Origin of the sequence: Bailinhaonella thermotolerans (genome assembly GCF_003594875.1) — a bacterium.
GTDB classification, from domain to species: Bacteria; Actinomycetota; Actinomycetes; order Streptosporangiales; family Streptosporangiaceae; genus Bailinhaonella; species Bailinhaonella thermotolerans.
This window is the reverse complement of sequence record NZ_QZEY01000003.1, coordinates 225761-456446: the sequence shown is the minus strand read 5'-3', so window position 1 is coordinate 456446 and position 230686 is coordinate 225761. Positions and strand designations below refer to the sequence as shown.

At 73.7% G+C, this 230686-nt stretch carries 187 protein-coding genes, 4 tRNA genes and 1 pseudogene (2 of these 192 cut by a window edge); 91 read left to right on the top strand and 101 right to left on the bottom strand.

Annotated features, from left to right (window positions below; genetic code table 11):
* Both D5H75_RS11260 and D5H75_RS11255 read left to right on the top strand, forming a co-directional pair.
* A protein-coding gene (locus D5H75_RS11260; RefSeq protein WP_119926321.1) for a TetR/AcrR family transcriptional regulator crosses the window boundary here: on the top strand, positions 1-617 show its 3' portion. Its footprint begins 1 nt before the window's first position; 617 of the gene's 618 nt are visible here — the last part of the coding sequence; the start codon is cut by the window's left edge — 2 of its three bases fall inside, at positions 1-2; it ends in the stop codon at positions 615-617.
* Positions 618-638: 21 nt separating this feature from the next.
* Complete coding sequence (locus D5H75_RS11255; protein ID WP_242454142.1) at positions 639-1313, top strand: DUF4245 domain-containing protein; 675 nt, start codon at positions 639-641, stop codon at positions 1311-1313.
* Positions 1314-1331: 18 nt separating this feature from the next.
* Here the strand turns inward: D5H75_RS11255 and D5H75_RS11250 are convergent, their stop codons facing one another.
* Positions 1332-1559, bottom strand: a complete 228-nt coding sequence (locus D5H75_RS11250; RefSeq protein WP_119926319.1) for an exodeoxyribonuclease VII small subunit — start codon at positions 1557-1559, stop codon at positions 1332-1334.
* A 40-nt stretch (positions 1560-1599) separates the two neighbouring features.
* On the opposite strand from D5H75_RS11250, the gene D5H75_RS11245 reads away from it, so the two are divergent.
* Positions 1600-2061, top strand: a complete 462-nt coding sequence (locus D5H75_RS11245) for a GNAT family N-acetyltransferase (RefSeq protein WP_119926588.1) — start codon at positions 1600-1602, stop codon at positions 2059-2061.
* A gap of 427 nt (positions 2062-2488) precedes the next feature.
* Here D5H75_RS11245 and D5H75_RS11240 read toward each other — a convergent pair whose 3' ends face one another.
* Positions 2489-3130: a DUF1707 SHOCT-like domain-containing protein gene (locus D5H75_RS11240; RefSeq protein ID WP_242454141.1), complete on the bottom strand. Its 642-nt coding sequence runs from the start codon at positions 3128-3130 to the stop codon at positions 2489-2491.
* 219 nt (positions 3131-3349) lie between these two features.
* On the opposite strand from D5H75_RS11240, the gene D5H75_RS11235 reads away from it, so the two are divergent.
* Complete coding sequence (locus tag D5H75_RS11235) at positions 3350-3829, top strand: hypothetical protein (protein ID WP_202638048.1); 480 nt, start codon at positions 3350-3352, stop codon at positions 3827-3829.
* Positions 3830-3976: 147 nt separating this feature from the next.
* Here D5H75_RS11235 and D5H75_RS11230 read toward each other — a convergent pair whose 3' ends face one another.
* Complete coding sequence (locus D5H75_RS11230) at positions 3977-4375, bottom strand: cupin domain-containing protein (RefSeq protein ID WP_119926317.1); 399 nt, start codon at positions 4373-4375, stop codon at positions 3977-3979.
* Positions 4376-4427: 52 nt separating this feature from the next.
* On the opposite strand from D5H75_RS11230, the gene D5H75_RS11225 reads away from it, so the two are divergent.
* The gene (locus tag D5H75_RS11225) at positions 4428-5408 is read left to right on the top strand and encodes a helix-turn-helix domain-containing protein (RefSeq protein ID WP_119926316.1); all 981 of its coding nucleotides are present in this window, start codon (positions 4428-4430) and stop codon (positions 5406-5408) included.
* Positions 5409-5926: 518 nt separating this feature from the next.
* Here the strand turns inward: D5H75_RS11225 and D5H75_RS11220 are convergent.
* Entirely contained in the window at positions 5927-6517 is a 591-nt protein-coding gene (locus tag D5H75_RS11220) for a TetR/AcrR family transcriptional regulator (RefSeq protein WP_242454140.1), read from the bottom strand.
* Positions 6518-6727: 210 nt separating this feature from the next.
* Between D5H75_RS11220 and D5H75_RS11215 the strand changes: the two genes are divergently transcribed.
* Positions 6728-9112, top strand: a complete 2385-nt coding sequence (locus tag D5H75_RS11215; protein ID WP_119926314.1) for a beta-glucosidase family protein — start codon at positions 6728-6730, stop codon at positions 9110-9112.
* 208 nt (positions 9113-9320) lie between these two features.
* Positions 9321-10514: an MFS transporter gene (locus D5H75_RS11210; RefSeq protein WP_119926313.1), complete on the top strand. Its 1194-nt coding sequence runs from the start codon at positions 9321-9323 to the stop codon at positions 10512-10514.
* Positions 10515-10673: 159 nt separating this feature from the next.
* On the opposite strand, the gene D5H75_RS44040 is transcribed toward D5H75_RS11210, so the two are convergent.
* Positions 10674-14033 carry an AfsR/SARP family transcriptional regulator gene (locus tag D5H75_RS44040; protein WP_119926312.1) on the bottom strand — a complete coding sequence of 1120 codons (3360 nt, stop codon included), beginning with the start codon at positions 14031-14033 and terminating at the stop codon, positions 10674-10676.
* 170 nt (positions 14034-14203) lie between these two features.
* Between D5H75_RS44040 and D5H75_RS11200 the strand changes: the two genes are divergently transcribed.
* The gene (locus D5H75_RS11200) at positions 14204-15211 is read left to right on the top strand and encodes an NADP-dependent oxidoreductase (protein ID WP_119926311.1); all 1008 of its coding nucleotides are present in this window, start codon (positions 14204-14206) and stop codon (positions 15209-15211) included.
* 199 nt (positions 15212-15410) lie between these two features.
* Entirely contained in the window at positions 15411-16013 is a 603-nt protein-coding gene (locus D5H75_RS11195) for an NAD(P)H oxidoreductase (protein WP_119926310.1), read from the top strand.
* Positions 16014-16055: 42 nt separating this feature from the next.
* Here the strand turns inward: D5H75_RS11195 and pdxR are convergent, their stop codons facing one another.
* On the bottom strand, positions 16056-17447 hold the full coding sequence (gene pdxR / locus D5H75_RS11190) for a MocR-like pyridoxine biosynthesis transcription factor PdxR (RefSeq protein WP_119926309.1): 1392 nt from the start codon (positions 17445-17447) through the stop codon (positions 16056-16058).
* Between the two features lie 72 nt (positions 17448-17519).
* Here pdxR and D5H75_RS11185 point away from each other — a divergent pair, with 72 nt between their 5' ends.
* The 4 genes from D5H75_RS11185 to D5H75_RS11170 all read left to right on the top strand — a co-directional run bounded on the left by D5H75_RS11185 (position 17520) and on the right by D5H75_RS11170 (position 22786).
* Positions 17520-18536 carry a DMT family transporter gene (locus D5H75_RS11185; protein WP_202638047.1) on the top strand — a complete coding sequence of 339 codons (1017 nt, stop codon included), beginning with the start codon at positions 17520-17522 and terminating at the stop codon, positions 18534-18536.
* Between the two features lie 188 nt (positions 18537-18724).
* Entirely contained in the window at positions 18725-19801 is a 1077-nt protein-coding gene (locus tag D5H75_RS11180; protein WP_119926308.1) for a hypothetical protein, read from the top strand.
* Between the two features lie 46 nt (positions 19802-19847).
* The gene (locus tag D5H75_RS11175; RefSeq protein ID WP_119926307.1) at positions 19848-21491 is read left to right on the top strand and encodes a fumarate hydratase; all 1644 of its coding nucleotides are present in this window, start codon (positions 19848-19850) and stop codon (positions 21489-21491) included.
* A gap of 146 nt (positions 21492-21637) precedes the next feature.
* Positions 21638-22786 (top strand): serine/threonine-protein kinase, encoded by a 1149-nt coding sequence (locus tag D5H75_RS11170; RefSeq protein ID WP_242454139.1) that lies wholly within the window; start codon positions 21638-21640, stop codon positions 22784-22786.
* Positions 22787-23130: 344 nt separating this feature from the next.
* Here D5H75_RS11170 and D5H75_RS44590 read toward each other — a convergent pair whose 3' ends face one another.
* Together D5H75_RS44590 and D5H75_RS44585 are read right to left on the bottom strand one after the other, a co-directional pair.
* Complete coding sequence (locus tag D5H75_RS44590) at positions 23131-23238, bottom strand: DUF397 domain-containing protein (RefSeq protein WP_202638046.1); 108 nt, start codon at positions 23236-23238, stop codon at positions 23131-23133.
* On the bottom strand, positions 23207-23506 hold the full coding sequence (locus tag D5H75_RS44585; RefSeq protein WP_479688589.1) for a Scr1 family TA system antitoxin-like transcriptional regulator: 300 nt from the start codon (positions 23504-23506) through the stop codon (positions 23207-23209). Before D5H75_RS44585 ends, D5H75_RS44590 begins: the two co-directional genes overlap by 32 nt.
* Before the next feature lie 188 nt (positions 23507-23694).
* Here D5H75_RS44585 and D5H75_RS11160 point away from each other — a divergent pair, with 188 nt between their 5' ends.
* A complete protein-coding gene (locus tag D5H75_RS11160) occupies positions 23695-24570 on the top strand; it encodes a glycosyltransferase family 2 protein (RefSeq protein ID WP_119926306.1) in 876 nt (291 codons plus the stop codon).
* Between the two features lie 135 nt (positions 24571-24705).
* Here D5H75_RS11160 and D5H75_RS11155 read toward each other — a convergent pair whose 3' ends face one another.
* The 3 genes from D5H75_RS11155 to D5H75_RS11145 form a co-directional block, all read right to left on the bottom strand.
* Entirely contained in the window at positions 24706-25395 is a 690-nt protein-coding gene (locus tag D5H75_RS11155) for an aspartate/glutamate racemase family protein (protein ID WP_119926305.1), read from the bottom strand.
* Between the two features lie 35 nt (positions 25396-25430).
* Positions 25431-26060, bottom strand: coding sequence for an NAD(P)-dependent oxidoreductase (locus D5H75_RS11150; protein WP_119926304.1), 630 nt, complete (start codon positions 26058-26060; stop codon positions 25431-25433).
* Between the two features lie 130 nt (positions 26061-26190).
* Positions 26191-27138, bottom strand: coding sequence for an EamA family transporter (locus tag D5H75_RS11145; protein WP_119926303.1), 948 nt, complete (start codon positions 27136-27138; stop codon positions 26191-26193).
* A 79-nt stretch (positions 27139-27217) separates the two neighbouring features.
* Here D5H75_RS11145 and D5H75_RS11140 point away from each other — a divergent pair, with 79 nt between their 5' ends.
* The 4 genes from D5H75_RS11140 (at position 27218) to D5H75_RS11125 (ending at position 33266) form a co-directional block, all read left to right on the top strand.
* Complete coding sequence (locus tag D5H75_RS11140) at positions 27218-28084, top strand: LysR family transcriptional regulator (RefSeq protein ID WP_119926302.1); 867 nt, start codon at positions 27218-27220, stop codon at positions 28082-28084.
* 576 nt (positions 28085-28660) lie between these two features.
* On the top strand, positions 28661-30298 hold the full coding sequence (locus tag D5H75_RS11135) for a serine/threonine-protein kinase (protein WP_202638045.1): 1638 nt from the start codon (positions 28661-28663) through the stop codon (positions 30296-30298).
* A 233-nt stretch (positions 30299-30531) separates the two neighbouring features.
* Positions 30532-31809: an MFS transporter gene (locus D5H75_RS11130; RefSeq protein WP_202638044.1), complete on the top strand. Its 1278-nt coding sequence runs from the start codon at positions 30532-30534 to the stop codon at positions 31807-31809.
* Between the two features lie 59 nt (positions 31810-31868).
* Positions 31869-33266, top strand: a complete 1398-nt coding sequence (locus D5H75_RS11125) for a class II fumarate hydratase (RefSeq protein ID WP_119926299.1) — start codon at positions 31869-31871, stop codon at positions 33264-33266.
* Between the two features lie 871 nt (positions 33267-34137).
* Here D5H75_RS11125 and D5H75_RS41455 read toward each other — a convergent pair.
* From D5H75_RS41455 to D5H75_RS11070, 11 genes are all read right to left on the bottom strand, one after another.
* Positions 34138-36117: a glycosyltransferase gene (locus D5H75_RS41455; protein WP_202638043.1), complete on the bottom strand. Its 1980-nt coding sequence runs from the start codon at positions 36115-36117 to the stop codon at positions 34138-34140.
* A 295-nt stretch (positions 36118-36412) separates the two neighbouring features.
* Positions 36413-37249, bottom strand: a complete 837-nt coding sequence (locus D5H75_RS42885; RefSeq protein ID WP_242454137.1) for an aggregation-promoting factor C-terminal-like domain-containing protein — start codon at positions 37247-37249, stop codon at positions 36413-36415.
* Between the two features lie 397 nt (positions 37250-37646).
* On the bottom strand, positions 37647-38951 hold the full coding sequence (locus D5H75_RS11110) for an RNA 5'-3' helicase PhoH2 (RefSeq protein WP_119926298.1): 1305 nt from the start codon (positions 38949-38951) through the stop codon (positions 37647-37649).
* A gap of 275 nt (positions 38952-39226) precedes the next feature.
* Positions 39227-39988 (bottom strand): isoprenyl transferase, encoded by a 762-nt coding sequence (locus D5H75_RS11105; protein ID WP_119926297.1) that lies wholly within the window; start codon positions 39986-39988, stop codon positions 39227-39229.
* A gap of 83 nt (positions 39989-40071) precedes the next feature.
* Complete coding sequence (locus D5H75_RS11100; protein WP_242454136.1) at positions 40072-40611, bottom strand: hypothetical protein; 540 nt, start codon at positions 40609-40611, stop codon at positions 40072-40074.
* Between the two features lie 194 nt (positions 40612-40805).
* Positions 40806-42566, bottom strand: a complete 1761-nt coding sequence (locus D5H75_RS41450) for an MbnB/TglH/ChrH family RiPP precursor modification enzyme (protein ID WP_202638042.1) — start codon at positions 42564-42566, stop codon at positions 40806-40808.
* 128 nt (positions 42567-42694) lie between these two features.
* A complete protein-coding gene (locus D5H75_RS41445) occupies positions 42695-43696 on the bottom strand; it encodes a TIGR04222 domain-containing membrane protein (RefSeq protein ID WP_202638041.1) in 1002 nt (333 codons plus the stop codon).
* Between the two features lie 472 nt (positions 43697-44168).
* Positions 44169-45983 (bottom strand): phosphoenolpyruvate carboxykinase (GTP), encoded by a 1815-nt coding sequence (locus D5H75_RS11085; RefSeq protein WP_119926296.1) that lies wholly within the window; start codon positions 45981-45983, stop codon positions 44169-44171.
* Positions 45984-46227: 244 nt separating this feature from the next.
* Positions 46228-46752, bottom strand: a complete 525-nt coding sequence (locus D5H75_RS11080; protein ID WP_119926295.1) for a hypothetical protein — start codon at positions 46750-46752, stop codon at positions 46228-46230.
* Positions 46753-46987: 235 nt separating this feature from the next.
* A complete protein-coding gene (locus tag D5H75_RS11075) occupies positions 46988-47767 on the bottom strand; it encodes an SDR family NAD(P)-dependent oxidoreductase (RefSeq protein ID WP_119926294.1) in 780 nt (259 codons plus the stop codon).
* Positions 47768-47970: 203 nt separating this feature from the next.
* Positions 47971-49158 carry a C40 family peptidase gene (locus tag D5H75_RS11070; protein WP_242454135.1) on the bottom strand — a complete coding sequence of 396 codons (1188 nt, stop codon included), beginning with the start codon at positions 49156-49158 and terminating at the stop codon, positions 47971-47973.
* Between the two features lie 252 nt (positions 49159-49410).
* Between D5H75_RS11070 and D5H75_RS11065 the strand changes: the two genes are divergently transcribed.
* Positions 49411-49959 (top strand): hypothetical protein, encoded by a 549-nt coding sequence (locus D5H75_RS11065; protein WP_202638040.1) that lies wholly within the window; start codon positions 49411-49413, stop codon positions 49957-49959.
* A gap of 80 nt (positions 49960-50039) precedes the next feature.
* Positions 50040-50990, top strand: a complete 951-nt coding sequence (locus D5H75_RS11060) for a hypothetical protein (RefSeq protein ID WP_119926291.1) — start codon at positions 50040-50042, stop codon at positions 50988-50990.
* 237 nt (positions 50991-51227) lie between these two features.
* Here D5H75_RS11060 and greA read toward each other — a convergent pair whose 3' ends face one another.
* On the bottom strand, positions 51228-51728 hold the full coding sequence (greA, locus tag D5H75_RS11055; protein ID WP_119926290.1) for a transcription elongation factor GreA: 501 nt from the start codon (positions 51726-51728) through the stop codon (positions 51228-51230).
* A gap of 122 nt (positions 51729-51850) precedes the next feature.
* A complete protein-coding gene (locus tag D5H75_RS11050) occupies positions 51851-52246 on the bottom strand; it encodes a DUF4307 domain-containing protein (RefSeq protein ID WP_119926289.1) in 396 nt (131 codons plus the stop codon).
* Between the two features lie 344 nt (positions 52247-52590).
* Between D5H75_RS11050 and mca the strand changes: the two genes are divergently transcribed.
* Both mca and D5H75_RS11040 read left to right on the top strand, forming a co-directional pair.
* The gene (gene mca / locus D5H75_RS11045) at positions 52591-53478 is read left to right on the top strand and encodes a mycothiol conjugate amidase Mca (protein WP_119926584.1); all 888 of its coding nucleotides are present in this window, start codon (positions 52591-52593) and stop codon (positions 53476-53478) included.
* A 357-nt stretch (positions 53479-53835) separates the two neighbouring features.
* Complete coding sequence (locus D5H75_RS11040; protein WP_202638039.1) at positions 53836-54039, top strand: hypothetical protein; 204 nt, start codon at positions 53836-53838, stop codon at positions 54037-54039.
* 18 nt (positions 54040-54057) lie between these two features.
* Here the strand turns inward: D5H75_RS11040 and D5H75_RS11035 are convergent, their stop codons facing one another.
* Complete coding sequence (locus D5H75_RS11035; RefSeq protein WP_119926287.1) at positions 54058-55152, bottom strand: winged helix DNA-binding domain-containing protein; 1095 nt, start codon at positions 55150-55152, stop codon at positions 54058-54060.
* Between the two features lie 604 nt (positions 55153-55756).
* Between D5H75_RS11035 and D5H75_RS11025 the strand changes: the two are divergent.
* Positions 55757-57774, top strand: a pseudogene (locus D5H75_RS11025) (thioredoxin domain-containing protein).
* Between the two features lie 256 nt (positions 57775-58030).
* Here the strand turns inward: D5H75_RS11025 and D5H75_RS11020 are convergent.
* Both D5H75_RS11020 and D5H75_RS11015 read right to left on the bottom strand, forming a co-directional pair.
* Positions 58031-60118: a transglycosylase domain-containing protein gene (locus tag D5H75_RS11020; protein WP_119926285.1), complete on the bottom strand. Its 2088-nt coding sequence runs from the start codon at positions 60116-60118 to the stop codon at positions 58031-58033.
* A gap of 105 nt (positions 60119-60223) precedes the next feature.
* Positions 60224-60709, bottom strand: a complete 486-nt coding sequence (locus tag D5H75_RS11015) for an Lrp/AsnC family transcriptional regulator (RefSeq protein WP_119926583.1) — start codon at positions 60707-60709, stop codon at positions 60224-60226.
* Between the two features lie 188 nt (positions 60710-60897).
* On the opposite strand from D5H75_RS11015, the gene hppD reads away from it, so the two are divergent.
* Complete coding sequence (gene hppD, locus D5H75_RS11010) at positions 60898-61971, top strand: 4-hydroxyphenylpyruvate dioxygenase (protein ID WP_119926582.1); 1074 nt, start codon at positions 60898-60900, stop codon at positions 61969-61971.
* A gap of 299 nt (positions 61972-62270) precedes the next feature.
* On the top strand, positions 62271-63710 hold the full coding sequence (locus tag D5H75_RS11005; protein WP_119926284.1) for a M1 family metallopeptidase: 1440 nt from the start codon (positions 62271-62273) through the stop codon (positions 63708-63710).
* Between the two features lie 43 nt (positions 63711-63753).
* On the opposite strand, the gene ilvA is transcribed toward D5H75_RS11005, so the two are convergent.
* From ilvA to D5H75_RS10980, 5 genes are all read right to left on the bottom strand, one after another.
* Complete coding sequence (gene ilvA, locus D5H75_RS11000) at positions 63754-64959, bottom strand: threonine ammonia-lyase (protein WP_119926283.1); 1206 nt, start codon at positions 64957-64959, stop codon at positions 63754-63756.
* Positions 64960-64996: 37 nt separating this feature from the next.
* On the bottom strand, positions 64997-66529 hold the full coding sequence (locus tag D5H75_RS10995) for a hypothetical protein (RefSeq protein WP_119926282.1): 1533 nt from the start codon (positions 66527-66529) through the stop codon (positions 64997-64999).
* Positions 66530-66752: 223 nt separating this feature from the next.
* Positions 66753-67679, bottom strand: a complete 927-nt coding sequence (locus D5H75_RS10990; RefSeq protein ID WP_119926281.1) for an ROK family protein — start codon at positions 67677-67679, stop codon at positions 66753-66755.
* Between the two features lie 122 nt (positions 67680-67801).
* On the bottom strand, positions 67802-69763 hold the full coding sequence (locus D5H75_RS10985) for a vWA domain-containing protein (protein ID WP_119926280.1): 1962 nt from the start codon (positions 69761-69763) through the stop codon (positions 67802-67804).
* A 15-nt stretch (positions 69764-69778) separates the two neighbouring features.
* Entirely contained in the window at positions 69779-71191 is a 1413-nt protein-coding gene (locus D5H75_RS10980; RefSeq protein ID WP_242454187.1) for a sigma 54-interacting transcriptional regulator, read from the bottom strand.
* A 176-nt stretch (positions 71192-71367) separates the two neighbouring features.
* Between D5H75_RS10980 and D5H75_RS10975 the strand changes: the two genes are divergently transcribed.
* A complete protein-coding gene (locus D5H75_RS10975; protein ID WP_119926278.1) occupies positions 71368-72588 on the top strand; it encodes an FIST signal transduction protein in 1221 nt (406 codons plus the stop codon).
* Positions 72589-72685: 97 nt separating this feature from the next.
* Here D5H75_RS10975 and D5H75_RS10970 read toward each other — a convergent pair whose 3' ends face one another.
* Positions 72686-73315, bottom strand: a complete 630-nt coding sequence (locus tag D5H75_RS10970; RefSeq protein WP_119926277.1) for a signal protein — start codon at positions 73313-73315, stop codon at positions 72686-72688.
* 484 nt (positions 73316-73799) lie between these two features.
* On the opposite strand from D5H75_RS10970, the gene fusA reads away from it, so the two are divergent.
* On the top strand, positions 73800-75860 hold the full coding sequence (fusA, locus tag D5H75_RS10965; protein ID WP_242454134.1) for an elongation factor G: 2061 nt from the start codon (positions 73800-73802) through the stop codon (positions 75858-75860).
* 331 nt (positions 75861-76191) lie between these two features.
* Positions 76192-76623, top strand: coding sequence for a hypothetical protein (locus tag D5H75_RS10960; RefSeq protein ID WP_119926276.1), 432 nt, complete (start codon positions 76192-76194; stop codon positions 76621-76623).
* 168 nt (positions 76624-76791) lie between these two features.
* On the opposite strand, the gene D5H75_RS10955 is transcribed toward D5H75_RS10960, so the two are convergent.
* Entirely contained in the window at positions 76792-77949 is a 1158-nt protein-coding gene (locus tag D5H75_RS10955) for a cystathionine gamma-synthase (RefSeq protein WP_119926275.1), read from the bottom strand.
* Positions 77950-78056: 107 nt separating this feature from the next.
* Between D5H75_RS10955 and D5H75_RS10950 the strand changes: the two genes are divergently transcribed.
* Both D5H75_RS10950 and D5H75_RS10945 read left to right on the top strand, forming a co-directional pair.
* Complete coding sequence (locus tag D5H75_RS10950; RefSeq protein WP_119926274.1) at positions 78057-78512, top strand: hypothetical protein; 456 nt, start codon at positions 78057-78059, stop codon at positions 78510-78512.
* A 120-nt stretch (positions 78513-78632) separates the two neighbouring features.
* Positions 78633-79802 (top strand): sensor histidine kinase, encoded by a 1170-nt coding sequence (locus D5H75_RS10945; protein WP_119926273.1) that lies wholly within the window; start codon positions 78633-78635, stop codon positions 79800-79802.
* A gap of 387 nt (positions 79803-80189) precedes the next feature.
* On the opposite strand, the gene D5H75_RS10940 is transcribed toward D5H75_RS10945, so the two are convergent.
* The gene (locus tag D5H75_RS10940) at positions 80190-80423 is read right to left on the bottom strand and encodes a DUF397 domain-containing protein (RefSeq protein ID WP_422673561.1); all 234 of its coding nucleotides are present in this window, start codon (positions 80421-80423) and stop codon (positions 80190-80192) included.
* A 30-nt stretch (positions 80424-80453) separates the two neighbouring features.
* Positions 80454-81317 carry a helix-turn-helix domain-containing protein gene (locus tag D5H75_RS10935; RefSeq protein WP_119926272.1) on the bottom strand — a complete coding sequence of 288 codons (864 nt, stop codon included), beginning with the start codon at positions 81315-81317 and terminating at the stop codon, positions 80454-80456.
* Between the two features lie 145 nt (positions 81318-81462).
* Between D5H75_RS10935 and D5H75_RS10930 the strand changes: the two genes are divergently transcribed.
* The 3 genes from D5H75_RS10930 (at position 81463) to D5H75_RS10920 (ending at position 82617) form a co-directional block, all read left to right on the top strand.
* Positions 81463-81852: an ATP-binding protein gene (locus D5H75_RS10930; protein ID WP_119926271.1), complete on the top strand. Its 390-nt coding sequence runs from the start codon at positions 81463-81465 to the stop codon at positions 81850-81852.
* Positions 81853-82125: 273 nt separating this feature from the next.
* A complete protein-coding gene (locus D5H75_RS10925; RefSeq protein WP_119926270.1) occupies positions 82126-82341 on the top strand; it encodes a DUF397 domain-containing protein in 216 nt (71 codons plus the stop codon).
* Positions 82342-82377: 36 nt separating this feature from the next.
* A complete protein-coding gene (locus D5H75_RS10920; RefSeq protein WP_340137761.1) occupies positions 82378-82617 on the top strand; it encodes a DUF397 domain-containing protein in 240 nt (79 codons plus the stop codon).
* Between the two features lie 394 nt (positions 82618-83011).
* On the opposite strand, the gene D5H75_RS10915 is transcribed toward D5H75_RS10920, so the two are convergent.
* Positions 83012-84385: a cystathionine beta-synthase gene (locus tag D5H75_RS10915; RefSeq protein WP_119926269.1), complete on the bottom strand. Its 1374-nt coding sequence runs from the start codon at positions 84383-84385 to the stop codon at positions 83012-83014.
* A 140-nt stretch (positions 84386-84525) separates the two neighbouring features.
* On the opposite strand from D5H75_RS10915, the gene D5H75_RS10910 reads away from it, so the two are divergent.
* The 4 genes from D5H75_RS10910 to D5H75_RS10895 all read left to right on the top strand — a co-directional run bounded on the left by D5H75_RS10910 (position 84526) and on the right by D5H75_RS10895 (position 88942).
* The gene (locus D5H75_RS10910; protein ID WP_119926268.1) at positions 84526-85578 is read left to right on the top strand and encodes an SGNH/GDSL hydrolase family protein; all 1053 of its coding nucleotides are present in this window, start codon (positions 84526-84528) and stop codon (positions 85576-85578) included.
* A gap of 58 nt (positions 85579-85636) precedes the next feature.
* On the top strand, positions 85637-87001 hold the full coding sequence (locus tag D5H75_RS10905) for an outer membrane protein assembly factor BamB family protein (RefSeq protein ID WP_242454132.1): 1365 nt from the start codon (positions 85637-85639) through the stop codon (positions 86999-87001).
* Positions 87002-87239: 238 nt separating this feature from the next.
* Positions 87240-88460: an acetyl-CoA C-acetyltransferase gene (locus D5H75_RS10900; protein ID WP_119926267.1), complete on the top strand. Its 1221-nt coding sequence runs from the start codon at positions 87240-87242 to the stop codon at positions 88458-88460.
* 248 nt (positions 88461-88708) lie between these two features.
* Positions 88709-88942, top strand: coding sequence for a DUF4287 domain-containing protein (locus D5H75_RS10895; RefSeq protein ID WP_119926266.1), 234 nt, complete (start codon positions 88709-88711; stop codon positions 88940-88942).
* Positions 88943-89326: 384 nt separating this feature from the next.
* On the opposite strand, the gene D5H75_RS10890 is transcribed toward D5H75_RS10895, so the two are convergent.
* The 14 genes from D5H75_RS10890 to mfd form a co-directional block, all read right to left on the bottom strand.
* A complete protein-coding gene (locus D5H75_RS10890; RefSeq protein WP_119926265.1) occupies positions 89327-89728 on the bottom strand; it encodes a PPOX class F420-dependent oxidoreductase in 402 nt (133 codons plus the stop codon).
* A gap of 239 nt (positions 89729-89967) precedes the next feature.
* On the bottom strand, positions 89968-90765 hold the full coding sequence (locus D5H75_RS10885) for a Bax inhibitor-1/YccA family protein (RefSeq protein ID WP_119926264.1): 798 nt from the start codon (positions 90763-90765) through the stop codon (positions 89968-89970).
* Positions 90766-90846: 81 nt separating this feature from the next.
* A tRNA-Leu gene (locus D5H75_RS10880) sits at positions 90847-90919 on the bottom strand.
* 239 nt (positions 90920-91158) lie between these two features.
* Entirely contained in the window at positions 91159-92481 is a 1323-nt protein-coding gene (locus D5H75_RS10875) for an NAD(P)/FAD-dependent oxidoreductase (protein WP_119926263.1), read from the bottom strand.
* Between the two features lie 167 nt (positions 92482-92648).
* On the bottom strand, positions 92649-93461 hold the full coding sequence (locus D5H75_RS10870) for a uracil-DNA glycosylase (RefSeq protein ID WP_119926262.1): 813 nt from the start codon (positions 93459-93461) through the stop codon (positions 92649-92651).
* A gap of 166 nt (positions 93462-93627) precedes the next feature.
* Positions 93628-94752: an HAAS signaling domain-containing protein gene (locus D5H75_RS10865; RefSeq protein ID WP_119926261.1), complete on the bottom strand. Its 1125-nt coding sequence runs from the start codon at positions 94750-94752 to the stop codon at positions 93628-93630.
* Positions 94749-95123 carry a PadR family transcriptional regulator gene (locus D5H75_RS10860; RefSeq protein ID WP_119926577.1) on the bottom strand — a complete coding sequence of 125 codons (375 nt, stop codon included), beginning with the start codon at positions 95121-95123 and terminating at the stop codon, positions 94749-94751. The genes D5H75_RS10865 and D5H75_RS10860 overlap by 4 nt, the downstream gene beginning before the upstream one ends.
* An 80-nt stretch (positions 95124-95203) precedes the next feature.
* Positions 95204-96118 (bottom strand): Ppx/GppA phosphatase family protein, encoded by a 915-nt coding sequence (locus D5H75_RS10855; protein ID WP_119926260.1) that lies wholly within the window; start codon positions 96116-96118, stop codon positions 95204-95206.
* Positions 96115-96747: a DUF501 domain-containing protein gene (locus D5H75_RS10850; RefSeq protein WP_119926576.1), complete on the bottom strand. Its 633-nt coding sequence runs from the start codon at positions 96745-96747 to the stop codon at positions 96115-96117. The genes D5H75_RS10855 and D5H75_RS10850 overlap by 4 nt, the downstream gene beginning before the upstream one ends.
* 104 nt (positions 96748-96851) lie before the next feature.
* The gene (locus D5H75_RS10845) at positions 96852-97289 is read right to left on the bottom strand and encodes an FtsB family cell division protein (protein WP_119926259.1); all 438 of its coding nucleotides are present in this window, start codon (positions 97287-97289) and stop codon (positions 96852-96854) included.
* 11 nt (positions 97290-97300) lie between these two features.
* Positions 97301-98578, bottom strand: coding sequence for a phosphopyruvate hydratase (gene eno, locus D5H75_RS10840; RefSeq protein ID WP_119926258.1), 1278 nt, complete (start codon positions 98576-98578; stop codon positions 97301-97303).
* 264 nt (positions 98579-98842) lie between these two features.
* Positions 98843-99805 carry a nucleoside triphosphate pyrophosphohydrolase gene (locus tag D5H75_RS10835; protein ID WP_119926257.1) on the bottom strand — a complete coding sequence of 321 codons (963 nt, stop codon included), beginning with the start codon at positions 99803-99805 and terminating at the stop codon, positions 98843-98845.
* Between the two features lies 1 nt (position 99806).
* On the bottom strand, positions 99807-100469 hold the full coding sequence (locus tag D5H75_RS10830; protein WP_202638037.1) for a SurA N-terminal domain-containing protein: 663 nt from the start codon (positions 100467-100469) through the stop codon (positions 99807-99809).
* A 22-nt stretch (positions 100470-100491) separates the two neighbouring features.
* The gene (gene mfd / locus D5H75_RS10825; RefSeq protein WP_119926255.1) at positions 100492-104013 is read right to left on the bottom strand and encodes a transcription-repair coupling factor; all 3522 of its coding nucleotides are present in this window, start codon (positions 104011-104013) and stop codon (positions 100492-100494) included.
* Positions 104014-104193: 180 nt separating this feature from the next.
* On the opposite strand from mfd, the gene D5H75_RS10820 reads away from it, so the two are divergent.
* Both D5H75_RS10820 and cysC read left to right on the top strand, forming a co-directional pair.
* Positions 104194-104940, top strand: a complete 747-nt coding sequence (locus D5H75_RS10820; RefSeq protein WP_242454131.1) for a class I SAM-dependent methyltransferase — start codon at positions 104194-104196, stop codon at positions 104938-104940.
* Positions 104941-105019: 79 nt separating this feature from the next.
* Complete coding sequence (gene cysC, locus D5H75_RS10815; RefSeq protein ID WP_422673558.1) at positions 105020-106231, top strand: adenylyl-sulfate kinase; 1212 nt, start codon at positions 105020-105022, stop codon at positions 106229-106231.
* Between the two features lie 70 nt (positions 106232-106301).
* Here the strand turns inward: cysC and D5H75_RS10810 are convergent, their stop codons facing one another.
* Positions 106302-107363 carry a glycoside hydrolase family 26 protein gene (locus D5H75_RS10810; RefSeq protein WP_242454130.1) on the bottom strand — a complete coding sequence of 354 codons (1062 nt, stop codon included), beginning with the start codon at positions 107361-107363 and terminating at the stop codon, positions 106302-106304.
* A 475-nt stretch (positions 107364-107838) separates the two neighbouring features.
* On the opposite strand from D5H75_RS10810, the gene D5H75_RS10800 reads away from it, so the two are divergent.
* From D5H75_RS10800 to D5H75_RS10780, 6 genes are all read left to right on the top strand, one after another.
* Positions 107839-109464, top strand: a complete 1626-nt coding sequence (locus D5H75_RS10800; protein WP_202638036.1) for a Wzz/FepE/Etk N-terminal domain-containing protein — start codon at positions 107839-107841, stop codon at positions 109462-109464.
* Between the two features lie 542 nt (positions 109465-110006).
* Positions 110007-111572 carry a hypothetical protein gene (locus tag D5H75_RS10795; protein WP_242454129.1) on the top strand — a complete coding sequence of 522 codons (1566 nt, stop codon included), beginning with the start codon at positions 110007-110009 and terminating at the stop codon, positions 111570-111572.
* Positions 111569-112552 (top strand): hypothetical protein, encoded by a 984-nt coding sequence (locus D5H75_RS42875; RefSeq protein WP_242454128.1) that lies wholly within the window; start codon positions 111569-111571, stop codon positions 112550-112552. Before D5H75_RS10795 ends, D5H75_RS42875 begins: the two co-directional genes overlap by 4 nt.
* Positions 112549-113406, top strand: a complete 858-nt coding sequence (locus D5H75_RS42870) for a sulfotransferase family protein (RefSeq protein WP_242454127.1) — start codon at positions 112549-112551, stop codon at positions 113404-113406. The genes D5H75_RS42875 and D5H75_RS42870 overlap by 4 nt, the downstream gene beginning before the upstream one ends.
* Positions 113407-113473: 67 nt before the next feature.
* On the top strand, positions 113474-115783 hold the full coding sequence (locus D5H75_RS44035; protein WP_277949929.1) for a polysaccharide biosynthesis C-terminal domain-containing protein: 2310 nt from the start codon (positions 113474-113476) through the stop codon (positions 115781-115783).
* Complete coding sequence (locus D5H75_RS10780; protein ID WP_119926249.1) at positions 115780-116718, top strand: sulfotransferase; 939 nt, start codon at positions 115780-115782, stop codon at positions 116716-116718. The genes D5H75_RS44035 and D5H75_RS10780 overlap by 4 nt, the downstream gene beginning before the upstream one ends.
* Here the strand turns inward: D5H75_RS10780 and D5H75_RS10775 are convergent.
* Positions 116698-117300 (bottom strand): TetR/AcrR family transcriptional regulator, encoded by a 603-nt coding sequence (locus D5H75_RS10775; RefSeq protein WP_119926248.1) that lies wholly within the window; start codon positions 117298-117300, stop codon positions 116698-116700. The genes D5H75_RS10780 and D5H75_RS10775 overlap by 21 nt on opposite strands.
* Before the next feature lie 100 nt (positions 117301-117400).
* Between D5H75_RS10775 and D5H75_RS41440 the strand changes: the two genes are divergently transcribed.
* Positions 117401-117556, top strand: a complete 156-nt coding sequence (locus tag D5H75_RS41440; protein WP_202638035.1) for a hypothetical protein — start codon at positions 117401-117403, stop codon at positions 117554-117556.
* A gap of 56 nt (positions 117557-117612) precedes the next feature.
* Entirely contained in the window at positions 117613-118188 is a 576-nt protein-coding gene (locus tag D5H75_RS10770; protein WP_119926247.1) for a dihydrofolate reductase family protein, read from the top strand.
* A 25-nt stretch (positions 118189-118213) separates the two neighbouring features.
* Here the strand turns inward: D5H75_RS10770 and D5H75_RS10765 are convergent, their stop codons facing one another.
* The 7 genes from D5H75_RS10765 to D5H75_RS10735 all read right to left on the bottom strand — a co-directional run bounded on the left by D5H75_RS10765 (position 118214) and on the right by D5H75_RS10735 (position 126196).
* Positions 118214-119158 (bottom strand): WecB/TagA/CpsF family glycosyltransferase, encoded by a 945-nt coding sequence (locus tag D5H75_RS10765; RefSeq protein ID WP_119926246.1) that lies wholly within the window; start codon positions 119156-119158, stop codon positions 118214-118216.
* Positions 119155-120300 (bottom strand): glycosyltransferase family 2 protein, encoded by a 1146-nt coding sequence (locus D5H75_RS42860; protein WP_242454126.1) that lies wholly within the window; start codon positions 120298-120300, stop codon positions 119155-119157. The genes D5H75_RS10765 and D5H75_RS42860 overlap by 4 nt, the downstream gene beginning before the upstream one ends.
* Positions 120297-121196 carry a sulfotransferase gene (locus tag D5H75_RS10755; RefSeq protein WP_422673555.1) on the bottom strand — a complete coding sequence of 300 codons (900 nt, stop codon included), beginning with the start codon at positions 121194-121196 and terminating at the stop codon, positions 120297-120299. Before D5H75_RS10755 ends, D5H75_RS42860 begins: the two co-directional genes overlap by 4 nt.
* 325 nt (positions 121197-121521) lie before the next feature.
* The gene (gene cysN / locus D5H75_RS10750; protein ID WP_119926243.1) at positions 121522-122775 is read right to left on the bottom strand and encodes a sulfate adenylyltransferase subunit CysN; all 1254 of its coding nucleotides are present in this window, start codon (positions 122773-122775) and stop codon (positions 121522-121524) included.
* A gap of 9 nt (positions 122776-122784) precedes the next feature.
* Positions 122785-123699 carry a sulfate adenylyltransferase subunit CysD gene (gene cysD, locus D5H75_RS10745; protein ID WP_119926572.1) on the bottom strand — a complete coding sequence of 305 codons (915 nt, stop codon included), beginning with the start codon at positions 123697-123699 and terminating at the stop codon, positions 122785-122787.
* A 32-nt stretch (positions 123700-123731) separates the two neighbouring features.
* Complete coding sequence (locus D5H75_RS10740; protein ID WP_242454125.1) at positions 123732-124523, bottom strand: 3'(2'),5'-bisphosphate nucleotidase CysQ; 792 nt, start codon at positions 124521-124523, stop codon at positions 123732-123734.
* A gap of 203 nt (positions 124524-124726) precedes the next feature.
* Positions 124727-126196: a sugar transferase gene (locus D5H75_RS10735; RefSeq protein WP_242454124.1), complete on the bottom strand. Its 1470-nt coding sequence runs from the start codon at positions 126194-126196 to the stop codon at positions 124727-124729.
* Between the two features lie 391 nt (positions 126197-126587).
* Between D5H75_RS10735 and D5H75_RS10730 the strand changes: the two genes are divergently transcribed.
* Complete coding sequence (locus D5H75_RS10730; protein ID WP_119926242.1) at positions 126588-127169, top strand: 3'-5' exonuclease family protein; 582 nt, start codon at positions 126588-126590, stop codon at positions 127167-127169.
* 247 nt (positions 127170-127416) lie between these two features.
* On the opposite strand, the gene pth is transcribed toward D5H75_RS10730, so the two are convergent.
* The 5 genes from pth to D5H75_RS10705 form a co-directional block, all read right to left on the bottom strand.
* A complete protein-coding gene (gene pth, locus D5H75_RS10725; protein WP_119926241.1) occupies positions 127417-128022 on the bottom strand; it encodes an aminoacyl-tRNA hydrolase in 606 nt (201 codons plus the stop codon).
* A 96-nt stretch (positions 128023-128118) separates the two neighbouring features.
* Positions 128119-128793 (bottom strand): 50S ribosomal protein L25/general stress protein Ctc, encoded by a 675-nt coding sequence (locus D5H75_RS10720; RefSeq protein ID WP_119926240.1) that lies wholly within the window; start codon positions 128791-128793, stop codon positions 128119-128121.
* Between the two features lie 125 nt (positions 128794-128918).
* Positions 128919-129896 (bottom strand): ribose-phosphate diphosphokinase, encoded by a 978-nt coding sequence (locus D5H75_RS10715; RefSeq protein ID WP_119926239.1) that lies wholly within the window; start codon positions 129894-129896, stop codon positions 128919-128921.
* Positions 129897-130064: 168 nt separating this feature from the next.
* On the bottom strand, positions 130065-131528 hold the full coding sequence (glmU, locus tag D5H75_RS10710; RefSeq protein WP_119926238.1) for a bifunctional UDP-N-acetylglucosamine diphosphorylase/glucosamine-1-phosphate N-acetyltransferase GlmU: 1464 nt from the start codon (positions 131526-131528) through the stop codon (positions 130065-130067).
* Between the two features lie 180 nt (positions 131529-131708).
* Positions 131709-131779 (bottom strand) — tRNA-Gln (locus D5H75_RS10705).
* A 483-nt stretch (positions 131780-132262) separates the two neighbouring features.
* On the opposite strand from D5H75_RS10705, the gene D5H75_RS10700 reads away from it, so the two are divergent.
* Together D5H75_RS10700 and D5H75_RS44030 are read left to right on the top strand one after the other, a co-directional pair.
* Positions 132263-133201, top strand: a complete 939-nt coding sequence (locus D5H75_RS10700) for an acyl-CoA desaturase (RefSeq protein ID WP_119926237.1) — start codon at positions 132263-132265, stop codon at positions 133199-133201.
* 61 nt (positions 133202-133262) lie between these two features.
* Complete coding sequence (locus tag D5H75_RS44030; RefSeq protein ID WP_119926569.1) at positions 133263-134189, top strand: TetR/AcrR family transcriptional regulator; 927 nt, start codon at positions 133263-133265, stop codon at positions 134187-134189.
* Positions 134190-134219: 30 nt separating this feature from the next.
* On the opposite strand, the gene D5H75_RS10690 is transcribed toward D5H75_RS44030, so the two are convergent.
* Together D5H75_RS10690 and D5H75_RS10685 are read right to left on the bottom strand one after the other, a co-directional pair.
* Positions 134220-134594: a VOC family protein gene (locus D5H75_RS10690; protein ID WP_119926236.1), complete on the bottom strand. Its 375-nt coding sequence runs from the start codon at positions 134592-134594 to the stop codon at positions 134220-134222.
* Between the two features lie 65 nt (positions 134595-134659).
* A complete protein-coding gene (locus D5H75_RS10685; RefSeq protein WP_206781954.1) occupies positions 134660-135433 on the bottom strand; it encodes a trans-aconitate 2-methyltransferase in 774 nt (257 codons plus the stop codon).
* 56 nt (positions 135434-135489) lie between these two features.
* Here D5H75_RS10685 and D5H75_RS10680 point away from each other — a divergent pair, with 56 nt between their 5' ends.
* Complete coding sequence (locus tag D5H75_RS10680; protein WP_119926235.1) at positions 135490-136002, top strand: MarR family winged helix-turn-helix transcriptional regulator; 513 nt, start codon at positions 135490-135492, stop codon at positions 136000-136002.
* A gap of 7 nt (positions 136003-136009) precedes the next feature.
* Here the strand turns inward: D5H75_RS10680 and D5H75_RS10675 are convergent, their stop codons facing one another.
* The 3 genes from D5H75_RS10675 to rsmA form a co-directional block, all read right to left on the bottom strand.
* The gene (locus tag D5H75_RS10675) at positions 136010-137800 is read right to left on the bottom strand and encodes an ABC-F family ATP-binding cassette domain-containing protein (RefSeq protein ID WP_119926234.1); all 1791 of its coding nucleotides are present in this window, start codon (positions 137798-137800) and stop codon (positions 136010-136012) included.
* The gene (locus D5H75_RS10670) at positions 137797-138684 is read right to left on the bottom strand and encodes a 4-(cytidine 5'-diphospho)-2-C-methyl-D-erythritol kinase (RefSeq protein ID WP_202638084.1); all 888 of its coding nucleotides are present in this window, start codon (positions 138682-138684) and stop codon (positions 137797-137799) included. The genes D5H75_RS10675 and D5H75_RS10670 overlap by 4 nt, the downstream gene beginning before the upstream one ends.
* Positions 138685-139475: 791 nt before the next feature.
* Complete coding sequence (gene rsmA, locus D5H75_RS10665) at positions 139476-140330, bottom strand: 16S rRNA (adenine(1518)-N(6)/adenine(1519)-N(6))-dimethyltransferase RsmA (RefSeq protein WP_119926232.1); 855 nt, start codon at positions 140328-140330, stop codon at positions 139476-139478.
* Positions 140331-140458: 128 nt separating this feature from the next.
* On the opposite strand from rsmA, the gene D5H75_RS10660 reads away from it, so the two are divergent.
* Positions 140459-141616 (top strand): serine/threonine-protein kinase, encoded by a 1158-nt coding sequence (locus D5H75_RS10660; protein ID WP_119926231.1) that lies wholly within the window; start codon positions 140459-140461, stop codon positions 141614-141616.
* Between the two features lie 83 nt (positions 141617-141699).
* On the opposite strand, the gene D5H75_RS10655 is transcribed toward D5H75_RS10660, so the two are convergent.
* From D5H75_RS10655 to D5H75_RS10645, 3 genes are all read right to left on the bottom strand, one after another.
* Positions 141700-142590: a resuscitation-promoting factor gene (locus tag D5H75_RS10655; RefSeq protein WP_147425112.1), complete on the bottom strand. Its 891-nt coding sequence runs from the start codon at positions 142588-142590 to the stop codon at positions 141700-141702.
* Positions 142591-142877: 287 nt separating this feature from the next.
* On the bottom strand, positions 142878-144101 hold the full coding sequence (locus D5H75_RS10650) for a type III PLP-dependent enzyme domain-containing protein (protein WP_119926229.1): 1224 nt from the start codon (positions 144099-144101) through the stop codon (positions 142878-142880).
* Complete coding sequence (locus D5H75_RS10645) at positions 144098-145717, bottom strand: class I adenylate-forming enzyme family protein (protein WP_119926228.1); 1620 nt, start codon at positions 145715-145717, stop codon at positions 144098-144100. The genes D5H75_RS10650 and D5H75_RS10645 overlap by 4 nt, the downstream gene beginning before the upstream one ends.
* Positions 145718-145850: 133 nt before the next feature.
* Here D5H75_RS10645 and D5H75_RS10640 point away from each other — a divergent pair, with 133 nt between their 5' ends.
* Genes D5H75_RS10640 through D5H75_RS10620 form a run of 5 tightly spaced genes read left to right on the top strand, consistent with a single transcriptional unit; the run spans position 145851 to position 151229 of the window.
* A complete protein-coding gene (locus D5H75_RS10640; protein WP_202638033.1) occupies positions 145851-147002 on the top strand; it encodes an S-adenosylmethionine:tRNA ribosyltransferase-isomerase in 1152 nt (383 codons plus the stop codon).
* Positions 147003-147016: 14 nt separating this feature from the next.
* Positions 147017-147265, top strand: coding sequence for an acyl carrier protein (locus tag D5H75_RS10635; RefSeq protein WP_202638032.1), 249 nt, complete (start codon positions 147017-147019; stop codon positions 147263-147265).
* Entirely contained in the window at positions 147258-148106 is an 849-nt protein-coding gene (locus D5H75_RS10630; protein ID WP_119926226.1) for a fructosamine kinase family protein, read from the top strand. Before D5H75_RS10635 ends, D5H75_RS10630 begins: the two co-directional genes overlap by 8 nt.
* A 37-nt stretch (positions 148107-148143) precedes the next feature.
* Positions 148144-149418 carry an MFS transporter gene (locus D5H75_RS10625; RefSeq protein WP_119926225.1) on the top strand — a complete coding sequence of 425 codons (1275 nt, stop codon included), beginning with the start codon at positions 148144-148146 and terminating at the stop codon, positions 149416-149418.
* Complete coding sequence (locus D5H75_RS10620; RefSeq protein ID WP_147425111.1) at positions 149415-151229, top strand: condensation domain-containing protein; 1815 nt, start codon at positions 149415-149417, stop codon at positions 151227-151229. The genes D5H75_RS10625 and D5H75_RS10620 overlap by 4 nt, the downstream gene beginning before the upstream one ends.
* Before the next feature lie 15 nt (positions 151230-151244).
* Here the strand turns inward: D5H75_RS10620 and D5H75_RS10615 are convergent, their stop codons facing one another.
* The 3 genes from D5H75_RS10615 to D5H75_RS10605 all read right to left on the bottom strand — a co-directional run bounded on the left by D5H75_RS10615 (position 151245) and on the right by D5H75_RS10605 (position 155251).
* Entirely contained in the window at positions 151245-152060 is an 816-nt protein-coding gene (locus tag D5H75_RS10615) for a TatD family hydrolase (RefSeq protein ID WP_242454123.1), read from the bottom strand.
* 91 nt (positions 152061-152151) lie between these two features.
* The gene (gene metG / locus D5H75_RS10610) at positions 152152-153948 is read right to left on the bottom strand and encodes a methionine--tRNA ligase (RefSeq protein WP_119926223.1); all 1797 of its coding nucleotides are present in this window, start codon (positions 153946-153948) and stop codon (positions 152152-152154) included.
* A gap of 40 nt (positions 153949-153988) precedes the next feature.
* Entirely contained in the window at positions 153989-155251 is a 1263-nt protein-coding gene (locus D5H75_RS10605; RefSeq protein WP_202638031.1) for a glycosyltransferase family 2 protein, read from the bottom strand.
* Between the two features lie 265 nt (positions 155252-155516).
* On the opposite strand from D5H75_RS10605, the gene D5H75_RS10600 reads away from it, so the two are divergent.
* Positions 155517-156986, top strand: coding sequence for a hypothetical protein (locus D5H75_RS10600; RefSeq protein ID WP_202638030.1), 1470 nt, complete (start codon positions 155517-155519; stop codon positions 156984-156986).
* Between the two features lie 90 nt (positions 156987-157076).
* On the opposite strand, the gene D5H75_RS10595 is transcribed toward D5H75_RS10600, so the two are convergent.
* Positions 157077-158528: a DUF2079 domain-containing protein gene (locus tag D5H75_RS10595; RefSeq protein WP_119926222.1), complete on the bottom strand. Its 1452-nt coding sequence runs from the start codon at positions 158526-158528 to the stop codon at positions 157077-157079.
* Positions 158529-158565: 37 nt separating this feature from the next.
* Complete coding sequence (gene rsmI, locus D5H75_RS10590; protein WP_119926221.1) at positions 158566-159408, bottom strand: 16S rRNA (cytidine(1402)-2'-O)-methyltransferase; 843 nt, start codon at positions 159406-159408, stop codon at positions 158566-158568.
* Positions 159409-159682: 274 nt separating this feature from the next.
* Here rsmI and D5H75_RS10585 point away from each other — a divergent pair, with 274 nt between their 5' ends.
* Positions 159683-161218, top strand: coding sequence for a dolichyl-phosphate-mannose--protein mannosyltransferase (locus tag D5H75_RS10585; protein ID WP_119926564.1), 1536 nt, complete (start codon positions 159683-159685; stop codon positions 161216-161218).
* Positions 161219-161439: 221 nt separating this feature from the next.
* Here the strand turns inward: D5H75_RS10585 and D5H75_RS10580 are convergent, their stop codons facing one another.
* Positions 161440-161673: a hypothetical protein gene (locus D5H75_RS10580; protein ID WP_119926220.1), complete on the bottom strand. Its 234-nt coding sequence runs from the start codon at positions 161671-161673 to the stop codon at positions 161440-161442.
* A gap of 131 nt (positions 161674-161804) precedes the next feature.
* On the opposite strand from D5H75_RS10580, the gene D5H75_RS10575 reads away from it, so the two are divergent.
* The gene (locus D5H75_RS10575; protein ID WP_119926219.1) at positions 161805-162575 is read left to right on the top strand and encodes an SDR family oxidoreductase; all 771 of its coding nucleotides are present in this window, start codon (positions 161805-161807) and stop codon (positions 162573-162575) included.
* Positions 162576-162786: 211 nt separating this feature from the next.
* On the opposite strand, the gene D5H75_RS44025 is transcribed toward D5H75_RS10575, so the two are convergent.
* On the bottom strand, positions 162787-165111 hold the full coding sequence (locus D5H75_RS44025; protein ID WP_119926218.1) for a tetratricopeptide repeat protein: 2325 nt from the start codon (positions 165109-165111) through the stop codon (positions 162787-162789).
* Positions 165112-165266: 155 nt separating this feature from the next.
* On the opposite strand from D5H75_RS44025, the gene D5H75_RS10565 reads away from it, so the two are divergent.
* From D5H75_RS10565 to D5H75_RS10555, 3 genes are all read left to right on the top strand, one after another.
* Positions 165267-165704 (top strand): hypothetical protein, encoded by a 438-nt coding sequence (locus D5H75_RS10565; protein ID WP_119926217.1) that lies wholly within the window; start codon positions 165267-165269, stop codon positions 165702-165704.
* Positions 165701-166618 (top strand): NAD-dependent epimerase/dehydratase family protein, encoded by a 918-nt coding sequence (locus D5H75_RS10560; RefSeq protein WP_119926216.1) that lies wholly within the window; start codon positions 165701-165703, stop codon positions 166616-166618. Before D5H75_RS10565 ends, D5H75_RS10560 begins: the two co-directional genes overlap by 4 nt.
* Positions 166619-167454: 836 nt before the next feature.
* Entirely contained in the window at positions 167455-168654 is a 1200-nt protein-coding gene (locus D5H75_RS10555; protein WP_202638029.1) for an MFS transporter, read from the top strand.
* A gap of 21 nt (positions 168655-168675) precedes the next feature.
* Here D5H75_RS10555 and D5H75_RS10550 read toward each other — a convergent pair whose 3' ends face one another.
* Together D5H75_RS10550 and D5H75_RS10545 are read right to left on the bottom strand one after the other, a co-directional pair.
* Positions 168676-170238 carry a potassium/proton antiporter gene (locus D5H75_RS10550; protein WP_119926215.1) on the bottom strand — a complete coding sequence of 521 codons (1563 nt, stop codon included), beginning with the start codon at positions 170236-170238 and terminating at the stop codon, positions 168676-168678.
* A gap of 214 nt (positions 170239-170452) precedes the next feature.
* The gene (locus D5H75_RS10545) at positions 170453-171019 is read right to left on the bottom strand and encodes a 5-formyltetrahydrofolate cyclo-ligase (RefSeq protein ID WP_119926214.1); all 567 of its coding nucleotides are present in this window, start codon (positions 171017-171019) and stop codon (positions 170453-170455) included.
* Between the two features lie 48 nt (positions 171020-171067).
* Between D5H75_RS10545 and galU the strand changes: the two genes are divergently transcribed.
* The 8 genes from galU (at position 171068) to D5H75_RS10505 (ending at position 177164) form a co-directional block, all read left to right on the top strand.
* Positions 171068-171979, top strand: coding sequence for a UTP--glucose-1-phosphate uridylyltransferase GalU (gene galU, locus D5H75_RS10540; protein WP_119926213.1), 912 nt, complete (start codon positions 171068-171070; stop codon positions 171977-171979).
* A gap of 20 nt (positions 171980-171999) precedes the next feature.
* A complete protein-coding gene (gene glp, locus D5H75_RS10535; RefSeq protein ID WP_119926212.1) occupies positions 172000-173220 on the top strand; it encodes a molybdotransferase-like divisome protein Glp in 1221 nt (406 codons plus the stop codon).
* A 21-nt stretch (positions 173221-173241) separates the two neighbouring features.
* A complete protein-coding gene (gene moaC, locus D5H75_RS10530; protein ID WP_119926211.1) occupies positions 173242-173727 on the top strand; it encodes a cyclic pyranopterin monophosphate synthase MoaC in 486 nt (161 codons plus the stop codon).
* 137 nt (positions 173728-173864) lie between these two features.
* Positions 173865-174350: a MogA/MoaB family molybdenum cofactor biosynthesis protein gene (locus tag D5H75_RS10525; RefSeq protein WP_119926210.1), complete on the top strand. Its 486-nt coding sequence runs from the start codon at positions 173865-173867 to the stop codon at positions 174348-174350.
* A gap of 108 nt (positions 174351-174458) precedes the next feature.
* Positions 174459-175091, top strand: coding sequence for a GNAT family N-acetyltransferase (locus D5H75_RS10520; RefSeq protein ID WP_119926209.1), 633 nt, complete (start codon positions 174459-174461; stop codon positions 175089-175091).
* Positions 175092-175266: 175 nt separating this feature from the next.
* The gene (gene sepX / locus D5H75_RS10515) at positions 175267-175992 is read left to right on the top strand and encodes a divisome protein SepX/GlpR (RefSeq protein ID WP_119926208.1); all 726 of its coding nucleotides are present in this window, start codon (positions 175267-175269) and stop codon (positions 175990-175992) included.
* Between the two features lie 48 nt (positions 175993-176040).
* Positions 176041-176114: transfer RNA gene (locus D5H75_RS10510), tRNA-Ala, on the top strand.
* A gap of 276 nt (positions 176115-176390) precedes the next feature.
* Positions 176391-177164: a hypothetical protein gene (locus D5H75_RS10505; RefSeq protein WP_119926207.1), complete on the top strand. Its 774-nt coding sequence runs from the start codon at positions 176391-176393 to the stop codon at positions 177162-177164.
* A 189-nt stretch (positions 177165-177353) separates the two neighbouring features.
* Here D5H75_RS10505 and D5H75_RS10500 read toward each other — a convergent pair whose 3' ends face one another.
* Entirely contained in the window at positions 177354-178178 is an 825-nt protein-coding gene (locus D5H75_RS10500) for a PPC domain-containing protein (protein WP_119926206.1), read from the bottom strand.
* Between the two features lie 331 nt (positions 178179-178509).
* On the opposite strand from D5H75_RS10500, the gene D5H75_RS10495 reads away from it, so the two are divergent.
* The gene (locus D5H75_RS10495) at positions 178510-178944 is read left to right on the top strand and encodes a DUF6196 family protein (protein ID WP_119926205.1); all 435 of its coding nucleotides are present in this window, start codon (positions 178510-178512) and stop codon (positions 178942-178944) included.
* A gap of 167 nt (positions 178945-179111) precedes the next feature.
* On the opposite strand, the gene D5H75_RS10490 is transcribed toward D5H75_RS10495, so the two are convergent.
* Entirely contained in the window at positions 179112-179879 is a 768-nt protein-coding gene (locus D5H75_RS10490; protein ID WP_119926562.1) for a nucleoside/nucleotide kinase family protein, read from the bottom strand.
* 107 nt (positions 179880-179986) lie between these two features.
* On the opposite strand from D5H75_RS10490, the gene D5H75_RS10485 reads away from it, so the two are divergent.
* From D5H75_RS10485 to D5H75_RS10470, 4 genes are all read left to right on the top strand, one after another.
* On the top strand, positions 179987-182437 hold the full coding sequence (locus tag D5H75_RS10485) for a glycosyltransferase (protein WP_202638028.1): 2451 nt from the start codon (positions 179987-179989) through the stop codon (positions 182435-182437).
* Positions 182438-182461: 24 nt separating this feature from the next.
* Positions 182462-182992 (top strand): SigE family RNA polymerase sigma factor, encoded by a 531-nt coding sequence (locus tag D5H75_RS10480; RefSeq protein ID WP_119926203.1) that lies wholly within the window; start codon positions 182462-182464, stop codon positions 182990-182992.
* Entirely contained in the window at positions 182979-183947 is a 969-nt protein-coding gene (locus tag D5H75_RS10475) for a hypothetical protein (RefSeq protein ID WP_119926202.1), read from the top strand. The genes D5H75_RS10480 and D5H75_RS10475 overlap by 14 nt, the downstream gene beginning before the upstream one ends.
* 135 nt (positions 183948-184082) lie before the next feature.
* A complete protein-coding gene (locus D5H75_RS10470; RefSeq protein WP_242454122.1) occupies positions 184083-184529 on the top strand; it encodes a YybH family protein in 447 nt (148 codons plus the stop codon).
* Between the two features lie 30 nt (positions 184530-184559).
* On the opposite strand, the gene D5H75_RS10465 is transcribed toward D5H75_RS10470, so the two are convergent.
* The 3 genes from D5H75_RS10465 to D5H75_RS10455 all read right to left on the bottom strand — a co-directional run bounded on the left by D5H75_RS10465 (position 184560) and on the right by D5H75_RS10455 (position 187778).
* A complete protein-coding gene (locus D5H75_RS10465; RefSeq protein ID WP_119926201.1) occupies positions 184560-185732 on the bottom strand; it encodes an NAD(P)/FAD-dependent oxidoreductase in 1173 nt (390 codons plus the stop codon).
* Between the two features lie 75 nt (positions 185733-185807).
* Complete coding sequence (gene sigJ, locus D5H75_RS10460) at positions 185808-186686, bottom strand: RNA polymerase sigma factor SigJ (protein WP_119926200.1); 879 nt, start codon at positions 186684-186686, stop codon at positions 185808-185810.
* Between the two features lie 192 nt (positions 186687-186878).
* Positions 186879-187778, bottom strand: a complete 900-nt coding sequence (locus tag D5H75_RS10455) for a LysR family transcriptional regulator (RefSeq protein WP_242454121.1) — start codon at positions 187776-187778, stop codon at positions 186879-186881.
* 103 nt (positions 187779-187881) lie between these two features.
* On the opposite strand from D5H75_RS10455, the gene D5H75_RS10450 reads away from it, so the two are divergent.
* Both D5H75_RS10450 and D5H75_RS42840 read left to right on the top strand, forming a co-directional pair.
* Positions 187882-188304, top strand: a complete 423-nt coding sequence (locus D5H75_RS10450) for a hypothetical protein (RefSeq protein ID WP_202638027.1) — start codon at positions 187882-187884, stop codon at positions 188302-188304.
* Positions 188297-190084, top strand: a complete 1788-nt coding sequence (locus D5H75_RS42840; protein WP_119926199.1) for a multicopper oxidase family protein — start codon at positions 188297-188299, stop codon at positions 190082-190084. The genes D5H75_RS10450 and D5H75_RS42840 overlap by 8 nt, the downstream gene beginning before the upstream one ends.
* Before the next feature lie 347 nt (positions 190085-190431).
* Here D5H75_RS42840 and D5H75_RS10440 read toward each other — a convergent pair whose 3' ends face one another.
* The 5 genes from D5H75_RS10440 to D5H75_RS10400 all read right to left on the bottom strand — a co-directional run bounded on the left by D5H75_RS10440 (position 190432) and on the right by D5H75_RS10400 (position 206480).
* Positions 190432-191499, bottom strand: a complete 1068-nt coding sequence (locus D5H75_RS10440) for a DUF6348 family protein (protein ID WP_119926198.1) — start codon at positions 191497-191499, stop codon at positions 190432-190434.
* A gap of 212 nt (positions 191500-191711) precedes the next feature.
* The gene (locus D5H75_RS41420) at positions 191712-203510 is read right to left on the bottom strand and encodes a non-ribosomal peptide synthetase/type I polyketide synthase (RefSeq protein WP_202638026.1); all 11799 of its coding nucleotides are present in this window, start codon (positions 203508-203510) and stop codon (positions 191712-191714) included.
* Positions 203511-203518: 8 nt separating this feature from the next.
* On the bottom strand, positions 203519-204724 hold the full coding sequence (locus D5H75_RS10410; RefSeq protein WP_119926197.1) for an MFS transporter: 1206 nt from the start codon (positions 204722-204724) through the stop codon (positions 203519-203521).
* A 393-nt stretch (positions 204725-205117) separates the two neighbouring features.
* Positions 205118-205876 (bottom strand): MHYT domain-containing protein, encoded by a 759-nt coding sequence (locus D5H75_RS10405; RefSeq protein WP_242454120.1) that lies wholly within the window; start codon positions 205874-205876, stop codon positions 205118-205120.
* A 169-nt stretch (positions 205877-206045) separates the two neighbouring features.
* Positions 206046-206480 carry a MerR family transcriptional regulator gene (locus tag D5H75_RS10400; protein ID WP_119926196.1) on the bottom strand — a complete coding sequence of 145 codons (435 nt, stop codon included), beginning with the start codon at positions 206478-206480 and terminating at the stop codon, positions 206046-206048.
* Between the two features lie 85 nt (positions 206481-206565).
* Between D5H75_RS10400 and D5H75_RS10395 the strand changes: the two genes are divergently transcribed.
* The 3 genes from D5H75_RS10395 to D5H75_RS10380 all read left to right on the top strand — a co-directional run bounded on the left by D5H75_RS10395 (position 206566) and on the right by D5H75_RS10380 (position 209434).
* Positions 206566-207222 (top strand): SDR family NAD(P)-dependent oxidoreductase, encoded by a 657-nt coding sequence (locus D5H75_RS10395; RefSeq protein ID WP_119926195.1) that lies wholly within the window; start codon positions 206566-206568, stop codon positions 207220-207222.
* Positions 207223-207538: 316 nt separating this feature from the next.
* Positions 207539-208471: a CE1 family esterase gene (locus D5H75_RS10385; RefSeq protein ID WP_202638024.1), complete on the top strand. Its 933-nt coding sequence runs from the start codon at positions 207539-207541 to the stop codon at positions 208469-208471.
* Positions 208472-208609: 138 nt separating this feature from the next.
* On the top strand, positions 208610-209434 hold the full coding sequence (locus tag D5H75_RS10380; protein WP_242454119.1) for an NAD(P)H-binding protein: 825 nt from the start codon (positions 208610-208612) through the stop codon (positions 209432-209434).
* A gap of 238 nt (positions 209435-209672) precedes the next feature.
* Here D5H75_RS10380 and D5H75_RS10375 read toward each other — a convergent pair whose 3' ends face one another.
* The 3 genes from D5H75_RS10375 to D5H75_RS10365 form a co-directional block, all read right to left on the bottom strand.
* Complete coding sequence (locus D5H75_RS10375) at positions 209673-210029, bottom strand: arsenate reductase family protein (RefSeq protein ID WP_119926192.1); 357 nt, start codon at positions 210027-210029, stop codon at positions 209673-209675.
* Positions 210030-210225: 196 nt separating this feature from the next.
* Positions 210226-210723, bottom strand: a complete 498-nt coding sequence (locus tag D5H75_RS10370) for a hypothetical protein (RefSeq protein WP_119926191.1) — start codon at positions 210721-210723, stop codon at positions 210226-210228.
* Between the two features lie 270 nt (positions 210724-210993).
* Positions 210994-212175 carry an MFS transporter gene (locus tag D5H75_RS10365; RefSeq protein ID WP_119926190.1) on the bottom strand — a complete coding sequence of 394 codons (1182 nt, stop codon included), beginning with the start codon at positions 212173-212175 and terminating at the stop codon, positions 210994-210996.
* Between the two features lie 119 nt (positions 212176-212294).
* Between D5H75_RS10365 and D5H75_RS10360 the strand changes: the two genes are divergently transcribed.
* Entirely contained in the window at positions 212295-213341 is a 1047-nt protein-coding gene (locus D5H75_RS10360) for a LacI family DNA-binding transcriptional regulator (RefSeq protein WP_242454118.1), read from the top strand.
* 170 nt (positions 213342-213511) lie between these two features.
* Entirely contained in the window at positions 213512-213820 is a 309-nt protein-coding gene (locus D5H75_RS10355) for an FmdB family zinc ribbon protein (RefSeq protein WP_119926188.1), read from the top strand.
* A 73-nt stretch (positions 213821-213893) separates the two neighbouring features.
* On the opposite strand, the gene D5H75_RS10350 is transcribed toward D5H75_RS10355, so the two are convergent.
* Positions 213894-215897 (bottom strand): MFS transporter, encoded by a 2004-nt coding sequence (locus D5H75_RS10350; protein ID WP_119926187.1) that lies wholly within the window; start codon positions 215895-215897, stop codon positions 213894-213896.
* Between the two features lie 272 nt (positions 215898-216169).
* On the opposite strand from D5H75_RS10350, the gene D5H75_RS10345 reads away from it, so the two are divergent.
* From D5H75_RS10345 to mscL, 3 genes are all read left to right on the top strand, one after another.
* Positions 216170-216970 carry an S-methyl-5'-thioadenosine phosphorylase gene (locus D5H75_RS10345; protein ID WP_119926186.1) on the top strand — a complete coding sequence of 267 codons (801 nt, stop codon included), beginning with the start codon at positions 216170-216172 and terminating at the stop codon, positions 216968-216970.
* A gap of 269 nt (positions 216971-217239) precedes the next feature.
* On the top strand, positions 217240-218430 hold the full coding sequence (locus D5H75_RS40840; protein WP_147425110.1) for a hypothetical protein: 1191 nt from the start codon (positions 217240-217242) through the stop codon (positions 218428-218430).
* Positions 218431-218531: 101 nt separating this feature from the next.
* A complete protein-coding gene (gene mscL / locus D5H75_RS10330) occupies positions 218532-218954 on the top strand; it encodes a large conductance mechanosensitive channel protein MscL (protein ID WP_119926183.1) in 423 nt (140 codons plus the stop codon).
* 19 nt (positions 218955-218973) lie between these two features.
* Here mscL and D5H75_RS10325 read toward each other — a convergent pair whose 3' ends face one another.
* On the bottom strand, positions 218974-219837 hold the full coding sequence (locus D5H75_RS10325) for a GNAT family N-acetyltransferase (RefSeq protein ID WP_119926182.1): 864 nt from the start codon (positions 219835-219837) through the stop codon (positions 218974-218976).
* 195 nt (positions 219838-220032) lie between these two features.
* On the opposite strand from D5H75_RS10325, the gene D5H75_RS10320 reads away from it, so the two are divergent.
* Positions 220033-221577, top strand: coding sequence for a N,N-dimethylformamidase beta subunit family domain-containing protein (locus tag D5H75_RS10320; protein WP_202638023.1), 1545 nt, complete (start codon positions 220033-220035; stop codon positions 221575-221577).
* A gap of 274 nt (positions 221578-221851) precedes the next feature.
* Here the strand turns inward: D5H75_RS10320 and D5H75_RS10315 are convergent, their stop codons facing one another.
* A complete protein-coding gene (locus D5H75_RS10315; protein ID WP_147425109.1) occupies positions 221852-222922 on the bottom strand; it encodes a M15 family metallopeptidase in 1071 nt (356 codons plus the stop codon).
* 683 nt (positions 222923-223605) lie between these two features.
* Here D5H75_RS10315 and D5H75_RS10310 point away from each other — a divergent pair.
* Positions 223606-223681 (top strand) — tRNA-Arg (locus D5H75_RS10310).
* A gap of 355 nt (positions 223682-224036) precedes the next feature.
* On the opposite strand, the gene D5H75_RS10305 is transcribed toward D5H75_RS10310, so the two are convergent.
* Together D5H75_RS10305 and D5H75_RS10300 are read right to left on the bottom strand one after the other, a co-directional pair.
* Positions 224037-224474: a VOC family protein gene (locus D5H75_RS10305; RefSeq protein WP_119926180.1), complete on the bottom strand. Its 438-nt coding sequence runs from the start codon at positions 224472-224474 to the stop codon at positions 224037-224039.
* Positions 224475-225198: 724 nt separating this feature from the next.
* Positions 225199-225606: a winged helix-turn-helix transcriptional regulator gene (locus D5H75_RS10300; RefSeq protein WP_119926179.1), complete on the bottom strand. Its 408-nt coding sequence runs from the start codon at positions 225604-225606 to the stop codon at positions 225199-225201.
* A 123-nt stretch (positions 225607-225729) separates the two neighbouring features.
* Here D5H75_RS10300 and D5H75_RS10295 point away from each other — a divergent pair, with 123 nt between their 5' ends.
* Positions 225730-226674, top strand: a complete 945-nt coding sequence (locus D5H75_RS10295; protein ID WP_119926178.1) for an NADP-dependent oxidoreductase — start codon at positions 225730-225732, stop codon at positions 226672-226674.
* Positions 226675-227058: 384 nt separating this feature from the next.
* Positions 227059-228240 carry a cytochrome P450 gene (locus tag D5H75_RS10290; protein WP_119926177.1) on the top strand — a complete coding sequence of 394 codons (1182 nt, stop codon included), beginning with the start codon at positions 227059-227061 and terminating at the stop codon, positions 228238-228240.
* Positions 228241-228899: 659 nt separating this feature from the next.
* Here D5H75_RS10290 and D5H75_RS41415 read toward each other — a convergent pair.
* Positions 228900-229061: a hypothetical protein gene (locus D5H75_RS41415; RefSeq protein ID WP_202638022.1), complete on the bottom strand. Its 162-nt coding sequence runs from the start codon at positions 229059-229061 to the stop codon at positions 228900-228902.
* A gap of 139 nt (positions 229062-229200) precedes the next feature.
* Here D5H75_RS41415 and D5H75_RS10285 point away from each other — a divergent pair, with 139 nt between their 5' ends.
* Positions 229201-230686, top strand: partial view of an ATP-binding protein gene (locus D5H75_RS10285; RefSeq protein ID WP_119926176.1) — the 5' end (the start) only. It continues 2150 nt past the right edge of the window; 1486 of the gene's 3636 nt are visible here — the first part of the coding sequence; its start codon is at positions 229201-229203; its stop codon lies beyond the right edge, outside the window.

The window sequence follows — 230686 nt, the reverse complement described above, 5'->3', positions numbered from 1 at the left end:
TGAGCAGCGATACCGAACAGCCGGTGGACAACGCCCCGGTGCGGACCTCCGAGCGTGGTGCGGCGACGCGTGGCGCCCTGCTGGACGCCGCGCGGGAGATCTTCATCACCAGCGGGTTCGCAGAAACGGGGGTCACCGACGTCGTGTCCAGGGCGGGCGCGAGCGTCGGCAGTCTCTACCACCACTTCTCCGGTAAGGCCGACCTCTATTTGACCCTCTTTGAGGAGTTTCAAACCAGGCAGACCCAGCGCACCAAGAAGGCGTTGCAGGCCGCGCGGGCGGAGGGCGAGACCGACCCGATGCGCCTGTTCATCGCCGGGGCTCGGGCCTACCTCGAAGGTTGCATGGAGGAGCGGGACCTGTCCGGGCTGTTCCTGCGCGGGGACGGCCCGCCCGGGTTCGAGGTCGTGATGCGGGACCGGCTGGCGCAGTGGGCCCGCAGGAACGCCGCCCTGCTGCACGACGGCGGCGCGTTCAACATCGTGGTCACGGGCGCGCTGGCGGCGGCCGTACAGGAGGTCTCGACCTCCGAGGACGAGGAGGCGTCCCGGCGGCTGGCCGAGGACGTGCTGCAGATCATCGCGACGATCAAGAACCCGGCGCAGGACCTGGGGTGATGTTCCGGCACCATAGAGGCCGTGCGTTTCGCTAAGGGTCTCTCCGCGTACGGCATGGCCATGCTGGCCTGCCTGCTGCTTGCCGGGTTGTTCCTGCTGGTCGCCCCGAGGGGGGACGACGAGCACATCCCGACGATCAACTACTCGATGGACGTGGCGAACGCCCGCCGCGCGGCGCCGTACCTCGTCTGGGTCCCGGAGGGGCTGCCCGCGACGTGGCTCCCGACGAGCTCGCGCCTGACGCAGGACAAGCACGGCGTCACCTGGCGGCTGGGCTTCGCGACGCCGAAGAGGTCCCACGGCATGGTGGCGCAGAGCAACGAGAGTCCGCCGGAGAAGTTCGCGAACCGCATGGCCAACAGCGACAAGGCCGTCGGCACGCAGCAGGTGGGCGCGGACGTGTGGGAGCGGCGCTACCGCGAGGACAAGAAGCAGCGCTCCCTGGTGCGCCGCCTGAAGGACGTCACGCTGGTGGTGACGGGCACCGCGAGCTGGGAGGAGCTCGGCTTCCTGGCCTCCACCCTGCGGCAGCAGCCCAAGCCCGACCCGCTCCCCGCGGGCAGCCCCGGCGCCCCCACGGGGAGCCCGGCGGCGACGCCGTCCCCGGTCCCCTCGGCGTCCCCGGTCCCCTCGGCGTCCCCGGTCCCCTCGGCGTCCCCGGTCCCCTCGGCGTCCCCGGTCCCCTCGGCGTCCTGACGGGACCTTTCGGCCCGGTCAGAAGGGCGTCTCGCCCTCCTCCTCGGGGTCGGCGCGCTTGGCCATGGCCTCGGCGAGCTTGGCGCGGGCGCCCTGCAGCCACTCCTCGCAGATCGCGGCCAGCTTCTCGCCTCGCTCCCAGAGGGCCAGCGACTCCTCCAGGGTCAGCCCGCCGGCCTCCAGCTTGCGGACGACGCCCGCCAGTTCCTCGCGGGCACGCTCGTAGGACGGCTTCTCTTCAGGCACGATGCCACCTTAGGGCAAGCCACCGACCACAGAGGTGACCATGGAACCCGTGCGGCAGGCGACCGATGCCGACATCCCCGAGCTGGTACGGCTCCGCGAACTCCTCGGCGAGCGCATGGGCGCCGGGACGGCCGGCGGCTGGCAGGAGGCGTACGCCGAGGTGCTCAGGGAGCGGATGGGCGGCCCCGACCTGGTGGCGTACGTCGTGGACGCGCCCGGCGCGGGCCTCGCGGCCTGCGGGATCGGGATCGTCCAGGTGCGGCTGCCCGGCCCGTTCCGCCCGGACGGCCGCGTCGGCCACCTCCTGAACATGGTCACCGACCCGGCCTGGCGGCGGCGGGGGTACGGCTCGGCGATCCTCACCGCGCTCCTGCGCTGGTTCCGGGAGCGGGACGTGAATCGCGTGGACCTCCACGCCACCCCCGAGGGCGCCGCCCTCTACCGCCGCCACGGCTTCCGCGAACCCCCCAACCCCGCCCTGACCTGGCACCCCACCCCCTGACCCACCACCCCGCCCGCACCCGTCCCTCCCCACGGCTTCCTGCGCCACCCCTCCCGACGGAACCCCTCGCGCCGCCATCCCTCACGGCGTACCTCCCGCAGCCGCATCCCGCATGGCCATATCTCTCGCGGGGCATTCCTCATGGCCGTATCCCTCGCGCCGCCTCCCCTCACGGCGCCATCCCTCACAGCGGCATCCCTCGCGCCGCCATCCCTCACGGCGACATCTCTCGCGCCGCCATCCCTCACGGCGACATCCCTCGTGACGGCATCTCTCGCGCCGCCATCCCTCGTGACGGCATCTCTCGCGGCGGCATCTCTCGCCGTGATCATGCAGTTTTAATCACACGGTGTGCGTAAAACTGCATGATCACGGCGAGGGTTGGGCGACGGGGAGCCCGGGCGGGGCGTGCGGGGGCCGTACGGCGTCAGTTGTCGCGGAGTTGGCGGCGGGCCCTGCGGGCGGCGAAGCCGCGGAGTTTGGGGCGCTTGGGGGACTTGGCCGTGACGCCGGAGCAGACGAGGGTGCCGGTGATCTCGATCACCGGGCCGTTCTCGGCGCCGGCCGGGGGAACGTTGTTGGACTTGCTGCCTAGGACGGCGTTGGCGGGCATGAGGATGCGGACGCCTTCGGGGACGATCAGGGTGATCGTGGCGAAGAGGGCGTTGACGTGCAGGCGGGCGTGGCCGGTCTGCAGCAGGGCCTCGCGCATGTCCAGGGTGACGTTGGCGAACGCGGCGGTGGCGGTGTAGCGCGGGGGGACGACCCAGCGGCCCTTGCGCTCCTCGCTGCCGAAGAACGCGACCACCGGGCGCACGTCCGTCTGGACCGGCTGCTGGTCGGGGGCGAGCAGGTCGGCGGTCAGCGCGCCCAGCTCGCCGAGGGTGCGGGCGCGGTAGCAGTGCTCGACGCGTTCCTCGTGCTCCGCCGGGGTGAGACGGCCGTCGGCGACGGCCTCGCGAAGGACCTCGATCACCCGCTCGCGATCGACGTCGGCCGCGCGCAGCTCATGCGGCCGGGGCACGGCGGGGTCGTCCCCCGGTCCCAGCAGATCCGAAATGCGGTTCACATCCCACGGCACGCTATCGACGATACCCACCGGATCCCCGTCCCCGCGCGTCTCACAGGGACGCAGGACGGCGTGGATGCGCCCGTCGCCTCATCGACTGACGCGCCGGGCCCGCGTTCCCTTCATCGGGGCGAGGACAGGGATGTCCACCACCTCGCCTGGGCCGTAATCGTCAGGATGCCTTGACGATTACGAAATCGTCAGGATAACTTGACGACCATGGCATTGAAGCTGGACGACATCCCCGGGCACGAGGGGTACGGCGCGCCGATCCTGCCCGGCGGCGAGGTGGCGCGCTCCGCCACCGCCTTCACCAGGGATTTCGTGGGCTACCTGGCGGCCTGCTCCTGCGGGTGGACCGACCGCCGGCAGCACCCCCCGACGCCCGAGGGGGCCAAGGAGGCGGAGACCCAGTGGCTGCGGCGGCACGCGACGCCGCTGCTGGCCGCCGCCCCGCCGAGCTGGCTCGTGGTCAAGTCGAACGTGCTGTGCGAGCTGATCGTGAACCTCGCCGCCGAGCGCCCCCTCGCCGCGCTGAAGCTCCTGTCCCAGGTGGAGAGCTGGCAGCGCACGCTCCTGGACCAGGCCGTCGCCGCCGCCCGCCGGAACGGCGCCTCCTGGGCCGAGGTCGGCGAGGCGATGGGCATCTCCAAGCAGGCCGCCCACGAGCGCTTCCGCTCCCAGGTCCCCTCCCCCTGACGACCCCCGCCCGGCACCGCCCCGCCGTACGGCGGGCCACGGCGCACCGGCCGGCGGGCGCGCCCTGGCGTACGGCGGGGCCGGTGCGGGACTCTCCGGCCGTACGGCGGTGCGGGGCGGGCGGGAGCCGTACGCGATCCGGGGCGGTCAGGTGGTGCGGAGGGCGTGGCCGGTGGTGGCGTCCACGGTCTCGGGGATCTCCTCGTGACGGTCGCCGACGGTGAGGGTGCCGGTGGGCTCGAAGAGGAGCATGGCGGTGCCGGGGGCCCCGACGGGGCGGTGCTCGACGCCCTTGGGGACGACGTAGACCGAGCCCGCGGGGAGGACCACCTCGCGCTCACCGCCGCCGTCGCGCAGGCCGATCGTCAGCTCACCGCTCAGGACCAGGAAGAACTCGTCGGTGCCGTCGTGGACGTGCCAGATGTGCTCGCCCTCGGCCTTGGCGATCCGCACGTCGTAGTCGTTGACCCGCGTGACGATGCGCGGGCTCCAGAACTGGTCGAAGGTGGCCAGGGCCGAGGTCAGGTCGATGGGCTGCTCGTTCATGTCTCGCATCCTGACGTTGCCGCGAGGGTGGCGGGAGTGCTAGGAATCGCATATGTCGCAAGAATCCTCGCAGGCGCACCGGGTCGCGGTCATCGTGGACGAGGGGTCCAACCCGTTCGAGATGGGGGTCGTGACCGAGCTGTTCGGCCTGCGGCGGCCTGAGCTGGGGATCCCCTGGTACGACTTCACCGTCTGCGCGGCGCGGCCCGCGGTGCGGATGCACGCGGGGATGTTCACGCTCAGTGGGGTGCCCGGACTGGCGGCCGCGGACCGCGCGGACACCGTGATCGTGCCGAACCGCCCCGACCCGCTGGCCGAGGAGCCCTCCCGCGAGGTCCTGGACGCCGTACGGCGGGCCGCCGATCGCGGCGCGCGCGTGGTGAGCCTGTGCACGGGCGCGTTCACGCTGGCGGCGGCCGGGGTGCTGGACGGGCGGCGGGCCACGACGCACTGGCGCTGGGCGGACCTGCTGGCCGAGCGGTACCCGTCGGTGCGGGTGGAGCCCGACGTGCTCTTCGTCGAGGACGGGAACGTGTTCACCGCGGCCGGCAGCGCCGCCGCGCTGGACCTGGGCCTGCACCTGATCCGGGCCGACCACGGCGCGGAGGTCGCCAACGCCGTGAGCCGCCGCCTCGTCTTCGCCACGCACCGCGACGGCGGGCAGCGCCAGTTCATCGAGCGCCCGGTCCCCGAGGTCCCCGACGCCTCCCTCGCCCCCCTCCTGGCCTGGGCGCAGGAGAACCTGGACCGCCCCCTCACCGTCGCCGACCTCGCCGCCCGCGCCGCCGTCAGCCAGGCCACCCTCCACCGCCGCTTCCGCGCCGAACTGGGCACGACCCCCCTGGCCTGGCTGACCGGCGAACGCGTGGCCCTGGCCTGCCGCCTCATCGAACGCGGCGAACTCCGCCTCGACACGATCGCCCACGCCGCCGGCCTGGGCACCGCCGCCAACCTCCGCACCCAGATGCGCCGCCACACCGGCCTGACCCCCACCGCCTACCGCCTCCGCTTCGCCCACCCCCAGGCCTCCTGACCCGCCCCCCGCCTCCAAGCAACCCCACCCCGCGCCCCTTCCCCCAGATCCGCCCTCCTCCCCACCGCCATCCACCCCACCGCCCTCCCCGGCGCCGTATTCCCCGTCTCCTCCCTTCGCCGTGATCATGCAGTTTTGAGCACAGGGTGTGATTAAAACTGCATGATCACGACGAGGAGAGGGGGCTCGGGGAGGTCCCGAGGCTTCGGGGCTCGCGCCTGGAACGGGGAGCCCGGCGGACCGGGGCTGCTTCATTCCGAGGCGGACTGCCCGCAAGGGGTCCACGCGGACACCAGAGACTCCGCCGTCGGACCCGGCGCCAGCCGTACGAGAAGGCCGACGCTACGAGAAGGGCGCGGGCCGTACGAGAGACGCGGGCGGGGCGAGGAGGGCGCGGGCCGTACGAGAGACGCGGGCCGGGCGAGGAGGACGAGGGCCGTACAAGGAGGGCGTGGGCGGGCCGAGGAGGACGCGGGCCGGGCGAGGAGGGCGCCGGTCGTGTGGTGAGGAGGGAAGGGTCAGGGGCGGAGGGCTTTGAGGAGGTCCTCTATGTGGGCGCGGAAGATCTTGGGCATGTCCACGCGGTCGGGTTCCAGGAGCCACTGGAGCTGGAGTCCGTCCATGACGGCGATCAGGCGGTCGGCCTGGGACTCGGGGTCGGTGTCGGGGCGGAAGTCGCCCGCGGCGACGGCCTCGCGGAACGCCTCGGTGAGCGCGGCGCGCAGGGCGCGGTAGCGCTCGGTCGCCCAGGTGTGGGCGGGGTGGTCGGCGGTCACCGCCTCGCCGCTCAGGACCGTGAAGAGCTGGACCAGGCCGGGGACCCGGCTGTTGCGCTCGACGAGGTCGGCCAGGGCGTGGAGCATCGCCGCGCCGGTGACGTGGCCGATCCGCTCGGCGTCCATGCGGTCGCGGAGTTCGAGCACGGCGACCAGCAGGCGTTCCTTGCTGGGGAAGTGGTGGAGCAGGCCGGGCTGGGACAGCTCGCAGCGCTCGGCGATCCGCGCCAGGGACGCGCCCCGGTATCCGTGCTCGGCGAACTCCTGCATCGCCGTGTGCAGGATGCGCTCCCGCCGCGCCTCCCCGACCGCGTACCCCTGCCGCCTGCCCACGCCGTTCACCCTAGAGCGCCCGGTGCCCCGCCGCCCGCCAACCCACCGGCGAGGCCCCGCGCCAGGGGTCCGCGACGGGTCCGCGACGACGCGGCGGGCAGGTGGACTCAGGGCCGCCACCAGCTAATATAACTGAGAGATAACAAACCTACCGATTACTCGGTTTGTCGGATACCTTCGGCGGCGGAAGCCACCACGAGGAGAGCGACGATGGTCGATGAGAAGGATCTCCGGGAGCGCCTGGCGAAGCTGTCACTGGAGCAGAAGGTCGCCCTGCTCACCGGCGCCGACTTCTGGACGCTGAACCCGGAGCCGGCGATCGGGCTGCGGAAGATCACCGTGTCCGACGGGCCGAGCGGCGTGCGCGGGACGCGATGGGACGAGCGGGACACGAGCCTGCTGTTCCCCAACCCGTCGGCGCTCTCCGCCACCTGGGACCCCGAGGCGGCGCGTGAAGCGGGCCGGCTCATGGGGGCGCAGGCGCGGAAGATGGGCGTGGACGTCCTGCTCGCGCCGACCATCAACCTCCACCGGTCCCCGCTCGGCGGCCGGCACTTCGAGTGCTACTCCGAGGACCCGCTGCTCACCGCCGAGATCACGCGCGGATTCGTCCGGGGCGTGCAGAGCGCGGGCGTGGGCGCGACGCTCAAGCACTACGTGGGCAACGAGTCCGAGACCGACCGCATGACCTACGACGCCAGGATCGGCGAGAAGGACCTGCGGGAGCTGTACCTCGCCCCGTTCGAGGCCGTCGCGGGCGAGGCGTGGCTGGTCATGGCCGCCTACAACGGCGTCAACGGCCACACGATGACCGAGAACCGCCGCCTGGTCGCGGACGTCCTCAAGGGGGAGTGGGGCTTCGACGGCGTCGTCATCTCCGACTGGTTCGCCGCCCGCTCGACCGAGGCGGCGGCCGAGGGCGGCCTCGACCTGGTGATGCCCGGCCCGGTGGGGCCGTGGGGCGACCGGCTCGTCGAGGCGGTGCGCGCGGGCGCGGTCGCCGAGGAGATCGTCGACGACAAGGTGCTGCGCGTCCTGCGCCTGGCCGCCCGGGTCGGCGCGCTGGAGGGCGTGCCCGCCCCGGCTCCCGCGCCGCTGCCCGAGGACACGCACGCGCGCATGCGCCGCCTGGCCGGGCGCGCCGCCGTACTGCTCCGCAACGAGGGCGGGCTGCTGCCGCTGACCGGGGTGACCAAGGTGGCCCTGATCGGCCCCAACGCGGTACGGCTGAGCGCCCAGGGCGGCGGCAGCGCGCACGTCAGCCCCGAGTACGAGGTGTCCCCGGAGCGGGGGCTGCGCCGGGCGCTGGGGGACGGCGTGGACATCGAGGTCCGCGAGGGCGTCTACAGCCACCGCATCCTGCCCACGTTGCCGATGGACCTCGCGCGCGACCCCGAGACCGGGGAGAACGGCGTCCGCGTGGACTTCGCCGGCGAGGACGGGCAGGTCATCGCGTCCGAGACGCGACGGTCCACCCGGCTCGTGTTCATGGGCGACCTGCCCGAGGGGACGCGGCGCGTCGTGCTCCGGACCACCTTCGCGGTGGGCGAGGGGGGCGAGCACGAGTTCTCCGTGTTCGGCGTGGGACGGTACGTCCTGCGGGTCAACGGCCAGGAGACCGAGGTCGCCCTGGCGGTCGACACCGGCGACCCGATCGAGGGCCTGGTGCGCCCGCCGGAGCGGCGGGTGCGCGCCGCGCTGGCCGCCGGGGAGACCGTGGACCTCGCGCTCACCCTGATCCACGAGCCGGGCGCGCTGCCGCTGGCCACGATCGGCCTCGGGTACTCCCCGCCCCGGCTGGACGAGGACGCCGAGCTGGCGGCGGCCGTCGCGGCGGCGAAGGAGGCGGACGTCGCGATCGTGGTCGTCGGCACCAACGACGACGTGGAGAGCGAGGGCTTCGACCGCACCGGCCTGGCCCTGCCCGGCCGCCAGGACGAGCTGGTCGAGCGGGTCGCCGCCGCCAACCCGCGGACGGTGGTCGTGCTCAACGCGGGCTCCCCGGTGCTCATGCCGTGGGCGGACCGGGTCCCGGCGCTCCTGTGGGGCTGGCTGCCGGGCCAGGAGGGCGGGAACGCCCTCGCCGACGTGCTCACCGGCGCGATCGAGCCCGGCGGGCGGCTGCCCACGACGTACCCGGCGGCGGAGGAGGACAGCCCGGTCCTCTCGACCCGCCCCGTGGACGGCGCGATCGACTACTCGGAGCGGTTCGGGTACCCGGTGTACGGCTCGCGCGGGGTGCGCCCGGCGTTCCCGTTCGGGTTCGGGCTGGGGTACACCACGTGGGAGTACGAGTCCCTCGCGGTCGAGGCGGGGCCCGGCGGCGGGGTCGTCGCCGAGGTGACGGTGCGGAACTCCGGGGAGCGGGCGGGCCGCGAGATCGTCCAGGTCTACCTGGACGGCGGGGCGCGGCTGCTGGGCTTCGCGCCGGTCGAGGCGGGGCCGGGCGAGCGCGTCACCGCCCGCGTCGAGGTGCCCGCCAGGGCGCTGTCCACGTGGGAGGAGGACGGCTGGTCCACGCCGTCCGGGACGTACACGATCAGCGCCGGCCGCTCGGTGGCCGACCTCCCGCTGACCGCCGAGGTCACCCTCTGACCATCCGGTGACCGCCCCTTCCCGCCGTACGGCCTGAGCCCGGTCCCGCGCCACCTCGCGGGGCCGGGCTCCGCCGTGCCGGAAGGAGATGGCGATCTCACCGCCGGGGCGGGTCCCCCGGCGGCGGGGTGGTCGGGGCGGGCTATTGACCGGATGTGACGCGGGCCATAGCCTCACGTGAACATTGCTCATGTTTCGGAGGCCGCCCATGAGCGTCGTCGCCCCATCCCCCCGTGACCGGCAGGCGCGGCTGGCCACGTTCGCGATCTTCTTCGTGCAGGGGCTCTGCTTCGCCGTACTGCTCACCCAGGTCGCGGCGATCCAGAAGAAGCACGCGCTCAGCGACGGCGAGCTCACGATCGTCCTGCTGGTCGTCCCGCTGATCGCCGGGGTCGGGAGCTGGCTGGCGGGGGCGCTCGCGGCCAGGCACGGCAGCCGCCCGGTGCTGCGCGCCGCCCAGGCCGGCGTCTGCCTCTCGGTGATCGCCGTCGGCCTCGCGCCCGGCCTCCCCGCGCTCTACGCCGCGACCTCCGCCTTCGGCCTCGCCGTCGGAGCGGTGGACGCCTCCATGAACATGCAGGCCGTCGGGGTCGAACGCCGCTACGGCCGCGCCGTCATCACCGGCTTCCACGCGGTCTGGAGCGTCGCCGCGATCATCGGCAGCCTGTGGAACTCGCAGGCGGCCGCCCTCGGCCTCACCCTCACCCCGACGTTCGCCATCGCCGCCGGGGCGGGCGTCGTGATCTCCCTCGCGGCGGGCCACCTGCTGCTCTCGCGCCCGGAGGAGCGGACGCCGGAGACGACGGAGAACGCCACCCCCGGAGCCCGGGTCCCCTGGCGTCCCATCCTCCCGTTGTGCCTGGTCATGGCCTTCCTGTACGTCGGGGACGCGGCGATCTCCAACTTCGGCACCGTCTACATGGACAAGATCCTCGCCGCGTCCCCGGCGGTCCTGCCCCTGGCGTACGCGGCCTACCAGGTCGCCATGCTCGCCGCGCGGGTCCCCGGCGACCTGGCCGTCCGCCGCTTCGGCCCCGCCCCGGTCGTCCGCCTCGCGGGGGCCGTCGCCACCCTGGGCCTGGCCGGCATCGTCTTCGCGCCCAGCGCGCCCGTCGCCATCGCCGCCTTCGCCCTCACCGGCCTGGGCCTCGCGGTGATCGCCCCCCAGACGTTCTCCGCCGCCGGCCGCCAGGATCCCACCGGCACCGCCGTGGCCCGGGTCAACATCTTCAACTACGTCGGCTTCATCGTCGGCGCCGCCGCGGTTGGCGTCATCGCCGACTCCTCCACCTACCGCCTGGCCTTCGCCGCCCCCCTGGCCCTGGCCGCCGCCATCATCCTCCTCGCCCCCGCCTTCACCCTCCGCCCCAGAACCCCCGCCCCCCAGCCCACCCACCCCTGACCCCTCCCCCGCGCCACCACCGGTCCCCCACGCCACGCCCCCACGGCCCCTCCCCGCCGTGACCAGGCTCCTCGGGACCCCTCCTCACCGTGATCATGCGGTTTTGATCACACGTTGTGCTCAGAACCGCATGATCACGGCGAGGGTGGGGCCCCTGGGTCAGGTGAGGAGGTGGGGGAGGTCGTGGGCTTCTGGGGGTGTTCGGGTGCCTTTGCGGAACTCCTGGGTGAAGGTGGGTTCGCCTAGTTTCTGCTGGGCTCGGGTGGTGGCCCGGGTTACGTCGGCGCGTTCGGCCGGGGGGAGGGGGGTGCCGGCGTTCGCCCGCAGGGTGGTGGCGGTGCCCAGGAGGCGGGCGGCCAGGGCGGGGTCGCCGGCCAGGGATTCGGCGCCGGCCAGCCCCTCCAGGGAGAGGGCGACGGCGCGGGGGTCGGCGGTCTTCCTGGCGTGGGCCAGGGAGCGGAGGTGCAGTTCCTTCGCGCGCTCCGCCTCGGCCCGGTCCTCGGCGATGTAGCCGAGGAGGGACAGGACCAGGGCGGCCCCCGAGTGGACCTCGTGGGCGCGGTTCCAGTCCAGCCAGGGGAGGAGGTGGGCCTCCGCCGCTGCGAGGTCGCCCCGGCGGCGGGCGACCAGGGCCAGGCCGGTCTCGGCGAACTGCTCGGCCGGCTTGTGGGACTGCTCCGCGGCGAGGTCGCGGGCCCGGGCGTGGAAGTCGGCGCTGCGGTCCAGGTCGCCGGTGAGGAGCGCGACCCGGCCCAGGCGGGACAGCGCGAAGGAGACGTTCGTCCACATCCGCAGGTCCTCGGCGGCCCGCGCGCCCTCGCGATGGAGGCGTGCGGCCTCCGCGTAGTCCCCCGCGATCTCGGCCAGGACGCCGAGCTGCTCGGTGGACTGGAGGCGGCCCCACCGGTCGCCCAGCTCGGTGAACAGCTCGCCGCTCTCCCCGGCGTACCTCCGCAGCGCCGCCAGGTCGCCCGCGTACAGCGCGTACGTCGCCCGCGTGCTCAGCGCCGCCGCCACCGCCCACCGGTCGTCCCGGACCCGCGCCTCGGCCAGCACCGCGCCCACCAGGTCGTCCGCGGGCTCGCCGAACCCGCTCCGCGCGAACCCCAGGAACCACCGCGCCCGCAGGCCCGCGCGCTCCAGCGCCTCCTCGCGGACGGGGCTCCCCTCCCCCGCGAGCACCGCGAACGCCGCCCGCCGCACCTCCGCGTCCGCCTCCGCCCGCGACAGCCGTACGGCGTCCGCCCCATCCACCGTCGGCGGTACGGCGTCCGCCCCGTCCCCCGTCGGCGGTACGGCGTCCGCCCCGTCCCCCGTCGGCGGTACGGCGTCCGCCCCGTCCCCCGCCGGCCGTACGGCCTCGGGCCCGTCCTGCGGGAGCCGTACGGCGTCGGGCCCGTCCTGGGGGCGCCGCGCCTCGTCGGCCGCGCCGTGCGGGAGCCGTACGGCTCGCGGGTCGCCCTCCGCGTCGCCGGGCGACGGCGGGATGGCGAGGGCGGTCTCCAGGCTGCGGCGGGCCTCGGCGAGGCGGCCCCGGAGGTACCAGTACCAGGTGAGGGCGTTGGTGAGGCGGAGCGCGAGGTCGCGGTCACCGCGGTCGGCGCAGCCCTGGACGGCCCACCGGAGGTTGCCGACCTCGGCGTCGAGCACGGCCAGCGTCCGGCGCTGCCCGGGGCCGTACAGCTCGCGGTCGGCGGCCTCGGCGAGGGCGGTGTAGTACTCGGCGTGCCGGCGCGCGATCTCCCGGGTCTCCCCGGCCTCGTCCATGCGCTCGGCGCCGTACGCCGCGACCGACTCCAGCAGCCGGTAACGCGGCCCGTCCTCCCCCGGCACGGCGACGACGAGGGACCTGTCCACCAGGCGCGACAGCGGTTCCAGGACATCCAGGTCACCCGACGCGCAGACCCGTTCGGCGGCGTCCAGGGTGCACCCGTTGCCGAAGACCGCCAGCCGCCGCAGCAGGGTCCGCTCGTCCTCGGCCAGCGGCTCCCAGCTCCAGTCGAGCACCGCGCGGAGCGTGCGCTGACGGGCCGGGGCGTCGCGCCGCGCCGTCGCCAGCAGCCGGAACCTGTCGTCGAGCCGTTCGGCCACCCCGCGCGCGCCGAGCGCCCGCACCCTCGCCGCCGCGAGCTCCAGCGCGAGCGGGATGCCGTCGAGCCGCCGGCAGATCGCCGCGACCGCCTCCGCGTCCTCCGCGCCCAGCGCCGCCCCCGACGCCGCCGCCAGCCCGGTGAACAGCTCCACCGCGGCCGCCTCGGGCAGCGGCGGCACCACCTCCAGCGTCTCCCCGCCGATGGCCAGCGGCTCCCGGCTGGTCGCCAGCACCCGCAGCCCCGGGGCCGCCCGCAGCAGCGCGCCGGTCAGCTCCGCGGCCTGCTCGACCAGGTGCTCGCAGTTGTCCAGCACGAGCAGGGCCCGCCGCTCCCGCAACGCCCCGGCGAGCCCCGCCACGGCGTCCCCGCCCCCCGCGTCGCGCACCCCGGCGGCGGCGGCCACGACCTCGGCGACCGCGTTCGCCGACGCGGTCCTGTCGGGGGTCTCGGCGGCCAGCTCGACCAGCCACACCCCGTCGGGGAACGCCGGCACGAGACCCGAGGCGGCCGCCAGGGCCAGGCTGGTCTTGCCGACGCCGCCGGGCCCGGTGAGGGTGACCAGGCGGTGGGCGGCCAGCAGCTCGCGCACCCGGGCCACGGCCTCTTCCCGCCCGACGAGCGGGGTCAGCGCGGCGGGGAGGTTGGCCCGGGGCCGTGCGGCCCGCGCCGGGGGCGGGACCGGGGCCAGCGCCGGGGACTGGGTGAGGATCTCCCGGTAGAGCGCGGCCAGCTCGGGCCCCGGGTCCAGGCCCAGGTCCTCGGCCAGGGCCTCGCGCAGCGCCGTGAAGCTGTCCAGGGCCTCGGCCTGCCGCCCCGCCCGGTACAGCGCCCGCATGTGCGCCGCCCGCAGCCGTTCGCGCAGGGGGTGCGCGGCGACCAGCTCGGCCAGCTCGTCGGCGAGGAGCGCGTGCTCGCCCAGCGCCAGCCGTACCTCGGCCCGGTCCTCCAGGGCGGTGAGCCGGCGCTCCTCAAGGCGGGTGATCTCGGCACGGGCGAACTCGGCGTCGGCGAAGTCCGCGAACGCCGGGCCGCGCCACAGCGCCAGGGCGTCGGAGAGCAGGCCCGCCTTCTCGGCCGGGTCCCCGGTACGGCGGGCGCGGTCGGTCAGCTCGGTGAAGCGCTCGGCGTCCACGTCGTCGGCCAGCAGGAGGTACCCGGGCGGCCGGCGTACGACCAGCGCGCGGCCCCCGGGCTCGGCGCGCTCCAGGGCGCCCCGGAGCTGGGAGATCTTGGTCTGCAGCGTGTTGGCGGGGTTGCCGGGGACGTCCGCGCCCCAGACGTCGTCGATCAGGCGGTCGGCGGAGACCACCCGGCCCCGGTTGGCGAGCAGGTCGGCGAGGACGGCGCGGACCTTCTGCTCGGGTACGGCGACCCGCCGCCCGTCCGACGCCCAGACGGTCAGCGGACCAAGCACCCCAAAACGCATGAAAGCACGCTAGCGGACCGTGCGCCGACCGTAGGAAGACCGTGCGCGGCGAGGAGCAGTGTGAATGCCGTCGGGAGGAACCCCTCCCGACGGCCGAACGGCCTTCCGATCAAACCTCCGATCGAACTCCGATCAAGCCTCCGAGCAAGCCTCTGAAAGCGGGAACCACGATGACCGTCGTCTCCACCGAGATCCGCCTCGCCGCCCGGCCCGTCGGCGAGCCCCGGCCGACCGACTTCGAGATCGTCCGGGCCGAGCTGCCCGAGCTCGCCGAGGGCCAGATCCTCGTGCGCAACACCTGGATGTCCGTGGACCCGTACATGCGGGGCCGCATGGACGACGTCCCCTCCTACATCCCGCCGTTCCGGCTCGGCGAGGCGCTGGAAGGCGGCGCGATCGGCGAGGTCGTCGCCTCGCGGGCCGATGGGGTCCCGGTCGGCGCGACCGTCTCCCACTTCCTGGGCTGGCGGGAGTACGCCGTGCTGGACGCCGCCGCCGCGACCGTGGTGGACACCGCGATCGCCCCGCCCGAGGCGTACCTCGGCCCGCTCGGCACCACCGGCCTGACCGCCTACGCCGCGCTGACCGAGACGGCCCCGGTACGGCCCGGCGACGTCGTCTTCGTGTCGGCGGCGGCGGGCGCGGTGGGCAGCGTGGCCGGGCAGCTCGCCAGGGAACTCGGGGCGTCCCGGGTGATCGGCTCCGCCGGCGGGCCGGAGAAGGTGAAGAAGCTGGTGGACGTGTTCGGCTTCGACACCGCGATCGACTACCGGGAAGGTCTGCTGTCCCAGCGCCTGGGCGAGGCGGCCCCCGACGGGATCGACGTGTACGTGGACAACGTCGGCGGCGACCACCTGGAGGCCGCGATCGACCACATCCGGCCCGGCGGGCGCATCGCGATGGTCGGCGCGGTGGCGGCGTACAACGCCACCGAGCCCGTGCCCGGCCCGCGCAACCTCTACCGGGCGGCGTACCAGGAGGCGTCCCTGCGCGGGATGCTCGTCACCAGCCACCTCCACCGCTTCCCCGAGTGGATCGCGCACGCCGCCCCCCGTCTCGCCGACGGCCGCCTCCGCACCGAGCAGACCGTGGTCGAGGGCCTGGAGCACGCCCCCGACGCCTTCCTCGGCGTCCTCACCGGCGCCAACACCGGCAAGATGCTCGTCCGCCTCACCTGATCCCGCCCTCCCCGGCCCGCCCGCACCCGCCCCCGCCCCCGCCCGCACCCGATCCCCCTCACCCGATCCCCTCTCCGCCGATCCCTCACCTGATCCCCTCCGCCGATCCCGCACTCGCCATCACCGACCCTCTGCCGCCCGCTCGCCCGCCCCGGCGCGATCCGCGCCCGGGGCGGGGCGGGGCGGAAAGGAGCACGATATGCACGCCCTCCTCGTCGTGGCCCACCCCCGTACGGACTCCCTGACCGCCCGCGTCGCCGCCCGCGCCCGCGAGTCCCTGGAGACCTCCGGCTACACCGTGGACCTGCTCGACCTGCACGCCGAGGGCTTCGACCCCCGCATGACCCCGGAGGACGAGCCCGACTGGACCGACCGCGACAAGGCGTACTCCCCCGAGGTCCGGGCCCACATGGCCCGCGTCGAGGCGGCCGACGCCATCGTGGTCGTCTTCCCCGTCTGGTGGTTCGGCCTCCCCGCCATCCTCAAGGGCTGGATCGACCGCGTCTGGAACTACGGCTTCGCGTACGGCCGCCGCCCCGCCCGCCTGGCCGCCAAGCGGATGCACTGGATCGGCCTGACCGGCTACACCGAGGAGGTCTTCGTGGAAGGCGGCTGGAACGACCTCCTGGAGCGGACCCTGAAGGTGGGCGTCTCCGCCTTCTGCGCCATCGAGGACACCGAGGTCACCCTCATCCACGGCGCCGTCCCCGACACCCCCACCCCCGCCCACCCCGAACGAATCCTCACCACCGCCGCCAACGCCCTCACGGCCTTCCTGACCCCCACCCCCACCACCCGCTGAACCCGGGTACGGCTCGCGCCCCGGTCAGGGGGCAGGGCTCGGTCATGGGGGCAGGGCTCGGGTCAGGGCTCGCGCGGCGGCGCGAAGGTGGGGGGCGGGGTGGCGGGTGAAGCCGAGCATCAGGGCCGGGGGGCCCGGGTGGGTCACGCGGGTGGGGGTCACGGGGTCCAGGGCCACGCCCCGGGCGCGGGCCCGGGTGACGATCTCGTGTTCGTCCGAGCCGGGCGGGAGCTCCACGTAGAGCTGGAGTCCCGCGGGGACGCCGTGCACCCGCCACGCGGGGAGGTGCTCGGCCAGCGCCGCGGTGAGGGCGTCCCGCCGCGACCGGTAGGTCCGGCGCATGCGGCGGAGGTGGCGGTCGTGGGCGCCGGAGGCGATGAGGCGGGCCAGGACGTGCTGGTCGAGGGCCGGGGAGCCGAGGTCGCTGTCGGCGCGGGCCCGCCGTACGGCGTCGGCCACGGCGGGCGGGCCCGCCAGCCAGCCCAGGCGCAGCGCCGGGGCGAGGGACTTGCTGACGGAACCGAGGAGGACGACGCGATCGGGGGCGAGTCCCTGGACGCAGCCGACGGGCTCGGTGTCGTAGCGGAACTCGGCGTCGTAGTCGTCCTCCAGGATCAGCCCGTCCACGTCGCGGGCCCAGGCGACCAGCGCGGCGCGGCGGGCCGGGGAGAGCACCACCCCCGTGGGGTACTGGTGCGCCGGGGTGACCAGGGCGAGCCGCGCCCCGGTACGGCGGAGCGCGGCGACGTCCACGCCGTCGGCGTCCACGGGCACCGCGACCGGGTCGGCCCCGGCGGCGCGTATGAGCGGGAGGCTGCGCACGCTGGTCGGGTCCTCCACGGCCAGCGCCGCGCCGTACCCGGCGATCAGGACGCGCAACGCGAGGTAAAGCCCCTGGGCGACGCCGCCGACGATCACGAGCCGGTCCGGGGTGACGTCGGCGGCGCGGACGCGGCGCAGGTAGGCGGCCAGTTCGGCACGCGGGGCGGGGGCCCCGCCGGGGTCGCCGTAGCCCAGCTCGGTGTGCGGCAGGGTGGCGAGCACGTGGCGCGTCGCCGCCAGCCATTCGCGCCTGGGGAACGCCGCCAGGTCGGGCGCGCCCGCGCGCAGGTCGAACCGGGGCGCGACCGGCCCGGAGAGCTCGGCGACGGCCGGTCCCGGCCGGGGCTCGGGCGGCGCCGGGACGCCCCGCGCGTCCGCCGCGAAGGTCCCCGCGCCGCGCCGCGACACCAGGAACCCCTCGGCCACGAGCTGTTCGTACGCCTCCACGACCACGCCCCGGGACACCCCCAGATCCCGGGCCAGCTCGCGTGTCGCGGGCAGCCGCACGCCCGGTGCGAGGCGGCCCTGCCGTACGGCGTCGCGCAGCGCCGACGAGACCTGGGCGGCGACGCGGCCCCGGGACCGGTCGAGCGGGAGATGGAGGTCGCTCATCGCGAATTGGTCCTCGAACGGCGGCGGGGATTGGACTGAGTTCAAGGACCAATCTATCCCTAGGTTCGCCTCATGCGCCTCAATCTCCCTATCGCCCAGGCCGCCGCGGGCATGTTCCTCGTCGGCACCCTCGCCGCCGTCTCCGCCACCATCGGCGGGTATCCGCTGTACGGCGGGCAGGCCGTCCGTTACGCGGGCGCGGCGGTGGTCCTGTTCGCCGTCGCGTACCTGAGCGGGCAGCGGCCCGTGCGGCTGACGCTCCGCGAGACCGGGTACGCCCTGGCCCTCGCGCTGGTCGGCCTGGTCCTCTTCAACGTCTTCGTGATCGAGGGCACGCGGCACGCCGGGCCCGCGACGGTGGGCACGTTCGTCGCCATGTCACCCGTGCTGATGGCGGTGCTCGGGCCGGTCGCCGCCCGTCTCACCGGCGGCGAGCGCACCCGGATCTCGCCGCGCGTGGTCGCGGGCGCGGCGGTCGTGGCCGGCGGGGCCCTGGTCGCCACCGGCTTCAGCGGCGGGAACCTCGCCGGCGTGCTGTTCTCCCTGGGCGCGCTCGTCTGCGAGGCCGGGTTCTCGCTGCTCGCACTGCCGCTCCTGCCCAAGCTGGGGGCCCTGCGCGTCTCGGCGTACGCCTCGGCGCTGGCCGTGCCCATGCTGCTCGTGATCGGGTACGCCGTGGACGGCACCGGGGTCCTGCGCCCGATGACCGGGACCGAGGCACTGAGCTTCGCGTACCTCTCCCTCATCGTCAGCGTCGGCGCCTTCCTGCTCTGGTACTCCGCCCTCCCCCGGCTCGGCGCCGACCGCGCGGGCCTGTTCGCGGGCGTGATCCCCATCGGCGCGATCGTCGCGTCGCCGCTGCTCGGCCTGGGTCTCCCGTCCGTGCCGGAGCTCGCGGGCGCGGCCCTGGTGACCGCCGGCGTGCTGCTCGGCCTGCGCCCGCCCCGCCGTACGGCCCCCGCGCCGGCCCCCGCCCCGGGACCCGCTCCGGCCCCCGCTCCTGTCCCCGCGCCGGTGCCCGCGCCGACGCCCGCACCCGCTCACGCGGCGGTCTGCGAGCCGAGATCCGAGCCGACTTCCGCGCGCTGAACGAGGCGGTTCACGTGGCGGCGTATGCGGCTTTCGCGGTGATTTCTCCGGGGCGTCGGCGGAGGTCGCGCCCGGCGGGACACGCGGTACACGGCGAGGGGGCGTGTGCGGGCGCGGCGAGTGGGGTAGCGATGGGTCGCGCACTCTCCCGGGCGCGCACACCTGGGCACCTACCTGGAGCTACACCGTTGACCACATCGATCATCCGCGACACCCCGCACGACGGCGCCCCCTCTCACCCGGACGGTGACGCCGCCCCGGAGGACGACCCCGCCCCGCCCGGCCGCCTCTTCTACACCCCCTGGCGCGACCACCCCGTCCCCCTCACCGGCCTCCTGGACGACGTCCGCGCCTGGCTGGACCGCACCGAGTCCTGGCTCGCCTCCCGGCGCGGCGGGCATCCCGCGCCCTCCCCGGAGCACGCGGCGGACCCTCCCCCACATCCCGAGCGGGCCGCGCCGCAGACGGACACTCGCGGGACACCCGCCCCCGGCTCCCCGCGCCCCGCGTCCGGGTACGGCCCGGGGCCGCGCCCGCCCGTGCCGTACGCCGAGGCGGGCGCCGCGCCGTACGGGGAACTGGAGTACGCCTGGGGGCGGCGGGAGGCGGGACGCGCGCTGGACATCGCGGCGGCCTGCGGGGAGCTGACCGGCGCGGGCGAGCGGTTCGTCGCGGAGTCGCGGGCCCGGATGCGGGCGGCGTGCGCGGCGGCGCCCCCGGTGCCGGACGAGCTGGACCGGCTCGCCGGGTACGCCGCCGAGGACCACCGGGTGCTCTGGCGGCTGCGCCACCTGCGGCCCGACCCGGCGGCCGTGGAGAGCCTCACCCGCGCCTGGATCAGCGCCACCCCGCGACCGGCCCACCGTCCCGGCGAGCCCCTCGTCGTCCCGGCCCCGCGCCCCCTCCCGCCCAACGCCCGCCTGGCCCTGCTCTCCCTGCGCGCCCGCGCGCGCGTCCCCCGGGCCCCGCTCCCGCCGTACGTCACGGACGCCGACCTGCGTTACGCCGAGGGGGAGCACGCCGAGGCCCTGGAGCTGTACCGCGCCAGGATCGAGGCCGACCCGGCGGACCTGGGCGCCTGGGCCGGGCTCACCATGTCCCGCCGCCCCCACCCCCACCAGGCCCTCGCCCGCGTGCCCGAGCTCGTCCACGCGGTCCACCGCCGGATCGACGACCTCACGGCCCGCGCCCCCGACCCGGAGGCGCTGGCCGCGTGGCTGCGACCCGCCCTCCCCTCCGGACCCGGGACCGGCGAGGACGGATAGCCTGTGGGCGCCAGTTATCGTCGCCCCCCGCGAGGACTTGAGAGCGATGCCCGAGTTCGCCTATACCGACCTGCTGCCGACCGGTCCCGACGCCACGCCGTACCGGCTGATCACGAGTGAGGGGGTGCGGACGGTCGAGGCGGCGGGGCGCACGTTCCTGGAGGTCGAGCCGGAGGCGCTGCGGCTGCTCACCGAGACGGCGATCCACGACATCTCGCACCTGCTGCGACCGGGGCACCTCGCGCAGCTCCGCAAGATCCTGGACGACCCCGAGGCGTCGCCGAACGACCGGTTCGTCGCGCTCGACCTGCTGAAGAACGCGAACATCTCCGCGGGCGGCGTGCTGCCGATGTGCCAGGACACCGGCACGGCGATCGTGATGGGCAAGCGCGGCCGGCACGTGCTGACCGACGGGCGCGACGCCGAGCACATCTCGCGGGGCGTCTACGACGCCTACACCAAGCTCAACCTGCGCTACTCCCAGATGGCGCCGCTGACCATGTGGGACGAGAAGAACACCGGGTCCAACCTCCCGGCGCAGATCGAGCTGTACGCCGAGGGCGACGACGCCTACAAGCTGCTGTTCATGGCCAAGGGCGGCGGCAGCGCGAACAAGTCGTTCCTGTACCAGGAGACCAAGGCGGTCCTCAACGAGAAGCGCATGCTGGCGTTCCTGGAGGAGAAGATCCGCTCGCTCGGCACGGCGGCCTGCCCGCCGTACCACCTGGCGATCGTCGTGGGCGGCACGTCGGCGGAGTTCGCGCTGAAGACCGCCAAGTACGCCTCGGCGCGCTACCTCGACACGCTGCCGACCGAGGGCTCGCCGCTGGGGCACGGGTTCCGGGACCTGGAGCTGGAGGCCAAGGTCTTCGAGCTGACCCAGAAGCTGGGGATCGGCGCGCAGTTCGGCGGGAAGTACTTCTGCCACGACGTCCGCGTGATCCGCCTCCCCCGGCACGGCGCGTCCTGCCCGGTCGCGATCGCGGTCTCCTGCTCGGCCGACCGGCAGGCCCTCGCCAAGATCACGGCGGAGGGCGTCTTCCTGGAGCGGCTGGAGACCGACCCGGCGCGCTACCTGCCCGAGACCACCGAGGACGACCTGGCCTCGGACGACGTGGTGAGGATCGACCTCAACCGCCCCATGGACGAGATCCGGGCGGAGCTGTCCAAGTACCCCGTGAAGACGCGCCTCTCCCTGTCCGGCCCGCTCGTCGTCGCCCGCGACATCGCGCACGCCAAGATCGCCGAACGGCTGGACGCGGGCGAGCCCATGCCGCGGTACCTCCGCGACCACGCCGTCTACTACGCCGGACCGGCCAAGACCCCCGAGGGGTACGCCTCCGGGTCGTTCGGGCCGACGACCGCGGGGCGCATGGACTCCTATGTCGAGCGATTCCAGGCGGCGGGCGGCTCTTTCGTCATGCTGGCCAAGGGAAATCGGTCGGCGCAGGTCACCAAGGCATGCCAGACTCATGGCGGGTTCTATCTCGGTTCGATCGGCGGGCCTGCGGCGCGGCTGGCGCAGGACTGCATCAAGCGGGTCGAGGTGCTGGAGTATCCCGAGCTCGGCATGGAGGCGGTCTGGAAGATCGAGGTCGAGGACTTCCCCGCGTTCATCGTGGTGGACGACAAGGGCAACGACTTCTTCGCGGACACCACGGGGCCGGTGCTCACCATCGGCCGCCGATAGAAGCGGTCCCGCGCGCGTCGCGGGAGCGTCGGGAAACGTTTACCCCTGACCTGGATTGACCTGTGGCCGAAAAGAAACGCGACACGCCGTCCAACAATGGCCGGGGGCCTACTGACCGCAATGCCCAAATCGGTATCCTCGCTGCCATGCGTGCGCCGTCCGGATACCTGCTGGCCGGACGCTATCGTTTGGCCGAGCCGGTCGGCCGCGGCGGCATGGGCACCGTGTGGCGTGCCCGCGACGAGCTTCTCGACCGCGAGGTGGCGGTCAAAGAGGTGCGTCTGCCGCTCGTCCTCGATGAGGACCTCCGTACCGAGCTCTGCACGCGCACCGAGAGGGAGGCGCGTGCGGCGGCGCGCGTCGGCCACCCCTCGGTGATCACGGTCTTCGACGTCGTGCGCGAGGACGACCGCCCCTGGATCGTCATGGAGCTGCTGGAGGCGCGCTCGCTGGAGGAGGTCACCCGCGAGGAGGGCCCGCTCCCGCCGCAGCGCGTGGCCGAGATCGGCCGCCAGGTGCTCGGCGCGCTCCGGGCCGCCCACACCAAGGGCATCCTCCACCGCGACGTGAAGCCGAGCAACGTGCTGATCGCCGGGGAGGACCGCGTCGTCCTGACCGACTTCGGGCTGGCCATGCTGGAGGGCGACCAGTCCATCACGCAGGTCGGCATGGTGCTCGGCTCGGCGGGCTACATCGCCCCCGAGCGCGCCCTGGGCGCCAAGGCGAGCCCCGCCGCCGACCTGTGGTCCCTCGGCGCGACCCTCTACACCGCCGTCGAGGGCCGGGGCCTGCACGGACGCCGTACGGCCGCCGCGGCCCTGGCCGCCCTGGCCAGCGGCGAGCCCATCCCCATGCAGAACGCCGGCCCGCTCAAGCCGGTCCTGCAGGGCCTGCTCCGCATCGCCCCGGACGAGCGCCTGGACTCCTCCCGCGCCATCTTCATGCTCACCAAGATCGCCCGTCAGGCGTACGACGGCGAGCAGACCGGCCGCTGGAAGCGCTCGGAGGAGACCTCCACCCGCCGCGCCGGCCGCCACACCCAGGACCCGGCGTCCCCCGCGCGCGGCCTGGTCCCGCCCCAGCGCGCGGTCTCCTCGCACCGCAAGCCCTCCGAGCCGCGCCACCAGCACCGCAAGCCCCCGGAGACCCGCGCCCAGCACCGCAAGCCGCCAGACCCCCGCGCCCCCCACGAGCGCCTGGCGGCCTGGCGCCCCTCCCAGATGTCCCTCCTGGTAGGCGGCGCGATAGGCGCGGCCCTCCTCCTCCTGCTCCTCTTGGTCATCCTCCTCCCCTAACCCCGCACGCCGGCACCCAGCCCCACAGCACTCCGTACGGCAGACCCAAGCCCCGGCCTGCCGTACGGCAAGCCGGCAACGCGGACCATGCAAGCGGGCGACGCCATACGCCAGGCGGGCGACGCCATACGCCAGGCGGGCGACGCCATACGCCAGGCGGGCGACGCCATACGCCAGGCGGGCAACACCGCAAGGCGAGCACGCGACGCCGACCGCCGTGAAGGGAGGAGCAGCCTCCACCGCCAGGCGATCAGGTCCGCCCCGAGCTCAGTCCCCACCTTGACCCGCACCAAGAACGCCCTCCACGACCCCGCGGAGAAGCGAAGGAGCGGCCCCGACGGTCCTTACTGTCGCGAAAGACGACATCCCCCGGTGGGCGCGACCTCGACGCAGCCGCCGTTGTTCGCGCTGTGGCTGCTCTTACGCCGCGCAAGCTCGTGGTTCAACTGCATCTGGCACCTCGTTCAGGAGAACGCGGCCGCTGCCTCTCGCAGCAGAGAACGGGACTCGTAGGGAAATCGCGTCGGGATGGCCGATCTGATTCCGCATCACCTCGCGGCCTCCCACGGCGCGGCGGACGGTGTCCTCGTTGAGCACGAACCACGTCTTCAACGATCCGTCTCCCGCCAGCCGCCCTTGACGCCTCATGCGAACCACGACAATCCGGTCGATTTCCTCAGCATAGGCCCCGCAGCTCAGCGGCGAATGGGTCCCGGTCATACCCCTCGACCGCAACGGCCCAGGTAGCGCGCCCAAGGCCGCACGCCCCCGGCCCGAGAGCCCTGGGGCGGGGCAGGGTGGGCCGGGGGCGTGGGGAGCGTGTTGGGAGGCTTCTCGCTGTTCTTCCCGGGGTGGGGTGGCGTGGTCGTTAGGGTGGGGCGGTTGGTGGGGGTGGGAGGGGTGGGGTTGTGGTGGCCAGGGTGGATGTCGTGGTGTTGACGCAGAACGATCGGGGTGAGGCGTTTCGGGAGGCCATGGGGTCGGTTCTCTCGCAGCGGGGGGTGGAGCCGCGGGTGGTGGTCGTGGGGAACGGGGTGGAGCCGGACGATGTGCCTGCCGGGGCCCGGGCGGTGGCGCTGCCGGTGAACGAGGGGATTCCCGAAGGGCGCAACGTGGGGGCGGCCGCGCTGGCGGGGGCGGAGGCCGGGGAGTTCCTGCTGTTCCTGGACAACGACGCGGTGCTGCCGTCGGACGATGTGCTGGCGCGGCTCGTGGCCGAGGCGCGGCGGCGGCCGGGGGCGGCCTACGTGCAGCCCCGGATCGCCGACCCCGGGACCGGGGTGACGCTGCGGCGGTGGGTGCCCCGGCTGCGGGCGGGGGATCCGGGGCGGGCCGGGGTGGTGACCGTGATGGCCGAGGGCGTCGTGCTCATCCGGCGGGCGGACTTCGAGCGGGCGGGCGGGTGGCCGGGGCACTTCTTCCTGTTCCACGAGGGGGTGGACCTGGCGTGGCGGCTGTGGGACCTGGGCCGGACCGGCTGGTACGCCCCGGACATCGTGATCCACCACCCGGCGACCGACCCCGCGCGGCACGCGCCGTACTTCCGCCTCGTCGCCCGCAACCGCGCCTGGCTGGCCTATCGCCGGCTGCCCGTTCCCCTGATCCCGGTCTACCTGGGCGTGTGGACGCTGGTCAGCGTCGCGCGGATCAGGTCCCGTGAGAACCTGCGGACCTGGTTCGCGGGGCTGCGCGAAGGGCTGAGGGGCGGCCACGGCGACCGGCGGCCCATGTCGTGGGCGACGGTGCTGCGCCTCACGCTGGCCGGCCGCCCGCCGATCGTCTGAACCCCGCTCATGCCGTACGGCCCGGCGCGCCCCAGGCGCCCGCCGTACGGCCCGGCGCCCCCAGGCCGCCGCGTACGGCCGGCGCGCGCCCGGCCCGTACGGCGGGCGCGGGCGGGACCACGGCCCGGGCGGGGGTCAGGAAAGGGCGAGGGTCAGGGCCTGGGTGGCGTGGATCCGGGTGGAGTCGAAGATGGGGATGGGGCTGTCGGGCTGGGCGATGAGGAGGGTGATCTCGGTGCAGCCGAGGATGACGCCCTGCGCGCCCCTGGCGGCCAGGGAGCGGATGGTCTCGCGGTAGAACTCGCGTGACGCGGGCTCGACGCGGCCCCGGGTCAGCTCGTCGTAGATGACGTCGTGGACGCGGGTCCGGGCCGGCTCGTCGGGGATCACCAGGTCGATGCCGTGGCCGCGCATGCGGTCCCGGTAGAAGTCCATCTCCATCGTGAAGCGGGTGCCCAGCAGGGCGACGGTGGTCAGGCCCGCCGCCTTGACCCGCTCGGCGGTGGCGTCCACCAGGTGGACGAACGGGACGGTGATCGCGGCCTCGATCGCGGGAGCCACCTGGTGCATCGTGTTGGTGCAGAGGAGGACCAGGTCCGCGCCCGCGCGTTCGAGGCGCGCCGCCGCGTCGGCCAGGAGCCTGCCCGCCGCCGCCCAGTCTCCGGCGCGCTGCATGGCCTCGATCTCGGCGAAGTCCACGGTGACCATGACGCTGCGCGCGCAGTGGTGGCCGCCCAGCCGCGCCCGCGTCTCCTCGTTGAGGATCCGGTAGTACTCCGCGGAGGATTCCCAGCTCATGCCGCCGATCAGGCCGATGGTTCGCATGCCGTCCATCCTGCCGCGCCGCCGTACCCGTTATGTCAGTAGGCGGCCGTGATGTGGCGGGTCCCCGACGGGGTCTCCAGTTCGTCCAGTACGGCCGCCGCCAGGTCCTCGGCGGAGATCCGGGAGCGGCCTTCCGCGTCGGTGAGCAGGACGTTCCCCCCTCGGCGGTATCGGCCGGTCCGGACGCCGGGCTCCAGGAAGGCCGCGGGGCTGAGGTAGGTCCAGTCCGCGCGGTGCGCCTCGCAGGCGCGGTACTGCGCGAGGCTGGCGGCGGCGAACGCCCGCCACTCCTCCGGGACATGCCTCGGGTCGTCGATGAGCAGCCGCTCCGGGTCGTCCGGGCCGCGCAGGACCGAGGCGCCGCCCACGACCAGGACCCGGACGTCCGCCGCGGCGGCCGCGTCGAGGACGGCCGTGGTCAGCGCGGGCACCCCGGACTCCCGCCCGGGCCGGGGCCGGGTCGCCTGGACCACCGCGTCCGCCCCCGCGAACAGCTCCCCCATCCGCTCGCGGTCACCCGCGTCGCCCTCGGCCGCGATCACCCCCTCGGGCCACCCCTCCACCGCCCTCCGGCACACCGCGACCACATCGTGCCCCCGGCGTACGGCCTCCGCCACGACCCGCGACCCGACCATCCCGGCGGCGCCCACGACGACGATCTTCATGACGACTCCTCTTCCCATTCCGAACAAGACGTTCTTCACCGAACACGGCTTCCTCACCAGGCCCGGCCTTCTCCGCCGGACGCGGCTCTCCCCACCGAGCGAGACGGCGCGGCCCGGTGCGCGCGCGGGGTCAGGCCGGGCCTGAGGCCGTTCCCACCGGGATCCGGGACTCGGGCGGGGTGGGGGCGGGGGGCTTGCGGAGGGCCGCCGGGGTGAGCTGCCCGGCGACGATCGCCGCGAGGGCCAGGGCGAAGCCGGCGAGCTGGACCGGGCCGAGGGTCTGGCCGAGGATCACGACGCCGAGGAGGGCGGCGACCATCGGGGACAGGAGGCCGAGGACCGCGACCGACGTGACCGGCAGCGAGGTGATGCCGCGGAACCACAGCACGTACGCCAGCAGCCCGCCGACCAGCCCGAGCCAGAGGTACCCCAGCGCGGCCGGACCGTCGATCGCGGGCGGCGGCCCCTCGGCGACCAGCGTGACGGGGAGCAGGAAGAGTCCCCCGGCCGCGAGCTGCCACCCGCCGAACGCCACCGGACCGACCCCCTCGGGCCTGCCCCAGCGCTTGGTCAGCGTGACGCCGAGCGCCATCGAGACCGCGCCGACCAGCCCGGCCGCGATCCCGGCCGCGTCGAACGCCGCCCGCGGCCCGAGCACCACGAGCCCGACGCCCGCGACCCCGGCCAGCCCCCAGGCGAACCGCCACAGCGAGGGCCGTTCACGCAGGATGCCGACCGCCAGGAGCGCCACGACCAGCGGCTGCGCGGCTCCGAGCGTGGCCGCGACCCCGCCCGGCAGGCGCTCGGCGGACAGGAACAGCAGCGGGAAGAACACGCCGATGTTCAGCACGCCCAGCGCCGCCGCCTTCCACCACCACGCGCCGCGCGGCAGCGTGCGGGTGACCGCGAGCGCGACCAGCCCGGCCGGCAGCGCCCGCATGAGCCCGGCGAACATCGGGTGCCCGGCCGGGAGCAACTCGGTCGTGACGACGTACGTGGTCCCCCAGACGACGGGGGCGAAAGCGGTCAGCGCGGTCCGGGCGAGCACTCCCCCGGAAGCGGTCTTTGAAGTACTCATGGGGTGATTCTGGACTGACCTGCATCGATGAGTCCAACACATACTTGTCACGCGAACGATCGTGATTCACGATAGATCCATGGAGCTCCAGCAGATGCGCTACGTCCTGGCCGTCGCCGAGACGAACAGCTTCACGCGCGCCGCCGAACGCTGCCTCGTCGTCCAGTCGGCCCTCAGCCACCAGATCGCCCGGCTCGAACGCGAGCTCGGCGCGCGCCTGTTCGACCGGACCAGCAGGCGGGTACGGCTGACGCCCGCGGGCGAGGCGTTCCTGCCCGCCGCCCGGCAGTGCCTGGACGCGGCCGAGCGCGCCGCCGCCGAGGTCGCCGCCGCCGTCGGGGAGGTGCGCGGGCGGCTGGCGGTCGGCGTGATCCCCACGGTCGCGGCCGTGGACATCCCCGCCGCCCTCGGGGACTACCGCGACCGGTACCCCCACGTCCGCGTCGCCCTCCGCGTCGGCGGCAGCGAACAGCTCACCGAGCAGGTCAAGGAGGGCGCCCTGGACGTCGGGTTCCTCGGCCTCCCCGCGACCGCCCGCCCCCAGGGCGTCCGCTCCCGCGAGCTCGCCCGCGACCGCCTCGTGGCCGTGCTGCCGCCCGGGCACCCCCTGGCCGCCGAACCCGAGGTCTCCCTGCGCACCCTGGCCGCGGAGACCTTCGTGGACTTCCCCGCGAACACCGCCGGGCGCATGCAGTCCGACCAGGCCTTCGCCGCCGCCGGCCTGCACCGCGAGGTCGCCTTCGAGGTCACCCACGCCGACCTGCTGACGCGCCTGGTCCACCAGGGCCTCGGCGTGGCCCTCCTCCCCCGCGCGTACACCCCCAACCTCACCGGCGTCACGACCGTCCCCGTCACCGACGCCCCCGCCCGCGTCGAGCACCTGATCTGGAGCCCCGCCACCATCACCCCCGCCGCCCAGGCCTTCCTCGACCTCCTCCCCGCCTGAGCCCCGCCCCCGTCCCGAACGGCCGCGCCACCTCCCCCGTCCCGAACGGCCGGCGCCACCTCCCCCGTCCCGTACGGCCGGCGCCACCTCCCCCGTCCCGTACGGCTGGCGCCACCGCCGACGGCTTGAGTCTCTGGTGTCCACGCCGGCCCCTGCGGGCAGTCCGCCTCGGCGGGAAGCGGCCCCGGCGTGCCTGGCTCCCCGTTCCCCGCGCCGACCCCGGAACCTCGGGACCGGTCCCTCCCGCGGCCTCCCCGGAAACCAGGCGAGAGCCGTACACGCCGCGCACCGGACCGCCCCGTACGTCCGAGGCGAGCGCACCGGCCCCGATCCGCACCGGGCGGGAGCCGTACCGGGCGGGAGCCGTACCCGGGCTCGGGCGAGGGGCGGGCGCGAGCCGTACCGGCTGAGCGGCGCGAGCCGGGCCCGCGGCACGCGGCGCGTAGGGGGAGGTGAGGGCCGGGTGGGCGGGGGTCGTACGGAAGCGAAGGAGCGGGGGACACGGCGCGGACCCAAACGGGTAACGCTACCCCGGCCCCTACTCCTATCGACAGATAAATGACTATCTTTTGCTTCATGCCGGAAGCGGAGAACCGAGTGCTCGCGGGGCGTTACGAGCTGCTCAACCCTGTGGGTCGGGGCAGCATGGGGACGGTGTGGAAGGCGCGCGACCAGCTCCTGCACCGCGACGTCGCCGTCAAGGAGGTGCGGTTCCCCGCCAACGTCCCCTCCGACCAGCGGGCGGAGCTGTGCGAGCGCACGGTCAGGGAGGCGCGCACGGCGGCTCAGGTCGATCACACGGCGGTCGTGACGATCTTCGACGTCGTGGTCGAGGACGACCGGCCGTGGATCATCATGGAGTTCATCGAGGCGCAGTCGCTGGAGCAGATCGTCGAGGCCGAGGGCCCGCTGCCGGCGCGGCTGGTCGCGGAGATGGGCGAGGACCTGCTGTCGGCGCTGCGCACGGCCCACGAGAAGGGCGTGCTCCACCGCGACGTGAAGCCCGGCAACGTGCTGATCACCAACGCCGGCCGCGTCGTCCTCACCGACTTCGGCATCGCCAAGCTCCAGGGCGAGCCCGGGCTGACCCGCACCGGCATGGTCATAGGCTCCCCCGGCTACACCGCGCCCGAGCGGGCGCGCGGGGAGTACACCGGCCCGGAGTCGGACCTGTGGTCGCTCGGCGCGACGCTGTACTACGCGGTGGAGGGCCGCCCGGCGTACGAACGGCCGAGCGTGATGGAGACGATCGCCGCGCTGCTGTCGGAGGAGGTGGACCCGCCGACCCAGGCCGAGTCGCTGAAGCCGGTGCTGGAGGGCCTGCTCCGCAAGGACCCCGAGCGGCGGATCACCACCGAGGTCGCGGCGATGGCGCTGCGCGTCGCCGCCCAGGGCCGCACCCTCCCCGACACGCTCCCGGAGCCGGACCCCAAGGCCAGGCCCGAGAGGCCGAAGCCCGAGCCCAAGCCCGAGCCCAGGTCCGCGGAGCCCGCGCGCAGCCTCTTCGAGCCCAAGGTCAAGCCGCAGCCCACCGACCAGGCCAAGTCCTCCTCGGACTCCGACAGCACGATGATGATCCCGTGGAACCCGGGAAGCCGCTCGGAGCCCAACGGGGCACCCGACGACCGCACGGTGGCCGTCTCGCTCCCGCAGAAGCCCGCCCCGGCCCCGCCCCGGCCCCCGCAGCCCCCGCAGCCCGGCGGGCCCGCCCAGCCCCCGGCCGGTCCCGGCGGTTCCGGCGCCCCCGGAGCCCCTGGAGTTCCCGACGCTCCCGGCGGACGCCCGGGTCCCGGTCCCGGTCCCGGTCCCGGCACGGCGACGCCGCCCGCCGACCGCCCTGCGGGCCACGGCTCCGCGGCCGGCCACGCCTCCGCGTCCCCCGCCCACCCCGGAGTCCAGGGTTTCGGCGGCCCCTACGGCCCGTCCACCGACCCGGCCGGCCACCGCGGCTCCTACCCGGGCCACGCCGCCCAGCCTCACCCGGGCGCGGGCGGCCGGGCGGGCGGGCCGCAGAGCCCTCAGAGTCCCCAGGGCTCGCCGGGCACCGGTGAGTCCCCCGAGGTCACCACGGGTTTCTTCACCTTCGGGCAGCTCTCCGGCCAGAAGCCCGCGTCCGACGAGATGAGCAAGTCCACCTTGATCATCCTCGTGGGCGTAGCGGTGATCGGCCTGGCGGTCATCTTCGGCCTCCTCGCCATCGTCGCCTTCAGCTAGCCCCCGGAGTCCCGGCCCCAGCCCCTTCGGACAGCCCTCCGGGCTCCGCCGCCCAGCCCTTCCGGGCCCCGCCGCCCAGCCTTCCGGGCCCGCCGCCGGGCGCGCTCCCCGCGAGCCGCCCGGCCGGTCACCCTGCCCGCCGGACCCCGAATGCTATGTCCGGTTTCCGCCGGTATCGCCGCATCAGCTCCGCCAGGATCCAGGTCTGCGGAAATCGGACTCGGGGGGCTCTCATGGCCATCGACACCCCCGCGCGTGCGGAACCGGCGAACGCGCCAACCGCCCGCCGGGACTTCGGACTGTTGTGGGCAGGGCAGTCGCTGTCGCTGTTCGGGGACCAGTTCCTCGTGCTGGCGCTGCCGCTGCTCGCGGTGACGGTGCTCGACGCGTCGCCGGCGCAGGCCGCGCTGCTGCCGTTCGCGTTGTTCGTGCCGTTCCTCCCGCTCGGACTGCCCGCCGGGGCGATCGTGGACCGGCTGCCCCGCCGTACGGTCATGCTCATCTGCGACGCCGTGCAGATGATCGCGTTCGGGGCGGTGTGGGCGCTGGCCGTCGCGGGCGGGCTCACCTTCCCGCTGCTGTTCGCGCTGGTGCTGGCCAGCGGGTGCGCGGTGGTGTTCTTCCAGGTGGCGTACACCGCCTACCTCCCCAGCCTGTACGGCGACCCGCACGACCTGCACCGGGGGAACACCCGGCTCGCGCTGTCGGAGTCGCTGTCGAAGGCGCTGGGCCCGATGGCGGCGGGGCCGGTGATCGCCGCGCTCGGGGCCGTCGGCGCGGTGGCGGCCAACGCCGTCAGCTTCGGCGCCTCGGTGGTCTCCCTCGCCCTGATCAGGCACCGGGAGCCGCCGCGTACGGCGACCGCCCGCGAGCGCGGCTGGCTCCGGCGGGACATCGCCGAGGGGCTGCGGTTCGCCCTCGGCCACCCGATCCTGCGCCCGGTGCTGATCTGCGGCACGACGTACGTGCTGTTCCTGTCCATGGTGGAGACCAGCCTCGTGCTGTACCTGCGCGACGTGATCGGCCTGTCCCCGCAGTGGATCGGCGTGGTGGTCGGGGCGGCCGCGGCCGGCTACCCGATCGGGAACCTCGCCTCGACCCGCCTCAGCCGCCGCCTGGGCGCCCCCCGCGCGCTCATGCTGGCCGCCTCCGTCTCGGTCCTCGGCATCGTCGCCATGCCCGTGCTGGGCTCCCTCGGGGGTACGGCGGGCGCGGTCGGGCTGGTCGCCGGGAGCGTCGTCCACTGCGTCGGGGAGGGCGCGTTCAACCCCGTGTCGGTGACGCTGCGGCAGACCTCCGCGCCGCCCGCGCTGCTCGCCAGGGTCGGGTCGGTGCAGCGGTTCCTGCTGTGGGGCGCGATCGCCCTCGGCAGCCTGCTGGCCTCGGGCGTCACCGCGCTCTCCGGGCTGTCGGCCGCCGTCTGGGCCGGGGCGCTGGGCACGGTCCTGTGCCTGCCCGCGCTCTTCACCGGAGGCGTGCGCGCCGCCGTACTGCGCAAGACCGTTTCCTGACCCGGACGCGGCCACCCTCGGCCGCGCGAGCCGCAGGGCCGCGTGCGAGGGTGGTGGGTATGGAATTCCGTATCGAGCATGACTCCATGGGAGAGGTGCGGGTGCCCGCCGACGCCAAGTGGCGGGCCCAGACCCAGCGGGCGGTCGAGAACTTCCCGATCTCCGGTCGCGGCCTGGAGCGGGCGCACATCGCGGCGCTGGGGCGGATCAAGGCCGCCGCCGCGCGGGTCAACGGCGAACTGGGCGTGCTGGACAAGGACATGGCCGAGGCGATCTCGGCGGCGGCCGAGGAGGTCGCGGCGGGCAAGTGGGACGACCACTTCCCGATCGACGTGTTCCAGACGGGCTCGGGCACGTCCAGCAACATGAACGCCAACGAGGTGATCGCCACGCTGGCGTCCGAGCGGCTGGGCCGTTCGGTGCACCCCAACGACCATGTGAACGCCTCGCAGTCCTCCAACGACGTCTTCCCCAGCTCGATCCACGTCGCGGCGGTCGCGGCGATCGTCCACGACCTGCTGCCCGCGCTGGAGCACCTGGGCCTGACGCTGGGCGAGAAGGCCATGGAGTTCGAGAACGTGGTCAAGTCGGGGCGCACCCACCTGATGGACGCCACGCCGGTCACGCTCGGGCAGGAGTTCGGCGGCTACGCGGCGCAGATCCAGCTCGGCATCGAGCGGCTGCAGTCGTCCCTGCCCCGGCTGGCCGAGCTCCCCCTCGGCGGCACGGCGGTCGGCACCGGCATCAACACGCCGTACGGCTTCGCGGCGGGCGCGATCCGGTCGTTGTCGGAGGCGACCGGGCTGCCGTTCACCGAGGCCAGAAACCACTTCGAGGCGCAGGGCGCGCGGGACTCCCTGGTCGAGACCTCGGGCCAGCTCCGCACGATCGCGGTCGGCCTCAACAAGATCGCGAACGACCTGCGCTGGATGGGGTCGGGGCCGCGGGCCGGGCTCGCGGAGATCCAGCTCCCGGACCTCCAGCCGGGTTCGTCGATCATGCCGGGCAAGGTCAACCCGGTGATCCCCGAGGCAGTGTGCATGGTCGCCGCCCAGGTCATCGGGAACGACGCCACGATCGCCTTCGCCGGCTCCGCCGGGAACTTCGAGCTCAACGTGATGCTCCCGGTCCTGGCCCGCAACATCCTGGAGTCCATCCGCCTGCTGGCGAACGTCTCCCGCCTGCTGGCCGACCGCTGCGTCAAGGGCATCACCGCCAACGCCGACCGCGCCCGGGAGTACGCCGAGTCCAGCCCCTCCATCGTCACCCCCCTGAACCGCTACCTGGGGTACGAGGAGGCCGCCAAGATCGCCAAGCAGGCCCTCGCCGAGCGCAAGACCATCAAGGACGTCGTGATCGAACGCGGCCACGTAGCCGGCGGCGCCATCACCATGGGCCAACTGGACCAAACCCTGGACGTCCTGGCCATGACCCGCCCCCCACACCCCGAAACATAACCCCAGGCCCTCCCCCTCGGCCCCCCTCAAGGAGCCCCGCCGTCCAGAGGCACACCCTCACGACGTCATCCCCGGGGGACCCCACCCCCGGGGCCCACCTTCAGGGACCTCCTCGGGGGCCTCCCCCTCGGGGCCTCCCCCTCAGAGCGCCTCGCCGTCAGAGCGCCTCGCCGTCAGAGAACCTCCCCGTCGGGGGTCAGACACTCTCGGTGTCGTCCCCCGGGGTACCCCACCCTCGGCGGCGCGCCACTCATGGCCCAACTCCGGAAGACCACACTCAGGGGGACATCGCCCGGGGCATCCCTCTCGTCGTGATCATGCAGTTTTGAGCACAGGGTGTGCGCAAAACTGCATGATCACCGCGAGGAAGGGGGCCGGCGGGCCGGGCCCGAGGGCTGAGCACCAGGTGCCGAACCCACGGGGGGACCGGCGAACCGGAGCTGCCGCACCGCGATGCGGAGTATCGATCAGCAGACTCACCAGGCCACCCGCATCTCTCGCGGGCCTCCCCTCGGGGTTCCCCCCTCAGGGTTTCACCTTCGGAGCTCCACCCTCGGAACTCCACCCTCGGAACCCCACCTTCGGAGCTCCACCCTCGGAACTCCGCCTTCGGGGCTTCACCCTCGGGGCTTCACCCTCGGAACCCCACCCTCGGAACCCCACCCTCGGAACCCCACCCTCGGAACCCCACCTTCCGGGCTTCACCTTCGCGCGCACCTCACCCGCGCGGGTCCCACGCTCGGTGACCTCACCTCGGGCCCCATGCTCGGGGAGCCCCATCCTCGTCGTGATCATGCAGTTTTGAGCACAGGGTGTGCGCAAAACTGCATGATCACGACGGAGGGAGGGGCGGCGGGCGGGGCGGGGGTGGTCAGGTGGGGGGGTCGGGTGGGGGGACGTAGCGGCGGTAGCCGGAGTGGGCGGCGCCGTAGAGGAGGCGGACGACGGGGACGCGGCGGGCGGCGCGGTGGGCGAGGGCGGCGGCCCGGGAGCGGACCGGGCGGGTGGCCGGGGCGGGGCGGATGTACGCGCGGCCCGTGAGGGTGACCTCGATGCCGCACTCCAGCGGGGTCTCCACGCCGTCCACGCGCAGCGCGCCGGTCCAGCCGCCGGGGCTCAGGCCGTACGACGACGGGAGAAGCCGGGCCGGGACCTTGGCGACGAGCTGGCCGGGCAGGCGGCCGGGGACGCCCGGCTCGATCACGGCGGGGACGGAGACCACGCGGGAGCCGCCGGCCTGGCGCAGGACGAGATCGACCGGCGGCCCGCCGCTGGGCGGGACGTACGGCACGGGCATCGCGACGAACAGGTGCCCGTCCTGCCGCGCCACCTCGGCCGACGCCGACGCGAGGGCGACCGTGCGGGCGAACGACTCCGGCTGCACGGCGACCGCGAGCCCGCCTTCGGCCGTCCAGAACGGGGCGACCAGGCGGCGCGGGTAGTCCGCCAGGGTCCCCACGCACCCGCGCTCGGCCTGCGCGGACCGATGCGCGCCCAGCTCCGTGGTCGCCGGGCGGCCGCAGCAGTCCACGGTGACGTACACGTCCCACACGCCCGCGTCGAGCCGGTGCCCCTGGGCGGCCGAGCCCACGTCCAGCCGCGCCTGCCCGGCCGTCCAGACGCGGACCGCGCCCTCGTGCTCGTGCCGGAGCACCCGGAACATGACGGGCAGGGCGAACGCCTCTCGCGTCTCCCGGTTGCGGATGAACACCTCCAGCCGGGTGTGCTCGATCGCGTCGGTCACGTCGAGGAGTTCGGGCCCGATCCCGGCGATCCGCAGCGGCGGCTCCAGCGCCACGCGCTCGCCGTACCTCCGGAACCCGAGGGGGGCGCCGTCCGCGTAGACCAGCTCGGCGGACAGGTCCAGCACGAGCACGCCCTCGTCCCAGCGCACCTCGTCGAGCTGCGCGCACACCTGCGCGTCGCGCTCGGCCTCGGCGAGGAGGGCCAGGTCGGTCAGCCGGTCGTGGCGGGCCAGCGCGGAGCGCAGGCGCAGGTGGGCGGGCAGGAACTCGTCCAGCTCGGCGCGGAAGCACTCCCGCAGCAGCGCGGCGGTCTCCGCGAGCAGCCAGCCGCGCTGGTTCGGCGGGGCGCGGTGGTAGAGGTCGCCGCCGAGGCGGGGCAGCAGCTCGGAGGCCAGCCAGTGCGCGTAGAGGCGGTCGCGTTCGAGCCCGGCCTCGGTGCAGGCGTCCACGACGTCCAGCACACGGCGGATCCCGGCGCTCAGCGCGGGCGGCTCGTACCCCGGCTCGGGCCGCTCGCCCACGTGGCAGCAGGTGTAGTCGGCCAGCACCGACACGACCTTGGACCGCAGCAGGGCGTGCAGGGCGAACATCTCGTCGGCCAGCGGCTCCCGGTACTCCACCGGCAGCCCGATGTCCTCGAGGAACTCGCGGCGGAACAGCATCCGCGCCCCGAGGGCGCTCAGCAGGCCGTGGTGCAGCACGTCGGCGCGCTCGCGGTTGCACTTGAACACCGGCGCGGGCACGTCGGCGCCCCGCCCCGCGAGCCGGCCGACCAGCACGTCCGCGTCGTTGGCGACCGCGTGGTCGTACATCCGCGCGGCGGCCTCCCCGGCGAGCCGGTCCTCGGCGTCCACGAAGTAGACGTACTGCCCGCGCGCGTGCGCCAGCCCCGTGCGCCGCAGCGCGTCCGGGGCGCAGACGACGCTGACGTGCGGCCACGTCGCGACCCGGGCGTCGAAGGCCGCCGGCACCGACGTCCCGGCGACGACGAAGACCACCTCGTGCTCGTCCACCGGCAGGGACTGGCCCAGCAGCGTGTGGACGCACTCGTCACTGACGTGGTCCGGGTCCTGGACCGAGACCACCACGCTGACCTTGACGCTCATGCCTGCCAGCGTGCTGGAGGAGGGTACGGCGAGGCGGGGACCTTGCCGCTGTCCAGACGCAGTCCTGACGCAGGTTTAGGTGCGTCTTAGGTCATACGCGCGAGGGCCGGCCGTCCCGATGACCCCCGGGCGCCCGGCGAGCCACCGAGCGCCGATGAACCACCGAGCGACGGCGGGCCCCCGGGCGACGAGCCGCCGGCGAGCCGCGGGAGGACCCGGTGCGCCGCGGGAGGACCCGGTGAGCCGGCGCGGCGCCGGCCGGGTCATCGGCCGGGCCCGGCCGGGTGCCCGCCGGTCAGTACCAGTGGCGGGCCTGCCAGTGCGCCCAGGCCTTGCACGGGGAGCCGTAGCGGCCGCCGATGTAGCCCAGGCCCCACTTGATCTGCGTGCGCGGGTTGGTGCGCCAGTCGGCGCCCGCGCTGGCCATCTTGGAGGCGGGCAGCGACTGCGGGATGCCCCCCGCGCCCGAGCTGGGGTTGTAGGCCTTGTGGTTCCAGCCGCTCTCCTTGTCCCACAGGCGCTCCAGGCAGCCCCATTCGGACGCCCAGCCCTTGGCGGCGTTCATCTCCTTGCCGATGGCCTTGTTGGAGCCCGGGGTGGGGTTGGAGCCGGTCGGGACCTCGAACGGGTTGCCCGGCTTGCCGTTCTCGCCGGCGGGCGGGGTCGGCGTGGGCCGCTCGACGGGCCGCAGCGGGTCGTCCTGCTTCCTGCGGGAGTCGCCGAGCTGCTTCTTCTTCATCTCCGCGAGCGCGGCGACCACGAAGGGGTCGTCGCTGGGGAGCGGCTGCGGCTTGCGTGGATCGCCCTGCGCGACCTCGCTGGCGTCCGGCACCCCGGCCGCGTCGCCGAACAGGACGCGCGCGGCGTCCTCCGGCGTCAGCGGCTTCCCCGCGGCCGCGGTCGCGGCGGGTTCGTCCATGTCCGCGAGCTTGATCACACCGACCGTGCCGCCGCCGACCAGGACCAGTGCGACGGCGATCGCGAAGAGCTTGCGCCCCCCGAGCCAGCGCCGGGTCTCCTCGACGCCTACGGGGACGCGTTCCTGCGCCTGTGCGGGCTGATCGGGCTGCGGGGTCGCTCCCGCGCGCCTCCTGCCCTTGCTGTGCCCCCGACCCGAATGACGTGACCTCACGGAGCCATACCTTGCTAGACGCAAGGGGTGATGTGCGACCCGAACAGGGGACTCCCCTTACCTCTTAACGAACCGGTCTAGATCATTCTTTGCCCGAACAGGCCCTGTACTTGGGGTTTCTCGCCCACGACCCCGCTGTGTGTGATTTTGCTCACACTCTACTTCGCGGGCCTTCATCCCCATTCGTCCCACCCGTCGTCCCGCCCGATTTCTCCCGCCGGTCCACCCCGCGTCCCGTCGCCGCTCCACCCCGCGTCCCGCCGCCGGGCCGCCCGCGCCGTACGGCTCGCGCCCGCTTCCGCCGTACGGCTCGCGCCCGCCGTACGCGGGCGGGGAAGGGTGGCGCCGGGGGGCGCGGATCACGCACGCGTCCCCCGGCGGCCGGTCCTCGGCGGCGTCAGACGCCGACGTCCTCTAGCATCTCCGTCACGAGGGCGGCGATGGGGGAACGTTCCGAGCGGGTCAGGGTCACGTGGGCGAACAGCGGGTGGCCCTTGAGCTTCTCGACCACCGCGACCACGCCGTCATGGCGGCCGACCCGCAGGTTGTCGCGCTGCGCCACGTCGTGGGTGAGGACCACGCGGGAGCCGGCCCCGATGCGGGACAGGACCGTGAGCAGGACGCCGCGTTCGAGGGACTGCGCCTCGTCCACGATCACGAACGCGTCGTGCAGGGAGCGGCCGCGGATGTGGGTCAGCGGCAGGACCTCCAGCATCCCGCGGTCGAGCACCTCCTCGATCACCTCGGGCGTGGTGACCGCGCCGAGCGTGTCGAAGACGGCCTGCGCCCACGGGCTCATCTTCTCGTTCTCCGAGCCCGGCAGGTAGCCGAGGTCCTGCCCGCCCACGGCGTACAGCGGGCGGAAGACGACGACCTTGCGGTGCTGGCCGCGTTCGAGCACGGCCTCCAGGCCCGCGCACAGGGCGAGCGCGGACTTGCCGGTGCCCGCGCGGCCGCCCATCGAGACGATGCCGATGTCGTTGTCCATGAGCAGGTCGAGGGCGATGCGCTGCTCGGCCGAACGCCCGTGCAGGCCGAAGACCTCGCGGTCGCCGCGCACCAGCTTGACCGACTTGTCGGGCATGACCCGGCCCAGCGCCGAGCCGCGCGTGGACAGCAGCCGCAGGCCCGTGTTGCAGGGCAGTTCCGCGGCCTCGGCCAGATCCAGCGCGCCGGACTCGAACAGCGTCTCCACGTCGCTCTCGGCGACGGTCAGCTCGGCCATGCCGGTCCAGCCTGACTCGAAGACCAGCTCCGCGCGGTACTCCTCGGCCGCCAGCCCGATCGAGGCGGCCTTGACCCGCATCGGCAGGTCCTTGGACACGAGCACCACGTCGTGGCCCTCCGCCGCGAGCGCCCGCGCCACCGTGAGGATGCGGGTGTCGTTGTCGCCCAGCCTGAAGCCCACCGGCAGGATCGAGGGGTCGCTGTGGTTGAGCTCCACCCGGACGGTCCCGCCGTCGTCCCCGACGGGAAGCGCCTCGTCCAGCCGTCCGTGCCGCAACCGCAGGTCATCGAGGTACCGCAACGCCTTCCGCGCGAAGTACCCAAGCTCGGGGTGGTGACGCTTGGCCTCCAACTCGGTGATCACGACGATCGGCAGGACCACCTCATGCTCGGCGAAGCGCGTCAGCGCCGCGGGGTCGGCGAGCAGGACCGAGGTGTCGAGGACGTAGGTACGGCGGGTCGAGGATGTGGCCACGCGTTCTCCCCCGGGCGCCCGAGATCGGCGCCCTGCACAGAGTGATGAGTGAACCGGTTCCGGGCCCGTGTGCAGGCGGGCCGGGATCCGGCCCTTCGTGCCATCACGCTCTCGCGCAAATGCGGGCCCTCTCCCGAGACAAGTGATCCGGACAGCAGCCGGACCGACTCACCTACCAAGGTACGTCCTTTATTCCCTCTGCCAAGGGTCGCACGCCAGGGTGAAACAGGGTGTTAACGTGCTTTTCCTGCGGAGTTCGCTGGATGGCAGGGGATTCAGGAGCCGTACCGGCGGTGCCGCGCGGCGTACGAGCGGAGCGCGCGCAGGAAGTCCACCTTGCGGAAGTCCGGCCAGAAGGCCTCGCAGAAGTAGAACTCCGAGTGAGCGCTCTGCCAGAGCAGGAAGCCCGAGAGCCGCTGCTCTCCCGATGTGCGGATGACCAGGTCCGGATCGGGCTGGCCGCGCGTGTAGAGATGCTCCGCGATGTGCTCGACGTCGAGGACCTCGACGATCTCCTCGATGCTCGCGCCTTTGCTCGCGTGTTCCTGTAGGAGGGAGCGCACCGCATCAGCGATCTCACGCCTACCTCCATACCCAACCGCAACGTTCACAATCATGCCCGGTTGGTGGGCTGTGCCCTCTTTCGCGTCTTTCAGCACCCGCGCGGTGTGGTCGGGGAGGAGGTCCAGCGCGCCGACCGGCTTCACGTGCCGGCCCTGCTTGGCCAGGTTGGTGACCAGGTCCTCGATGACCCTGAGCAGGGGGTCCAGCTCCTCCTTGGGGCGGGCCAGGTTGTCGGTGGAGAGCAGCCAGAGCGTGACGACCTCGACCCCGGCCTCGTCGCTCCACTGGAGCAGCTCGGAGATCTTGTCGGCGCCCTTCTGGTAGCCGCCGCGCACGCCCTTCATGCCCATCGCACGGGCCCAGCGGCGGTTGCCGTCGACGATCACGCCGATGTGCCGCGGCCTGGTCTCGGGGGACAGCGACGCCTCGATCCGGCGTTCGTACAGCCGGTATACGAGATCGCGCAGTCCCATGTGAAAACCCTCCGTTTGCCGCCCCGCCCGCTCATCCGGGGGCTTCGGGGCTTACCGCAGCTTACGGCCCACCCGGCACGCCATTATCCCGCGCCGAGCCGAATCGGCACCCCATCTGCGGAAATTGGGGGCTGTCCCAGGCGCACCGATTCTCCATAGGAAGTGCCCAGCTCCTGCTCGGCGTCCGCGACGAGTTCGGCCAGGAACTCCGCCAGCTCCGTGGAGGTGAGCACGGCGCGGACGGCGGTCCCCGTCGAGCCCCACGCCTCGACGAACGCCCTGCGGTGCAGCCGCCAGCCGGTCGCCTTCTCCCACGCCGAATCGCTCCGCACGTGGCACCGGAACTCCCCGGCCACCGGCACGTCCACCCGCTCCCGGTAGCGGAACTCGAACAGCTCGCCGTCGCGGCTGCACGGGAACCGGTCGTCGGGATCCGGCCACGAGGACTCGTCGGCCCGCGCCTCCTCCAGCAGATGCCCCACCCGGGCGAGGAACCATCCGCACCGCTCCCCCACGGCGCCGTACGGCGTGCCGTCCCGTTCCAGGTCCAGCGTCACCTCATACGGCGTCCCCTCCCGGTCCCGGCACGCCACCGGCACGACCCGCAACTCGGAGCCATCCACACACCGCAAAATCCCCACGAACCAGGCAATCTCCGCTGAGCTCCGCTTCAATCCCCCGCCCGGGTCAACATCCCCCAGATTCCCCGTCTCCTTCCCCGACGCCCCAGCTCACCGCCTCGCCCATTCCCCAGATCCCGGCCTCGGCCCCTGCCACGCACCCCGGCCCCGAAGCCCGGTCGAAGCCGGCGGAACGGTCAGGGGTGATGGTCACGGCGTCCGGCGGCGAACAGGCGCGCGGGTGAGAGGAGGCGGAGGACGCGCCCGATCGCGCCGGGAGGGCGCGGCCGGGACGCGGGCGGGGGCTCGGCGGAAACCCCGGGGGACGGGACCAGGGACGAGGAGGCCCGGCCGGAGCGGGGCGGCCCTGAAGGGGCCGGGACTGCACGGGCCGGGACTGAGGGGACCGGGACTGAGGGGGACGGCGCCGAGGGGGTCGGGGTGGGGATGGCCGGGGGTGTGGGGCGGTGGTGGCCGGCCAGCCAGGCGGCGAAGGCGGTGGCGTCGGCTCGGGAGCCGCCGGGGGGCTTGGGGCGGCCGCTGGCGTAGCCGAAGAAGAGGCGGGAGTAGTCGTCGCCCAGGGAGGCGGCCAGGGACGGCCAGGAGCGGGCCACGTCGTCGCGGCGCTTGGCGACCAGGCTGCGGGCCTGGACGCGCATGCGGTCCGGGTCGAAGCCCTCGGGGAGCGGCCCCGCCGCCACGAGGTGCGCCACCACGGCCGCCTGCGCCGCCGCCAGCCGATCCCGAGCGGACCCGCCCTCCGGCCCCGCACGGCCCGGCTCAGGACGCCACCGCGGGACGTCCCCCTCCGGTCTCTCCCCACCCGTGGCCGGCCGCCGCGAGCCGTCGCCCGCCGATCCCTCCTCACCCGGCTCAAGCCGCGGCGGAGCGCCTCCCTCCGGGACCTCCGCGGCGCGCGCCGGCCACCGCGAGCCGCCGCTGACCGGCCCCTCGCCGGTCGGCTCAGGCCCTCGGCGCGAAGCGTCCGTCTCCGGGCCGTCCCCGGCCGGCGCCTGCCGCGGCGAGCCGTCGCTGAGCGGACCCGGCGCACTCGGTCTCTCGTGGACGGATGGAGACCAGGGGGCGGTCCGGGAGCGGGAGCGGATGCGGTCCAGCTCGGCGGCGAGGGCGCTGTCGCTGGGGTAGTCGGCGTCCCATTCGAGCAGGACGCCGGCGGGCGCGTGACGTCGGCACAGCTCGGCCAGGAGGGTCAGGATCTCCGGGGTGGGCGGGCGGGTGTGGGTGTCGTGCCAGACGCCCTGGACCTCGTAGCCGCCCGCCACGTGGACGTAGGCCAGGGAGCCGAGAGGGAGCGCGTCCAGGGCGGCCAGGGGGTCCAGGCCGAGGTTGACGCGGTTGTTGTGGAGGTTGGCCACGTCCACGAGGAGGTGGACGCCGGTCCTGGCGACGAGCTCGGCGAGGAACTCGGCCTCGCCCAGCTCCTCGCCCGGCCAGGCGAAGATCGCCGAGACGTTCTCCAGCGCGAGGGGGACGGGGAGGGCGGCCTGCGCCAGCCGTACGTTCGCGGTCAGGATGTCGAGGCTCTCGCGGGTGCGCGGCACGGGGAGCAGGTGGCCGGCCTCCAGGCCGCCGCCGCGGACGAAGGCGAGGTGCTCGCTGACCAGGGGCGCGTCCACGGCCTCCGCGCAGCGGGCCAGGTGCTCCAGCCGGCGCGGGTCGGGCGGATCCGCGCCGCCGATGCCCAGCCCGACCCCGTGCGGGACCACGCGGACACCGCGGTCGCGCAGGATCCGCAGCGACTCGGGCACGGCCGGGGGCCGCAGCGTCTCCGCGATCACCTCGACGAACCCGATGCCCGGCAGCCGCTCCACCGTCAGGTCCAGCTCGGGCCGCCACCCGATGCCGACCCCGAATCCACCGTGATCCCCCGCCGCGCCCTCCGCGCTCCGAACCGCGCTCCGCTCAATGTTCCGATCAGTGCTCCGAACCGTGCTCATGGCCGCCTCCTCGCCACCGCGTCCGGCCTGTCGCTTCGGACGTTATGACATCGCGGAGGCCCGCCCCGGCCCTTCACGCCCGCCTGTGGACAACGGAACCGCCTGTGGATGACTCCGCGCCTCACGGCTCAGCCGCCACCGCCGCCGCAGCCTCCACCGCCTCCCCCGCAGCCGCCGCCGGAGCCGCCGTCAGCGCCGCCACCGCCGCCGCCCCAGCTTCCGCTCGCCCCGCAGGAGGAGCCGGAGCAGCTCGCGCCCGTCCCGCAGGTCCAGTCGCCGGTGCCGGGCTCGCCGCCGTGCGCCCCGCCGCAGGCTCCCGACGAACACGCCTGGCCGGCCCCCGAGTCGTCACGTCGCGTGCCCAGCGCGTCGGCCGTCTCCTGGTCGGGGAAGGCGGTCAGGCCGTACAGCCCGACCGGCGCCAGCGCCAGGTGGGCGCTGGTCTGCACGCCCAGGGAGGTCCGCGGGCGCGGGTGCCGCCGCCGCGCGCGCTCCAGGGCGTAGGCCCCGGCGGTCGTGAGCGACCCGGCGAGCCGCCGCCGGAACGCGCGGTGCCCCAGGAACCCGAGTCCGGCCAGGACCAGCGCGGCGAACGCCTGCCCGCCCGTGTCCGCCCCGGTGACCAGCGACACCGTGGCGACGACGGCCAGGCCCAGCAAGCCGATCGACGCCCCGAGGAGCCATCCGTTGAGCCGGACGGCCCCGTGGACGGCGTCGCGCCGGAGCAGCAGCCCGTCCCGCCGCAGGTGTTCCGCGAGCGCGTCCATCGCCGGGCCGTTCCCGACCTCGTGGCGCACCTCTCCGGCGGACCGCCCGCCCGGGCTCGCGTTGACGGCCTGGAGAACCGCGTGCTCGATCGGGTCGGCCGACGAGGCGGCGCCCGCCACGCCCGTGACCGTCCCTCCGCGCGCCACCCGGACCTCCCCCCGGGCCGCGAGCGCCGCCAGCGCCGTGTTGACCGCCCGCCGGGGCCCTCCGGCCAGGTAGGCCAGCTCGTAGTCGCCCAGCGGCCGCGCCCCGTGGACGTTGTCGACGTAGCGGGCCCTCCGGTGCTCCTTCCGCACCCCCGTCGCGAGCACCAGGAGGGCGACAGCGCCCACCACCAGCAGGATCGTTAGGACAGTTCCCATCGCCCACCTCCGGCGAAGAACCCCCGTCGCCAACCCGGCGACCGGCCCGCCCCAAGGTTCGCGACAACCGCTCGGCATGACCCGAAGCTCCGGGGCGGCCCTACCGGTGCCGCGATGGTAAGCACCCGCCGCCCCCTCCCGGAACCCCCCGCCGCCATCCCTTTCCGCCCGTGGCGGCGGAGCGCCCCCGCGAAGGCCGTACGACCACACCCACTCCGCCGAGCCGTACGGCGACACGCCCCCCGCCGAGCCGTACGGCGGCGCACGCCCGGCCCAGCCCGTACGGCGGGCGGCCCGCGCGCGAGCCGTACGGCGGGGCGCGCGGCGGCGGCCGCACGGCGGGAGGCGCACGGCGGCGGGCGGGCGGCGGGAGCCGTACCGGCGGAAGGAGCGGGCGGGAGCCCGGGGAGGAGCCCGGAACGGGCCGGAGCCCGCCATCCCAGGGGGTGACGGGCTCCGCGGCGCGACGGGGTCAGCCGAGGCGGTCCAGGAGGACGCGGTACTCCTCCCACAGCTCCTTGGGCAGGTGGTCGCCGAAGGTGCGGAAGTGGTCGGGGATCAGCGCGGCCTCCTCCTTCCAGACCTCCTGGTCCACCTCGAGGAGGGTCCGCAGGTCGTCCTCGGACAGGTCGAGGCCGTCCAGGTCCAGGGACTCGCGCGTCGGGACGTTGCCGATCGGGGTCTTGACCGCGTCGGCCTTGCCGTCGAGCCGCTCGATGATCCACTTGAGGACGCGGCTGTTCTCGCCGAAGCCCGGCCAGACGAACTCGCCCCGGTCGTTCTTGCGGAACCAGTTGACGTAGTAGATCCGCGGCAGCTTCTCCGGGTCCGCCGTCGCGCCGACCTTGATCCAGTGGGCGAAGTAGTCGCCCATGTTGTACCCGCAGAACGGCAGCATGGCGAAGGGGTCGCGGCGGAGCTCGCCGACCTTGCCCTCGGCGGCGGCGGTCTTCTCGGAGGCGACGTTGGCCCCGAGGAAGACGCCGTGCTGCCAGTCGAACGACTCGGTCACCAGCGGCACCGCCGTCGCGCGGCGCCCGCCGAACAGGATCGCGCTGATGGGCACGCCCTTCGGGTCCTCCCACTCAGGGGCGATCGTCGGGCACTGGGACGCCGGCGTGGTGAAGCGCGCGTTCGGGTGCGCGGCGGGCTCGCCGGACTCGGGGGTCCAGGGCCGGCCCTTCCAGTCGGTCAGCCCGGCCGGGGGCTCGTCGGTCAGGCCCTCCCACCACACGTCGCCGTCCTCGGTGAGGGCGACGTTGGTGAAGACGCTGTTGCCCCAGAGGGTCTTGATGGCGTTGGCGTTGGTCTTCTGGCCGGTGCCGGGCGCGACGCCGAAGAAGCCCGCCTCGGGGTTGATGGCGTACAGCCGCCCGTCCTCGCCGAAGCGCATCCAGGCGATGTCGTCGCCGATCGTCTCGACCTTCCAGCCGGGGATCGTGGGCTGGAGCATGGCGAGGTTGGTCTTGCCGCAGGCCGAGGGGAACGCGGCGGCGACGTACCGGGGCTCCCCGCCGGGCGGGGTGAGCTTGAGGATCAGCATGTGCTCGGCCAGCCAGCCCTCGTCGCGGGCCATCACGCTGGCGATGCGCAGCGCGTAGCACTTCTTGCCGAGCAGGGCGTTGCCGCCGTACCCCGAGCCGTAGGACCAGATCTCGCGGGTCTCGGGGAAGTGGGAGATGTACTTCGTGGAGTTGCACGGCCAGGGCACGTCCCGCCGGCCGGGCTCCAGCGGCGCGCCGACGGAGTGCACGCAGCGCACGAAGTCGCCGCGCTCCTCGATGAGGCGCAGCGCCGGCTCACCCATGCGGGTCATGACCCGCATCGACACCGCGACGTACGGAGAGTCGGTGATCTCCACGCCGAGCTGCGAGATGGGGCCGCCGAGGGGGCCCATGCAGAAGGGGACGACGTACATGGTGCGCCCGCGCATGCTGCCCTTGAACAGCTCGCCGAACGTGCGCCGCATCTCGTCGGGGGCGATCCAGTTGTTCGTCGGGCCCGCGTCCTCCTCGCGTTCCGAGCAGATGTAGGTGCGGTCCTCGACGCGCGCCACGTCACTGGGGTCCGACGCGGCGTAGAAGCTGTTGGGGCGTTTCGCGGGGTCGAGCCGCTTGAAGGTGCCCTGCTCAACCAGGAGGTCGGTCAGGCGCTGCCATTCGGCGTCGGACCCGTCGCACCAGACGACGTTGTCGGGCTGGGTCAGCGCCGCGATCTCGCCGACCCACTCGATCAGCTCGCGGTTGCTGGTCGGAGGCTGGTCAAGGCCGGGGACCTGTTGGGACACGATAGCTCCTCACACTCTCGCGGGGGGTGCCTGCATCATCAGCGATGAAACAACGGAAAGGCGAATTGGCCTGGACCAATTTGTTTCACCGCCATGACAGGCGGGGTTCCCGCCCTGGTTCCCGAGGGTCCTACCCACGAAGAGCCGTTCTATTTCGTGACCCATGTCTGTCGAGGTCGCGACAGGTATAGACCTCTGGCACATACCTTTATCGCGCGAATTGCATTTGCCCAGGCAGGGGCATTTACACGGTCGGCGGACCGGCCTTTCGCACCCTTTCGACGTGCTGCAGCGCGTCCCGCAGATCGGCGAGCCAGGAGTCCGCGTGCCGCCCCACCAGACGCACGCACCAGGCCAGCGCCTCGCTCCGGCTGCGGGCCACCCCGGCGGACACCAGAGTGTCGAGGACCACACGCTCGGGCTGCCGCAGCCGGGTCATCACCGGCACCGAGACGGTGGTGAACATCACCCGGCGGCCCTCGCACTCCACGCCCCAGGCGACCTTGCGCCGGAACCGGTGCTCCGCCTCCTGGGCGATCTCGATCCGCCGCTCCCGCGTCTCCTCGCGGAACCGGCTCACGTGCCCCTCGACGGCCGCCTCCCGCTCGGCGTCGGACACCCCCTCGCCGAGCTCCGGTCCCGCCAGCCGCCCCACGACCGAGATCTCCTCCCGGTCCACGACCAGCTCCGGCCGCCCCTCGAACCACTCGCCCGGCACCCGCCCCGCGAACCACCCGCGAAGCCGCTCCATCGCTTCATCGCTTTCCATGTAATCGAGATTACATCGTTTCGTCACTGACTCCTAGAGGAGAGCGCACGCGATACCGGCCATGCTCCGGCGGCCCGCCGCTCGCGACGACAATGCGCCGACCACGCGCTCCCGGGCGCACCTCGCCCATGAGCGCGGGCGACGGCGCGGAAGCGCGTGATCGGCGCGAAGAAGAGGGCGACCCCGCCCTCAGGAAAAGGGGGCGCCCCCGGGGAAGAGGGGACGGCCTCCGCCCTCAGTGGACGGAGAAGCCGCCGTCCACGAAGAGGGACTGGCCGGTGATGTACGCCGAGGAGGGGGCGGCGAGGAAGACGGCGGCCCCGGCGAAGTCGGCGGGCAGCCCGTTGCGGCCGATCATGGTGCGGGCGGCGAGGGCCTCGACCTTCTCCGGGTCCGAGGAGAGGCGGGCGTTGAGGGGGGTCATCACGAAACCGGGGACGAGCGTGTTCGCGGTCACGCCGTACGGCGACCACGCCTCGGCCTGGGAGCGCGTCAGGCCCTCCAGGCCCGCCTTGGAGGCGCCGTACGCGCCGCTCTGCACGAAGGCGCGGTGGGCCTGCTGCGAGCTGATGTGGATCAGGCGGCCGTAGCCGCGCTCGGCCATGCCGGGGGCGAAACGCCGGCTCAGGAGGAAGGGCGCCGCGAGGTTGACGGCCATCGTGGTGTCCCACACGTCGTCGCCCAGTTCGCCCAGCGGGGGGCGCAGGTTGATCCCGGCGCTGTTGACCAGGATGTCCGGCTCCCCGAACGGCTCGGCCATCCGCTCCGCCGCCGCCCGCAGGGCCTCGCGGTCGCCGAGGTCGGCGCTTACCCACGCCGCCGCGCAGCCGTACCCCTCCAGTTCCTTCGCCGTGTCGGCCAGCTCCGCCTCGCGCCGCGCCACCACCACGACCCGGGCCCCGGCCCGCCCCAGCGCCACGGCGATCGCCCGCCCGATCCCCGAGCTGCCCCCGGTCACCACCGCGACCCTGCCGTCCAGCGAGAAGAGTTCCCTCAGGTAAGCCTCGTTCGTCATGCGCCGACCCTAGACCACCCCCCGCGCACCTCCCCGCCCTCGCCGTACGGCCCGACCACGGTCCACCACGGCCCAGCGCGGTTCGGCACAGCCCAGCGCAGCCCCGTACGGCTCACGCGGGCCCCGCCGCGGCCGTACGGCTCACGCCGGGCGCCGCCGCCCAAGCTCGCCCCGGGGACACGGCTCATGCCGTACGGCGGGGCTCAGCGGACGCGGGAGGCGATGGCGGGGCTCACGCGGACGACGCCGGCCAGGCCGCGCGTGCGGATCGGGCCGATCTTGACGACGTCGCCGGTGCGCGGCGCCTGGATCATCTTGCCGTCGCCCCAGTAGATGGCCACGTGCGAGATGTAGCCGGGGTTCGTCGGGTCGCTGCGCCAGAAGAGGAGGTCGCCCGGCTGGATCTGGCTCAGCGGGACCTGGGGGCCGGTGACCCACTGCTGGTGGGTGACGCGGGGCATGCGGACGCCCGCGCGGGCGAAGGCCCACTGGACCAGGCCGGAGCAGTCGAAGGTGTCGGGGCCCTCGGCCCCCCAGACGTACGGGCGGCCGAGCTTGGTGCCGGCGGCGGTCAGCGCGGTCCTGATCTGCTCGGCGCTCATGAAGGCGCTGCTGGGCCAGGTCTGCCCGTTGAGCTTCTTGTCGCCCCCGGTGACCTTGCCGGGGACCTTCAGGACGGGGTCGATGACGACGGCCTTGGCGCCCTTGGGCAGGTGCGGCGTCAGGGCCTTGCGCAGCTTGCCGGAGTCCACCTTCGGGGCGCTGATCAGCAGCGCGTTGCCCTGGGGCAGGCCGAGCGCCCGCCCGGTGTCGCGCGAGACCACGGCGTCGATCGCGCCGATGCCCATCGTGGCGTACGCGCCGACCCGCATCGTGCGCGAGGCGTTGCGGACCATGCTGCCCAGGGTCATGCCGCCGTCGTTGCCGAGCACGAAGGAGACCGCGACGTCCCCGGCGGCGACGTTGCGCCACAGGTTGTCGGAGGCGGCGGTGGGCTTGGGGGTGTACGCCCGGAAGGTCGAGGGGTCCACGCCCAGCGTCGCCACGCGCTTCCCGCTCAGCATGACCTCGGCCGCGTCCACCACCTCGACCCGGGCCACGCCCTTCGTCCGGCGGATCCGGTCGACCAGGTCCGGGGGCAGCGTCTCCTGCCCGGCGACGAACAGATGCGGCTTGACCACGCCGCTGAAGGGGGCGACCGACCCGGCGGCGTTCGCGACGCGGTCGGAGGACGCGACGAAGCGGGCGTTGGAACCCTGGGCGACCTTGGTCTGCGGGGCGAGCCTCGCGGGCTCCTCCTCGCCCATGGCGACGAGGCTGACGGTGGCCAGGGTGACGTTCGCCAGGAGGGTTCCGGCGACGACCAGCGGCGTCCACCGGCGTACTCGCAACGACACCACTCCCAGCCCTCCGCACCCCGTGATCTGTTCGCCGCTCAACGACTTTGCCTCAACACGACGCCGGCAGTCCAGAGGTCTGCATGAATCGTGAGACTTCGCCGTCGATACCCGGCTTCGCCGGAAAGACGGGAGGCTGATGGCAATGCGATGACCTGCGTCGTGTTTCATCCCCTTTACCCAGGGGACAGCGGCGGCAGATACGGATCGGTCCCTACCTAGGAGGTAGAAATGACCACCGGGGCCGTGATCGCAATCATTATCGGTGTGCTCATCGTCGTCCTGGTCGGCGGCTACGTCGCCTGGGACATGAGCCGCCGTCGCCGCCTTCAGCAGCGCTTCGGACCGGAGTACGACCGCGCGGTCAAGACCGCGGGCGGACGCCGGGAGGCCGAGGCCGAGCTCTCCGCCCGAGAGCGCCGCTTCGAGAAGCTGGACATCCGCGATCTCTCGCCCGAGGAGACCACCCGCTACAGCGGTGAGTGGACCGCCATCCAGGAACGCTTCGTGGACGCGCCCGAACAGGCGGTCGCCGAGGCGGACCGGCTGGTCACCCAGGTGATGGCCGACCGGGGGTACCCGACGGACTCCGGTCACCGCCAGCGGATCGCCGACCTGTCCGTGGGCCACGCCAAGACGCTCGGGGACTACCGGGCGGCCCACGAGATCAGCGAGCGGTCGGCCAAGGGCGAGGCGAGCACCGAGGACCTGCGCCAGGCCATGATCCACTACCGCGAGCTGTTCGCGGACCTGCTCGGGACCGGCTCCACCGGCCGCCACGCCCCGCCCCGGTGAGGCGGGCTCCCCGGCGCCGCCCGTTCTGGCGCGCCCGGGATGGCGAGCGCAGCGAACCGAAGCACAGAAAGGAAGGAGCCGTGACCAACCCCGAGTACCGCGACCGAGGCCGCGACGACGAACACGCCTCACCCGAACACGAGCACGAGCACGGGGGCCTCGGCCGCGCCGGGCCCTCCGACCGGGACGACGACGTGGTGATCCACTCACGCGAGGACGCCACCAGCCACCCCGACGACGTCCTCGTCGCCTCCGCCCACCCCGCCGGCGAGCCGTACCGGACGGGCGACCCCGGCCAGTCCTCCCCGGACGCGGCGGACCCGTCCGCCCACCGCGAGGGCGCCGACGACCGTGACGCTGACACGCGGCCCGAGGCCGGTGACATGCACTGGGACGAGTCGCCCCGCGCACCGCACCCCGACACCGACCCGCAGCGCGAGGCGGGCGTGTACGGCGGGCCCGCGCCCGCGCCGTACCTGGACGAGACGGACGTGCGCCCCCACTCCCCCATGTCCGGCGCCGCCGACCGTTCCGACGAATCCGACGAGTCCGGTGAGTCCGGTGAGTCCGGCGTTTCCGACCGTTCCGGGGGCGCCGATGACGCCGGCCGCTCCGACGTGGGCCCCTCGGGGACCGGTACGGCGGAGCCGCCGGGCGCGACGCCGTACCCGCCGGTCATGAGCACGGGCAACACCACCGGCGACACCGGGACCCCGGCCGGCGAGGCCGCGGCGGCCGCCGGGGCGGGTGGGGCGGCCTCCTCGCTCGCGGAGACTCGGGAGGAGGCCGTGTCGGTGCGCGACTACCAGCCGCGCTGGCAGGAGATCCAGGTCGGGTTCGTGGACGACCCGCGCAAGGCCGTCGAGCAGGCGGACGCGCTGGTCGAGGAGGTGGTCCAGGACCTGGTCAGCGCCGTCGAGGAGATGCGGGACACGCTCCGCGAGCGCTGGCGCGAGGGCTCGCCGGACACCGAGAGTCTGCGGGAGACGATCCAGCACTACCGCTGGCTGCTCCGCGAGCTGACCACCTGAACCACCCGAACCACCCGAACCACTGAACCATCCCGAACCGCAGGGCCGCCCGGCCGCCTGATCGCCGGTCGGCCCGGTTAGTCCGATTTATCCGTACAAAAACCGAAAAATCGTAAAACAACGCGAGGAAGCCGCTCACCCGAAAAGAGGTGAGCGGCTTCTCGCGCACATGACGCGGTGATGGCCGGAACCGCGGCGCGGGGAGAGCCGCCGGCGCGCGGAACCGTCGCGGGAGGGCTAGTTGCCCACGTAGGGCACGGCCTCCAGGATCTCCACGGTGTTGCTGCGCCCGTTGGGCATCGTGTAGGTCGCCTTCTCGCCGATCTTCTTGCCGCTGATGGCGGCGCCCAGCGGCGACTTCGGCGAGTAGACGTCGATCGGGGCGCCGCTCTCCTCGCGGGAGGCGAGCAGGAACGTCACCTCCTCGTCGTCGCGCTCGAACCGGACGGTCACCGTCATGCCGGGACCCACCACGCCCTCGGTGCGGGGGGCCTCGCCGACGCGGGCGTTGTCGAGGATGTGGCGGAGCTGGAGGATGCGGCCCTCGATCTTGCCCTGCTCCTCCTTGGCGGCGTGGTAGCCACCGTTCTCGCGCAGGTCACCCTCTTCCCGGGCGGCTTCGATCTTCTTGGCGATTTCGATGCGTCCCGGGCCCGAGAGGTGTTCCAGCTCCGCCTTAAGGCGGTCGTACGCCTCCTGCGTCAGCCAGGTGACGTTCTCGTCGTGGGACTCGGCCACGGGTACTCCTTGCTGTATTGGGGGCTGGAGATCGGTTAAAGGCTCGAGGTTTCGAGACCACGTATGTGCGAATCTCGAAAGGCTAACAAGTGAACGGGCGGGGCGCTTCCCCGGATGTCTCACTATTTGAGATAGCAGTGGTCCACATGCCCGGTCGCCGGGGGCACCGTGGTGAGCACCCGCTCGGTCATGCGGTACGTGCTCTTGCCCGCGGGGATCTCGACCTCTCTCGTGCCGACCTCGGCATGGGTGGTGTCCTGCGCCCGCAGGCGGCACGCGGCCGCCCGGTCCGCGGGCTTGGTCACCTCGAAGACTACCGTGACCTGGTTCCCCGGGCCCAGGTCGAACGCGATGAGCTGATCGTAGACCTCGGTCTTCCCGGTGGAGGTCCACATGACGTAGCCCCACCCGAACGCGCACGCGGCCGCGAACACCGCGAGCACGGTGTAGACGACGGCGCGCCGGGAACGGCTCGCCGGTGGGCGTACGGCCCGCGCGTCCGTGCCGGTGGTCGCCATGGTGGAATCTCCCTGCGTGGTCCGACGTTGTCCAACACAATTGTCGCCTGTCGGGGCTACGGTTTCCGCATCGCGGCGTGTTCCGTACGGCACAGTCCTGTCCGGGGCGCCCGTGCGGCTTCCGTACGGCGGTGCGGCACACTGCGGCGGTGCGCGGCGAACGCGGCGCCTCGCCCTGCTACACGGCACGACGCGACAGAACGCGGCCTATGCGGCACAGTGCACAACGGCGGCACAGTGCACAACGGCATGGACCGCGCCATCCGACGCGTATGACCATGGGTGACCGATATGAGGAGACTCCAGCCTTGAACGAGAGCCTGAACCGAGACGGCCTGCGCCTCATGGCCGTCCACGCCCACCCCGACGACGAGTCCAGCAAGGGCGCGGCGACGATGGCGAAGTACGTCGCCGAAGGGGTGGAGGTCCTCGTGTGTACGCTCACCGGCGGTGAGCGGGGCTCGATCCTCAACCCCAAGATGGACCGCCCGGAGATCGCCGAGAACATCGCCGAGGTGCGCCGCCAGGAGATGGAGCGCGCGCGCGAGATCCTCGGCGTCCAGCAGCGCTTCCTCGGCTTCGTGGACTCCGGCCTGCCCGAGGGCGACCCGCTGCCGCCGCTGCCGGAGGGCTGCTTCGCGCTCCAGCCGCTGGAGGTCGCGTCCGAGCCGCTCGTGCGCGCCGTGCGCGAGTTCCGGCCGCACGTCATCCTGACGTACGACGAGGACGGCGGTTACCCGCACCCGGACCACATCATGACGCACAAGGTGTCGGTGGAGGCGTTCGAGGCGGCCGGCGACCCGGACCGCTACCCGGACTCGGGCGAGCCGTGGCAGCCGCTCAAGCTCTACTACCACCTGTCCTTCACCAAGGCCCGGTTCGAGGCCCTGCACGAGGCCATGACCGAGGCCGGGATCGGCTCGCCCTACGGCGACTGGATCGCCCGCTGGGAGGACCGCCCGCAGAAGTGGGAGCTGACCACGCGCGTCCCCTGCGCCGACTACTTCGAGGTCCGCGACCAGGCGCTGCTGGCGCACGCGACCCAGGTGGACCCGGACGGTTTCTGGTTCGTCTGCCCGCGCGAGATCCAGCAGAAGGTCTGGCCGACGGAGGACTACCACCTCGCGCGCTCCCTGGTGGACACCACGACGCCCGAGGACGACCTCTTCGCCGGCGTCCGCGAGACCCTCCCCGCCACCACCCCCGCCCCGGAGTGCGACGCCACCTCCTGACCCCCGTCTCCACCCGGGGATCTACGCTCCCCCCTTTTCGGGCCCCGATTTCCGCATCCTCGGGCCCGACCTCGTCATGCCCCCGTCCTGGAGCCCCTCCCCCCCTTTCCTCCCCCGTGATCTTGCGATTCCGCCCCCACGCCGGCACCACCTGGGGCCTCGGGTGAGGGACGGGCGGGGCGGAATCGCAAGATCACGGGCGGGATACGGGCCTTCTGGGGCTGGGTACGCGCGGGCCGGGCCGGACCGGAAGGCGCGTGGGCGAAGGCGCGTGGGCGGAGGCCGTACGGCGCGCGGGAGCCGTACGGGATGCGGGGGTCGCACAGGTCACTGCCCGGCGCATGGAAGACTTACGGTGTGACTGTTCTACAACCTGTCGAGCAAAACGCGGTGAGCCCCGGGCTGCTGGGTTTCCTGGTCGTCGCGGCGCTCGGGCTGGCGCTGTTCTTCCTGATCAAGTCCATGAACCGGCAGATCAAGAAGATCGAGGTCCCGCACGAGAACGAGCCGGGCAAGGACCGCCCCGGCGACGAGAACCCCCCGAACCCGCCGGCCAAGTGACCCGGGGCGGCCCGCCGCCTACTCGAACACCAGGTCGCGCGCGCTCCCCTCGGGCGCGGCGAACTCCAGCATCCGCTCGCCCTCCTCGGCCAGCGCCTCCCGGTCCGCGTCCGGGATGGGCTCGAACAACCGGATCGTCAGCGACGACGCGCGCCGCCCGGAGGCGATCTTCCACGTCCCCGCGACCATGCCGTCCACGAACACCGTGCCCGGAATGACCGCGTTCTTGGTGAAGACCGTCTTCGTGTACGCCTCGGGCAGGACGCGCGTCTTGTCGGCGTACGCCAGCAGCACGTTGTCGTACTCCGCGACGAGCCGCGGCGGCAGCGGCAGGTCCGGGTCGGGCAGCGGAGCGCCGGGGACGTCGAACAGCTCCCGCCCCCGCTCGTCCTGGAAGATCCGCAACCGCGGCCGGAGCCGTTCGACCACCTCGCGCAGCCGCGTCAGCCCTGACCACTTCTGCATGTCGGCCACCGTCGCGGGACCGAACGCCGCGAGGTACCGCAGCACCATCTCCTCAGCCGAGGGCCCGCCCGCGGCGGCCTCCCCCAGCCACGCCTCGGCCGTGGTCAGCACCGGCTGCCCGCTCCGCCCCCACACCCCGCGCGGCGGCACCTGCACCAGCGGCAACGCGAACCGCACGGTCCTGGCCAGCGCCCCCGCCTCCCGGCCGGGCCACCGCGCGGCCAGCGCCGCCTCCAGCTCCCGCCCGGTCATCGGCCCCTCCTCCAGCAACTCCCGGGCGGCGGCCGCCACCTCGGCGAAGTCCACCCCCTTCACCACGGGCGAATAGGCGCTGTTGGAGTGCAGAACCGCGTCGAACACCGGCTGGGTGAGCGCGCGCAGCCCGAGGCAGTCCCGTGCGCTGACCAGGTGCACGGTCCCCCGCATGACCGCGATCCGCACGACCTGCCGCTCCACGAGCAACCGCGACAGCTCGCCCGGCTCGAACCCCTCGAGCCGCGACCACAGCCCGTAGTACGGCGGGAACGGCGCCTGCGCCTGCAGCCCCACGAGGTACTCCACCGCCTCCAGCGCCCCCATGGCCACCCGCCGCGACAGAAACTGCCGCTCCATGGTCGCCCGATTCAGCGCCCGAGCCCCCACCCGCATCCCGCCCACCTTCCCAAGCCCGAAACCCCCCACCCTAGGCCAAACCCACCCCCCGAACCCCCCTCTTCGACAACCCCCCGCGGTCCCGAGTCCGACCCTGCCGAGCCGCCGCATCACCCCCTTTTTGGGCATTCACCGGTAGCTCCGACCTATCGCCACACTTCACGCCGGTCCATCAGATCCGGCCCCCATGACCGCGCCCACGGCGTACCTTCGATCGAACATGCGATCGACGACCTGTGGAAGGCGGAGTATGGGCGGGGCTCTCGCCGAACCGGCGGAACACGGTGATCCGCGCACTCGTGGACCGGGGCGACGGATCCTCCGCTCTCAGATTCCGCGGGGTGGCCGAGACACCGGGGGAACCAGGCTCTGGCGGTGTCGCCACGCCGAGTCCTCCGATGAGCCTCCGCGAGAAGCGCGCGGTGATCGCGGAGATGTTCGCCTCGCTGGTCGTACGCCCTGTGGGCAAGGGGCGGCAGAGAGGGAGGGGTGACGCGCTGGAGGTGACGTGGAACGCCGCCTTCACCGGGATCCCCGCGTCTCCGGCGGCCGGGGCCATGCCGGGGATGAGACGACGGCCGGCACGTGAGAGCCTTGACGCATGAACCGGCTGGGTAGTGAGACCTCTCCCTACCTCCTTCAGCACGCCAGCAACCCCGTTGACTGGTGGCCCTGGGGAGAGGAGGCGATGCTCGAAGCGCGTAGGCGGGACGTGCCACTGTTGATCTCAGTCGGCTACTCATCCTGCCATTGGTTACGCAGCTTCTAGCATCGCGAGATCACTGGTGTCATGTCATGGCTCACGAATCGTTCGAGGACGTGGGCACGGCGGAGATCATGAATCGGCACTTCGTGTGCGTGAAGGTGGATCGGGAGGAGAGGCCCGACGTGGACGCCGTGTACATGGCGGCCACGCAGGCGATGACGGGGCACGGCGGGTGGCCGATGACCGTGTTCGCGACTCCCGACGGGGCGCCGTTCTTCACGGGGACCTACTTCCGGCGGCCGGACTTCCAGCGGGTGATGCTGGCGGTGGCCAAGGCGTGGGCCGAGGAGCGGGAGGGGGTGCTCACGCAGGGGGCCAAGGTCGTGCAGGCGCTGAGCGGGCAGAACGCGCTGCCCGGCGGGCCGGTTCCGACGGCGGAGACGCTGGCGGCGGCCGTGCGCAATCTGGCGTCGTCGTTCGATCCGGCGCACGGGGGGTTCGGCGGGGCCCCGAAGTTCCCGCCGTCGATGGCGCTGGAGTTCCTGCTGCGGCACCACGCGCGGACCGGGTCGGCGGAGGCGCTGCGCATGGCCGGGAGCACGCTGGAGGCGATGGCCAGGGGCGGGATGTACGACCAGCTCGCGGGCGGGTTCGCGCGGTACAGCGTGGACGCCCGGTGGGTGGTGCCGCACTTCGAGAAGATGCTCTACGACAACGCGCTGCTGATGCGGGTCTACACGCACTGGTGGCGGGCCACCGGGTCGCCGTTCGCCCGGCGGATCGCGCTGGAGACCGCCGACTGGCTGATGGCCGAGATGCGCACGCCCGAGGGCGGGTTCGCGTCGGCGCTGGACGCCGACAGCGAGGGCGAGGAGGGCCGCTTCTACGTCTGGACGCCTGAGCAGCTCACGGAGGTGCTCGGTGAGGAGGACGGCGCGTGGGCGGCGCGGCTGTTCGAGGTCACCGGCACGTTCGAGCACGGGACCTCGGTGCTCCAGCTCCTTGAGGACCCCGACGACGCCGACCGGTGGCGGCGGGTGCGCTCGGCCCTGCTGCGGGCCCGCGAGCTGCGGGTACGGCCGGGCCGCGACGACAAGGTGGTCGCGTCGTGGAACGGGCTGGCGATCGCGGCCCTCGCCGAGACCGGGGCGGTGTTCGAGCGGCCGGACCTGGTGACGGCGGCGCGGGACGCGGCGCGGCTGCTGGTCAACGTGCACCTGACCGGCTCGCGGCTGCTGCGCACGTCGCGGGACGGCGTGGCCGGGCCCAACGCGGGCGTGCTGGAGGACTACGCGAACGTCGCGGAGGGCTTCCTGGCGCTCTACGGGGTCACGGGCGAGGCCGGGTGGGCGCACAACGCGCGGGTGCTGCTGGACGTGGTGCTGGACCGGTTCGGGGACGGCCGGGGCGGGTTCTACGACACCGCGGACGACGCCGAGAAGCTGTTCCAGCGCCCGCAGGACCCGACGGACAACGCGACCCCCTCGGGCCGGTTCGCCGCCGCCGGGGCGCTGCTGTCGCTGGCCGCGCTCACCGGGTCCGTACGGCACCGCGAGGCGGCGGAGGCCGCCCTGGGCGTGCTGAACACGCTCGGGGAGCGCTATGCCCGGTTCGCCGGGTGGGGGCTGGCGGTCGCGGAGGCGGCGCTGTCCGGGCCGGTGGAGATCGCGATCGTGGGCGAGCCGGGCGACTCCCGCACCCGGGCGCTGCACCGGGCCGCGCTGCTCGCCGACACCCCGGGCGCGGTGATCGCGCTGGGCGAGCCCGGCGCGGAGCCGTCGGTGCCGCTCCTCGCGGACCGGACCCTGGTGGACGGCGGCCCGGCGGCGTACGTCTGCCGCGGGTTCACGTGCCGCCTCCCGGTGACCGAGCCGGCCGCCCTGACGCGCGAGATCGCCGCGAGCACGCCGTAGGGACCCGCCAGAGGCCGTTAGGACCCGGCCAGACGCCGTAGGACCCGACCAGACGGCGCCGGACCGGCAGCACGCCGTCGGACCGGCCAGAGGCCGCAGAGGCCGCCAGCCGCCGTAGGGACCCGGCCAGAGGCCGCAGAGGCCGCCAGCCGCCGTAGGGCCGGCTCAGGCGCTCAGGACCCGCGGAACACGCCGTGCAAGCCCGCCGAACGCGCTGCGGGGGACGCGCGGGCGCGCCGCAGGGGCTCCCCGGGGCCTACGCGTCGCCGGAGGGGTTCTCCAGGATCTCGCGGCGGGCGGTCTCGCGCCTCTCGTCGTCCGGCTGGTCCGGGGAGGGCGGGCGGGGGCGCTCCGACTCCTGCGGGCCGTCGGGGCCGTCGGTCTCGGGCGGCGGGGCCGGGCTCTGCGTGGCCGGGGGCTCGCTCGTCGGCTCGGGGTCCGGCGTCGGCTCGTCCGTGATCCGGGGCCTCGGCGTGTGCTCGGGCTGGGGCCTGGGCGAGTTCACCCGGGTCCCGCCGGAGCGGTCGGCGCCCGAGGGGGACTGGAACCGCTTGACCGGCTCCCCGCGCAGCGCCTCGCCGGTGAACGCCCGGAACGTCATCGCCGGGACGGTCCCGCCGGCGGCCTCGCCGTACCCGGGGAGGGTGATCGTCTTGTTGTCCGAGTGGAACATGTCCACGGCGACCGCGAGCTGCGGCGTGTAGCCGACGAACCAGACGGACTTGGCGTCGGAGGAGGTGCCGGTCTTGCCCGCGACCGGGCGGCCGTCGGGCAGCGCGGCGGCGGTGCCGGTGCCGCCCCGGACGACCTGGGTCATGGCGTAGGTCGCGTCGGCGGCCGTGCGCTCGCTGAAGACGCGGCGGGTCTTGACCTTGATCTCGCGGGTCTCGCCCTTGGCGTCGGTCACCGACCGTACGACGTGGGCGTCGCGGTGGACGCCGCCGGCGGCGAACGTGGCGTACGCGGAGGCCTGCTGGACCGCGCTCACGTCGGCGACGCCGAGCGGGAGCGTGGCGTACTTGTGCTGCTCGACCTGGGCGGCCGGGATGCCCATGTCCTCGGCCATCTCGGCGACCTTGTTCACGCCGACCTTCTGGGCCAGCTCGACGTAGGCCGTGTTGATCGACCGCTGGGTGGCGGTGACCAGGTCGACCGGCCCGTAGTCGGCCATTCCGGAGTTGTTGATGGCGGTGCCGTTCACCATCAGCGGGGAGTCGCCCTGCACGATCGTGCCCAGGCCGTACCCCTCCTCCAGGGCGGCGGCCAGGGCGTACGGCTTGAAGGACGAGCCGGCCTGGACCTTGGCGGAGAAGGCGTTGTCGTACTGGTTCTTGAGGTAGTCGTCGCCGCCGTAGAAGGCGACGACCTCGCCGGTGGCGGGGTCCACGGCGGCCAGGCCGGTGCGGACCTTGCGGGAGGTGCCGGAGGGGCGGGTCTCCTCGACCGCGCGGCGGGCGACGTCCATCAGCTTCCTGTCGAAGGTCGTGGTGACCTTCAGCCCGCCCTGGTTGATCGTCTCGTCGTCGTAGCCGAGGCGGTTGAGCTCCCGGTGCACCTGGTCCCACATGTAGCCGCGCTGGCCGCCCAGGGTCATGACGGCGCGGGGCTTGCGGAGGGTGGGGAAGTCCAGGCTCGCGGCCTTCTCGGCGGTGAGCGCGCCGGTCTCGGTCATCGCGCCGATGACCGAGTTCCAGCGGCTCTTGGCGGCGTCCAGGTCGTCGCCCTCGGGGTCGGCGAAGCGCGAGGGCTGCTGGATGACGGCGGCGAGGTAGGCGCCCTCGGCGACGGTGAGGTCGCTGACGTCCTTGCGGAAGTACGCCTTGGAGGCCGCCTGGATGCCGTGGGCGCCGCGGCCGAAGTAGATGGTGTTGAGGTACTGCTCCAGCACCCAGTCCTTGGACTTGGACTGGTCCACCTTGACCGAGATCAGGATCTCGCGGAGCTTGCGGATGACGGAGCGCTCCTGGCTGAGGCCGCTGTAGTAGTTGCGGACCATCTGCTGGGTGATGGTGGATCCGCCCTGGACCTGCTGGCCGGTGATCGTGGACCAGACGGCGCGGATCGAGCCGCGCAGGGAGACGCCCTGGTCGCTGTAGAAGCCGCGGTTCTCGGCGGCGATGACGGCGTTCCGCACGTGCTTGGGCACCTTGCGCAGCGGGACGGGGTCGCGGTCCACGCCGCGCTGGGCCAGCACGGTCTTGCCGTCGTTGTAGTAGATGACCGAGCCCTGGGCCGTCGCGCTGGCCTGGGTGGAGTCGGGGATGGGCGTGAGCGCGTAGACGACTCCGACCAGCGCGGCGAGGCCGATCAACGTTCCGGCCACCAGGATCAGCAGCCTTCTCATGATCCGGCGTTTCCCAGCCATGCAATCCCCCGATTACCCCGTAAGCCCCCAAACCGGGCAAAAGTCCAGCCTATGTGCTGCCTCCAAATGCTCGGGCCCGGGTTCTCAGGACTCCGCGGGCCCGGATTCCGCCGGCACCGCCTGCACCAGAGGCAGGGTCCGGTAGGGCACGGGGGACGCGAGCGCGATGACGGTCGAGGTGCGCACCACGCCCTCCACTCCGACTATAAGGTCGATGACCCGCTGGAGATCGGCGTTGGTCCGGGCCACGACCCGGCACAACATATCGCCTCCGCCCGTGATCGTGTGGACCTCCAGCATCTCCGGAATGGCGGCCAGCCGCCCGATCACCGTGTCATGGCCGCCGACCTGGCGGATCTGCAGGGTGACGAACGCGGTCACGCCATACCCCAGCGCGGCTGGGTCTATGTCGGGCCCGAAGCCCCGGACGACGCCCCGGGCGACCAGCCGGTCCAGCCGCGCCTGCACGGTGCCCCGGGCGACCCCGAGGCGGCGGGAGCACTCCAGGACGCCGAGCCGGGGTTCGGCGTCCAGCAGCGAGATGAGCCGGGCGTCCAGTTTGTCGATCATCTTCTCCGCACCGTCCGAATGATGGACACGCTGCACAATTCTCCCGGCATACACCGGGATGCACTGGGCATCTTGTCCACTGATTCTGGCAACTGTTGCGCAGGAAAGCCACCCGTCCGAGAGTGTGGCCAAACACCGCATTTAGGAGGCGCACTGTGGCTCGGAACGACGTCTTCCCCGTGAACGGCATGGACGCGGTCGTGTTCGCGGTCGGCAACGCCAAGCAGGCCGCCCACTACTACTCCACCGCCTTCGGCATGAAGCGGGTGGCGTACAAGGGCCCGGAGAACGGCTCCCGCGACGAGGTCGCCCACGTGCTGGAGTCCGGCGGCGCCCGGTTCGTCTTCAAGGGCGCGCTGCGCCCCGAGGGCGAGCTCGCCCGGCACGTCGCCGCCCACAGCGACGGCGTGATCGACCTGGCGCTGGACGTGCCCGACGTCGAGGCCGCCTACCGGCAGGCGCTCTCGGCCGGCGCGACCGGCCTGCTGGAGCCGCACGTCGAGGAGGACGACCACGGCAAGGTCGTCATGGCCGCGATCGCGACGTACGGCGAGACGCGCCACACCCTCGTGGACCGGTCGAACTACAACGGGCCCTACCTGCCCGGGTACGTCGCGGCCGACCCGATCGTGGAGCCCCCGGCCAAGCGGTACTTCCAGGCCATCGACCACTGCGTGGGCAACGTCGAGCTCGGTAAGATGGACGAGTGGGTGGAGTTCTACCGCCGCGTCATGGGCTTCACCAACATGGCCGAGTTCGTCGGCGACGACATCGCCACGGAGTACTCCGCGCTCATGTCCAAGGTGGTCGCCGACGGCACCCGCAAGGTCAAGTTCCCGCTCAACGAGCCGGCGATCAGCCGCAAGAAGTCGCAGATCGACGAGTACCTGGAGTTCTACGGCGGCCCCGGCGTGCAGCACATCGCGCTGGCCACCAACGACATCCTGCGGGCCGTGGACGTGATGCGCGCCCAGGGCGTGGAGTTCCTGAACACCCCGGACTCCTACTACGACGACCCGGAGCTGCGTGAGCGCATCGGCCAGGTCCGCGTCCCGGTGGAGGAGCTGAAGAAGCGCCGCATCCTCGTGGACCGCGACGAGGACGGCTACCTGCTCCAGATCTTCACCAAGCCGGTCCAGGACCGCCCGACCGTCTTCTTCGAGCTGATCGAGCGGCACGGCTCCCTCGGCTTCGGCAAGGGCAACTTCAAGGCCCTGTTCGAGGCGATCGAGCGCGAGCAGGAGCTGCGCGGCAACCTCTGACGGCCCCGCCGACCGGCCCGCCCGGTCATCCGGTACGGCCGGCGCCCGCCCGCCGGCCGTACCCCCGGCCCCGCCGTACCCTGACCCCGGCCTTACCCCCGGCTCCGCCGCACCGCAGGCCCCGGCCGCACCCCCAGCCGCCGGCCGTACCCCGCCTGCCGGTGACGCCTCGGCCCCCCCGCCGCGCACGTGCGCCGGGCGGGTGGCCTGCCGTACCCCTCGTGCGCGAAGAGGGCGACGAGTGATCGTTTCATGACGTAGCGTGGACTGGCCGCCGTCGTGAAGGAGCACAATCGCAGATGCGCCCGCTGACTCTCCGCGCGCTCGCCCTCGTCCTTCTCGGCGTGGTGCCGCTGGCCTGCACCGGGGCGGAGCCCGAGCCGCCGGCCACCACGTCCCCCGTCCCGACCGCGCGCGACACGCTCACGCCGGGGGCCGGGACCGTGGGCGAGGCGGGCATCGGCGACCCGGACTTCCCGCGCGACGGCAACGGCGGCTACGACGTGGCCCACTACGCCCTCAAGCTCTCCTACGAGCCCTCGCGCAAGCGCCTGGAGGGCACGGCGGACGTGCGGGCGCGGGCGCTCCAGGACCTCTCCCGCTTCAACCTCGACCTGCGCGGTTTCACGGTCGCGCAGGTCCAGGTGGACGGCGCCGACGCCCGCTTCGAGCGCGACGGCACGGAACTGATCGTGACCCCGGCCGCCACCCTGCGCAAGGACGCGGCGTTCACCGTCCGCGTCCGGTACGCCGGGCGGCCCGACGCCATCGAGGACCCCGGCAACCTGGGCACGTACGGCTTCAACTTCACCCCCGACGGCGCGTTCGTGACCTCGCAGCCGTCCGGGGCGCGCACCTGGTTCCCCGGCAACGACCACCCCGCCGACAAGGCCACGTTCGACTTCGAGATCACCGTGCCCGAGGGCCTGACCGTGCTGGCCAACGGCGAGATGGCGGGCAGGCCGCGCACCGCCTCCGGCCGCACGACGTTCGTCTGGCGCGAGCGGAACCCGATGGCCACCTACCTGGCCACGATGACGCTGGGCCGGTTCCACCTCAAGGAGGGCAGGACCGCCTCGGGCATCCCCAACGTGGCGGCCGTGGACCCGCGGTTCAAGGGCTCGCTCAACCGCCTGTACGACCTGAGCGGCAAGATCACGGATTACTGGGCGGAGAAGTTCGGGCCGTATCCGTTCGGCTCGACCGGCGGCGTCGTGGACGACTTCGACGCGGGGTACGCCCTGGAGAACCAGACCAAGCCGATGTACGGCGGGTTCGACCCCTACGACAGCATCATCGCGCACGAGCTGGCGCACCAGTGGTTCGGCGACAGCCTGAGCATCCGGCGGTGGCGCGACCTGTGGCTGAACGAGGGCTTCGCGACGTACGCCGAATGGCTCTGGGGCGAGCACGCGAACGGCGAGCCGGCGGAGACGCAGTTCAAGCTGGCCTATGAGACGGCGAGCCAGGGCATGTGGCGGTATCCCCCGGGGGTCGCCCGGCCCAAGGACCTGTTCAACAACTCGGTCTACACGCGCGGCGCGATGACGCTGCACGCGCTGCGCAAGCGCGTCGGCGACGACACGTTCTTCGACACGCTGCGGACCTGGGCGAACGACCACAAGTACGGTCACGTGACCACGGAGGAGTTCATCGCGCTCGCCGAGAGGAAGGCGGGCAGGCAGCTCGACGACCTCTTCGACGCGTGGTTGTTCCAGCCCCGCAAGCCCCGCCTCTGACTCCGGGAGAAGGACGAGAAGCCGGCCGCGCGGCCCGCCCGGCTCAGGTGAAGATCAGCGTGTACCCGGCGGCGCGGAGGCGGCCCAGCACGTCGTCGCAGTGCTCAGGACCGCGCGTCTCCAGTTGCAGCAGCACCTCGGCCTCGTCCAGGTGCAGCCGCGCCGCCATCCGCTCGTGCACGATGTCCTGCACGTTCGCGCCCATGTCGGCCAGTTCGTCCAGCAGTACGGCGAGCGCGCCCGGCCGGTCCGGCAGCCGGATGCGGAACGCGAGGTACCGCCCGGCCGCGATCAGCCCGTGCCGGAGCACCTTGGACAGCAGCAGCGGGTCGATGTTCCCGCCGGACAGCACCACCACGACCGGCGGCTCGAAGGCGTGCGGGTGGTCCAGCAGCGCGGCGACGCCCGCGACCCCGGCGGGCTCGACCACGAGCTTCGACCGCTCCAGGCACAGCAGCAGCGCCCGCGACAGCGACTCCTCGGTGACCGTGACCACCTGGTCGACGTACTCGGCCACCAGCGGGTAGGTCAGGTCCCCCGGCCGCCCCACGGCGATGCCGTCCGCCATGGTGGACGACGGCTCGACCGCGATCGGGTGCCCGGCGGCCAGCGAGGCGGGGAACGCCGCCGCCCGCTCGGCCTGCACGCCGATCACCTTCACGCCCGGCCTGACGGACTTGGCCGCGAGCCCGATCCCGGCCGCCAGCCCGCCACCGCCGACCGCGACCACGATCGTGCGCACGTCCGGGCACTGCTCCACGATCTCCAGCCCGATCGTGCCCTGCCCGGCCACGATGTCGGGGTGGTCGAACGGGTGGATGAAGACCGCGCCGCTCTCCTCGGCGCGCTGCCGCGCCCCCGCGAGCGCGGCGTCCACCGTCTGCCCGGCGAACACCACGTCCGCGCCGTACCCCCGGGTCGCGGCGACCTTGGGCAGCGGCGCGCCGTTCGGCATGAAGACGACGGACTTGGCCCCGACCGCGTCGGCGGCGAGCGCCACGCCCTGCGCGTGGTTGCCCGCGCTGGCGGCGACGACCCCCCGCGCGCACTCCTCCGCCGACAGCCGCGCGAGGCGGACGTAGGCCCCGCGCAGCTTGAACGACCCGGATCGCTGGATGTTCTCGCACTTGAGCAGGACGGGCCCGCCGACGGTCTCGGACAGCACGTGGGAGCGCACCACCGGCGTCCGCACGGCGATGTCGGCGAGCAGTTCCCGGGCGGCGACGACGTCGTCGTACGTCACGGACATGCCCGCAGTCTCCCACGCCCGCCCGGGGTCTTCGCGATCATGGCCGGATGTAGGCGTACGTGTCCTTCCCGGGGAGCTGGACCAGCCGCCAGTTGGGGATCGGGGCGGGCCTCCTCGCCGCGGACCCCTTGTGCAGCAGGATCACCTGCTCCCCGGCCTGCCGCGCCGCGCGCACGTCGGGCAGCCCGGCCGCCGGGTTGTTCGGGAGCCACCGGGGGCGGCAGCCCAGTTCGTAGGAGAGCTGGATCGCGCCCGGCCCGAACATGACGCAGCGGGGCCGCACGCCGTGCCCCCGCAGCGCCTCGGCCCGCTCGGCCTGCGTCTGCACGAGCCCGACGTGGGGCCGCAGCGTGCGCTGGTAGCTGAGGATCTGCGGCACCACGTGCGCGACCGCCGCCACCGCCAGCAGCCCGGCCACCACGGCCCGCCCGCGCGCCCGCCGTACGACCAGCCAGACCAGCCCCGCCGCGACGGGCAGCGCGAGCACGCCGTAGGCCGGCTGGAGGAACCGCGAGTTCGCGTAGCTGAACAGCAGCATGTACGGCAGCGCGAACACGGCCGCGCAGACCACGCCCAGCGCGTACGGCGCGAGCGGGGCGCTGGCCCGCCGTACCGCGTGGAGGCCCAGGGCGACCAGGAGCGGCAGCAGGAGCCACCACAGCACCTCGGCGGGGTGGATGTCGGCGCAGACCTTCACCGGGCGGCACAGCAGGTAGGGGCCGTCCACGGCCTCCAGGTGGCGCGCGATGCTGAAGCCCACGCCCGGCTCGTTGACCTCCGCCCCGGCCTTGAGCCGCTGGACGGGGTCGCCGAAGCGCAGGAACGCCTCGGCGATCCACACGCCCCAGCCCACGGCGAGCCCGCCGATCACCGCCGCGACCGGGGCGACGGCCCGCCGGGTGCGCCAGGCGCGCACGGCGAGCGGGGCGAGCACGAGGGGCGCGGCGAACGCGGCGGCGTCGGTGGGCCGGAGCAGCGCGGCGGCGGCGAACGAGATCGCGGCCCCGGCGAGCGCGCCCCGCCGCACCGGGTCCCCGATCGCCCGCAGGTACCAGCCAAGCCCGCCCACCAGCGCGAACGTCAGCCACAGGTTCGGGTACGCCAGGGCGCCGTAGAGCACCGAGGTCCACAGCGAGGCGAACAGCCCGGCCGCGACAGGCGCCGCCCACAGGCGTACGGCGGGCAGCGCGCCCCCCGCGCCCGGGTCGCCGGCGCGATCCTCGCCGACCCGGAGCCAGGGGCGGAACGCCAGGTAGAGGCCGGCCCCCGCGAGCAGCATCAGATAGAGGCGCAGCGGGAGCACGGCGGAGGTGAACATCGCCACCGGCGCGAGGATCAGCGGCATCCCCCACGCGCGCGGCGCGGAGAAGTCGGCGGGCTGCGCGCCCGCGGCGACCTGGCTCGCGTAGACGACCTCGTCCCAGGTGAGCGAGGTGGCCAGGAACACGTGCGGCGCGACCGCGAGCGTGTAGACCACGGCGACCAGGACGAGCAGGCGGTGCGGGGTGAGCCTGCGGCCGGCGCCCGGCTCCCGCCGTACGGCGGCGCCCGCCTCGATCACGTGCGTCACGTGTGACTCCCCCCGAAGAACGCTCACAGGGCGGGCCGCGTCGCGACCCGCCAGGAATCTATCGAGGGGGAGGAAACGGGGCGGCGCCCGCACAGAACCTTAACGAAATATAAGCGAAAATCCGGAGTAATCCGGATTGTCAGCGCGGCAACGCCGGAGAACGGCCGGACGCCCTCCGGACCGGCCGCTCGCAAGCGCCGGAGAACGGCCGGACCGGCCGCGGTCAGTCGGCGCTCCAGTACCGGGGGCCGGCCAGGACGAGCGCGGCGGCCCCGATCAGCCCGGCCTCCTGCCCCAGCATCGCGGGCACGACCCGCAGGCCCTTGGCGTACTCCATGCACGCGTGCGCCCGGTACGCCTCCTCCAGTGGCCGGAACAGCAGCGGCCCGGCCTGCGACAGCCCGCCGCCGATGGCCACCACGTCCAGGTCGCACAGGTGCGCCGCCGAGGCGATGGCCACGCCGAGCGCGCGCCCGGCCCGGTTCATCGCGGCGAGCGCGATCGGGTGCTCGCGGGAGGCGTCGTCCACCAGCTCCCGCGCGGTCACGCCGGTGCTGCCCGTCCGCCAGCCCTGCGACTGCGCCCAGGCCACCACGGCCGGGCCCCGCGCCACGGCCTCCAGGCAGCCGCGCCCGCCGCACTTGCACGGGACCCCGTCCGGCTCCACCACGACGTGCCCGATGTGCCCGGCGTTGCCGGAGGCCCCGTCGATCAGCCGCCCGCCGAGCACCAGCCCGCCGCCCACGCCCGTGGACACGACCATGCCCAGCAGGTTCGAGCTCCCGCGCCCCGCGCCGCGCCAGTGCTCGGCCACGGCCACGCAGATCGCGTCGTTGTGCAGCCGCACCGGCACCCCGGGGAACTTCTTCACGAACCGCTCCCGCAGCGGGAACGCCCGCCAGGCCGGGATGTTCAGCGGCGAGACCTCCCCTTCCGGCCAGGTCATCGGCCCGCCGCAGCCGATGCCGACCCCGGCGACCGGCAGGCCGCCCAGCACCCGGTCCGCCAGCGCCTCCAGCGTGCGCCACAGCCCCTCGGCGTCCACCGGCTGCGGGGTGGGGATGCGCTCGGCCGCCACCAGCCGCCCGCCGTCGTCCACGACCCCGGCCGCCAGCTTGGTGCCGCCGACGTCCACAGCCAGCACCGCCATGACCCCTCCTCGCGCTGCGCCGTCCCCGGAACCGTCCCTGGAGCCGGCTCCGTACGCCTAACCGGGGCTCGTCCCGCGACACCCCGCAGGTGCGATTCTTGGCCAGGTCTTAGCGCGGCCCGTCACCGGGGTCGCCGGCGCAGGCTCAGGAAGTCCCTGACCACGTATTCGCCGAGCCGGTCGGCGTCGGGCGAGAAGACGCGCCCGCCGTTGCGCCGCGCCACCTCGGTCACGAACTCCTTGAGCCGGTCGTCGGCCGCGAGCATGAACACGTTGAGCGTGGCGCGGCGGCGGGTCATCTTGTCCACCTCGGCGAGCGTCAGCTCCAGCGTCTCGGCCGAGGGCGGCCACTCGAAGGCGTACCGGCCGTCCCGCGTCAGGTGCGCCGTCGGCTCCCCGTCGGTCACCACGAGCACGACCGGCTCGAAGTCGGGGTGCCGGTCCAGGTGCCGCCCCGCGATCAGCAGCGCGTGGTGCAGGTTCGTGCCCTGCACCATGTCCCAGTCCAGCGAGGCCAGCTCGTCGGTCCGCAGTTCCCGCGCGTAGTTGGAGAAGCCCACGATCTGCACGGCGTCCTGCGGGAACTTGGCGGCCACCAGCGCCTGGAGCGCCAGCGCCGTCTGCTTGGCCGCGGCCCACGTGCCGCGCAGCGCCATGGAGTAGGACAGGTCCACCAGCAGGCACACCGCCGCGGCCGTGCGCCGCTCGGTCTCGGCCACCTCGAAGTCGTCCACGCTCAGCCGCACCCGCCCCGGGCCCTGCCGGCGGACCGCGTTGACGACGGTACGGACGACGTCCACGGGCTGCTCGTCGCCGAACCGCCACGGCCGCGTGGACCCGGTCAGCTCCCCGGCCGCGCCCGCGTCGTGCTGGTCGTGGTCGCCGCGCCGCCCGGCCTCCAGCGAGGAGAAGACGCGGCGCAGCGCGGTCTCCCCCAGGCGGCGCACGGCCTTGGGCGTCAGCTCCAGCCGCCCGCGCTCGCGGCGGAGGTACCCCTGGCGTTCCAGCTCGCGCTCGATGCGGCGCAGCGCGGCGAGGTCGTCCACCGCCGAACGGCCGAGCGCCCGCCGTACGGCCTCCTCGTCGATGTCGTCGAGGCGCGCGCCCGGGTAGTCCTGGCGCAGCGCGGCCTCCAGGTCGGCCAGGTCGGCCAGCTCCTCCAGGGCGGTGGTGGCGTCGCCCATGCCGAGGGGCTGGTCGCCGGTCATGCGCTCGCCGCCGTCCCACATCAGGTCGGGGCGGCGGGCCGCGAGGGCCTCGCCCAGGCGGGACATCTCGGCGGCCAGGCCCGCGTCGGCGAGCGTCTGGTCGATGAGCCCGGCCAGCTCGGCGCGCTGCTCGGGGGTGAGCGAGGCGAGCATGCGGCGCGCGGCGGCGGCCCTGCGGGCGAGGGAGTCCACGAGCTCGTCGAGGTTCCGCGGCCCCTCGGGGAAGAAGTCCCCGTATTCCCGCATGAAGTTCTCGAAGTCGGCCTGGGTGTGCTCGCCGCGCGCGTCCCGGTCGAGCATCTCGTTGAGCGCGCCCATCATGTCCCGGACGCGCCGCATCCGCTCCGGGTCGGCGCCGGCGAGCGCGTCGCGCATCCCCCGGAACTGGGAGTCCAGCACCTCCCGCCGGAGCAGGTCCGTCAGCTCCTCGAAGGTCCGCCGCGCGGCCTCGGACCGCCACTGGTAGTCGGCCAGCCGCCGTACGGCCCGCGCCGTGTCCTGGGGCAGCGCGTCCAGCTCCGCCTCGCGCAATCGCGCCTCGTCGCCCGGGTCGGGGAACAGCTCGGCCCGCTCCTGCCCGACGGCCTTGTCGAGCAGCGCCCTGACCTGCTCCAGCGTCCCGTCCAGCCGCCCGCGCCCGCGCAGCTCCTCCCGCCGCCGCCGCGCCCGCCGCAGCAGGTCGTCCAGTCCCCGCCGCCGGGGCGACGTCCCCGTCTCCCGCAGCCCGCGCCGGAACAGCTCCCGCAGGGCCTCCCCCGGGTTGGCCCCGCCCAGCACCGAGTCCCCGATCTCGTCCAGCGCCGCCCGCACGTCGTACGGCGGCGCCAGCGGATCGGGCCCGTCCTCGTAGGGCCCGTAGCGGTAGGAGTTGCTCATGCCTCCACCCCCGGGTCAGGTGCGGTAGACGGTGGCGCCGTCCAGCTCGTCCTTGGACAGGCGGCGCATGAGGTAGAGGCCCTCAAGGGCGAACTCGAGGGCGGCCGCGGCGTCGGCGGGGGACTCGGTGGACATGCCCAGGCGCTCCATGATCTTGGCGAGGCCGGGGACGGGGCCGATGCGGCGCAGGAGCTCGGCGGCGGAGACGTTCTCGCCGGACTCGACGGTGGCGCCCTCCTCGAAGCGGGCGAGCAGCCCGCTCAGGTCGGCGCCGCCCAGGCGGGTGCGGAACGTCTCGGCGGTCGCGCGGCGCAGGAGGTGGGAGAGGACCTCGATCTCGCGGCCCTCCTCGCTGACCTCGAACTCCACCTTGCCGCGCAGCGTGTGGACGATGGGGGGCAGGTCGCAGACGCGCGCCACCGGCGGGGTGTCGGGGCTCTCGCCGTTGATCGCGGCGCGGCGCAGCGCGGAGGCGGCCACGGTCTCGGCCGCCGCGATCGCGAACCGCGCGGACACGCCCGAGCGGGAGTCGGCCGCCGGGGAGTCGCGCACCAGGCGGGTGAACCGGGCGATGACCTCGACCAGATGCTCGGGCAGCCCCGCGAACACCTCGGCCTCCTGGCGGATCAGCCGCAGCTCGGTCTCCAGGTCCATCGGATAGTGCGTGCGGATCTCCGCGCCGAACCGGTCCTTCAGCGGCGTGATGATGCGGCCGCGGTTCGTGTAGTCCTCGGGGTTCGCGCTGGCCACGAGCAGGATGTCCAGCGGCAGCCGCAGGGCGTAGCCGCGGACCTGGATGTCGCGCTCCTCCAGCACGTTCAGCAGCGACACCTGGATGCGCTCGGCCAGGTCGGGCAGCTCGTTGACGGAGAACACGCCCCGGTTGGCCCGGGGGACCAGGCCGAAGTGCACGGTCTCCGGGTCGCCCAGGGTGCGGCCCTCGGCCACCTTCACCGGGTCGATGTCGCCGATGAGGTCGCCGACGCTGGTGTCGGGGGTGGCCAGCTTCTCGCCGTACCGCTGGTCGCGGTGCCGCCAGGCCACCGGCAGTTCCTCGCCGAGCTCGGCGGCCAGCCGTACGCAGCGGACGCAGACGGGGGCGTAGGGGTGGTCGTTGATCTCGCAGCCGGCGACCACCGGGGTCCACTCGTCGAGCAGGCCCGCGATCGTCCTGATCAGCCGGGTCTTGCCCTGGCCGCGCTCGCCCAGGAGCACGAGGTCGTGCCCGGCGAGCAGGGCGCGTTCGAGATGGGGCAGCACGCTCTCGTCGAACCCGACGATGCCGGGGAACCTCGGCTCGCCGGCGCGGATGCGGGCCAGCAGGTTCTCCCTGATCTCGGCCTTGACCGAGCGGTACTCGCACCCGCTCTCGCGAAGCTCCGCGAGGGTCGCGGCGGCGGGCTGGGTCGAAGAGGCGGGGGGCGCGATCCGGGGGCCCCGGCCAACCGGCGAATCATGCACGGGTTCGACACTACGTCGTCGTGTGTCCCCGTGTCGCGCATCCGTCCCCTCACGCCCCCTATCTCGCATCCTCGCGTTAGCGCACCGCCAGCGGGGCAGAATCGGACGAAGAGCAACGTCTACCTAGGTAGGGAGGGAAGCCCGTGGTCCGATTCGCAGACGGCCTCTCTGTGGACCCCGACCTGATCAAGGCGGCCGAGTCCGCGGTGGCGCAGGCCGTCGCCGGCCTGTCGGCCCCGCCCGACCTGGTCTTCTTCTTCGTGTGCGGGGAGGACCCCGACGCGGTCGGCACCGCCGGGGAGCACGCCATGGCCGCCGCGGGGAACGCGGCGGTGATCGGGTGCAGCGCCACCGGCGTGATCGGCGACGGCCAGGGCGTCGAGCTGACCCCCTCGGTGAGCGCCTGGGCCGCGTCCCTGCCCGGGGTGCGGCTGACGCCGTTCGTGCTGGAGACGCTGCGCGCCGAGGACCACCTGGTGGTCGTGGGGCTGTCCGAGCGGCAGCCCGAGGACAAGGCGATGGTCCTGCTCGCCGACCCCTATACCTTCCCCGCCGACTCCTTCGTGGAGCGCTCGGCCGAGGTCATGGGCGACCTGCCGGTCGTCGGCGGCCTGGCGAACGCGATCGCCGGGCGCGGCGCGGTGCGGCTGTTCGCCCAGGGCAAGGTCTACACCGAGGGCGCGGTCGGGGTCACGATCAGCGGCGACGTGAACGTCCGCGCCGTGGTGAGCCAGGGCTGCCGCCCGATCGGCCCCACGATGGCGGTGACCAAGGCCGAGAACAACCTGCTGCTGGAGCTCGCCGGCCAGCCCGCCCTGGCCCGCCTGGAGGAGGTCGTCACCTCCCTCACCGACGAGGAACGCGAGCTCGTCGCGACCGGCCTGCAGATCGGCATCGCCATGGACGAGTACGCCGAACGGCACGAGCGGGGCGACTTCCTGGTCCGCGGCGTCCTCGGCATCGACCCCGAGCGCGAGGCCATCGCCATCGGCGACGTGGTCGAGATCGGGCAGACCGTCCGCTTCCAGGTCCGGGACGCCCTGGCCGCCGAGGAGGACCTGAAGGAACTCCTCGGCGCCCACGTCGCCGCGGAGACCTCCGGATCCTCCTCCGGCGCCCTCCTGTTCACCTGCAACGGCCGGGGGGCGGCGATGTTCGACTCGGCCGACCACGACGCCCTCGCGGTCCGCGGCGCCCTCGGCCCGATCGGGCTGGGCGGCTTCTTCGCGGCGGGCGAGATCGGGCCGGTCGGCGGCCACAACCACGTTCACGGGTTCTCCGCCAGCCTCCTGGTCTTCACCAGCCCCGCGGCCGCCGTCTCCCCCGAGCCGCCCGCCCCGAGCCGGGGCTTCCCCGAGCCGTAGCCGTGCCCGAGCCGCCTTCCCCTGGACCGCCGCTTCCCCTGGACCGTCACTTCACCCGGGCCGTCACTCCACCCGGGCCGTCACTCCACCCGGACCGTCACTTCACCGTCAGCGTGTACTCCACGTCGGCCTCGAAGTCCTCGGCGTTCCCCTTGAAGGTCAGCGTGTGCTTCCCGGGGGACGGCGGCGCCAGCCGTACCCAGATGCCGCAGGCGTAGTAGGTCTCCGTGCCCGCGGCCTCGGTCACCGGGTTGCCCGCCACCGACGTCACCTGGGCCTTCTCGGTCACGATCGGCTCGCTCTCCAGCGGCTTGCCGTCCAGGCTCGCGCTCCCCCGCGCCCCGGCCATGAACCCGTCACAGGCGTCCTTGTCCGCGATCCGGTTCACCAGCGGGAACACCAGGGGCCGCCCGGCCGGCACGGTGCACTTCCGCTTGGCCGGCCCGCCGAACGTCCCGGCCAGGAACCACACGTCCGAGGGCTGGTTCCGGGCGCAGAACTCCCCGGTCTCGTCCGCGACCGGGTTGGTCCCCTCCGCCTCCGACGCGGCCCACGTCCACCACCGGCCCTGCACGGCGTCGGCGTCCGGCAGCGGGGCGCCGCCGCCCGCGGGAGCCTCGGCGGCCGGCGACCCGGCAGCCTGCGCGGGCTTCTCCCCGGTCCCTCCGGAACAACCGGAGACCAGCGCCAGCGCGGCGAAGAACGCAACAAATGATCTACGAGGCATTGCGGCATCCTATTCACTGCGCGCCCGCCCCCATCCCCGATCCCGGGAGGCGGCCCGGGCCCGGAAAACCGTTTCCGCCGCCGCCGCGGGCCGGAATACACTCGCGGCCGGACGCTGGGCGCCCCGAGGGGCCCCGGCGGGACCGTGAACGACGAGGAGAGGAGCCGGGCCGTGCCACATCGCACCGCCGTCGTGATCCCCTCGTCGCGCCATGAGGTGATCCTGGTGTCTCCGGCGGCCCGGTGCCCGCTGCGCGGCCGGCACCGGACGTCCCCGGCGACCCTCTGACACCTCCGCGCCGCGACTGAAGCCGAAGCCGTCCAGGCCGGCGCGCGCGGAGCCACCGCCCGGGGACACCTCGCGGCGTCTCTTCCAGCGGCCTCACGGCCCCGACCGCGGGCTCCACGCCCCCGATCGAGGGCCCGGGCCGTACGCCGGGCAATCGCGCCGTCATGTCCGGAACTCGCCTGAAAGGGGCCGGCCCGTGCGCGCCGACCTGCACCGCCAACCCGTCCGACCCACCCGTCCCCGCATCGCCGGCGTGCGCAACGTGGGCATCCTCGCCCACGTCGACGCGGGCAAGACCACCGTGACCGAGCGGATCCTGTACGCCACCGGCGCGACCCACAGGCGCGGCGAGGTCCACGACGGCACCACCGTCACCGACTTCGACCCGCAGGAGCGCGACCGCGGCATCACGATCTTCGCGGCCGCCGTGAGCTGCGAGTGGGAGGGGCACCGCGTCAACCTGATCGACACCCCCGGCCACGTGGACTTCGCCGACGAGGTCGAGCGCGCGCTGCGCGTGCTCGACGGCGCCGTCGCGGTGTTCGACGGCGTCGCGGGCGTCGAGCCGCAGACCGAGTCGGTGTGGCGCCGCGCCGTCCGCCACGGCGTGCCGCGCGTCGCCTTCGTCAACAAGCTGGACCGCCCCGGCGCCGGCCTCGACGCCGTCGTCGAGTCGATCCGGGTACGGCTGGGCGCCAACGCGCTGGCCGTGCAACTGCCGATCGGCCGCGAGGACGGGTTCACGGGCGTCGTGGACCTGGTGCTGATGCGGGCCCTGAGCTGGCCGGACGGCGGCGGCCCGGTGGAGGAGCACCCGGTGCCCGGTGCGCTGCGCGAGGAGGCCCGCGAACGCCGTACCCGGCTGGAGGAGGCGGTGGCCGAACTGCACCCCGGCGCGCTGGAGGAGTACTGCGCGACGGGGACGGTGAGCGCGCCCGCGCTGACCGCCGCGCTGCGCGAGCTGACGATCTCCGGGGAGGCCGTGCCCGTCCTGTGCGGTTCGGCCTACCGGAATCGCGGGATCGAGCCGCTGCTCGACGCCGTCGTGTCCTACCTGCCGTCGCCGCGGGACGTCCCGGCGGTGCGCGGCGAGTGGGACGGCGCGGAACAGGAGCGCGGGGCCGACCCGGCGGAGCCGTTCGCCGGGCTCGTGTTCAAGGTCACGACGACCGCCACGGGCCGGCTGACGTACCTGCGGGTGTACTCGGGGACGCTGCGGAAGGGGGAGACGGTGCTGAACGGCACGGCCGGGCGCGCCGAGCGGGTGGCCAGGATCCTGCGGGTCCAGGCCGACCGCCACACCGAGACGGACCGGGCCGTGGCCGGGGACATCGTCGCGGTGGTCGGTCCCAGGTCCGCCCGCCCCGGCGTGACCCTGTGCGCCCCGGGCGCGCCGCTGCTCCTCGAACCGCCGGCCCCCGCGGAACCGGTGATCTCCGTCGCCGTCGAGCCGCGCGCGAACGCGGACTCCGGCCGGCTGGCGGCGGCGCTGGCGCGGCTGGCCGAGGAGGACCCCTCGCTGTCCGTGCGCACCGACCGGGAGACGGGCCAGACCCTGCTGTCCGGCATGGGCGAACTCCACCTGGAGGTGGCGATGGAGAAGATCCGCCGCGAGTACGGGGTGGCCGTGACGGCGGGCCGCCCGACCGTGGCCTACCGGGAGACCGTGGTCCGCGGTGTGACCGGCTTCGCCTACCGCCACGTCAAGCAGGACGGCGGCGCGGGCCAGTTCGCGCACGTGGTGCTGGACGTGGAGCCGCTGTTCCCGGGCTCGTCCGGCTTCGAGTTCCGCTGGGCCGTCACCGGCGGGCGGGTGCCCGCGGAGTACGCGCGCGCGGTGGAGGCGGGCTGCCGGGACGCGCTGGGCGAGGGCCCGCTGGGCGGCCACCCGGTGGTCGGCGTGCGGGTGACGCTGACGGACGGGGCCACGCACGTCAGGGACTCCTCGGACCTGGCGTTCCGTACGGCGGGCCACCTCGCCCTCCGGGAGGCCCTGCGCGCCTGCGCGATGGTCCTGCTGGAGCCGGTGGCCGAGGCGACGATCACGGCTCCGGCGGACGCGACGGGCGCGGTCCTGGCCGACCTCGGCGCCCGCCGGGGCCAGATCACCGGGACCGTCACCCGCCCCGGCACGGTGGTGGTCACCGCGACGGTGCCGCTGTCGGAGATGTCCGGGTACGCGACCGACCTGCGCGGCCGCACCCAGGGCCGCGCGACCTTCACCACGCGCCCGGCCGGCCTGGCCCCGGTCCCGTGACCCCGGCCCGGTGGCCTGGGTCCCGTGACCCCGGACCGGTGACCTGGGCCTCCGCGACCCCCGGCCCGACGGCCTGGGTTCCGCGACCCGGACCGGTGACCTGGGTCCCGTGGCCCCGGACCGGTGGCCCGGATCCCGTGGTCCCGGTCCGGCGACCCGGGTCGGGCGATCGGTGACCGCGCCCGGTGAGCGGGCCCGGCCCCGTCCGTCCCGCGCGGGCGGGGCCCGGGCTCCGGCGGGCCGCCGCCACCGGAGCCCGGACGGGGTCTCACCTGGTGTCCGAGGGCCCCTGGGGGAGCGTGCGGGGGGCGGGACCCACTAGGGTCGGCGCATGCGGCCGTTCTTCGACAATCTGATGCTGTGGTTGCACATCGGCTTCGCGATCATGACGTTGGGGCCCGTCACCGCGGCGACCATGGCCACGCCCAGGTACATCCGGACCAAGCAGGTGGACGTCGTCCGGTACCTCCACCGGACCACGCGCGTCTTCGGCATGCTCGCGCTGGGGATCTTCCTGTTCGGCATGGTGCTCGGGCGCGGCGGGCTGGGCAAGCCCTACCTGTCGATCTCGATGACGCTGTTCATCGTGGCGGCCGTGCTGCTCGTGATCATCATTCGTGATCAGGGCACGGCCGTCCGCGTGCTCTCCAACGAGGAGAGCGAGGACGACGCCAAGGTCCAGACCGCGCGGATCGCCAGCCTCGCGGGGATCGTCTCCCTGATCTGGCTGGTCATCCTCGTGCTGATGGTCTGGTTCAACTAGCCCGGAGCGCCCGGCCCCCACCCCGGTACGGCTCACGCCGCACCGGGGTCTCGCCGCGCCCGGACCCGTCGCGGCGCCGGGCGCCCGCCGTACGCGCGCCGGAGGCGAGGCCGGGCGGGCCGGGACCCGAGGCCAGGCCGAGGGCCGCGGTCAGGCCGAGGGCCGCGGTCAGGCCAGGGCCTGGCGGAGGTCGGCCAGCAGGTCCTCGACGGACTCGATGCCCACCGAGAGGCGCACCAGGTCGCTGGGGCACTCCAGCGGGGAGCCCGCGGCCGAGGCGTGGGTCATGCGGCCCGGGTGCTCGATGAGGGACTCGACGCCGCCCAGGGACTCGCCCAGCGTGAACACCCTGGTCCGGCCGCAGATCTCCACCGCCGCGTCCTCGCCGTCGGCCACCCGGAAGGAGACCATCCCGCCGAAGCGGCGCATCTGCTTGGCCGCGACCTCGTGACCGGGATGCGTGGAGATGCCCGGATAGAGCACGGACGACACGCGCGGGTGGTCCAGCAGCATCTCGACGACGCGCTCGGCGTTGTCGCAGTGGCGGTCCATGCGCACCGCGAGGGTCTTGACCCCGCGCAGGGTCAGCCAGGCGTCGAAGGGGCCGGCGACGGCGCCCAGGGCGTTCTGGTGGTAGGCCAGCTCCTGGCCCAGCTCCGCGTCGCGCACGACCAGCGCGCCGCCGACCACGTCCGAGTGCCCGCCGACGTACTTCGTGGTCGAGTGCACGACGACGTCCGCGCCGAGCGCGAGCGGCTGCTGGAGGTACGGCGACGCGAACGTGTTGTCCACGACCAGCAGGGCCCCCGCGGAGTGGGCGACGCTCGCGAGGACCGCGATGTCCGCGATGCCGAGGAGCGGGTTGGTCGGCGTCTCCACCCAGATCGCCCGGGTCTGCCCGGGGCGTACGGCGGCGCGCACGGCCTCGACGTCGCCCAGCGGGACGGCGTCCCACTCGACCCCCCAGCGGGCGAGGACCTTGGAGAACAGGCGGTAGGTGCCGCCATAGGCGTCGTTCGGGATGAGGACGTGGTCGCCGGGCTTGCAGATCGTCCGCAGGAGCGTGTCCTCGGCGGCCATGCCGGACGCGAAGGCCAGGCCGCGAACGCCGTCCTCCAGAGCCGCCAGGCACTCCTCCAGCGCGGCGCGGGTGGGGTTGCCGGTGCGGCTGTACTCGTAGCCGGACCGCAGGCCGCCCACGCCGTCCTGCTTATAGGTCGAGACCGCGTAGATCGGGGGGACGACCGCCCCCGTGCGCGGGTCCGCCTCCTGCCCCGCGTGAATCGCGAGGGTCTCGAAGCCTTCTTTTCCTGGGCCTTCAGTCATGCGATCGAGCGTAGCCGCAGGGAGGAGACGTCTACGTCCTGGGGAGTAGACGTGAAATCCCCGTGCAGGCTGATGAAAGCCGCCCGCCGGGGGAAGAGGATGGTGTCGTGCTGGACGGGAAGAGGGGGCGGCGCGCCGCCGCGGGTGCCGCGGCGGCCGCCGTGGCGGTGGCGGGCGTGCTGATCGCGCTGGGCTCGGACGACGGGACGGCGGGCGGGGCGGGAGCCGGGGCCTGGCGGGGGAAGGCGACCCCGGCCGCGGCCGGCGGCTGCCTGAGCCCGGTCGAGGTGAACGTCAAGAAGGTCGACGGGACACCGCTCACGAACCAGGAGATGACGGGGTTCGCGGCGCGGCTGCGGCTGACCGCGGGCGTCGCGGAGGTGCAGGAACCGCGCCGGGCGGCCTCCACGCGGGCGAGCGTCCGCGTGATGGTGGCCGACGAGACGCGCGCGGCGGCGGCGCCCATCCGGCTGGAGGCCCCGTGGGCCGCGCCCGAGGGGGCCGAGGTGAGCGTGGTCCAACTGCGCCCGCGCTGCGAGCCGCGAGGCGGATCACCCGCCTGACCTCAGGGGTGAGCGGACGCGGCCGGTTCCGGGGACCGCCCGGCCTCCCCCTTTCTGCCGAGGGGATTCGGCCATAAGGCCGACCCAGTCAGGCGGCCCGGGCGTCTACGCTGCTAGTCCATGGGGGGATGGCAGCGCGTCGCGCTCTGGGCCCGGCGGCTCGCCGAGGTGGCCCTGCTGGGCTGGCTCGGCCTGCTCACCCTGCTCGACCTGATCGGGTCGGTCAACATGGGCGCCAGCTTCGTCCTCGTCGCGGCCGGCGACGCCGTGGGCATCCTGGCCGTCGTACGCCGCAGGCGGGCCCCCGAGCGCTGGGCCTCGATCCTGATCGTGGTCTCGATCGCGATCAGCCTCGTGTCCAAGCTGAGCGGGCTGGGGTCGTTCGCGGGCGTCGCCGAGGCCGGCTCGATCATGATGCTGGTCATGGCGGTGACCCGGGTGACCTACCCGACCCCCCGGGCCATCGCGCTCGCCCTGCTCGCCCTGGTCGCGCTGATCACCGGCCCCGCCCTGCGGATCGTGGACGGCTACGGGAGCCTGGCCCTGGGCAACGCCGAGGCGTTCGGGTCCCTGTACTTCATCGGCTGGATCACCGCCTGCGCCATCGGCTTCTACCTGCGCTACCAGGAGGAACGCCGCACGGTCGCGATGGACGTGGCCCGCCGTTCCGAGCGCCTGGACCTGGCCCGCGAGCTGCACGACCTGGTCGCCCACCACATCACCGGCATCGTCGTCCAGGCGCAGGCGGCCCGCGTCGTGGCCGAGCGGCAGCCCCAGGCCGTCATCCCCGCCCTCGACGCGATCGCCGGCGCCGGGGCCGAGGCCCTGACCTCGATGCGCCGCCTGGTCGGGGTCCTGCGCGACGGCGACGAGGCCGCCCGCACCCCGGGCGTGTCGCTGGCCGACCTGCGCACGATGGTCGACAAGTTCACCGCCTCCGGCGTCCGCGCGGGCCTGGAGATCGGCCCCGGCATCACCGACGCCGACCTGCACCCCGAGGTGCTCACCACCATCCACCGCGTCGTGCAGGAGTCCCTCACCAACATCCGCCGCCACGCCCCCGGCGCCTCCTGGGTCGAGGTCGGCCTCCGCCGCGACGGCCAGACCCTGACCATCCGCGTCGCCAACTTCGGCGGCACCGCCACCGACTCCCGCCCCTTCCGCCTGGGCGGCGGCTTCGGCCTCGTGGGCATGGCCGAACGCGTCGAGGCCCTCGGCGGCCACCTCCACGCCGGCCCCTCCCCCCAAGGCGGCTGGGAAGTCCGCGCCGAACTCCCCCTCCGCCTCTAGATCCCCTCCCCGCCGTACGGCCCGAGCCCCGGCCGTGCGCACCCCGCCCCCAGGCCGTACGGCGAACGCGGCGCGAAAGGCCAAGGCAAGGCAGACACCCAAGACCGGCCCCAAGAAGAGCGGCGGACCTCAAAGGCCACAGGCAAGGGTGCTACAGAGCAGGGCGAACCCAAGCGGAGACCCCAAGGGGGGCGAGCCCAAAAGGCAAGGGCCTCACGTGAGAGCGCTCCGCGCGTTCAAGCTCGGACAGCCCCCAGTGGGGGCTACGCCCCCACACCCCCGGCGAGGGGGCCGCCGCCCCCTCGCGCTCCCCCGCAAGCCTCGACCTCGGACGGCATGAAGAACGCTGGGACCGCCGTCACGCGCGGCGACCAGGCCCGCGGGGAGCTATTCCGACGACTCAGGGTCGAGAGCGCCCGCCTTCACGACCGCGAGGAAGTCCCTCCACTCGGCTGCCGCGAAGACATGCGGGGCGAGGTGAGGGTTCTTGCTGTCACGAACGGCGATGAGGCTTGCTGAGGTCGCGTCCTCAGCCTGGGTTACGAGGGCTACTTCGACGCAGTTTCCGCCGTTGTTACCGCTGTAGGAGCTCTTGCGCCAGTAGGCGGAGGTCAGGTTCACGCTGTGCATCATTCCCTCGCTGTTCGACTGTCACGAGGTCAACTCATCGGCCACCGCGCCGAATATCTCAAGAGTCCGTTCCGGTCCGAGGGCTCGGGCGCGCAGATGGTCAAACATCAGCCTATATCGTCCGACTTCTTCTTGCTTTTGGGTGTATAGCCCACCTATTTGCTGTTCAAGGTAGACCTTGTCGAGGTCTACCGGCCCGGGGAAGCTCAACAGATAGAACGACCCGTGCATCGCTCCATGCTCGCCATATGCGAACGGGATGATCTGAAGTGTCACGTTCTTGAGACGGGCGAGCGAGATCAGATGCTCGATCTGCTCGCGCATCACGTCCGGCCCGCCCACCGTCCGCCGGATGACGGCTTCGTTCAGCACCAGCCACAGATGCAGCGGCTCTTCAGTGGTGAGCCTGGCCTGGCGGTTGGTCCGCACCTCGACGTGATCGTCGATTTCCTGGTCCGTGTACGGGTTCGGCGCAGTCGACATGATCGCTCGGGCGTACCGCTCCGTCTGCATGATCCCGGGTACCAGCTCCGACTCGTAACCGCACACCTGCGACGCCGAGGCTTCCAGCACCACATACACCTGGAACCACTCCGGGATCGCCCCGGAGTACCGGTGCCACCACTCCGGTTCCCGGGCCAGCCGCGAAAGTTCGAGTACGACATCGGCCCGCTCTCCCTCGACGCCGTACAGCCGCAGCAACCGCTTCACGTCGCGCGGAAGGATCCGGCTCTTGTCGTTCTCCATTCGGTAGAGCTTGCTCTCAGCCCAGCCCATCTCCTCGGCCACGACCTCCTGGCTCAGAGCGGCCTTGTCGCGCAGCGTCCGGAGTTCTCTTGCCAGGCGAGCGCTAGCAACCGTAGGGATGTGCTTGCCTCGGGGCACTGGTGGCCTCCAGGTTCGAGAGAAGCTTGATGAGTTTTAATAGAGGCTTGCATTAGCAAGCCTTCCCCTGAATGCTATCAGCGACGAGATGAGCGCGGAGTGTAATCGATAAAATCGGGACGCGAACCGCAGAGGAGACAGGACCATGCTCGCCACCCGCCCCGTGACGACCGTGACCTTTCCCGGACAGGAGGACCACGTCCCCGCTGTCCGCGCGTACGTCAGGGTGCTCTACGAGGACCATCCCCGGCTCGACGATCTGCTCCTCATTCTCACCGAGCTCATCACCAACGCGGTCCGTCATACGCGCAGCGGTGAGCGAGGCGGGGCCGTCACGGTCAACGTCCTCGGCCCCCCTTACGAGCCACGCTTCGAGATCCAGGACCAAGGCGGCAAAGCTCACTCGGAACCACGTCACCGCGATCCGGCCGACGCCGAGGGCGGGTACGGCCTCCGCCTAGTCGAGGCTCTCGCCTCACGCTGGGGGGCGGATTCCTGGCCAGGAGGCACCCGCACCTGGTTTGAGATTCGCTGACGGGCGATGTCGTCCCGATGCCGCCGGTGGCCCCGAGGTTGCGGGGAGCGCGAGGGGGCGGCAGCCCCCGCACCCCCGGCGAGGGGGCTGCGGGAGCGCGGCCCCCGCTGGGCGCTGCCCGAGCTCGATCGCGCGCAGCGCTCTCGCGCGAGGACCTTGCTCCTCGCCCGCGCCCCCGAGACCGTCGGTCATCATGTCCAGACAGAATTACATTCGCCCGGCCGCGGGACCCGCGAGGCGATCGCGCCTGATGGTGGAGGAGATGATCGAGAAATGGACGTGAGTCCTGAAGAGCTGCGAACGGCGGCCTTCAAGAAGTCGCCTTACAGTGGCTCCAGCGGAGGTAGCTGTGTCGAGGTCGCACAGCTCTCCGAAGGCCGACGCCTTGTCCGGGACAGCAAACAGAAGGGCGCCGGCCCTGTCCTCGCCTTCACCTCCGAGGAGTGGAACGTCTTCCTCCGGGGCATCCGTGGCGGCGAGTTCGACTAGAGATCCGTATCCCGGCCAAGGAGGCATTCGCGTCCGATGATTGAGGAGGTAGGTCAGGAAATGGACGTGACAGGCGAAGAGCTTCGCACGGCGACCTTCCGAAAGTCCTCGTTCAGCGGGTCGGACGGAGGTGCCTGCGTAGAGGTGGCTCAGCTCGCAGACGGTCGACGCCTTGTTCGGGACAGCAAGCAGAAGGGCACAGGCCCTGTCCTCGCCTTCGCTCGACAGGAATGGGACGCCTTTCTGAAGAGCGTCCGGGGTGGAGAGTTCGGCTAGAGGCAGCCTCATATCACCCGCGACTCGGCCGGAGGCTCCTCATGGCCTGGCCGGGCTCTCCTCATGACGCCGGAGGCGAGACGGTCAGCGCGGCCCGATGACGCTTTTCGCGCTGGTGTGCGCTTTGGCCGGTCTTCGCTCGGGGCGAGGCTTGCGGGGGGAGCGCGAGGGGGGCGGCGCCCCCCTCGTCTGGGGGTGCGGGGGCGGAGCCCCTGCTGGGCGCTGACCGGGCTCTCTCGCGCGGAGCGCTCTCACGCGAGGACCTTGCTCCTCGCCACGCGCTCCCTGGTGTACGGCCGGCGTCCTCCGCTTCCCTGGCGTACGGCCCCCGCCCGCCCCTCCCCGGGCGTACTTCGCGGGGAGGGGCGGGCGGGGGCCGTACCCGGGAGGAGGGTCAGGAACCGCTGGCGAGGAAGGCCAGGAGGTCCTGGCGGGTGATGACGCCGGTGGGCTTGCCGTCGTCGAGGACCACGGCGGCGTCGGCCTTCTCCAGGGCCTCGACGGCGCGGCTCACCGGCTCGCCGGCGCCGATCATGGGGAGGGGGGCGGACATGTGGCCGGCGAGCAGGTCGTCCGGGGAGACGTTGCCCCGGTAGAGGGCCTCCAGGAGGTCGCGCTCCACGATCGAGCCGACCACCTCGGCGGCCATGACCGGCGGCTCCTCCTTCATGACGGGGAGCTGCGACACGGAGTACTCCCGCATGATCGAGATCGCGGTGCCGACCGTCTCGTCCGGGTGGACGTGCACGAAGGACGGCAGGCCCGCGCTCTTGCGCGCCAGCACGTCGCCGACCAGGGCCTCCTCCGACGACTGCGTGAGGAAGCCGTAGTCGGCCATCCACTCGTCGTTGAAGATCTTCGACAGGTAGCCGCGGCCGCCGTCCGGCAGCAGCACCACGACCACGTCGTCGGGGCCGGCCTCGGCGGCCACGCGCAGCGCCGCGACGGTGGCCATGCCGCAGGAGCCACCGACGAGCAGCGCCTCCTCGCGGGCCAGGCGGCGGGTCATGACGAAGGAGTCCTTGTCGGAGACCGCGAGGACCTGGTCGCAGATGGACGTGTCGTACGTCTCGGGCCAGATGTCCTCGCCGACCCCCTCGACGAGGTACGGCCGGCCGGTGCCGCCGGAGTAGACCGAGCCCTCCGGGTCGGCGCCGATGATCTTCACGCGGCCGTCGGAGACCTCCTTGAGGTACCGGCCGACGCCGCTGATCGTGCCGCCGGTGCCGACGCCCGCCACGAAGTGCGTGATCCGGCCCTCGGTCTGCTCCCAGATCTCCGGGCCCGTGGACAGGTAGTGCGAGCGGGGGTTCTCCGGGTTGGCGTACTGGTTGGGCTTCCAGGCGTTCGGGATCTCGCGCGCCAGACGGTCCGAGACCGAGTAGTACGACTCGGGGTGGTCGGGCGCGACGGCCGTCGGGCAGACGACGACCTCGGCGCCGTAGGCCCGCAGCACCGCGATCTTGTCGGAGGCGACCTTGTCCGGCACCACGAAGACGCAGCGGTAGCCCTTCTCCTGGGCCACGATCGCCAGGCCGACGCCGGTGTTGCCCGAGGTCGGCTCGACGATCACGCCGCCCGGCCGCAGCTCGCCCGAGCGCTCGGCGGCCTCGACCATCCGCAGCGCGATCCGGTCCTTCACCGAGCCGCCGGGATTGAAGTACTCCACCTTGGCCAGAACCGAGGCGGGGAGGCCCGCGGTGACCTTACGGAGGCGGACCAGCGGGGTGTTCCCCATCAGGTCGATCAGGGAGTCGTGAACGCGCAACGGAATAACCGCCCTTTTACTGAAGCTTTGTAAGGATGTCCGGCCGAGTCTGCCGGGGCTTGGACAGACTCGATTAGGTTCGGCACATGTACCGCTGAGTAGACCGTATCTCGAATGGTGGACGGGGAGGCCGTCAGCAGGTGTCTCGGGCTGGTGCCATTCGCCGCATCGTCTCCGCCGCGGCGCTGGGCGGCGGCGGCATAACCGCGCTCGGCGTGGCGACGTACGGGTTCTTGCTCGCCGAGGCGGTCATCGCGCGCAAGACCGTGGGCCGCCCCCACGGTGACAACGCGCCAGAGGCCGACGGGCTGTACGGCAGCGCCCTCGGCCCCGGGCCCGTGGACGCCCCCGACGAGGTGGAACCGATCCGCATGGTCCTGCTCGGGGACTCGACCGCCGCCGGGCTCGGCCTGACCGACCCGCGCGAGACGCCCGGCGCGCTGATCGCCGAGGGGCTGGCGGCGGTGGCCGAGCGCCCGGTGCGGCTGACCAACGTAGCGCGGTCGGGCTCGGTCTCGGCCGACCTTCGCTGGCAGGTCAGGCGGGCCCTCATCGCCTCCCCCGACATCGCGGTGATCTTCATCGGGGCCAACGACGTGACCACCCGGGTGCCGCCGGCGCGAGCCGTACGCGATCTGCGCAACGCGGTGCGGCGGCTGCGCGAGGCCGGGGCGGAGGTCGTCGTGGGGACCTGCCCGGACCTGGGGACGGTGGAGCCGATCGCGCAGCCGCTGCGGTGGCTGGCGCGGCGCTGGAGCCGGCAGCTCGCGGCGGCGCAGACCGTGGCCGTGGTGGAGGAGGGCGGCCGGACGGTGGCCTTCGCCGACCTGCTCGGGCCGGAGTTCGAGAGCTCGCCCAAGGAGATGTTCGGACCTGATCGTTTCCACCCGTCCGCGCAAGGTTACGCACAGGCCGCGTACGCGGTGCTACCTTCTGTAGGTGCCGCGCTCGGGGTGTGGCCGGAAGCCGGGGAGCACCGGCCCGACCCGACTCGCGGCGAAGGTGTCCTCCCGATCTACGTTGCGGCGGCTGAGGCCGCGGAGGCGCCCGGCACCGAGGTGGCCGCCACCCGCATCGCCGGCCGATCGCTCGGTCCGCGGGGCAGGTGGGCGATGCTGCTGCGCAGACGGCGGGGTGTCCCGGCGGTGGAACACGAAGACGACGAGCCGGAGACCGTGCCGAACGCCACCTGAGGCCGGCTACCCCTCGCGGTCGATCCGTCACTCCTCACGCAATAGGAGTGGATTGACAGTGAAGGTGCATCCTTCTCCGCGAAAGTCCTCGGGCGGGGTCCTGCTCGCCGCCGGCGCCCTCGTCGCCGCGGCCTCCGGCTGCTCCGGCAGCGACGCCGAGGCCAAGGCCCTGAGCTGGCACAACCCCCACCTCAACGCGATCAGCCGGCCCGTCGGCGCGGGCGGCGTCAGCGCGGTCACCGGACTGAGACCCGACGGGACGCTGGAGACGGTCGCGGTCGAGACCGCGACCGGCAAACGCCTGTGGGCCTACCCCGCGACGATGGCCGGCCGGCTGCCGGGCCTCGGCGTGCAGGCCCCGGCGGTCGCCGAGGACGGCGGGCGGCCGGTGGTCGCGGCCGTCGAGCCCCTGCCCAGGAAGCGCGGCCGGTGGAACGCGCTCCTCGTCGCCCGAGAGGGCCGCACCGGGGCTCGGCTGTGGGAGCGTCCCGTCCACTCCACCTTCGGGCCGCAGCGGTGCGGGACGGCCCTGTGCGTGTCCGAGCACACCGCGCTGCGCCGCGCCCGCTTCGTCGCGCTCGACCCCGCCACCGGGCGGGAGCTGTGGCGCGTCCCGGGCGTCGCCGACGTCGCGCACGCCGACAGCGGACGGGTCGTGCTGCTGCGCCTGGTCCGGAGCCCGCTGATCGAGGCCCGCGACCTGGCCACCGGCAAGGCCGCGTGGCGGCTGCCCGTGGAGGCGGCGCTCGGGCGCGGCGTGGACCTGTCCGGCGGCTGGTCGTTCGGTACGGCCGGCGGCGACCTCGTCACCTACGTCGCGCCGTACACCGACCCGCGGACCCGCCGGGTGTCACCGTTCGGGATGTTCTCGGCGCGGCTCGCCGACGGACGGCTCAACTGGATGCGCCCCTCCGTCGTGCGCGTCTACCCCAGCGGAAGCCCCGGGGTCGCCCCGGTCGTGCGCCCGGTGGACCAGAACGGCCGGTACGGCGGGTTCGCCCACCTCGACGCCCGGAGCGGGCGCGTCATCGGGCAGATCACCGCCCAGCAGGTGCCCGGCTCTGGCTGGTGGCTGGCGTTCCCGAACGACCTGTCCGTGCTCGGCTTCCTCAAGCACAACGCCGAGGGAGCGGCGTACGACCTGCGCACCGGCGCGCGGCCCCGGCACCGGGCCCAGCGCGGCTGGTCCTTCTGCGTCACGGACCCGGCCCCGGCTCCGATCAAGGGCCAGCCGGGCTTCTACTCGATCGCCGCGCTGTGCGAGTTCGACCTGGCCACCGGCAAGCGCACCAAGGACTCCACCTCGCCCCCGCCCGCCTGGTTCACCGGCGGCGACAACGGCTGGCGCCTCTGGCGCGACCAGAAGGGCGGCCTGCACGCCCTCAAGGACGGCACCGCCACCAGCCCCGGCATGTACGGCTGACGCCCCGGGGACGGCCGCCGCGGCGCGCCGCCGGGGAACACCCGTCACGGGGCGCCGCCGGGAGGCCCGTCGGGTGCGCGGACGCCCGTCGGGCGCGCGGACGCCCGTCGGGCGCGCGGACGCCGCGCCCGGCGTGAGCCGTACGGCGCGGCGAGGGGCCGGGGGCGGCGGCGGGGATTACCGAGGAGTAACGTGCGGGGTATCGCCGTATCGGCACGCGCAGACATAGGAGAGGCACATGCCCGAGGCCGTCATCGTCGCGACAGCGCGCTCCCCCATCGGCCGCGCATTCAAGGGGTCGCTCAAGGACATCAGGCCCGACGACCTCACCGTCCAGATCGTCAGGGCGGCGCTGGACAAGGTGCCGCAGCTCGACCCGAACGACATCGACGACCTCATGCTCGGGTGCGGCCTGCCCGGCGGGGAGCAGGGCTTCAACCTGGGCCGGGTGGTCTCGGTGATGCTCGGGCTGGACAAGGTGCCGGGCACCACGATCACCCGGTACTGCTCCTCCTCGCTCCAGACCAGCCGCATGGCCTTCCACGCGATCAAGGCCGGTGAGGGCGACGTCTTCATCTCGGCGGGCGTGGAGTGCGTGAGCCGGTTCGCCAACGGCAGCTCCGACTCCCTCCCCAACACCCAGAACCCGATCTTCGACGAGGCGCGGCAGCGCACCGACGCGCGGGCGCAGGAGGGCGCGGAGCCCTGGCACGATCCGCGCGAGGACGGCGCGCTGCCCGACGTCTACATCGCGATGGGGCAGACCGCCGAGAACGTCGCCCAGCTCCGGGGCGTGAGCCGCCAGGAGCAGGACGAGTTCGGCGTGCGCTCGCAGAACCTCGCGGAGAAGGCCATCGCGGACGGCTTCTGGGAGCGCGAGATCACCCCGGTCACGCTGCCCGACGGCACCGTCGTCTCCAAGGACGACGGCCCGCGCGCCGGCACGACGTACGACAAGGTGTCCACGCTCAAGCCGGTGTTCCGGCCCGACGGCACGGTGACGGCCGGGAACTGCTGCCCGCTGAACGACGGCGCCGCCGCGGTGGTCATCATGAGCGACACGAAGGCCGCCGAGCTGGGCATCACGCCGCTGGCCCGCATCGTCTCCACCGGCGTCACCGGCCTCTCGCCGGAGATCATGGGCCTGGGCCCGGTCGAGGCGTCGCGGCAGGCGCTGCGCCGCGCGGGCATGTCCATCGGCGACGTGGACCTGGTCGAGATCAACGAGGCGTTCGCCGCCCAGGTGATCCCGTCGTACCAGGAGCTCGGCATCGACCTGGACAAGCTGAACGTCAACGGCGGCGCGATCGCGGTCGGCCACCCGTTCGGCATGACCGGAGCCCGCATCACCGCCACGATGATGAACAGCCTGGCGTTCCACGACAAGACCATCGGCCTGGAGACGATGTGCGTCGGCGGCGGCCAGGGCATGGCGATGATCTTCGAGCGCCTCTCGTAGCCGCCGAGTCCACCATCTGAGCACGGCCCGTCCACCATGCGGGCGGGTCGTGTTCACCGAACGGAAAAGTCCCGCCGGGGCGTTACAACTTCGGCGGGACTTGTTATATGGGCGTTATCTGCGGCAAGCGACGCTCCGCGACGCGGGCCCCACGCCCCGTTACACAAGGCTTGCCTCTGAGGTCTTGTGTTCCCCCTGCTGGTGATGCAGGCTCAAGCCCAAGACGAGCTCATCCCGCGGAGGTGCCCATGTCCCTGAACCACTCGCCGGAGACGCACAGCAAGCTCATCGCCCGCGTTCCGACCATCACCGGACGCGAACTCCCGGAGTGGTTCCAGGCCCTCGACAACGGCCCGGCGTTCCTACGGTGCGAAGAGAGGACGAACTGGCTCGCCGACGAGCACGGCCTCTCCCACGGCTACGCCTCCGCGATCGTGCACGAGCACGAGCGGCGGCGCCGTTCCCGCCTCTTCTCCCTCTGACCTCCGGCCCCCCGGCTCCCCCGGCCCCGGAAACGCTTCACAGGCGCCCGCCGCGCCCCGTGCCCGACGGGCGCCCCCTCACGCGCCCTCCCGAGCACCGCACGCCCCTCACGCGCCCCTCACCCCGGCGCTTCCCCGCGACGCCCGCCCCCACGGCGATTCCTCCCACGTCGCCCCCTTCGCGCCCCTCCCTGAGCAGCGCCCTCCCCTCGCGGCGCATCCCCCTCGCTGCGCTTCCCTTCGTGGCGCATCCCCCACGCGGCGCATCCCCCACGCGGCGCTTTCCTTCGCGGTGACCATGCGGTTTCAATCACACGGTGTGCTCAAAACCGCATGATCATGGCGAGGTGGGAGCCAGGAGGTGAGGGTGGGTGGCGGTACGGCTTACGCGGGGGCGGCGTGGGTGAGGGTGACGCGGATGACCACGCGGGACTCGCGCTCCATGGCGGCGCGGTAGTCGTCCCAGTCGGGGTGCTCGCCGGAGATCCCCCGGTAGTAGTCGACCAGGAGAGGCATCGCGTCCGGCAGCGAGACCACCTCGGCGGTGCCCTCGACCTGGATCCAGTCGCCGAAGAAGGCGTCGGTGAACACGCACAACGCCACGCTCGCGTCCCGCCGCGCGTTGCGGGTCTTGACCGCCGTCTCCCGCGTGCTGATGACCGCCCGTCCCGCCTCGTCCACGCCCACGAGGACCGGGGACATCTGCGGCCGGCCGTCGGCGTGCCTGGTCAGCAGGACGGCCCGATGATTGTCGCGCAGGAACGCCCGCGCCCTGTCGAGATCCATACCGCCATTCTCACCGCGCCCCCGCCGTGCGCGCCCCCACACCACCGCGCCCGGGCCGCCGCGCCCGGCCGTCCGGGACGCCACCTCGCCGCACCCGCCCCCCGCCGCGCCGCGCGCCCCCACCGGGCTGTCGCGCTACGCCGTACGGCGAGCGGGGCCGTGCACACGGCGCACGGGTCTCCGGATGACGAAACGCCCGGCCCCCAGGGCGGGAGCCGGGCGTCGCGGTGCGAGACGGGTCAGTCGCTGCTGCTGAAGTAGCTCAGCAGGCGCAGGATCTCCAGGTAGATCCAGACGAGGCTGAGCGTCAGGCCGAACGCGGCCATCCAGGCGAACTTCTGCGGCGCGCCCTCGCGGACTCCTTCCTCGATCGACGCGAAGTCGAGCAGGAGGAAGAAGCAGCCGACGAGGATCGCCACGACGCTGAACACGTAGGCCAGCGGCCCGCCGGAGCGGATGCCGATGCCGTCCTCGATGAAGAACGAGGCCAGCAGGTTGACCAGCATCAGGCCCATCAGGGCGAAGCCCGCCGCGATCACGAAGCGGGTGAACTTCGGCGTGACCCGGACGATCCGCAGGGCGTACACGACCAGGGTGCCGGCGAACGCCAGGGCCGTGCCGACCACCGCCTGGAAGACGATCCCGTGGAAGAGGTCGTCATAGCGGTGGCTGACGACGCCGACCATCACGCCGTAGGCGGCGGCGAACCCGAGCACCAGGAAGGGGTTCGCCTTGTTCCCGAAGGTGACGATCGCCCACAGGACGAGCCCGACCAGGAGCGCGCCGACGGCGACGCCCATGCTCAGGTTGAAGTACCAGGCGGCGGCCGCGGTCGCGACCAGGGTCACCAGGGTCATGGCGCTGCGGACGACGACGTCGTCCAGCGTCACGGGCCGGCCGACGGCCGGGGGCGCGTAGGCCGGCTGGTTGTACATCTCGTTGAGTTGCTGAGCGCTCGGGGGCGGCGACTGCTGCCATCCGCCCTGGTTCCGAGCGAAAGCACCACGCCGGTTGAAGACCGGGTTCCTGCTCTCCATCGCTGCCTCCATGCTGCGATCTGTGCGATCAGCTTATGCGATTGCGTCCCCGATGGCGGAACGTCCGACAGCGGTTCCAAGTGCCCCCGGTCGGATTCGAACCGACACGTCAGCTCTTTTAAGGAGCTTGCCTCTGCCATTGGGCTACGGGGGCGCCGCAATCATACGTAAAACGTCACTCCCGGCGCTTCTCTCCCTGCCGAAGATAGTTCCTCCGGAGGCGTACGCCCGGCCCGCCCCCGTCTGTTCGGATCCGGGGGGTACGGCGACGCGTGGCCCGGCCGGACCCCGCCCGGCCGCACATCGTCCCTGATCAAGGACACGGAAGGCGGGTACGGCTCGGCCCGGCCGGCCCCGGGGCGAGCCGGGGGCGCGGCCGGGCCGGGCGGGAAATCAGGTGCGCGCGGCGAGCTCGAATTCCTCGCGCGGCTTGTGCATCTCGTCCAGGGCGACGATCTCGCGGCGGAGCACCCCGGCCATCGTCCAGTCCATGAGGACGCGGATCTTGCGGTTGAACGTCGGGACCATGGCCACGTGGTAGGCGCGGTGCAGGGCCCAGGCGGCGAATCCGCGGACCTTGATCCCGAAGACGTGCGCGGCGCCCTCGTGCAGGCCGAGGCTGGCGACGGAGCCGACGTACTTGTGCTTGTACTCCTTCATCGGCATGTCGTTCATGTAGCGGACGATGTTCTCCGCGAGGAGCTTGGCCTGCCGTACGGCGTGCTGGGCGTTGGGGGCCGTGAACGCGCCGGGGTTGGTCAGGTCGGGCACGGCGGCGACGTCGCCCGCGGTGAAGGCGTCGCGCACGCCCTCGACCATCAGCTCGGGGGTGGCCTTGATCCGGCCGCGCTCGTCGGCGGGCAGGTCGCTGGCGTTCACGACCGGGCTCGCCTTGACGCCCGCGGTCCAGACGAGGGTGTCGGCGTCGAACTCGTCGCCGTCGCTGAGCACCATGTGCTTGTTCTCGGCGGACTGCAGGAAGGTGTTCAGCTTGACCTCGATGCCGCGGTCGCGCAGCTCCTTGAGGGCGTACTTGCCCATCTTGGGGCCGACCTCGGGCAGGATGCGGTCGCTGGCCTCGACCATCACCCAGCGCATGTCCTCGCGGGAGATGGTCTTGTAGAACTTCGTGGCGTACTTGGCCATGTTCTCCATCTCGCCGAGGGCCTCGGCGCCGGAGAAGCCGCCGCCGACGACCACGAAGGTCAGCGCCTTGGCGCGCTCCTCGGGGTCGGTGGTGGACTCGGCCAGATCGAACTGGGCCAGCACGTGGTTGCGCAGCGCGATGGCCTCGCCGACGGTCTTGAAGCCGATGCCGTGCTCGGCCAGGCCGGGGATGGGGAGCAGCCGGGAGATGGACCCGGCGGCCATGACCAGGATGTCGTACTCCACCTCGCGGGAGCCGCCGGCGAGCGGGGCGAAGGTGACGCGCCGCCGCGCGTGCTCGACCTTGGTGACGCGCCCGTTGAGCACGTCGACCTTGGGCAGGGCGCGCCGCAGGGGCACCACGACGTGGCGCGGGGAGATGTTGCCGGCCGCGGCCTCGGGGAGGAACGGCTGGTAGGTCATGTACGACTGGGGGTCGATGATGGTGATCTCGACCTTCTTCTTCCGCAGCTCCCAGCGCAGCTTCCGCTGAAGCCCGAGCGCGGTGTAGAGGCCGACGTAACCACCACCGACGATCAGGATGCGCTTCGGGTGGTTCTTGCCCTTCATCTCTGACTCCCCTCCACGGCGGCCCCTTGCCGCCCACCCCCCGTGCTCTTCGCCGGGAGGCTTGTGAAACTATTCACAAGGATAAGAGCACCGACGGGGTGCTCTGTATTCCCAGCGGAGGAAAAAGGGCAAAAAGTTTCCGGATCGTCACCATCTTCGCAAAGTTCTCAGGAGAACTCGCGAGGATCTTTCGCTACTGCCACGGCACGGGCGAACACCTCGTCGAGCATGGTCTCCGTCACACGTCCGGTGAACGTGTTCTGCTGGCTCGGGTGGTAGCAGCCCAGCAGCCGCACCGGGCGCCCGCCGTACTCGATCTCGACCTCGACGCCGTGCCCGAAGGCCGGGCGGCGCGGCGGCAGGGCGTATCCGGCCGCCTTGAGGCCGGGCCAGAGCGCCTGCCAGCCGAAACCGCCGAGGACCACGATCGCCCGCACCGACGGCGCGCACAGCTCGACCTCGCGCGCCAGCCAGGGCAGGCAGGTGTCCCGCTCCTGCGGCGTCGGCTTGTTGGCGGGCGGGGCGCAGCGCACGGAGGCGAGCATCCGCGCCCCGATCAGCCGCTGCCCGTCGTCGGCCCGCGTGCTCGTGGGGATCGCGGCCAGCCCGGTCCGGTGGAGCGAGGCGAACAGCCAGTCGCCGCTGCGGTCCCCCGTGAAGATCCGGCCGGTGCGGTTGCCCCCGTGCGCGGCGGGCGCCAGCCCCACGATCAGCACGCGCGGCTCCGCGTCGCCCCACCCCGGGACGGGCCGTCCCCAGTAGGTCTCGTCCGCGAACGCCCGCCGTTTCTCGTCGGCGACCAGCTCGCGCCACTCCACGAGCCGTGGGCAGGCCCGGCACACCGACTCCCTGGCCTCCAGCTCCGCGACGGTACGGCTGCCGCCCGCCAGCTCCGCGACCTGGACCACGTCATGCGCGACGGGGGTCTCGGGAGACGCGGGATCCCCCGGCCAGCCCGTCCCCGGAAGTACGAAACTCACCCGCAGATCCTGCCACCCCCCGCCCCGTCCAACCCCGGCGCCCGCACGACCCCGCGCCGACCAGGCGATTCCGGGTGCGACGGACTTCGCGTGATCGGCGCGAGGACGGGCGAGGCGGCCGGAGCCGACGGCCGCGGCGGTCAGGAGCCGCGGGCGGGTGAGGCGGTCAGGAGCCGCGGGTGGGCGTGGGGGTCGGCGTGGACTTGGGCGTGGGGGTCGGCGTGGACTTGGACGTGGGCGTGGGGGAAGGGGTGGCGCTCGCCCCGCCGGTCGGAGTGGCGCCCGGGGTGGGCGTGGCCGGCGGGCTCCCGGCCGGGGTGGGGGTCGCGACCCCGTTTGCGGGCGGGGTCGGGGCCGGCGGCACGGGGGCCGGCGGGGGGATGATGCAGCCGCTCTCCTCCTGGATCAGCCCGCCCTCGTTCACCGCGTCCCGGAGCTTGAGCGGGTAGCGGTGCTTGAGCGGCTGAGGCGTGCCGCAGTACCACTCCAGGACGTAGTCGGGCTCCGGCTCCACCTCGATCGGGCGGCCGTGCTGGTCGTAGAGGAGCACGCCCTCCAGCGGCCGGCCCTCGGCGTCGCGCGGGAAGATGTTGCCGACCTGGCCCGAGTCCAGCGAGGACATGTGCTGGATGGGCGGCTGCCCCCCTGCCGGAGCCGCCTGCCCGGTGTACGGCTCGCGCTTGTTCTCGGCGTGCACGTCGGCGGCGATGAGCACGCCCATGGCCACCCCGAGCAGCGCCACCACGTTCACCGCGCGCCCGGCCCACCGCCAGTGCCCGAGGCCCGCGCCGCGCATGCCGTACCAGACCGAGGCCCAGACCAGGGCGAACGCGAACAGCCACTCCAGGATGTTCGTGGGCGTCAGCGTCTCCCCGGCCTGGATCGACAGGATCACCACCGCGGCGGCGTATCCGCGCAGGACCCACCAGGCCGGGCGGAGCTGCGGCAGGAACTCCAGCAGGTGGCGGTAGGCCGGGAGCTCCGACAGCCGCGTGTGGGCCGCGGCGGCGGTCTCGCGGAAGCGGGCGGTGACGTCGTGGGGAAGGCGCCGGAGCCGGCCGCGCCGCGGCGTCGCGGGACGGCCCCCGTAGGCGGCCCGCAGATCGGCGGCGTACGCCTCGGGCGAGCCGAGGCGGGCGGTCAGCGGCTCCGGCGAGTCTGCGGCGACCTCGGCGAGGTGGCTGTCGAGGTCTTCGAGCAGCTCCTCGCGGTCGGACTCGGGCAGGTCGGCCAGCGCGGCGCGGACCGCCCCGGCGTACCGCGCGACCTCGTCAGGCTGCGTGTTGCTCATCGTCGCGCCTCCTCGGGCCCGTCAAGGCTCTTCACGCCGGAGCTCTCCACGTCGGCGTTCTTCAGCAGGTCGTCCATCGTCGCGGCGAAGGAATCCCAGGTCGCGGCGGAGGTCGCCAGGGTGCGGCGGCCGTTGTCGTTGAGGCCGTAGTACTTGCGGTGCGGCCCCTCCTCGGAGGGCACCACGTACGAGTTCAGCGCCCCGGCCCTGAACAGCCGCCGGAGCGTGCCGTACACCGACGCGTCCCCGATCTCGGCCAGGCCCGCCTCGCGCAGTCGCCGTACGACGTCGTAGCCGTAACTGTCCCGCTCCGCCAGCACGGCCAGGACGGCCAGGTCGAGCACGCCCTTGAGAAGCTGGCTGGTATCCACGGCATGCACAGTACTGTGCAATGCGCAGTAGCCGCAACAGAGATCCACGATCATGTGGTCGTGGGATCTCTCGCCGCCGGTTACAGGAGGGACCAGGCGATGCCGTCGAGGATGTCGTGCTCGCTGACGACGACCTCGGCGAAGCCGTACTCGGCCATGATCCGGTCGAGGATGAGGGCGCCCGCGGCGATCACGTCCACGCGCCCGGGGTGCATGACCGGGATCGCGGCGCGCTCGTCGTGGGTCTGGGTGAGCAGGCGCCGGGAGACCTCGTGGACCCGGTCCGCGCCGATCACCGAGTGGTGGATTTTGTCGGGCAGGTACCCCGGCAGGTCCAGGGCGATGCCCGCGACCGTGGTGACCGAGCCGGCCAGGCCGACGAGCGTCCTCGCGTCGCGCACCGGCACCGCATCGGCGACGCGGGCGAGGGCGGCGTCGATGTCGGCCACCGTGGCGGCGACGCTCTCGGGCGAGGGGACGTCGGCGGGCGCGAGGTGGCGCTCGGTGAGGCGGACGCAGCCGATGTCCACCGACAGGGCGCCCTCGACGTCCCGGTCCCCCACGACGAACTCCGTCGAGCCCCCGCCGATGTCCACCACGAGGTACGGCGTGGCGCGGCCGGACAGCTCGCGGGTCGCGCCGGTGAACGAGAGGCGCGCCTCCTCGTCGCCGGTGACGACCTCGGGGGGCACGCCGAAGACGGACACGACGCCGTCCACGAACTCACTTCGGTTCTCGGCGTCGCGGGTGGCGCTGGTGGCGACCACGCGGACGCGCTCGGCCCCGTGGGTCCCGATGAGCTTGGCGTACCCGCGCATCGCGGTGAACGTGCGCTCCAGCGCCTCGGGGGCGAGCCGGCCGGTCCGGTCCACGCCCTGGCCGAGACGCACGATCTCCATGCGGCGCTCGACGTCGGTGAGCGTGGTCCCGTCGAGGTCGGCGATGAGCAGGCGCACCGAGTTGGTGCCGCAGTCGATGGCCGCGACGCGGGTCATGCGCAGGGTCCTTCCGCCCACCAGTCGGGCAGCATGTCGAGGGCCTGGCGGCCCAGGGGGTTCGAGCCCGGGACGGCGAGCTCCTGGGCGACGAGCGCGTGCAGGCACTTCACCCGCGTGGGCATGCCCCCCGCGCTCTGCATGTCGCGCGGCAGCGGCTCCAGCCCGTCCTCGGCCGCCGCCCGGTCGCGCCGGGCGATGTAGTCGTCGTGCGCGGCCTGGTAGGCGGCGGCGAGCTCGGGGTCCTCGGCCAGCCGCGCGGCCATCTCCTTCATGACGCCGGTGGACTCCAGCGTGCCGATCAGCGAGTTCACGCGCGGGCACGTCAGGTAGTACAGCGTCGGGAACGGCGACCCGTCCGGCAGCCGCGGGGCCGTCTCCACGACGTCCGGGAGCGAGCAGGGGCACCGGGCGGCCACGGCCCGCACCCCGCGCGGGGTGCGGCCGAGCTGCCGCTCCACGGCCTCCAGGTCGCCCCGGTCCACGGTGTACGGCCGGCGCGGGGGCACCGCGTCGCCGTACGGCTCGGGCGGCGTCAGCGTCTCGCCGTGCCGCTCGCCCGGGCCGCCGGGGTGGGCGCCCTCGGCGGCGGTCAGCCCCGGCTCCAGGCCGGGTTCCGTGCCGCCCATGCCCTCCCCGGCCGTGCCGTACGGCCGGACGTCCGCGGCGTACGGGTCCATGCCCTCGCCCGCCGTGCCGTACTCCTCGGCGGGGATGTCCTGCGGTCTCTCACTCATCCTGGTGTGTTCCCCCCGGTCGCGCGGCGGCCCACCCCGCGGTCCGCCGCCTCCACCGACTCCCAGAGCACCTGGTACCAGGGCTGCTCGCCGGTGGCGGGCGGAGCCGGGCGGTTCTTGTCGCTCGCGCCTCTGGTGCCCTTGCGCGGCTCGTCGAGCACGACGTAGCACTTCTCGCCCTGCCCGCAGAAGTGCAGGCGCCGGCGGGCCTCGCGCGCGATGTAGTCGGGGTCCTCAAGCTGCCTTCTGCGCTTCTGCAGCTCGTCGACCTCGCGGCTGGCCTGCCGGGCCTGCTCCTCGAGCTGGGCGATCTGGTTGCGCTGGGAGACGTACTCCCGCACCGGGTAGGCCAGGCTCATCGCGATCGCGCACACGACGACGGCGAGGATCGCCGCTCGGCCCGTGAACTGCGGGCGGAACCTTCTCCCGGCCATGCGCGGCCCCGTCAGGCCGAGAAGCGCGGGAACGCCGACCGGCCGGCGTAACGCGCCGCGTCGTCCAGCAGCTCCTCGATGCGCAGGAGCTGGTTGTACTTGGCCACGCGGTCGCTGCGGGCCGGGGCGCCGGTCTTGATCTGGCCGCAGTTGGTGGCGACGGCCAGGTCGGCGATCGTGGTGTCCTCGGTCTCGCCGGAGCGGTGGCTCATCATGCAGCGGTAGCCGCTGCGGTGGGCCAGGTCCACGGCGTCCAGGGTCTCGGTGAGCGTGCCGATCTGGTTCACCTTGACCAGCAGCGCGTTCGCGGTGCCGGCCTCGATGCCCCGGCGCAGCCGCTCGGGGTTGGTGACGAACAGGTCGTCGCCGACGAGCTGGACGCGCGAGCCGAGGGCGTCGGTGACGGCCTTCCAGCCGTCCCAGTCCTCCTCGTTCAGCGGGTCCTCGATCGAGACCAGCGGGTAGGCGTCCACCAGCTCGGTGTAGTAGGCGACCATGTCCTCGGCGCTGCGGCCCTTGCCCTCAAGGACGTACGACCCGTCCTTGTAGAACTCGGACGCGGCGACGTCGAGGGCGACGGCGATGTCGGACCCGGCCTGGAAGCCGGCCTTCTCGATCGCCACCAGGATCAGGTCGAGGGCGTCGCGGTTGCTCGGCAGGTTCGGGGCGAAGCCGCCCTCGTCGCCGAGGCCCGTGGCGTACCCCTTCTCCTTGAGCACGGCCTTGAGCGCGTGGTAGGTCTCGGCGCCCATGCGCACGGCTTCGGAGAACGTGTCGGCCCCGATCGGCGCGATCATGAACTCCTGCACGTCCACGTTGGTGTCGGCGTGCGCGCCGCCGTTCAGGATGTTCATCATCGGCACCGGCAGCAGGTGCGCGTTCGGCCCGCCGACGTAGCGGAACAGCGGCAGGTCGGCGGCCTCGGCGGCGGCCTTGGCCACGGCCAGCGACACGCCGAGGATGGCGTTGGCGCCCAGCTTGGACTTGTTCGGCGTGCCGTCCAGGTCGATCATGACCTGGTCGATCACACGCTGTTCCTCGGCGTCGAACCCGATGATCTCGTTGGAGATCTCGTCGGTCACCGCGAGCACGGCCCTGGTCACGCCCTTGCCGCCGTACCGCTCGTCACCGTCCCGCAGCTCCACGGCCTCGAACTGCCCCGTCGAGGCGCCACTGGGTACGGCCGCGCGGCCGGTGCTGTAGTCGTCGAGCAGGACCTCGACCTCGACCGTGGGGTTCCCCCGCGAGTCCAGGATCTCCCGGGCGTTGACGGCCTCAATGGAAGCCACGAAGCGCTCCTATGCCAGATTGTCAGACGGTTTGCCCCCAGAGCCTATCGGCCCCGGCCCGCGGGCACGGCGACCGCCACACCCCTGGGCCGAGACCACGGGCGAGCGCGGAGCCCCCGCCGGGTCCGCAGCCCGCCGATCCCGCCGGTCCACCGATCCCAGCGGTCCACCGATCCCACCGGTCCACCGATCCCGCCGGTCCAGGGAACGGCACGGCGGGGGGACACGGGAGCGCGGCCGCCGCGTTCGCGGCGGGGTGGCGGGTCAGGACCGGGTGGACTCCCAGCGGCGGACCCGGTCCCGGAAGGTCCTCGCGGCGGCGCGGAGTTCGGTCTCGGGGTCGAGGCCCGCCTGGGCGGCCCGCCGTACGAGGTCGAAGAGCTCCTTGCCGATGCCGTTGCCGACCGCGCGGTAGAGCTCGTCGGGGACGTCGGCCCGCTCGGCCCGCTTCTGCATCTGGTAGGCCAGGGCGAGGGCCGGCTGGGACATGGGGACGCCGTCGAGGGTGCTGCCGGTCTCGCCGTGCTTGGCGGCGCGCTCGGCGGCCTTGATGGCGTCCCAGTTGGCCTTGACCTCCTCCGGGCTCGCCACCTCCACGTCGGAGAAGACGTGGGGGTGGCGGCGGATGAGCTTGTCGACGATGCCGGCGGCGACGTCGTCGATGTCGAAGGCGGTCTCGTCCTCGCGCTCGGCGGCGATGCGGGCGTGGAAGAAGACCTGGAGCAGGACGTCGCCCAGTTCCTCGCGGAGGGCCGCGTAGTCGCCGGTCTCCAGCGCCTCCAGGGCCTCGTAGGGCTCTTCGAGGAGGTGGCGGGCCAGCGACTCGTGGGTCTGCTTGGCGTCCCAGGGGCAGTCGCGGCGCAGCCGGTCCATGACCTCGACCAGGTCGAGCAGGCGCGCGCCCGGGACGTCGTAGGAGCCGTTGAGGAGCTCGACGTCCGGCGGGTCGGCGCTGTTGACCACCACCTCGCCGATCCGGCGCATGAGGTCCTCGTCGCCCTCGGGCGAGGCCAGCCAGGTCACCGCGCCCGCGCGCGCCTCGTTGACCAGCAGGTGCGGGTCCGGGTCCACGACCTGGACCTCGACGCCCGCCTCCGCGAGGTACGGCAGTTGCGGATGGTCCGGCGTCGCCGTCAGGACGCGCGCGGACTCCAGCGCGCGCCAGGCCTGCCGGGTGAGCAGGCCGGGCGCGACGCGGTGCGAGGTGGAGACGATCGTCAGCGGCATGTCACTGGCCCGGAGGCGGCATCTCCTGGCCGGGCGCGCCCTGACCCTGCGCCTGCTGCGCGTCGGTCGGCTTGGTGAAGCGCTGCACGGCGACGAAGCCCTGCTGCGGGTCGAAGTGGCCGTAACGCGGGTTGATCTTGAGGTCGATCTTGCCCGCCTCCTCCCCGAGGCGTGCGGCGGCGCGCTGGGCCGCGGCCTCGTCGGCGCCGCCGCCGAAGGCCTGGTTGAGCTTCTGGTTCAGCAGCATGCCGCGCAGGAAGGAGCGGGTCTGGGACGGCGGCACGCCGAACGCCAGCGCCTTCTGCTCGATCGCGGCCGGGCCGCCCTGCGACTGGACGTAGGCGTCCACCTCGCCCTCGGTCACCGACACCTTGTGACGGCGGGCGATCTGCTCGAAGAGGTCCACCTGCACCATGTTGAGCAGCACCGAGCGCGGATAGGAGTTGGGGTCGGCGATCTGGAGGCCCTGCGGCGGGATCTTGGCCTTCGTCACCGCGGTCTCGAACCCGCGCACCGCCTTGTCCAGCTCGGCCGAGGTGATGCGGTGATCGCCCACGATCGCCGCCGCTCCGGCCTGCACCGGCGCGCAGGCGGTCAGCACGGCGCCGGCGGCGGTCACGGCCAGCGCGATGAGGCGCGCGCGGGCCACACGATGTGACTTCACAGATCTTCCTTCCACGACCGGGTCACTTCATTCTGGCGGGTTCCAGGAACAGCGCGTCCACCAGGTCGGTGCACCATTTGAGCAGAGCGAGATCACGCAGCGGTTGCCCGCCCAGCGGTTTGGTCTTGGGCACGGGCACGAGCAGCGTATTCGTCGCGGCCTTCAGGATCGACTTCGGGTAGAGCCGCTGGAGCCTGACCTGCTGCGACTCGCGCAGGTCGACCGGGCCGAACCGGATGTGCTGGCCCTGCAGCACCACGTCCGTCAGCCCCGCCTGGCGCGCCCGCGCCCGGAACCGCGCCACCTCCAGCAGGTTGTCCACGGCCTCCGGCGGCGGGCCGTACCGGTCCTTGAGCTCGTCGCGCACGGCCAGCACCTCCTCGTCCGAGGTGATCGCGGCGATGCGTTTGTACGCCTCCAGGCGCAGCCGCTCGCCGGGCGCGTAGTCGTGCGGGATGTGCGCGTTGATCGGCAGCTCGACGCGGACCTCGGGCTGCTCGGCCGGGCCCTGGCCCTTGAGCTCGCGCACGGCCTCCCCGACCATCCGGACGTACAGGTCGAACCCGACGCCCGCGATGTGTCCGGACTGCTCGGCGCCCAGGATGTTGCCCGCGCCGCGGATCTCCAGGTCCTTCATCGCCACGAACATGCCCGCGCCCATCTCCGTGTGCTGGGCGATCGTGGCCAGGCGCTCGTGCGCGGTCTCCGTCAGCGGCTTCTCCGGCGGGTAGAGGAAGTACGCGTAACCGCGCTCGCGCCCCCGCCCGACCCGGCCGCGGAGCTGGTGGAGCTGGGACAGGCCGTAGTTGTCGGCCCGGTCCACGATCAGCGTGTTCGCGTTGGGCACGTCGAGGCCGGACTCCACGATGGTGGTGGAGACGAGCACGTCGTGCTTGTTCTCCCAGAAGTCCACCATGATCTGTTCGAGCTGGTGCTCGTTCATCTGGCCGTGCGCCACCGCGACCCGCGCCTCGGGGACCAGCTCCTTCAGCCGCGCGGCCACCTTGTCGATGGACTTCACCCGGTTGTGGACGAAGAACACCTGCCCGTCGCGCATCAGCTCGCGCCGGATCGCCGCCGCGATCTGACGTTCGTCGTACGGCCCGACGAAGGTCAGGATCGGGTGCCGCTCCTCCGGCGGGGTGAGGATCGTGGACATCTCGCGGATGCCGGTCAGGCCCATCTCCAGCGTGCGCGGGATCGGCGTCGCGGACATGGCGAGCACGTCCACCTGCGTGCGCAGGTGCTTCATCGCCTCCTTGTGCTCGACGCCGAACCGCTGCTCCTCGTCCACGATGATCAGGCCCAGGTCCTTGAACCTGACCTCGCCCGACAGCAGCCGGTGGGTGCCGATCACCACGTCGATCGAGCCGTCGCGCAGGCCCTCCATCGTCGCCTTCACCTCGGCGTCGGTCTGGAACCGCGACATCGGCCTGATCACGATCGGGAAGGAGGAGAACCGCTCGCTGAACGTCGAGAGGTGCTGCTGCACGAGCAACGTCGTCGGCACCAGCACCGCGACCTGCTTGCCGTCCTGCACCGCCTTGAACGCCGCCCGCACCGCGATCTCGGTCTTGCCGTAGCCGACGTCGCCGCAGATCAGCCGGTCCATCGGGACGGGCTTCTCCATGTCGGACTTGACCTCGTCGATCGCGGCGAGCTGGTCGCCGGTCTCGGCGTACGGGAAGGCGTCCTCCAGCTCCCGCTGCCACGGGGTGTCCGGCGAGAACGCGAACCCCGGCGAGGCCATGCGCGCGCTGTAGAGCCGGATCAGCTCCCCCGCGATCTGGCGTACGGCCTTGCGGGCGCGGGACTTGGCCTTGGCCCAGTCGGCCCCGCCCATGCGGTTCAGCGTCGGGGCCTCGCCGCCGACGTACCTCGTGACCTCGTCGAGCTGGTCGGTCGGCACGAAGAGGCGGTCGCCCTTGGCGTACTCGATGACGAGGTACTCGCGGGTCGCGCCCTGGACCGTGCGCTGCACCATCTCGATGTAGCGGCCCACGCCGTGCTGCTCGTGCACGACGTAGTCGCCGGCGCGGAGCTGGAGCGGGTCCACCATGTTGCGCCGCCGCGAGGGCAGCCGCCGCATGTCCTTGGTGGAGGACTTCTGCCCCACCAGGTCCGATTCGGTCAGCACCGCCAGGCCGGGCGCGGTGAACCCGTGCTCGATCCGCCCGGTCGAGACGTACACGACCCCGGGCTCGGGGGTCTCGTCCAGCGGGACCCGCAGCCGCGCCGCGACGTCCTCGCCCTTGAGCACCTCGACCAGCCGCTCGGCCGGGCCCGGGCCCGCGGTGACCAGCACGACGCGGCGGTTCTCGCCGATCCAGCCCTTGACGTCGCCCAGCGCGCGGGCGGTGTCGCCCCGGTAGTTCTCGGCGGCGCTCACGTCCAGCCGGGCGGCCTCCTCGCCGGAGTCCAGCGGGCTGATCGTCCACCACGGCATGCCCAGCCCGGAGGCGTACTCCCGGATCTCGGCGAGGTCGCGGAACGCCGCCCCGCCCAGGTCGATCGGGGCCTCCCCGCCGGCGGCGGCGTTGACCCAGGACGCCTCCAGGAACTCCTGGCTCGTGCGCACCAGTTCCTCGGACCGCCCCCGCACGCGCTCGGGGTCGCACAGCAGCACGCAGGCGCCCGCGGGCAGGTTGTCCAGCAGCAGCTCCATGCGGTCGGCCAGCACGGGCGCGAACGCCTCCATGCCCTCCACCGCCGAGCCGTCGGCCATCTGGTCCAGCACCTCGGCCAGGGCCGGGTGCTCGGCCGCCAGCTCCCTGGCGCGCTCGCGCACCTCCGGCGTCAGCAGCAGCTCCCGGCACGGCGGCGCGAACAGGCCCTGCTCGGCGACCTCCAGCGAGCGCTGGTCGGCCACCTTGAACCAGCGGATCTCCTCGACCGTGTCGCCCCAGAACTCCACGCGCAGCGGGTGCTCCTCGGTCGGCGGGAACACGTCCAGCAGGCCGCCGCGCACCGCGACCTCGCCGCGCTTCTCCACCATGTCCACGCGGTGGTACCCGGCCTCGACCAGCCGCCGCACCACGTCGTCGAGGTCGGCGTCGTCCTGGGCGCGCAGCCGTACGGGCGTCAGGTCGCCCAGGCCGGACACGATCGGCTGGAGCACGGCGCGCACGGGCGCCACCACGACGCTCACCGGGCCCGCCGCGGGGTCGTCCGGCTGCGGGTGGGCCAGCCGCCGGAGCACGGCGAGGCGCTGGCCGACCGTGTCCGAGCGCGGGGACAGGCGCTCGTGCGGCAGCGTCTCCCAGGCCGGGAACAGGGCCACCGACTCCGGCGGGAGCAGCGAGGTCAGCGCGGACGCCAGGTCCTCGGCCTCGCGCCCGGTCGCGGTGATCGCGAGCACCGGGCGGCCCGCGCCGCGCTCACCGTCGGCGAGCACGGCGGCGGCGAACGGCCTGAGCGCCTGCGGGGCGACGAGGTCCGCGTCGGCGTCGGGCAGGCGCTCACGCACCGGCTCGAGCGCGGCGACGAGCGCCGGATCGGCGGTGGGGCCGGAGAGGAGAAGGTCGAGCAGGCCGGTGAGACTCATAAGTGATATCGCCCGTAAGCTGTGCGTAACCGGCGCGAGGCGCCGGCACCCCGAAAAACCCCGGATCGTCCAGACCCGGGGGTACCACATCCAGGCTATACGGGCCGACCCGGCGCGGGGACCCGGACATGCGCTTTCAAATGCATGACCGCGCGATGGCATTTGATTACTCTTCGTAATGTGACCGAGGTACGACAGCCCCCGACCACCTGTACCGACGTGTTCGCCGCGCGCACTCGCGAACTGTGGAACGAGGCCCTGGGGCGCAGGCTCGACATCCTCATCGCCGGGTGCGGCCGCCCGCTCCCGGACTCACCGCTGCGCACCGGTCTCAACGCGGGCGAGACCCGGATCACCGGCGTCGACGAGGACCGCCCGGCCCTGCGCGCCCGCGCGCAGATGCGCGGCGACCTCGACGAGTGGAAGCTCGGGGACCTGCGGTCGGTGCCGCTGCCGCAGCGGTCCGTGGACGTGGTGCGCTGCGAGTTCCTGCTGGAGCGCATCCGGCACGCCGAGCTCGTCCTCGACCGCCTCGTGGCCGCGCTGCGCCCCGGCGGGCTGATCCTGCTCCGCCTGCGCGACGGCGGCACGGCCTACGGTTTCTGGGCCCGGGCCGTCCCGCGCCCGCTGCGGGCGCTGTTCTGGTCACGCCTGGCGCCCCCGGACGAGGTCGGGCCGCTGCCCGCCGTCTACGAGCCCGTCTCCTCCCGCGAGGGCATCCACGCCTACTGCCTCATGCGGGGCCTGGTCATCGCCGAGGAACACCTCGCCACCTCGGGCAACGCCCTACGGGGCCGCTTCGCCCCGCTGGCCTCCGCCGCGTGCCGCCTGGTGGCCATCCTCTCCGCCGGCCGCCTCACCGCCACCCACGACGAGGTCACCCTGGTGATCCGCAAACCCCAGAACCACTTCGCCCGCCTCCTCTGAGCCACCGGGGGTGAGGGTGCCGGGAGGAGGGGGTGGGGGCCGGTAGGGTCTCGGGGTGGCTGAAGTTCTTCCTGTTTGGGTGCCGGACGCGTTTGAGCTCGCCGATCTGGAGTTGCTGCTCAGCGGGGCGTTCGCGCCGCTGACCGGGTTCATGGGGGCGGCCGACGTGGAGTCGGTGACCGCGCGGGGTCGGCTCGCGGACGGGACGCCCTGGCCGGTTCCCGTGACGCTGACCGTGCCCGCCGAGGTCGTCGCGGGGGCTGACGCGCTCGTGCTCCAGGACCCCGAGGGCGTGCCGCTGGCGCGGCTGACGATCACCGAGCGCACGCCGCACGGCGACCATCTCACGCTGGCGGGGCCGGTCGAGGCGCTCTCCACGCCGGAGCACGGCCCGTTCCGGCGGCTCCGCCGTACGCCCGCCGAGGTTCGCGAGTCGCTGGAGGCCGAGCCCCTGGTGGTGACGGCGCGGGGGCCGATCGACTCGCCCGAGGAGATCACGGCGCTCGCGGAGGAACTCGGCGCGCCGATCGTGCTGATGCCGCTGATCTTCGGCGAGGGCGGGCCCGCCGTGGTGCGCGCCTCCCTCGCCGCGCTCGACAAGCTCCCCGCCGGGACGCGGGTGGTCGCGGTGCCGCTGGCCCCCCGCGACGACCTCACGCTGGACCTGGAGCTGCGGGAGCACGTCGCGGCGGCGTACGGCGCGGCCGAGCACTACGCCGCGCCCGAGCCCGCGGTGATCCCCGGGCCGCCGCACCGGCGCGGGCTGACGGTGTTCTTCACCGGCCTGTCGGGGTCCGGCAAGTCCACGATCGCGCGCGGCCTGCACGACGCGCTGCTCGAACGCGGCACCCGCACCGTGACCCTGCTGGACGGCGACGTCGTACGGCGGATGCTGTCCTCGGGCCTGACGTTCTCGCGGGCCGACCGCGATCTCAACATCCGCCGCATCGGGTTCGTCGCCGCCGAGGTCACCCGCCACAAGGGCCTGGCGATCTGCGCGCCCATCGCGCCGTACGCCGCGGTGCGGGAGGAGGTGCGCGAGATGGTGGAGCAGTTCGGCGACTTCGTGCTCGTGCACGTCTCGACGCCGCTGGAGGAGTGCGAGCGCCGCGACCGCAAGGGCCTGTACGCCCGGGCGCGCGCGGGCGAGATCCCGGAGTTCACCGGCATCTCGGACCCCTACGAGGAGCCCGACGACGCCGACCTCGTCATCGACACCACGAACATCTCCGTCGAGACCGCCGTCAACCGCGTCCTGGACCACCTCGTCACCCGCGGCTGGGTCCGCTGACCTCCGCCCCTTCCTCCCGCTGAGCTGAGCTGAGCTGAGCTGAGCTGAGCTGAGCGGCGGGGCGGGGGCCTCAGGGGAGCTTGGGCGCGGTGAAGTGGGGGGAGGCCGCCAGGCGGCGGAACTCCGCGAGGCCGCCGGGGGTGGTGTCGAAGCGGGTGTCGCCCCGGGGCGCGCGCGGCGACTCGAAGTAGACGAGCGCCTTGATCCTGGAGAAGGCCGGGGCCTGGCGGCGCACCGAGGCGTAGAAGCGGCGTTTGAAGCCGGGGTCGCGGGGCCGCTCGAAGACGCCCCACTCCCCCACCATGAGCGGTTTGCCGGGGTGATGGCGGGCGGCCCAGCGGTAGAAGCCCGGCCAGCCGGGGAACTCGCGGCGGCGCCGGTTGACCAGGGCGGCGAAGTCGTCGACCCGCCCGTCGGCGTACGGGTCGAGGGCGATCCAGTCCACCACGTCGTCGCCGGGGTAGAGCCGGCCGAACCAGGGCTTGGCGCCCCAGTTGACCGCGCCCATGTACGTCATGACGGTCACCGCGTTCGTCACCCCGTGCCCGCGCAGCCGCGTGACGACGTGCCGGAACATGCGCCGGTAGTCGTCGGCGCCGTTCCCGCCGCCGCGCACGTCGTTCTCGGGCTCGTGGTGGATCGTGAGGAAGAACCGCTCCCGGAACGACGCGCGCAGGTGGCGGGCGAGACGCGCGATCCGGCCGTCCAGCGCGCCCGCCGCGACCGAGGCCCAGGTGTGGCGGAGCGAGGGCTTCCAGTTGACGAACAGCAGGCGCCCCTCCCGCGCCAGCGCGATCTCCTCCGCCGTCGGGAACAGCTCGGCCCCGCGGTGGTAGACGTGCAGGATCGCGCTGCGCCGCCCCATCCGGCGCTCGGCGTCGCGCAGCGCCCTCCCGGTCGGGGTCCGGGTGAACACGCCGGGCGCGATGCCCCACCACGCCCCGCACGACGGGACCAGGAGGCGGGACGCCTCGCACCGCGTGCCGGGGGCGACCGCGCCCGCCGCCCCGCCCGCCACGGCCCCTCCCGCCGCGTCACCGTCGGCGGGGCCGGTGGCCGTACGGCCTGAGGCGTGCCCGCCGGAGCAGGAGAGTGTGCCGCCGATGAGGGCGGCGACGGCCAGACCTCTCACGAGATGCCCGGAAATACCGGAATTGACGGGAAAGCGACTCCGCTCAGGCGATTTCTGGAAATGCAGTGAAGTCCGCACCGTCCCCCCTCGTTCCGCGCCGCGCCGGTCCCGGCCGTTCCAGCGGATATTAGCCGGGCCCCGCCGCGCCACTCCCGGATTCCGCCACGGGTTCGTCAATTGTCGAGAGATCGCTCCGCCGTCAGCGAACACGGAATCTAGGTTCTTGAGCCTCCGCGACACCGCCCCGGCATCCCCGGAAATCTGCCGCCACCTGCGCTTTTCGGCCGCTCAGTCGTACGCCGGAGGCTCGGCGAGCGGCCCGGGGAGGCGCGGTCGCGGATGGGGATTTTTCGGAATTCGGGAAGGAATGCCGCCCGGTGAATCCCCCGGCCATTGCTCGATATCCGAACGGGAAAATATTGAACCGGCTTATAGTTCGAAACGTAAAGCTCCCCAGAAACCCGGGAGGGGCCGAATGACGTTCACGCCCCCGGCGGCAGAGCCCCCGGCGAACGCCTGCGCCGCGCTGCTGCGGCGGCGCTGGCCGACCGTGCTCGCGCTCGTGCTCCTCGGGACCGGCGTCGCCGGGGCCGGGCTGCTCGCCCTGCCGCCCGCCTACACCGCCGCCGCCCAGGTCCTGGTCCTGTCCACGGGCGTCCAGGAGAACAACAACCTCGTCACCGCCCGCCAGCGCGAGCCGCTCAACCTCGACACCGAGGCGCAGGTCGCCGGCTCCGCCGTGGTCGCCTCCCGCGCCGCGGAGCTGCTGCGCGCGCGCCGGCACGAGGTGTCCCCGACGGACCTGCGCGAGTCGCTGGCCGTCTCCGTGCCGCCCAACTCGGCGATCCTGCTGATCGAGCACACCGCGCGGCGGCCGGGCCTCGCGGCGGCGGGCGCGCAGGCCGTGGCCGAGGCCTACCTCGCCAACCGCGCCCACATCGCGCGCGCCTCCGTGGACGCCCAGATCCGCGCGCTGCGCCAGAGCATCGCCGAGGCCGGCGCCCGCCTCGGCCGCGTGACCGTGGCCCTCCCCCGCGCCAAGCGGGGCACCGCCCGGCACGTACGGCTGGCGCAGCAGCGCCGGCTGCTGACCCGCCAGGCCGACGCGCTGGGGGCCAAGCTCGACGGGCTCACCGCCGTCTCGATCACCCCCGGTCACGTGATCAGCCCGGCCCGCCCGCCCGTGCGCCCGTCCTTCCCGAACCCTCCGCTGTTCATCGGCAGCGGCCTGATCCTGGGCCTGCTCGCGGGCCTGGGCCTGGCCGCCCTGCGCGACCGGGGCGACACCCGCGTCCGCTCCGCCCGCGACGTCGAGCGCCTGCTCGGCGTGCCCGTGCTCCTGGCGATCGAGCGCGGCAGGCCGCTGTCCGCCGCCCCCTTCCAGGAGCTGGCGCGCGCCCTCACCGACCGCATGGACCCCGGCGACCAGGTCGTCCTCGTCACCACGGCGGCTCCCGGCCACGGCGGCGGAGTGGTCGCCGCCAGCCTCGCCGCTGCCCTCGGCGAGGCCCACGACACGGTCCTGATCTGCGCCGACCCGGCCGCGCCCACCGGCGTCAACCTGCTGCGCGTCCCCGAGGGGCCGGGCCTGGCCGAGATCCTCACCCGCCACAGCCCCGCCGCCGAGACCGAGCGCAGGCCGCCCACGCCGTCCACGCGGCTCCGCGTCATCACCGCCGGCCTGCGCACGGGCGAGCTGCCCGCCGCGATCGGCACGCCCGAGTTCCCCGGGCTCCTGGAGCGCCTGCGCGAGACCGCGCGCTACGTCGTCGTCCAGGCGCCCGCCCTCTCCCACTCCGTCCAGACGCTGGCGCGGCACGCCGACGGCGCCCTGATCGTGGTCGAGGCGGGCGCCTGCGACCGCGCCGAGGCGCCCCGGGCGCTCCCCCACCTGACCCGCTCCGGCGTGCGGGTCCACGGCGCCGCCGTGCTCCCCGTCCAGGCCGCGGTGGCCGCCGACCCGTCGGTCAGGCTCCGCCCCGACTCGCCGCCCGCCGCCGAGCCCGCCTCCCCCGGCCCCGAGTCGCGGCCCGCCGCCGAGCCGGCCTCCTCCGGCGCGTGGGAGCCCCAGCCCGCCAACGCCCGCCCCGACCCGTCATGACCCGGCCCCGCCGAGGCCGGCGCGCCGCGGACCCGCCCCGCCCCCGGCCCCTCACGCCGGAGGAGGCGGCGGCGGAGAACCCCGCGACGTCCTCGCCCGCCCCCCGGCGCGAGACCCGGCCCGCCGCGCGCGCCCACGCCGAAACCGCCGTCCTCGGTACGGCCCGGCCCATGCTCCGCGTACAACGGACACCCGGGCACGCCGCCCAGGCCGTCCGTGCCACCCTGGCGACCGTCCCGCCCGCGCCCGCCCTCGCCGCCGGCCCTGATGACTCCCGATGGGCGACCCCCTGGTCGCGGGCGTCCGCCGCCCGCGAGCCGGGCGCGACCGGCCCCCGGCGCCTCGCCGGGCCGGAGGTCACCGGGGCGCGTGAGGCGAGGGCATCCGGCGCCCCTGCGGCCGGGGCCGGACCGGGCACCGGCGGTTCCGGCGCTCACGCCGCATCCAGGCCGGAGTCTCCGGAGCCGGCTATCCGGCCCGGCGACGCCGCACAGCGGACCGGCGGAGCCGCCGCGCGAGCCGTACCGGGACGAGTGACGCCGGTGAGCGCGATCCAGCGGGCGGGCGAGGCCGGAACGCGTGGAGTGCTCACGTCGGAGCGGAGCGGGGCGGCCGTCACCGTGCCGGGGATCGGGGACGAGGGCCTCCTGCCCGCGCTCGCGCGGGAGAGGGAGGCGGGCGGCCCCCGGCGAGGGACGGAGTCCCGTGTCCTGGAGGCCGGAGAGACGGTGGGGAGCCTGGGTGAGCCCGGGCCGGTGAGGACGGCGGACCTCCCCCCGGCCGGGCCGGCCGCTCCGGGGACCGGCGGGGCGGGGCGGAGCTGGGCCGTCACCTGGCCGATCTTCGCGCTGCTCGTCGGCTATCCGGTGTGGTGGGCGCTGGGGTTCGGGGGGCTGGCCGTGGTGGTCGTGGCCGTGCCAATGGGGGTGATCCTCTGGCGGCGGCGGCCGGTCCGGGTGCCGCCCGGGTTCGGGTGGTGGCTGCTGCTGCTCGCCGTCTACCTCGTGAGCGGGGTGATGCTGGGCGAGACCCCCGCCGGGTCCTTCGGCGAGCTGGGGCCGGGGCGGGTGCTCGGCTACCTCATGCGGCTGGCGATCTACTCCTCGCTGCTGGTCGTGGTGCTCTACCTCGGCAACCTGAGCCGGTCGGAGCTGCCGCAGCTCCGGCTGGTGCGGATGCTCGGGGCGCTGTTCCTGACCACGGTCGCCGGCGGCGTGCTGGGCGTGGTCGCGCCGGGGTTCCAGTTCACCTCGCCGGTGGAGACGGTGCTGCCGGAGTGGCTGGCCGGCAACTCGTTCGTGCGGAACCTGATCCACCCGACCGCGGCGCAGACGCAGATGGTGCTGGGTTATCCCTCACCGCGCCCCGAGGCGCCCTACGAGTGGGCCAACGCCTGGGGCAGCAACGTCTCGGTCCTGCTGATCTGGTTCGTCGTCGGCTGGTGGGTGTACGGCGGGGCCGGGCGCAGGGTGGCCGCCGTCGCCGCGCTGGCGGTCGCGGCCGTGCCGATCGTCTACTCCCTGAACCGCGGCCTGTGGATCGCGCTGGCCGTCGCCGCCGGATACGCCGTCGTACGGCTGGCCGCGCGGGGACGGCCCCTGGCGCTGGTGACCGCGCTGGGCGGGCTCGCCGCGGCCGGGCTCGTGCTGGTCGCGACGCCGCTCGGCGGGATCATCGGCGAACGGCTGGACAATCCGCACAGCAACGAGGTGCGGTCCACGACGATCTCCAAGACGGTCGAGGTGGCGCTCGGGTCCCCGGTGATCGGGTACGGCTCCACGCGGCCCGCCCTGGGCAACCACCGGTCGGGGACGACCGGGAAGACGTCGTGGTGCGAGGAGTGCGGGCATCCGCCGCTCGGCGCCGACGGGCAGCTCTGGCTGCTGCTGATCTCCCAGGGCGTGACCGGGGTCGTCTGCTACGCGGCGTTCTTCGGGGGCGCCGCCTGGCGGCACCGGCGGGACCGGAGCCCGGTGGCGGCCGCGGGCGTCCTGGTGATGCTGCTCGTGCTCTTCTACATGGTCGTCTACGACGCGCTGGTGACGCCGCTCAGCCTGTACATGATCTCCTTCGCCCTGCTCTGGCGCGAACGCCTGGAGAAGCCATGAGACGCTCCCCGGACACCGAACTCCGCCTCGCCGAGCTGGACAGGGTCGGCGCGCTCCTGTGGCCGGCCGGGGAACGCCTCCGCGAGTTCGTGCTGCTCCCCAGCGCGCGACGGCCGCGGCTGCTCGTCCCCCGCGCCCGCCGGGCGGTGGCGGCCGAGGCCGTACGCCATCTGGGCAAGCCGGGGGCGCGGGCGCTGCGGGCCGGGCTCGGGTGGCCGGTCATCGGCGGCAGGCGGCGCCTGGCCACCGGCGAGGACACCATCGAGGAGTACCTCTCCGACGTGCTCGGCCGCAAGGTGCTGGTCACCCTCCAGGTGAGCCCGCCGCGCCGCGCCAACCGCAAGCCCGTGCTCCAGGCGATCACCCCGGCGGGCGCGCTCATCGCGTACGCCAAGGTCGGCTGCGACCCGCTGACCTGCGCGCTCGTGCGCAACGAGCGCGACGCCCTGCGGCTGCTCGCCGACGTGCCGCTGCGGCGCGTGGTGCCGCCCCGGCTGCTGCACTACGGGGAATGGCGCGGGCTGGACGTGCTCGTGCTCTCTCCGCTCCCGGTGGCCCAGGCCCGCCGCCGGGTGGATCCCGCCCTGCTCGCGTCCGCCGTACGCGAGATCGCCGAGCTGGGCAGGTACGCCTGGCACGGCGACTTCAGCCCGTGGAACCTCGCCCAGCACGACGAGTCCCTGCTGGTGTGGGACTGGGAGCGGTTCGACGACGGCCTGCCGTTCGGCTTCGACCTGCTGCACCACGCGTTCCAGCGCGCGCTGCGGCGCATGTCCCCCCGCGCCGCGGCGGAGGCGTGCGTCACCGGCGCGGCGCGGCTGCTCTGCCCCCTCGGTCCCTCCTCCGCCGAGGCGCGGCAGGTCGCCGTGCAGTACCTCATCACGCTCGCCGAGCGGCACCGCCGCGACGGCCACGAGCCGCTGGGCCCGCAGTCGAGCTGGCTCAATCCCGTCATCGATCACGAGGAGGCGCTGTTGTGAGCACCGGAACGCTGAAGCGGGCCGCGCACGGGGTGTCACGGACGACCGGGCGCATCACCTACCGCACGCGCGTGCTGCCCGGGTTCCTGATCGTGGGGGCGCAGCGCTGCGGCACCACGTCGCTGTACCGCGCGCTCAGCTCCCACCCGGCGATCCTCAAGCCCGTGCTGCACAAGGGCGTCCACTTCTTCGACGTCGCCTACCACCGCGGCCTGCCCTGGTACCAGGCCCACTTCCCGCTGGCGCTGAGCGCCCGCCGCGCCGGCCGGGCTCACGGGGTCTGCCCGATCGCGTTCGAGTCCAGCCCGTACTACCTGTTCCACCCCCTCGCGCCCGAGCGCATCGCGCGGGACCTGCCCGGCGTCAAGCTGATCGCCCTGGTCCGCGACCCGGTCGAGCGCGCCTACTCCGCGCACGCGCACGAGCTGGCCCGGGGCTTCGAGACCGAGCCGTTCGAGCGCGCGATCGAGCTGGAGGAGGACCGGCTGCGCGGCGAGGTCGCCCGCATGCACGAGGACCCGCGCTACGTCAGCCACGCCCACCGTCACCACGCCTACCGGGGCCGGGGCCGCTACGCCGAACAGCTCGACCGCCTGGCGGCCCTGGTCGGCCGGGACCGGATCCACGTCATCGACAGCGGCGACCTCTTCGCCGACCCCGAGCCCGTCTACGACCGCGTGCTGGAGTTCCTCGGGCTCCCCCGGCTCCACGACCCGGTGTTCGAGCGGCACAACGCCCGCCCCCGCACCGCCCCCATGCCCGCCGCCCTCCGCCGGTCGCTGGAGTCCTACTTCGCCCCGCACGACCATCACCTCATCCGCTGGCTGGGCGACACCCCCTCCTGGCACCGCTGATCATGCTGCCCGCCGGCCCCACCCCGCCCGACCCCGCGATCCCGCCCACCGGGGGCGAGGCGATGCCATGAGCCACCCGCACGACCCGGAACCCCGGCCGCACGCCGCTTCCGGCCCGTCCTCCTCCGGGCCCGCGGAGACGTCCTCCCAGGCGGAGGTCACCGCTTCCGCCCAGGCGGAGACGGACGCTCCCGGTTCGGTACGGCATGCGGCCGAGCCCGACACCGAGCCGATCCCCGTGATCGACCCGCGGAACCCGCCGCCCGCCGGCGGGGGGACGCCTGCCGCGGCGGCCGAGGACGCGCCTCTCCAGGTGCCCGCCCCGCGCGCGGCCCCGCGCCTTGGCCACCGCCCGGACCCGTCCGCGCAGGCCGTACCCGCCGCCCGGCGCTCCTGGCCGCGGAGAGAACGACGCCCCGGATCGCCGGAGGAGGCGGGCGCGGCCGGCCGCCGCTGGTTCGGCCTCGCCCGGCTCACCCGGCCGCGCACGCCGACGCCCGCCGCCACGGGACCCGAGAGCGGCGCGGCGACGAGTCCCGCCCCGGCCCCCGGCGCCCGGCTCACCGATCCGGCCGGCGGGCCGGTCAGCGGGCCGGTCAGCGGGCCGACCGGCGGGGACACCGGCCAGAGCACCGCGCCCCGGCGCGAAACCGATGCCGGCTCCGGCGACGCACCGCCGCGCGCGGCCGACGCCGCCTCCGGCCGCGTGCCCCAGAGCGAGGCCGCCTCCGGGTCCGGCACGCGACGCGCGATCGCCCCGGGCCTCCGCACGCCGCGCGAGACCGGCTCCGGCTCGCGGGAGCGGCACGAGACCACCCCGAGCATCGGCAACCGGCGAACGGCGGGCCCGGACTCCGGCGCCCGGCCCGACAGTCCCGGCTCCGGCGCACGACACGAAGCAGATCCCGACTCCGGTGCACGACACGAAGCAGATCCCGAACCCGGAACGCGGTACGGAACCGATCCCGACTCCGGAACGCGGCGCGAGGCCGATCCCGGATCCGGCGCACGACTCAAGATCGGGTCGGGCGTCCGGGGTGGAAGCGCCGCCGGGCTGGTCCGGGGGAAGGTCGCGGGGCTGTCGGGCGCCGTGGTGGGGGCCGGGGCGCAGTTCGGGCTGGTGGTGGTGGCGCTGCGGGGGTTCGGGGGCGAGACGGCCGGGGTGTTCTTCGCGGCGATGGCGTTGTTCCTGCTGGTCGCCGGGGTCGTGCGGCTGGACGCGGGCGGCGGCCTCGTGTACTTCCTCGCGCGGGGGCGGGGCCTCGGGACGTGCCTGTGGGCGGCCGCGCCGTTGCCGCTCGCGCTGTCGGCGCTGGTCGCGGCCGGGCTGTTCACGTGGTCCGGCGAGATCGGGGCGCTGCTGGCCGGCGGCCCCGGGGCCGGGGAGATGCTGCGGGTGCTCGCGCCGTTCCTGCCGGTCGTCGTGCTGACGGAGATCCTGCTCGCGGGCACGCGCGGGCTGCTGCGGATGGGGCCGACCGTCCTGGTGGGGGACGTGTTCGTGCCGGTGGCGGGCCTGTTGTCGGTCGTGTCGCTCACCCCGCTCCCGGACGCGCCGCCGTTCGCGATCGCGCTGGCCTGGGTGTGGCCGTGGGCGCCGGCCCTCGTGATGGTGTGGCTGCCGCTGCGGCTGGGCACGACCCGGCTGCGCAGGCCCCGCGCCGGGCTCGTGCGCGTGGTCATGGCGGTGCACGACGGCGATGACCCGGCGCTGCGCGGGCCGGGCACGCGGGAGTTCTGGCGTCACACCGGCCCGCGGGCGGCGGCGGCCACCGCGCAGGCGGTGTTCCAGCGGATGGACATCCTGCTGGTGGCGGCGCTGGGCGGGGCCGGGGCGGCGGCGGTCTACACGGCGGTGACGCGGTTCAAGGTGCTCGGGCAGCTCGTGAACTCCGGGCTCGCCGCCGCCGCGCAGCCCCGGCTGGTGGCCGCGCTGGACCGGGGCGACCTCGCCGGGGCGCGGGAGGTCTACCAGGCGTCCACGGCCTGGCTCGTGGCGCTGACCTGGCCGTTCTGGATCGCGTGCGCGGTGGCGGCGCCGTACCTCGTGGGCTCCGTCTTCGGGCTCGCCGGGGACGCCGTGACCATCGCGGTGATCGTGGCGGTGACGATGATGGCGGCGACGGCCTGCGGGATGGTGGACGTCGTGCTCACCTCGGCCGGGGAGACGCGGCGCGCGCTGGCGAACGTGCTGCTCTCGCTCGCGGTCACGGTGATCGTCGATCTCGCGCTCATCCCGCCGCTGGGGGCGGTCGGCGCGGCGCTGGGCTGGTCGGCGGGGGTGCTGGTGAAGAACCTGCTGCCGCTGGTGCGCGTCGTGCGCGGGATCGGGCTCACGCCGTACGGCAGGGCGTCCCTGCCGGGGTGGTCGCGATGACGCCGCTGCTGGTCACCGGGCTTCCGCGCAGCGGCACGAGCTGGGCTGGCAAGATGCTGGAGGCGAGCGGGCAGGTCGTCTACGTCAACGAGCCGCTGAACCCGCAGCATCCGCCGGGGCACTCGCCGGGCGTGCTGAACGCCACCGTCACGCACCGGTTCCAGTACATCTGCCCGGAGAACGAGGGTCCGTGGCTGCGGGCGTTCCGGGATACGATCGCGCTGCGGTACGGCTTCGCGGCCGAGCTGCGGCGCAACCGGGGACCGTACGACCTGGCGCGGATGGCGAAGTACGGCACGGCGTTCACGCTGGGCCGGCTGCGGGGGCGGCGGGCGATGCTGGACGACCCGTTCGCGGTGTTGTCGGCGCGCTGGTTCGCCGAGCGGCTGGGCTGCCGCGTGGTCGTGCTGGTGCGTGATCCGGTGGCGTTCACCGGGAGCTGGATGCGGCTGGGCTGGACCGTGCGGTTCCGGGAGCTGCTGGACCAGCCGCTGCTGATGCGCGACCTGCTGGGGCCGTACTCCGGGGAGCTGCGCGCGCTGGACGGGTCGGCGGACCGGCTCGCCGTCGCCGCGACGCTGTGGCGGGTGGTCCACGCGGTCCTGCCGGAGTCGCCGCGCGTGCGCGTGACGCCGTACGAGGAGCTGGTGCGCGATCCGGTGGGCGGGTTCCGCGAGCTGTACGCGTTCTGCGGGCTGGAGTGGACCGGGCGGGCCGCCGCCCGCGTCGCCGCCTCCTGCTCCCGGCGGCGTGCCGACCGGGGCGGGAAGGCGTTCGGCTGGTCGGGCCTGTCCCGTACGGCGTACCGCCCGATGGACCCGGCCGCGGCGCTGAACTCCTACCGCGACCGGCTCACGCCCGCCGAGATCGCCCGGGTGCGGGAGCTGACGTCGGGCTGGGATCCGGGCCGCGTCTCAGGCGGGCTCCCCGGGTGAGCGCCCGGAGTCGGGCGGCAGGACGCGCTCGACCATGGCGGTGACCAGGTCCTGGATCTGGTCCTCGGGAAAGATGTCCGGCAGCGTGAGCCGGTCCAGGATCAGCCAGTTGAAGGCCAGGTAGAACAGCACCACCGTGGTCGCGTCGCCGGGCAGGCCCGACCGCAGGTGGTAGTCGATGTTGAAGTCGATGTCGGCACGGATACGCTCGGTGAGGAGGCGGCGCAGCTCGGGCCTGCGGGTGGCCTCCAGGCGCAGTTCCAGCAGCGCGAGGTAGCCCGAGCGGAACGCGCTGACCCGGTCCACCAGCTCGTGCATCAGCTCGGTGACGCGCGCGCGGTCGCGCGGGCCCTCCAGCGCCGCGGAGATCACCTCGGGGCCGGGGTCGAGCCGCTCGTAGAACCGCTGCCCGACCTGGGTGAGCAGGTCGTCGCGGTTGCTGAAGTAGTTGGAGGCGGTGCCGTTCGGCACCTTGGCCTCCGTGTCCACGGCGCGGAAGGTCAGCCCGCGCGCGCCCTCCCTGGCCAGCACCTCGATGGCCGCGTCGAGCAGCGCCCCGCGCCGGGCCGGATTCTGCCTCATCGAAATTCTCCTCAGATCGCCGTTGACACCACTCTGAATGTAGTACTACGGTGAAACCACTTCAGACAGAGTACTATGAACGAAGCGATCAGGAGAAGAGATGCGAGTACGGATCAACCCGGAGCTCATCACCGCCGCGACCGGCTCGAACCCCCGGTCGTTCCACCAGGGCAAGCCGTCCCGCCGCCGCGAGGTCCCCGCGCCCCGCTCGGTGCCGCGCCCCCGCCCGCTCCCCAAGCCCGGCGGCGCCCGCTGACCGGCTGACGCCATGACATCCCGGACCCTCCCGAACCCCCAGAAACGGAACCCCGCATGCGAAAGCTCGTTTACTACGTCGGCATGACCATCGACGGGTTCATCGCCGCCCCCGACGGCGGGATAGACCACTTCCCCGTCGGGCAGGACGTGCTCGACTTCCTGCGCGACGACTACCCGGAGACCGTGCCGGCCCACATCCGGCAGGCGCTCGGGTTCGACGACCGGCCCAACCGCCACTTCGACACCGGCATCCAGGGCCGCCCCACCTACGAGCTCGCGCTCCGGATCGGCATCACCAGCCCGTACCCCCACCTGCGGCAGTACGTGGTCTCCGAGACGATCACCGAGAGCCCCGACCCGGCCGTCGAGATCATCTCTTCGGACCTGGTCGGCAAGGTGCGCGAGCTCAAGGCCGAGGACGGCCTGGACATCTGGCTCATGGGCGGCGGCCGGCTCGCCGGCTCCCTCCTCCCGGAGATCGACGCGATGGTGATCAAGCTGTACCCCGTGGTCCTCGGCGCCGGGATCCCGGTCTTCACCGCGGACTTCTCGCCCACCGCCTTCGAGCTGACCGGCACCCGCAGGCTCGAGAACGGCGCGCTCATCCTCGACTACGCCAGGAAGCAGTGATCCGCCGGCCGCCCCGGCGCCCCCCTCACGGACGGGTGCCGGGGCTTTCCGCCGTACGGCGGGCCGCCGGCGCTCCGCCGTACGGCTCCCGCGAGGTCAGGCGGGCCAGCGCCGCGCGGGCCAGCAGCGACACCGCGAACGGCAGGTCCCGCACCAGGTAACGCCCCGCCAGCCGCCGGGGCTCGGCGAGCAGCCGGCCCGCCCATTCCAGCCCGGCGTCCCGCATCCACCGGGGAGCCCGCCGTCGCTCCCCCGCCGCGAACGCGATCGCCGCCCCGCAGCCCGCGAACCACGTGCCGGGCAGCCTCTCCCGCAGCCCGTCGATCAGCAGGTCCTGCCGGGGGAACCCCAGCCCGGCGAAGACGATGCCCGGCCGCGCCGCCACGACCCGCGCGCACACGGCCTCCCTCTCCACCGGATCAGCGTCGAAGCCGTACGGCGGCGCGTCCGCCCCCGCGACGACGAGCCCCGGGCACCGCGCGGCGAGGTTCCGCGCCGCGCGTTCCGGCACCCCGGGAGCCCCGCCCAGCAGGTAGACCGGCAGCCCGTGCTCCGCCGCCGCCGCGCTCAGCGACCAGATCAGCGACGCGCCCGTCACCCGCTCCGGCAGCGGGTCCCCGAGCAGCCGAGACGCCCACACCAGCGGCATCCCGTCGGCCACGACCAGTTCCGCCCGCCCGGCCAGCTCCCGCAGCGGCGTCCCGCCCGGCCGCGCCCCCGCGCCGTCGCCCGGCCGCCCGCCCGGCCGCGCCTCCGCGCCGTCGTGCGGCGGGCGGTCGCGGGTGATCGCGCGGAGGATGTCCACGTTGGGGGTGAGGATGTGGCCGCCCTCGCCGCGCCGGGCCCGCTCCATGACGTACGCCACGGCCCGGTCCTCGGTCACCGCGTCGAACTCCACGCCGCCGATCCGCACCCGGCGCGGCCGGGGCTCGGGCCGTGCCTCCGGCGGCGGCCCGGGCGCGACGGTCATATGCCGCGCCCTCGGGTGTGCAGGCGGCGCAGCACGGCCTCGGCCGAGATCAGGCCGGCGGCGACCGCGAGCGCGACCGGGACGCGTTTCTCCAGGCGAGGCGTGAGGAGGGCGCGCGCGGCCCACCGTACGGCGTCGCGGCGGCGGCCGAGCGCGGCGTGGCAGAAGGCGAGCTGGCCGTACACGCGGGCGGCGCCGGCGCGGCACGCGGCCAGCTCCGGATGCCGTTCGAGCATCCACTCCAGCCCTTCGGCGCGGTCGCGCCACCGGTCGGCGAAGAACGACGTCGCCCCCCACAGGACGCGCACCAGCGGCCGGTCCACGTGGACCAGCGAGTGCCGCCGCGCGGCCCGCAGCGCCAGGTCCCAGTCCTCGTTCTGCCCGGCGGGGCTGGTCTCGTCCACGCGCAGCACGTCTCGTTTGAACAGGTACGTCGAGGAATGCACCATCACCATGCGGTCGCGCAGGAGGTCGGCGTGGGTGACGACCTCCGTCCCGGCGAGCCGGGGGATGCGGCGGCCGTCGTACTCGACCTCGATGCCGCAGCTCGCGAACTCCGCCCCGGGCACCCGCAGCAACGCGGCGACCTGCGCGGACAGCTTGCCCGGCAGCCATTCGTCATCGTCGTCGCAGAACGCCACGAGCTCGGTGTCCAGCGCCTCGATGCCGGTGTTGCGCGCCCCCGGCAGGCCCGGCGTGCGCAGGTTGCGCAGCCAGCGCAGCGTCCGGCCGGGGTCGGGCTCGTCGTCGCACCGGCGCGGCCGCTCCCCGGGCCGGGCGGCGGGTCCGGCGGGTCCGGCGGGTCCGGCGGGTCCGGCGGGTCCGGCGGGCCCGGCGGGTCCGGCGGGCCCGGCGGCTCTCGCGGCGGCGGGGGGCCGGTCCCTGAGGCCGCCCGCGCACGGCGGGGACGGATCCGGATCGTGGACGACGACGACGTGGAGGCGGCCGGGGTACGCCTGGCTGCGGATGGCCCGGATCACCCGGGTCAGCAGGGCCGACCTGGTGCCTCTGGTAGGGACGACGACGCCCACCGAGGGCCAGGCCCCCGGGTGGGCGGGGGCGGCGCCGGTCGTGCCGGACCCGGCCGCCCTGTCCGCGTGCGGCAGGCCGGCGTGGTGCTGGGGTACGAGCATTCTCGTCATGCATGCTCCGGGCGGTAGCCGTAGCGGATGAGGAGGGGGAGGGTCAGCGCGGTGACGACCTTCCGCTCCCGCGCGGGGAGCCAGAGCCGCCACTCGTCGTCTGGGGCGAGCCCGACGCGGCCGGTGACGAAGCGCATCGGGTTGCCCGAGGCGGTGTGCGCGGTGGTCAGGAAGGCGTGGTCGTCCCCGCAGAAGCCCAGGTCGGCGGGCACGCCCAGCAGCGCCGCGAGCCCGGCGAGGGTGTCGCGGGGGGCGGCGAGCAGGTCCTCGTACCGAATGAGGGTCCGCGGCACCCGGGTCCGGGCCAGGGCCTCGAAGGCGAGGTTCTGCGTGGTCCAGTTCAGCGCGCTGCGGGCGGCGGTCCAACGGGTCATGTAGTCGCCCTCGGGCCGCGCCACCCGCTTGGCCCAGGAGTGCGCCACCCCGCGCGGGTCCCGCACCATGTGCAGGACACGCAGCCCCGGCGCCCGGCGCAGGCAGTACGCCAGGGCGGCGTGCTTGCTGGAGTCCACCACGACCGGGCACCCGCTCACCTCGCGCGCCGCGTGATAGAGCCGGAGGTACGGCACCGCGTAGGCCGCGACGTCGCCCGTCCCGGGCCCCGCCGCGAGCGCCGGGATGCGCCGCGTCCGCTCGACCCGCCTCTTGAGCGCGAGGTGGCGCCGCAGGTCGAACCGGTCCCACCCGCCGAACGCCCGCTTGCCCACCTCGGACCAGAAGGGACAGTCGCGGAACGCCGTACGGCAGCCGCAGGGCTCGCCGGCGAGCAGCCCCCGCTCCCACAGGTGGGTCACCTCGCCCAGCGCGACGACTCCGGGGAGCTCTCCGAGCAGCCGCTCCAGCAACGTGGTGCCGCTACGTCCGAGCCCGCCGACGAACACCAGACGAGCGTCCACCCAGCCGCCTCCCGGCATCCTCCGCCTGCGGATTCCTCGGGCCACGCTATTGCCACCTGGCCCGCGGCAAATGCGAAAAGCCCACTTACCCAAGTACGCGAACTTCCCCCGTTTTCCGCCCCTCCTCCCCTTTGGGAATCCCCAGCCCCCGGCCCCTCTCTTCGCGGGCGCATCCTTCGCCGTGATCATGCAGTTTTAATCACACACCGTGCGCAAAACTGCATGATCACGACGAAGGTGGGGGCGGGTTTTCCACAGGGCGGGGAAAAGGGAAACGCACCCAGGGCCCCGGTTGGGGATGGGTGCGTTCCGGGCGGGGTGGTGGTTACTGGGCAGAGATGATCATGCCGGCGGCGACGGTGGCGTTGGTGGACTCGTCCACCAGGATGAAGCCGCCGGTGGTGCGGTTGCGGCCGTACTCGTCCACGAAGAGGGGCTGGGTGACCCGCAGGGAGACGCGCCCGATCTCGTTGAGGCCGAGGCTCGTCGCCGACTCGTCGCGGTGGAGGGTGTTCACGTCCAGCCGGTACTGGACGTCCTTGACCAGGGCGCGGGCCGTACGCGTGGTGTGCTTGACGGTCAGCTTCGAACGCGGCTGGAGCCGTACGGCGTCCGACATCCAGCAGACCATGGCCTCCAGGTCCTGGGCGGCGTGCGGCTGGTTGCCCGGACGGCAGATCATGTCGCCGCGCGAGATGTCGATCTCGTCGGCGAGCCGGAGCGTGACCGACATGGGGGGATACGCCTGCTCGACCGGGCCGTCGAAGGTGTCGATGCCGACGATCTTCGTGGTGAGGCCGGACGGCAGGTGCATGACCTCGTCGCCGGGCTTGAAGACGCCGCCCGCGACCTGGCCGGCGTACCCCCGGTAGTCGGGGAAGTCGCTGCGCTGGGGGCGGATGACGTACTGCACCGGGAACCGCGCGTCGATGAGGTTGCGGTCGGAGGCGATGTGGACGTTCTCCAGGTGGTGGAGCAGCGACGGGCCGTCGTACCAGGGCATGTTCTCCGAGCGGGAGACGACGTTGTCGCCGTGCAGCGCGGAGATCGGGATGAACGTCAGGTCCGACACCGAGAGCTTGGTCGCGAAGGCCGTGAACTCCTCGCGGATCTCCTCGAAGCGCGCGGCGGAGTAGTCCACCAGGTCCATCTTGTTGACCGCGAGCACCAGGTGCGGCACCCGGAGCAGCGTGGTCAGGAAGGCGTGCCTGCGCGACTGCTCCAGCAGGCCCTTGCGCGCGTCGATCAGGATGATCGCCAGGTCGGCGGTGGAGGCGCCGGTGACCATGTTCCGGGTGTACTGGATGTGGCCCGGGGTGTCGGCGATGATGAACTTGCGCTTGGGCGTGGCGAAGTAGCGGTAGGCCACGTCGATCGTGATGCCCTGCTCCCGCTCGGCCCGCAGGCCGTCGGTCAGCAGCGCGAGGTTGGTGTACTCGTCGCCGCGGTCGCGGGAGGTGCGCTCCACCGCGTCGAGCTGGTCCTCGAAGATCGCCTTGGAGTCGAAGAGCAGCCGCCCGATCAGGGTGGACTTGCCGTCGTCTACCGAGCCGGCGGTGGCGAACCGCAGGATGTCCATGCTTGCCATTTAGAAGTAGCCCTCCCGCTTGCGGTCTTCCATCGCGGCCTCGGAGGCGCGGTCGTCGGCCCGGGTCGCGCCGCGCTCGGTGATCCGGGTCGCGGCGATCTCGGTGATGATCTCCTCGACCGTGGCGGCCGTGGACTGCACGGCGCCGGTGCAGGAGGCGTCGCCGACCGTGCGGTAGCGGACGGTGGCCTTGAACAGCGGCTCGTCGTCGTCCCGCTGGACGAACGGCGAGTCCGCCAGCAGCATGCCGTCGCGCTCGAAGACCATGCGGGTGTGGGCGAAGTAGATGGAGGGGATCTCGATCTGCTCGCGCTGGATGTAGGTCCAGATGTCCAGCTCGGTCCAGTTGGAGAGCGGGAAGACCCGGATGTGCTCACCCTGCCGGATGCGCGAGTTGTACAGGTTCCACAGCTCGGGGCGCTGGTTCTTCGGGTCCCACTGGCCGAACTCGTCCCGGAAGGAGAAGACGCGCTCCTTGGCGCGGGCCTTCTCCTCGTCGCGCCGGGCGCCGCCGAAGACCGCGTCGAACCGGTGCTCCTCGATCGCGTCGAGCAGCGTGGTGGTCTGGAGCCGGTTGCGGGAGGCCCGCCTGCCCGTCTCCTCCACCACCCGGCCCTGGTCGATGGAGTCCTGCACGGAGGCCACGACCAGCTTGGCGCCCAGCTCGGCGACGCGGCGGTCGCGGAACTCGATGACCTCGGGGAAGTTGTGGCCGGTGTCCACGTGCATGAGCGGGAAGGGGATCGGGGCGGGCCAGAAGGCCTTTTCCGCGACGCGCAGCATCACGATGGAGTCCTTGCCGCCGGAGAACAGGAGACAGGGGCGCTCGAACTCGGCCGCCACCTCCCGCATGATGTGGATCGCCTCGGCTTCGAGCACGTCGAGCTGAGACACCGTGTAGTCGCAGGCCAGCATCGTCATTCCTATGCGCCATTCCTTGAGGGGGATCAGGCTCGGTGCAGGTCCCGGATTCCGGCGAGCAACATTGGCGCCAGTTCGGGTAGGGAAACCAGGATATCGGGCAACCACGGGTCGCTGCGGTTGTAGGTCAGCTCGGACCCGTCGATGCGGCTCGCGTGGGCTCCCGCGGCCCGCGCCACCGCGACCGGGGCGGCGCTGTCCCATTCGTACTGCCCGCCCGCGTGCACGTAGGCCTCGACCTGGCCCAGCAGCACGGCGGAGATCTTCGCCCCGGACGAGCCGATCGGCACGAGCTCGGCCCCGACCAGCGTGGCGAGACGCCGTACGAACTCCGGGGGGCGGCTGCGGCTGACGGCGATGCGGATGCGGCCGTCGGTGACGTGCGGCAGGCGGGGCGGGTCGGCGGTCGTGAGGGTGCGGCCCTGGGCGGGCAGCGCGACGGCGCCCGCGGTCAGCTCCCCCTCGGACCAGAGCGCCACGTGGACGGCCCAGTCGCTGCGGCCGGCCTCGGCGTACTCCCGGGTGCCGTCGAGCGGGTCCACGATCCAGACGCGGCGGGCGGCCTGGCGGCGCGGGTCGGACCGCTCCTCGCGCGTGCCCTCCTCCGACAGGACGGCGTCGCTGGGGCGGAGCCGCGCGAGCGCGCCGGTGAGGAGTTCGTGGGCGCTGCGGTCGCCCTTGCGCTTGAGCGTCGCCGGGTCGTCGAACCCGGTGCGGGCGCGCAGGTGCAGCAGCTTCTCCCCGGCCTCGGTGGCCAGGTCCGCGGCCAGGGCGTGGTCGTCGCGGACGGGGCTCTCCTCGCGGGCCGCCGCTACCACGCGGGGCCTCCTCGACGGGTGCCGACCGTGTTCACCATGCGGGCGCCTCCTCCGGCCCTGCGCGGGCCTTCCCAGATCGGTGCCGGCGTCGCGGAGCGCGAGCCGTACGTTGCGATCCTCACCGACCCCGCCGGGGCCGGTGCCGCGTCGAACCGTCTCGCCGTTGAGCCCACCCGGCCGCCGGCGGCGACGGAGCGTGACCTTCAGTACGCCCCGGCGCCGCGCACGACCGCGGACCAGGTTTTCCACAAGATCTGCAGGTCGAGCATCAGCGACCAGTTTTCGACATAACGCAGGTCCAACCGTACCGATTCCTCCCAGGAGAGGTCGGACCGGCCGCTCACCTGCCACAGACCGGTCATGCCCGGCCGTACGACGAGACGTCGCCGCACGTCGTCGCCGTACTTGGCGACCTCCTGCGGCAGCGGCGGCCGGGGGCCGACCAGCGACATGTCACCGCGGAGCACGTTGAGGAGCTGCGGCAGCTCGTCCAGGGAGTGGCGGCGCAGCCAGGCCCCGACGGGCGTGATGCGCGGATCGTGCCGCACCTTGAACAACACCCCCTGCACGTCGCTGTCCAGCGCGACCTTGAGCCGCTCGGCGTCCTCCACCATGGTGCGGAACTTGTAGAGCGTGAACAAGCGCCCGTCGCGGCCGACCCGGCGCTGCCGGAACAGCACCGGCCCCGGCCCGGTGGACCGCACGGCGATGGCCACGGCGAGCAAGAGCGGCGTGAGGGCCAGCAGCGCGAGCGCGGCCACGCACCGGTCGAACAGCGCCTTGACCACGCGCGAGGCCCCGGCCAGCTCGGGATGCTCGACGTGCAGCAGGGGCAGCCCGGCGACCGGCCGGATCGTGGTGCGCGGACCGGCGACCTCCATGAGCGCGGGGGCGACCACGAGGTCGGTGCGGGACTTCTCCAGCCGCCAGGCCAGCCGCCGCAGCGCCACCCCGTCCATCTCCGGGCAGGCCAGCACGGCGACGGTGTCGGAGCCGGTCAGCGGCACGGCCAGCGGCACGTCGCTGAAGTCGCCGAGGACGGGAACGCCGGCGATGCGGCGGTGCCGGGCGGCGTCGGCCTCGGGCAGGCAGCAGGCCACGACCTCCATGCCGTGGTAGCGCTCGCGCCGGAACTGGGTGACCAGGTCGGCGACCGCCGCCGGATGGCCGACCGCCACCACGCGGTGCATGCACTGGCCGCGCACCCGGCGGCGGTGCAGGCGGCGGCGCATCGCGTAGCGCGCCCAGAGCGTGAGCAGCGTGCAGGCGGGCAGCGCGAGCACGACGTATCCCCGGGCGACGTCGGTCTTGGTGACGTAGGCCCCGATCGCGACGGCGGCGGTGAGCGCGAAGCCCGCCCGCGCGACCCGCCGGAACTCGTCCGACCCGATCCCGAAGATGCGCGCGTCGTAGGCCCGGCTGGCGGCCAGCGCGAGCGCCCAGGCCAGCGGGAAGACCAGGCTCGTGACGGCGTACGGCGCGGCGTGCGGGGTCACGTCGCCGAACCGGATCAGCACGGCGAGCACCCCCGCCGCCAGCGCGCACACCAGGTCCGCCGCGAACGCCAGCACCTGGTGGCGCCGCGCCCACCCCGGGACCCGCTCGGCCGGGCGGCCCACCGCCACCGGCCCCGGCCGCCGCACGACCGCCGCGGTGTACTCGCCATCGAGCACGCGTCTCTCCGTTTCGACGGGGACAGGAAGACTCACAGAATTCGGCCCCGAGATACCGGGTTCCAAAATCCTAGCCTTTCCCGAAACCCCCGCCGCCCGTTTTCCACAGGCCCATTACGACCCCAATACCCCACTTCACCCATACGCTTTCCCGACGTATTCTCCTTTCCCGGCGGCACGGCGTTCACCGGCATTTCCTACGCATGCCGCGATTTCACCCGTTCACGGCACATCCCGCCATGAACCCGATTCCCGATGACGCGGGCGGCCGCCCCGGAGGGCCTTCCGGTCCCCGGCCGCGCGCCCGCCACGCTCGTCCCGGCCCTGCCCCGCGTTCCCGGCGTCGCTCGCGCGGCCGTGCGCCCGCGCGGAGGCTGGGAGACTGGGCGGGATGAGAGCGGAGATCTACGTGTCGGCGGACGTGGAGGCCGACGGGCCCATCCCCGGGCCCTACTCCATGCTGAGCTTCGGGTTCGCGGTGGCGGGACGGGCGGAGGGACGGCGGTTCACGGCGGTGGACCCGCTGGAGCGGACCTTCTACGCGGAGCTGCGGCCGATCTCGGAGGAGTTCGTGCCGGCGTCGGTGGCGGTGACCGGGCTGGACCGGGACCGGCTCGTGCGGGAGGGGCGCGATCCCGCCGAGGCGATGGCCGAGGCGGCGGCCTGGGTGGCGTCCCTCGGCGGGTCGCCGGTCCTGGTGGCCTATCCGTTGGCGTACGACTGGACCTGGCTCTACTGGTACTTCGAGCGCTACGCGCCCGGCGGGTCGCCGTTCGGGCACTCGCGGGCCCTGGACATCAAGACGTTGTACGCCGCCAAGGCCGGGGTCCCGGTGAAATGGGCCACGAAGCGGCAGATGCCGCGGCATCTCCAGTCCACCCGGCCCCACACGCACCACGCCCTCGACGACGCCGTCGAGCAGGCCGAGCTCTTCCAGAACCTCATGCTCTGGCCCGGCCCCGGCTCCCCCTGAGGACCCGCCGCCTTCTCGGCACGGCCCGGTCGTGCCCCGCCCCCGGGGAGGCACCGCGCCCTCGCCCCCCGGGGAGGCACCCCGTACGACGGCGCCCCGGCCCCACCGCTGTCTCGTACGCCGGGGGCGCGGCCCGCCGCACCTCGTGCGCGGAAGGCCCGCCCCACCTCGTGCGTAGAAGGCCCGCCCCACCTCGTGCGTAGAAGGCCCGCCGCACCGTGACTCGGGCGGGGCGGCCCGCGGTGGGTCAGCGCGGGGGCTTGGCGGGGTTGAGGTCCTGGGAGTGGTAGGTGTTCTGGGTCTGCTCCAGGCCGGACCTGATCAGGGACTCGACCATGTCGGCGGCGCGGTCCACCAGGAAGGGGAGGTCGCGGCGCTCGGCGGTGGCGAAGTCGCGCAGGACGAAGGTCGCCGGGTCCATGCGGCCGGGCGGGCGGCCGATGCCGAAGCGGATCCGCAGGTAGTCGCGGGTGCCGATGGACTTGGTGATGGACTTCAGGCCGTTGTGGCCGTTGTCGCCGCCCCCGAGCTTGGCGCGCAGCGCGCCGTAGGGGATGTCCAGCTCGTCGTGGACCACGATGATCCGCTCCGGGGCGACCTTGAAGAAGTCGCGGAGGGCCGCGACGGGGCCGCCGGAGAGGTTCATGTAGGTCATCGGCTTGCAGAGCGCGACCGGGACGCCGGCCAGGCGGCCCTCCAGGGCCTCCGCGCGGGACTTGTGCATGCGGAACCGGCCGCCGACGCGGGCGGCGAGCTCGTCGAGCACCATGAAGCCGGCGTTGTGGCGGTTCCCGGCGTACTCGGGGCCGGGGTTGCCCAGACCGGCGACCAGCCAGCGCTCATCCGTGGACACGATGCCTCATCTCACCTTCCGGCGTACCCGGTCGATCTACGTCGAAAGTCCTCCACGGGGTGCCCGTGGAGGACTTTCGCATGAAGGGTCCCGAGATTACTCGGCGGCCTTCTCCTCGGCCTCGGCGCCCTCGCCGCTCTCCTCGACGGAGGCGTCCTCCGGCGTGGCGTCCTCGTCGGCGGCCTCCTCGGCCTCCTCCTCGGACTCGCCCAGCTCGTCGGCGAGCTGCTCCTCGGTCGGGGCGGCGATCACGTGGAGCACGAGGGTGTCGGGCTCGGCGATCAGCGTGGTGCCCGCGGGGAGCTTGAGGTCGGCGGCGGTGATCTGGGTGCCGACCTCCAGGCCCTCGACGTCCACCTCGACGCCCTCGGGGATGTGGGTGGCCTCGGCCTCGACGGTGAGCTGCGGGAGCTGCACGTCGAGGATGCCGTCGGAGGCGACCTCGCCCACGGTGGTGACCGGGATCTCGACGGTGACCTTCTCGCCGCGCTTCACGAGGAGGAGATCGACGTGCTCGATGAAGCCCTTGATCGGGTCACGCTGGACGCCCTTGGGGAGCGCGATCTCGTCGATGCCCTCGCCGGCGAGGCGGATGAGCACGTTCGGCGTGCGCAGGGCGATCATGAGCTCGTGGCCCGGCAGCGTGAGGTGCTTGGGGTCGATGCCGTGGCCGTAGAGGACGGCGGGGACCTTGTCGGCCCGGCGGATGCGCCGAGCGGCGCCCTTGCCGAACTCGGTGCGAGACTCGGCTGCGATACGTACTTCGGACACGACAGGTCTCCTAGGGTCGATCAGATGATGTGAGACGCGTTCACCCGGAACCCCGCCCTAGCGGGAGGCGTTACGAACGCGATCCGGATCGGAAGTCCCGAAATCCGGAACCACGACAGTCTAGCTCAGCTGTGTCCCTCGAAGAGACTGGTCACCGACCCGTCGCTGAAGACCTCGCTGATGGCGCGGGCGATGAGCGGCGCGATGGACAGCACCGTGAGCTTGTCGAACCGCTGCTCGCCGGGGATCGGGAGCGTGTTGGTGATCACGACCTCGGAGATGCGGGAGTTCTTGAGCCGGTCCACCGCCGGGCCGGAGAGCACGCCGTGCGTCGCCGCGACGATGACCTTGGCCGCGCCCTGCTCGAACAGCGCGTCGGCGGCCTTGATGATCGTGCCGCCGGTGTCGATCATGTCGTCGATGAGCACGCAGGTGCGGCCGCGCACCTTGCCGACGACCTCGAAGACCTTCACCTCGTTGGCGACGTCCGGGTCGCGCCGCTTGTGGATGATCGCCAGCGGGGTGCCGAGCGTGTCGGTCCAGCGCTCCGCCGTACGGACCCGTCCGGCGTCGGGGGCGACCACCGTGACCTCGTCCATGTTCAGCTTGGACTTGACGTACTCGGCCAGGATCGGCAGCGCGAACAGGTGGTCCACGGGCCCGTCGAAGAAGCCCTGGATCTGCGCGGTGTGCAGGTCCACGCACATGAGGCGGTCGGCGCCGGCCGTACGGAACATGTCGGCCATCAGGCGGGCGGTGATCGGCTCGCGGCCGCGGTGCTTCTTGTCCTGCCGCGCGTAGCCGAAGAACGGGATGACCACGGTGATGCGCTTGGCGGAGGCCCGCTTGAGCGCGTCTACCATGATCAGTTGCTCCATGATCCACTTGTTCAGCGGCCTGGTGTGGCTCTGGATCACGAAGGCGTCGGAGCCGCGCACCGACTCCTCGAACCGCACGAAGATCTCGCCGTTGGCGAAGTCCTGCAGGCGCGTCGGTGTCGGCTCGATGCCGAGGCAGTCCGCGACCTCCTTCGCCAGTTCCGGAAACGCCCGTCCGGAGAAGAGCATCAGCTTCTTCTCACCGGTCGCTTTGATGCCGCTCACTGCATACCCCCACGGGCGTCGTCGTCCGCCGCCGCGCCGCTCACGCGCGCGCCGGTTCTTGCCATTTCCGTTGTTCGCCGGTATTCACCTCGGCCGCCCCGGGATCTCCGGGAAGCACGGCCTCGCCGGGTTCGTGGCCCGCCGTACCGCCGCCGAGTCAGCCGTCCGTCAGCCGTTCTCGTCGCCGCGACTCGACTCGTCGGCCCGGCGCGCGATGGCCCGCTCGGCGGCCTCGGCGGAAGGCGTGCCCGCCCTCTTGCGGGCCACCCACCCCTCGACGTTGCGCTGCCGGCCGCGCGCGACCGCCATCGCGCCGGGGGGCACGTCATTGATGATCACCGATCCGGCCGCGGTGAAGCCGCCGTCCTCCACGGTCACCGGCGCGACCAGCATGGTCCCGCTGCCCACGAAGGCGTTGTCGCCCACCGTCGTGTGGTGCTTGGCGACCCCGTCGTAGTTGACGAAGACCGTGCCGCAGCCGATGTTGGTGCCCGAGCCGACCGTGGCGTCCCCGACGTAGGTCAGGTGCGGGACCTTGGAGCCCTCGCCGACGCTGGCGTTCTTCATCTCGACGAACGCGCCGGCCTTGGCCCCCGCGGCCAGCCGCGTGCCCGGGCGCAGGTAGGTGTAGGGGCCGACCCGCACGTCGGCGCCGATCTCGGCGCTCTCGCACCACGCGTGGATCACCCGGGCGTTCTCCCCGACGGTGGTGTCGGTGAGCGTGCAGCCGGGGCCGACCTCGGCGCCCGTGGCGATGGACGTGCGGCCGTGCAGGCGCGTGTCGGGGTGGATCACGACGTCCTGGGCGATCTCCACGTCCGCGTCGATCCAGGTGGTCATGGGGTCGATCACGGTGACGCCCGCGCGCATGAGCCGGTCGAGCACGCGGTCGTTGAGCACGCGGCGGGCGGCGGCGAGCTGGACGCGGTCGTTGACGCCCTCGATCTCCACCGCGTCCGGGGTGACCAGCGCGCCGACGCGGTGACCGTCGTCGCGCAGGATCGCGAGCACGTCGGTGAGGTACTCCTCGCCCTGGGAGTTCGCGGTGGAGACCCGCTTGAGCGCCGGGCCGAGCAGGGCTCCGTCGAACGCGTAGACGCCGGAGTTGATCTCGGCGATGGCGCGCTGCTCCTCCGTGGCGTCCTTGTGCTCCACGATCTCCAGTATCGCGCCGGAGGCGTCGCGGACGATGCGGCCGTAGCCCGTGGGGTCGGGCACCTCGGCGGTGAGCACGGTGACCGCGTTGCCCTCGGCCTCGTGGCACTCCACCAGCGCGGCCAGGGTCTCCGAGCGCACCATGGGCGCGTCGCCGTACGTCACGAGGACGGTGCCGGTCAGCTCGCCGGTGGCCTCGATGACCGTGCGGACGGCGTGGCCGGTGCCGTTCTGGCTCTCCTGGACCACGATCTGGGCGTCGGGGGCCGACTCGGCGAGGTGGGCGGTGACCCGCTCCCTGCCGTGGCCGACGACGGCGATCAGCCGCTCCGGCGCGAGGCCGCGGGCGACGGCGAGGGCGTGGTCGACCAGGGCCCGGCCGTTCACCTCGTGCAGGACCTTGGGGGTGCTGGACTTCATCCGAGTGCCCTCACCGGCGGCGAGGACGATCACGGCGGCCGGGTGGGTCGCGCTCAACGGGACTCCTGGCTCTCGGCGTCGGCGGACTGCGCCATCAGGGCGATGCCGGACCGGTGATCACGTACGGCTGACACGCCGACACGCTGAGCTGTCACCCGCCCGACATGGGCAGGATACCGGTCCGTCACCCGGCGGGGTCCAGCCCCCCGCCTGAGGGCCCAGGCGGGGTGCGCCACGCTCCCGGGGAAGGATTCGAACCTCCGTAAAGGGCACCAAAAACCCTCGTCCTGCCGTTAGACGACCCGGGATCGCTCCAGGTCCGGCCGCGCCGGCCCCCGTCTCGCGACGCGGGGCCCGCCCGTCCGGCCGATTCCAGGATACCGACCGGATCACCGGCTCGGCATGCCGGCGGCCCCGGCCCCCTCTCCCGCCCCGCCCGCCTCGCGCCCCCGCCCGTACGGCTCGCGCCCGCCCGCGCCGTACGGCTCGCGCCCGTCCGGGCGTACGGCTCGCGCCCGCCCCCGGGGCACGGCGTGCGCCCGGCCCCGGGTACGGCGTGCGCCTCGCCGGGTACGGCGGCGCCGGGGCGGGTACGGCGGCGCGGGGAGCTCACGCCGTACCAGGCCACGAGGGCCTCTAGCAGACGGAGGCCGGATGGGGCAAGGGTCGGGAGCCACCACGACGAGGGCCGGGAGGTGTGAGTTTTACGTACTTGGGTACCTAGGCATTCCTAACCTACGATGGCGTAGGTTACGGTTGCGTAGCCAGACAGAATCAACGCGAGGAAGCCCATGACCGTCACTCTCGAGCGCCCCGCGCGGCAGCCCAAGCCCGACTTCGAGCCCGAGCCCAAGTCCAAAGCCGATCTGATCATCTTCGGTGTCGTCGTGGGCGCGCCCCTGGTCGCGCTGGCCGTCGCCGTGCCGTTCGCCTGGGGCTGGGGCCTCGGCTGGCTCGACATCGCGATCGCGGCGTTCTTCTACATCGTGTCCGGGCTCGGCGTGACCGTCGGCCTGCACCGCTACTTCACCCACGGCTCCTTCAAGGCCAACCGCAAGCTGAAGATCGCCCTCGGCGTCGCCGGCAGCCTCTCACTGGAGATGTCGGTGATCGACTGGGTGGCGACCCACCGCAAGCACCACAAGTTCTCCGACAAGGAGGGCGACCCGCACTCGCCGTGGCGCTTCGGCACCGGCCCCAAGGCGCTGGCCAAGGGCCTGCTCTACGCCCACATGGGCTGGCTGTTCGAGTCCGAGCGCACCAACCGGGAGAAGTACGCCCCGGACCTGGTCAAGGACCCGGACATCGTGAAGCTGCACAAGCTGTTCCCGGCCCTGGCGCTGACGTCGCTGCTGCTGCCCCCGATCCTGGGCGGCCTGCTCTCCTGGTCCTGGCAGGGCGCGCTGACCGCCTTCTTCTGGGGCACGCTGATCCGCATCGGACTGCTGCACCACGTGACCTGGTCCATCAACTCCATCTGCCACGTGTTCGGCGACGAGGCCTTCGAGGTCCGCGACAAGTCCCGCAACGTCTGGTGGCTCGCGATCCCCTCGTTCGGCGAGTCCTGGCACAACCTGCACCACTCCGACCCGACCTGCGCCCGCCACGGCGCGCTGAAGGGCCAGATCGACCCGAGCGCCTTCGTCATCAAGGTGTTCGAGAAGCTCGGCTGGGCCCACGACGTCCGCTGGCCGACGCCTGAGCGCCTGGCGGCGAAGCGCCTTGGCTGAGGGCAGTAGATCGGGGGCCGCCGCTCTGGTGGCCCCCGTCACATATCCAGAACAGGCCATGATGGAGCCTGTGACTGACCCTTCCAAGACGCCCGGCAAGACCCATTCGAGCCGCAAGCGGATGACCGGCAAGGAACGCCGCGAGCAACTCGTCGAGGTCGGGCGCGCGATGTTCGCCGAGAAGGGCTTCGACGGGACCTCCATCGAGCGCATCGCCGCCAGGGCGAAGGTCTCCAAGCCCGTCGTCTACGAGCACTTCGGCGGCAAGGAGGGGCTGTACGCGGTCGTGGTGGACCGCGAGGTCGAGCGGCTGCTGGCGATGGTGACCGCCGCGCTGGCGGCCTCGAACGCCCGCACCAAGCTGGAACGCGCCGCGATGGCGCTGCTGCAGTACGTCGAGGAGAACAGCGAGGGGTTCCGCATCCTCGTCCGCGACTCCCACGCGGCCTCCGGGACGGGCACCTTCGCCAGCCTGATCAACGACATCGCCAGCCAGGTCGAGGACGTGCTCGGGGCGGAGTTCAAGCAGCGCGGGTACGACCCCAAGAACGCCGGCATGTACGCCCAGATGCTGGTCGGCATGGTGGCGCTCACCGGCCAGTGGTGGCTGGACGAGCGCAAGCCCAAGCGCGAGGACGTCGCCGCGCACCTGGTGAACCTGGCCTGGAACGGTCTGACCGGCCTTGAGCCGTCCCCCCGGCTGTCGGCCCCCGGCCGCATCCCCGCCGAGGCCTCCGCGGAGGCCGCACGGGAGGCCGCACGGGAGGCCGTACGGGACCCCAAGGCTCGCGCCAAGGAGCTGAAGGAGCTGGAGAAGCAGCGCCAGAAGGAGCTCAAGGAGCTGGAGAAGGCGCGGGCCAAGCGCGAGAAGGAACTGCGCGAGCTGGAGAAGGCCCAGGCCAGGGAGCTGAAGGAGCTGGAGAAGCAGCGCCAGAAGGAACTCAAGGCCCAGGCCAGGTCCCGCGAGGAACCCGTCGCCGCCGAGTAGTCCCGCCCGGAGGGCTGGCGTGTGGCCTGGTCACGGGGCCGGGGGCGGCGGTTCCAGGAGTTCGAGGCGGTTTCCGGCGGGATCGTCCACGTAACAACGCCGGAAACCCGGGAGCAGGTCGTCAGGACGCACGTCCAGGCCCGCCTCGCACAGCCGTACGGCGAGCGCGTCCACGTCCTCGACCAGCAGGCCGGGGTGCGCCTTGCGGGCGGGGACGTGCGGGTCCTCGACGCCCAGGTGCAGCTCGACGGCCGGACCGCGGAACCACATGCCGCCGCGTTTGGCCAGCTCCGGGGGCTTGGGGATCTCGGTGAGGCCGAGCAGGCCGCCGTAGAAGGCGCGCAGCTCGTCGTCCACGCCGGGCGGGATCGCGAGCTGGACGTGGTGCAGGCCGATGACGCTCAAGACGCCTCCTCGCGACAGTGCGATTCCATGTGATCCACGTGAGCCGACCGGTGCGGGTCCGCGTCCTACGGCTTGCGCGCGACCACGAACACCCGCCGGAACGGGAAGACCGTCCCGTACGGCTTGCGCGGATAGGCCTCGCGCAGCCGGGCGCCCAGATCGGCCAGGAACGCGGCGCGCTCCTCCGGGTCGGGGAGCCGGTCGAGGATGGGTCGCAGCGCGGTGCCCTTCACCCATTCCAGGACGGGGTCGTCGCCGGGGAGGACGTGCAGGTAGGTGGTCTCCCAGGCCTCGACGTCCAGGCCGCAGGCGGTGAGCAGGTCGAGGTACTCCGCGGGGCTGGAGACCGGGTCGGGGCGCGGCACGTCCGCGACCACCGTCCAGCGGGGCGACGCGCAGACGCGGCGGATCGCCTCGTGGCTCGGCGCGGCGAAGTTCCCCGGGACCTGGAACGCGAGCCAGGCGCCGGCGGGGAGCCGCTCCGCCCAGTCCACGAGCAGCTCGCGGTGGCCCGGCACCCACTGGAACACGGCGCTGGAGACCACCACGTCGGTGTCGGGCTCCGGCTGCCAGTCGCGCAGGTCGGCGACCGCGAACTCGACGCCGGGGTTGGCCGCGACGGCCTTGGCGATCATGGCCTCGGACGAGTCGAGGCCGGTGACGACGGCATCGGGCCAGCGCTCGGCCAGGGTCGCGGTCAGCTCTCCGCTGCCGCACCCCAGGTCGGCCACCCGGCGGGGCTTCTCGGCCCGCACGCGCGCGATCAGATCGAAGAAGGGACGGGAACGTTCGTCCGCGTATCGACCGTACTGCGTGGGGTCCCAAATATCTCTCGACATCAAGATAAATCCAAGTCGCAAAGTATCTCGATGTCAAGAGAGATAGACTGCGCTTCATGCAGGACGAGGTGGACCGGCTGGTCGCCGCCTGGCGCGTCGAGCGCCCCGATCTCGACGTCGAGCCGCTCCAGGTGCTGAGCCGCGTGTCACGGCTCGCGCGTCACCTGGACCGCGCGCGGCGCGACGCGTTCACCGAGCACGGCCTGGAGCCGTGGGAGTTCGACGTGCTCACCGCGCTGCGCCGCGCCGGCGAGCCCTACGAGCTGAGCCCCGGGGCACTCCTCCGCGCCACCCTGGTCACCTCCGGCACGATGACCAACCGCATCGACCGGCTGGAGGAGGCGGGCCTGGTCCAGCGCCGCCCCGACCCCGAGGACAAGCGGGGCATCCTGGTACGGCTCACGCCCGCCGGCCGCCGGAAGGTGGACGCCGCGTTCGCCGCCCTCCTCGACCGCGAGCGCGACCTCCTGGCCGGCCTGGACCACGCCGCCAGGGACAACCTCTCCACCCTCCTCCGCACCCTCCTCATCCCCTTCGACACCCAGCCCCCCGCCCGCGAGGCCCCCTGACCGCCCCTCAGGCCGGGAGGCGCTCGGCGAGCTCCAGCCAGGCGGCCTCGACCTCGTCCTTCTCGGCCTGGACGGCCTTGAGGTCGGCGTCCAGGGCGATCAGGCGGTTGTAGTCGGTGGCGCTGTCGGCCAGGGCGGCGTGCAGCTCCTCCTCGCGGGCGGTGAGCTTCTCCAGCCGCCGCTCCAGCCGGGACAGCTCCTTCTGGGCCTCCCGCAGCTCCTTCGCCGACAGCCCCGGCTCCGGCGCGGCGGCCTTCGGCTCCGGCTTCTCGGGGGCCGCCGACGCCACGCGGGCGGTGACCGCGGTCCCGGCGCGCCGCCGTTCGAGGTACTCGTCCACCCCGCCCGGCAGCAGCGACAGCTTGCCGTCGCCCAGCAGCGCCACCGAGACGTCCGCGACGCGCTCCAGGAAGTACCGGTCGTGGCTGACCACGATCAGCGTGCCCGGCCAGCCGTCGAGCAGGTCCTCCAGCTCGTTCAGCGTCTCGATGTCGAGGTCGTTGGTCGGCTCGTCGAGCATGAGCACGTTCGGGTCGTCCATGAGCAGGCGCAGCAGTTGCAGCCGCCGCCGCTCGCCGCCGGACAGGTCGCCGACGACCTTCCACTGCGCCTCGCCGCGGAAGCCCAGCCGTTCCAGCAACTGCGAGGCCGTCCACTCGCGCTTGCCCACCTGGATGACCCGGCGGATCGACTCCACCGTCTCCAGCACGCGCCGCGTCGGATCCAGCTCGGCGAGCTGCTGCGACAGGTACGCCACCCGGACCGTGCGGCCGGTGACGAGGCGTCCCGAGTCCGGAGTCTCCTCGCCCGCGAGCAGGCGCAGCACCGTGGACTTGCCCGACCCGTTCACCCCGATCAGGCCCACGCGGTCGCCCGGCCCGAAGTGCCAGGTGGCCGCGTCGAGCACCAGCGGCCCGTCCTCGCCCGCCCGCAGCGTGACCTCTTCCAGGTCGTAGACCGTGCGGCCGAGCCGGGCGGAGGCGAACCGCACCAGCTCGACGCGCTCGCGCACGGGCGGCACGTCCGCGATCAGGGCCTGGGCGGCCTCGATCCGGAACTTGGGCTTGGAGGTGCGGGCGGGCGGGCCGCGCCGCAGCCACGCCAGCTCCTTGCGCATGAGGTTCTGCCGGCGCTCCTCGGCCGCGGCGGCGATGCGCGCCCGCTCGGCCTTGGCCAGCACGAACGCGGCGTACCCGCCCTCGTACCGGTGCACCTGCCCGTCCACGACCTCCCACGTGCGCGTGGAGACGGCGTCCAGGAACCACCGGTCGTGGGTCACGACCAGCAGCGACTCGCGCCGCGCGACGACGTGGCGGGCCAGCCAGTCGATGGCCTCGATGTCGAGGTGGTTGGTGGGCTCGTCCAGCACGATCAGGTCGTGCTCGTCGATGAGCAGCCGCGCGAGAGCCGTACGGCGGCGCTCGCCTCCGGACAGCGTGCCGACGGTCGCGTCGAGGCCGATGCCGCCGAGCAGCGCGTCCAGGATGTCGCGGACCCGGGCGTCCCCGGCCCACTCGTGCTCGGCGCGGCCGTCCAGCACCACCTGGCGCACGGTCAGGTCCGGGTCGAGGTCGTCCTGCTGGGTGACGTAGCCGACCCGCAGGCCCCGGGTGTGGGTGACGCGCCCGCTGTCGGGCTCGATCAGCCCCGCGATCAGCGAGATCAGCGTCGTCTTGCCGCCGCCGTTGCGGCCCACCACGCCGATGCGCTCCCCTGCGGCGACGCCCAGGGACACGCCGTCGAGCAGCACCTTGGGGCCGTAGGCGAGCCGTACCGACTCCAGGTTGACCAGGTTCATACGATGACCGCCCCCGGCACCGGGCCGGTCGCGCGCACGGCGGCGCGGCAGACGCCCGCGTCGGACAGCGCGAGGGCCAGCTCCTCGGCGTGTCGCCCGGACTCGGCCAGGAAGGCGCAGGTGGGGCCGGAGCCGGACACGATGCCGCCCAGCGCGCCGAAGTCCTCGCCCGCGCGCAGCACCTTCGCGAGCTGGGGGCGCAGGGCGAGCGAGGCGGGCTGCAGGTCGTTGGCCAGAGCCGCGCCGAGGGCCTTGGCGTCCCCGGCCGCGAGCGCCGCCATCAGCGCGTCGCTGGCGGCGGGCTCGGGGACGGCCTCGTGCCGGCGCAGCAGGTCGCACTCGGCGTAAACGGCCGCGGTGGACAGGCCGCCGGGGGCGAGCGCGAAGACCCAGTGGAAGGTGCCGCGCGCGGTGACCGGCACCAGGTCCTCCCCGCGGCCGCGGCCCACGGCCGTGCCGCCCATCAGCGCGAACGGCACGTCGCTGCCCAACTCGGCGGCGAGCGCGTGCAGCTCCCCGGCGCTCAGGTCGGTGCCCCACAGGGCGTCGCAGGCCACGAGCGCGGCGGCGGCGTCGGCGCTGCCGCCCGCCATGCCGCCCGCCACCGGGATCGCCTTGCGGATCTCCAGCGCGACCCGCGCCGGATGCCCGGTGCGGTCGGCGAGCAGCCGCGCCGCCCGGCCGGCGAGGTTGTCCTCGTCCAGCGGCACCTGGTCGGCCCCCTCGCCCGAGACGCGCACCCGCACGCGGTCCGACGGAGCCGCCGACACCTCGTCGTACAGCGACACGGCGTGGAAGACGTTGACGAGCTCGTGATAACCGTCGGCGCGGAGCGGCCCCACGGAAATTTGCAGGTTGACCTTTCCAGGCACCCGGACGGTCACAGAAGTCACGAGAGCCGAGTTTACTGTCCCCACCTCCCCACCCCACCCGATCCAACCCGCCCCCTCCACCTACCCCCTCCGCGCCGCCGCCCCCTCATCCTCCGCGCCGTCCCCCCTTCGCGTCGTCTCCCCTTCGCATCGTCTCCCCTCCACGCCGGCTCCCCCTTCGCCGGCTCCCCCCTCGCCGGCTCCTCCTTCGGCGTGATCATGCAGTTTTAATCACACCCTGTGCGCAAAACCGCATGATCACGGTGAGGAGGGGCGCCTTGGTTCTCCGGGCGCCGGCGTACGGCTGGCGCCGGGTCCGACGCATGAGTCCCTGGTGTCCGCGTGATCCCCTGACGGGCAGTCCGCGCCGACATGGAGCAGCCTCGACGTGCCTGGCTCCCGGTTCCCGGCGCGAGGATCAAAGCCTCGGGACCGGTGCGACCCAGGCCCCCACGACCCCGGCCCGTAGCCGAATGGAGGCCGGCGCGGGCCGGACCGCCACGACCCCGGCACATACCCGGCGCCCAGAACCGGTCCGGCCTGGAACCCCGGGCCCAGAAGGAGAACCACCGCCCCGGCGGGCGACGGCGGCCACCCGGAACCGGCGCGGCCCAGCGCCTCTGGACGGGTACACCCCGGACATCCCCGGGTTCAACGCGAGATGTGGCCGCCCCGGGGCCGGCGTCGAGCCCGGCCGTCACGGACCCGGCGCGGTTCCCGCACTCCTGAGCGGCCCGAACCCCGACGCTTCGGGAGCGGCGGGGCCGGGGTCGCGTGGTCGGGGCCCAGGCGGAGTGTGGGTGTCAGGGCTGGGTGGGGTGGTGTTCGGCTATTCGGGCGAAGGACTCGACGTCCAGTTGTTCGCCCCGGGCGGTGGGGTCCACGCCGGCGGCGCGGAGTGCCTGTTCGGCGGCGGCGGGGGAGCCGGCCCAGGTCGCCAGGGCCGCGCGGAGGGTCTTGCGGCGCTGGGCGAAGGCGGCGTCCACGACGGCGAAGACCTGCTCGCGGGTCGCGGAGGTGCGCGGGGGGTCGCGCCGCACCAGGGAGACCAGGCCGGAATCGACGTTGGGGACGGGCCAGAAGACCGTGCGGCCGACGGGCCCCGCGCGGCGCACGTCGGCGTACCAGGCCGCCTTGACCGACGGCACGCCGTACACCTTGGAACCGGGGGTGGCGGCGAGCCGGTCGGCCACCTCGGACTGAACCATGACCAGGCCCCGGCGCAGGGACGGCAGCGTCTCCAGGAGGTGCAGCACCACGGGGACGGCGACGTTGTACGGGAGGTTGGCCACCAGGGCGGTGGGCGGAGGGCCGGGGACGCCGGGGACGCGCATGGCGTCGGCCTCCAGGACCTCCAGGCGGTCGGCGTACTCGGGCAGGCGCTCGGACACCGTCGCGGGGAGCCGCGCCGCCAGCACCGGGTCGATCTCGACGGCGACCACGCGCTTCACGGCGGGCAGCAACGCCAGCGTCAGCGAGCCCAGGCCGGGGCCGACCTCCACCACCACGTCGTCGGGCCCCACCTCCGCGACGCGGACGATGCGACGCACGGTCCCGCCGTCCACGACGAAGTTCTGGCCCAGCTTCTTCGTCGGCCGCACGCCGAGGCGCGTCGCGAGTTCGCGCACGTCAGCCGGTCCGAGCAATCCCTCTGCCACCGCACAAGTGTGCCGTACGCCGGGGGCTCGGGCGTCGCGCGGCCTGCCCGAGCCCGGTATCGGCTCGACTGGAAGGGGCGATCCGGGAGACCGTGGAGGAGACGGGCACGGCCGAGAGGAGGGCCCGGATGAACGCCGACGCGGTCGAGCGGACCGGCCGGCTCCACCCCGGCGACCCGCGCGAGATCGCCGGGCACACGCTGCTCGGGCGGATCGGCGAGGGCGGCATGGGCACCGTCTACCTGGCGCGATCCCACGACGGGCGGCGGGTGGCGATCAAGCTGATCAAGGCGGCGCACGCGATGGACGCCGGGTTCGCGGCGCGGTTCCGGGACGAGGTGGCCAGCGCCCGGCGTGTCGCGTCGTTCTGCACCGCCCGCGTGCTCGGGGACGGCGTGGCGGACGGCCGGCCGTACATGATCACCGAGTACATCCCGGGCGTATCCCTCGCGCGGCAGGTCTCGGACTTCGGGGCGCTGGAGCCGGGAACGCTGCACGGGGTGGCGCTGGGGGTGGCGGCGGCGCTGACCGCGATCCACGCGGCGGGGCTGGTGCACCGCGACCTCAAGCCCGCGAACGTGATCCTGTCGATGTCCGGGCCGCGCGTGATCGACTTCGGGATCGCGCGGGCGCTCGACTCCTCGCACGCGCTCACCCGGGCGGGGCAGCTCGTCGGCAGCCCCGGCTGGTGGGCGCCGGAGCAGGTCCGGGGGCTGCCGGTCACCCCGGCCGTGGACGTGTTCACCTGGGGCTGCCTCGTGGCGTACGCCGGGACCGGGCGGCACCCGTACGGCGAGGGCGACGCGCTGACGATGGCCGCGCGGCTGCTGCACGCGACGCCCGACCCCGGCCGGCTGCCCGCGCCGCTGGACGGGCTGGTCGCGCGGGCGCTCGACCCCGACCCGGCCCGCCGCCCCTCCGCCGGGGAACTGCTGCTCGCGCTCGCCGCCACCGCCGAAGCCCCCGCCGCCCCGCCCTCCGAAGGTCCCGTGGCCCGGCCGGCCGGGAATCCCGATCCCGGCACCGGCTCTCCGACCGGCACCGGATCCCCGGCCGGCGCCGACGCCCGGACCGGCACCGGCACGGGGCCGCCCGCATCGCCGGCCGGCGCGGAGGCCCGGGCCGAGGCCGCGCCGACGGGTGGGTGGCGGCCCCCCGGCGACCCGGCCGTACGGCCGGAGGCGGGGGACCGCCGGTGGCGCTACGTCCTGCCGCTCGCGGTGCTGCTGATCCTGGGCGCGGCCGCGCTCGGCCTGCTCGTCATCCCGGCGCTCCTAGCCCGATGAGCGCCGCCGTACGCCGTACCGGACGGCCACGTCCGCCGGACCGGACGGCGGCGTGCGTCGTACCGGACGCCCCTCGCCAGAGGTCAGCGGGTGAACAGGAAGCGGCCGCAGTGCGGCCACTGGCTCTGCCAGCGCCCGCCGACCTTCTGGTAGAGGAGCTGGGCGCGGTAGGTCTGCTCCTCCTCCGACCAGTCGATCGGCGTCTTCGTGCCGCCCACCGACCGCCACGTGGGCAGGGAGAACTGGTACAGCCCGTAGTAGGGCCCCGAGCGGTTCACCGCCTTCGCCCGCCCGCCCGACTCGCACCGGGCGAGCCCCGCCCAGTTGAGCGCGGCCACCGAGGACGGCGCGGCCCCGGTGCGCAGCGCGGTCCGGGGCGGCGCGGGCGGCTTGGGCGGCGGCGGCTTGATCACGCGGATCACCGCGCCCTCCGCCGGGAACGCGTGCAGCCCGGGCTTGACCTTGTAGCCCTTGCCCAGCTTGACCCGCTCGGCCTTCAGCACCTCGCGCACGGTGCCCGCCGTGGTCGTGGCCTCGGTGCGCACGTCGCCGACCAGCACCGTCACCCGGCGCACCGTCCGCATCCGCAGCGCGAACCCGGCGCGCGGCAGCACCCGCAGCCGCGAGACCGGCTGGTCCATGCGCGCGGCCTTGAGGTCGAGCTGCTCCAGCGCCTCCCCCACGTTCAGCGCGGTCACCATCCGGGTCGTGCTGCGCCCGTCCACCGTGAGCCGCAGGGGCCGCGCGTGCCGTACGACGACCTCGGAGCCGTTCGCCAGCGGCGAGTCCACCGGCGGCGACACGAGGTCGTGCGGTCCTACCTTCACTCCCTCGCGGGCGAGCAGGTCACGCACGGTGCCCGAGAAGGTGTTGAGCGCCGTCTCGTTGCCGTCCACGGAGAGCCTGACGTCCTTGGCGATCCCCTCGCCCACGACCAGCCCCGCCACGAGCCCGGCCGCCGCGCCGTACGCCACCAGCGCCGGACGGGACCGCCACCGCGGCCGCCTCCCGCCCGTCCTCCGTCGTCGACCCTCCGTAACGGCGCTCACGAGTCCTCCGGCACTCAGGCAACAGAACCGCCTCGGACGCTAGCCCGCCCCCAAGATCATCCTCAACTCATTCCCCCAATCCCGGCTCCCCCCTGGGATCGAATGCCCGGCTGCCGCCCTTCACCCGATCCGGGGTGGCCGGAAGCGCACCACCTCGTCCCCATCGCCGGGTGCGTCTCGCGTCCGTCCCCTCCTCGCCGCCGGATGCGAGGTCATCCCGCGACCGGGACGCGGGTGGGCACGATCCGGGTGGCGGAGACGACCTGTCCGCCGCGTACGACCGCTTCGACGGGGGCGGGACGGCCGAGGAACAGCGTGAGGCTCGCGGTGAGGCCGTAGGCGCCGGTGTTGGGGATGGCGAGGACGTCCCCGGGGCCGAGGTCGGCGACGGGGACGTCCCGGGCGAGGATGTCGGCGGGGGTGCAGAGGGGGCCGGCCAAGGTCGCCCGGGCGTGGGCGCCGCCGGGCTCCGGCTCCACGGACACCGGCAGCAGGCGGCCCAGGCCCGACAGGCCGCCGAAGACGTTGATGCCCGCGTCCAGGATCACGTGGGTACGGCCCCGGCCCGTCTTGACCGAGGTCACCCGCGTCAGGAGGGTTCCCGCCGAACCGGTCAGATAGCGACCGGACTCTACGGCGACGCCGGGCTCGCCCCGGCGCCAGCCGGGGAAGGCCGCGTCGAGGGCGGACTCCAGAGCGGCCCGCAGGCGCGGGTAGGCGGGGCGCGGTCCCGGTCTTCCGTACGGCGAGGCGAAACCGCCGCCGATGTCGAGCGTCCGCAGGGGCGGCCCCAGGTCGTCCTGGATCCGGGCGGCCACCTCGACGGAGTGCCGCAGCTCGGCGATCAGGGAGTCCTCGCCGGGCGCGTTGCTCTGCGAGAACAGGTGCACGCCGGTGATCGACGTGCCGGGCGCCGCGCGCAGTTCCGCGGCCGACGCGGCGACGGTCTCCGCGTCGATGCCGAACTGCGTGGGTTTCCCGGTCATCCTCAGGCCGGTGCCGGAGCCCGGTTCGGCGCTGTTGACCCGCAGGAGGCAGCCGGCGACGACGCCGTGGGCCTCCGCCGCGCGCCCGATGTTCCGCAAATCCTCGGGCGACTCGGCGGAGAACGACCGGACGCCCCGGGCCACGGCGTGGGCGAGCTCTCCGGGGGTCTTGCCCGGCCCGGTGTAGACGATCTCGGCACCGGTGAAGCCCGCCTCCGCCGCGGCGGCCAGCTCGCCGACCGAGCTGACCTCGGCACCGCACCCCGGGCCGGGTCCCTCACGCAGCGCCCTGGCGACGTCCGGATGGGGGTTGGCCTTGAGGGAGTAGAGGATCCGGCATCCGTCCGGCAGGAAACCGGCCAGGTCCGCCTTCGCCGCGGCCACCTCGTCCAGGTCGTAGACGTACAGCGGCGTGCCGTACCGCTCGGCGAGATCGGCGTGGGGCGTCACCCGGCCCCCTCGGCCACGGGGTCGTCCAGCAGCGCGGCGAGGTCCCGGCGGGACGTCTTGCCGTGCGGGGTGAGCGGGAGCCGGGGCAGGACCCGGCAGATCCGGGGCACCTTCTCGGGTTCGAGCCGGTCGCGCAGGAGCCGCAGGACCTCCGCCGGTTCGAGCTCGCCCTCGACGAACAAGGAGAGATCGTGCCGATCGCCGGGCGGCAGGACGGCGGCGGCCCGCACCCCGGGGATGTCGCTGGCCGCCGCCTCGATCTCCAGCGCGCTCACGCGCACGCCGTTCCGCTTGAACAGGGTGTCGCGGCGGCCCTCGAAGTACAGATAGCCGTCGGCGTCGAGACGCCCGTAGTCGCCGGTGTGCAACCGCGTCTCCCCCGCCTCCCCCGCCTCTCCCGGTCCTCCCGCCTCCCCCGGATCTCTCGCCTCCCCCGGCTTTCGCGCCTCTCCCGCCTCACGGCGGAAGGCGCGGGCGGTCTCCTCGGGCGCGCGCCAGTAGCCGGCCATCACGTGCGGGCCCGCCACGACGATCTCCCCGACCTGCCCCGGGGGCACGGCCGCGCCGCGCTCGTCCAGGATCATGACGCGGGTCCCCGGGAGTGGCAGGCCGACCGAGTCCGGGCGTTCCCGGTCCTGTCCCGGCGGCATGACGGTGATGCGCTTGGCCTCGGTCTGGCCGTACTGCCGCACCACGCGCGCCCCCGGGAACCGCTCGCGCAGTCCGTCGATGGCCGCCCGCGGCAGCACGTCGCCGGTGTTGGTGAGGAGCCTGACCGAGGGGATCGGATCGCGGTCGCGCTCGGAGAGCCGCAGGATCATCGCCGCCATCGACGGCACGATGGGCACGACCGTGGCCCGGCTCTCCCGCAGCCGGGCGAGCAGGGTGAGGTCGGACTCGCCCTCGGACAGGACGATCTCGCAGCGGGCGGCGCACGCCATCAGCGTCTTGTAGAGCCCGTAGTCCCAGGACAGCGGGAATCGGCAGAAGACGACATCGGCGGGGCGGTACCCGAGGACCGAGGTCAGCGCCCTCGTCGCGAAGGTCATCTGGGCGTGCGGGCAGATGACGCCCTTGGGCTCCGCGGTGCTGCCCGAGGTGTAGATGAGGACGGCGGGATCCGCGGCGCCGGCGGCGGCCGGGAGGGCGTCCGCGGGCTCGGCCTCCGCCTCGGGCCAGACCTCGGCCACGTCGAGCACCGGGACGGCGGTGAGGCCGCGCAGCCGTTCCCGGCCCTCCGCGTCAGTGATCACGATCCGGGGTTCGGCACTGCGCAGGACCGAGCGCAGATGGTACGGCCGCATGCGGGGGTTGACGGGCACCAGGACGGCCCCCGCCCGGGAGACGCCGTGCGCCATGGCGACCGTAGGCCGTTCGGAGGGCAGGCGCAGGAGCACGCGGTCGCCGGGCAGGACCCCGCGGCGGCGCAGCCAGCCGGCGAAGGACAGGCTGCGCCGCGCGAGCCGCCGGTAGGTCCATGAGCCCTGAGGATCCCGTACGGCCGTGCGGTCGGGGACGGCGGCCGCGGCGGTGTCCAGCAGTTCGTGGATGAGCCCGGACGCGGGGGGCGGGTGAAGCGGGGACGGGAGAGTGCCTTCCGGCGGGAGACTGTCCATCGCGGGTCATCTGATACTGGAGCGCTTTAGCCTGTCAAGACCTGGATTTCAGCAATATCGAGGGTTGACAGCTAAAGCGGTTCAGTGTTCGCATGGCACCGCCCACCCAGCCACCCGCCGTGGAGGCCGCCCTGTGACCCTTTCCGCCGGCGCCACCGGTTCCCCGGGCCCGCTCAGCCCGCCCGCCCCGGTGAACCAGTACGACTTCGACTTCTCCCCCTCCCTCGTCGCCCAGCGCCCGCCCGAGGTGCGGGGCACGGGACGCGACGACGCGAAACTGCTGGTGCTGGACCGCCGCTCCGGGCTCGTGGAGCATCGCCGGTTCCGCGACCTTGGGTCGTACCTCTCGCCCGGCGACGCGCTCGTGCTCAACAACGCGCGGGTGGTGCCGTCCCTCCTGCGCGGCGAGGACGGGCGGGGCGGGCCCGTCGTGGTGAACCTCTTCTCCCCGATGGACGACGGGACCTGGCACTGCCTGGTCCTGCCCGCGTCCGCCGGGGCACCGGGGAAGGTCCTGCGCTTCGGCGCGGACGGCGCCGTCACCGGCACCCTGCTCGGCGAGGACGGGGCGGGCGTCTGGCGCATCCGCCTCGACCCCGGCGGCACGGACGTCCTCGACGAGATCGGGGAGATCGCCTACCCCGACTACCTGGTCGAGCGCCCGATCGATCCGGGCCACTACCAGACGGTCTTCGCCACCAGGCCGGGGGCGACGCTGTTCCCCTCGGCGGGCCGGCACTTCACCTCCGCGATGCTGGACGAGCTGCGGAACCGGGGCGTCGCCGTCGTGGAGGTCACCCACTTCATCGCCGCCCGCTGGCAGCACGGCTACCTGCGGGACTGGCTGGGCGACGAGGTGGACTGGCCCGAGGACGCCGACATCGAGCTGACCCCGGGCGCGGCCGCCCCGAGCCTGCCGTTCCCGCGCCCCGAGCGCTACGAGGTCTCGACCCGCGCCGCCGACGAGATCAACGAACGCCGGCGCGCGGGCGGGCGCGTGGTCGTCTGCGGCACGTCCGCGCTGCGCGCGCTGGAGACGGTCACCGACGAGCGCGGCGGGCGGGTCTGGCCCGGCTCCGGCTGGACCAACCTCATCATCGGCCCCGGCCACCGCCCGCGGTCCTGCGACTCCTTCCTCACCAACTTCCATCTGCCCCGCAGCTCGGAGCTGCGCCTCACCGCCGCGTTCACCGGACGTCAGCCCCTGCTCGACCTCTACCGCGAGGAAGTGATCCCCAATGGCTACCTGTTCAACGAGTTCGGCGACTCCATGCTGATCATCTGAGGCGGGGGACGACTGTGAGCTTTCCCGACGAGGACTTCGAGACCGTGCTCCGCGAGAGCCTGGGCATCCCCGCATCCTGGGCGATCGTCTTCGACGCCCCCCTCGCCGACTACGGCCTGGACTCCCTGGGCGCGGTCAACCTCGTGGTGGACCTGGAGCAGCGGTTCGGGGTGACGTTCCCCGACGGCCTGCTGGTGCGCTCCACGTTCCACTCGGCCGAGACGCTCTGGCGCGCCCTGTCGGAGCTGCGCGTCCATGGATGAGAGGCCCGACCCCTCGGCGTACGTCGGCGACGTGGCCCGCGCCGAGCCCCTCGGCGGCGGCTTCGCCCACCACGTCTGGCGGGTGACCACGACCGGCGGCCGGAGCATGGTGCTGAAGGCCTCCGACCGGGTGCCGCCCGACCTGTTCGAGATCGAGGCCGAGGGATTGCGGGAGCTGCGCGCGCGGGCGGGCGTGCGCACCCCCGACGTGATCGAGGTCGGCCCCCGCCACCTGCTCCTCGAAGGGCTGGAATCCGGGCTCCCCGACGCCGACGAGTTCTGGGAGGCGGCGGGCCGGGCCACCGCCGGCATCCACGCGGTCCGGGGAGACCGCTTCGGCTGGGGGCGGGACGGCTGGCTGGGGCTGCTCCGCCAGCGCAACGCCTGGGCCGGGGACGGCTTCGCCTTCTTCGCCGCCCACCGGCTGCTCCGCTACCTCGACGAGCCACGCGTCCGCCAGGCGCTGGACGCGGACGACCGGGCCAGGCTGGAACGGCTCTGCGCCCGCCTCCCCGTGCTGCTCCCCCCGGCCCCCTGCGTGCTGACCCACGGCGACCTCTGGCGCGGCAACCTGGTCGCCACGGCGGCGGGCGAGCCGGTCTTCATCGACCCGGCGGTCTGCTGGATGTGGGCCGAGACCGACCTGAGCATGATCTACTGCACCGGCGGCGTGCCCGGGCGCTTCTTCGACGCCTACCAGGAGATCAGCCCGCTGCCGGACGGGTGGCGGGAGCGCATGCCCCTGCTCAACCTGCGCGAACTCCTCAGCGTCCTCGCCCATCTGGGACCCGGCCGCGGCTGTCTCGCACAGATCCGGAAGATCCTGCACCGCTTCGCGTAACCACTCATCCACCCCCTCATCACGCGGAGGGCCGCCTGTGCGCACGGGCACGACGTCGTACGACGAGTCCGGGAGAACCGAGTCCGGGAGAACCACGGCCGGCGTCTGGTCGGGGAACTTCGGGCTCTACCTCGCCGCCCGGACGACCTCGGTGTTCGGCGACGCCCTGTACCCCGTGGCCCTCGCCGTCGGGATGCTCGCCCTCGGCCACGGGGCGACCGGGCTGGGCCAGGCCATGGCGGCCTACGTGGGTCCGTGGGCGCTGCTGGTCGTCTTCGGCGGGGTGGTGGCCGACCGCGTCACCCCCCGGCGCGCGATGATCGCCGCCGACCTGGCCCGGCTCGCGGGGCACGGCACGCTGGCCGCCCTGTTCGCCGCCGGCGCGCCGCCGCTGTGGGCGATCCTCGCGCTGGCCGCGGCGAACGGCGTGGCCACCGCGCTGTTCCAGCCGGGCCTGGCCGGGGTGGTCCCCCGGATCACCGCCGACGTGCACGGGGCGAACGCCGTACTGCGGGCGGCCGAATCGACGGCCTCCCTGCTCGGGCCCGTCGCGGCCGCCGCCCTGATCGCGTGGGTGTCCCCGGCGGCCGCCTTCGGCGTCAACGCGGCGACCTTCGGGGTCAGCGCCCTGTGCCTGCTGGCGCTTCGGGTGGAGTTCCCCCCGGCCGGGGACCACGAGGAGCCCGTCTGGCGCAGGCTCAGGACCGGCTGGCGCGAGTTCGCCTCGCGCCGCTGGTTGTGGGCGGTGATCCTGGTGTGGGCGGTGAACGGCCTGCTGGTGTGGGGTCCCGCGCGGCCGCTCGGCGCCGCGCTGCTCGTCCCCGAGGCCGGTTCCCACGGGTACGCCGCCGTGCTGACGGCCATGGGGGCGGGGAGCATCCTCGGCGGGCTCGCCGCGCTGCGGCTGCGGCCCGCGCGCCCCCTCGCGGTGGCCACCGTGTTCATGCTCGTCACGATGCCGCCGTACGCGCTGTCGCTCGCGGCGGGCTGGCCGCTCTGGCTCACCGGCTGCTGCTTCCTGGCGGCGGGGGCGGCCAGCTCGTTCTGGGGCGTGCAGTGGTCCACCGCGGTCCAGACGCAGGTGCCGCAGGAGGTGCTCAGCCGGGTCCACGCCTACGACGTCGCCGGGTCGATCGTCAGCGCGCCGGCGGGCCAGGCGCTGTGCGGGCCGGTCGCCGAGCTGATCGGCGCCAGGTCGGCGCTGTCCGTCTCCGCCGTCACCTGCCTCGTCACCTTCGCGGCCCTGCTGTGCGTCCCCGAGGTGCGCGGGCTCCGCGCCGCCGCCTCCCCCGTGCCGGGCGGTGCCGCGTGAACGCCCCGTTGCTGTGGTCGCAGGAGATGTACTGGTTCATCCACAACGTGCCGCTCCCCACCGTGGACAGCCCGAAGATCGCCGTCGAGTTCGACGTGCGCGGGGCCGGCGCTCCCGCCGTACGGGCGGCGCTGGGGGAGCTGATCGCCAGGCACGAGTCCCTGCGCACGACCTACCCCCGGGGCGCGGGCGGACGCCCGTACCAGCGGGTGCACCCGCCGTACCTGCCCGAGTTCGCCGACGGGGGCACGCGGGAGGAGGTCGTCGCCGCGCTCACCGCCGCCCCGATGGACCCGGAGCGGGATCTGCCGGTGCGGGCCGGGCTGGTGGCGGGCCCCGGCGGGCCCGAGCTGCTCGTCCTGGTGTTCAACCACATCGCGATCGACAGGTGGAGCGCCGTCCTGCTCAAGCGCGAGTTCGCCGGGCTGCTCGGCGGCCTCGCCGGGCCGGCCGTCGCCGGGGCCGGGCCCGCCGACCTGGCCCGGCGGCAGAGCGCGGAGCGGAACGCCCGGGCGCTGCGTCACTGGGAGGACGTCCTCACGACCATGCCCGGCCACCTCTTCCCCCAGTTCCGCCCGAGGCGCGGCGGGCCTTTCCCGTCGTACGTCGAATGCGAGCTGGACTCGGCCGTACTCGGGGCGGCCTCGGCCCGGGTGGCGGAGCGCCACGGCACGAGCCAGGCGGTCGTGTTCACCGCGCTCTTCGGCATCTGCCTCTCGTCGTGGTCGGGCAACCCCCGGGTCCCCGTCCTGTCCAACTTCGCCAACCGCGACCGGGCGAACGGCGGGACGGTGGCCTGCCTGTTCCAGCCCGCGCTGATCGGCCTCGGCCTCGCGCGGGAGGACAGCCTGGCGCGGGCGCTGGACGAGGCGGCGGCCCGGTCCCCGCGCGGCCACCGCCACGCGCGGTACTCCTACTGGGAGATGAGGAGGATCCGGGCGCTGCTGGGCCGCGCGCGGGGAGTGCAGTTCAGGAACCCGCCGACACTGGACTACGCCGAATCGGCCGAACCCGGCGGCGGGCCCGACCGGCCGACCTCGCTCACCATCCGCGAGTGCCCGTGGGAGGACGACTACGCGGACGCCTACCTCCGGGTCCGCCGCCGGCCGGACCGCTGCGTCCTGACCCTGACGGGGCACACGTCGATCTTCGACGGAGCGCAGGCGCGCGCGCTCCTCACGGGCGTCGAGGGCCTGCTCACAGCCTGGGCCGCCGATCCCGCGATCGCCCGGCTCCCCCTCGCCGATCTCGCCCGCCGCTTCCGGCTCCCGGCCCGGCGGTACGGCGCGGCCTGGGCGTACGCCGATCACTGCTGGGTCGACACGGACGCGGTCGCCGCGGCGATCGAGGCCGTGCCGGGGGTACGGCGGGCGACGGTGACCGCGCGGCCGATCGGCGGGGAGACCCGGCTGCGCGCGGACGTCGTGACCGACGACCCCGCGCTGACCCCCGCCCGCCTGCGGATCGCCGCGCTGGACGCCGCGCACCACGCGGCGTCCGTGATCGCGCCCCACTGGTTCACCGTCCGGGGCGGCGGCCAGGTGCTGCGGGGACCGGGCACCGAACGCCTGGCCTGGGCTCCGGAGGGCGAGGACGAACGGCTGCTCGCCGCCGCCATCACATCCTGCCATCCGGGGGCCGAGCCGGACATGTCCGCCTCCTACGCCGAGATCGGCGGAGGCGCGCCCGAGACGCGCGCGGTCTGCGAGCGGCTCCGCGAGCACGGCCGCGACGACGTGACCCCCGAGGACCTGCTCAGCTCGACCTCCCTGCGCGCCATCGCCGGGCCCCCGGCCACGAGGCGGCGCTGAGTCCCCTCCGGCCGGTCACCAGGGGCCGAAAACCGCTTCGCCGTTGCGGGTGATGGCTTCGCAGAGGGTGGCCTCGTCCATGGACTTCACCTCGGCGATGCGGCGGACCGTGAGGGGGATGAGGTGGGAGGCGTTGGTCTTGCCCCGGTACGGCACGGGCGGGAGGTACGGGGCGTCGGTCTCGACCAGGATGAGCTCGGGCGGGGCGATGGCGGCGGCCTCGCGCAGGGCGGGGGCGTTCTTGTAGGTCACGGTGCCGGCGAAGCTCATGAAGTAGCCGGCGTCGGCGCAGGCGCGGGCCAGGTCGGGGCCGCCGGAGAAGCAGTGGAAGACGACCTTGTCCGGGGCGCCCTCCTCGGCCAGGACCTTCAGCACGTCGTCGTGGGCGTCGCGGTCGTGGATCACCAGGGCCTTGCCGGTGCGCTTGGCGATGCCGATGTGCTCCCGGAAGGCCCGGCGCTGCTCCTCCACCGGGGACCAGTCCCGGTAGTAGTCCAGCCCGGTCTCCCCCACCGCGCGGACCTCGTCCCGCGAGGCCAGTTCCTCGATCTCCGCGAGCACCTCGTCGGTGGCGGTGTGCGCCTCGTTCGGGTGGATCGCCACGGCCCCGTACACGTCGTCGTACAGCCGCCCGGCCTCGGCGCACCACCGCGACGACGGGAGGTCGTATCCGACGGTCACCAGCCGCCGGACCCCCACGGCCCGCGCCGCCGCCACCATCTCCGGCACGTCCACCTTCTGGATGTCCAGGTGACAGTGGCTGTCGAACACCTCCCGCGCCAGGGGCTCCGGCGCGGGCGGCAACTCCTCGATAGACGTCGTCTCACTCACCCGATCAACCTATCCGCCCCCGTCACCCCGCTCCCCGCGAGGCGGGCGTACGGCGGGCATGCGGCAGGGGTACGGCGGGGCCGGGCCCGGGTCAGTCGCGCGGGTCGCCCTCCAGGCGGTGGAGCTCCTCGTCTACCACCGACTGGTCGAGCTTCCGAAAGAGGGGCGTCGGCGGGGCCAGCGGGGTGCCCGGGGTGATGGGGACGGACTCCCAGCGGGCCTGGCCGTCGTAGTCGCCCATGAGGACGGAGTAGTCGGGGCCGTCGGGCTCGGAGACCGTGCGCAGCTCGGGCATGCCGGTCCACAGCCCCTCGCCGCCCAGCATCTCGTGGACCTTGGTCGAGGACGCGGGCAGGAACGGCGTGAGCAGGGACTTGGCGTCGCTGACGAGCTGGAGGGCGACGTGCAGGATCGTCCTCATCCGCTCGGGGTCGGACTCGCGGAGCTTCCACGGGGCGTGGTCCGAGAGGTACTTGTTCGCGTCGCCGATCACCGCGAAGGTCTCGCCGATGGCGTTCTTGAAGCGCGAGCGCTCCAGCTCGGCGCCCACCCGCCCGAAGGCCGCGCGGCCGCGCTCCAGCAGCGCGCGGTCGGCGTCGGTCAGCTCGCCGGGCCCGGGGATCGCGCCGATGTTCTTGGCCGCGAAGGAGATCGAGCGGTTGACCAGGTTGCCCCAGGTGGCGACCAGCTCGTCGTTGTTGCGGCGGACGAACTCCGACCAGGTGAAGTCGGTGTCCTGGGTCTCCGGCCCGGCCGCGGCGATGTAGTAGCGCAGCGAGTCGGCGTCGTAGCGCTCGAGGAAGTCGCGGACGTAGATGACGACCTGGCGCGAGGAGGAGAACTTGCGGCCCTCCATGGTCAGGAACTCGCTGGACACGACCTCGGTGGGCAGGTTGAGCGCGCCGAGCGGGCCCGGGCGGCCGCCCTTGTCGCCCTGGCCGTTGTAGCCCATGAGCATCGCCGGCCAGATCTCGGCGTGGAAGACGATGTTGTCCTTGCCCATGAAGTAGTAGCCCTGGGCGTCGGGGTTCTGCCACCAGGCGCGCCAGGCGTCGGGGTCGCCGGTGCGGGCGGCCCACTCGATGGACGCCGACAGGTAGCCGACGACCGCGTCGAACCAGACGTAGAGCCGCTTGTCGCCGCGGTCCTCCCAGCCCTCCAGCGGGATCGGCACGCCCCAGTCGAGGTCGCGGCTGATCGCGCGGGGCTGGAGGTCGTCGAGCAGGTTCAGCGAGAACTTCAGGACGTTAGGCCGCCACTGGCCCTGCTTGCTCTGCAGATAGGTGCCGAGCGCGTCGGCGAAGGCGGGCAGGTCGAGGAAGAAGTGCTCGGTCTCGACGAAGACCGGGGTCTCGCCGTTGATCCGCGACCGCGGGTTGATCAACTGCTCGGGGTCGAGCTGGTTGCCGCAGTTGTCGCACTGGTCGCCGCGCGCGCCGTCGTAACCGCAGAGGGGGCAGGTGCCCTCGATGTACCGGTCGGGCAGGGTGCGTCCGGTGGACGGGGAGATCGCCCCCATCGCGGTCTTCGCGAAGATGTAGCCGTTGGCGTACAGCCCCTTGAAGATCTCCTGCGCGATCGAGTAGTGGTTGCGCGTCGTCGTCCGCGTGAACAGGTCGTAGGACAGGCCCAGGCCCTGGAGGTCCTCGGCGATCACCCGGTTGTAGCGGTCGGCGAGCTGGCGGGCGGTCAGCCCCTCCTTCTCGGCCTGCACCTGGATGGGCGTGCCGTGCTCGTCCGTGCCGCTCACCATCAGGACCTTGTTGCCCGCCATCCGGTGGTACCGGCTGAAGACGTCGGACGGCACGCCGAATCCGGAGACGTGCCCGATGTGGCGGGGGCCGTTGGCGTACGGCCAGGCAACGGCGGTCAGGATGTGCGAGGACATGGACCAAGCCTAGAGGGAGTGAGCCGGAGCCCGGACCGGATCACCGGGCGGCCGGGGTGTCCGGAGTGGCCTGAGCGGTCTTCTTCTCCTCCGCCTCGTCGCGGCGCACGGCCTCAGCCGCCTCCTCCGCCGCGCTCGCCGCCACGTCGGTAGGGGTCTCGCGGGTCCGGCGGATGCCCAGGATGCTGATGAACAGCGCGGCGAAGATCGTCTGGAAGCTCATGATGAGCGCGGTGGCCGAGGGCACGACCAGGCGCAGCGACCAGCGGGGGTTCAGCTCGCCGAAGTTGTTGACCTGCCAGTGGAACAGGGAGGCGACCAGGCCCGCCAGCCCGGCGAGGGCCAGCAGGCCGCCGATGATCAGGCCCTTCTCCAGGGTCATGATGTCCACCAGCCGGCGCACGCGCTTGTCCTCGGGCAGGAAGCCCTCCTCGGCCGCGTAGACCTTGGTGAACAGCGCGAACAGCACCGCCTGGAAGCCGATCACCACCAGGGCGGCGGTGCCGACCAGGGTGTCCACGTCGAAGGCCAGCGCGCCGATCGTGACCGGGCCGGTGACCAGCGCGGCGCTGGCGAGCAGGCCGACGATCATCATCGCCAGGCCGGGGATGAAGAACAGCCAGCGGGGGCTGTAGAGGAGCAGGAAGCGCAGGTGACGCCAGCCGTCGCGCCAGGAGCGCAGGTGCGGCGGGCGGGAGCGGCCGTCGGGCGAGAGCGTCGTCGGCACCTCGCGCACGTCCAGGCCCTGGAGCGTGGCCTTGACCACCATCTCCGAGGCGAACTCCATGCCGCCGGTCTGCAGGCCCAGCTTCAGGATCGAGTCGCGCCGGAAGCCGCGCAGGCCGCAGTGGAAGTCGCCGATCTTGCTGGGGAAGAACAGCCGGCCGACGAACGACAGGACCGGGTTGCCGAGGTAGCGGTGCAGCGGGGGCATCGCGCCGGGGGCGATGCCGCCCTTGAAGCGGTTGCCCATCACGAGGTCCGCGCCGTCCCGGAGCTGCTCGACGAACGGCATGAGCGCCGTGAAGTCGTAGGAGTCGTCCGCGTCGCCCATGATCACGTAGCGGCCGCGCGCCGCGCGGATGCCGCCGATCAGGGCGTTGCCGTACCCCTTGGCCTCGATGTGCACGACGCGGGCGCCCGCGTCTCGCGCGAGCTGCTGGGAACCGTCGGTGCTCCCGTTGTCCGCGATGACGACCTCGCCGTCGATCCCGTGCTCCTTCATGCAGGCGATCGCCTTGCGGACGCACGTCTCCACGGTCTCGGCCTCGTTGAGACACGGCATGACCACGGTCAGTTCCACGTCTTCTCCTCTGCGTTGTCCGGCTTCCCGGGCACCGGCGATCATTGCCGGAGCCCGGCCGGGGCGCGCAATCAAGATGGCGGGCGGCTACCCTCGACCGGTCACGATCAAACGTCGCTGTGTCTATACATGATGCACGGCGGGGCTCATCGTTGAGTTCAAAAGCCCCACAGCGCGTCCCCCCGACCGGGCATGCTAGGGGCCAATCGCATACGTTACCTACCAGTGGCAACGTGTGTCGCACAGGTACGACCTAGGAGGACGGGTGAGGGTGAACGGGGGCAAGCTACGCGCTTACCTGCGTCGCCACCGGGTCTTCGCCGTGGCCGTGGTCCTGGCCGCCGCCGTGCGCGTCGTCGCCATGCTCGGTTACCGGCCGGTGATGTGGTTCAACGACTCGTACGAGTACGTCTCGGTCGCGTTGCACCCGCGCCCGCACCCGATCCGGCCCGACGGATACGGGTTCTGGCTGCTGCTGCTCAAGCCGTTCCACAGCTTCGGGCTGGTGGCGATCACCCAGCACCTGATGGGGCTGGGCATCGCCGTCCTCATGTACGCCCTGCTCCGGCGCCGGTTCGGGCTGCCCGGCTGGGGGGCGACGCTGGCCACCCTGCCGGTGCTGTTCGACGCCTACCAGATCCAGCTCGAACACCTCGTGCTGTCCGACGTGATGTTCACGTTGCTCGTCGTCGGCGTCGTGACCCTGTTGTTGTGGCATCGCAAGCCGACGGTGAGGATGGGCGTGGCGATCGGGCTGCTGCTCGCGCTGGTCACGCTCACCCGGACCATCGGCATGGCGATCCTCGTGCTCGTGGGCGTCTACCTGCTGGTCAAGCGGGCGGGCTGGCGGCCGATCCTGGCGATCGTGCTGGCCTGCGGCATCCCCGTCGTGGCGTACATGGGCTGGTTCAAGGCCGTTCACGGGAAGTTCGCCATGACCGGCAGCGACGGGCTCATCCTCTACATGCGCACGATGGCGTTCGCCGAGTGCGCCAAGATGAAGCCGCCGCCCGAGCTGGTGCCGCTGTGCAACCCCGACCCGCCGGACAAGCGCAAGCTGTCGCAGTACTACCTGTGGTCCAAGGAGGCACCGGTCCACCGCTACGGCGGCTACCGGTTCACCGAGCTGAACAACGAGCTGGCCGGCAAGTTCGCGCGGCAGGCCATCCTCACCCAGCCGGCCGACTTCCTGCGGGTGACGGCGCGTGACTTCCTGCGCACGTTCCAGTGGGACCGCAAGGTCTTCCCCGACCCGTCCACCTACGAGCAGTACGAGTTCGGGGTGAAGGAGCGGGCGCTGCCGGGCTGGGCGCTGTACGGCGGCAAGAGCGCGGCCTCGGAGATGGTGAGCTACGAGAAGGGCCGGGCCAGGACCACGATCGTGAGCCCCTGGGCCGACTTCCTGCGCAGCTACCAGGATTACGTCTACCTGCGCGGCACCCTGCTCGGCGGAATCCTGCTGGTCGGCCTGGCCGGCCTGGTCCAGCGCTGGCGACGCCTCGGCGGTCCCCTCCTGCTGCCCTGGCTGGCCTCGGTGGGCCTGCTCCTGGCGCCGGCCGCCACCGCCGAGTTCGACTACCGCTACGTGCTGCCCGCGGTGCCCCTCGCGTGCCTCGCCGCCGCGATCACCCTGCGCCGCGGCGTCCCGGCCGTACGGCTGACGCGCCGCCGGGCCGCCCCCGCCGAGCCGGTCGTGGAGCCCGCTCCCCCTAAGGAGCTCATCCCCACCCCCTGACCGCCGTCCCGGGGAGCGGCACCACCTCTACGCGGGCCACGGGCCGCGGACCACGACCACGATCGGGGCCCTGTCCCGCCTCGCCGCGGGTCAGCGGGCGGGGCGGGTGGTGCGCAGGACGATGTAGCCGCCGCGCTCGAAGACGGTCCTGTAGCCGTGGCGGCGCAGGAAGTCCACCCGGTTGCGCTGCTCCTCCACCGACTTGAACGGGAACGTGCGGCGGCTCACGTCCGCGACGACCCAGGGCGCGAAGCGGGGGGTCCGGTCCCACAGCAGGACCCGGGCCCGGGCGGACAGGGCCGGGCCGAGGCGGTTGGCGCTCTCGACGAGGACGCCCGACGGGACCTGGGCCACCGCGGCGCGCGCGGCCCCCCGGCGGTCGTCGCCGACGATCGTGTCGGTCACCAGCCTGCCGTACGCGAAGAACGGCATGAGCAGGACGGACACGACGAGCACCGCCTTGGCCCAGGTCTCGCCGTACGCCCTCAGGCGGGACGTGCCGTCGATCGCGGCGAGGAACAGGACGGCCACGATGAACGCGTTGTAGTGGTACTGCGTGCCCCACCAGTTGGGGAAGTCGCCCGCGAGCAGGCGGGCGGCCAGCGGCGGCAGCGCGACCAGCGTGAGCGGCGACAGCAGGCACGCGAACAGCACCATCGCCCCGAGGCAGGCCAGCGTCCACAGCTTGGCCTGCGGCGTGCCCAGGGTCTCGATCGCGCGCAGCGGGTCGGTGACCATCGTGCCGAGGACGCCCGGGATGTCCGGCCCGAGCTTGCCGTACGCCCAGTAGTAGTCGGCCTTCCCGCCGAACAGGGGGATCAGCAGCCGGGTGGCGATCCAGACCGCGCCCAGGCCGCCGACGAGGAAGACCAGGCCCATCCGCCACCACTGGCGGCGCGCGGCGAGAAGGTACAGCCCGTAGCCCGCGATCAGGAGGCCCATGTCCTCCTTGACGAGCAGCAGCAGGCCCGCCGCGGCCAGGCCCCACCGCGCCTTGCCCGCGTCGAAGCGCTCGATCATCAGCGCGACCAGCAGCGGCGCGAACGCCACCTCGTGGAAGTCGAAGACCACCGCCTCGGCCACCGGCCAGGACAGGGCGTACGCCCCGGCGGCGAAGATCGCCGCGCGGTTCCCCAGCCGCCGCCGCGCGAAGGCCCAGACCACGGGGATAGAGGCCGCGATCAGCACGGCCTGGGCCACGATCAGCGTCTTCGGGCCGTCATGGAGCCAGTACAGCGGCGCGAGGAGCATGAGGATGGGCGACCAGTGGTCGCCGAGGACCGGGAAGTCCCGCCCGAACTCGTTGTGCACGCCCTTGGCGATCGACACCGGGGACTCGAACCGGGAGTACGACCGGATGGCCTGGTCGAAGATGACCAGGTCGTACGTGCCGGCCCGGAACGCGGTGAACTGGAGCAGTCCGACCCCCGCGTAGAGCGCGGCGGCGGCCAGCGTGATCAGCCCGACGACCCGGGCGTCGGATCCCGTCCGCGGAGGCGCCGCCTCGCCCCCGCCCCGCTTCGCCGTACCCGCGACAGCCACCCCGCCTCCTCACCGCCCCGTGAACCCCGCCGGCAGATTACCGCCTGGGTTCGCGGTGGACGGCGTCGTACAGCTCGCGCTTGGGCACTCCGGCGGCCTTGGCCACGTCGGCGATCGCCTGCTTGCGGGGCACCCCGGTCTCCTCCAGCGCGGCCACCTCGGGCACCAGGTCCTCGACGGGGACCGGGCCCCTCCCGGCGTATCCGGCGACGACGAGGGTGATCTCGCCCTTGACCCCGGCCCCGGCCCATTCGGCCAGCTCGGCCAGCGGGCCCCGGCGCACCTCCTCGTAGGTCTTGGTCAGCTCGCGGCACACGGCGGCCTGCCGGTCCGGGCCGAACGCCTCGGCGAACGCGGCGAGCGCGGCGGCCAGGCGGTGCGGGGCCTCGAAGAAGACCATCGTCCGCGGCTCCCGCGCCAGCTCGGCCAGGCGGCGGGCGCGCTCGCCGGGCTTGCGCGGCGGGAAGCCCTCGAAGGTGAAGCGGTCGCTCGGCAGCCCCGAGACGGCCAGGGCGGTGGTCACGGCGGACGGGCCGGGCAGGGCGGTCACGCGCACGCCCGCGTCCACGGCCAGGCGCACGAGGCGGTATCCGGGGTCGGACACGCCGGGCATGCCCGCGTCGGTGATCACCAGCACCTCGCGGCCCTCGCGCAGGTCCTCCAGCAGCTCGGCGGCGCGCTGGGCCTCGTTGGCGTCGTAGTAGGAGACGATCCGGCCGCCGATCGTCACCCCGAGGTCGGCGGCCAGGCGGCGCAGCCTCCGGGTGTCCTCCGCGGCGATCACGTCGGCGCCCGCGAGCGCCGCGCGCAGCCTCGGCGACACGTCCTCGGCCTGCCCGATCGGGGCCCCGGCCAGCACCAGTCTCCCTGTCTCTGTCACCCTCACATCCTCCCCGATCCGGGGGGCGCGGGGGCCTTCACCCACCACTCACCTGCTTGTGCGGCATTCGCCCGCCTGGTCGTGTCAGGGCCATGGCGAGGGGCGCTCCCCGTACCATGGCCGGGTGGCAGCGACGGATTCTCACCCGCAGGCGGACCACCAGGACGCGCCCGCGCCCGTCCCGGCGGATCACGCGGCGGAGTACTCGGCGGAGCCCGGCACGGGGCCCGCGACGGCTCCGGGGCGGTCCCTGCGCGACCGTCTCGTGCCGCCGATGCGCGGCAGCGTGCTCTGGGGCTGGCTGGGCCCGATCCTCGTGGCCGTGTTCGCCGGGGTGCTGCGGTTCACCCGCCTCGGCCAGCCGGACTCGATCGTCTTCGACGAGACGTACTACGCCAAGAACGGGCTCGGGCTGCTGAGGTTCGGGACCGAGCACTACTCGGTCAAGGACGCCGACAAGCTGCTCAACGCCGGCAACACGGACATCTTCCTCAAGTGCCCGCCGGAGCCGCTGGAGAAGTGCGCCGAATACGTCGTGCACCCCCCGCTCGGCAAGTGGATGATCGCGCTCGGCGAGTGGCTCTTCGGGATGAACCCCTTCGGGTGGCGCTTCGCCGCGGCCCTGTTCGGCACGCTGACCGTGCTCATCCTGGCCCGGGCGGCGCGCCGGATGACCCGCTCCACGCTGCTCGGCTGCCTGGCCGGCCTGCTGCTGGCGCTGGACGGCCTGCACTTCGTGCTGAGCCGCTTCGCGCTGCTGGACGTCTTCCTGACCTTCTGGGTCGTGGCCGGGTTCGCCTGCCTGCTCGTGGACCGCGACCGGGGCCGGGGGCGGATCGCCGACTGGGCCGAGAGCACGCTCCAGCTCCGGCGGCCCAGCGACCTCGGGCCGATCCTCGGGGCACGGCCGTGGCGGCTGCTCGGGGCGGTCTGCCTGGGGCTGGCCACCGGCGTGAAGTGGAGCGGGGCCTACTACCTGGTGGCGTTCGCGCTGCTCGTGCTGTTCTGGGACCTGGGGGCGCGCCGCGCCGCGGGACTGCGCAGGCCCGTGCTGGGCACGCTCGTCCGCGACACGCCGTACACCCTGATCGGCATGGCGGCGATCTCGATCGTCGCCTACACCGCGACCTGGGCCGGCTGGTTCGCCACGGCCGGCGGATACGGCCGCAACTGGGACCGCGCGACCGCCGGGGGGCCGCTCCACTTCGTCGTGGACTCGTTCCAGTCCTGGTACTCCTACCAGCGGCAGGCGCTGGACTTCCACGGCGGCCTGGCCAAGAGCCACCTGTACATGTCCGAGCCGTGGGAGTGGCCGATCCTGGCGCGGCCGGTGGCGTTCTTCTACACCCAGCCCACGCGCGGCCAGCTCGGCTGCGACGTGGACACCTGCTCGCGCGCGGTGCTCGGCATCGGCACCCCGGCGATCTGGTGGGCGGGCATCGCCGCGCTCGCCGCGATGATCGCGTGGTACTTCGCCACGCGCGACTGGCGGGCCGGGGCGGTCCTGCTGGCGTACGCCGCGGGGTGGCTGCCCTGGTTCTGGTACGCCATCGTGAACAACCGGACGATGTTCCTGTTCTACGCGCTGCCGATGCTGCCGTTCCTGATCCTGGCGATCGTGCTCGCGCTGGGACTGATCATCGGACCGGCGAACGCCCCGACGACGCGGCGGTTCGTCGGCGCCGCGATCGCGGGCGCGTACACCCTCCTCGTGATCCTCAACTTCTGGTACCTGTATCCGATCCTGTCGGCCGAGGTCATCCCCCGGCTGGAGTGGGTCTCGCGGATGTGGTTCAACCGCTGGATCTGACCCTCCCGTCCCCCCGTACGGCCTGGCGCCCGCGTGCGCCGGGCCGTACGGCTTTCCGGGGACGTCTCCCGCGCGCCCGGGGCCGTGGCATGCGCCGGTCGCGACCCGCGCCGGTCGCGGGCTGGGCCGGCGCGCCCGGCCTGTCGCGGGGGCCGGTCACGCGCGGGGCCCGGTCAGGCGCGGGGCCGGTCAGGCGCGGGGCCGGTCAGGCGCGAGGCCGGTCAGGCGCGGATGGCCTCGGCGCCGCTCTGCCGGGCGCAGGCGGCGCAGCAGTACGTCGTGCCCTCCTGGGTCTCGACGCCGTGGCCGAGGATCCGGCAGCCGCAGTGGGCGCACTCCGGGGCGATGGCGCTCGCCGCGCACTCGACGCTGTCGAAGGTGAAGTCCCTGCCGTCGCTCGTGCGGACGGCGAAGGTCCTGTCGTAGTCGTTGCCGCACACGTCACATCTGGCCATCGCCCGCTTCTTCCCTCCTGATGAGGTTTGCGACTTACCTCCGGGTGACGATCCCCTTTATGTAGTCATCGCTAAAAAACCCTGCTACGGTTCTTTCTGTAGCGATCACTATAGATCTGGAGAGGTGCGTCATGGGAGAGCTGAACGGCAAGGTCGCGCTGGTCACGGGGGCGAGCCGGGGCATCGGGCGGGCGATCGCCGTACGCCTGGGACGGGACGGGGCGCTGGTCGCGGTCCACTACGGCACGGACGAGGCGGCCGCCAAGGAGACCGTCGCGACGATCGAGGAGGCGGGCGGCCGCGCCTTCGCCGTACAGGCGGAGCTGGGAGCGGCAGACGGCGTGGAGAGGCTGTTCGAGGGGCTGGACGCGGGGCTGCGCGAGCACGCGGGGGGCGACCCCGGGCTCGACATCCTGGTGAACAACGCCGGGATCGGCCTGCCGGGCACGATCGAGCAGGTCACGCCCGAGGGGTACGACCGGGTGTTCGCGGTGAACGTGCGCGCGCCGTTCTTCATCGTCCAGGCGGCGCTGCCGAGGCTGCGGGACGGCGGCCGCGTCGTGAACGTCACCTCGGGCGTTTCCCGCATCGCCTTCCCCGAGGGCATCGCGTACGCCATGACCAAGGGCGCCCTCGAACTGCTGACGCTGAACCTCGCCAAGCAGCTCGGACCGCGCGGGATCACCGTGAACTCGGTCGCGCCGGGGATCATCGACACCGACGTGAACGCGGACTGGCTGCGCGGGAACGCGGAGGCCGAGGCGTACGCCGCGAGCCGCGCCGCGCTCAACCGCGTCGGCACCCCGGAGGAGATCGCCGACGTGGTCGCCTTCGCCGTCTCCCCCGCGGGGCGCTTCGTCACCGGCACCACCCTGGACGCCACCGGCGGCGGCAACCTCTGAGTGCCGTACGGCGACCCGCCGCCGCTCCCGGACGCCGCACGCGGGCCGCCGGTGACCGGACGCCGTACGGCGGGCCGCCGGTGACCGGACGCGGTGGTCGCGGGGCGCGGGTGGAGGCGGCGGCCAGGCCGGGCGGACCGGCGGCGGGTCAGGCGTCCAGGACGGCCGATCAGGCGTCCAGGGCGGCGGGTCAGGAGTGCGGGACGGCGGGTCAGGCGTCCAGGGCGGCGAGCAGGGCGGGGACGTCGGGGTCGTCGGGGGCGAGTTCGCGGGCGCGCGCCAGGTCGGCGCGGGCGGCGGCGGGCCGGCCCGCGGCGCGGTGGGCGACGGCGCGGTTGTAGAGCAGGGCGGCGTCCTCGGCGACCGCCAGCGCCCGGGTGAGGTCGGCGACCGCCGCCTCCGGGTCGCCCTCGTCCAGCGACAGCGCGGCCCGTCCGGCCAGCGCGGCGACCAGGTCGGGGGCCGCCGCGAGCGCCCGGTCGAAGTCGGCGCGCGCCGCCGCGCGGTCTCCGGCGTCGGCCGCGAGCTGGGCGCACACGCAGATGAGATAGGGGTTCCCGGGGTCCAGGGACAGCCCCTCGGCGATGTCGGCGGCGGCCCCCGCGCGGTCGCCCGCCGCCGCGCGCAGCCCGGCCCGGTTCACGTACGCGTCCACGTAGCCGGGGTCCAGCTCCAGCACCCGCCCGAGGTCGGCGAGCGCGCCCTCCTCGTCGCCCAGGGCCTGCCGCAGCAGCGCCCGGTTGTGGTGCATCTCGGGGAACGGCGGGCCGAGCCGTACCGCCTCGTCGTACCCGGCCAGGGCCTCGGCGTGGCGGCCCAGGCGGTGCAGCAGCCCGGCCCGGTCGAAGTGGTATTCGGCGTAGTCGGGGTCCACCGCGAGCAGCGCGTCGTAGGCGGCGACCGCCTCCTCGGGCCGGCCCAGCATGGTCAGCAGCCGCGCCCGGTTGGACAGCAGTGTGCAGCGGTCCAGGTCGTGCCTGCCGGGCGGCAGCGCGGCGTCCATGCGCGCGATCCCCTCCTCCACGGCCCGCAGCGCGCCCTCGGCGTCCCCCCGGCGCATCTGGATCAACGCGCGGCCGTTCCGGTAGAAGACCTCGTGGAACGCCCGGTCGTGCGGGTCCGGCAGCAGCGAGGCGATCGCGATCGCCGCGTTGACCTCGGCCGTCGCCCGCGCGTAGTCATGACGCCCGGGCTCGTGGTGCCGGGCGTAGAGCATCGCGATCTCGTACCCGGCCACGTGGTGCACCGCCGGGTCGTCCGACGCCTCCCGCGCCTCGGTGTACAGCTCCTCGGCCTCCCGCGTCCGCCCCAGCATCGTCAGCGACAGCGCCGCCCGCTTGGTGAACCGCCACCAGTCCGCCCCGCCGTACGCCGCGAGCTCCCGTCCCCGCAGCCCGAACTCCAGGCAGGCATCGTGGAAGGCGTGCGCGTAGCAGTGTTCCTGGGCGACCAGCAGCGCCTCGACCGCCGCCACCGGGTCGGAGCCGTGCCACCGGTGCCAGGGGATCGCGCCGAGCCGCCAGGTCCACTCCCCCGCCGCCAGTTCGTCGGCGCGGGCGTCGTGCAGCGCCGCGCGCTCCTTCTCGTCGAGCGCCCGCAGCGCCGCGAGCCCGCCGTCCCCGGTCACGTCCCCGGTCAAGCCGTCCCCGGTGAGGTCGTCCCCGGTGAAGTCGTCCTCGGTGAGGTCGTCCTCGGTGAGGTCGGCGGCCACGGCCCGCCTTGCCGGTTCCCTGGTGGCCTCGCGGTCCCCCGGCCGCGGCCCACGCCCGGACGGCACGGCCCACACCCCGCCCGAGGGGGCGGGCACGCCGCCGGCTCCGTCGGCCGGGCCAGGCGAAGCCTCGTCCCCGGACGCCGCGCCGCCCTCCACCCCGGCGGACCCGTCCGCTCCGCCCGTTCCGAGCGTTCCGTCCGCCGCGTGCGCTCCGCTCGCGCCGTCCGCTCCGTGCGCGCGGCCGCCCAGCCGTACGGCCGCGGGCTCGCGGGACGGGGCGGCGGCGTGCGCGGTGACGGGGGCACGGCCGGCCGGGAAGGGGACGGCCCCGGCGAGGACGAGCGTGAGCCGGGCGGGGTCGAGGCGGCGGAGGAGGATCTCCAGGAGCTCTCGGTCGGTGGGGTCGGCGGCGTGGGTGTTCTCGACGACCAGGGACCGGGGGGACCCGTCGGCGGGCAGGTCGCGCAGCAGGTCGGCCAGGCCGTGGGAGACACGGGCGGAGCGGAACCGGGAGTGGATGCGGGTGCGGTCGGCGAGCGGGATCCGCTCGAACAGCGTCTCGCGGGTGGGGGGCACCAGGGGGCGCAGCTCGGGGGCCACCCAGCGGATCTCCAGGTCGTGCGCGCGCACCAGCTCCGGGGCCGCACGGAGGAGGCGCGGGACCAGGGCGCGGACGATCGACCCGCCCGCGGTGAAGGGGCCGCGGAGCCGGGCGTGAGCGTCCACGGGCGGGATCAGCGGCGGGGGCGCGTGCAGGGAGGCGATGACGCTCTCCCGCTCTCGGCGAGTGCGGCCGCTGACGATGTGGTGGGTGACGGTCACGGGCGCTCCCGGGCTGCGCGGTGGGTGCGTTCTCGATGCTGCCAGTCCGATACGGGGTGTCAACGGCACAGTGTGACGCGCCTCACGCGCCCGGCATGTCACGTTACGGCGGGCCGTCCTCTCTTGCCTGTGTCGAGATCGAGGGGAGAGTGACCATGGACGATCGCAGCGGGAACCGGGCGACCGGATTCGTGCGCGCCGCCGTCGTGGTGGCCGCGGCGACGATGCTGTTCTCGGGCGTCTGGGCGCGGGTGGACCCGGCGGGCTTCGCCGAGTTCACGAACTGGCCCAACCACGAGCACTTCCTGCACGACGCGGGCGTGTTCCAGATCGGCATCGGGCTCATGATGCTCTGCGCGCTGTGGTGGCGCGACGTGATCGCGGTCGTGCTCGCGGGATTCCTGTTCACGAACAGCTTCCACGCGGTGAACCACGCGCTGGACCTGGACCTGGGCGGCAAGAGCACCGACCCGTGGCTGCTCGGCGCGTTCTCCCTGGTGGCACTGGCGGGCCTGGTCGTACGGCTGCGCGCGGTGCGGCGGCGCCGCGCGGCCGTGCCGGGCACGGACGAGACGAAGGAGGCGGCGGCATGAGGATCCTGCTGGCCGGGGCGACCGGCACGCTCGGCAAGGAACTGGTCCCCCTGCTGATCGCGGCGGGCCACGAGGTGACCGGCCTGACGCGGAGCGAGCGCGGGGTGGCCGCGCTGGCGGCGGCGGGCGCGGACGGCCTGGTCGTGGACATGATGGACGGCGCGGGGCTGATGGCCGCGCTGGAGGGCCGCTCGGCGGACGCGGTGATCCACCAGGCGACGGCGATCACCGGGGCGCCGCTGTTCCACCGCGCGCTCCACGCCACCGACGACCTGCGCGATCGCGGCACCGCGAACCTTCTGCGGGCCGCCCGGCTGGTCGGCGCGAAGCGGTTCGTGACGCAGTCGTTCTTCCTGGGGTACGGCTACCGCGACCTCGGCCCCGGGCTCGTCACGGAGGAGCGGCCGTTCGGGGTGCGGCAGGGCGGGGCGTTCGACCGGCACCTGGACTCGATGCGGTCCAACGAGGAGCAGGTGCTCGGCGCGGACGGGATCGAGGGGATCTCGCTGCGGTACGGCATGTTCTACGGGCCCGAGCCGGCCACCCGGAACCTGCTGAGGATGACGCGGCGGCGCAGGCTGCCCGCGACCCGGCCTTCCGGGACGATCTCGCCGATCCACATCCGCGACGCCGCGTCGGCGACGGTCGCGGCGCTGGAGCGGGGCCGCGCGGGGGAGGCGTACAACGTGTGCGACGACGAACCGCTGGAGTTCGCCGAGTACATCCGGGCCCTGGCGCGCGCGGCCGGCGCGCCCCCGCCTCCGGTGGTGCCCGGGTGGGTGCTGCGGGCGACGCCGTACATGCACGCGCTGATGGTCCGGACGCGGGTGGCGCTGTCGAACGCGAAGGCGCGCGAGGAACTGGGCTGGGCTCCGGCGTACCCGAGTGCGCGCGAGGGGCTGGCGGCCCTGTGAGTCGGGCGGTCACCGGGCCGGCGCACGGTCCGGCCCGGTGCGTCACCCGGCCTCAACGAGGGGCCGGGTGGGCCGTCGTCGCCGCGCCGGCCAGCCGCTTGACGTCGGGCTTGTGCACGACAATGCGCTTCAAGGTTTCCTCCCCTCCCGCGGGAATGCGCGACAAGAAAGCGAATAGAAGAATGGTCGCAGCTCCCTGCGGCATGTCAAGAAAAAAGCGCCTGTCGCCGGGTCATGCTTACCGTCCAAACCGCGAGGGTTATCTAGCTGACGCGCTGATCGACGAAACTGGAGATCCTCTCAGGGCTGGCGAACGCACTGGTCAAACCGGGATATTGCGGAAGGAAAGCGCGCATGACAGAGCCTCGCGACCCACTGGGGAACCGGCCGGGGGCCGCGAAAGTCCAGCGTTTTTCAAATGGCTATTCCCTCGCGCTCACCCTCACCCATCGCGTCAATTTACGACACGGCCGGATCTGACGCCGCCGGTCGGACCCGGACCTTCCGGCGGCACACGAGCCTGGTTCTCCCCGTCCCGCCCCCCGCGAAAACCCCTCGATCCCCCGCGCCGCCCCCGGTTAGCCTCCCCATGACGACACGTCATGACGACACGTCCCCGCGCTCCGGGAGGTTCGATGCGCCACGGCACCGCCCCCGCCCCCGCTTCGGCGCCGGAGCGCCCCGCCCCACGGCGTACGGCCTGAGCCCACGCCACCCGTCAGACGTATGACCTGAGCGGTCAGACGTATGACCCGGCCCGGTCTGTCTTCGCTCCCGCGCGCCGTAGCGGTCCTCGCCCGTCCCTGGACCGTCCGCTCACGCGAGGAGTGTTTCCCGTGCGGATCCGCACGCCCGCGCCGCTCGGCGCGGACTTCCGCAAGCTCTGGGCCGCCTCGGCGGTCTCCAACCTCGGCGACGGGGTCACCCTCGTCGCCGGGCCGCTGCTCATGGCCTCCCTCACCCGCGACCCGGCGGCGGTCGCCGGGGCGGCGTTCGCCCAGCAACTCCCCTGGCTGTTGTTCTCCCTGGTCAGCGGGGTCTACGCGGACCGGATGGACCGCCGCCGCCTGATCGTCGGGGCGAACCTGGCCCGCGCCGCGGCCCTCGGCGCGCTGGCGCTCACGATCGCGGCCGGCGCGGTGACCGTCCCGCTCGTGTACGCCGTGCTCTTCGTGCTCGGGACCGGGGAGACGATCGCCGACACCGCCGCCGCGGCCCACCTGCCGCGCATCGTGCCCGCCGAGCGGCTGACCTCGGCAAACACCCGGCTGATGGCCACGTTCACGCTCGGGAACCAGTTCCTGGCCAAGCCGCTCGGGGCGTTCCTGTTCGTGACGGCGGCGGCGCTGCCGTTCGGGTTCGACGCGCTGACCTTCGCCACGGCGGCGCTGCTGGTCGCCACGATGCGCCCGGACCGCGACCGGCCCGTCCCGCCCCGCGCCCGCCTGCGCGAGGACGTCGCCACGGGGCTGCGCGCGCTGTGGGGCGACGCGCTCCTGCGGACGCTCGCGGTCGCCATGGGCGCGGCGAACGTCGTGCTGTGCGCCGCGTTCGCGGTGCTCGTCCTGTACGCCGGGGATCGGCTGGGCCTGACGGAGATGGGGTACGGCGTCCTGCTCGTCACGTTCGCGGCCGGCGGTCTCCTCGGGACCGCGGTGACGGGCCGCCTGCGGGCCAGGTTCGGCGCGCCGGCCCTGCTCCGCGCCGGGCTCGTCGTCGAGACCGCGACCCACCTGGGCCTGGCCGTGACCACGCACCCCTGGCCCGCCGCCGTGATCCTCACGGCCTTCGGCGCTCACTCGATGATCTGGGGCGCGATCGCCACCACCGCGATCCAGCGGGCCGCCCCCGCCCACCTCCTCGGCCGTGTGAGCGGCGCCTACGGCCTGACCCTGACCTCCGGCGCCGCCGTGGGCTCCCTCCTCGGCGGCGTCCTCGCCCGGGAGCTCACCCTCACCGCCCCCTTCTGGCTGGCCGCCCTGACCATGGCCGCCATCACCGCCATCTCCTGGCGCGGCCTCTCCGCCGCCCGGTGACCCGCCCCCGGGCGGGCGCAGTCAGTCGCCGTGCTCGCCGTGCCAGCCGGCGAGTTTGCCGCGGCGGCTCACCGCGCGGAGGCGGGCCTCGGTCTCGCGGCGGCAGTTGGCGGTGGTGACGACCAGGAGGTCGTCACCGGACTGGATGCGGGTGGCCTGGTCGGGGACGAAGCTGGTGCCGTTGCGGACGATCATGGTGACGTTGGCGCCCTGCGGGAGACGGAGCTCGAAGATCTCGACGCCGTGGAGGCGGGAACGCGGGGGGACGCGCATCTGGAGGAGATCGGCCTTGAGCTCTTCGAGGGGGGCGGCCTCGACGTCGAGCTCGCGCGCCTCGGCGGGGGCCACCACGCCCAGGCGGCGGGCCACCCAGGGCAGGGTGGGGCCCTGCAGGACGGTGAAGACCAGGACGATCACGAAAACCTGGTTGAAGAGCTCCTTCGCGCCGGGCACGCCCTCGGCCAGGGGAACCGTGGCGAACACGACGGGGACCGCGCCCCGCAGCCCCGCCCAGGACAGGAACGCCTGCTCACGCCAGGTGAGGCCGACCACCTCCGGCCGGACCAGGCGCAGCACCAGGCCCGGTGGCCGTACCAGCCGCACGCTCGCCGCGACCGCCCGCAGGACCAGGGCGGACACCGCCACCGAGATCGGCCGGGCCAGCAGGACCAGGGCGCAGCCGGTGACCAGGCCGGGCACGATCACCGGAGGCAGCTCGGCCGGGCTGGCCAGCAGGCCGAGCAGCATGAACAGGCCGATCTGGGCCAGCCAGCCGACGCCCTCGGCGAACCCCCGGGTGGCGGGCCGGTGCGGCAGCCGGGCGTTGCCCAGGATCAGCGCCGCGATGTAGACCGCGAGGAAGCCGCTCCCGTGCAGGACCGCGGCCAGGCTGTAGGCCCCGAACGCCAGCGCGAGCACGGCGATCGGGTACAGGCCGGACGCGGGCAGCGCGACCCGGCGCAGCGCGTACGCGCCCACGGGGCCCACGACGAGGCCGACCGCCGCCCCGATCGCGATCTCCAGCAGGATCTCCGACGCCACCGAGACGATGGACGGCGCGGGGATGACCTGCGCGCTGAGCAGCGTCACGATGATCACGGCGGGGGCGTCGTTGAAGCCCGACTCCGCCTCCAGCACGCCCGCGAGCCGGGGCGGCAGCGGCAGCCGGCGCAGCACCGAGAACACCGCCGCCGCGTCCGTGGAGGCCAGCATCGCGCCCATGAGCAGGGAGACCTGCCACGACGCGCCGAGCAGCGAGCGTACGGCGACCGCGACGACGGCGATGCTGACGAGCACGCCCACGGTGGCGAGCACGAGCGCGGCGGGCATCGCGCGTTTGACCTTCGACCAGCTCGTGGTGATGCCGCCCTCGGCCAGGATCACCGCCAGCCCGACGAGGCCCAGGTGGTGGGTCAGCTCGGCGTCCTCGAACGGGATGCCCAGCGCCGACTCGCCCAGCAGCAACCCCAGCGCCAGGTACACCAGCAGACCGGGCAGCCCGATCCGGTGCGCCACGCGCACCGCCGCGATCGCCACGATGATGGCGGCGGCACCGATGAGCAGGGCGAGGTTGAGCTTCTCCACGCGACACCTAGGGGTCGGAGATCGACATTTCCCCAATTCTGTCGCATCCGGTCAGCTCACGGACCCGCAGGGTGACCTTGATCACTCTCTGCGTGACCATCCCCGGCGCGGCCGCTCCCCGCCCCGCCGCCCTCGCAGGGCGCGCTCGGCCCGCACAGACCGTGACCGCTCCGTTCAGAGCGTGACCCGTCCGCTCAGAACGTGACCGCTCCGCTCAGAGCGTGACCAGTCCTCCAGGCGTCGCCACCATGCTCACCGGGCGGTCGTGCGGCTCGGCGGGCACCTCGTCCAGGAGCTCCCCGTCGTACAGCAGCGCGATCGACGGCGCGTTCGGCCCCAGCCGCGCCAGCACCCGGTCGTACGACCCGCCGCCCCGGCCCAGCCGTACCCCTGTCGCGCGGGACACCGCGAGCGCGGGGACCAGGACGAGAGCGGCCCGCCGTACGGCGTCCACGCCCAGCCGGGCGTCGGTCGGCTCCATCAGCCCGCGCGGGCCGGGCCGCAGGGAGTCGGGCCCCTCGTAGGCGGCCCAGTCGAGGTCGGAGTCGGGCCGGAGCACGGGCAGGATCACGGTCGCGCCGTGCTTCCACAGGGCGTAGACCAGGCCCTGGGTGGCCGGCTCGCTTCCCATCGACCAGTAGCAGGCGACCGTCCCCGCCATGGTCACCCGCGGGTCCGCGAGCAGCCCCTCCCGGATCCCCCGGGCCGCCTCGCGGCGCTCGGGATCGCTCAGCTCCAACCGCGCCGTCAGCACCCGGCGCCGCAGCTCCGGCTTGTCCAACGCCCCTCCAACTAGGGTTTGCCTCAGAGCCGACACTAGGGTTTCCACATGGCCGACTACGTACCCGTCACCAAGGCGGTCGTCCCAGCCGCGGGCCTGGGCACCAGGTTCCTGCCGGCGACCAAGGCGACCCCCAAGGAAATGTTGCCGATCGTGGACAAGCCCGCGATCCAGTACGTCGTCGAGGAGGCGGTCGACGCGGGACTCGACGACCTCCTGCTCGTGACGGGGCGCAACAAGCGCTCCATCGAGGACCACTTCGACCGAGCTTACGAGCTTGAGGAGACACTTGACGCGAAAGGCGACGAGGAGAGGCTCGCCCAGGTTCGTGAGTCCGCCGACCTCGCCACCATCCACTACGTCCGCCAGGGCGAGCCGAAGGGCCTCGGGCACGCGATCCTGTGCGCCGCCCAGCACGTGGGGAACGAACCCTTCGCCTGCCTGCTCGGCGACGACCTGATCGACCCGCGCGACAAGCTGCTCCAGCGCATGATCGAGGTCCGCCAGGAGCTCGGCGGCAGCGTCATCGCGCTCATGGAGGTCCCCCCGTCCCAGACCTCCATGTACGGCTGCGCCGCCATCGAGCCCACCGCCCAGGACGACGTCGTGCGCATCACCGACCTCGTCGAGAAGCCGCCGCCCGGTGAGGCCCCCTCCAACTGGGCGATCATCGGCCGGTACGTCATCGACCCGGCCGTCTTCGACGTGCTGCGCGAGACGCCCCCGGGCCGGGGCGACGAGATCCAGATCACGGACGCGCTCAAGGTGCTCGCGGGACGCGGGTCCGAGGAGGGCGGGCCGGTGTACGGCCTGCTGTTCCGCGGGCGGCGCTACGACACCGGCGACAAGCTCGACTACCTGCGCACGGTGGTGCGGTTCGCGTCCGAGCGCGATGATCTGGGCGAGGACTTCGTGGCCTGGCTGCGGGAGTTCCTGGACACGAGGGACCCGCGCGCGTGAGCCATGGAGGGCCGGGGCCCATGAGGTCGGTGGACGAGCACCTGGCGTCGATCCTCGCGGCGGTACGCCCGCTGGCCCCGCTGGAACTCGACCTGATGGAGGCGCACGGCGGCGTCCTCGCCGAGGACGTGACCACGCCCGTGCCGCTGCCGCCGTTCGACAACTCGGCGATGGACGGCTACGCCGTACGCGCGGCCGACCTGGCCGGGGCGAGCGAGTCCGCGCCGGTCACGCTGCCCGTGGTGGAGGACATCGCGGCCGGTGACGGTGGGATCCGCGCGATCGCGCCGGGGCACTGCGCGCGGATCATGACCGGGGCTCCGCTGCCCGCCGGCGCCGACGCCGTCGTACCCGTGGAGTGGACCGACGGCGGCACCGTGCGCGTCCGGATCGGGCGGGCGCCGGCCGAGGGCGACGCGATCCGGCGCGCGGGCGAGGACGCCCCCGCCGGCACGACCGTGCTGACCGCCGGGACCCGGCTGCGCGCGCCGCAGATCGGCCTGATCGCCGGGGTGGGCCGCCGCCGGGTGCTGGTACGGCCGCGCCCGCGCGTCGTGGTGATGTCCACGGGGTCGGAGCTGGTGGAGCCGGGTTCGCCGACGGGGTCCGGGCAGATCTGGGACTCCAACTCGCACACGCTCACCTCCGCCGCGGTGGAGGCCGGGTGCGTGGGATACCGGCACGGCATGGTCGGGGACGACCCCCGGGAGTTCCTGGACCAGCTCGACGCGCAGCTCGTCAGGGCCGACGCGGTGATCACCAGTGGCGGCGTGTCCATGGGGGCGTACGAACCGGTCAAGGAGGCGCTGGCGCCGCTCGGGACCGTGACCTTCGAGAAGGTCGCGATGCAGCCAGGCATGCCGCAGGGCTTCGGGCTGGTCGGGCCGGACTCGGTGCCGATCTTCGCGCTGCCGGGGAACCCGGTGTCGTCGTTCGTGTCCTTCGTCGTCTTCGTGCTCCCGGCGCTGCGCAGGATGCAGGGGCTCCCGGTCGAACCGTGCGTGCTCAGCGCCGTCGCGGCGGCCCCGATGCGCTCCCCCGCCGGGAAGCGGTCCTTCCTGCGCGCCGTCCTGTCCCGGGGCGAGCACGGCGGGTTCCTCGCCTCACCCGTCCGCGCCCAGGGCTCGCACCAGCTCGCCGCCCTGGCCTCGGCGAACGCGCTCGTCGTGGTCCCCGAGGACGTCACCTCGGTCGAGCCGGGCACCTCGGTGGACGTGCTCCCCCTCAGCCCTTTGCCCTAGTCCCTCGTTCAAGGAGTGCCGTTGTCCCGATTCACCCATCTCGACGAGAGCGGCGCCGCCCGCATGGTGGACGTCGCGTCCAAGGACGTCTCGGTCCGTACGGCTCGCGCCACCGGCCGCGTCCTGCTGTCCGCCGTCGCCGTGGACCTGCTGCGGGCCGGGGACGTGCCGAAGGGCGACGCCCTCGGCGTGGCCAGGATCGCCGGGATCATGGCGGCCAAGCGCACTCCCGACCTGGTCCCGCTGTGCCACCCGATCGCGCTGCACGGCGTGACGGTGGACCTGACCGTGGTGGACGAGGGCGTGGAGATCGCGGCCACCGTCCGCACCGCCGACCGGACCGGCGTCGAGATGGAGGCCCTGACCTCCGTCACGGTGGCGGCGCTCGCGCTGATCGACATGGTGAAGGCGGTGGACCCCGAGGCCGTCGTCACCGACGTACGCGTCGAGGAGAAGACCGGCGGCAAGACCGGCGTCTGGCGCCGCGGCGAGGTGGCGGGCGCGTGAGGGCCGTCCGCCGGGGCGCGGGGGTGATGTCGTGAAGGCTGTCCGCCGGGACGCGGGGGTGATGTCGTGAGGGCTGTCCGCCGGGGCGTGGAGGTGGTGCCGGGACGCGCGGCCCGGCGCGGCGTGGAGGTGGTGTCGTGAGGGCGCTGGCGATCACGGTGTCGAACCGCGCCTCGGCCGGGGTCTACGAGGACCGGTCGGGGCCGGTGCTGGCCGGGCTGCTGCGCGAGGCCGGATGCGAGGTCGTGGACGGGCCGCGCGTGGTCCCCGACGGCGAGCCGGTCGAGGAGGCGCTGCGCGAGGCCGTGGCGGCCGGGTACGACGTGGTCGTGACCACTGGCGGCACCGGGCTGACCCCCACCGACCGCACGCCCGAGATGACGCGCCGCGTGATCGAGCGCGAGATCCCGGGCGTCGCCGAGGCCATCCGGCAGATCAGCCGCGACAAGGTCCCCACGTCGATCCTGTCGCGCGGCCTCGCGGGCGTGCGCGGCCGTACGCTGATCGTCAACCTGCCGGGCTCCACCGGCGGCGTGCGCGACGGCATGGCCGTGCTCGCGCCCGTCCTGCGCCACGCGGTGGACCAGATCGCCGGCGGCGACCACCCGCGCCCGCCGTCCTGAGGGTAAAGAACACGCCAAGGCCCCGCCGTACCCCCCGCCCCGCCGCCACACTGGGCGCGGAGCGGGGCGGACGTGGCGGCCCGCGGGGCGGACGGGGATGATTAGGGGGTGGACCGCGGACGTGGCTGGCCGGTGACCCTGACGGAGGGCGATGTCGGGCTGCGCCCGCTGCGGGTGCGCGACGCCCGCGTCTGGCGTGAGGTACGGCTGCGCAACGCCGACTGGCTCCGCCCCTGGGAGCCCACCAACCCCGAGACCCCCCTGTTCCGCACGGGCCTGGGGCCGTACGTCTCGATGGCGAACACACTGCGGCGGGAGGCGCGGGCGGGGATGGCGCTGCCGTGGGTGGTCACCTATCGCGGGCAGTTCGCCGGGCAGCTCACGGTCGGCGCGATCGTGTGGGGCTCGGCGCGGTCGGCGCAGGTGGGGTACTGGGTGGACGGCAGGCTCGCCGGGCGCGGCATCACCCCCACCGCGCTCGCGCTCGCCGTGGACCACTGCTTCTTCACCGTCGGGCTGCACCGCGTGGAAGCCAACATCCGCCCCGAAAACCACGCGAGCCGTCGCGTGGTGGAAAAACTGGGCTTCCGCGAGGAGGGTGTGCGGCGGCGCCAGCTACACATTGACGGAGCCTGGCGAGACCACATTTGTTATGCGCTCACCATCGAGGACGTGCCTCGCGGACTGCTCATTCCGTGGCGCCGCACCCGCGCCGCCACGGCCTCCGGCGATCCCCAATAACGTGTAAACAATTGCTTGATACCGCAGGTCAGCGTGTCGACACTAGGTCGATCTCGCGACACACCGCACCGAATACTCGTCAATTAACGACACCTGGTCTTAGCGTGCGTGACGTGACCGTGCCCGCGAGCAGCGCTCTTCCGCAGGTGCCGGCCTGCGCTGCGCGGGAGGCATCATGAGCAGCGTTTTCCTGTACCTCGCCATCGTGGCGATGTGGGGAGGCGTCCTGGTGCCCATGTGGCTGCGCCGTGACCACGACGGCATGGCGCGCCGCTCCCGCCGCACCGCCGACGCCGGCGACGCCGCGCTGCCCGCGTTCACGAGTACGGCCGACGCCGCAGACGACACCGCCCCGCTGGCCGCGATCTCGCTTGAGAACCCGCCTCCCGAGGAGGAGGATCACTCTCACCGCGACGCCCCCGACCCGCGGAGCCAGATGCCCGACACATACGAAGGCGAAGAGCCGCCGCGCGACGAAGCCGAGGCCGAGGAGGCCGAGGCCGGGACGCGCGGTGCCGAGGCGCGCGCGCCGAGGCCGGCCCGCCGCCGGGCGAGGATCGTCGCGCTGCGCCGCCGCCGCCTCCTCTACTGCGTCCTCCTCCTGGCCACCGGCGTCATCCTCACCACCGCCAAGGTCACCCCCTGGTGGGCGCCCATCCCCTTCGTCCTCCTCCTCACCGGCTACCTCGCCGTCCTGCGCACCGCCGTACGCATGGACGCCGAACGCCGCGCCGCGCTCGCCAAGGCCCGCGCCCTCCGCGCCCAGGCCCGCCACGAGCGCGCCCTGGCCCGCAAACGAGCCGAGGAATCCCAGCGCAGCGCCGAGATCATCGCCCTCAAGCCCAAGGACGAACCCTTCGACCAGTACGCCGAACCCCACCGCCCCGCCGTCGGCGACTGACGATGGCGCGAACCCCCTCAGACTTTTGCTAAGCTAAACGAGGTTCTTGGGGCTGTAGCGCAGTCCGGTAGCGCACCTCGTTCGCATCGAGGGGGTCAGGGGTTCAAATCCCCTCAGCTCCACCCAAGGTCAAAGGGCCGCTCCCACCGGGAGCGGCCCTTCGCCGTTCCCGAGACACCCGATCCCGGGCGCGATACGGGCGTTCGCCGGGGTGGCTTTGCGGGTGTGGTGGGTGAGAGGGCTTGGCCGCTCGTGAACGGTTCAGGGTGGAGTCGCGGGTGTTCGCGGGGCGTATCGTCTCTCGCCGCTTTTCATGATCGATTGTAGGGTGAGCCGTCCGCTCTCATTCCCTCTGAAACCCCGGGAAGCGCCTCGTGTCGCGTCGTCACCGTTCCGTCGTGCCCGCCCTGCTCGTCACCGGTCTGTACGGCGCCGCGCTGACGGTCGCCGCCGTCGTCGCCCTGGTCTCCGGCGACCTCGGCCCGCTGTGGCGGCTGACGCTGTTCGCGTCGGAGAGCGAAGGCGTCGTGGCGACGGGGCAGAACCTGCTCCTCCTGATCGTCGCCGGGATGTCCTGGGCATGGGGGATGTGGCAGATCCTGCGCCGGCCGCCGGCGGGGCCGCCGCCCGAGCGGGACCGGGACACCCGGCGGTTGCGCGTGGCGCTCTACGTCGCGACGGCCACGACGGGGCTGCTCCACGTCACCGCGTCATGGGCGGGTGCCGCGGTGGTCAACTCCGTGGCGATGTGGGCGGTCGTGCTGCTGTCCGCGCGGGTGCTGGGCGGCGACCGGACGTACACGCGGGGCGCGGGGGTGCTGGGGTACGCCGGTCTCACCGTCATCGACGCACTCGACCTCGCCGGCCTGTCCGTCTCGGACGGGGCGGGGGCGGTCGCCGGTCTGGCCGCCCTGGCCTGGACGGTGATGGTGCTGCTGGCCCAGCGGCAGGACGACCGCTGGGGGAAGGTGACCGTGGCGTACGGCATCGCCGCCCTGGTGATGCCGTTCCTTCTGCTGCTGGCGGTGTTCACGTTCCCGGACGAGGGGAGCGCCGTCGAGGCTCTCGGGGCGGTCTCGAGCGCCCTGTCCATGATCTGGCTGGCCCGCTCCGCCCACGACCTTGCCGCCCCGCGCCACCAACCGGCCGCCCAGCCCGCGTTGGGGTCGTGAGCCGACGCGGTCGCGCGGTCGGTCATCGGCCCGGCCGGGGAGTGGCTGGAGCGACCACATCCGTACCTGGCGGCCCGCATGCCCGGCCCCGCACGCTGAACACTCGGGCGCTCAGCGATACGGGAGCGGCTTGGAGCGGATGTGGGCAGCGGTGGCCCCCGGAGGGGACCACCGCTCACTCGGGGGGCGTCAGCTCTGCGGGGGCATGCTGGGGATGGAGATGGTGGCGCCGCCTACCGAGCCCCACTCCGACCAAGCCTGGACGACGAAGTCGGACGTGACGCGGAGGGGGCCCATCTCCCGGCGGCCGTCGCCGCGCAGGACGTCGCGGAAGAGGAGGCGGGAGCGGTCGGCGCTCCAGATCTCGATCCACACGCCCGCCTCGCGCCCGGGGGTGCCGGAGGCGAAGTCGAAGTCGGCGAGTTCGAGCTGGACCCACTGGTCGGCGCGGCCGGCGAAGGTGATCCGCTGCTCCTGGCCGATCCGCTTGAGGTGGACGAACTTGCCGGGGCCGTCGATGTCTACGCGGCCCAGGTCGCGTACGGAGTTGAGCAGCAGCCGGGCGGCGACCAGCCCGTCAGGGGCGACGGGGGCGACCTCGACGGTGTAGGTCCCGGCGGTCTTGAGCCGGGGTACGGCCAGGCGGTAGATCGGCTGCACCTGCCAGCTCCCGCCGTGGAACGAGGCCACGACCTGCCCGGCCGGGTCACGGACGGTCAGCTTGCTCGCGAATCCCAGCCGCTCGCCCGAGGCGCCCGGGAGGTAGATGCCGATGGTCAGTTCGGCGCCGGCCGCGCCCTGGAAGGTGTAGCAGTTGCCCACCCCCGGAGCGGGGCTGTGGACGTCGAGCTCGGCGCCGTCGACCGTCAGCGTCCCCGACTGCTGGCACGCCGCCGCCGGCGCGCTGACGGGCGCGGACGCGTCCGCGTGAGCGGCGCCGGCCCCGGCGCCGAGGATCGTGAGCGTCGCGGCGACGGCGGCGACTCCGGCACGACTGAGCCTTCTGGTGTGCATCAGTGTCCTCATCCCTCCACGTACGTTCGCGCCCCGCCCGCGGGCGGGCACACGCCTTATTGATCAAGAACGAGCCTAGGTCGCCACGCTAAATAAACAGGAAAGTTTCTTAAAAATTTTTTCTCCCCGCCTGCCCGCGTGCATCCACCGGTCGGGTTCTCTTCAGGGCCCGTCCATCTCACCCGGCGGCTCCGCGCGGGGATCCATCGCGCCTTCCGCAGGAATCAGTGATCGCGTGGGGATGTTGTGCCGATCACAGCCCGGGCCGGGCTTCGCCGCGCGCCGAGGCGATCCGCCGTACGGCCGGGAGCGAGCCGCTGAGGAGACATCGATGGTCAGTGTGAGTGTGGAGACGCCGGAGCAGACCGGGGAGCGGCTCCGGCGGGTGATCGCCGAGGCGGAGCTTCTGGTGCACGACGGGGTGTGGGGGTTCGAGGAGTCCCCCGCCGACCGGCCGCCGGCGCTCACCGGTGACGAACTGGCCGTCGTCCGCGACGACGAGAGCTGGAGCCGGCTGGTTCCGCTCACTCGGGAGCGCGAGGGCGTCGAGCGGTTCGGGGTGTTCTCCTTCCACTTCCCCGAGGGGCTCGACAACAGCGGGTTCGTCGGGTGGCTGGCGAGCGAGCTCAAGGCGAGGCTGGGGACCGGCGTGTTCGTCATCTGCGGGAGCAACCGGGGCCGGGGCGGCATCTACGACCACTGGGGCTGCCCCATCGACCTGTTCGACGAGGCCGTCGCGGTCGTCGGGGACCTGCGCGCCTCCTGACCGGGAGGGCCCGCGCGCCTCCTGACCGGGAGGGCCCGCGCGCCTCCTGCCGCCGAGCGCTCGCGCGCCTTCCCTGAGGGCCCGCGCGCCTCCTCGCGTCGAGCGCTCGCGCGCCTTCCGACCCTGAGGGCCCGCGCGCCTCCTGACCGGGAGGGCCCGCGCGCCTCCTAACCTGAGGATCGCGTACGGCCGCGCGGGCCCGGCTCCGGGGTGATGGGCAGGATCCGGGGGCGGTCGAAGAACGTGTTGTCGATGACCACGTCCGCCAGGCCCCGGGGATCGACCTCGGCGGCGTAGAGGCGGTCGGCCGGGAGATAGCGGTCGCGGTGGAGGGCCTCGGCTTCGGCGCCCGCCCAGTCCCGGTCGCGGCCGGCTCCCCGGCGCAGGGTGGTGTCCGGGGAGACCTCCAGACGGACGCGGAAGTCCCAGTACTCGTTGATCTCGGGGCGGAACGCGAAGACGCCGTCCACGATCAGGACGGCGTCCGGTTCGGCGGTCGTGACCACCGCCGAGTGGTCCGCCTGCGTCAGGGGGTCGATCGCGCACAGGGCCGCGCGCCCCGAACCGCCGGGGCCGCAGGGTTCCAGCAGCAGTGCCCGCACGGCCTCGTAGTCGAAGGCGTTGCGGTAGTAGCCCTCGGCCGACTCCCGGTCGTACAGGTGGCGGTCCCGCCAGGGGCGTTTGAAGTCGTCCAGGGTCGCGCGCAGCACCGGGCGCCCGGCCCCGGCGACGTGCTCGGCGAGTTCGTGGCCGAAGCTCGTCTTGCCCGCCGCGGTCGGCCCGTCGACGCCCACGCGCAGCCGTTCGCCGCCGAGGGCCAGGATCCGGCCGGCGAGTTCCCCGATCAGGCGCGTCCGCTCGGGCGAGGCGGGGGCGGGGCGGGGCTGCCGCCATGTCGAGACGGAGGTGCGGACTTCGGCTCGGCGCGCTGTCATGGCTCAGAGAGTACGTCTCGCGATCTCCGCCCTTCCTGTCACCGCCCAGTGGCCCTCGCCACGGGGGCGTGTGCAACCGGCCGACCGGCCGGGCGTGTCCCTTGCGCGTGGAGACTCATGAGCTGGACCTGTCGGTGGTCATCCCCGCCTACAACGAGGAACGGCGGCTGGGCGGCACGCTCGACCGGGTGGCCGCCTTCCTCAGGGAGACCCCGCTGAGCTGGGAGATCATCGTCGCCGACGACGGGTCGGCCGACGCCACCGCGCGGGTGGCCGGGCGCGCGGCGGCGGTGGAGCCGCGCATCCGGCCGGTGTCCGGCGGGGTCAACCGGGGCAAGGGGCACGCGGTGCGGTCGGGCGTGCTGCGCACCCGCGGCCGCCAGGTCCTGGTCTGCGACGCGGACCTGGCCACCCCCATCGAGGAGCTGCCGGCCCTGCGCGCCGCGCTGGACGGCGGCGCCGACGCCGCCATCGGGTCGCGGGCGGCGCCGGGCGCGCGGCTGGAGGTCCGCCAGCCGCGCCTTCGGGAGATCCTCGGCGCGCTGGCCAACCTGCTGATCAGGGCGCTGCTGCTGCCCGGCGTCGCGGACACCCAGTGCGGCTTCAAGCTGTTCGACGGGGACAAGGCGCGCGCGGCGTTCCGGCGGGCGCGCGTGAACGGCTGGATGGGCGACGTCGAGATCCTGCGGATCTTCCGCGAGCGCGGCTGGCGGGTGCGGGAGGTCCCGGTGCGCTGGTCGCACCGGCCCGTCTCCCGGGTGCGCCCGCGCCACTACCTGACGGCGCTGGCCGAGCTGCTGCGCGTCCGGGCGGCGGCCGGGGCGCGCACGCCGCTGGTCGCGGCCGGCTTCCTGGCGCTGGCCGTCCTGCTGTACGCACACCTGTGGGCGGATCCCTGGAGCCGCTACCTGACCGACAGCGGGCAGGACCAGAACCAGTGGGAGTGGTTCTTCGCCGTCACCGCCCGCGGCGTCGCCGTCCTGGAGAACCCGCTGTTCACCACGTTGCAGAACCATCCGGCCGGGGTGAACATGATGGCGAACACCGCCATGTTCGGCCTGTCCGTCCCGCTGGCGCCGCTGACCCTGGCGCTGGGCCCGTCGATCACGTGGGCGGTCGTGCTGACGGGCGGCCTGGCCGCCACGGGCGTCGCGTGGTACCTGCTGTTCGCCCGGCACCTGGTGACGTCGTGGCCGGCGGCGGTCGTCGGGGCGGTCTTCTGCGCGTTCGCGCCGCCGATCGTCTCCCACGCCACGGCCCACCCGAACTTCGTCGTCCTCTTCGTGATCCCGCTCATCGTCGGCAGGCTTCTCCTGCTCGCCCGGCGGCGGCGGGTCGTCAGGGACGGCGTGATCCTCGGCCTGCTCGTGTCGTACCAGGTCTATCTCGGTGAGGAGGCCCTGCTCCTGGCCGCCGTCGGCCTGGCCGTGTTCGCCCTGGCGTACGCGCTCCTGCGGCCGCAGGAGGCGCGCGCGTCGGCACCGCCGCTGCTGGCGGGGCTCTGCCTGGCGGGCGCGGTCGGGGTCGCGCTGACCGGGCCGGCGCTGCTCTTCCAGTTCCACGGCCCGCAGAGCTACGCGAGCCTCATCCACGGGCCGTCGGGCAACGACGTGACGGCCCTGGTGTCGTACGCCGCGCGCTCCCTGGCCGGGGACGCGGACGTGGCCGCCCGCCTGTCGCTGAACCCCACCGAGCAGAACGCCTTCTTCGGCTGGCCGCTGCTGATCCTGGTGGCGTCGGCCACGGTGTGGCTGCGCCGGGTCCCGGCCGTCCTGCCGCTGGGCGCGGTGACGCTGACGGCGATGGTGCTCTCCCTGGGGCCGGAGATCGTCGTGGCGGGCCGGCCGACCGGCGTCTTCGGGCCGTGGCTGGTGCTGTCGCGCCTGCCGCTCTTCGAGTCGGTGCTGGAGTCCCGCTGGACCCTGGTCTGCGTGCCCGCGATCGGCGCGCTGCTGGCGCTGGTCGCCGACCGGGCGCTGGCCGCGGCCTCCGCGCTGCCCCGCTCGCCCGTGCGGCCGCTGCTCTGCCTGGCGCTGGCCGAGGCGCTGCTCCCCCTGGTCCCCACGCCGATCCCGGCGGAGGATCGGCCGCCCGTCCCGGCCTTCTTCTCCGAGGGGGTCTGGCGGTCGTACGTCCGCCCCGGCAGGTCCGTCGTCACCGCCCCGCCGCCCGACGCGGGGGACGCGACCGCGCTGCACTGGCAGGTGGCGGCGGGCCTCGGCTTCCCGCTGGTGGAGGGGTACTTCGTCGGCCCCTACGGCCCCGGCAGGCAGGGCGTGTACGGCGCGCCGCCCCGGCCCACCGCCTCGCTGCTGCGGGATGTGCGGGACAAGGGCGCGGTGCCGTACATCGGCGACCGCGAACGGGCGGCCGCCCGCGCCGATCTCGCCTACTGGCGCGCGGACGTGGTGGTGCTCGGCCCGCAACGCCACCACGAGGCGTTGCGCGCGGCGCTGACCTCGCTGCTGGGGCCGGGGCGGCGGGAGGCCGGGGTGTGGTTGTGGGAAGTGCGCGCCCTCGTGCAACCCGCGGGGGCGCCGGGGCTGTCTCATCAGTGACCGCGAGCGTGGAGAGGGCAGCCGTTGAGTCCTGACGATGAGCGAGATTACGTCGCGTACGTGACGGCGCGCCTGCCTTCGCTGCGCCGCCTCGCCTACAACCTGTGCAGGGACGAGCACCGGGCCGACGACCTCGTGCAGAACACGATCACCCGGCTGTACGTCCACTGGACGCGCTCCCGGGAGGCGAACGACCTGCACCGTTACGTCGACAAGATGCTCGTGCGGTGCTTCCTCAACGACCAGCGATTGGGCTGGTGGACGCGGGTCCGGCTGACGGCCCGCCCCGCCGAGCTGCCCGTCGCGGGCGCGGATCTGGAGACCAGGGCGGTGGTCCAGGCCGCCCTCGCCCTGGTGCCCCCGCGCCAGCGGGCGGTGCTGGTGCTGCGGTTCCTGTGCGACCTGCCGGTGACGGAGATCGCGGAGCTGCTGGGATGTTCGGAGGGCAACGTGAAGAGCCAGACCGCCCGCGGGCTGGCCCGGCTGCGGGAACTGCTCGGCCGTGGCGCGAACCGGCTGGAGGAGGAAGAGGTGGCCAGGTATGGATCCCGTTGAGCGCGACGCGCGGCTGCTCGACCCGCTCCGCGGCGACGAGCCCCACGGCCCTGGCCGCGTCGACCTCGCCCGGGCGATACGCGCCGGACGCCGCCGGCGGCGCACGCGGCGGGCGGCGACCATCGCGGCGGCCGCGGCGGCCACGCTCGCCGTCTTCGTGCCCACCACCATCCTGGCCCACCTGGCCCGCTCCCCCGCCGAGCCCGCGGCGCCCCTCTCGACCCCGGCCGCGCGGCTGCAGGAGGGGGGCTTCGACGTGATGACGCGGGCGTTCGTCGTGGGCTCGGCGGGCGGGTTCACGCCGGACAGGTACGAGACCGGCCGTCATCGGCAGGTCATCGAGCTGCGCTCCGCCGACCCCGCGCGGCGCGCCGGCGCGGTCATCACGATGTACGCCCCGGGCCGGTACCCCGCGCCGCCCAGGACGGACCCCGCGCCCTCCGTCGGCGACCGGCCGGCGTACTGGCTGCCCGGGGGGACCGGGGCCGTGATCGCGTGGGAATGGGCGCCGGGCGCCTGGGGCACGGTGGCGCTGACCGGGCCGGGCGTCACCGACAGGGCGGTCGCCCAGCGGGTGGCGCAGAGCGTGCTCCCGCAGGCGAGCCGCCCGGTCGCCGTGCCCTTCACCGTCGGGCCCGGCGTCCTCGGCGGCCGTTACCGGGTCGTCGGGGTCAGCGGCTCGTACCCGGGGCAGGGGGTGCCCGAGCGGACCTCGCTGGTGTACGGGACGCGGGACCCTTCCGGCCCGAGTGCGGACGCGGACCGGGTGGAGGTGGGGGTGCTGCGGCCCCGGCCGGCCGCGACACCGGGCGCGAGGATCGGGGGCGTGCCGGCGGCCGTGTCCCGCGACGAGATCGTCCTCCTCCCGCCCGGCGGCGCGTACGCGATCTTCGCCAGGGCGGCCCGGGAGGACACCATGCGGGCGCTGGTCCAGGCCGTCACGGTCACGCCGTGACCTCCAGGCCCGGCGGCAGGTCGCCGCCGGGCCTCGGACGCCCGGCCCGGCTCTTGCCCCGGCCGCCTCACATTCGGGGGTCCCGCCTCGTCGTACTGGTGAGGAGTCAGGCTCACCACCGAACGAAAGGGCCGGATGGCCATGTCCACGCAGCGCGAGACGGAAGAGGCCGCGATCAGGCGGCGGATCGGCGAGCTGGTCGAACGGCTCAGGGCCAAGGACCTCGACGGGCTGGCGGGGCTCTACGCGGAGGACGTCGTGTCCTTCGACGTCGAGCCGCCGCTCCAGCACGCCGGGGTGGCCGCGAAGCTGAAGAACTGGGAGAAGGTGTTCACGTTCTTCCGGGACGTCGACTACGAGATCCGCGACCTCCGGATCACCGTGGGCGGCGACGTGGCGTTCGGGCACGGCTTCGGCCGGCTCAGCGGCACGATGACGAACGGCGCGGCGACGGACGGCATGTGGGTCCGGGCCACGTTCTGCCTGCGCAGGGCGGGCGGGGAGTGGCTGATCGCGCACGACCAGGTCTCCGTGCCGCTCGACATCGCGACCGGCAGGGGCGTGACCGACCTCGAACCCTGACCCGCGCCTCCGTCACCGGCGAAGGCCCGGTCACCGTACGGCCCGGGCCGGCGGCGTCTCTCCGGTGGCGGGGAGCCGGTCCGCGGCCGGGAGGGGGTAGCGGTGGGGTGCGCGGAGGAGGCGGACCGTGCCCCGGGTGACGGCCTCCTTGAAGGCGGCCGAGGCGCGGCCCGTCAGGGTGGCGGGGAGCGGGCTGTCGTCGGCGCGGCTGAACTGGGTGTAGCCGTCGTGGCGGCCCAGGCTGATGTTCTGCCAGAGGTAGCGGACACGCGCGGGGCGGGGCTCGCGGCCCAGGAGCACGGCGGCCGCGGCCTCCCCCGCGAACAGTCCCATGGGGAGGGCGGTCTGGCACGCCATCCGGGACGTGCCGCCGGCGATCCGCGCGGCGGCGGCGTCGCCGGCCCCGATCACCTCGGGGTGCGAGACGGACCGCAGGGCGGGGTCCACGCGGATGCGCCCGTCCCCGTCCGTGGCCAGGCCGGACTCGGCGGCCAGGGGCGGCACCCGGAAGCCCGCCGCCCAGACCGCGACGTCCGCGGGCAGTTCGCCGTCGCCGTCCAGCAGGAGCGCGCCGGGGACGACCTCGCGGACCGCCGTGTCCTCGTACACCTCGACCCGCAGCCGCGAGAGGCCGCGCAGGAGCCGGTCGCGGGCCCGTTCCGGGAGGCCGGGCGCGATCCGGCCGCCCGCGACCAGCCGTACGCGCAGGTGGGGGTGCGCTTCGGCGATCTCCGACGCCGCCTCCATGCCGGTCAGGCCGCCGCCGACCACGGCGACCGACTCCGCCCCCGGCAGCGCGTCCCGCACCGCCGCCGCCCCGCGGGCGTCCGCGAGGGTGTGCGCGTGCTCGCGTACCCCCGGCACGGCGTCCAGGTCGGCCCCGCTGCCCAGGGCGTACACGAGGACGTCGTACGGCAGGCCGTACGGCGGCGCGTCCAGCTCCACCGTCCGCGACTCCGGGTCGAGGCCGGTCACGGTGGCGACGACCGGCTCGACGCCCGAACCGGCCAGCAGGCCCGCGAGCGGCAGGTCGCGCAGCGTGTGCCCGGCCGCCAGCTCGTGGAGCCGCACCCGTTCCACGAACCGGTCCGACGCGTTGACCAGCGTCACACGGATCCCGGTGCCGCGCAGCCGGTGCGCGGCCCTCTTCGCCGCGGCGAGCCCGGCGTATCCGGCTCCGACGACCACGAGGTTCTCTGCCATGGTTCCTCCTCAAGACGGATCGGGAGTTGAACCGGCGAGAGACCGGATCCGTGACGGCCCGGCCTGTGATCGTGGTCACACCGCCTGGCGCGCGGCGAAGGCGAGCTTGCCCGGGCTCACCACCGTCCGCACGCCCGCGACGCGACCACCGGCGATCTCCACGGCGAGGACCGCCCGCAGCGCGCCCTCGTGGCGGATGAGCACGGCGGGCGCCCCGTTGACCTCGGCGACCTCGGCGATGAGCGCGGGGGCCTCCGGCCGCAGCGACATCCCCCGGAGGTACCGCAGCACCTTCTCCCGCCCCCGGACCGGCCGCCGCGCCGCCGTCTCGCCGCCCCCGTCGGCCCAGGCCACCACGTCCTCGGCGAGGAGTTCCCCGAGCGCCGCCACGTCCCCGTCCATGGTCGCCGCGAGGAACCGCTCGACGAGGACGCGGTGCCGTACGGGATCGGCGTCGAACCGCTTGCGCGCCTCGCGCACGCGCGCCCGGGCCCGCCGGTGGAGCTGCCGCGAGTGCGCCTCGGAGACGTCCAGCAGCGCGCCGATCTCCCCGTGCGGGTACCCGAACGCCTCCCGCAGCACGAACACCGCCCGCTCGGCCGGCGTCAGCCGTTCGAGCACCGCCAGCAGCCCGAGCGACACGCCCTCCCGCCGCTCCACGGTCTCCAGCGGCCCGAGGGCCCCGTCCCCGGTCAGCACCGGCTCGGGCAGCCACGTCCCGGGGTAGCTCTCGCGGCGCACGCGCGCCGCTCCCAGCCGGTTCAGGCACAGGTTCACCACCACCCGCGTGAGCCACGCGCCGGGGGTCTCGACCCGGTACCGCTCCCGCCAGCGCAGGTACGCGTCCTGCACGACGTCCTCGGCCTCGGCCGCCGACCCCAGCATCCGGTAGGCGAGCCCGAACAACCTCCCCCGTTCGCCCTCGAACACCGCCGCATCGTCCGCATCCCGCACAAGGCCCGATGCTAGACAGCCCCGCCCGCCGTCCCCCGCCCGGGCGCGCGCCCCGACGTGCCACCCCCGGCCACCCGGAGGGACGGGGCGGCCCCGGAGGACACGGCGCCCCCGGAGGACGGGGCGGCTTCGGAGGACGGGGCGGCTTCGGAGGACGGGGCGCCCCTCACGCGCGTGATCGCGGCGCGCCCGTCATCGTCCGTCCCCCGGGTCGCCGTCCGACCAGTCCCAGGCGGTGAGCAGGGTGCGCATCAGGCGGGCGGCGGGCGACAGGTGGGCGTCCGCGCTCCAGTGCAGGGTGACGCCGCGGCGGCAGTCGGGGCTGTCGACGGCGAGCCAGACCGCGGGGGGACGCACGCTGCTGCGGCGGGCGAAGGCGGGGACGAGGCCGACGCCGAGCCCCGCGCCGATCAGCTCCGCGATGGCGCTGTGCTCGTCGCTCTCACAGACGATCTTCGGGGTGAGGCCCCGCGCGGCGAAGAGCCGGTCGAGCAGCCGCCGCGCCCAGTGCCCCTCGCGGGCGGTGACGAAGGGCTGGTCGGCGAGCTCGTCCACGCTCACGGACGTACGGCCGGCGAGCGGGTGGTCCAGCGGCACGGCCAGCCCCACGGGCTCGTCGAACAGCCGCGCCGACTCCAGCCCGTCGCCGCGGATCGGCTGCGAGGCGACGCACAGGTCGACGTCCTGGGCGCGCAGGCGGCGGGCCATGTCCTCGGCCGGGGACCAGTGGAGCGCGATCTCGGCGGCGGGGTGGGCCCGCTTGTAGGCCGCCAGCGGGCCGGTGAGGGTCAGGAAGGTCTCCGACGCGAGCCTCACCGTGCCCAGGCCCTCGCGGGCGGACTCGGCGATCGCGCGGCGGCCCGCCTCCAGCTCGCCGAGGGAGCGTTCGACGTGATCGCGGAAGAGCCTGCCCGCGTCGTTCAGCCGGAGCCGCCCGCTCCGTTCGAACAGCGGCGTGCCCAGCTCGCTCTCCAGCCTGGCGATGGTACGGCTCAGCGACGGCTGGGCGACGCGGAGCTCGTCGGCCGCCCGGCTGAGGTGCTCCAGCCGCGCCACCACCAGGAACTGCCGGAGCGCGGTGAGCTCCATCATGCCTCCCGAAGCATAACGTCATAGCGATATTCGTCTTGGACAAGATAACCCAGGAAGCATAACTTCGGGGCGTTCGCACAGGACTCCAGAGGGAGGGATCCTCATGGTCGCCAGCCCCCAGGGAGCGGCCGCGACGCTCCGCACCCGGCCCGCCGGGTGGGTCTACCGGGCCGCCGTCACCGCGCACGCGGCGGCGATCATCGGTCAGCCGGTGTTCGCCGGGGTGTACCTGACCGGCGACTTCGACGCCCTGCGCTGGCACGCGACGGGGGCCGACGTCGTCACCTCGATCGGCTACGCGCAACTGGTCGCGGCCGTCGCCGTCTGGGTACGGCTGCGCCGCGCCGAGCCGTTCCTGGCCACGCTGGCGGTGGTGGCGGCCGAGACGGCGCAGTACTTCGCCGGCCTGGAGGGCGCGCTGTGGCTGCACGTCCCGTTGGGCGTGATGACCGTCGCCGCGCTCGTCGTGCAGTTCATCGCCGTCTGGCTGCGGCCCCTCGCCAGGCGGGAGGCCCCCGATGCGTGACCGCGACGAGCGGGCCGAGCGCCGCGACGACGAGGGCCTGGGCGGGAGCCGCGCCGGGAGCGTCGTCGAGGGGCGGGGGGTGAGCCGGCGGCGGGTGCTGGGCATCGGCGGGGCGCTCGGGCTCGCCGCCGCCGGCGGGCTGTCGGCCTCGGCCGCGCTCGCCCGGCGGCCGGCGATGACCGGGGCGGAACTGCGCAGCGCGGCGCCGCTGCCGCCGCCGTTCCAGGTGCCGCTGCCGATCCCGCCCGTGCTGAAGCCCGTCTCCACCTCGGGCGGCGCCGACCGCTACGAGATCACCCAGCGCGAGTCGAGCGCGGAGATCCTGCCCGGCGTCCGGACGCCGCTGTGGACGTACGAGGGGGTCTTCCCCGGACCGACGATCGAGTCGCGCCGAGGGCGGCCGGTCACCGTACGGCACCGCAACGAGCTGCCCGTGCCGACCGTCGTGCACCTGCACGGCGGGCGGACCCCGGCCGCCTCCGACGGGTACCCCACCGACCTGGTCCTGCCCGCGGGCTGGCCCGAGCCCGCCGCCGGGACCGGGCACGGGGCCGGCGGGCACGCCTCTGGAGGGCACGGCTCTGGTGGGCACGCCTCTGGAGGGCACGGCTCTGGAGGGCACGGCTCTGGAGGGCACGGCTCTGGAGGGCACGGCTCTGGAGGGCACGGCTCCGGGCACGGGGGGATGCGCGATCCGCGGGCCGTGGTGAGCAGGCTGACGCGGGAGTACACGTTCCCGCTGGACCAGCGCCCGGCGCTGCTGTGGTACCACGACCACCGGATGGACTTCACCGCTCCCGCGATCTGGCGGGGGCTGGCCGGGCTGCACATCGTGCGCGACGACGCCGAGGAGGCCCTCGGCCTGCCCTCGGGTGCGCGCGAGCTGCCCCTCATGATCGCCGATCGCGCGTTCGCCGCCGACGGCTCCCTCGACTATCCGGCCCTCGATCCGGCGCTGCGGGAACGGCCGGGCGTGCGCGAGCCGTACATTGCGGGCGTCCTCGGTGACGTGATCCTGGTCAACGGGGCGCCGTGGCCGGTGCACGAGGTCGACGCGGTGCGCTACCGGCTGCGCGTCCTGAACGCCTCCAACGCCCGCCACTACGAGCTGGAGGCGGTCACCGACGACGGACACCGGCTCGACCTCGTCCAGGTCGGCGCGGACCAGGGGCTGCTGGCCGCGCCGGTCACTCACCGGTTCCTGCCGATCGCGCCCGCCGAACGCCACGACCTGGTCGTCGACTTCTCCGCCGTCCCGGTCGGCGGCCGGGTCAGGCTGCTCAACCGGCTCGGCTCCGGCCGCACCCGCGACGTCATGGCCTTCCGCGTCGCGCGCCGCGCCGCCGACGACAGCCGCGTGCCGCGCACGCTCTCGGCCGACCTGCCGTCATGGCGGCGGTCGGAGGCGGTCCGGGTGCGCGACCTGTCCTTCCGGATGGGGCGGATGGGCGACGGGCACGCCTGGCTGATCGGCGGGCTCCCGTTCGACCCCGCCCGCGCCGACGTCACCACCCGGCTCGGCGACGTCGAGGTGTGGCGGCTGGTCGCCGACGTCCACCACCCCGTCCACCTGCACCTGGTCGGCTTCCGGGTGCTCTCGCGCGGCGGCCGCCCGCCGCTGCCGCACGACGCGGGGCTCAAGGACACGGTCTCGCTGCGCCCCGGCGAGTCGGTGGAGATCATCACGAGGTTCGACGGCTACCGGGGCCGCTACCTCTTCCACTGCCACAACGCCGAGCACGAGGACATGGCCATGATGGCCAACCTTGAGATCGTCTAGCCCGCCGTACGGCGAGGCGGGGCGCACTCCGCGGGACTTCCCGGACTTCCCGGACTCCCCGGGACTCCCCGGGGCGGCGCGCGCTCCCAGGGAACGCCCTCCGGGGAGGGCGGGACGGTGCGGGCTCCGGGGGCGAGGCGTGCTCCGCGGCGGGCGGGGCGTTCCCCACTCCGATGGGAGGTGGTGCGCACACGTGGGTTCGGGCGAGGTCTGCCGTGGTGGGAGGCGGCCCGGGCGCGGGGATCAAGGTCGGGCCCGCGCCGCCGTACGGCACGGGCCGGGCCCGTGGGACGGGACAGGACAGGACGGGATGGGACGGGAGGGGATGGGACGGGACGGGTTCGGGGTCAGGGCGCGGCGGGGACGAGCAGGCCGAAGACGCGCACGGCGACCATCCCCTCGGGCAGCGGCGGCGGGGCGTCGGCGACCACCGCCTGGCCGGCGGCCCACGGCTCGTTGTCCAGCAGCACCTCGTTGGTCTGGAGCCGGCCGTCCACGTGGGCGGTGAACAGCCGCAGCCCGTGGGTCCGCCGCGTGAGCGGCTCGGCGCCCAGCGCGGCGATCAGCCGGTCGAGCAGCGGCCCGGCGGAGGGCACCGGCCGGTCGGTGAACAGGTTGAGCTGCGGGCCGAGCACCAGCTCGAACGCGCCGCCCGGGTGGTCGAAGCGCGTCCGCTCCACCTGGCCGGGGGCGCTGCCGGGGCGCAGGAGGCCCTCCAGGATCGGGTGCAGCGTCCCGAGGCTGAACTTGGCCACCGCCTCGCCGATCGCGTCGCGCCAGGTGGGCCCGTGCCCGGCCAGGCTCTCCACCAGCCAGGGCGTGGCCAGCGCCGGGTGCGACACGGCGAAGTCGACCTGGGCCATCACCACGCCGTCCGGGGCCGGGTGGACGAACAGCTCCGCGCCGACCCTCGTCTCGCCGTCGAGCGGCACGCCGTGCTCGCGCAGCAGGCCCTCGAACACGGCGCGCGGGGAGGGCACGCCGCCGTCGCCGGGGCCGGCCGGTTCCAGGTCCTCCGCCAGCGTGAGCTCGCCGAGCACCAGGTCCTCCATCCGCGACCCGGCGTTCAGCGCGTTGTTGATCGCGTTGAACTCGGCGCCGCGCGTCGCGATGCGGCCGACCTCGTCACGACCGCCCCGCTGGGCGCGGTCGAGCGCCGCCGCGAACACCGGCTCGGCCGCGAGGACCACCCTCCCGCCGGGGCCGGCGAGCGTGTCCGGGTACGACACGTCCGGCAGCAGGCGCCGGGTGTACGCCATCGGCAGGAAGATCAGCAGGCGTTCGGCGAGCCAGGGCTCGACCCCCGCCCCGACCAGCCGCCGCCACACCTCCTCGTCCTCCGGGGGCTCCTCGCCCTCGCAGAACGCGGCGATTCCCACCTCTACCGCGGCGTCGAACGCCATCGACCCGATCACGCCGCAACCCTACTCGGATCACCACGATCCCCGCCGACTCCCGGAATCCAGCGGCCACTCCCTCCGCCCCGGGACGAGCGCGGCCGTCCCGGGGACGCGCGGGAGCGCCGACGGCCACGCCGGGCGGTGGAGTGAGGCCGACGACGTCCGCCGAGGGGTGGCCCCGGCGGGCGGCGCGTGCTCCGCCGGGGCGTTCAGGGATGGTGGGGCGTTCAGGGAGCGGTGGGACGTTCAGGGAGCGGTGGGACGTTCAGGAGCGGTGAGGGAGACTCGGGTTCGGCGGTGAGGGCGCCGAGGAAGGTCAGGAAGTCCTGGGCCCAGGTGGCGACGGTGGATCGGTCGAAGAGGTCGGTGGAGTACTCGAAGAGGGCCTCGTAGGAGTCGCCCGCGGGCACCAGCGCGACGTAGAGCTCGGTCCTGGCCGTGCCGGTGACCGGCACGGACTCCACAGCCGCCGTGAGCCCGGGGAGGTCCAGGGCGGGCGGCGGGACGGTCACGACCGTGAACAGGACGTTGGTGAAGGCGTGGACCCGCTGCTCGGGCAGGACGAGGTCGAGGATCTCGCTGATCGGCAGCGGGTGGTCGGCGACCTCGAACAGGGCCCGGCCGAGCTCCCGGCACAGCGCGGCGAAGGACGCCTCCGCCAGGGGCCGCACGCGCAGGGGGACCGAGTCGCCGATGAGGCCGACGGTCCGCTCGTGGTCGCGTTCGGTGCGGTTGGCGCTGGACACCTGCAGGACCAGGTCGTCCTGCCCGCACAGCCGGGCCATCCACGTCGCGAACGCGGCGGTGAGGACCACCGGCGGGGTCGCGCCGACCGCCCGCGCCGCCGCTTCGACCGAGCCCGCCAGCTCCCCGGGTACGGCGACGCGCACGAGGTCACCCCGGCCGGACAGGCGGGCGGGGCGCGGCCTGTCGTACGGCAGGGCCAGCCGCAGGGGGGCGCCGGCCAGCCGGTCACGCCACCACTCCACCAGCCGGCCGTGCTCGGGCCGGCCCGCCCGCGCCCGGTGCCAGTCGGCGTAGCGCGGGTACGGCGTGCCCGGCTCGGGGAGGGCGCTCTCGTCCCCGGTCACCTCGGCGGTGTAGAGCGCCGACAGGTCCGCCCACAGCAGGCCGAGGGACCAGCCGTCGCAGACGATGTGATGCAGGACCACGACCAGGACCCAGCTCCGGGCGCCGGTCCGGGCCAGGCGGAACCGGAACAACCAGGGCCGCCGCAGGTCGAAGGGCGGCCGGACGACCTCGTCGCACCACCGCCGCACCTCCTCCTCCCCCGCCCCGGCCAGGTCGGCGACCGGCAGTTCGACGGGCCGCGCGGAGAGGATCCGCGCGCCGGGGTCCGGGTCCCCCTCCGTCATCAGCATGCGCAGCCCGGCGTGACGCCGTACGAGCCGGTCGAGGGCGCGGCGCAGGGCCTCCGGGTCGAGTTCGCCCTCGATCGTGATCCGGTGCGACACGTTGTAGACGGCGGGCCGGGGGTTGGCGTGGTGCCGCCGCCACAGCCTGCGCTGCATGGCCGTCGGCGGGAACTCCTCCTCGACCCCGGCGTCGTCGTCGCCCTGCCCGGCCCCCACCGGACCGGCCGCCTCCGGCCCCGCGCCTGCCGTTCCCTCGGCCGGGGATCCCTCGGTCGGGGATCCCTCGGTCGTCGCCGATCGCTCGGCGTCCAGGCGGTGGGCCATGGCGCGGATGGTCGGGGCCTGGAAGAAGTCGGCCATCGGATACTCCGCGCCGAAGCGCTCCCTGACCCGGCCGACCAGCCGGATCGCGCTGAGCGAGTGCCCGCCAAGGTCGAAGAACGACGCGTCCGCGGGCACGCCGGGGAGCCCGAGTTCCGCGCACCAGAGCGCGTGCAGCTCCCGCTCCCGCCACGTCTCCGGCCCGGAACCCGCCGGCCCCCCGGCTCCCGCGGCCTCGGCCACGTGCGCCGGGCGGGGCAGCCGATCGCGGTCCAGCTTCCCGCTGGCGTTGACCGGCAGCTCGGCCACCCGGGCCCAGGCCGCGGGGACCAGATGCGCCGGCAGTTCGCGGGCCAGGTCCCCCGCGAGGTCGCCCCAGTCCCGGGCCGCGCCCTCCTCGAAGACCACGTACCCGGCCAGGTACGGCTCCTCGCGGTCGTGGCGGGCGAGCACCGCCGCGTCGCGGACCCCGGGCAGCCGCCGCAGGGCCTGCTCCGCCTCGCCGGGCTCCACCCGGTACCCCCGGATCTTCACCTGGTCGTCGGCCCTGCCGAGGAACTCCAGCGTCCCGTCCGGCCGCCATCGCCCCAGGTCGCGGGTCCGGTAGAGCCGTCCACCGCCGCCGGGGTCGGGCACGAACGCCGCCGCCGTCTCCGCGGGCCGCCCGGCGTACCCGTGCGCGAGCCCCGCCCCGCCCAGGAAGATCTCGCCCACCGCGCCGACCGGCACGGGCTCGCCGCCGGCGCCGAGCACGTGGACGCCGACCCCGCCGACGGGCCTGCCGATGGGCGGCCGGTCACCCGCCTCCGGGTCGACGGCGTGCGTCGTGGCGATGACGGACGCCTCGGTCGGGCCGTACTCGTTGAACAGCCGGCACTCCGGATGCCGGTCGAGGAATCGCCGGATCGCCGGGGTGAGGACCAGGCTCTCCCCCGCCGAGACGACCTCGCGCAGCGAGGGCAGCAGCGGGTCGGTCTCCATCAGGTACTTCAGCGGGGTGAACGGCATGAAGAGCCGTTCGACCCGGTGCGCTGCGATGATCTTGGCGACGGTGTGGGGGTCGTACCGGTCCTCGTCGGAGATCAGCACCAGGCTCGCCCCGGAGGCCAGCGTGGTGAAGATCTCCTGCACGCTCACGTCGAACCCCGGCGAGGTCCACTGGAGCGTGCGCAGCGCCGGCCGGTGCTCGCCGTACCACCGGACCAGGTTCGCCGGGCCCCGATGCGGCACGGCGACGCCCTTGGGCCGGCCGGACGAGCCGGAGGTGTAGATCCGGTAGGCGGTGTCATCGGGGGTGACCGCGACCGGCGGGAGGAAGGCCCCCTCTCCGTCACCGTCGCCGTCACCGTCGCCGGGGTGGAGCACCGGCGCGATCGGGCCGGGCTCGCGGTCGGTGACCAGCAGGACCGCGCCCGCGTCCCCGGCCAGGAACCGCAGCCGCGCCTCGGGCAGCGCGGGGTCCAGCGGCAGGTACGCCGCCCCGGCCTTCAGCACCGCGAGCAGCGTGACGATCAGCTCCGGCCCGCGCGGGAGCAGGACGGCGACGACGTCCCCCCGCGCCACGCCGCGCTCCCGCATCCGCCCGGCCAGCCGGTCGGCCCGCCGATCGAGCTCGCGGTAGGTCAGCCGCCCGTGCTCGCCGATCAGCGCGACGGCGTCCGGGGTACGGCCCGCCTGCCGCTCGACGAGCCGGTGCAGGCATTCGGCCTCCGCCGGGGCTTCCCCGCCCCGCAGCCGGGCCAGCTCCGCCAGGTCCGCCCCGGTCGGCTCCCCGAGCCGGGACAGCGGCAGCCCGGGATCCCGTACGGCACGGCGCAGGATCTCCTCGACGTATCCGAGGAACCGGCGGACCGTGCTCTCCTCGAACAGGCCGGAGTCGTACTCCACCAGGCACCGCAGGCCCCGCGCGCCGTGGGAGAGGTACAGCGTCAGGTCGAACGGCGCCCGCCGGCTCGGCACGTCCATCAGGGCCGCCGTGAGCCCCGGCGGGTCGAACTCGACCTCCATGTCGTTCTCGAACTCCACCATGACCTGGAACAACGGGTTCCTGGCGAAGTCACGACCGGGGTTGACCCCGGCCACCAGCTCGTCGAAGGACAGCGCGCGGTGCTCGTAGGCCCGGGTGGACACGTCCCTGACCCGGCGGGCCAGCTCGGCGAACCCGGGATCGCCCGACAGGTCCACGCGCAGGGGGAGGGTGTCCAGGAAGAAGCCGACCAGGTCCTCGGTCCCCTCCGGCCGGTCGCTGACGGGCACTCCGAGCACGACGTCGTCCTGCCCGGTGAACAGCCGCGACGTCGCCGCCACCGCCGCGAGCAGGGTCATGAACACCGTCACCCGGTGGTCCCGGCCGAAGCCGCGCACGTCCTCGACCAGGGCGGGGTCGAACCCGTACGTCAGGGAGTCCCCCCGGCCGGAGACCACGGCCGGGCGCGGCCGGTCGGTGGGCAGGGCCGGCACCGGGGCGCCCGCGAGGTGCTCCCGCCAGTACTCCAGGTCCGCCGCCCTCGCGGCGGGATCCGGGGCCGGGACCGGCGGCGTCGCCGGCAGCGGAGGGAGCGGGGGCGGCGCCTGCGGCCCGGACCGGTAGTAGGCGGCCAGGTCCCGCGTGAACACCGCCGTGGACATCGAGTCGAACACGATGTGGTGGACGAGCAGGAACAACAGGTGCCGGTCGGCCGACAGCCGCAGCAGCCGGGTCAGCAGCAGCGGCCCCTCCGCCAGGTCGAACCCGCCGGAGACGGACTCCAGCGTCAGCCGCAGCGCCTCGCCCTCCTCGCGGCCGGTGTGGTCGATCAGCGGGCAGTCCACCCCGGCCTCCGGCAGCACCAGCCGGTACGGCACGCCGCCGTCCTCGCGGAACACGGTCCGGAGCGCCGGCTGCCGCTCGACGACCCGGTTCAGGGCCCAGCGCAGCCGTTCGACGTCGAGGTCGCCGTCCAGCCGGATCGCCTTGGGTTCGAGGTAGGCGTTGCGTCCCGGGTAGAGCTGTTCGAGCACCCACAGCCGCCGCTGCGCCGCCGTCAGCGCCTCCCGCCGGCCCGCCTCCTCCCCCGTCGCACGGCGGGCCCCCGGCGTACGGGAGACCTCCGGCGCACGGGACGACTCGGGCGCGCGGGACGACTCGGGCGCGCGGGAGGGCTCGGGCGCGCGGGAGGGCTCGGGCGCGCGGGAGGGCTCGGGCGCATGGGAGGGCTCGGGCGCATGGGAGACCTCAGGCGTACGGCGGGCCTCCGGCTCGGCGGGGAGAACGGGCGGGAGGGCACGGGCGCCGGCGGCGGCCGGGTCCTCCGGCGCGGTGTAGCGGCGGCGCAGGTCGTCGAGCGGGGACAGGCCCGCGAGGACCCGGTCGGCGGGCATGCCGAAGTCGACGAACGCGGCGATCTCGTCCACGCCGGCCGCGACCAGCCGGTCCACGATCGGGGCGCACCCGCCGGGCGAGCCGATGAGGGCGCGCGACTCGCAGTACCGGTCGTACGCCGTCTCCAGCAGGAAGCGCAGGTCGTCCTCGGGCGTGGCCGCAAGGTCGATGTTGACGCCCAGGCTGTTGGTGACCTGCCCGAACAGGGACAACGACGAGCGCAGGTAGTCGCAGAACGGCTCGAACGCCTCGGCGCGCGCCCGCCCGGCGTCGGTGTCGAGGTAGGTGTGCAGCAGGACGACGACCCTTCCGGCCGCCGGGTCCAGCCCGCGCTCGGCCCGGGTCCGCCGGTAGAGCGCGATGTTGGCGGCCAGTTCCTCGATCGTCTGGGACATCAGGTTGGTCACGACGCCGATGTCCTGCTCGGCCGCCGCCCGGTAGCTGGCGGGGTTGCCCACCACGGCCAGGAACAGCGGCGGGAGCGGCTGCACCGGGACCGGGTACGTGCGGACCTCGACCTCCTCCCCGCTGCCGGACCTGGCGGTGATCGGGCGGCCGCCCCAGAGCTCGCGCAGCGTCTCCAGCCGGGTCATGGTCAGCTCGCGGTGCCGCCCGAAGTCGTCGGGCGCGAGCACGAAGTCGTTCGCGTGCCAGCCGCTGGCCACGCAGATCCCCGCCCGGCCGCCGGACAGGTTGTCCACCACCGACCACTCCTCGGCGACCCGCAGCGGGTGGTGCAGCGGCAGCACCACCGATCCCGCGTGCAGCCGGATCCGCCGCGTCTCCCGGGCCAGCGCCGCGGCCAGCACCGACGGATTCGGGAACAGCGCCCCGAAGGAGTGGAAATGCCGCTCGGGCATCCAGAGCGTGTGGAATCCCCGCTCGTCGGCGAACCGCGCCGCGTCCACGATGACCTGGTACTGCTCCCGGTGCTCCCGCTGCGGGTAGTCCCCGAAGAAGTACAGGCTGAAGTCACACCCGGCCCGGGACGCCCCGCCCCCGGCGCGCGGCGTTTCGGAGGGGGCGACGGCGTCCCGCGCGACGCCCGCCCCGGGCACCGCGGACCCGGCCGTCTCGCCCCGGGCGACGGCCTCCCGCGGCGCGGTGGCCACGGGAACGCCGGGCCGGGGCTCCGCCACCCGCGGCCCCGTCGCCTGAGGGGCGCCGGGCCGGGACGCCCCGGCCGGCGTGGCGATACGACCGGGGGAACTTTGTGTCCCGTTCACCGCCGCGTTGTCGCGGTGCCCTCCGGACCGGGGCGCGCCGGCCTGGTGCCCGGCGAGCTGGTGCCCGGCGGTCTGGTGCTCGTCAGGCCGGGGTGCGGCTTCGTGGGGCGGGGCCGGGTGACCGGCGGCGGACCGGGCCGACGGCGGGGTGGCGGCGTGCGGCGCGGGGGCGGCCTCGGGCGGACGGGCGCGGTCCAACAGGGACAGTTGGGCCGACATGAGGCCGGTGACCCGATCGACGAGGTGCTCGGCCAGCCGGAGCTGCCGGTCGATCACCGACCGCACCGTGGGCTCCGCCGGACCCTCGTACGGCGGGGCCGTGGGGCCGGCCTCCATCGTGCTCTCCAACTCCGACAGTGCCGGCGGCGAGACGGCGGCGTCAGTCCCGGCGCGCATGGGCGAGGTCGAGGAGGCGGAAGAGGTGCGCGCCGCCGCGCCGGCCGTACCACCGCCGACCGCCTCATCGGGCACCGGGTCCGGGCGTACGGCGGGGCCGGCGGAATCCGCCGCGGAAGCCGTTCCCCCGGACGCCGGAGTCTCCGGAGCCGAGGCCGGGGTCTCCGGAGCCGAGGCCGGGGTCTCCGAGGCCGGTGGCGCGGGCGGCGGGGGGTCGGAGGGGTCGGGGAGGCGGGTGGCGATGAGGCGGGCGAGGCGTTCGGGGGTGTCGGCGTCGGCGAACAGCTCGCGGATGGGGATCCGCACGGCGAACCGGCGCTCGATCTCCCTGACCATGGCCATCATCGACAGCGAGTCCGCGCCCAGGTCGAGGAAGGCCGCGTCCGGGCGCACGGCGTCGAGGTCGGCGCCCAGCCGGGCGGCGGTCAGCTCGCGGACCGTGGCGAGCACGGTGGCGAGCGCGGCGCCTGCGGGCGTCGCGGCGGCGGAATCGGGGCTCACGCGGACCGGCTCCTTACGGGTGATCCAGTGGGGGCGGCGCTGGAACGGGTATCCGGGCAGCGGGACGCGGCGCCCGTCCCCGGCGAGCGCGGCCCAGTCGAGGTCCGCGCCGAGGCAGTACAACCTGGCCAGCGCCGAGGGGAAGCCGCGCGTCGCGTCGCGGGTGGCGACCCAGGTGTGCCCGGGGTACGACCTGGGGCCGAGCGTGGTGAGCGTCGCGCCGGGGCCGATCTCCAGGTGGACGCGGCAGCCCGCCCGGTCGAGCGTGTCCAGGGCCCGGGCGTACCGGACCGGCTCCCGGATCTGCCGCAGCAGGTAGCCGGCGTCGATCCGGGCGCCCTCGGGCAGCAGTTCCCCGGTCACGGTGCTGGCGAGCGGGAGTCGCAGGGGCGCGAGCCGTACCCGGTCGAGGTGGCGGGCGAACTCGCCGAGCATCGGTTCGAGGAGGGCGGAGTGGAACGCGCGCGTGACCGGGAGCGCGCGCCAGGCGACGCCCTCCTCGTCCAGCAGCGCCGCCGCCTTCTCGACCGCCTCCGGGGTCCCCGCGAGCACGTGCTCCCGGGGGCCGTTCACGGCGGCGATCTCGACCCGGGCCGCGGCCGCGACCCGCTCTGCGACCTCCGGCCCGGCGCGTACGGCGAGCATCGCGCCGGGCGCGGTGGCCTGCATCAACCGGCCGCGCGCGGCGGCCAGGCCGAGCCCGTCCTCCAGCGACAGGACGCCGCCGAGGTGCAGCGCCGCGTACTCGCCCAGGCTGTGCCCGAGCAGGAGGTCCGGCCGGACGCCCGCGGCGGCCCACAGCCCGGCGAGCGCGACCTGGAACGCGAAGAGCGCGGGCTGCGCGACGTCGGTGGGCCAGGGCGTGCCCGCGGGTTCCTCGCGCAGGAGCGGGCCGAGCAGGTCCCCGTCGTACGCCGCGGCGCAGCGGTCGAGCGCGGCGCGGAAGGCGGGGTGGTCCCGGTAGAGGCCCGCGGCCATCCCCGGGTGACCCGTGCCCTGCCCGCTGAACTGGAAGGCCAGCGGCCCCATCCCCCGGCCGGGGACCTCGCCCTGGTGCACACGTCCGGGAAGGTCGCGCCCGCGCGCCGCCGCGTCCAGGGCGTCGGCCAGGTCGGCGACGGACGCGCCGGTGACGGCCAGCCGGTGACGGCGGTGCGGGCGGGCGACGGCCGTACTGACCAGGACGTCCGCGAGCCGCGGGGCGGGGGCGGCGCGGAGCGCGTCCCGGAGGCCGGCTGCCAGCTCCGGGAGCGCGGCCGGTGACGCGGCCGACAGCGGCAGCACCACCGGCGCGGACCGGTCGGCCGCCGGCGCGGGCTCCCTGGTCTCCGGCGCGGGCTCGGCGGGCGGAGCCTCCTCCAGGATGACGTGGGCGTTCGTGCCGCCCACCCCGAGCGCGCCGAGACCCGCCCGCCGCGGCGTCTCCCCGGCGGGCCACGGCGTGAGCTCGGTGCGGAGCACGAAGGGGCTGTTCTCCAGGTCCAGCGCCGGATTGGGGCGGCGCAGGTTCGCCAGCGGGACGATCTCCCGGTGCCGGAGCATGAGGACGACCTTGAGCAGCCCCGCCATGCCCGCGCAACTGTCCAGGTGCCCGATGTTCGGCTTGACGGAGCCCAGCGCGCAGAACCCGGTACGGCCCGAGCGGCCGTACGCCTCGCTCAGCGCCCGGAACTCCACGGGGTCGCCGAGGTTCGTGCCGGTCCCGTGCGCCTCCACGTAGGTGACCGTCTCGGCGGGCACCCCGGCCCGTTCGAGCGCCCGCTCGACCACCTCGACCTGCCCGCGCACGCTCGGCGCGGTGAAGCCGACCTTCCTGGCGCCGTCGTTGTTCACCGCCGTGCCGAGGATCACCGCGTGCACGGTGTCCCCGTCCGCGAGGGCGCGGTCCAGCCGCTTGAGCAGGACCGCCGCCACGCCGTTGCCGCCCACCGTGCCGTCGGCGTCCGCGTCGAACGCGCGGACGCGCCCCGCGCGCGACAGGATCGACCCCGGGTGGTGGCGGTACCCGGTGGCCTGCGGCACGTGCACCGCCGCCGCCCCGGCCAGCGCCAGGTCCGCGTCCCCGGCCAGCAGCGCCTGGCAGGCCAGGTGGAGCGCGACGAGCGAGGTCGAGCACGCGGTCTGCACGCCGACGGCGGGCCCGGTCAGGCCGAGCCGGTGCGCGACCCGGGTGGCCAGGAAGTCCGGCTGGTTGCCGATCGCCGTCTGCATCGCCGCCACCGGGTCGTCCCGGCCGACGGTCAGGTTGTTGTGCAGGTAGCTCTGGTGCGTGTAGAGGTTCATGCCGCACCCGGCGAACACGCCGATCCGCGTCCCGGGCGGCGCGGCGGCGTATCCGCCGTTCTCCAGCGCGTGGTGGCAGCACTCCAGGAACAGCCGGTGGGCCGGGTCGGTCAGCTCCGCCTCGCGCGCGCTCATCTGGAAGAACTCCGCGTCGAAGCCCTCCACGCCGTCCAGCGCGCCGCTGACGGGCACGAAGTCGGCCCGGCCGTACTCCTCGGGCGGGACGCCGCTCGCGGCCAGCTCTCCGGAGGTGAACACGCGCAGGCTCTCGGCCCCCGCGCGCAGGTTCGCCCAGAACTCCTCCAGGGACGCCGCGCCGGGGAACCGGCCGGCCAGCCCGATGATCGCGATGCGCCGATCGCCCGGATCCTCGCGCCGTACGGCCGGCGCGGCGCGCGGCCGGAGGGCGGCGGCGCTCAGGTGGTCGGCGAGTTCGGCGATCGAAGGGTGCTCGAACGGCGCGGTCGGGGCGACGGGCGTCCCGAGCTCCTGTTCCAGGCGGGCGCGGATCCGGGTGATCGTGATCGAGGTGACGCCCATCTCGTAGAACGGCGTGCGCTCGTCCACGTGCGGCCCGACCAGGTCGAGGAAGACGTCCCGCACCGCCGCGAGCACCTCGGCCCGCCGTACGGCCGAGACCCCGGGCGGGACGTCGGAAGCGGGCCCCGCTCCCGGGGCGGGCCGGGCGTCCGGGGCGGGCCGGGCGTCCGGGACTGGCCGAGTGTCAGGGGCGGGACCGGCGTCCTGGGCGGGACCGGCGTCCGGAGCCGGGGTGCCCGGAGCCGGGGTGCCCGGGGCGGGGGTGCCCGGGGCGGGGGTGCCCGGGGCGGGGGTGCCCGGGGCGGGGAGTTCCCCGGCCAGGAGACGCCGCCGCAGCTCGCCACGCTGGATCTTGCCGCTGACCGTGCGCGGGAAGTCCTCGCGCGGCACCGGGACCACGTGCGCCGCGGTCAGGTGCAGCCGCCGGAACAGCGCCTCCCTGATGCCCTCGGCCACCGTCGCCGGCTCTCCGTCGGCGCCGAAGAACACCGCCAGCGCCTCGCTGCCCGTCCCCGGGTCCGGCACGCCGCAGGCCGCGACCAGACCGGGGTGCACGCCCGCGACCGACCCGGCGACGTCCTCGATCTCGTGGGCGTAGTGGTTGTGCCCGTTCAGGATGATCAGGTTCTTCTCGCGGCCGGTGATCGTGATCTCGCCGTCCTTGGCGAAGGCCAGGTCGCCGGTGTCCAGCCAGCGCCCGTCGGGGAAGGCCGCGGCGGTGGCCCCCGGGTCGTCCAGGTAGCCGGGGGTGACGCGGTCGGAGCGCACCTGCAGCCTGCCGATCCGCCCCTCGGGCAGCGGGTTCCCCGTCCGGTCCACGATCCGCAGCTCGGCCCCGGGCGCGGGACCGCCGACTCCCACGAACGTCGTGCACTCGGCCGGGTCCGTCTCGTCGCCGGCCCATTCCAGGTCGCCGTCCAGGCTGGAGTTCCGGACGCGGTGCACGCCCCGCCCTCCGCCGTACCGGCCGATGGTGATGGCCGTGCAGGTCTCGGCCATGCCCCAGGCCGGGTGGAAGTGCTCGGGCCGGATCCCGAACGGCGCGGTGGCCTCGAAGAACGCCGACATCACCGGGACCGTGATCTGCTCGCCACCGCTGACCAGCGTCCGGATCGCCGACAGGTCCCAGGAGCGCCCCGGGGCCTCCGCCAGGCCCCCGGCCACGAGCCGGTATCCGAAGTTCGGCGCCCAGGTGTGGTTGACGCGGTGCTCCTCCAGCAGGTCGAGCCAGCGCAGCGGGGCCCGCAGGACCAGGTCGGTCGGCACGTGCACGTTGACGCAGCCGGTGTAGACGGCGAGCAGGTGGTAGAGCAGGAAGGCGCCGCTGTGATCGAGGGGGAGCCAGTTGAGGGTGACGTCGCCCGGCCCGATCGGCAGCAGCCGGGGCGTCCCGGCGGCGAAGGCGGCCAGTCCCCGGTGCGTCAGCGGGATGACCTTGGAGGCCCCCGTGCTGCCCGAGCTCAGCATCATCATCGCGGGCGCGGCCGGATCCGGCTCGTGATCGTCGCCGGCCGGGTGCCCGCCCTCGCCCGCCCCGGCGCCGATGACCCTGGGCGCGGCCCCCGGCGCGTGGCGCGCGAGCGCGGCCGCCAGTGGCGTCACGTCCGCCGGGGCGCAGACGACGGCGGGCCGGCGCAGGAACTCCCACGTGCCGGCCAGCCTGGTCAGCGCGGGTCCGGAGTCCTCGAAGCCGTCGGGCCGCGCGACGCAGACCGGCCTGACCCCGCCCAGGACGCACGCCCAGAAGGCCGCGAAGTAGTCCATCCGGGCCGCGGCCGGCACGATCGCCCTGTCTCCCGGCCGCAGCCCGCCGCGCCGCAGCTCGGCGAGGAGCCGCCGCGCCCGGTCGAGCAGCCCCGGGTACGGCAGGAACGCGGAGCCGCCCGCGTCGTCCACGACCGTGACCCCCGCCTCCGGCCACCGTACGGCCGCGCGGCGCAGGGCGCCGGGCAGTGTGATCGCGTCGAAGTCCGGCGGTAGCGGAGCGCCCTGGCAGAGCGCCATCCGGGGTCGGGACTCCATGATCCTCCTCAGTGGCGTTCGAGTGCCTTCGCCCGGCGTGCCCTGCCGAGCCGTACGGCCAGGAACAGGCCCGACGCGATGATCGCCAGGCCGTGGAAGGCGGCGACCACCGCGAGCGGGGCCGCGCCCTCCAGCGCGAAGGAGGCGACGAGCATGCCCGCGGCGAAACCGGCGTTCTCGGCGGTGGCCGAGACGCCGAACAGGAGCGCGCGGGTCCGCTCGGGGGCCGCCTGGAGACGCGAGGTGTAGGTGATCTCGGTGAACCCGTCGGCCAGGCCCGCGCACATGCCGACGACGACCAGCAGCGGGAGCGGCGGGCCGGTGAACGCCAGGACGAAGAACACCGACATCAGCGCGGTCCCCACGGCGAACGCGCCCGCGCCCCGCGCCCGGCCCCACCGGTCGAGGCCGCGGACCAGCAGCCGGTAGCTGATGACGCTCCCGAGCGCCCACGAGGCCCAGAACCAGCTCAGATAGGCGGCCGGGTCGGCGGGGCTGACCTGGCTCGCGTAGGCGGGCAGCGCGACGTTGTGCGAAGAGGAGGAGAAGGCGTCGGTCGCGCGCAGCAGCACCATCCCGGCCAGCAGCGGGGCGGCGCCGAGGAACGCGCCCATCTCCCGCAGCCGGAGGTGCTCGCGCGGCCCGGCGGCGTCCCCGTGGCCGCGGCGGCCGTACCGCAGGGTGGCGACGGCGGCGGCGGAGACGCAGAACGAGGCCGCGTTGATCAGGAAGGCGGCGGTGTACCCGGCCGCGCCGACGATGATCCCGGCCGAGGCGAACCCCAGCACGGTGGCCGTCGCCTTGCCGGTGACGAGCAGGCCGTTCGCGCGGACGCGCTGGTCCTGGCCGACGAGATCGGGGACGCTGCTGCGCAGGGTCACGTTGAACACCGTGTTGCCCGCCCCCAGCACCACGGCGACCGGGTAGAGCGCGACCACCGCCGCCTCGGCGGGGGCGACGGCGACGGCCACCATCACGGCCGCCTGCGCGAGGTCGCAGCCGATCAGCAGCGCCTTCCGGTTGAGCCGGTCCGCCGCGCGGCCCGCCACGAGCCCGGTCGCGAACCCGGCGACCAGGCGGAGCGTCATGAACAGCCCGGTCTGGAGCGCGCTCCCGGTGACCTGGAACGCGAACAGGTTCAGCGCGATCAGGTTCAGGAAGTTGCCGAAGACCGAGACCGAGTAGCCGCCGACGAGGAGTCCAAAGGACCGCATCAAGCCGGAAGAGGTCGGAGGCGGCGGACGCCCCCCGGGGCCGGGGGCCCGGCGCCGCGGCGAGGCAGGTCCCGGGTGCGAGCGCTGGCGATGGCGTGACTCCTTGGTCGAAGGGGTTTCCCATCCGGTTGCCGCTCATCCGCGACCGGGGTGACCGGCCGCTGACGCGGGGGCATGTGGCGCCGTCGGCGGGAACGGCGGGCGCGCGGCCGTTCCCGGATGAATCGAGCGAATGCGGAGCGAGTAGCTGGTCCGTGCTGATGCAGAAATTTAGGACAGCGCAGATGAGGTGTAAAGACGTGTCTGAGTCAGCCGAGGTGACGCTCGGTGCCCGCCCGGGGCGACGTCCGACGCCCGTCCGAGGTCACGCTCGGCGCCCGCCGGCGGGGGCGTTCAGCCGCGGGGGGCGCCGAAGAGGCCGGCCTCGGGCGAGGCGCCGGGGCGGGCGGCGAGGCGGTCGCGCAGTTCCCGCTCCTCGCGGATCTCCCGCTCGCTCGGGGACAGGAGGGTCACCAGGAGCAGGCCCACCGTGATGACGCTCGTCCCGACCAGGAGAGGCACGAGGAAGTCGCCCGCCTCGGAGCCGGGCGGCGGCGCCGTCATGGCGTGCGGCTCGACCGACATCGCGAACATGCCGGTGTAGTGCATGCCGGACACGGCCACGCCCATGACCAGGGCCGCCGCGCCGATCATGAGCGCGCCCCTGACGCGCACGGTGAACCAGAGCGCGACCGTCGCGGCCACGACGGCGATCAGCACGGAGGCGGCCACGATGAGCGGGTCGTAGCGCACGTGGCCGGACATGTTCATCGCGGCCATCCCCATGTAGTGCATGCACGCCACGCCCATCCCGGTCAGCGTCCCGCCGACGAGCAGGTACGGCGGGCGCGCCCCGCCCTGCCGTACGAGGAACAGGCCCGCGCCCACGACGGCGACCGCGATCAGCGCGGAGAGGGCGGTGAGCGGGACGTCGTACCGGATCGGGGACCCGCCGACCGAGAACCCCATCATCGCGATGAAGTGCATGGTCCAGATGCCGGTGCCGCCGATGGCCAGCGCGGCCCCGGCCAGCCAGGCGAGCCCCTCGCGCCCCCCGATCAGCCGGGCCCGCGAGGTCAGCGTCAGCCCGAGCATCGATCCCACGCTGGACACGACGTACGCCAGACCCGGGGTCAGAAATCCATAAGCGAAATGGTCGATCGGCGCCATGCCCACCCGATTCCCGCAGTGATCAAAGCAGTGATTATCTGCACCGTTCCCATCAGGCGCAACTCGTGAGTAACTTGATCTTGAAAGCGGGTTCCCGGAGTGCGGCGCCTGCTCAGACCCGCCGCGCGCCCGTCCCGGAATTCGCGCTTTCGCGCCGGGTTTCCCCCGCGGCCGCGCCGGTCACGGCGGCCTGCTGGAGGAGAGCCGTTTTCAGGAGGGATTCGAGGGATTTCTGGGTGGATTGGAGGTGCGTGATCGTTTCCTCGATGCGGGCGTGCTCCCGGTGGAGGTCGGCGATGAAGGCGGGGCAGGCCAGGGGCGTGGGGTCGTCGTCCTCGTGGACGCACCGCAGGAGGCGGCCGATCACGGCCGTGGGGAGGCCGGCGGCCAGCATGGCGCGGATGCGGCGGACGCGGCCCACGTCGGAGGGGGCGTACTCCCGGTAGCCGTTGGCCTGCCGTACCGGATCCAGGAGGCCCTGCTCCTCGTAGTAGCGCAGGAGACGGCGGCTCACGCCGGTCGCGTCCGCCAGGTCACCGATCCGCATCGCGACTCCCTTCGCTTGACCTTCACACAGATGTGAGGGCTTACCGTCCCTAATCATCACCTACGAGCGAAATGAGGGGATTCGGATGTCCGGAGTGGTGGTCATCGGAGCGGGGCCCGGGATCGGGCGGGCGGTGGCACTGCGCTTCGCCCGGGAGGGCATGCCGGTCGGGCTGATCGCACGCGGTGAGCGGACCCTGAAGGAGACGGCGCGGGCGCTGGAGCCGACCGGGGCGGCGGTGACCTCGGTGGTCGCCGACAGCACGGACGAGGATGGACTGCGGGCCGCGCTGGACGCGATCACGGCGGAGCACGGCCTGCCTGACGTCGTGGTCTACAACGCGGCGATCATCCAGGCGGACGGGCCCGGCGAACTGTCCGCGCGCGGCCACCTGGACGCCTGGGCGGTGAACGTCGTCGGCGCGCTCACCGCCGCCGCGCACGTCGCGCCCGCGATGGCCCGGCGCGGTAACGGGACCTTCCTGATCACCGGGGGCATGCCCGAGCCGAAGCCGCGGTACTTCAGCCTCTCGCTCGGCAAGGCCGGCGTCCGCACCCTGGTCACGCTGCTCGACCAGGAGTACGGCCACGCCGGCGTGCACGTCGCGAGCGTCACGGTCGCGGGACCGGTCGCCCCGGGGACCGCCTTCGACCCCGACGACATCGCCGAGCACTACTGGCGCCTGCACACCCAGCCGCGCGGGAGCTGGGACCTGGAGGCGCTCCACTCCGGCGACGCCTGATCCCGCCGACCCCGCTGATCCCCGCTGATCCCCGCTGATCCCCGCTGATCCCCGCTGATCCCCGCTGATCCCACGGCCTCCGCCGGCTCCGCCGATCCCGGCGACTCCGCTGATTCCGCTGATTCCGCGGATTTCGCCGATTCCGTTGATTCGGCTGATTCCACTGATTCCGCTGATTCCGTCGAACGCTGACAAAGCGGAAGCGGGCCGGTACGCTGACGATCACGCTTTCGCATGATCATCATCGGGGATCGGGGATCGGGGAGTCGCGGCCGGGGTCGCTCCGGCCATCGGACGAGCTGACCGGGAGCCGCTGGTGTCGTTGTCCTCCGTTCGCCTGATCATCGCGACCGTCCTGGGCCTGGCGGCCTCCGCGGCACTGGCCGCGCCCGCCTCCGCCGGGACGGCCGAGCCCTCCGCCGCGGTGACGCCCGCGCCCGTTTCCACCGGGGCGCCCGCGCCCGGTCCCGCCGGGCCGGCGGCGGTTCCGCCCGGGGACACGCGGGTCGCCGCGTGCGGGCTGACCCCGACCAACGGCACCGCCGTACGGCGGATCGGCGGGACCGGCCGGGAGTACCGGGTCCGGGTGCCGGCCGGGCTGAGCGGGCAGGTCCCACTGCTGCTGGCCCTGCACGGCGGCGGGCAGGAGCCGACGGTGCACGAGAACGCGTCCGGGTGGAACGCCTTCGCGGCGGAGAAGAAGTTCATCGTCGCCTACCCGCGCGGCAGCTCCCTGCTGAACGCGCCCTCCTGGCAGCTCGACCGGGGCTCCGCCGACGTGACGTACCTCCGGAACGTGGTGGACGACATCGCCCGGCAGTGGTGCGTCAACCCCAAGCGGGTGCACGTCGCCGGGTTCTCCAACGGCGGCCAGATGGCCGGGCGGATGGCCTGCGACGAGTCGGACAAGTTCGCCTCGGCCGCGACCCACGCCGGACCGATCCTGACCCTGGAGTGCGAGATGTCGCGGCCGATCGGGTTCGGCGTCTCCAGCTACGAGGGCGACCCGCTCAAGCAGCTCATGGAGGGCCAGCGCGACGCCTGGCTCGGCAACAACAAGTGCGACCGCACGCCGCACGCCGAGACCGGTCCCGGCGTCGTGGTCGGCCAGCGGTTCGACTGCCCCGCGAACACCCGGGTCTACTGGCGCCTCTACCAGGGGGGCGGCCACTACTGGCCCACCGGCGCCCAGGGCGCCGACCTGCGGAACCGCATGTGGGGCCTGTTCGTCAACCACCCCCTCCCCTGACCGCCGGATCCGGTACGGCGGGCACCGCCCACCGCGTCCCGCACGCCCTCCGGTTTCCCGGGAGAACCGCCCCCGTGGGCGATATGCCGGAATATCGAGACCGGCGGACGAGCTGGCACGGGCATGAGCGGATTTCTTGTGACAGGTGCGACTGGGAACGTCGGGCGGCTCGTGGCCGACCGGCTGCGGGCCGCCGGGGTCGCCGTGCGCGCGCTGGTCAGGGACCCCGCGCGGGCGGGCCTGCCCGAGGGCGTCGAGGTCGCCGAGGGGGACCTGACCAGGCCGGACACCGTGGCCGGCGCTCTGGCCGGGGTGGACTCCGTCTTCCTGGTCTGGCCCTTCCTCAGCACCGAGGGAGCGGCCGAGGTGCTGCGCGCGCTGGACGGGCGGCGCGTGGTGTACCTGTCGTCCTCGGGCGTGGACGACGCGGCGGCCCGGCAGGGCGACCCCATCAACCGGCTCCACGCCGACATGGAGGCGCTGGTCAGGGCGTCCGGCTCCCCCTGGACGGCGCTGCGGGCGGACACGATCGCCTCGAACACGCTGGGCTGGGCGGGCCAGATCCGCGCCACCGGGACGGTGAGCGGCCCCGACATCGCGCCCACGGCCGTGATCGACCCCCGCGACATCGCCGAGGTCGCCGCCCGGGTGCTCACCGGTCCGGGACACGAGGGCGCGACGTACGTCCTGACCGGCCCGGAGGTCGTGAGCAGGGCCGACCAGGTGCGCGCCATCGGCGAGGCGATCGGCCGCCCCCTGCGGTTCGAGGCGGTGCCGGCCGAGGTCGCCCGCGAGAGGATGCTCGCCGACGGCCGTCCGCCCGCTCTGGTGGACGCCCTCCTGGCCGGAGCCGAGTCCCGGACCCCCTCGACCCTGATCACCACCACGGTCAGGGACCTCACCGGCTCCCCCGCCCGCCCCTTCCGCCAGTGGGCCGCCGACCACGCCGACCGCTTCCGCTGACCTTCCCCGCCCCAGGTCCGTCGCCCCGGCCTGCCGTACGGCCTCCCGGTACGGCCCGCGAGCCGTACGGGCGCGAGCCGTACGGGCGCGAGCCGTACGGGCAGGCCGTAGGGGCGCGAGCCGTACCCGGAGATCGGGAACGCGGGCGTGGGGCCGTACCGGATCGGGGCGCGGGCGCGGGGTGTCGCGGGCGGGGGCTCTACCGGCGCCGTCGCGGGGCGGGGCCCAACCGGGACGTCTAGGGGAGTGTGGAGCGGACGGATTCCTCGGTGCGGCCGACCACCGCGTGGCCGTCGTCGGCGGTGATGATGGGGCGCTGGATCAGGACGGGGTTGGCGGCCAGGGCGCCGATCCAGCGGTCGCGGGCGGCCTCGTCGCGGGGCCAGCCGGGCATGCCCAGCTCGGCGGCCACGGGTTCGCCGAGCCGGGTGATGTCCCAGGGCTCCAGGCCCAGCCTGCCCAGGACCTCCCGGAGTTCGGCGTCCGTCGGCGGGTCCTCCAGGTACCGCCGCACGGTGTAGTCGGCCCCCTCCGCGTCCAGGATCGACAACGCGGAACGGCACTTAGAGCACTCGGGATTGATCCAGATCTCCATCCCCCGATGGTGCCCCTCCCGCGCCTCCGGCGCACGCGGTACGGCCGACGCGTCCCGCCGGGCGGTCCCCCTGGTCGTGATCTCGCGATCCCGCCCCACGACCCGCCCCGTGCAGGAATCGGACGGGAGCCGGGCTGGCGCGGGATCGCAAGATCACGGCACGGGAGCGCGAAGGCCCCAGGAGGACGCCCCGGTCTCAGGAGGCGCCCATGACCGTGGCGAGGAGGACGAGGACGAGGGTGACCGCGGCCAGCAGGCCGTGCCCGGCGACGATCATCGGGGGGATGTGGCTTTCGGGCGGTACGGCGGCGCCCGCCGCGTCCGGGGCCGCCGTGGCGTCGGACGCGGTCTCCGCGGCGCCCGCCGTCCCCGCGTCCGGGGAGGCCGCCGCGCGGGTGGCGCCGGCGCGCTGGAGGGGGAGCCAGCGGGTGAGCATGACGGCGCCCAGCGCGGCGACGGCGAGCAGGAGGACGAACGCGGTCCAGGCCAGGGCGCGGTTGCCCGTCACGAGATAGGCGATCCAGAGGATCAGGCCGGTGGCGGCGACCCCGAGGTGACCGAAGACCACCGGCGGCGGGAAGCCGGCGGAGGCTCCCGCCTCCCGGCGCAGGCCCCCGCGGGAGATCCAGATGCTCAGCATGACGAATCCGCCGAGCGCGGTGAGGATCCAGGCGATGAGTGCGGCGATGTCCATGTCGCCCCTCTTTTCCCTGAGAGATATGGGCAGGTCAGGTGGGAAACCTGTGCGATCTCGGGGACACGGGAACCATGTCCCCGCTTGGCCAGACAGTCTTGGCTACATCGCGTTCACGGTCAATCACCCCCGGGGGCCCATCTCCCCCGCGCGGCGCCCGCCTTCCGCCGTCCTGACGACGTACGGCGGGCCGCCCCAGGCGTACGGCGGGCGGTCCCTGGCGAGCGGCGGGCGGTCCGTGGCGGGCGGCGGCGGTCCCTGGGCGGGCGGTCAGGGGGCGGGGACGGCGGCGGGGGTGAGGGTGCGGCGGCCGGCCGCCAGGACGAGGGTGGCGAGGAGACCGGCGACGGCGGACACCGCGAACGAGGCGTGGACCCCGCCCGCGTTCGCCGCCACGCCCGCGAGCGCCATCCCCAGCGCGCCGCCCGCGCCGACGGCGGTGACGATCCAGGCGAAGGCCTCGGTGACCGTCCCGCGCGGCGCCAGGACGTCCACGACGGTGAAGCCGCACGCCAGCACGGGCGCCAGGAAGACCCCGCTGACCAGCGCGAACATCGTCATCAGCGGCATGGCCGGGGCCAGCGCGACCGGGACGTACCCGGCGGCCAGGGCGCACAGCAGCAGGGTGAGCTGGCGGTCGGCGGCCATGGGGCGGGGCCTCGCGCCGTAGACCAGCCCGCCGATGAGCGCCCCGGCGGACATGGCGGCGAGCAGCACGCCGGAGGCCGACTCGATGCCGCGTTCGTCGGCGTACACCACGACGGCGACGCTGAACACGCCGAGCGCGACGCCGACGAACGTGAGCGACGTGAGCAGCACCCGCAGGCCGGGCGAGCGGAGCGGGCCGGCCCAGTCGGCGGCGCGGGGCTCGCCGCGCCAGGCGCGGGAGTGGCGCGAGGTGACCACGACCAGCGTGCCCGCCAGGCCGAGGGCGCCGGTGAGCAGCAGCGCCGCCTCCTCGGAGACCACGGCCGCGGCCACGACGATCAGCGGGCCGACGGTGAAGAGCAGTTCCTGCGCGGCGGCGTCGAGGGCGTACGCGGCGCGGACCCGGGCCGGCTCCAGGACCAGCGGCCACAGGGCGCGGAGCCCGGCCTCCAGCGGCGGAGTGGCGAGACCGGCCACGAGGGTCGCCGCCACCACGAGCGGGAGCGCGTCCACGCCGGTCAGCGCGAGCACGGCGAAGCCCGCCAGGGCCAGGAGGGCGCTCGGGAGCAGGATCCTCGGCTGGCCGTACCGGTCCATGATCCGGCCGAGCACCGGCTGGCCCGCCGCCATGGCCAGGCCGTACAGCGCGGACAGCGCCCCGGCCAGCGCGTAGCTCCCGCCGTGGGCGCGGGTGTAGAGCACGATCGCCAGGGGGCCCATGCCGTTCGGCAGGCGCCCGAGCAGCGTGCCGCCGAGCAGCCGCGCCGCGTGGGGGGTCCGGAGGAAGTCCAGGTACGTGCGCATCGCTCTCCGCATCGGATCGGGGGGCCGCTCTAGTCATACGTATGACTCGCTCACGTCATACGTACCACTTACCGGCCCCGGCGTCTAAATTGGCACTGCCGGAAAGGAGGGGGATGGCGATGACCGGACGCCTGACCAGTAAGGACGTCGCGGCGGCCGCGGGCGTCTCGCAGTCCACCGTCTCCCTCGTGATGGGGGGCAAGTGGACCGGCCGCGTCTCCCCCGCCACCGCGCACACCGTGCTGGAGACCGCCGAACGCCTCGGATACCGCCCCAACCGTGCCGCGCGCAGCCTCCGCATGGGCAGCACCCGCACGTTGCTGCTGGTCGTGCCCACGCTGGCCAACCCGTTCTTCGCGCACGTCCACGCGGGCGCGGCGCGGGCGGCCGCCGGCCACGAGTTCGGCGTGATCGTGCACCAGCGGACCGGATACGACGACCGGGAGTCCCTTACCGTCCCCCACGAGGCCATCGACGGCGTGCTCGCCACCTCGATGGAGGCCGACCTGGTCGCCGAGCTGCGCGGCATCCCGCTCGTCATGCTCGACAGCGAGCCCGGCCCGGCCCCCACGGTGAACGTCGACGTCGAGGAGGGGATGCGCCTCCTGACCGGCCACCTGGCGGTCCTCGGCCACCGCCGCTTCGCCCACCTGGCCTCGGAGGTCGACTCCTGGACCTTCCGGGCGCGCGGCGAGGCCCTGGCCGGCGCCGTCGCCGCCGTCCGCGGCGCGACGCTGGTCAGGAGGCCGACGGCCATCAGCGTGCAGGCCGCCCGCGCCGCCGCGCGCGCCCTCCTCGCACCCGCGCACCCGCCCGGCGCTCCCGGCGGGTCATGGAAGCGGCTCGCGGGACGCCGTACGGCGAGCGCGGACGCCCCCGGCCGGGTCACCGCGCTGGTCTGCGACGACGACGTGATCGCGGCGGGCGCGTACAAGGCGGCGCGCGACCTCGGGCTCGCCGTGCCCGGGGACCTGTCCATCACCGGGTTCGACGACGTCCTGCTCGCGGAGGCCCTGGAGCCCGAGCTCACCACGGTCCGCCTGCCCGCCGAGGAACTCGGCGCGCGGGGCGTGGAGACGCTGCTCGAACTCCTCGCCGGCGGTGAGCCGCCCGCGGTCCGCCTGCCCGTGGACCTGGTCGTACGCGCCTCGACCGGCCCGGCCTGAGCCGCGTCCCCGGCGCGCCGAAAGCTCCCTGGAGAAGGCGTTTCCGCTGGTCAGGGGGCCGTTCCAAGAGGCGCGGGGGCGGAATGAGGCGGGGTCAGGTGGCGTTGTAGCTTGGCAGCCGAATAATATTGGCAGTCGCATAGGGTGAGTGCTAATCAAAGGAGGAGCGCGTGCCCACCTACCAGTACGCCTGTACCGCTTGTGGCGAGCAGCTTGAGGTCGTCCAGAAGTTCAGCGACGAAGCGCTCACCGAGTGCCCGAACTGCTCGGGCCGCCTGCGCAAGGTGTTCTCGGCGGTCGGCATCGTCTTCAAGGGGTCCGGTTTCTACCGCACCGACAACCGGAGCGGGTCGAGCACCACGACCGCCACGACGACCAAGAGCTCGTCGGCCAACGGTTCCGAGACGAAGTCCGCCTCCTCCGACTCCGGTTCGGCCGCCAAGACCGAGTCGAAGCCCGCGGCCGAGAAGGTCGCCTGACCTTCGCCTTGAGCACCGCCCGCGCATGAGCCCGCCCCCCGGGGTGGGCTCATGATTGCGTTCGGGCGCCCGGCTATCTGAAGGCGTCCGCGCGGTCGCGGTCGTCGCCGAGGGCGTTCCGGGAGAGTTTGTCCAGGAGGTCCTTGAGCTCCGGGCTCGTGTCCGGACGCCACCCCTTCACGAGTTCGCGCAGCTTCTCGCGGCGCGCGGCGAAGATCCGCTCGGCGACCTCCCCGCCCTTCGGGGTGAGGTCGAGGCCGCGCACCGTACGGGTGACCAGGCCCCGGCGTTCCAGCTCGATGACGTGCGGGCGGCCCTGCTCGACGGACACCCCGGCCTGTTCGGCCAGCGCCTCGCCCCGGATCGGCCCCTGCACCGCCAGCCGGCACAGCACCCACGCGCCGCCCGGCCGGATGTCCAGCCTGGCCATCTTCACCAGCCGCTGGTAGTAGTCGCGGCGCATGTCCGCCTCGGCGAGCCGGCTGAGCGCGCGCTCCATCTCCTCGTCCGACGTGCGCGACGACGGCGCCCCGCCCAGGCCCTCGCCCATGTCCGTGGCCGTGGTGGTCTCGCGCAGCGGCACCTCGCGCAGGAACCACGCGAGCACGAACGCGACCACCGCGACCGGCGCCGCGAACAGGAAGACCTTCTGCACCGCGTCGGAGTAGGCGTGCAGGAACTCGTGCGCGACCGGCCCCGGCAGCCTGCGCAGGGCCGAGGGGTCCTCCTGGATCCTCGTCAGGTCCACGCCGGCGGGCAGCCGTACGTGCCTGGCCAGGTCGGTGAGGTTGGTGGACAGCGCGTTGGCGAAGATCGAGCCGAAGACGGCGACGCCGAACGAGCCGCCGATCGAGCGGAAGAACGTCGCGCCCGACGTGGCCACGCCGAGGTCCTTGTAGTCCACGGCGTTCTGCACGACGATCACGAGCACCTGCATGACCATGCCCAGGCCAAGGCCGAGGACGAGCAGGTAGCCGCTCATCTCCCAGTTCGAGCTGTCCTCGTCCACGCGCGACATCAGCAGCAGGCCGAGCGCGGTCACGGCGGTGCCGACGATCGGGAAGACCTTGTAGCGGCCGTGGCGGCTGATGATCTGGCCGCTCGCGATCGAGGTGATCAGCACGCCCACGACCATGGGCAGCATGTGCACGCCGGACATCGTGGGCGTCACTCCGTGCACGACCTGCAGGAACAGCGGGATGAAGGTGAGCGCGCCGAACATCGCGAACCCGATCACGAACCCGATCGCGGACGCGACGTTGAACACGCTCATCTTGAACAGGCTCAGCGGCAGCACCGGCTCCTTCGCCCGGCGCTCCGCCACCCACCAGCCGACCGCCAGGATCAGCGCGAGCACGCCGAGGCCGATGATCAGCGGGTCTCCCCAGGGGTACTCGGTGCCGCCCCACGAGGTCATCAGCACCAGCGACGCCGCGGCGCCGCCCAGCAGCACGATCCCGGCGTAGTCGATGGCGTGCTTGTGCCGCTCACCCGTCCTGGGCAGGGCGAACGCCACCACGATCAGCGCGAGGGCGCCGATCGGCAGATTGATGTAGAAGACCCAGCGCCAGGTCAGGTGGTCCACGAACAGGCCGCCCAGCAGCGGCCCGGCCACGCTGGACACGCCGAAGACCGCGCCGAAGAGCCCCTGGTAGCGGCCACGGTTCCGGGGCGGGACGACGTCGCCCACGATGGCCTGCGCGAGCACCATCAGGCCGCCGCCGCCCAGGCCCTGGATCGCGCGGAACCCGATCAGCTCGCCCATGTTCTGCGCGATCCCGCACAGCGCCGAGCCCGCCAGGAAGATCACGATCGCGGCGAGGAACAGCATCTTCCGGCCGTACTGGTCGCCCAGTTTGCCCCAGAGCGGGGTGGAGACGGTGGACGCCAGCATGTACCCGGTGACCACCCACGACAGGTGGTTGAGCCCGCCCAGCTCCCCGACGATCGTGGGCAGCGCCGTGGACACGATGGTCTGGTCGAGCGCCGCGAGCAGCATGGCCAGGAGCAGCGCGGTGATGATCAGCGGCAGGCTGTGGCGTCCCGCCTTGGCGTGCTTCCCTCGATGTCGCGCCATCCCGCCCCCCGATTCGATGACGTTCGTCCCCCCGTTCGCGATTGTACGATACGTGTTCATCCGAGCACTCTTCGGAGTTATTCACAGTGCGGCTCTCGGCCGCCCTCCGGCTGCTCGGCATGTGGTAGGACGCCTGCGGTGTGGGTTCGACCTGCGCCTTTCGGCCCTGGGACCGTCCTGGCTCGCGGTGCCGTACGGCGGTGCGGGGGCGTTGTCCACAGGGGGATGGGCGGTTGCCGCGGCTTCTCGCGGGGGGCGATATTGTCGGCGGCATGCGAGCGGAGATCGGTGTCATCGGCGGTTCCGGCTTCTACTCCTTCCTCGAGGACGTCGAGGAGGTGGAGGTCGAGACGCCCTACGGCCCGCCCAGCGATCCGGTGGCCCTGGGCACGGTCGGGGGCAGGCGGGTGGCGTTCGTGCCCCGGCACGGCCGCGACCACCGCTTCCCGCCGCACCGCATCCCCTACCGGGCGAACCTGTGGGCGCTGCGCTCCCTCGGCGTGCGCCAGGTGCTGGCCCCGAGCGCGGTGGGCTCGCTGCGGCGTGAGCACGGGCCCGGCACCCTCGTGATCCCCGACCAGCTCATCGACCGCACCACCGGCCGGGAGCAGACGTTCTACGACGCCGGCGGGGCGGTCCATGTCAGCTTCTCCGACCCCTACTGCCCGTCGGGCCGCGCGGTCGCCGTCGACGCCGCCCGCGCGATCGACTGGGCGCCGGTCGAGACCGGCACGCTCGTCGTCATCCAGGGGCCGAGGTTCTCCACCCGGGCCGAGTCCCTGTCCTACCAGCAGGCCGGGGCCACGATCATCGGCATGACCGGCCACCCCGAGGCCGTGCTCGCCCGCGAGCTGGCCCTCTGCTACACCTCGCTCGCCCTGGTCACCGACCTCGACGCCGGGATCGAGGAGGGCGAGGGCGTCACCCACGAGGAGGTCCTCGCGGTCTTCGCCAAGAACAGCGAACGCATGCGCACCCTCGTCTCCGAGGCGATCACCCGCCTCCCGGAGACCCGGACCTGCCCCTGCGGTCACGCCCTCGACGGCATCACGCTCCCCTTCGAGCTGCCCTGACCCGGCGGGGCCCGGCCCCGGGCCCCGCGGCCCCCCGCGATCAAGCCTCCGCGATCACTCCGAGCCCCCGCCATCGCGTTCGACGGATCCAGCCTCCGCCATCCCGCTTGACCGTCTCGCCTCCGCCATCCCGCTTCACGATCTCGCCTCCGCCATCGATCAGCGCGCGTGACACGGCGCGGCCCTGGCACGGCCAGGGCCGGTCGACGCGGCCGCCTCAGCCTCCGCTATCGGCCCCGTCCGCCCACCCTCTCGAACAGGGGACCCCCATGCGCGCTCTCCGCCGCACCCTCGCCCGCCGCCGACGTCCCATCGCCGCCGCCCTGGCCGCCTCCTCGGCCGGATGCGTCCTGCTCGCCGCCGCCCCCGTGGGCCCGGCCACCGTCGGCGTCCTCACCGCCGCCCGCGACCTCCCCGGCGGCCCGCTCCGGCCGGGGGATGTCACCACCACCCAGTTCCCTTCCGCGGCCGTCCCCGACGGCGCACTCCGTCCCGGCGCCCGCCTGGCGGGCCGCCGCCTGAGCGGCCCGATGAGCCGGGGCGAGCCGATCACCGAGACCCGCCTCCTGGCCCCCGGGCTCCTGTCCCGCCTGGACCCCGCCCTCCTGGCCGTCCCCCTCCGCATCGCCGACCCCGACACCGCCCGTCTCCTGTCCCCCGGCGACCGGATAGACGTCCTCGCCCCCGTCTCCCCCGGCGACCCCCTGACCGCCGCCACCGTCCCGATCCCGGGCACGACGCCCACGACCCGCCGCGCCAGACCCCCGGGAGCCGATCACATCTCGGCCCCACGCGCTCCCGGCTCGACCTCACGCGGCCCCGGCCCTGGCTCGCGCGGCCTCAGCCCGCCAACGGCCACGCTCCCGGACACGACCCCTGCGGAACACCACTCCAGATCCCCGGGAGCCGGCCACATTTCCCACGCTCCGATCGCGCACCGCCTCCAGCGGGCCTCGCACACCCCCGGCCCGCGCTCCCACCGCCTCAGTCCGCCAACGACCACACTCCCGCACGCGGCATACCGCCGCTCCAGATCCCCGCGGACCGGCCCGCCCTTCCACGGCCCCGGCGCGACTTCTCCCCGCCCTCTCCCGATCTCGTACGACCCTGGCGCGATCTCGTACGGCCCTGGCGCGATCTCGTACGGCCCTGGCGCGATCTCGTACGGCCCTGGCGCGATCTCGTACGGCCCAGGGCGGGCGAAGGGCGGCGCTCCGGGCGGTGGTCGGCGCGTGGTGCGGGATCGGCGGGCGTGGGGGGCGGTGGTGGCCTATGACGTGGAGGTGGTGGCGGTGCCGGGGGCCGGCCGGGCGACGCTGGGCGAAGGCGCGCTCGTGGTGCTCGCGGTGCGCCCTGACCAGGCCGCGCGGCTGGCACAGGCGCAGGCGGCCGCGAAGTTGTTCGTGGTGATCAGACCGCGGACCGCGCACTTTGAGCGCCAGAGCGATTACCGACAGTAATAATCTGAGCCGCGAAACCACCGTGTCAGAGGCGGCCGGTTGGGGATAGTGGACTTCATCCCGGCAGCCGCCTGCCCACCCCCAGGCAGAAGGAGGATCACGTGAGCGGCTTCAAGAAGTTCCTGTTGCGCGGCAACGTCGTCGAGCTCGCGGTGGCCGTGGTCATCGGCACCGCGTTCACCGCGATCGTCAACTCGTTCGTGAAGGACGTGCTCACCCCGCTGATCGCGGCGGTCGGCGGCCAGCCCGACTTCAGCGACCTCAAGCTGACCCTCGGCAGGGCGGACTTCACCTACGGGAACTTCCTCAACGCGCTGATCGGCTTCCTCATGATCGCCACGGTCATCTACTTCCTGGTGGTCAACCCGTACGAGCGCCTGCAGAACCGCTTCTTCCCGAAGGAGACCCCGGACGAGCGCGAGTGCCCCGAGTGCCTGTCCATGATCCCCAAGCCGGCCCGGCGCTGCGCCCACTGCACCGCCGAGGTCACCCCGGTCACGGACCAGGCCACCTCGGCGCCCTGACGCCCGGCCTGGGCGATGATCACGAGAGAGAGGAGGCATACGTCACCGTGGAGGCGTACGGCGTGAAGCCCAGGGACCGGTAAAGCCGCCTCGGCACCGGATACCCGTCGTCGCCCCGGGCGTAGACGACCGCGCGCTCCGCGCCGGCCTCGGCGAAGGCGCGGAGAGCGGCGGCGCACACGGCCCGCGCCAGCCCCCGCCGCCGATGGTCCGGATGCGTCCCGACGGGCTCGAACTCGCCGATCCGGTTCACCGGGTCGTACCAGCCCAGGCAGTACGCCGCGAACGTGCCGTCCGGAGCCTCGGCGATCAGATCGAACTCCGCCCGGTACGGCCAGGCGCCCGCCAGCACGCCATATCGCCGCGCGGTCATCCGCTCCGACCCGAACGCCGCCCGATGCACCGCCGCCCGCCGCTCGAAATCACCGACCCCCCGCACAGCTCGGATCACATATCCCGCCGGCGCCACCGGCGCCGCGACACCGTCCAGGTCATGTTCCAGGCACAACAGGAACGGCTCCGGCCGGGGGACGTATCCCCGGCTCTCCAGCGCCGCGATCAACGGGGCCTCGGTCTCGCACACCTCCGTTCTCAGTGATCCCCCCGCGAGGTTCGCGGCCCAGTCGAGGACCTCGCCCGCCAGTTCGGGGCGCGCCGGATCCACCTGCGCCGCCAGCGAACCCTCCGACTCCAGCCACGCCCACGCCACCACGACGTCGTCCTCGTCCCGCCACACCGCCGTCGGCGACACCGACTCATGCGCCAGGGCAGCGCTCCACGCCAGGTCCCCCACCATCCGGAACCCGTTGACCGCTCCCACCCGCTCCGCCAGCGACTGCATCGCCCGCAACTCCACCGGACCGTCGTACTCCGCACACCGCATCCCGCCACGATCACGGCCCCGCCCCCGCACACGCAACGCGATTAAAGAGAACCCCGCGGCGACACGCCCGCCCGTACCCCACCGAATCGCCCGCCTCGACCGGCCGCCCGGCCGTACCCGCTCGGGCGAGAGGCCCACGGACCACGAGAGGAGGCAAGACCACCTTGATCCCGCACTCAGGCACAATGTCGTCTCATGTCGCGCATCCGAGCCGGGGGATCTCGGCGTGCCGTGCTCCTGACGCTGCTCCTCGCCCTGTTCGCCGCCGTCGCCTGCACCGACGCGGAGCCACCCGGCGCGAGCCGTACGCCCGCCGCGACCCCCAGGCCGGCGAAGACGGTCACGGTCGCCGAGAACGCCAAGCCCGGAGACAAGGACTGGCGCATCAAGCGGCAGGGCGCCGAGCACGAGATCGAGGGCTACGCCGACCAGGCGAGCGTCCTCCCCGGGCAGTCGTTCAAGCTCCTCGTCTCGACGACCGCCCCGACGTTCACCGTGCGCGCCTACCGGATGGGCTGGTACGGCGGCGCCCTGGCCCGCCGGGTCTGGCAGTCCCGGCCCGTCCCGGGCCGCGTGCAGCCCAAGGCCAAGCTCATCCCCGCCACGCGCACCGTCTCCGCCGCCCACTGGACGCCGTCCCTCAGCGTGGACACCACCGGCTGGCCCGAGGGCTCGTACCTGCTGCGCCTGGACGCCTCCACCAAGGCCCAGCGCTACGTCCCCATCACGGTGCGCAGCGCCTCCACCCGCGGCAAGGTCGTGATCGTCAACGCGACGACGACCTGGCAGGCGTACAACCACTGGGGCGACCACGACCTGTACCAGGGCCCGCGCGGCCGGGGCGACTACGCCGGACGGTCACGCGCGGTCAGCTTCGACCGCCCCTACGACACCAACGGCGCCCGCCTCTTCATGACCCTGGAACGCTCCGCGATCGAGGTCGCCGAGAAGAGCGGCGTCCCCCTGGCGTACATCACGAGCCTCGAACTCGACCGCGACCCCGCCATCCTCCGCGGCGCCCGCGCGCTGATCTCCCTCGGCCACGACGAGTACTGGTCGCCCCGCATGCGCCGTACGGTCACGACCGCCCGCGACAAGGGCACCAACCTCGCGTTCCTCGGCGCGAACTCGGTCTACTGGCGCATCCGGTTCGAGAAGAACGGCCGACTGATCGTCTGTTACAAGGAGGCCGTCGAGGACCCGCTGTACGGCGTGCGCGGCAAGGAGAAGGAGGTGACGGCCCTCTGGCGCGGCGACCCGGCCGCCGATCCCGAGAGCAGCCTGATCGGCCCGCTCTACGACTGCTTCCCCGCCGAGGCCGCGTACGTCATCTGGCAGCCCGGCCACTGGATCTTCAAGGGCACCGGCGTCCGCCGCGGCACGAGCTTCCCCGGCATGCTCGGCGTCGAAAGCGACAAGATCACCCCGGGCCGGCCCGTCCCCCGCCCCCTGGAGGTCCTGGCCAAGTCGCCCCTGAGCTGCGGCGGCCGTCCCACCGTCGCCCACTCCGCCTACTACACGGTCCCGAGCGGCGCGGCGGTCTTCAACGCCGGCACCATGCGCTGGGTCTGCGCCATGCGCGGCAAGGGCTGCGGCCACGGCGTGACCGACGCCGCCGCCAAGTTCAGCCGCAAAGCCACCGACAACATCCTGAAGACCTTCGCCAAGGGCCCCGCCGCCAAGCTCCACCCCGCCAAGGACAACCTCGCCGACCTCGGTCTCGCCGACCCCCTCACCTGACACCGGCCCGAGCACCCGAAACGGCCCGGCCCGGCAGGCTCAGGCCGTACGGCAGGCGCATGGCACGGACCGGACGCGAGGCCCGACCGAAGGCACGGACCGGACGCGAGGCACGGCCGAAGGCACGGACCGGACGCGAGGCCCGACCGAAGGCGGCCGAGACCGCACAGGCGACGAAGCGGCCTGAATCCGGCCGACCAGAGAAGAGACCGCGAACAGGACGGAAAGGAGGATCAGGGCCGAAAGGAGGACGGCGAAAAGCGGCCGGCCAGGGTCAGCGGCTGTCCGGGGGGACGTACTCCCAGTGCCAGGGCTCGAAGGGGCTGCGCTCCGCCCAGTCGGGGTGGATCCAGCCGAAGCGCGGCGCGTTGGCCTTCATCCAGTTGAACTGGACGGAGCGGAAGGTCTGGACGCCCCCGCAGAGGTCCACGGCCTGGCCGAGGCCGTGGTTGCTGCGCCCGGGGATGGCGGCCAGGAACGGCGTCCGGCGGTAGATCGCGTGCTGGTCGGCGAGGCTGCGGTAGCTGTCGGTGACGCAGAGCGGCTTGCCGAAGCGCTTCTTGTACGCCTCGTTGAGGCTGACGAAGGCGATCGCGGCGTCGGCGCGGAGCTGCTGGCCCTTCTGGGGCAGCGGGCACAGGTGGCTCTTGGGGATCAGCCCGTTGGGGAAGCCCGTCGCGGACTTGATCTTGGTGGGGTCGCAGCCGAGGGCGTCGCGGCCGACGCGGTCCACCTTGACGCCGAGCTTGGCCAGCGCGGCGGTCAGCGCCTTCACGCGTTCCTCGGACCGCCGGTTGAGCTGCTCGACCTCGGCGGCCAGCCGGGCCTCGCCGAGCATGGTCACCGCGCGCTGCTCCTCGGCCTGCGCGGCGAGCTGTTCCCGCTCGCGGTAGGCCTGGTACGCCTCGGCGGTGACCGCCTGGCGGCTCTCGCTGAGGTACCTCAGCTCCCCCATCAGGGACAGCGTGCGCTCGTCGGCCTGCTTGACCATGAGCGGCGCCAGCTCGCCCGTCGCCGGCTCCTGGTAGAGCGAGCTGAACAGTTGCGACAACGGGGCGCGCACCGTCTGCAGCTTCTCGTCGGCCCGCTGCAGATCCCGCAGCTTGCCGCCGAGCTGGGCCTGCGCCGTCATGAGCTGGTCGCGCCGGTCCTTGAGGACCTTCCTGGCCTTCTCGGTGGCCTGCGCCGCCTTCTCCGCCTCGCGCCGCAACGACTCCAGATCCCCCGGCGCCGCGCTCCCGCCGTACGGCGTCACGCTCGCCCCGGCGGCGCCGTACGGGCCCGCCACCAGCGACGTGATCACGAGTGCGGCCGCGACGAGGCTCCTCGGCCGACGAGAGGCCACCGCGGAACCCCCTCCGATCGCGAACCTGCGGACGTACACCAGGGACGCACGCTACTACATGTCCCCGAGTGCCCGAGCCGACTCGCCCCACCCGCTATACCTCCTGGGTACGGCTCCGCGCCCGGTTCCCAGGCGCCTCAGTCCGACCGGCGCACCCGCTCCCGGCACAGCTCCCGCAGCCACGGATCGCGCCACTCGCCCGGGCACCGCCACCCGGTGGAAGGCCGCTTCACCCGCCCCGCGACCTGCGACGGAGTCGGCTTCGCGGGCACGATCACCACGACCGGCCGAGGCGTACGGCGAGGCCGGGGCGAAGGGTGCGCCAGATAATCCCCATAAACCACCACAGGCCGCACCCGGGGCGGCACGAAGGTGGCCGCCATCGCCCGCTCCTTGACCGGCAGCACAGGCGCGTAGACGGGCGCCGGAGCCGCCACCCGCCGAACGGGATGCCCAGGAGCCACCACCCCGCCGGCCACCACCAGCGGCGCCAGCAGGGCACCCCCAAGCACCGCGGGCCGCATCACCCGCACCCGCACGTACTTCCGTCGCCGACCGTTCACCCTCCGTGACAATACCCACCCCGAGCCCACCCCGCCACGCCCCCGACGCCCCCTTTACCCGCAACCCCCACCCGCGGAATGCACACACACCACCCACCGTTCGCTACCCTAGGCAGACCAGCCCTCGTAGCTCAGGGGATAGAGCACCGCTCTCCTAAAGCGGGTGTCGCATGTTCGAATCATGCCGGGGGCACCATGCGTGGCCAGCACAACAAAGCCCCTGACCAGCGGTGATGCCGGTCAGGGGCTTTGTTGTGGGTCCGTCCATGAGGCCGGATCCCTCGCGGCCGTGTGCGGCGCCGCCGAAGAACCACCTTCGACGCCACCCAGACCGGCGTGACGATCGGAATCCGCCGGCCTGGCGCCGCCGCTCGGATCACCGACTCGCGCGTCGCCGTCGCGGCCTCTGGTCACCAGGCACAGGCCGGCCGTCCGCGACGGAAATCCCACGTTCCCCGCCATCCGGGCGCGGCCCGGCACGGAAGGCTTCCCGGTATGGGCAACCAGGTCGAGAGGGTAGCGGTGGGTGACCTTCGCTCCCGCCTCGCCACTCAGGCGAGGCAGAACTCGTTGCCCTCAACGTCCTGCATGACCAGGCACGACTCGTTTTCCTCATCGGCGGGCAGGAGCCGCACGCGGGCCGCACCGAGCTGGATCAGTCGCGCGCATTCGGCCTCAAGGGCCGCCAGGCGCTCTTCACCCACCAGCCCGGTGCCGACCCGCACGTCGAGATGCAGCCGGTTCTTGACGACCTTGCCTTCCGGAACGCGCTGGAAGTACAGACGCGGGCCCACTCCCGAGGGATCGGTGCACGCGAACCATGAATCCCGCTGCTCAGGCGGCAGCGTGCGATTGAAGTCGTCCCAGCTCGCGAACCCCTCCGGCGGCGCCGGCGCGACATATCCCAGCACTTCACACCAGAAACGACCGACGCGCTCAGGTGACGCGCAGTCAAAGGTGACCTGAACCTGCCTAACCGATGCACTCATGCATCAAGCATTCCATAAGTAGACATATGGCACGCCGGGCCTACACGATCGAACGCGCCCGCCGGCAACAACTCGAGAATCCCCTGGTCAGGACGCCACTGCGGCCAGGGCCCCGAGCTGGGCGGTTTCCCCTTGATCCGCATCCTGGTTCCTTCGGGTGAGTGCTGGAGTTCAGCGCGCGGCCCCCTTTGAGAGCCGATCGGTTCAAGGGTCGGCGCGGCGCCTCTACCGGGTCGCCACTCCAGGGGCGATATCACGCGTACGCGATCCCGCGTATGGCCACTGGTCTCCTAACGAGCCGTCCAACTCATCGGGGATCGGCCGCCGCCCTTGGCCGCTGCCGGAGCCGGCCAGGCCGTACGTGAAAAGAGGTGGTTCGGTCACCCTGCACCGCACGGACGGGCGGGAACCGCACATCGCATCGGACGGGTTGTGACAGCCCGCAAAGGGGCGTTGCGCCTCAGATGTCACCGCCCGCATGCCGCAGGTCATACGGCCGCCCCCAGCGGAGAGACGACCTCTTCCGTGGTCAGTGCTGTCTTGGGGGCCGCTTCTCCATGCCGGGGTGGATCCTCCGCAGGGCTCTCCCACTTCCCCGGTTGGGTCGCGCTGTCCTGGAGGCGAGGGCGGCATCAAGTGATCAGTAGGGGCTTTGGCCTGGGGCGGGTGCGAGGGGGAGCGCGGCGGGGGTGCTCGGTGTGCCTCACGGCGTACGGGTGGAGGGTCAGGGGCGCGGGGGGTTTTGGTCGTAGGTGGATTGGGCGGCGTGGATTTCTTGGATGTGGGTTTCGGCCCAGGTTTTGGCGGCGTGCATGATCGGTAGGAGGGATTCGCCCAGGGGGGTCAGGGCGTAGTCCACACGGACGGGGACGGATGGAGTGAGGGTGCGGCTGACCAGGCCGTCGCGCTCCAGGTTGCGCAGGGTCTGGGTGAGCATCTTCTGGCTGACTCCGGCTATGCGGCGGGAGAGGCCGCTGTAGCGGAGGGGGCCGTCGCCGAGGGCGTTGAGCACGAGGCTCACCCACTTGTCGCTGATCCGGTCGAGCACCTGACGGGCCGGGCACGACGCCAGGTAGGCGTCGTAGGCCTCACGCTCGGCCCGCCGCCGCTCCTCGGCCGTCCTCGTGGCCATCCGCGCTCCTTCACGTTGGTTACGCACCTTGAGGTGCCTACTTCCCCTTGGAGAGTAAGTCTTCTTAGGTTCGTCTCACCGGTCAACCCGTGACCGGAGGTATTCGGAGACGGAGGAGTTCTCATGCGTGCGGTCGTGGTGCGGAACCCGGGTGGGCTCGACGCGCTGGAGGTCGTGGACGTCGCCGTGCCCGAGCCCGGCCCGGGGCAGGTGCGGGTACGGGTGGAGGCGGCGGCCGTCAACCCGGTGGACGTGGCGACACGGGCGGGATTGCTCGTCGAAGGCGGTCTGGTACGGCGGCGCGAGCAGCACGGCATCGGCTGGGACGTCGCCGGGGTGATCGACGCGCTCGGCCCCGGCGTGACGGGGGTGGGCGCCGGCGACCGGGTGATCGGGCTCCGGGACCGGCTGGAGCTGCCGCTCGGGACCCACGCCGAGTACGTCGTCCTCGACGCCGGCGCCGTCGCCCGCGCTCCGGGCGGGGTCTCCGCGGAGGCGGCGGCCACGATTCCGCTCAACGGGCTCACCGCCATGCAGGGGCTCGATCTGCTCGGCCTCTCCGCCGGGCAGACGCTGCTGGTCACCGGGGCCGCCGGCGCCCTCGGGGGCTTCGCGGTGGAACTGGCCGCCGCCCGGGGCCTGCGGGTCGTCGCGCTCGCGAGCCCGGCCGACGAGGAGGCGGTCCGCGGGTTCGGCGCGGAGTTCTTCGTCCCCCGGGGCGGCGACCTGCCCTCCGCCGTTCGCGCGCTCGTACCCGGCGGCGTGGACGGCGTGCTCGACGCCGCGGTCGTCGGCTCCCCGGCTCTGGAGGCCGCGCGCGGCGGCGGTTCCTTCGTCAGCGTCGTCGCCGGGGCGGCCCCGCTGCCCCTCCGCGGAACCCGCGTGCGCGAGGTGTGGATCCGCGCCGACGCCGCCATGCTCGGCGCCCTGTCCGCCCTCGCCGAGTCCGGCCGCCTCACCCTCCGCGTCGCCTCCACCCACGCCCTGGAGGACGCCGCCAAGGCCCACGCCCTCCTCGAACAGGGCGGACTCCGCGGCCGCCCCGTCCTCACCCCCGGCCCCCGCTGACCGCGACCCCCACCCTTCGCCCGAGCCGGTGAGCCCACCCCGCCCCGCCGTACGGCCGAGCGAGCCCACTCTGATGTACGGCAAGGCGAGCCCGGCCCCGCCGTACGACCGAGGGGCCCCACCCCGTCGTACGGCCGAGCGAGCCCGGCGCCGCCGTACGGCCGAGCGGGCCCTGCCTCGCCGTACGGCTGAGCGCCTTCGCCTCGCGTGCGGCGCCGCGGGCCCCGTGGGCTCGGGGGCTCGGGGGCTCGGGGGCCACTGGAGGCGCGCCTTGCACGTTCCGTGCCAGATGTCCAAACGGATCGCGTGGCCACCTACAGGAGCGGGGGTCTCCCCTGAGAGACTGGCTCGTCGAAACCTATCGATTAGGGGATAAGTTCGTTCATGTCGGAAAATGATTTCCCGCTGGTGCAGTTCCTGCGGGAGGGCTTCGACCCCACGGGGGAGCTCGCGCGCATCCGGGCCGAGCAGCCGGTCTTCCCGCTGGAGATCCCCGGCGGCCAGAGGGTGTGGCTGGTCACGCGGTACGAGGACGTGCGGGCGGTGCTGGGGGACGCCGACCGGTTCAGCAACGACTTCGCCAACGTGATCGGCCTGGGGACGTCCCAGGAGGATCCGGGCGGCCTCGGGTTCCGCGACCCGCCCGAGCACACCCGGCTGCGCCGCTACCTCACCCCCGAGTTCACCATGCGCCGGCTGCGCCGCCTGGAACCGCGCATCGCCGAGATCGTCGGCGAGCGGCTCGACGCGATCGAGAAGGCCGGCGCCCCGGTCGACCTGGTGCAGGAGTTCGCCCTGCCGGTCCCCTCCCTGGTCGTCTGCGAGCTGCTCGGCGTGCCGTACGGCGAGCGCGCCGACTTCGTGCGGCTCAGCGCCGACCGGTTCGACTTCTCGGCGGGGCCGGAGGCGTCGCTCCAGGCCGTCAACGACTCGATGGTCTTCCTGACCGAACTCGTGGCCAGGGAACGCCGGAACCCCGGCGACGGGCTGCTGGGCATGCTGCTGCGCGAGCACGGCGCGGAGATCTCGGACCGCGAGCTGGCCAGCCTGGCGGACGGCCTGCTCACCGGCGGGCACGACACGAGCACGAGCATGCTCGCGCTCGGCACGCTCTGGCTGCTGCGGAACCCCGCGGAGCTGGCCAAGGTCCGCGACGGCGACGACGAGGACTACGTGGCGCGGCTCGTCGAGGAGTTGCTCCGCTACCTGACCGTGGTCCAGGTGGCCTTCCCCCGTTTCGCCCGCGAGGACCTGGTCCTCGCCGGTCAGCCCATCGCCAAGGGCGAGATGGTCCTCTGCTCGCTGGCGGCGGCCAACCGCGACCCGGCGATCGGCCCCGACCCCGACGTCGTGGACCCCGCCCGCGAGGCCCCCTCGCACCTGGCGTTCGGCCACGGCATCCACCGCTGCGTCGGCGCGCCCCTGGCCCAGATGGAGCTGCGCATCGCGTTCCCCGCCCTCCTGCGCCGCTTCCCCGGGCTCCGCCTCGCCGTGCCGTACGACGAGGTCGAGTTCCGCGAGCTGGCCATCGTGTACGGCCTCAAGGCCCTGCCCGTCACCTGGTAGGCCCCCAGGAGCCGGGGCTCCCCCACCCCGGCTCCCACCCAACCCCGCGAACACCCAGCCCCCGCGAACATCCGAGGAAACACCGCCGGATCCCGCGATCCCGCCACTGATCGACGCGGCCTCACCCGGGCATCCCCTCCGCACGGCACAGCCGGCGGATCCCGTCCAGTCCCCCACCGTGATCACCCGAGAGTGAATCCGCCCTCGTCCAAGAAGCCCCTGGCCGGTTGAAGGCGGCCAGGGGCTTTTGGGGCCCGATGGGGTCGGGGTCTCGTCGGGCGTCGGGGGGTGGTCTCGCCGGAGGCGTCGTCGGCTCCGGGGGGCGGGCCGGTCAGACCGCTGGGAAATGATGAGTCGGGCCTGATGGTCCATTGCGGGCCGGCCGTATTCGGAGATCGAAGAACGGCGGCGGGTTCCGCCGGAGGGGAGCCGTTCCCGGCCCCCGCCATGACAACGGCTTCCCCTGGCGGATCGGCCGGTAGAGGCCGGTCATCGCCTCGAATGCGAGTGTGACCGGGATTCGCCCTGCCGGCCCCGCGCCGCGGCCTTCGTGCCGGGCGGGAGGGGAGGGGTCCGCCGTGCGGCCGGGACGGCGGCCGCTGCTCGCGATATCGCGGTGAGCAGGGACTACGAAGCTCCCGCCGGTCCCGCGTCGGCGATCACTCGCCGCCGGTGTCGTAGGGGTCGTGCGCGTATGTGGAGTTGTGGCCGTGGTTCCAGTGCTCGGCGGACCAGGAACTGTCCGTCGAGTGCGAGTAGGGGTTCGTCAGCTCGTGGTCGGCCCAGTCCTCAGCAGGGCCGCCGATGGCGGAATGGACCATAATGAAGCTCTCCTTCCGGGATTCAGGCGATCCCTTGGAAAAAGGCTGCGCGCGCCGCCGTTTTTCCACAATCCGATGAGCCGAACAGTGGAAAATCGGAAAACACCGGCGCCGCGAGTTGCTGCGGAAGGCGGGGAGCATGGCGGAGGGGACGCCCGGCCGCCGGCGCGGGCCGGGACGGCCGCGAGGGGACATCGCGGCCGAGGGGCCGATGAAGGACCTCCTGCGGGACCTGCGGAGACTGCTCGACGAGTCGGGGCTCACCGGGACCGAGATCTCCGCCCGCACCCACTACTCCCGCAGCAGGATCGGCTCGGCCCTGGCCGGGAAGCCTCCGCCCGGCCACGCCCTGCTGCGCGACATCGTCGCCGCGACCGGCCACGACCCCGGCCCCTGGCTGGAACGCCTCGCGTCGATCGGCGAACGGCGGGCGGGCGGCGGCGGGCGCGGCCCGCGGGGCCACGCGGCGGGCGCGGAGCCGCTGGGCCGGGACGCGGGCGCGGAGTTGCTGGGCCGGGACGCGGAGCTGGCGGAGGTGAACGCGCTCGTGACCGCGGCCGTGCGCGGCGACGGCGGCACCCTGGTCGTCCGGGGCGAGGCCGGGATCGGGAAGACCGCGCTGCTGGAGGCGGCCAGGCCCGCCCCGGGGACGCGGGTGCTCTCGGTGCGCTGCCGGGACGGGGAGGCGGGACTGGCCTTCTCGGCTCTCAGCACCCTGCTGCTGCCGATCGCCGACCGCATCCGCCTGCTCCGGCCGCATCTGCGCCGCGCGCTGAACGCCTCGCTCTCCCGCTCCGCCCCCGACCCGGGCGGGCCGAACCGGCTCGACATCGCCCACGGCACCCTGGAACTGCTCGCCAGGTCCGGCCCGGTGCTGGCCGTCCTCGACGACGTGCAGTGGATGGACGCCGACTCCGCCCAGATCCTCGCCTTCGCCGCCAGCCGCCTGGCCGGATCGCCGGTCGCGTTCCTGATCGCCCTGCGCCCCGAATCCGGGTGCGCGATGGACCTGAACGGGCTGCCCGCCATCGTCCTCACCGGCCTGTCCCGCGAGCCCGCCGCGGAGCTGGTCGCCAGGGCGCTCGGCCGTACGGCGGGCGAGGCGGAGCTGGACCGGCTGATGCGGTACACCGGGGGCCATCCGCTCGCCCTGCTGGAACTGTCCCGCGGCGGGATCCCGGCGGGCGACCCGGCGCCGCCACGGCTGCCGCAGGTGCTGGAGAAGGTCTTCCGCGCGCAGCTCGAAACGCTGCCCGCCGACGCGCGCCGCGCGCTGCTGGTGTGCGCGGCGAGCTTCACCGGGGATCTCACCGAGATCAAGGAGGTCCTGGGCCCGGGCGCGGGAGCCGCGCTGGAGCCCGGGGTGAGCGGCGGGCTCATCGAGATCACGGGCAACACCGTGGCGTTCGCCCACCCGCTGGTCCGGTCCGCCGTCTACTGGGATCCGAGGGCGGGGAGATGGGACACCCACGCGGCCCTCGCGCGGGTCCTGCGGAGGCGGGCGGACTCCGGCGCGGCGCAGGACCGCGCCGGCGCGCTGGATCAGCACGCCTGGCACCTCGCCGCCGCCGCCGTCGGCGCCGACGAGGACGCGGCGCGGGCCCTCGACGAGGTGGCGGACCGGG

What these genes read in the sequence shown, in the direction of transcription:
- D5H75_RS10575 (WP_119926219.1), top strand. Translation starts at nt 161,805, where the DNA reads ATGGGAGAGCTGAACGGCAAGGTCGCGCTGGTCACGGGGGCGAGCCGG.
- D5H75_RS42875 (WP_242454128.1), top strand. Translation starts at nt 111,569, where the DNA reads ATGAGACGCTCCCCGGACACCGAACTCCGCCTCGCCGAGCTGGACAGG.
- D5H75_RS11105 (WP_119926297.1), bottom strand. Translation starts at nt 39,988, where the DNA reads ATGGGACTGCGCGATCTCGTATACCGGCTGTACGAACGCCGGATCGAG.
- D5H75_RS11200 (WP_119926311.1), top strand. Translation starts at nt 14,204, where the DNA reads ATGACCGTCGTCTCCACCGAGATCCGCCTCGCCGCCCGGCCCGTCGGC.
- D5H75_RS10325 (WP_119926182.1), bottom strand. Translation starts at nt 219,837, where the DNA reads ATGCGGTGTGCGGAGTACGACGGTCCGGTGGAGTTGCGGGCGATGCAG.
- D5H75_RS11005 (WP_119926284.1), top strand. Translation starts at nt 62,271, where the DNA reads ATGCGCCCGCTGACTCTCCGCGCGCTCGCCCTCGTCCTTCTCGGCGTG.
- D5H75_RS10945 (WP_119926273.1), top strand. Translation starts at nt 78,633, where the DNA reads ATGGGGGGATGGCAGCGCGTCGCGCTCTGGGCCCGGCGGCTCGCCGAG.
- D5H75_RS11145 (WP_119926303.1), bottom strand. Translation starts at nt 27,138, where the DNA reads ATGAGTACTTCAAAGACCGCTTCCGGGGGAGTGCTCGCCCGGACCGCG.
- D5H75_RS10780 (WP_119926249.1), top strand. Translation starts at nt 115,780, where the DNA reads ATGACGCCGCTGCTGGTCACCGGGCTTCCGCGCAGCGGCACGAGCTGG.
- D5H75_RS10875 (WP_119926263.1), bottom strand. Translation starts at nt 92,481, where the DNA reads ATGAAGGGCAAGAACCACCCGAAGCGCATCCTGATCGTCGGTGGTGGT.
- D5H75_RS10770 (WP_119926247.1), top strand. Translation starts at nt 117,613, where the DNA reads ATGCGAAAGCTCGTTTACTACGTCGGCATGACCATCGACGGGTTCATC.
- D5H75_RS10395 (WP_119926195.1), top strand. Translation starts at nt 206,566, where the DNA reads ATGTCCGGAGTGGTGGTCATCGGAGCGGGGCCCGGGATCGGGCGGGCG.
- D5H75_RS10990 (WP_119926281.1), bottom strand. Translation starts at nt 67,679, where the DNA reads ATGGCGGTGCTGGCTGTGGACGTCGGCGGCACCAAGCTGGCGGCCGGG.
- D5H75_RS10375 (WP_119926192.1), bottom strand. Translation starts at nt 210,029, where the DNA reads ATGGAGATCTGGATCAATCCCGAGTGCTCTAAGTGCCGTTCCGCGTTG.
- ilvA (WP_119926283.1), bottom strand. Translation starts at nt 64,959, where the DNA reads ATGTCCGTGACGTACGACGACGTCGTCGCCGCCCGGGAACTGCTCGCC.
- D5H75_RS10855 (WP_119926260.1), bottom strand. Translation starts at nt 96,118, where the DNA reads ATGACCCGCGTCGCGGCCATCGACTGCGGCACCAACTCGGTGCGCCTG.
- D5H75_RS10585 (WP_119926564.1), top strand. Translation starts at nt 159,683, where the DNA reads ATGCGCGGCAGCGTGCTCTGGGGCTGGCTGGGCCCGATCCTCGTGGCC.
- D5H75_RS11140 (WP_119926302.1), top strand. Translation starts at nt 27,218, where the DNA reads ATGGAGCTCCAGCAGATGCGCTACGTCCTGGCCGTCGCCGAGACGAAC.
- D5H75_RS11075 (WP_119926294.1), bottom strand. Translation starts at nt 47,767, where the DNA reads ATGACGAACGAGGCTTACCTGAGGGAACTCTTCTCGCTGGACGGCAGG.
- D5H75_RS10730 (WP_119926242.1), top strand. Translation starts at nt 126,588, where the DNA reads ATGAGAGCGGAGATCTACGTGTCGGCGGACGTGGAGGCCGACGGGCCC.
- D5H75_RS10470 (WP_242454122.1), top strand. Translation starts at nt 184,083, where the DNA reads ATGGCCATGTCCACGCAGCGCGAGACGGAAGAGGCCGCGATCAGGCGG.
- D5H75_RS11235 (WP_202638048.1), top strand. Translation starts at nt 3,350, where the DNA reads ATGGCATTGAAGCTGGACGACATCCCCGGGCACGAGGGGTACGGCGCG.
- D5H75_RS10700 (WP_119926237.1), top strand. Translation starts at nt 132,263, where the DNA reads ATGACCGTCACTCTCGAGCGCCCCGCGCGGCAGCCCAAGCCCGACTTC.
- D5H75_RS10305 (WP_119926180.1), bottom strand. Translation starts at nt 224,474, where the DNA reads ATGAGTGCATCGGTTAGGCAGGTTCAGGTCACCTTTGACTGCGCGTCA.
- D5H75_RS44590 (WP_202638046.1), bottom strand. Translation starts at nt 23,238, where the DNA reads ATGCAGTTGAACCACGAGCTTGCGCGGCGTAAGAGCAGCCACAGCGCG.
- D5H75_RS10295 (WP_119926178.1), top strand. Translation starts at nt 225,730, where the DNA reads ATGCGTGCGGTCGTGGTGCGGAACCCGGGTGGGCTCGACGCGCTGGAG.
- D5H75_RS10465 (WP_119926201.1), bottom strand. Translation starts at nt 185,732, where the DNA reads ATGGCAGAGAACCTCGTGGTCGTCGGAGCCGGATACGCCGGGCTCGCC.
- D5H75_RS10675 (WP_119926234.1), bottom strand. Translation starts at nt 137,800, where the DNA reads ATGAACCTGGTCAACCTGGAGTCGGTACGGCTCGCCTACGGCCCCAAG.
- D5H75_RS10865 (WP_119926261.1), bottom strand. Translation starts at nt 94,752, where the DNA reads ATGAGCAACACGCAGCCTGACGAGGTCGCGCGGTACGCCGGGGCGGTC.
- D5H75_RS41445 (WP_202638041.1), bottom strand. Translation starts at nt 43,696, where the DNA reads ATGGGAACTGTCCTAACGATCCTGCTGGTGGTGGGCGCTGTCGCCCTC.
- D5H75_RS44035 (WP_277949929.1), top strand. Translation starts at nt 113,474, where the DNA reads ATGAGCCACCCGCACGACCCGGAACCCCGGCCGCACGCCGCTTCCGGC.
- D5H75_RS10955 (WP_119926275.1), bottom strand. Translation starts at nt 77,949, where the DNA reads ATGACTGAAGGCCCAGGAAAAGAAGGCTTCGAGACCCTCGCGATTCAC.
- D5H75_RS10890 (WP_119926265.1), bottom strand. Translation starts at nt 89,728, where the DNA reads ATGGATCTCGACAGGGCGCGGGCGTTCCTGCGCGACAATCATCGGGCC.
- D5H75_RS11170 (WP_242454139.1), top strand. Translation starts at nt 21,638, where the DNA reads ATGCGTGCGCCGTCCGGATACCTGCTGGCCGGACGCTATCGTTTGGCC.
- D5H75_RS10920 (WP_340137761.1), top strand. Translation starts at nt 82,378, where the DNA reads ATGATTGAGGAGGTAGGTCAGGAAATGGACGTGACAGGCGAAGAGCTT.
- D5H75_RS44585 (WP_479688589.1), bottom strand. Translation starts at nt 23,506, where the DNA reads ATGACCGGGACCCATTCGCCGCTGAGCTGCGGGGCCTATGCTGAGGAA.
- D5H75_RS10630 (WP_119926226.1), top strand. Translation starts at nt 147,258, where the DNA reads ATGGATGAGAGGCCCGACCCCTCGGCGTACGTCGGCGACGTGGCCCGC.
- D5H75_RS11020 (WP_119926285.1), bottom strand. Translation starts at nt 60,118, where the DNA reads ATGAGAAGGCTGCTGATCCTGGTGGCCGGAACGTTGATCGGCCTCGCC.
- D5H75_RS10560 (WP_119926216.1), top strand. Translation starts at nt 165,701, where the DNA reads ATGAGGATCCTGCTGGCCGGGGCGACCGGCACGCTCGGCAAGGAACTG.
- D5H75_RS11015 (WP_119926583.1), bottom strand. Translation starts at nt 60,709, where the DNA reads ATGATCGACAAACTGGACGCCCGGCTCATCTCGCTGCTGGACGCCGAA.
- D5H75_RS11155 (WP_119926305.1), bottom strand. Translation starts at nt 25,395, where the DNA reads ATGCGAACCATCGGCCTGATCGGCGGCATGAGCTGGGAATCCTCCGCG.
- D5H75_RS10565 (WP_119926217.1), top strand. Translation starts at nt 165,267, where the DNA reads ATGGACGATCGCAGCGGGAACCGGGCGACCGGATTCGTGCGCGCCGCC.
- D5H75_RS11135 (WP_202638045.1), top strand. Translation starts at nt 28,661, where the DNA reads ATGCCGGAAGCGGAGAACCGAGTGCTCGCGGGGCGTTACGAGCTGCTC.
- D5H75_RS11150 (WP_119926304.1), bottom strand. Translation starts at nt 26,060, where the DNA reads ATGAAGATCGTCGTCGTGGGCGCCGCCGGGATGGTCGGGTCGCGGGTC.
- D5H75_RS10800 (WP_202638036.1), top strand. Translation starts at nt 107,839, where the DNA reads ATGACGTTCACGCCCCCGGCGGCAGAGCCCCCGGCGAACGCCTGCGCC.
- D5H75_RS11230 (WP_119926317.1), bottom strand. Translation starts at nt 4,375, where the DNA reads ATGAACGAGCAGCCCATCGACCTGACCTCGGCCCTGGCCACCTTCGAC.
- sepX (WP_119926208.1), top strand. Translation starts at nt 175,267, where the DNA reads ATGAGCAGCGTTTTCCTGTACCTCGCCATCGTGGCGATGTGGGGAGGC.
- D5H75_RS10685 (WP_206781954.1), bottom strand. Translation starts at nt 135,433, where the DNA reads ATGTCGAGAGATATTTGGGACCCCACGCAGTACGGTCGATACGCGGAC.
- D5H75_RS41450 (WP_202638042.1), bottom strand. Translation starts at nt 42,566, where the DNA reads ATGAGCACGGTTCGGAGCACTGATCGGAACATTGAGCGGAGCGCGGTT.
- D5H75_RS11210 (WP_119926313.1), top strand. Translation starts at nt 9,321, where the DNA reads ATGAGCGTCGTCGCCCCATCCCCCCGTGACCGGCAGGCGCGGCTGGCC.
- hppD (WP_119926582.1), top strand. Translation starts at nt 60,898, where the DNA reads ATGGACGCGGTCGTGTTCGCGGTCGGCAACGCCAAGCAGGCCGCCCAC.
- D5H75_RS10360 (WP_242454118.1), top strand. Translation starts at nt 212,295, where the DNA reads ATGACCGGACGCCTGACCAGTAAGGACGTCGCGGCGGCCGCGGGCGTC.
- D5H75_RS10345 (WP_119926186.1), top strand. Translation starts at nt 216,170, where the DNA reads ATGCGAGCGGAGATCGGTGTCATCGGCGGTTCCGGCTTCTACTCCTTC.
- D5H75_RS11175 (WP_119926307.1), top strand. Translation starts at nt 19,848, where the DNA reads ATGCCCGAGTTCGCCTATACCGACCTGCTGCCGACCGGTCCCGACGCC.
- D5H75_RS10455 (WP_242454121.1), bottom strand. Translation starts at nt 187,778, where the DNA reads ATGATGGAGCTCACCGCGCTCCGGCAGTTCCTGGTGGTGGCGCGGCTG.
- D5H75_RS10925 (WP_119926270.1), top strand. Translation starts at nt 82,126, where the DNA reads ATGGACGTGAGTCCTGAAGAGCTGCGAACGGCGGCCTTCAAGAAGTCG.
- D5H75_RS10410 (WP_119926197.1), bottom strand. Translation starts at nt 204,724, where the DNA reads ATGCGGTCCTTTGGACTCCTCGTCGGCGGCTACTCGGTCTCGGTCTTC.
- D5H75_RS10495 (WP_119926205.1), top strand. Translation starts at nt 178,510, where the DNA reads ATGGTCAGTGTGAGTGTGGAGACGCCGGAGCAGACCGGGGAGCGGCTC.
- D5H75_RS10960 (WP_119926276.1), top strand. Translation starts at nt 76,192, where the DNA reads ATGCGGCCGTTCTTCGACAATCTGATGCTGTGGTTGCACATCGGCTTC.
- D5H75_RS10645 (WP_119926228.1), bottom strand. Translation starts at nt 145,717, where the DNA reads ATGGACAGTCTCCCGCCGGAAGGCACTCTCCCGTCCCCGCTTCACCCG.
- D5H75_RS11080 (WP_119926295.1), bottom strand. Translation starts at nt 46,752, where the DNA reads ATGGAAAGCGATGAAGCGATGGAGCGGCTTCGCGGGTGGTTCGCGGGG.
- D5H75_RS11215 (WP_119926314.1), top strand. Translation starts at nt 6,728, where the DNA reads ATGGTCGATGAGAAGGATCTCCGGGAGCGCCTGGCGAAGCTGTCACTG.
- D5H75_RS11050 (WP_119926289.1), bottom strand. Translation starts at nt 52,246, where the DNA reads ATGGCGACCACCGGCACGGACGCGCGGGCCGTACGCCCACCGGCGAGC.
- D5H75_RS11125 (WP_119926299.1), top strand. Translation starts at nt 31,869, where the DNA reads ATGGAATTCCGTATCGAGCATGACTCCATGGGAGAGGTGCGGGTGCCC.
- D5H75_RS10930 (WP_119926271.1), top strand. Translation starts at nt 81,463, where the DNA reads ATGCTCGCCACCCGCCCCGTGACGACCGTGACCTTTCCCGGACAGGAG.
- cysN (WP_119926243.1), bottom strand. Translation starts at nt 122,775, where the DNA reads ATGGACATCCTGCGGTTCGCCACCGCCGGCTCGGTAGACGACGGCAAG.
- D5H75_RS10400 (WP_119926196.1), bottom strand. Translation starts at nt 206,480, where the DNA reads ATGCGGATCGGTGACCTGGCGGACGCGACCGGCGTGAGCCGCCGTCTC.
- D5H75_RS10580 (WP_119926220.1), bottom strand. Translation starts at nt 161,673, where the DNA reads ATGGCCAGATGTGACGTGTGCGGCAACGACTACGACAGGACCTTCGCC.
- mca (WP_119926584.1), top strand. Translation starts at nt 52,591, where the DNA reads ATGGCCGTCCACGCCCACCCCGACGACGAGTCCAGCAAGGGCGCGGCG.
- D5H75_RS41455 (WP_202638043.1), bottom strand. Translation starts at nt 36,117, where the DNA reads ATGAGCGTCAAGGTCAGCGTGGTGGTCTCGGTCCAGGACCCGGACCAC.
- D5H75_RS11035 (WP_119926287.1), bottom strand. Translation starts at nt 55,152, where the DNA reads ATGCGGGTGGGGGCTCGGGCGCTGAATCGGGCGACCATGGAGCGGCAG.
- D5H75_RS10500 (WP_119926206.1), bottom strand. Translation starts at nt 178,178, where the DNA reads ATGCACACCAGAAGGCTCAGTCGTGCCGGAGTCGCCGCCGTCGCCGCG.
- cysD (WP_119926572.1), bottom strand. Translation starts at nt 123,699, where the DNA reads ATGCTGGCCTGCGACTACACGGTGTCTCAGCTCGACGTGCTCGAAGCC.
- D5H75_RS10850 (WP_119926576.1), bottom strand. Translation starts at nt 96,747, where the DNA reads ATGGGCGGCACGGAACCCGGCCTGGAGCCGGGGCTGACCGCCGCCGAG.
- D5H75_RS10660 (WP_119926231.1), top strand. Translation starts at nt 140,459, where the DNA reads ATGAACGCCGACGCGGTCGAGCGGACCGGCCGGCTCCACCCCGGCGAC.
- D5H75_RS10300 (WP_119926179.1), bottom strand. Translation starts at nt 225,606, where the DNA reads ATGGCCACGAGGACGGCCGAGGAGCGGCGGCGGGCCGAGCGTGAGGCC.
- D5H75_RS10885 (WP_119926264.1), bottom strand. Translation starts at nt 90,765, where the DNA reads ATGGAGAGCAGGAACCCGGTCTTCAACCGGCGTGGTGCTTTCGCTCGG.
- D5H75_RS10450 (WP_202638027.1), top strand. Translation starts at nt 187,882, where the DNA reads ATGGTCGCCAGCCCCCAGGGAGCGGCCGCGACGCTCCGCACCCGGCCC.
- D5H75_RS10835 (WP_119926257.1), bottom strand. Translation starts at nt 99,805, where the DNA reads ATGCCGCTGACGATCGTCTCCACCTCGCACCGCGTCGCGCCCGGCCTG.
- D5H75_RS11195 (WP_119926310.1), top strand. Translation starts at nt 15,411, where the DNA reads ATGCACGCCCTCCTCGTCGTGGCCCACCCCCGTACGGACTCCCTGACC.
- D5H75_RS10680 (WP_119926235.1), top strand. Translation starts at nt 135,490, where the DNA reads ATGCAGGACGAGGTGGACCGGCTGGTCGCCGCCTGGCGCGTCGAGCGC.
- D5H75_RS10350 (WP_119926187.1), bottom strand. Translation starts at nt 215,897, where the DNA reads ATGGCGCGACATCGAGGGAAGCACGCCAAGGCGGGACGCCACAGCCTG.
- D5H75_RS10985 (WP_119926280.1), bottom strand. Translation starts at nt 69,763, where the DNA reads ATGAGCAACTCCTACCGCTACGGGCCCTACGAGGACGGGCCCGATCCG.
- metG (WP_119926223.1), bottom strand. Translation starts at nt 153,948, where the DNA reads ATGTCCTCGCACATCCTGACCGCCGTTGCCTGGCCGTACGCCAACGGC.
- D5H75_RS10895 (WP_119926266.1), top strand. Translation starts at nt 88,709, where the DNA reads ATGTCCCTGAACCACTCGCCGGAGACGCACAGCAAGCTCATCGCCCGC.
- D5H75_RS10900 (WP_119926267.1), top strand. Translation starts at nt 87,240, where the DNA reads ATGCCCGAGGCCGTCATCGTCGCGACAGCGCGCTCCCCCATCGGCCGC.
- D5H75_RS42840 (WP_119926199.1), top strand. Translation starts at nt 188,297, where the DNA reads ATGCGTGACCGCGACGAGCGGGCCGAGCGCCGCGACGACGAGGGCCTG.
- D5H75_RS42860 (WP_242454126.1), bottom strand. Translation starts at nt 120,300, where the DNA reads ATGACGAGAATGCTCGTACCCCAGCACCACGCCGGCCTGCCGCACGCG.
- D5H75_RS10365 (WP_119926190.1), bottom strand. Translation starts at nt 212,175, where the DNA reads ATGCGCACGTACCTGGACTTCCTCCGGACCCCCCACGCGGCGCGGCTG.
- D5H75_RS10970 (WP_119926277.1), bottom strand. Translation starts at nt 73,315, where the DNA reads ATGCCTCGTAGATCATTTGTTGCGTTCTTCGCCGCGCTGGCGCTGGTC.
- D5H75_RS10775 (WP_119926248.1), bottom strand. Translation starts at nt 117,300, where the DNA reads ATGAGGCAGAATCCGGCCCGGCGCGGGGCGCTGCTCGACGCGGCCATC.
- D5H75_RS41415 (WP_202638022.1), bottom strand. Translation starts at nt 229,061, where the DNA reads ATGGTCCATTCCGCCATCGGCGGCCCTGCTGAGGACTGGGCCGACCAC.
- D5H75_RS11130 (WP_202638044.1), top strand. Translation starts at nt 30,532, where the DNA reads ATGGCCATCGACACCCCCGCGCGTGCGGAACCGGCGAACGCGCCAACC.
- D5H75_RS11185 (WP_202638047.1), top strand. Translation starts at nt 17,520, where the DNA reads ATGCGCCTCAATCTCCCTATCGCCCAGGCCGCCGCGGGCATGTTCCTC.
- D5H75_RS44040 (WP_119926312.1), bottom strand. Translation starts at nt 14,033, where the DNA reads ATGCGTTTTGGGGTGCTTGGTCCGCTGACCGTCTGGGCGTCGGACGGG.
- galU (WP_119926213.1), top strand. Translation starts at nt 171,068, where the DNA reads ATGGCCGACTACGTACCCGTCACCAAGGCGGTCGTCCCAGCCGCGGGC.
- pdxR (WP_119926309.1), bottom strand. Translation starts at nt 17,447, where the DNA reads ATGAGCGACCTCCATCTCCCGCTCGACCGGTCCCGGGGCCGCGTCGCC.
- D5H75_RS10370 (WP_119926191.1), bottom strand. Translation starts at nt 210,723, where the DNA reads ATGGACATCGCCGCACTCATCGCCTGGATCCTCACCGCGCTCGGCGGA.
- D5H75_RS40840 (WP_147425110.1), top strand. Translation starts at nt 217,240, where the DNA reads ATGCGCGCTCTCCGCCGCACCCTCGCCCGCCGCCGACGTCCCATCGCC.
- D5H75_RS10765 (WP_119926246.1), bottom strand. Translation starts at nt 119,158, where the DNA reads ATGACCGTCGCGCCCGGGCCGCCGCCGGAGGCACGGCCCGAGCCCCGG.
- D5H75_RS11225 (WP_119926316.1), top strand. Translation starts at nt 4,428, where the DNA reads ATGTCGCAAGAATCCTCGCAGGCGCACCGGGTCGCGGTCATCGTGGAC.
- D5H75_RS41440 (WP_202638035.1), top strand. Translation starts at nt 117,401, where the DNA reads ATGCGAGTACGGATCAACCCGGAGCTCATCACCGCCGCGACCGGCTCG.
- D5H75_RS10290 (WP_119926177.1), top strand. Translation starts at nt 227,059, where the DNA reads ATGTCGGAAAATGATTTCCCGCTGGTGCAGTTCCTGCGGGAGGGCTTC.
- D5H75_RS11245 (WP_119926588.1), top strand. Translation starts at nt 1,600, where the DNA reads ATGGAACCCGTGCGGCAGGCGACCGATGCCGACATCCCCGAGCTGGTA.
- D5H75_RS44030 (WP_119926569.1), top strand. Translation starts at nt 133,263, where the DNA reads ATGGAGCCTGTGACTGACCCTTCCAAGACGCCCGGCAAGACCCATTCG.
- D5H75_RS10320 (WP_202638023.1), top strand. Translation starts at nt 220,033, where the DNA reads ATGTCGCGCATCCGAGCCGGGGGATCTCGGCGTGCCGTGCTCCTGACG.
- D5H75_RS10475 (WP_119926202.1), top strand. Translation starts at nt 182,979, where the DNA reads ATGGATCCCGTTGAGCGCGACGCGCGGCTGCTCGACCCGCTCCGCGGC.
- mfd (WP_119926255.1), bottom strand. Translation starts at nt 104,013, where the DNA reads ATGAGTCTCACCGGCCTGCTCGACCTTCTCCTCTCCGGCCCCACCGCC.
- D5H75_RS41420 (WP_202638026.1), bottom strand. Translation starts at nt 203,510, where the DNA reads ATGGAGTCCCGACCCCGGATGGCGCTCTGCCAGGGCGCTCCGCTACCG.
- D5H75_RS10490 (WP_119926562.1), bottom strand. Translation starts at nt 179,879, where the DNA reads ATGACAGCGCGCCGAGCCGAAGTCCGCACCTCCGTCTCGACATGGCGG.
- D5H75_RS10845 (WP_119926259.1), bottom strand. Translation starts at nt 97,289, where the DNA reads ATGGCCGGGAGAAGGTTCCGCCCGCAGTTCACGGGCCGAGCGGCGATC.
- glp (WP_119926212.1), top strand. Translation starts at nt 172,000, where the DNA reads ATGAGGTCGGTGGACGAGCACCTGGCGTCGATCCTCGCGGCGGTACGC.